Source organism: Pseudoalteromonas sp. SCSIO 43101, assembly GCF_023650775.1.
Taxonomy (GTDB): domain Bacteria; phylum Pseudomonadota; class Gammaproteobacteria; order Enterobacterales; family Alteromonadaceae; genus Pseudoalteromonas; species Pseudoalteromonas apostichopi.
Genome location: NZ_CP072673.1, coordinates 2,386,593 through 2,617,278 on the forward strand (window position 1 = coordinate 2,386,593; position 230,686 = coordinate 2,617,278).

Below are 230,686 nucleotides of genomic sequence, written 5' to 3' on the forward strand. Positions count from 1 at the left end.
TGGTATTTGCTAACTCATTATTAAATTAACAAATTACGGAGGTAGCCATTTGGCTACCTCAAACACATATCCTGGTGTGGAATGCCATCTTCTAAATAATCATCCCCCACATTTACAAAGTCAAATTGCTGATAAAACCCGGTTAAATAGCACTGAGCACCAATCATGATCGCTTTATCTGGCCAATGTTTTTTACAAGTATCTATCGCGGTTTGCACTAGTTTAGTTGCCAACCCATCACCACGAAATTGCTCTGCAACCAGCACTCGACCAAATGCGCTAAATTGCTCATTCTTTTTATAGCAACGTGCATAGGCAGCTACCTGCTGAGCTTTAAACAAAAATATATGCTGAGTAAGCTCATTGTTATCAACTTCGTCAATTTCTGGGTAAGGACAGGTTTGCTCTACAACAAATACATCAACCCGCGCCCGTAAAATGGCGAATAACTCATCTTTACTGAGTTCGCTATAACTTTTAATAGAAAACATAACGCTCCTTTATGAAGACAAAAAACCCAGCCGTAGCTGGGTTTTAACTAACTAGCTAATAGTTAGTCTTTAAGCAAATAATCGTTCTAGCTGATCACAAAGCTGTGACAGATTTACATGATCATGTTCAATGGTTAAATCTACATAACCATCCCCTCTGAAGGCGCGATCAAGTTCGATTAATACATGTGTTTTATGCGCTTCAGGCACAAACGACAACTCAACCTCTTGTAAACCAAAGAGGCTACGGCTATTTGGGCGATATTCTAATTCTTGATAACAACCAGAGTGTGATTGAAAAGTAGGAGCCCTTAAGAAGCCTTTTTCTACATCCGCTTTTACTAGACTGAAGCCAAGTCGATCCATCGCTTCCATAAACGTGCTTACAGCGTCATTAGGATAAATATGCAATGCATCACGGTCTGTTGGATCAAGCGCTAAATCAATGTCTAAGCCAGTTTCAAGCCAAACATGCGATTGGTTATAACCAGCATTAATTTCGGTGATCGGTGTCTCAGAATGAAGGCGAGCTTCAAATGGAATATGTTTTTCAACACCCGCTGCAATTGTGCCTATATCTGTAATACGCCATTTTTCAATAACATGCTTTGTGAAATACTCACCATCTTCGCCATCGACTTTTACACGTGTCATAAGTGCTAGGTCTAAACCCGATATTTCTTGGTCCACATCGCCACCTTTGATGACAATAACGGCATTAAACTTTTGACCCGGTTGTAAATGCTCTGTCTCGAGTACAGTGTCAACTTTTGCTGCACCAATACCTACTGATGCAAGGATTTTCTTAAACATCTATTCTCCTTAAGCCAGCTTCTAACCTATGGCTTAAATTCCTTTGTTAATGCATCTTAACCACAATTAAAAGCTAATGTCAGCGAAAAAATGATGCTTTTGCCGGATTAATCAATAAATCATGTATAAGTGCTTATTTTTTGAACTCCTATTGCTCGTTGTTGTTTTCCAACTACGAATATTTCGCTACACTTCAAACAAATGAAGTTAAAAGAACAATTATGGAACTAATCTACTTTGCTACCGCGTTCGTTTGTGGCTTTGCTGTTTACCAGTTAAAGCTGCCTCCTCTTATCGGCTTTTTATTAGCGGGTTTTGCACTCAACCTATATGGATATAAGACAACCGAGCTGCTAAATACCTTGGCAAGTCTTGGTGTTACTTTGTTATTGTTTAGCATTGGTCTTAAACTCAAAGTATCTAACCTAATGAAGCCACAAGTATGGGCGCCAGCCTCAATGCATATTGTTTTGAGTAGCACGCTGTTTAGTGGTTTTATGTTGTTATTAGGTGCCTTAGCACTACCTTTATTTAATGAGCTGACTTGGCAAAGTGCATTATTAGTCGGCTTTGCCTTTAGCTTCTCAAGCACCGTATTTGCAGTAAAAGTACTTGAAGAGCGAGGTGAAATGGCAAGCCTTCATGGTAAAATTGCTATTGGTATCTTAGTTATGCAAGATATCTTTGCGGTTATCTTCTTAGCCATCAGTACAGGTAAAGCCCCAAATATTTGGGCACTGGCATTATTAGTCGGCTTACCAGTTTTAAGACCTGTGATGTTTTGGGTATTAAACCGTTCAAAGCACGGTGAATTATTGCCGCTGTTTGGTTTTTTCTTTGCACTTATTATTGGCTATCAGGCTTTTGAATTCGCGGGCCTTAAGGGTGATTTAGGCGCTTTGATCATTGGTATGATGTTCGCTTCACATAAAAAAGCTGGTGAGTTATCAAAGTCGTTACTTAATTTAAAAGACGTATTATTAGTCGGCTTTTTCTTAAATATTGGCTTGAATGCAGAACTGACAACTCATGCAGTGATCGTTGCAATCATCATTATATTAGTCTTACCATTAAAAGTTGCTCTTTATTATGTGCTAACAAACACATTCAAATTACGTGCTCGTACTTCTTTGTTAAGCGCCTTCAGCTTAGCTAATTATAGTGAGTTTGGCTTAATTGTGTGTGCTGTTGCCGCCACCAGTAATATGATCACCTCTGAGTGGTTGGCAGTGATGGCTATTGCTGTGTCGATCACCTTTATTTTAGCTTCGCCATTAAATAAGCGATCAAATGAAGTTTATGTGAAAATTGAACATTGGCTGCTTAAATTTGAAAGTGATAGTCGTCTTGCTGAAGAGCTGCCCGTAAACCTTAATGATACAAAAATTGTTATATTTGGCATGGGTCGCATTGGTACAGGTGCTTATGAAACAATCAGCCAAACCCATCCAAATCTTGTCGCAGGTATTGATATAAAGCCTGATGTTGTTGATAAACATATCAAACGCGGTCGCCGTGTATTGCTTGCAGACGCCACTGACCCTGATTTCTGGCAGCGTGTAAATCACTCACATGTAGGGATGGTGATGCTTGCGATGCCGAAGCATATGCAAAATATTTTTGCTTTAGAGCAACTTCGTGCTTCTGGCTATGAAGGTCAGGTTACTGCTATCGCAAACTACCCAGATCAGCAAAAAGAACTAGAAGATATGGGGGTTGACTCGACATATAACTTCTATTTAGAAGCTGGTAGTGGCTTCGCTGAGCATGTAAAACAAAAACTTTTCTCTTAATGTAAAAAAAAATTATCAGTACCTCCAGATGGTACTGATAATTATTTTCACTGTATTCAGTTAGTTGGCTAACTAGTTTTCTTTCCTCAACAACCCCGTCCCCACATTGGGTTAAGCCTATTTACAAAGCTTTACATCCAGATTAGCAATCAGGCTAAAAAAAAGAGTAGAATTAATTCTAAGGTGCTTAGCTAAGTATCTATTTTTAACACAAAAAAGTTTAGCCATGTTGTGATTTCGTTATCTCAAATACAGCGCGGTTAGATTGATTGAGGTTGTTTAAATGAAAAATAAGTTTACCAACGAGTTTTTAGCAAATACGGATGATGCACGTGGTGGGAAACTTTCAGATATTCAGCAGCAACTTGATGAGTTACAAAATAACGGCATGACTGCTTTGGATATTAGAACCGTGCTATTCAACAAGATGCTCGATGTATATCAAGTACCTAGTGATCATTTTCTTCGTGACTGTGAAACACCTGAACGAATCGACGACCCAGCTATTGCCCTCAAGCTAAATAAGCTTGGCTTTACGAAAAAGCGTCGTAACCAACTACACTAATACGCCGTAATTAATTTAGTGGCTGTTATTCTGAGGGCCTACATCCCTCACTAAATAGGCTGTTTCTTGCCCGTCACAGCCTATTTTCTCTCCCCTTTTTACCGTATCATCTAGCTTTAAAATTTCTTTGAGATAAAGATGGATACAGCTCAACTCAAACGCGCCATAAATACTAAGATGCCATTTGGAAAGTATGCTGGTCGCCCTTTATTATTGCTGCCAGAGCCTTATTTGGTGTGGTTTAAACAACAAGGATTTCCTGATTCCCAGCTAGGTGCACAACTAGCGATGATGTATGAAGTGAAGCTCAATGGCCTAGAAAAAATGCTAATGCCATTATTAGATGAAAAATAATTAACCTTTTTTCGAACTTTTATAATTAAGTGCGGTCTATTACTTTGCTACTTGTTTATTTTTGGTTTTAATCTTTAAAAAGCGCCTTAGGCGCTTTTTTTATGCCTGCAAAAATACCTGTAATCTAAGGCTTAATTAGTCTTGAACAAGCGAATCACAAATTTTGCTCCACCTAATGGTGAATCACACACTTCAGACTGCCCTTGATGCCAACTGACAATTTTAGCGACAATTGCAAGACCTAACCCAAAGCCACCTGTTTTCTTATCACGGCTTTTATCTAAACGAGTAAATGGCTTAAAAATACTTTGCCACTCAGATTTAGCGATCCCTGGACCATCGTCTTCAACACTAATTTGTATCGAATCACCTAACTCTTCAAGGCTCACATGAATTTTGTGGTTTGCGTATTTTTGTGCATTGCCTAATAGGTTTTGAATACAACGCGCCATAAAATGCTCGTCACACTCGTAGTAAAGCTGCTTAGGTGCACTCACTGCTACCTCAATGTCAGTAGCAAATTCGAGCTTATTCACCACACTGTTGATAAGCGCAGTAAGGTCACAAGAACGTGGTTTTAAACTCGGTTGATGTGAATCAAGCCGCGCATATTCCAGCATTTCGGAAACTAATGCCTCAAGCTCTGCAATATCAGCCTGCATGTTATCAATGTAAGTATAAGATTTTTCATTCTCAACTTGCTCTTCAAGCATAGCAATTGCAAACTTTAAACGAGCAAGTGGCGTTCTAAACTCATGAGAAACAGAAGAAGTAAGCTCTTGCTGTGCTGCTAGAAGGTATTGGATACGCTCTTGCATCGCATTGAGTGTATCTGTGATTGGCAGGAAAAAGGATTTGGAAGCGTCTTGTAGTTCGAAGTCTTGCGCTCCTCCTACAGCTTCACAGGCAAGTGTGAGTTTATTAAAATCTCGCCATAGTAATAAGCTCCATAGCCCGATAGGCAAACCAATTACTGTTAATAATAAAAAGTAAGGCCAAACTGAGCTAAAATTTGGGTTTTCAACAGAAAGTGGACCTACTTGCAAAAGCTGTGTGTCGTTGATAGCAATATACCAAACCACCTTTTGCTCTTTATTAAACAAATACAGATGATGATCATTTTTGAGCTGTGATTTTAAATCACCTGGTAAAGCAAGGTCTGAGAGATTAATCAATTCGCTTTCATACTCTCGTTGTAGCGAAGCTAAACCATTATCCGTTTGGCTTAATAGCCATAGAGATTTACCAAATTCTTGGTCGAGGGCGATTTGTTGTTGAGTTTCTTCGTAGGGCCATAACTGTTCTATGACCCCACTAACAAGAAACAGAGAAACTATTATATAAAGATATAAGCTTGCAAATAGTTTCCCCATTAATGTTTACATATCCCATGCATCAGATACAAAGAGGTAACCTTGTCCCCAAACTGTTTTAATTCGGTATGGTTTATCACTATTATCACCTAGCTTCTTGCGGATACGTGATACGCGTACATCAACTGTACGGTCTAAGCCATCATACTGACGGCCAATCATATGCTGGTGCACATGTTCACGGCTTAACACTTCACCTGCATTTGATGCGAGTAACCAAAGTAGCTCAAATTCATGAGAAGTCAGTGTAATTTCACTGCCTTTTAGTGTAACGATGCGGCTAGTTTTATCAATAGTTAAATCACCAAAACTAAGCTCTTCAGGTGCTTTGTTAGTAGCTTGTCCACGACGTAATAACGCATTAATACGCGCTAATAATACACGAGGCTCAGCAGGCTTGATTACATAATCATCTGCGCCGAGCTCCAAACCAATCACTTGGTCAAAGTCTTCACCTTTTGCTGTTAACATTAAAATAGGTAAGCTGAATTTATCACGAACCTGACGACACACACTAAAGCCGTCTTTACCTGGTAACATGACATCTAAAATCATTAGATCAACAGGGTTGTTTTCAAGGTATTCAAATACTTCATCGCCGCGTTCAAGGACCGCAACATCCAACCCATTATGCTGAAGGTAATCACGTGTTAACTGCTGTAAGCCGAGATCATCTTCAACAAGTAAAATCTTTGCCATTGGTTGCTCCTAAATTAAAAAAAGCTCCACGGTGAGCGTAACCTACGCCTCGTTGTTTTTGCTTCGGTGCTTTGCACTTCGACTTTTGCTGTCGCAATTTTACTCCCCGTGTGCGGATTGACTAAGGAGTATATTGTTTCAATCTGAACCCGCGCTTTATGGCTGAAAACCCCTGAACTAGTGTCGTTCCAGCATTGAATTTTCTGATTATTTTGGTACAAACACAAATCTTGAGGCTGTTGACTTTGCCAACTCATTTTTAACTCAAGATCACAAAATTCGTGCTGTTGTAATACAACGCACACTTTTGGTGTGATATCAAACTGAGTCGCTTGTGCATAGCTTGGGGAAGCCCAAATAACAGCAACAAACACACACAGACTAAAAGCAAAATACTTCATATTAAAAAATATGATTGAATCCTATAAATGCAGTCATCGAGTACGTGTGTTCAAAAAGCGGACTGTCATCCACGGCTGAGTAGTCATAATATGCTAAATGAAAACGAAGAGAGTTAGCCTCACTCAGGGGCCAACGGGCGTCGATTTTAGCATAAGGTTGCCAGCTACTGCCAACATCAATTTCCCCATATGAGGACTCTTCTGCCGATAAACCATAAAAATAATCATTTAGTCTGGCTGATTTGTACCAGATCCCTAGGCTAGGTGCGACCGATAAGTTTCCTATACGGTGATGTGATTGCCATTGTAAAGCACTACGCAAACCGTTATAAACTCCGGAAACATCGGTCAACGCTTGTACAGAGATAACATGATTATTTCGAATATAGTGATAACTTAAGCCAGCATCTAAAGCCCAGCGTCTTTTTTTAATATCGCTTGTAGATACAGACTTTTCTGCCAGTTCATTACTGGTGGTCGATTCAACAATAAAACTATTTGATGTTTGCAGTGCAAATATATTACTTGGATGGAAATCTATAAAGAAACGCGTCTCAGGGTTGAACTCAGTAACAAAGTTAACGACGTGACTATCACTCTCTTGTAATGAATAACCTAAACGGCCATTATCAAAGAACCATTTTTCACCATAAAAAGCGATTTCAGGCAGCACGAGCAAAGGTAAGTTATCACCTCCATGAAGTGGATTCGTGATCACCCCCGCACCTGTATTAATACTTAGATGCCATTGCTGGGTATCAATCTGTTGATTTGCCACACGGCTTTCACGTTCAGTGCGCGTTGAGTCATCAGCGCTTGCTTGACTCACTAGCATGCCAAATATGGCATAAACCAGTGCGCACATCCTGATCGTTTGAGATTTCATTGTTATTTTACGACCAAAGAAATTTATGCAATAAAAGCATAATATCAAGATGTGAACAAACTGTCGTTGCAAGGTTACAACTATTCACAAATTTGATACATATATCGATTAAGTTTGTTACTCTTCGACGATTTCTATGCGATTGCGACCATGCTCTTTTGCTAAATAAAGCGCTTTATCAGCTTTAGCAATCAGTTGTTCCGGTTTACTATTTTTAGCTTTAATAGCAATACCAAAGCTTGCTGTCACTTGGCTTAACACCTTGTCAGATTTAGGATTTTTAATTTGTAGTTTAGTAACAGCCTGACGTAGTTGCTGGGTAAAGTTAGTCATATCACTAATGCTGGCAAACTGAGCCGTGAAACAAAACTCTTCGCCACCATAACGATAAGCTTGGCCAACACTTGAAACATGCTTAAGTAGTTTTGCTGAAACAGCTCGTAAAACTTGATCTCCTTTTTGGTGACCAAAGGTGTCGTTAAACTGTTTAAAGTGATCGATATCGACCATTGTAAGCACGGCGACTTCAGCTAAATTATTAGTTTGGCAAAATCGCGTTATATCTTCATCAAACTTACCACGATTATAAAGCCCAGTCAGAGGGTCTTTTTCAGCTTTACTTCTTGACCTAACAAGCTCTTGCTTTAGCTCTGTAATTTCGGAGTACGCCATAGCGAGTTGGTTTTGAAAATCTTGCGCACGGCTTTGCAAAGCTGCCGACTCATCACTTAAACGCTCTACACAATCAAGTACATCATCAAAGCCACTTTCTTGGCTTATATCAGCACTCGTTAGTGTTTCACGACACTCTTGCAGCGCCTGATTAAATTCAGTTGAGTAACTTAGTGCTTCGTTAATATCTTGATGTACCTTGCCAACAACATCGTTAAAGCCGCTAGAGAGCTGATAAAATAGTGCCAAGTCATCCCGAGATAAGTACTTATCGAAAAGCCGCTTTGCCTGCTCATGACTACAAGTATTGTGTTGTTTAATAATACTATCGAGCTCTTTACTTAACTTTTGATTTTTATCACTCACATAGCAATACCAAAGCGCATAATTAAGCGGCGTAATTGGCATCTTGTATTTTACCATTAGAGGAATTGCGAGCTTCAGACAATGGCTCGAGTAGCTTAAAGAGTGGTCGGCTTGCGCTGAGAGTATCATGAGTCTAGGCCATGAAAATTTTTATTATTTCAATTAAGTTAACAACACCCAAAGAAAAATCAATGAAAAAGGATTTTGACAGACTAAAACCAGTAAAAACCACGAAAAAATTTTACAAAAACCAATACTAAATAACTAATTAAAGTGTGCGGTTGTATCTATGTAAAAGTTTAAATTAAAGTCAAAGCCACTAGTTATTAAGTTAAATTGCTTGCTGGGTAAGCGATTGAGCAATACTCCAAATCGCGTTGAGTGCAGGATCATGACGCTCTTTATTTAGTACGGCTAGACCAATTTCGAAACCTGCAATAGTTTGTTCTGCATCACTAACAATTTGCACTTTATCTTTGAGCGGGCTGTTATCCAGTACTATTTTTGGCACCATAGCAATACCTAAACCTAGACTCACCATAGAGACCATAGCTTCATGACCTGCAACCTGCGCATATATACGGCCATGAATATTCTTTTTACGCCACCACTGCTCAAGACGCTGCCTTGATAAACCTTGCTCAGCAACAATAAATTCTAAATCTGACCAATCAATTTGCTCATTTGCTGACAGTTTTTCGCTGATCGGGCACACAATTTTTGGCGCAATCAATACTAGTGGCGAATAACCAACACTAGTAAAGGCAATTTGTCCCGGTAGTTTTGTTGGTTTAGCAGCAATTGCCATATCTTCATGACCATCTAAAACACGATTTATTGCTAATGCAGGGTCACCAGTATTCAAAGTAATTTCAATATATGGGTGCTGCATACGCAGTTGTTCAAGTATTTGATGTAAAAAACTATATGAGGCAGTTACAGAGCAATAAATACTGACATTGCCATAAACATGCTGTTGCGGCTCTTGTACATTAGCTTTAAAACGATGCCAGTTAGCAAGCGTCGCATTAGCGTACTCAATAAATGACTCACCCTCGCGGGTTAATTTTACGGTGCGATTATCCCGATTAAATAACACCACCCCAACCTCTTCTTCGAGTTGCTTGATGTTCCGACTCAAGGTTGGCGCACTGATATGGCAAAGCTCACTGGCTCTTGCAAAGTGTAGCGTCTTTGCTAACGCCAAAAAGTAATTAAGATGTTTATGATCCATACCACCACCATTTCATTTTATGAAATACTTTAATTCAAATATATCATTTTACGCAAGGTAAAAAATTGCATAGTGTTAAGACATACAAAGAACACTACGTCGGTTCTTTGATTTTCTAACAAAATTGTATTTATAGGACACTAACAATGGCGAATTATTTTAATACTCTTCCTTTAAGAGAGCAGTTAGCGCAATTAGCGCAGTGTGAATTTATGGACCCAGCAGAGTTTGCTGATGGTGTAGACGCTTTAAAAGGGAAAAAACTCGTTATTGTCGGTTGTGGCGCACAAGGCCTTAACCAAGGTTTAAATTTACGTGACTCAGGTTTAGATGTTTCTTATACATTGCGTGAATCAGCTATTGCTGAGCGTCGTCAATCTTTCTTAAACGCATCTGAAAATGGTTTTACTGTAGGCACATATGAAGAGCTTATCCCAACAGCAGATGTAGTATTAAACCTAACACCTGATAAACAACATACCGCTGTTGTAAATGCTATTATGCCTTTAATGAAGCAAGGCGCAACGCTTGCTTACTCACATGGTTTCAATATTGTTGAAGAAGGCATGCAAATCCGTGAAGACTTAACGGTTATCATGGTTGCACCTAAGTGCCCTGGATCGGAAGTACGTGAAGAATATAAGCGTGGCTTTGGTGTACCAACATTGATTGCGGTTCACCCAGAAAATGATCCTCAAGGCCATGGCCTAGCTCAAGCTAAAGCTTATGCAGCTGGTACCGGTGGTCATCGTGCTGGCGTATTAAAATCATCATTCATTGCGGAAGTTAAATCTGACTTGATGGGTGAGCAAACGATTCTATGCGGTATGCTACAAACCGGTTCATTACTATGCTTCGACAAAATGGTTGAAAAAGGTATTGATGCAAGCTACGCGTCTAAACTAATCCAATACGGTTGGGAAGTGATCACTGAAGCACTTAAGTATGGCGGTGTTACTAACATGCTTGACCGTTTATCAAATCCAGCAAAAGTAAAAGCATTTGAATTAAGTGAAGAGCTTAAAACAATTATGCGTCCACTTTACAATAAGCATATGGATGACATCATTAGCGGTGAATTTTCTCGTGGCATGATGGCTGATTGGGCTGAAGATGACGCAAAATTACTAGCTTGGCGCGCCGAAACAGCAGAAACCGCATTCGAGAAACAACAAAATACAGATCAAGAAATCAGCGAGCAAGCATTCTTCGACCAAGGTATTTTAATGGTTGCCATGGTTAAAGCAGGTGTTGAGTTGGCCTTCGAAACCATGACTGCGGCAGGTATCATCGCTGAATCTGCTTACTATGAATCACTACACGAAACGCCACTTATCGCGAATACCATTGCTCGTAAGAAGCTTTTCGAAATGAACCGAACTATTTCAGATACTGCAGAGTATGGCTGTTACTTATATAACCACGCGTGTTTACCGTTGCTGCAAGATTTTATGAAAAATATCGATACAGATGTAATTGGTAAAGGTCTTGATAGTGCTAGCAACCAAGTTGATAACCAAACCTTGATTGCCGTGAATAAAGCACTGCGCGAGCACCCGGTTGAAATTATTGGTAGCAAGCTACGTGGTTACATGTCAGCAATGAAGAAAATTGTTTAACCCTGGAAAGTAAGTTTCGCTTGTTAGAAACCAAGCCCAATTGCTTATATGCTTTGGGCTTTTTTTTTGTCCCTACATTGATTCGTCATCTATAAAGTGTATGCTAAAATTACTGACTTAAATGTTGTAAACTAAGACACTTTCATGGCGTTAAATCAACTCACCATTACTAAAAAAATTACACTGCTTGGCAGTTCTATCGCCCTAATTGTTGCTGCGTTAATCGGCGCAACGGCTATATATAGTGCAAAACAAATCATTGAACAACGAATGATTGAATCTGAACTACCTAGCAAATTGCAAGCAATTGATAATTATATTACTCATGATATAAATCAAATGATCAGTGCGGCAGAGCAGCTATCTAGTAACGAATTTGTATTAGAATGGGCTCGCTCAGGTAATACTGATGACAAGACTTTGCTTAAAGAGCTCAACCGCCTTGTTAAGCAATACGACTTAGCAACTGCTTCGTGGGCTAATCGAGAAACTGCACAATATTGGAACCAAGATGGCTTTTTGCGAGTTTTAACCAAAGAGCAGGATGGCTGGTTTTATGCGTTTACCAACACTACACAGCCTTTTTCAATCAGTATCTATCAAGAATCACCCACTGATGTAAAAATGTTTGTAAATCACCAGCAAACCAATGGGATTGGTTTAGCAGGCCTTGCAAAAAGTATTGACGATATGCAAGCAATGTTACAGCGTTTTAAAATTGAAGAGACTGGTTTTGTTTACATTGCCGATAAAAACGGCCTAATTCAGCTTCATAAAGACGAGAGCAAAGTCGCCAAAGCTAAATTAGATGACGTTTATAAAACTGCTATCACTCGTTCTCTGTTAACTCAAAGTGAATTCAATTTACAGGAAATCGATCTTGATGGTGAAGCGACATTAGTAGCCGCAAGCCCAATCCAAAACACAGATTTATTTGTCATTGCCCAAGTACCTAAGCACGAAGTATTTTCTAGCATCCAAGTTTTACAATGGCAAATTATCAGCTTTGCAATTGTTATTGCCCTCATTGCAAGTTTTGCTGGTTTAGTGCTTGCACGTACACTATCATCCCCGCTGTCTAAAATGGCAGAGTTGTTTACTCGTTTAGGCTCAGGTGATGCAAATTTAGCTTATCGTTTGCCAGCTTCCGAACAACCTGAACTCGCTAACTTGTCAGCAGGCTTTAACCAATTCATCTCTAAGATTGAGACTGCTATCAGCCAAGTTGCCCAAGAAAGTAGTGAAATAAGACAAAGCGCTGATCATGTGTTTAAGCAAGCACAGAAGAACTCTGAAGCGCTAGATAATCAAAAAGAACAAACAATTTCGGTCGCAGCAGCGATTAATGAAATGGGTGCGACAGTGCAAGAAATTGCCTCAAGCGCAGCTAATACGGCTAAACTCACTGAAAACAGTAAACAAAATACCGAACAAAGTCATACTCAGGTAACACAAAGCAAAGAAGCAATTATAGAACTTGCATGCGATATCGATAACATCACTGAGCAAGTAAACGAGCTTGCAAATAAAACGCAAGCTATCGCCAGTATTGTTGACTCTATCAGAGGTATTTCTGAGCAAACTAACCTATTAGCACTTAATGCGGCGATTGAGTCAGCTCGTGCTGGTGAGCATGGTCGCGGTTTTGCAGTTGTAGCCGATGAAGTAAGAGCATTAGCAAACCGTACTTCACAATCAACAACTGAAATTCAAACGATGATCAGTGAACTAACGAATACGTCTGATCTAGTGGTAAATCATATCAATCACTCGAAATCACAAGCACAGTTAAGCGTTGATGCAATGCAAAGTTCAGTTGAATTGCTCAATGCCATTAACGATGCTGCCAATGAAATAAACGATATGGCGACCTTAATAGCGACTGCTACCGAAGAGCAAAGTAACGTAGTGGCAGATGTGGGCCGTAACATTGAGCAAATAAGCGATATTAGTGACAACGTAATGCGTGAACAAATCGACAGTGAACAAGCAATCAAAGATTTAGCAAACAGTGCTCAAACTCTTGATGACCTTGTTGCGACCTTCGATAAACGCTGACACGTTTTGTAACAGTTAACCCTGACCCTTTTTCATTCACGGCCTATACTTAAATGGTATTAGGCCAAGAATTAAGAGGGTCAGATGAAATTACCTAGCATTGTTTTAGCCTCAAGCTTTTGCTTATTAACAGCGTGTAGTAGTACAGAAAATAACACCGCTCCCCCACCACTTGCTTTGACGCAAAGTAATACGTTTACTCAAACCTCAGTTGAAACTCAACAAGAGATTTTTGCATTAAATGAACATGTAAAAGAGCAACTTGATAGTACCTTTCCAAAAGACAGCCGTTCATTGCAAAGCACTAAACGTTTGCTCAAGTTCCTTTTGCAAAATGGTGATGCGTCTTTATCTTATCAATCTGGTGCTACCTTAACGGCTAATCAAGCCTACTCAAATTTAAACGCAAATTGTTTATCGTTATCGATTTTAGCCTACAGTCTTGCTGAGTATCTCGGCCTTGAAGGACAATTTCAAAAAGTACATATTCCAGAATATTGGGCACTTGATAATGGCTTTAATTTACTCACAGGCCATATCAACTTAAAAGTAAGTGAGGCCCAAAAGCTCGTGGTAAATAGAAAAGTCATTTACCCAGAAGAGCGCTCTTTAGTGATAGATTTTGACCCAAACAGCCGCCAAGAAGCGTTTAAAACCAGCAACATCAATAAAGCACGTATTACAGCAATGTTTTATAACAATAAAGGCGCAGCTGCGATGCTAAAACATGATTATGATACTGCTTTTAGCTATTACAAAGCAGCTGTTAATATTGATAGCAACTACTCAGGTGCTTGGGGTAACCTTGGGGTATTGTTCAGATTAACAGATGACTATCCAAGAGCTGAAACAGCCTACCAATACGCGATTAGTTTAGATCCAGATAACAACACCGCATTAGGCAATTTAGCCAGACTCTATAATCTGACCAATCGCGAAGAGCAAGGCCAGGCGATATTAGCCAAGCTTGATAATAAGCGCCAAGCAAACCCCTATTATCACATTTCTTTAGGTAATGATGCTTACACGACCGCCCGTTATCAAGATGCAATAAAGCACTACAAAAAAGCCCGTGACTTAAACCCAACCCTGCATGATACTGATTTTGGTTTAGCGAGAACCTATTATCAATTAGGTGATCTAAAGCTCGCTAAAAAGTACTTAACTATGGCAAACAATAAAGCAGACTTTGATCATGATAAACAGCGTTACGAAAGTAAGTTACAAGCGCTTCGCTCGCATACTGCAAAGCTTATTGATTACCGCTAGTGCTACACTAAGCACTGCGCAAGCTTTTGCCAGTACAGATTTAGAACGAGACGTCATAACGCTAACATCGGCTCAATTTGCTGGGCGAAAAACGGCGACTCAAGGCGCTCAGTTAGCCGCCCACTTTATAAAAGAGCGCTTTATTGCTCATGGCTATTCTGTTGATGATCAAGTATTTACTTATCAGTCAGGGCTCTTTGGCAAGGCTACTGGGCGGAACATTATTGCGACTAAAAATAGCCACTGTGAGAAGTGTAAAAAAGTAATTTTTACCGCTCATTACGATCATTTAGGGCAAAAAGGTAATCGGCTCTACCCAGGTGCGAACGACAATGCCAGCGGCGTTGCCGCTTTACTTTATTTAGCTGAGCACTTTGCGCAAAGCCCTCTGCCCTATCAATTAGTTTTTGTTGCAACCGATGCAGAAGAAAATGGCCTACATGGTAGCGAGTACTTGGTATCGACACTTAATAAAGACGAAATCAAACTTAATATTAATTTAGATATGCTCGTTGTGAACCCCAGAAAACCGCGTATCTATGCATTTTTAGATAATCAATCATTAGCACATTATCAAGCTGACATTAAAATTCTATCTGATGAACAGTTAACCTTTATGGTAACTAGCTCGTCAGCGAGGCTAAATCGGTTATTTGATCTCAAAGTTGATTGGCGCAGAGCAAGCGACCATTATTCATTCGCTAAAGCGGGGATCCCTTATATTTACTTTGGTATAGGACATGACAAACACCACCACCAAAGCACAGACACGGCGGCGCACATCGACTTTACACTATTCGAATATGCCATAGCGAAAATAGCCCTATTTATTGAAAAGCTTCCAAGTTAGTTATTTAGGTAGCTCAGACGTTAAAACAAACTGTCTTTTTTGTGCTTTGCTGAGCTTTTTTACGCTTATTTCTAGTTTAGTTGCTTCACTACGGTTACCCACCTGCTGTTGATAGATAAGCGTTAGAGGCCCTTTTCCCTTAAGATTTTTAGCACCTTTTCCAGCTTGATGCTGAGCGAATCTTTTTTCAACATTGGTACTGATCCCTGTATACCAATGACCTAAACGTGTTTGCACTATATACAAATACCACATGACATCTGAGTTATCGCTGTTTTTTAAAGGCTGATGTAAACTTTTTGGGTTTGCAGTGGTCAAATTTGTGCCTCGTGGTTTTTAATCGCATTTCAGTAAAAACAATTACTGAAAAGGGTTTTACCTTCTGTGACTAATCGGTATCATGCAGTGTATAAAAAATAAGGATTCAAACAAATAATGCAGTCGTTTAAAACTTTTTCTTTTTGGTTAGTACTTACCCTTACTTTAAGTGCTACAGCAGGGTGTTCAAGCTGGGTTTACCGTATCAATATTCCTCAAGGTAACTTTTTAGAACAATCAGATGTAGATAAGCTACGTGTTAATATGACTCGCGAGCAAGTACTGTATGTTCTAGGCAAGCCAGTAGCAGAAGACTCTTTTGATAAAAATACGTGGCATTACCTGTATGTATTTAACATTGGCCGTAGCAACGAGCAACGTAAGTCACTCACTATTAACTTCGAAAATGATAAGCTTGTTTCGTTATCAGGTGACTACGAGCAACCTAGCGAATTTAATACGCCGCTTGAGCAAGAGTAATCTTAATTCTAATTAATTAAGGGTAGCCTGAGCTACCCTTTTTTATGCCTTGTTTAGTGGCCTTCCGCCAGTCACTTTATTGGCACGTCCTTCTTCTTTGGCCTTTTCAGCTCGACGTCTGCGCGCATCCTTTGGATCAGCAATAAGAGGGCGATAAATCTCAATACGATCCCCTTCCTTTACTTCTTGATTAAGCTTACAGGTACGGTTCCAAATACCCAGTGTTAAGTTATTTGCGTCTATTTCAGGACACTTATTGATAATACCCGACTTAATCACCGCTTGCTCAGCTGTCGTGCCTATCGGTACTTCTACTAATAAACTGGTTGCCGTTGTTGGTAAAGCAAAAACTACTTCAACAGTTATCATGGACGAACTCCGTACACAGTTTTAGCACGCTGCGTAAATGCATTAACCATATTTTTAGCTACTTCGTTAAATACTTTTCCAAAAGCCAGTTCGATAAGTTTACTCGCAAATTCAAACTCAAGATGAAGCTGTACTTTGCACGCTTTATCGTCCAGCGGTAAAAATTGCCATTTACCTTGTAACTTTTTAAATGGGCCATCAACTAAGCGAAGTGCAACAGTTTGCTCATCAATAAACGTATTTTCGGTAGTAAACCACTTTTTTAAACCCGCTTTTGAGATCTCCAAACTGGCCGTCATGCCACTAGCTTGTTGCGTGATGATTTTAGCATCTGAGCAATTTGGCAAAAACTCTGGATAAGCATCAACATCATTCACTAAATCAAACATTTCTTTGCTGCTGTACATTACAAGCGCACTTTTTTCTATTTGCGGCATATTCACTCCCAACTTTGTCGGCGAATTTTAGCAAGCTTTGGCTATTTCCCCAAATTTTAGTAACACGAAAATATCCGCAAAGCCTTAAAAAAGCGATGTAAAAACGCTGTTTTTACGTATAATATGGGCCACTATGGCTAAGAAAAAATCATCTAAATCGACAAGTAATACCATCGCGCTTAACAAAAAAGCGCGCCATGAGTATTTTTTACACGATAAGTTCGAAGCAGGGGTTGAACTACAGGGCTGGGAAGTAAAAAGTATCCGAGCTGGTAAAGTAAACATCTCTGAGACTTATATTCATATTAAAAACGGCGAAGCATTTTTACTTGGCAGTCAAATTCAGCCTCTCAACAGTGCTTCTACTCACGTAATTTGCGATCCACTTCGTTATCGTAAGTTACTTTTAAATAAACGTGAAATCGATCGTCTTATCGGTGCAACAGAACGCGACGGGTTTTCACTAATCGCAACTGCAATGTACTGGAAAAAATGCTGGGTGAAGTTGGAGTTCCACCTTGCTAAAGGTAAAAAGATGCACGATAAACGTGAAGACGGAAAGAATAAAGATTGGGCACGAGAAAAAGAGCGCCTAATGAAACATAAAGCTTAATTTATGAAATGAGCCTAACTTTCGTGTTAGGCTCGTACCCCTTACAAACACTCACTTTTTACAAAAATATCAATACCCTCTCTAAAAAACCCATCCTTTTTTGCTATTCCAAACCAGTACGTTTACATGATATCAATCTTTACCGTGACAACTTCACAACTTTTTCACAATTACACAAGGATTGAAATTTATGAAGAACACCCACCGCTTTCTACAGCGACCTCTCTACGCATTTACTATTGCAGCACTAAGTGGCACAAGCTTTATGTCTATTGCTGCTGAGTCAGATGGAGCTGAAAAGGTCGAGCGTATTGAAGTTACAGGTTCTCGTATTAAACGTTCTGACATTGAAGGGCCATCACCGGTACAGTCAATAAGTCGTGCAGACATAGACAATATGGGCTACGACAACCTACAACAATTATTAGAACGTATGCCAGTTGCAGGTAATGGTACTTTCTCTACTCGCGGCAATAACCAAGACTCTACAGCTAATGGGGCTGCTGCGGTAAGTCTCAGAGGCTTAGGCTCTGATGCAACATTAGTACTTATTAATGGCCGTCGTGTTTCAATAAGTGCTTTTGCGGAAAGCATCACCAATTCATTTGTAGATATCAACTCGATTCCTGTTTCAGCGATTGAGCGTATCGATATTTTAAAAGATGGTGCATCGGCAATATATGGTTCTGATGCGGTTGCAGGTGTAGTTAATATCATCTTAAAAAAGGATATTAATGGTCTAGAAGTAAACCTTGGATATGGTGGTACTGATGGTCCTAACTACGAAGAAAAAACAGCAAGCCTCGTTTGGGGTACCAGTACAGAAAAAAGCAGCGCATCAATTATTATTGATTACTTTAACAACTCAGCACTCTCCTCTGATGAAATGGGCCGTCTAGGTACAGCAAACCAAGAACCATATGGTGGTATGGATTTCCGTTCATCGCGTGGTTTCCCAGGCTACTTTTATGTAGATGGTGAAAAAACCATTGATCCAGCATGCCCTGCAGAAAATGCGACAGCAAGTGGTAGTTGTTTATTTGACTATGGCCCGTATGGTTACGTAACCCCTGCATCTGAACGTGTTGGTGCTATTTCGCAGTTTGAATATAACTTTGATAATGGTATATCGGCATTTTTAGAAGTTGCAGTACAACACAATAGTTCGCAAGCAGCTGGTGCACCGACTCCGCTTGATGAAGATGCCGGCCTTACAGTGCCAGCAAACCACCCTAACAACCCGTTTGGCCAAGATATCGAAATTGGTCGCTACAGAACAGTAGATGCGGGCCCCCGTCAATGGGATATTGAATCAGATACACTTCGCTTTGTTGCGGGCCTAAAAGGCGAGATCAGTGACTGGAGCTGGGAAGCAGCCGTTCAAAAAGGTCGAAGTAAATCAATGCAAACAGGCGATAGAAGCCAAGGCTGGGTGCGTACTGATTTCTTACAACAAGAAATCGATGCGGGTAACTATAACCCTTTCGGTGGCACCTATAATGACCAAGCAGTTATTGACCGTATTACGACAAGCTTAGTTCGTCGTGGTGAGTCTCATATGACATCATTTGATGCAAATATCAGTGGTGAAGCATTTAGCTTTGGCGATGATGTGGTGATGATGGCTGCCGGTATTGAATACCGTGAAGAAGATGTGAGCGATATTCCAGACGATCAATTCCAGCGTGGTTTAATCTTTGGTACTGAGTCAGTATCAGCCGCTGCAGAACGCGACCAATATGCAGCTTATATTGAGTTTTCAATTCCTCTTGCTGAAAATTTAGAGCTACAATTAGCTGGTCGATATGATGACTACAGTGATTTTGGTTCAACAACAAACCCTAAAGTAGCTGTACGCTGGGCGCCAACAGACTCAATTACTGTTCGTGGTTCATGGGCACAAGGTTTCCGAGCACCTTCACTAGCACAGATTGGTTTAGGCCCTTCTGAAGAAAGCCAATTCTTCGTTGATACATACCGCTGTCAAGCGACAGGACTTGACTGTAATGCCCTTGATTACAATATCCAATTTGCGGGTAACCCTAACCTTGAAGCTGAAGAATCAGAGTCATGGAATGTTGGTTTCATATGGGCACCAACCGCTGAATTTGGTTTCGGTGTCGATGTATGGAGCATTACGCAAGATAACAAGATAGATGAACAAGAATTCGGCCCTATCTATGATAATAACTGTAACGATCAAAACAGCACTGTGTGTGTGCGTTTAGCACCACAAAATGGTCAAAGTTTAGGTGTAATCCAAAAAGTTTACAGCACCTTTGAAAACGTTTCATCGCAAGAAGTATCGGGTGTTGATGTGTCGGCAAACTACACTCATGCTATGAACGATTACGGCTTCTTAAAATTCAATTTAGAATGGGCATACCAAAACGAATTTAAAAAAGATGGTCGCGATTACACAGGCGAGTACCGTTATCCTGAAAACCGTTGGATTTTCTCTACAAACTGGGAGATGGGTGATTTCAATACCAATGTAAATGTGAGCTACACTGGTGAGTTTGAAGATACACCAGACATCGACTTTGATGGAAACTTAGACTTTGATAGCAACACATCACGTATGGTTGATTCGCAAACACTGGTTGATTTACAAACTGCGTATAACTTCTCAGATAAAATCAAACTATCTGTGGGTGTGAATAACGTGTTTGATGAAGATCCTCCGTTTGCAATCGGTGATGGTGATGGCGACTTATATGGCTATGTGTCGAGCGTACATAACCCACGTGGTCGTTATTTCTATACTAAACTAACAATGCGCTTTAATTAATCGCGTTGAGCTTAAAAACAAAAACCCGCCAATTGGCGGGTTTTTTAATTCGCTAACAAAGGCCTAAATTATAGGTCGCCTTCGTTTTCAGAAAGGAATTTAGCAACACCTTCAGGGCTTGCATCCATACCTTTTTTACCTTCAGTCCAACCTGCTGGACATACTTCACCGTGCTCGCTGTGGAACGCTAGCGCGTCAACCATGCGGATCATTTCGTCGATGTTACGGCCTAGTGGAAGGTCGTTAACTACTTGGTGACGTACGTTACCTTCTTCATCGATTAGGAAAGAACCACGGAAAGCAACACCTGCTTCTGGGTGCTCAACGTCGTATGCTTGACAGATTTCGTGTTTAACGTCTGCAACTAGTGCATATTTAACTTGACCAATACCACCGTCAGCAACGGCAGTGTTACGCCATGCATTGTGTGAGAATTGTGAATCGATAGAAACACCGATTACTTCAACGCCACGCTTTTGGAACTCTTCAAAACGCTTGTCGAAAGCGATTAACTCTGAAGGACAAACGAAAGTGAAGTCTAACGGGTAAAAGAAGATAACTGCTTTTTTACCTTTGATAGTTTCTTTTAGGTTGAAGTTTTCAACGATTTCACCGTTACCTAGAACAGCTGCTGCAGTAAAGTCTGGTGCCTGACGGCCAACTAATACACCCATTTTTATCTCCAAATATTTGAGTTTATTTCCAATTGCCTATGCAATACTCACTTATATATGGTTACTAAAAAGCAAAAACCAAGAGTAAGTATTGATAATTTGCAAGATAGTTTAATGAGGTTACAGACAAATGAACAATCGAAAAAAGCGATATGCCTAATCGGAAAAATTGATTCACATTAAATACTGACGATTCTTATCAATTCGTGAAATAAGTGAGGACCTTTTTTATAGTGGTAGCGACAGGTCTAATCCCTCAAAATGATTAAGTATTATTAGTATTAATCTTGGTCAGAACAAAGCAGTGACGATAGAAAAGAATGTCGTGCACACTTGCTCGTAAGTCTAACTTTCTGCTGTAAAAAGTTTACGAACACAAAAAACCCAGCATCAAGCTGGGCTCTTAAAAAATAGAAAATCAATTAGTGCTACCTAGTCCATGATATCTTCTGGCATATCACCACGGATTTGCTGCCAGATTTCACCTGTTTGATGACCGTATTTACGCATCATAGAAATCGCTCCATCGTGTTCACGACGCTCTGCCAGCACAGTTAAATCTTTATAAAACTGACGCGCTAATTCACGGGTACGTGAATCAGAGAAGTAATGGCAACCAATTTTTGAGTAGAAGCCTTTAAAGCCATTTAAGATAAGCACGTAAATGCGGTTATTACCAGCAACGGCTAGTTCATGGTGAACTTTATAATCGTAATCAGCAAATGCTTGAGCACTGTCTTCAAGTTCTTCACTTTGCGCTAAGATTTCAATTACACGCTCAGGGGCAAGCTTAATTGCCGCACGAGTGTAAATTGCGCTGATATTAGTACGAGCAGAAAGTAATTGATCTGTAAGCTCTGGCATTTTATCTTCATCAAGACGCGCAAGTGTTTCTAAAATATTTAGACCTGAGGTTTCCCAGAAGTTATTTACACGAGTAGGTTTACCGTGTTGAATTGTTAACCAACCATCACGAGCTAAACGCTGCAGTACTTCACGTAACGTTGTGCGTGTTACACCAATAAGCTCTGACAATTCACGTTCGGCAGGAAGAATTGAGCCAGGCGGAAAGTCACCATTCCAAATAGATTCTACAATGTATTCTTCAGCAAAACCTGCTGGGCTTTTCGCTTTAAAAATTCTCATTCAATTTCCACTTGAGTTAGCAACTACTTTTACCGCATTTGGCATTCAACTCACTGATTGTACCAGATGATCAGCAACTAACAAGTAAACTAACTCTGCTGTGCATAAAAATCTTTAAGATCTCGTTAAATAAGTGACCTTTTGGATTAAAAGCACACCAAACAACAATACTTTCGATATACTCAACTTCTAATTATTTACAATAACAACCAGCACTAATAAAAGGTACAGCCATGCAACAGCGCGTTTTACCAGCAATATTTAAAAACTTTTTGGGGACTTCGCCACAGTGGTATAAATACACCATTATTGCGTTTTTACTAATCAACCCAGTTTTATTTCAACTTAACCCTTATCTGGCAGGATGGGTATTAGTGCTCGAGTTTATCTTCACACTCGCAATGGCGCTAAAGTGTTACCCGCTTCAACCAGGTGGCTTATTAGCCATAGAGGCGTTGTTTATTGGAATGACAACAGCCGGCCAAGTTGAGCATGAAATAGTACAGAATATTGATGTAATTCTGTTACTTATCTTTATGGTTGCAGGCATATACTTTATGAAAGACTTGCTTTTGTATATTTTCACAAAGCTTGTTGTTTCGGTGCGTAGCAAGACCGTGTTATCGCTGTCGTTTACAATTGCAGCTGCCTTCTTATCCGCTTTCTTAGATGCGTTAACGGTTATGGCTGTGGTTATTGCCGTCGCTATGGGTTTCTATAGCATTTATCATAAAGTGGCATCTGGCAAAGATTCTAACAGTGAGCACGATATTAACGATGATAACCAGGTACGTCCTGTCAATCGCCAAGAGCTTGAAGAGTTTCGCGCTTTCTTACGTAACTTGTTGATGCATGCATCAATTGGTACTGCCTTAGGTGGTGTGTGTACTATGGTAGGAGAGCCACAAAACTTAATTATTGCGGAACGAGCTGGCTGGTTCTTTGGCGAGTTTTTCTTTCGTATGCTGCCTATTACTTTGCCTGTAATGATTGCAGGTATTGCCACGACTTTCTTCCTCGAGAAAACCAAAGCATTTGGCTATGGTGCCAAACTCCCAGCACCCATTCACACTATATTATCGGACCACGCTAAAAAGCTTGAGAAAAAACGTACTACACGCGATAAAGTGAACTTAGCTATTCAAGCATTTATCGCTGTTTGGTTGATTATAGGTCTAGCACTTCATTTAGCCACTGTTGGTTTAATTGGCTTATCGGTAATTATTTTTGCGACAGCCAGTGCCGGCATCATTGAAGAACACCAACTAGGTAAAGCATTTGAAGAAGCCCTGCCATTCACTGCATTACTTTGCGTATTTTTCTCAATTGTTGCCGTTATTATCGACCAGCATTTATTTACACCCGTGATCGCATGGGTACTTACTTTTGAAGGCCAGCTGCAATTAGTCATGTTCTTCATAGCTAACGGTATTCTGTCGATGGTCAGTGACAATGTTTTCGTAGGTACTGTGTATATAAACGAAGTTGCTGCTGCACTACAAGCAGGTCAAATTACTCGTGATCAGTTCGATTTACTGGCTGTGGCTATTAACACAGGTACCAACTTGCCAAGTGTTGCTACCCCTAATGGCCAAGCTGCGTTCTTGTTCTTGTTAACATCAACATTAGCACCTGTACTAAGGCTGTCTTACGGGCGCATGGTTTATATGGCCCTACCATATACCATAGTGTTAACGATTGTTGGTTTGAGTATGACCTTATTTAGCCTATCTGATATGACAGATTTACTCTATCAATGGGGCTTAATCAACCACCATACGGGTGTGTTACCAGGTTCACTTGGTGGTCATTAATCTAAACAAAAAAGCCCGCGAAATGCGGGCTTTTGGTTTTATTGAGTATGAGTATTTAATCTAACACTTTTGCATCGTTCGCTTTGTTTAGTAAGCTTCGGCTTTGCGTTAAGAAATGCGCTGTCGCATCAGAGAAATACTCTTTCGCATCTGCAAACGCGGCAATCAATGCAGCTTTATCACCTGCTTTGAGTTTTTCGAGGGTTTCCGCAAAAGTATCTTGGTAATTTGCAAGTAATGATTCTACATCGTCGAATTGCGCTAACATGATATCAGAATATAGTTCAGGTGACTGAGCAAACAATCTCCCAACCATCATTAACTCTAACTGATAAATTGGTGATGAACAGCTGCGAAGTTCTGCCAACGTATGACTTTGCTTGGCAAGAAACTGACCGTATACAAAGGTTGTTAAGTGACGCATTACCTGAATGATTTGCATCGCTTCATCATGTTTTTTAGCATCCATTTCAACCACTTGACATCCCCAAACTTGGAGTTGCGCCATTAGCCCTTTAGCTACTTCATGATCTCGCCCTTCACACACAACAACGGTTTGTTTTACCCAGTGTGAAATATCTGGACCAAACATGGGATGCAACCCGACTACTGGGCCGCTATGAGCCGCCATTAGGGCTTTTAAAGGCTTTTGCTTAACTGATGTAATATCAACTAATAAACAGTCATCATCGAGTGTTGGTAATGCCGAAACTACGTGTTCAAGTGCATTAATTGGTACACTCACAAGGACTAATTTTGCCCCTTTTAATATCGCTTCACTCTGTGCTTGCTGTGCTTTATCTAAAATACGGACTTCATAACCTGAACGAGCAAATTGTTGAGCAAATAGCTGACCCATGGCACCTTCACCACCAACAATTACAATGGGTGATAACTGAGGTGCAACACAAGCGAGGCTACCTTGCTGGTTTTGATACGCTTCACGCATCATACGGCGCAGGATATCTTCAACTAACTCAGGGTTAACCCCTTGTGCGACTGCTTCTTTGCGGCGAGCTGCAAGTAAATCAGCCTCGCGATCTGGGGCATGTAATGGCGCACCGATTTGTTGCTTAATTGCGCCTATTTTTTCTGTAATCCCATTACGCTTTGCCAGTAATGCCACCAATTGCGCATCACATTCATCTATTCCTGCTCTTAAATCAGCTAGATCATTCACTGTTACCACGTTACTACACCTCAAACCCTAAAAACGTAAATAATTATATACAAAAAAGTAAAGCTTTTAATACAAATTATAGTAACAGGATAACAGCCAAAGCACAAAGCCCTAACGTGCATGTCGCATAGCTTATAAAGGGATAAATAGAGGTCAGTCGATCAGTTTGAAGGGAGTACTTAGGTGTCTCACAAAGGGGGGAAAATTATTTTTGTGGTATAAAAACCAAAACGGGCTGCAACCTAAGGCTGCAACCCGTTTTATTTTGCGTTGTAAAACAGCGCGTATTAGTTAAGTTTTTCTCTAATACGTGCAGATTTACCAGAACGCTCACGTAGATAGTAAAGTTTCGCACGGCGAACAGCACCGCGACGTTTAACTGAGATACTATCGATAAGAGGGCTGTGCGTTTGGAATACACGCTCAACACCTTCACCGCTCGAAATTTTACGAACAGTGAATGCTGAGTGAAGACCACGATTACGCTTAGCGATTACAACACCTTCAAAGGCCTGTAGACGCTCTTTGTTACCTTCTTTTACACGTACCTGTACAACAACTGTATCACCAGCGCCGAATGCTGGTACGTCTGATTTAAGCTGCTCTTCTTCAAGCGCTTTAATAATATTTTGGTTTACTTTTGCCATTATATTTCTCACTTTCCTAGGTGTAACTGTCTTCTAGCCACAAGCTTGTTGGTACTCTTGCTGAAACTCAGCAAGGAGTGCCGCTTGCTCCTCAGTCAGAGCTAGGTTATGCAACAAGTCAGGACGACGAAGCCAAGTTCTACCAAGTGATTGCTTTGTGCGCCACTTAGCGATTTCTTGGTGGTTTCCGCTGAGCAATACAGCAGGCACCTGTTTATCATCCAATGTCTCTGGCCGTGTATAGTGAGGACAATCAAGCAAGCCATTCGAAAATGAATCTTGCTCAGCTGACTGGTTATGACCTAACACCCCTGGTACTAATCGTGCTACTGCATCAATTAGCGTCATTGCGGGTAGTTCACCACCACTTAAAATAAAATCACCAATTGACCATTCTTCATCAACGTATGATTCTATAATTCGCTCATCTATACCTTCATAGCGACCGGCAATTAAAATCAGCTTTTCTGAATGCGCAAGTTCACTTGCACCTTGCTGATCTAATTTGCGCCCTTGCGGTGACATATAAATTACTTTTGCACCATCACCTGCCGCTTTTTTAGCGTCAAGGATAGCTTGTTTCAATGGTTCAACCATCATTAACATGCCAGGACCACCCCCGTAAGGACGGTCATCTACAGTTCTATGCTTATCAGTAGCATAGTCACGCGGATTCCAGCAGTTAAAGTCAATTAGACCATTTTTAACTGCGCGACCTGTAACCCCTTGAGTGGTAATCGCATCAAACATGTCCGGGAAAAGGCTAATCACCCCTACCCATAGCGAACTCGTTTGTGACATTAAAACCCTGGGTCCCAGTCAACGGTAATTTCTCTTGCATCATATTTAACTTCTTTAATAACAGAGTCTGTTAAGTAAGGAATTAAACGTTCTGCTTGGCCAAATGCATCTTTTTTGTTTGCTTTCACAACCAAAACATCATTTGAGCCTGTCTCCATAAGGTCATCGACTGTGCCTAAGTTATAACCTTTATCAGTTATAACAGACATGCCGATCAGATCTCGCCAATAGAATTCACCTTGCGGTAATTCTGGTAGCTGCGCTGCGTCTACTGAGATTTCTACATTGGTTAAAGCCATTGCTTCGTCTCGGTCGTTTACTTGCGCAACTTTAGCGATAAAGCCTTTGTTGTGGCGACGCCAGTCGACCACTTCTAAGGTCTGCCATTTACCTTGCTGCCCTATCAACCATGGGCTGAAATCGAAGATCCCTTCGGGATCATCAGTAAATGAATGCACCTTAAGCCAGCCCTTTATACCATACGGGGCACCGAGCTTTCCTACTGTAATATACGAGGTGTTCTCTTGACTCATGGTTACTCTTACGCCTATTAAGCCGCTTTACGAGCGTCTTTAACTAACTTAGCTACGCGATCTGAAAGAGATGCGCCTTGACCTACCCAGTGTTCAACACGAGATAAATCTAAACGTACTTTTTCTTCCTGACCAGAAGCAATTGGGTTAAAGAAACCTACTTTCTCGATGAAGCGACCGTCACGCGAGAAACGGCTATCCGCAACCACAATTTGATAGAAAGGGCGTTTTTTAGCGCCACCACGTTGCAAACGAATAGTTACCATACCGTCCTCTACATTAGATTGACTGTTTTCATTAATAAGATTTACTCCCCAGTACGGGAAGCTGGGGAATTGTACGAGTTTTTTGCAACATTGCAAGTAAGAACTGCTGCAAAATGTAAGTTTAGTTGATTAAACACTGATCTGGCCTTTAAATCTTACATGCAGCTAACAACTATGCATAAATTATCTACAAAAAAAGGAGCTATACGCTCCTTTTTATACACTTAATAAAAAGCGCTATTAAAATTTAGGACCACCACCCATCATGCCAGGTGGTAACATGCCTTTCATACCGCGCATCATTTTCTTCATACCCCCCTTGCCTTTCATCTTTTTCATCATCTTCTGCATTTGCGTAAATTGCTTAAGCAGTTTGTTGATTTCTTGCACTTGGGTACCAGAGCCTGCGGCAATACGTTTTTTACGAGAGCCCTTGATGATTTCAGGACGCGCGCGCTCTTTTGGTGTCATTGAGTTAATGATGGCTTCCATTTGTACGAAAGTCTTATCGCCCATCTGCCCTTTTACGGCGTCTGGTAAGTTTTGCATGCCCGGTAGCTTATCAAGCATCGACATCATACCGCCCATGTTCTTCATTTGACGAAGTTGCTCAGCAAAGTCATCTAATGTAAAGCCGTCACCTTTAAATACTTTCTCAGCAACTTTAGCCGCTTTCTCTTTATCTACTTTCATTTCGACTTCTTCGATTAATGAAAGTACATCACCCATACCTAGGATACGAGAAGCAATACGGTCAGGGTGGAAGGGTTCAAGTGCATCAGTGCGCTCACCTACACCCATAAACTTGATCGGCTTACCGGTAATATGACGGATTGATAATGCAGCACCACCACGAGCATCACCATCAGTCTTTGTTAAGATCACACCACTCAAAGGTAGCGCTTCATCAAATGCTTTTGCTGTGTTTGCTGCATCTTGACCTGTCATCGCGTCAACGACGAATAAGGTTTCGATTGGATTAATCGCACTGTGCAGTGCTTTGATCTCGTCCATCATGTCGTTATCGACATGTAAACGACCTGCAGTATCGACTAATACTACATCGATGAACTTTTTCTTCGCGTGTGAAATCGCATTATTCGCAATATCTACTGGCTTTTGTGAGATATCGCTTGGGAAGAACTCAACACCCACTTCATCAGCAAGTGTTTCTAGCTGTTTGATTGCTGCCGGACGATAAACGTCAGCACTAACAACTAACACAGACTTTTTCTTACGCTCTTTTAAGAATTTAGCAAGTTTACCAACACTGGTTGTTTTACCAGCACCTTGTAGGCCCGCCATCATCACTACCGCAGGCGGCTGCGCATTAAGGCTTAACTCTTCATTTGCTTCACCCATTGCCTTTTCAAGTTCTTCACGAACAATCTTAATAAAGACTTGGCCTGGACTTAAGCTTTTCGTTACTTCAACACCAACGGCGCGTTCTTTAACTTGCTTAACGAACTCACGAACAACAGGTAATGCAACGTCCGCTTCCAAAAATGCCATGCGGACTTCACGTAATGTATCTTTTATATTTTCTTCAGTTAGGCGTCCGCGGCCACTGATATTTTTTAAGGTTTTACCTAAGCGTTCTTGGAGATTCTCAAACATGTAAAGGTTCCGATAAAACGTGTTTCACCTGTAGTGTACATAAAACAGACAAGTTTGAAGACAATACAGGCAATATTAAAATTTAATTACTAGCAGTATACCGTAAATGGTGGTCGACAATACAGTGTTCAAGTGTGTAGTTTGAGTTTCTTTTTACAAACTCTATGCTTTTTCCTTGCTATAAAATACAATGGCATCAAAGAGACAAGGATTTATCTATATAAATTAAGTGGCCAAAACACGATGATTATTAGTTTAACTATTATTGCTAGTTTGTTTTATGTGTTAGCAACGTCACATGTGCTATCACGCCTTTTCCACAAACAAGGTCCGAGCCAAAAACTCACAGTGATACTAAGCACTGTGGCTATCCTTGCCCATATGCTATTACTGGTTAATTCAGTTTTTCGTGCTGACGGTCAAGATTTGAGTATCGTCAACGTTGCTTTATTGACCTGTTGGGTCATCGTAGTATCCGTTACAGCTGTGTCGCTCAAGTTCCCTGCTACCTTATTACTACCAGTTGTGTATGGTTTTGCAGCCTTACTTACACTTGCCAGCTTATTTATTCCGCATCATGTGATTTTACAATCAATAGATGTTGAACTTGGCTTAGTCACTCATATATCGTTATCACTTTTGGCATATTGTGTGCTAATAATCTCGACACTCTATGCGGTACAGTTTTACTTTATTGATAAGCGTTTAAAGCGCAAAGACTTAGCAATCGTACACAGTCATCTTCCACCTTTAATGGTCGTTGAGCGTCAGCTTTATCAATTACTCACGCTTGGTACAATTCTACTTACTTTTGCACTACTTTCTGGGTTTATCTTCTTAGAAGGTATGTTTGCCAGTGAATTTATCCATAAAACGGTTTTATCGTTAATTGCTTGGCTTATTTTCACTGTTGTAACAGTGGGTCACTTACGTCAAGGCTGGCGTGGTAAACCCGTGGTGTTTTCGATCATGATAGCCGCTTTTATCTTGTCACTTGCTTATTTTGGCAGCCGTTTCATCCAAGAAGTGATTCTAAATAAGTTTTAACTTGACTCAGCAAGCTGTCTCTAGCTTAATATGCACTGATTTATAAAAAAAGGATCCATCGTTGGACGACATATCGACTAGTACCCTGTTTATTATATTGGGATTATTGATACTTATTTCTGCTTATTTTTCTGGTTCTGAAACTGGAATTATGTCAATTAACCGTATCCGCTTGCGCCATCTTGCTAAAGAAGATCATCGTGCAGCGAAACGCGTCAGCAAACTGTTAAGTCGCCCTGACAGACTCATTGGTCTGATCTTGATTGGTAACAACCTAGTTAATATCGCTGCAGCACAGGTTGCAACGATTATTGGTATTCGCCTATACGGTGACCTCGGTATCGCAATTGCAACTGGTGCACTGACCTTAGTGGTTTTAATCTTTGCCGAAGTAACACCAAAGACACTTGCAGCGCTTTACCCAGAAAAGGTCGCTTTCCCAAGTTCGATTGTCCTTAAGGGGCTTTTGAAAATACTTTTCCCATTTGTGGTTATCGTAAACTGGATGACCAATGGCATGCTGCGCTTGTTTGGTATCACAACAGCACAAATTGAAGAGCACAGTTTAAGTAAAGAAGAATTAAAAACCGTGGTGAACGAATCTGGTGCTCTATTACCAGCTCGCCACCAAAGCATGCTGACTTCAATTTTAGATTTAGAGCAAGTAACTGTTGAAGATATTATGATCCCACGCAACGAAATTGTTGCTATCGATATCAATGATGACTGGAAACTTATTAGCCGTCAGCTAACTCATGCTCAGCATACTCGCGTTTTATTATATCGTGACCAAATTGATGATGCTGTTGGCTTTATTCACTCACGTGATGCACTGCGCCTATTAACTAAAGAACAGTTTGATAAGCCATCACTATTACGTGCGGTTCGTGAAATCTACTTTATTCCTGAAGGCACATCACTAAACACACAATTGCTTAAGTTCCAGCAATCAAAAGAACGTATCGGTTTAGTTGTTGATGAATATGGCGATATCCAAGGCCTAGTAACACTTGAAGATATTCTCGAAGAAGTTGTTGGTGACTTCACAACAACGCAAACTCGCACGCCAAGTGAGGAAGTTACAGAGCAAGACGATGGCTCAGTACTTGTAGATGGTGGTGCTAATATTCGCGATTTAAATAAAGAAATGGGTTGGGAGCTCCCGATTGATGGCCCGAAAACGCTAAGTGGTTTAATCGTTGAATACTTAGAGGATATCCCAGACTCAAACCTAAGTTTACGTATTGCCGGATACCCTATTGAAGTGATCGAGATAAAAGAAAACATGGTGAAGTTAGTTAAAGTTATTCCAAGCAAACGCACGGAGTAACGTTCGACTCACCCCAAAAAAGGAGTAGCTTGCTACTCCTTTTTTGTTAGTTATAACTGAAACGCCTCAGAAAATTCACATTTTCCCAGCAGACCCCACACCGTAAAGCAATTCCTCTACTATTATTTTCTTTAAATACTCTGTTGTATAACAAGGAAAAATAATGGACGAAATATCAATCGAGAAAATCTACAACCAAGCTATAGAGTTGCTAATGCTCTACGGGCCAAAGTTTATTCTAGCAATACTGGTTTTAATCATTGGTTGGTGGTTAATTGGTAGAGTTGCCAACATGGCTGAAAAATCAATGAATAGGGTCAAATTCGAAGTTGGTTTGACGCACTTTTTAGTCTCCTTCATTTCTGTCATTTTAAAGGTACTACTGCTGATATCTGTTGCCTCGATGATTGGTATCGAAACAACCTCATTTATTGCAATGCTCGGAGCAGCCGGTTTAGCCGTAGGTATGGCACTGCAAGACAGTCTAGCGAATTTTGCAGGTGGAGTGCTTATCCTATTCTTCAAGCCTTTTAAAGTAGGTGATGTTATTGAAGCCCAAGGCTACATGGGGAAAGTAGTAGAAATTCAAATTTTTGTCACTGTTTTACTTACCTACGATAATGAAAAAATCATTATTCCAAATGGCACGCTATCGAATGGCTGTGTTAAGAATAAGTTTGCAGAGCCAACACACCGCGTTGCAATCGAGTTTGGTATTAGCTATGGCGATGACGTTCATAAAGCCCGTGACGTGCTTATGAGCGTTCTGGATGACTATGATCTGGTATTAAAAGATATAGAAGATAAAAAACCAACAGTGCATGTTAGCCAGCACGGTGAAAGTCATATCGGCATGTTAGTGTGGGCTTGGGTTGAATCGGATAACTACTGGCCTGTGTACTTTGGTTTGTATGAACGAGTCAAAATTGCCTTTGATGCTGCTGATATCACTATTCCATTCCCACAGCGAGATGTTCATATTCACCAATTCCCTGGTAAATAATTTACAAGGCGAGGTCAACTCGCCTTATTTGATTGTGCTTGTTGAATTCGTATCAATAACTCTGCCGTAGCAGTTGCATCGGCTAATGCTCTATGATGATTCGTTAAGTTCAATTCAAAGTGTGTCGCTAAGTTACCAAGTGAATAAGACTTTAGCTTTGGAAATGTCTTTCGTGATTCAACTACTGTACATAGCTTAGGCATTTTAAAACCTTGCCCGAGTGCAGCGTATTCCTTGCGAATAAATCCGTAATCAAAATTCACATTGTGAGCAACAAATACACTGCCTTTTAACAGGGCACGCAACGTGTCGGCTATGTCCTCAAAGCGAGGAGCATCACGTACCATTGCCGCGTTAATTCCTGTTAATTTGGTAATAAAGGCAGGAATACTTCGTTCGGGATTGATTAAACTCGCCCACTGCTTAATAACTTCGCCAGCTTGTAACTGCACAACCGCAATTTCAGTGATTTTATTATTCCCTTGTACGCCGCCAGTAGTTTCTATATCGACCACACTATAAATGCGATTTGGATCATTAAACCAGCTCACCTTAACGATATTTACTTCAAAGCCGTGTTGTTTTAAGACATCAATACTGACAAGTTGGTTGCGTCTTAGTTTGTCGCCCGGAGCTTTAACTTCTTCAAATGTGAGCTTATGCTCTTTTAAAACCATTAAATCTGGGTAACCATCTTTAAGCTGCTTAAAGGTTTTTGTCATTTGCAATAAATGCGCTTTTAAACTAGCTAGACTGCTGTGTTTTATCAACATTTTTAGTGGCTCTAAAATATCGCTATGCCACATAAAAACACCATTGGCTATTTCGTAGTACTGTCCTGCATTTTTACAAACATATTTATACAACGCTTCATTACTAGTGAAATTTGCAAGCTTTTGCTCAATTTGTGTATGCTGCGCTGTGTAAAAGCAATCAGCAAGTAGTACTTGTGGATAAAGATCAAATTCATTACACGGCGGGTACGGTGTCTCGATAAAGAGCTCTTGCCAAAATGTTAGGGTAAAAAGACTTAACCAAAGATTATTCTCGGTAAAAAACACAGTGTTACCGAACTGTTGATAATACTCGCATACTCCTTGCTCTACATCACCACGGTAAATGTCATCAACGTCTATTTGATGCTCTGTATCAATTAACATTTGTGTTAAGCGTGAACGTTGCTGCTTATTATATTTACGCTGTAGAAAGTCTTCGGCGAAATACAAAATGCTATCATCAAGCGGATTTTGGATAATATTTTCAAGCTTATGCTCAACCCAGCTTTTGTCTCCTAGCTTGTAACGCTGGCGAATTGCCAGCTCTTGCGCTTCACTACTGCCCTCACAATGCTCTAGTAACTCAAATGCAAAACCTAAGTCATGATCTTTAAGCTGCTTATATAAGCGGATCAGTAACTTGTTTTTGATGCTCTGGGCTAATTCATCTTCACAGTTAATAGCTAAAAGTGCTTGAGCTAAGGTTTGGTACTGTGCTTCTGATTGGCTTTGCTTAAGCTGCATACGCAACTGGTTTAATTGATAATGCGATTGTGCCTCGGCTAAGGTTTTAAAACGCGATAAGCTGTCGCTGACATCACCACGTACTTTTGCAATTCCTAAGTCACGCATTACAAAGCGATTTTGATGGTTTATATCGCCTTGACTTAGTCGGCCGCTATGTAAAAACTCAAAGTATTCATAATACTGGCTTCGGCTATTGACCACGAACTGACTAAATAAAGCGTCTAAATCACTGTGGTTGCGGTCAATATACTGTTTACAAAGTTGAATTAAGCTATGTTTGCTGGCTGATTTTTTATAATCAGGTTGTGTCGTCATTAACTCATCGTTTGCTAATAAGGTTAATAAAGTTGGCTTTGTTAAATGCTCAAGCAGCAAATCTAATTCATCATGACTTGGATGTGCCACCAGCCCCTGTTGCTTTAGCTTAAAAATAGCCCCATGTAGATTAGGGATTTCTTCATAATTTAACGATGACAGTGCCACGATTTTTGGTTTACGGGAATAAATACGCAGCAAAGTACACAAACTTTGCTCATCAAGTAGGGTGAGTTTTTCAAGAAATTGCATTTGCTCAGCTAAGAGTAAATGCGTGCACTGAGATTGAATAAACTCAGCGAGCTCAAAGAAATGACTTAAATAATATTTTGCTGGTAATTGTGTTTTCATAGCCAAACCTGATACTGTATATAAATACAGTATCAGGTATTAGTAAACTGATTTCAATGTTTGAGGCTATTTAACTTTTAAAATACCTACAATCGCGCAAATTGCACCGCCTACCATACCGAGCCAAGCCTCAATCGGTGTATCACCACTAAAAGTTCGGCTAATTTGTGCACTTGCAGAGTCATAAACGTTATATCCCCATACTGCGAGCGCTACACCAATAACGATTAAAGCAATACCTATAATTTTTCCCATCGTGTTGTTCCTTTTTGTTGTTTTGATTTCGTGCTGCTATGTTTAGTTTTGCACATATAATAATTAGCTGCAAAACCTTAAGAAATAATCAAACTAAAGGTTATGTTTTGCTCACTTAACGAAACCTGAAGTTCAGCATCAATTGCTTTACTTAACGCTTTGGCAATGGATAAGCCTAAGCCAAAGTTATCTTCAGACGTTCTGGCACTATCTTTTTGCCAAAGCGGATCAAATAACTGGCTAATGTCTTCATCTGTTAATGGTACTTTTAATTCGTTAGTAACAGAAAATTGCAACTTCCCCTTTTTATTAAGCAGCGAACTTACAGTCACTATGCTCTTTTCTGGACTGTATTGTTTAGCGTTATTCACAAGGTTGGTGATGATTGATTCAAGGGCAAATAAGTTACTTACAATGGCTGGGATATCATCTTGAAACTCAAACTTAACCCATTCTAAATCGCACTTTTCTAAGGTGCGTAAAATAACCTGATTTAAATCACATGCATCTTGCTTTGGTAGGGCTTCATCACTGTACTTATGCAGTAGCAATAAGTTCGACACAATGCTCTTTAAACGCTGGCTAATTTTTAGCACTTCAGGTTTAAAGTCTGCCTCAAACTCTTTTTCATTTGGAAAACGAATCGCCACTTCAGCCATATTTATAAGCTCAGCAATCGGCGTTTTTAACTCATGGGCAATATCTGAGGTCAAGCGCTTTTCACGAAAATAGAGCTGGCGGTTTTCTTGAATAAAGGCATTTAAGCTATCAACAATGGGTTGCAGCTCTTTCACAGGTTCTTTTATTGTTATCACGGCACTTTTATCTGCGATACTAAGCCGACTTATATCACGGTTTAGTTGATTAAGTGGCGCTAGAGAGCTGTCGACCGATTTACGCACAAATAATCGAATGAATACGATTACTGACACGGTAGAAACAACAAAAATAACGTCAATTAACCATAAAATAAAATCAACTTTTTCTGATGAAGCTGCATAAGCCAAAGTAAGCGTGGTGTGATGCGTTTTGCTCACGCCATCAAAAAAATTTCTATGTGAGTGAGAGTCGATTTGCGGCTGGAAACGAGTATAAATAATTCGCCCGTCACGACCATCCGGCAGCTCAGTGGTCATTATTTTCGCTTCACCCAGTTTTAATTTTTCAAACTTGAGGTTCTTCAAAGCGAATAAATTAAGGCTCTGTGAGCGGGTAAACACCCCATCATCAGTCCACATTTGAAAATATTCAGGCTCAACTTGACCATCAAATTCTGGCATAAAGTCACTAGAAAAATTAAAAGTTAACCCCTCTTCATCTTCATGAACCAAAGTCATCAGCATACCGGCTTTTGATTTCATGCCACGGTTAAATTCATTATCAATCCAACTATCAACGGCTATATCAGTGGCGACTAAAATACTTAAAACTAGCCCAGTTATAGTAATCGATAATGTAGTTACCAACTTACTGCGAATTGACTTCATTATTTTCCTTGAATGATATAACCAAAGCCACGCTTAGTTTGAATAGGTAATTCACCGCCAGCCACCCTAACCTTTTTGCGGGCCGATGATAAATGCGCTTCAATGGAATTTTTTGAGACCAAGTCATACTGCCCAGCTATGTAGCTACTCAACTTTTCTGCAGTGATCACTTTATTTTGATTGCTAAATAAACACTCAACTATTTTATATTCGTTAGGTGTTAAGTCGACTGAAGTACCGCCGACTTGTAAGAGTTTTAATTGTAAATTTAAAGCCAAGTTATCAATGCGGATCACATCACTGATTGTTTTCAGACCACCGCGACGCATTAAATTTAATAACCTTGCATGCAGCTCATCAAACGAAAATGGTTTGGTCAAATAATCATCGGCCCCAGTCAGCAGCCCCATTACTCTGTCTGCAGGTTCTTGCTTGGCAGATAAAATAAGCACACGCACATCGAGCTGCTTTGCTCTTATGGTTTGTAATAACGTAATGCCATCAAGACTGGGTAACATAATGTCGAGTATTACTAATTCGTACTCACCAGACATGGCCATACTCAAACCTTCAGCACCATCGCCGGTTTCATCAATGGTAAAACCTAAGTTTTCAAGGCCAATTCGTAGACTACGTCTTAATGACACCGAATCTTCTATTATCAACAATTTCATATGTTACTCATTTAGATAAAAACCACTTTTGTGTCATTAGGTTACGCTCAAAATCTTAAGATTCCCTTAAGATTTACTTAAGTTTTTCTAGTTTAGAAAATATTAAGATTACCATAAGGGTTTCTTAAGTTTCACTGCCTAGTATTGCCATAGTTTCGATTAAGTAAGTACGACTATGACAGCAAAACTCTCTGTTTTAAAACCTTTGTTCCGTTTTTCATTAATATTAATGGCAGTTTTTATACTGTCGAGAATAAGCTTGCTAATATGGCAACAGCAAAGGTTAGCTGATGGCGATAGCCTAGCGGTTTTATTTGGCGGCTTAAGGGTAGACTTAAGTAGTTTAGGGTACTTATTAGCCCTTGCCGTTTTAATGTTGATAGCTCATGTTCTTTTGCGTAGTAAAACCTCTTTATTGCAACTTATTTTTACTCTTTATAGCAGCATAGTCGTTACTTTAATCGTGGTTATTGAAGCTTCTACTCCCGCGTTTATTACCCAGTACGATGTACGACCAAATCGCTTATTCGTCGAATATCTTGATTACCCCCAAGAAGTATTTTCCATGCTATTACATGGCCACCTGTTCGCTATGATAAGCACCTTAATTATTGCAACGCTAAGCTGTGTGTTTGCGTATCGTTATATAAATGCAGCATTTAGCAAACAACAAAACGCTAAAACTGTTAGCCAAGTTGTAATACTCGTTACCACTTTATTAGTCTGCTTAATTAGCGCACGAGGCACTGTAAGCCACCGCCCTTTAAATCCTGCTTTAGTGTACTTTTCAAGTGACTCGCTGGTTAACTCGCTGGCTTTGAATTCAACGTACAGTGTGGCATTTGCTATTAAAAATATGGGCAATGAGAAAAATGCCAGTAGTTTATACGGCAACATGCCACGTAATGAGATTTTACAAACAGTAAAGCAAGCAGCCTATAAACAAAAGTTTATAACTGAGAATATTCCTACACTTTCAAGCAACACGCCTTTTAACACGGGTAAGAAAAAGAATTTAGTTATCATTTTAGAAGAAAGCTTAGGTGCACGTTTTGTTGGTGAACTAGGTGGCATTGGTGTGACTCCTGAGCTTGATAAGTTATACAAGCAAGGCTGGGGCTTTAATAACTTATACGCAACTGGCACTCGTTCTGTTCGAGGCATTGAAGCGGTAACAACTGGGTTTACTCCGTCTCCTTCACGCTCAGTGGTAAAACTATCAAAATCACAGCGTAATTTTTTCTCACTAGCTGATGTATTAGCCCGCACAGGCTACACCACTCAGTTTATTTACGGCGGTGAAAGTCATTTCGATAATATGAAAAGCTTTTTCTTAGGCAATGGCTTTAGCGATATTGTAGATATCAATGACATGCAAAACCCTGAGTTTATTTCGTCATGGGGTGCAAGCGACGAAGACTTGTTCAATCAAGCTGATAAAGAGCTAAGCGCATTAAATAAAGCAGGCAATCCTTTTTTTAGCCTTGTGTTTACTTCAAGTAACCACGATCCATTCGATATTCCAGAAGGTAAAGTAACACTACCTGAAGGCCATGACTCAGAAAACCTCAAACGTGATCTAGCAATCAAATATGCAGACTATGCACTAGGTAAATTCATAGCAAAGGCAAAAACGCAAGATTACTGGCAAGACACAGTATTTTTAGTGGTTGCAGATCATGATGTGCGAGTGTTTGGCTCAGAGCCTGTGCCGCTTAAATCTTTCCATATTCCTGCCGTGATCCTAAATAGTGGTATGGACGCAAAGCAGGATACTCGCTTAGTCAGTCAAATAGACTTACCTGTCACTTTGTTATCGCTATTGGGCGTAGACCAAGCGACACCTATGCTTGGTTATGATTTAACTAAACAATACCCAGTTGAGCGCGCCATGATGCAGTACTACGACAACTTTGCTTACGTTGAAAATGGTGAGGCAGTGATACTCATGCCAAACCAAAAGGTTAGCTATTGGCACTACGACCCAGCCACTAAAACCCAAGTAGCTATTGATAAGGCTGGCAGCAGCGTTGAACTTGCCAAAAAAGCTCTGGCTCACGTCTTATTTAGCAATTTAGCTTATACCGAACAGTTGTATCGCTTACCAAATAAATCGTAGCGATGAGGAATAATCATGAGCATGAAAATTAAACAACTCCTTATTAAAAAATGGCAAGTTAGCTACAGTCAGTTTGTGTGGCTGGTGTCGTTGTACTTGGTTATCGCATTTAATGGTCTATTTTTATTTAACATGGCTGAAGCAGCAAGCAAGCCAGAACATGTCAATTGGTTATTTATAGCAAGCGTACCGTTTTTATTATTAGCACTGACGGCAATGGTGTTAAGTTGGTTATCGTTAATCACCTTTGTAAAACCAGTGCTTTTAACAAGCATCGTAGTTTCGTCACTGTTGTTTTATGCAACCTTAAACTACGGTGTTATCTTCGATAAAAGCATGCTACAAAATATCTTAGAGACAAACTCAGGTGAAGCATTTTCATACTTAAATATACAAGTTGTCGTCTTTATTTTTGTACTTGGCGTGCTCCCCGCTTACTTGTTTTCACGTTTTAAAATTGTTGGTAACTTTCGTGTTCGTCTAAAAAACTTTGCGCTTCTCAACGTCACAGCATTTATTGCTATAGCAGCTATTGCAGTACCATTTTATAAAGATTATGCCTCTGTTGGGCGTAATAACCGTCAATTAACTAGCTATATTACCCCTTTTGCATTTTACACCGCGGGCTATAAGTATCTGCGCGATAATTATTTTTATCCGCCTTTACCATTTAAAGTACTGGATAAAACGCCGCATTTACTAGAACAGCAACAAAGTTCGCTGACAATTATGGTAGTAGGTGAAACAGCTCGTGCAGCAAACTTTTCACTGCAAGGATATAACAAGCCAACTAATCAATATACACCTAAGCTTGGCGTTAAATATTTCAGTGACGTTAGTTCATGTGGCACGGCTACGGCTATATCTGTACCTTGCATGTTCTCGCGTTTAGACCGTAATCACTATGATTCGCGCATAGCGCAAAGCCAAGAAAATGCGCTTGATATCATTCAACGAAGTGGTGTCGAAGTAACGTGGATTGATAACAATAGCAGCTGTAAAGGGGTTTGTGTGCGGGTAAACTCACAAACGGTAGAACCAACAAAGAGCAACCCACTTTGTGATGGACGCTATTGTTTTGATGAAGTACTCGTGGAAGAGTTAGCTACAAAACTTGCCAAGAGTAATGCTAAACATCAACTTGTTGTGTTACATATGATTGGTTCACATGGTCCAACTTACTATCGTCGATACCCAAAAAAAGACAGTGTATTTATGCCTGATTGTCCGCGTAGTGATATTCAAAATTGTAGCAGCGAGCAACTAACAAACACCTATGACAATACTATTGCTTATACAGACTTAGTACTCAGTAAACTTATTAATTTAATGCAAAACAGTCAGGCGGATGACAAAGCCCTGCTGTATGTTTCTGACCATGGTGAATCACTTGGAGAAAAAGGCTTGTACTTGCATGGCTTCCCATACGCATTAGCACCTAAAGAGCAAACCCAAGTGCCTATGTTGTTTTGGAGTAATAAACTAGCCGATACCCGTTTTAATCAATGTATCGAACAACAGCGTAACAACGCTTTTTCTCACGATAATATTTTTGACACCCTACTTGGTTTAACCCATGTAGACAGCACTGAATATCATCCAGAGCAAGATATCTTCAATGCTTGCTCAAAACAAAGCTAACGAAATAGAGATTTCATACTATGCAATTTGATAGCACTAACAAACCCATTGGCATTAAACGTATTCGCCTAGCATTTAAAAACTCCCAACGTGCATTCACTTGGTTAGCAAAGCATGAGTCTGCTTTTAAACAAGAGCTGATACTGTTGGTCCTTGCCATAGCAGTGGTTTTTGTATGGCAAATTAACCTGTATGAGAAAATCATGCTGCTTGTATCTGTACTATTTGTGATGTTTGCTGAAGTCGTAAATACGGCAATTGAAGCCACAATAGACCGTGTAGGCCTTGAAATTCATCCATTATCAGGCCTAGCTAAAGACTTAGGATCAGCAGCCGTACTTATTGCCCTAACAATTTGTGCGCTGGTATGGGGCGGTGTGTTTGTGAACAATCTAAGTTAACTCGCTTTTTTATCATCAGGGGTGTCATTACAAAGTGCACAGTGGCGCCCTTTTGATGAATGATATAAACGGGTTGCGATAAAAATTGCCGTGGCAATAAAAGACCAAAGTAACGCAAAGCCTAATGCGCTGAGTGTCTCGTGACCTTTCAGTATTTCCACCATAAATAATAAAATAGCCACCAGCGTGAAAACTCTAGTGGCTCTTAAAACCCAAAATTTAATACCCATAACTTACTCCTTTAAATGAGACCCCTTTAAACGAGCCTCCTTTGAAAGAATGAGTGTAGTTCAAAATAAGAAAAACACCTTATAAATCCAGAACAGGCTCAGACAATATTTGTACGTTATTTTTAAATACCTCTAACAGCCCCGGCGGTGAGTGTTCAGTACCAAGTACGGTAACATGACATACATAACGATAACCGTTATTAGTAAAGGTATAAAAATGATTTCCGCCACTGCCATCAAAGCTTAGACTGCCCCCTGTGATCACAAGGCTTGGCTCATCTTGCATAGATTGATCTATTTCCCATGCTGCATAGCGGTACTGATTATCAGCAAGCTCATCGATACGAATTAAGTGCTTTTTTGTTTGCCACGTTAATATCGGTTTTGTAAATTCACGAAGGCTTTTATGTAATGCTTGTTTTTGCTCGTCAATCAGTGCTTCGCGTCGTGCTTTTTCTGCCTCTGATTCATAAGGCACAGCCCAAATAGAGCCATCAAAGTCTAACCAAAATTTGCCTGAATCAAACATAATGCCGCGCCACCCCATCATTTCCCAGTCGTGGCGAATATTTGAATTCACGATTTTTTCGACAAACTCTTTATCAAAAATTTGCTCAAACTTTTCTATAAGCATTTGCTCATTTTCAATTGCTTGCAGAGGCGCTTTGCGCTGCAGAGGATAATGCACTCGCTTGGCGATTGCAGCTCTATCACCCGCTTTAAACGCCGCAACCACAGGTTTTACAATTTTTATATGTTTTGTTGCGGCTGTTGTTGAAAAAGAGATAAGGCAACCGAACAAAATTACCGCGAAATACTTCATATGCCTACTTTAAAATTTAAAAACCAGATTATTCAAAGCGTAACAAATTTTTGTATATACAGTACAGGTGCTATTTCATTAACAACTCAATCTCAGCGCTTTGATTACCAAGCCTATCAATTGCAATTATCTTCATTGCCTCTAATGGTCGTTGTCCATAAGAAGCTGCAACAGAGAACGTACTCTCATCACTTGAGTAAATATGATAGTGCCACTGCTGCGCATATTTTAGATAGACAAGTAACTCAGACACTTGATCTGAATCTGGGTGTGTCCAAGTCAAATGAACATCGTCACCATCATATTTAACATCAACTTTAACAGCTGCTATTACTGACGCATCTAGCCAAGGAGTTTCTGGAATTAAGGCTTGATGTTGAAATACGCCTTTAGTAATCACATCACTCATCAATTGACTGCCTTCAAGCGCTGTAACATTCCAAAAAACTGTACCGGGTGAAGTTGATAAAAACCCACGATTTATCATAATTTGATTGACGACCTCATCAACACCAGCCTCATCAAATGAACGCAATGCATTAATGCCAGGCCATAAATGTCGCCCATGAGTGTTTTGTGATTGCCACCAGCTTAATAAGAGCGGGTAGCTTTGTGCATATTGATTAATTGGCCAATAAAGTTGCGGTGAAAAATAATCAAGCCAGCCTTCGTTAAGCCACAGCTTTGCATCAGCAAACAAGGTGTCATATTGATCCATACCACGAATAGTTTCAGGTTCATCAGGCCTATATATACCAAATGGGCTTATCCCAACAAGAACATGAGGCTTTGTTTGTTTAACTAATTTGTATAAGCTTTTCACAAAATGATTTACTGCTTCACGGCGCCAATCACCGATAGATAACTCACCACCTGCTTCTAAATACTGACTGTATTGTTTAGCATCAGGAAAACCTTCATCGTTATTGTAAGAAGGATATGGGTAAAAGTAGTCATCATAGTGAATACCATCTAAATCATAGTTTTCTACAAGTTCCGTTAATACACTTAAAGTATGCGACACTACAGCTTGATCTGTAGGCAAAAACCAATAGGTCTCATTTTTTAGTTTCACTACTTTATCCGTCATTTTTTCAACAACTGAATGCTCTGAAACGGGGCCTCCAATGTGATGATGAGCGCGGTATGGGTTTATCCATGCATGTAACTTTAAGCCTCGTTTATGTGCTTGTTCTATCCAAAATTTTAAAGGATCATAAAACGGTTCAGGTGCTTTTCCCTGCTTTCCAGTAAGATAATAAGACCATGGTTCATTCGTACTTTTATATAAACTGTCTGCTTGCGGTCTAACCTGAAAAATAACGGTATTGAAGTTATGTTGTTTTAGTAAATTAAGGATTTTAATTGCTTGTTGTTTTTGCTCAGCAACAGATAATCCAGGCTCTGATGGCCAATTAATGTTTGCAACGGTTGCTACCCATGCAGCACGAAACTCTCTTGCAACCTGAGGTTGCTGGATAGTGCCAAAAAACTGCTTTTCAATGTTCGTAGCCTCTTGTTTTTGCATAAAAACACACGCATTCAAAGCAAAGCAGATGAACAATAATAATAAATGTTTAAAATACACTGTATACCTCACAAAAAAGGCACAACAAAAACTTGTTGTGCCTACATGAATCTAATTCAAATAAGAAAATTAGAACTTCATTTGCGCGCCGACCAAGAAACGACGACCATAATCATGAATAGCTAAAGGGCGATTAGCATCTGGCATACCGGTGCTATTACCTGAAGTCGCTTTTTGCTCTTCATTTGTTAAGTTAATAGCTTGGAAAATAAGATTAAAATCTTCAGAAACATTGTAGCTTATATTCAAATCATACTGACCAAAACCATCTTTATACTGATTTAAACCAAGGTAATTTGTATAAAAATATTCTGAACGATAGGTATAAGAAACACGCGCACTGAAAGCTGTATTTTCGTAGTAAACAGTCGCGTTGAAGGTATCTTCTGAATTGTTAGGTAACACAGCCTCTTCACCCGCAGCTTTTTGCTCTGCAGTTTGCTCTAGCTCAGCATCTGAATAAGTGTAGTTCGTTTGAATGCCGAACCCATACATTAGCTTTTGCGTGTAGTTCACTTCAAAGCCGGAATTCTCACCACCTAGCCCGTTTTGCGGTTGAGTCACTAAGAAATCACGAACCTCTTCAACGCCAGTATCAGGGTCTGTCCATGTCCACTGCTTTTCAATAGTGGTATTGGTAATATACGAATCAATGCCTTTATAAAATAAGCTAATGACAATATTGATGACTCATTAAAGTACCACTCAGCTGATAAATCATATTGAGTTGAACGATAAGGTTTTAAATCTGGATTGCCTTGTGAGCCTTTACAACCTGTTGCCGCTGCACAGTAGCCACTTTTACGCGCTGATAAAAAATCGTAGTCAGGACGAGACATTACTTTAGCTGCAGCAAAGCGAAGCACAACATCATCCGTAAAGTCATAGTTAATATTTACACTTGGTAAAAAGTCATCGTAGCTATTTGAACTATACACATCTTGAATATTTTCAGGCGCAAAACTACGTCCTGTGTATTCAACTGAACGAGAGTCAAGCTCTGTTTTAACTGCACGTACGCCCATATTACCGCGCCACTTATTGTGCTCGAACACAGCTTTGACGTATCCAGCCGTAACGGTTTCTTCTAGATCGAAGGTGTAGTCAAGGTGCTCATAAGGACCTGATGTTGGGCTAGTAGACGAGATCCAGTCTGCATATTGGTTATTATCAAACTGCCATAAAATGCCGTCACTAGCAGAATCACTTGCAAACATACCCAAATTAAAATTTTCACCTGCTGCTGAGACTTTTGGATAATTGGCTTTCATTAAACTGGCTGCTTTTGTATGCTCACGGTATTTTACACCCGCTTTAATTGCAGTGAAAAAACCAGTATCTAATAAATATTCAACATCAAATTGTGCATAAAGCTCATCAGAATCGTTGAATATATCATTTTTATGGTTGTAATCTAATCGATAATCTTCAGGGCTTAAATCTGCAGATAAAGTTACATCAGGCGTGCCGTTTTCTAATGTAAATGATGCATTTGTATTGGCGTAATACTCAGAATACACATCACTCACCTCACCATCCGCTTTACTATAACCAAATTGACCTGTAAGAGTGTAATCATCGGCTTTAAAAGTCACTTTTAAATCATGAGCTTGAGTCTTAAATTCACCAAGGTAGCCCGCATTACCATAATAACCCAAGTTATTGTGTGCTGGTAAATCACCTGCGACAACCGTACCATCAACAATCACTGGGTTCTCAATATTAGCAATATTCTGTAAGATAAAACCGCTTGAATACGTGCCATATGATTCATGTTCTGACTTTGAATATAAGTTATTGAAAACAAATTCAAGATTATCATTAGCTGCGTATTGGAATGTCGCTGTTGCGGTATCTAAATCACTATCACTTGCGTAGCGGTTGTAACCCACTGCCCCTGGATAAAATTCTGCATTCCCATCTTGGTTGGCATCTGTGCTGCGATATCCAAAACGTACTTCTTTACTATCACGCTGCGTTGCCGTTTCTTTGTGGACAAAACCAACATTAAACCCAAAGTCTTGGGCTTCATTTTTCCATGAATATAAACCAGACACGTATGGCTTAGTTTCGTCTGCGTTTTCAAAATGAAATGCTTTTACTGAAAGCGCAGCATAGTTAGCTTCACTATCAAGCGGTTTACGTGTTTTTACTACAACAGTGCCGCCAATTGAACCCTCATCAATGTCAGCTTCAGCAGACTTATAAACCTCTAGAGTATCGACCATTTCTGCTGGTAATAATGAGTAATTAAAACCACGCGACGGGCGTGTAATTGATGCCGAAGCCGTTGCAGAAGCCACATTTTGGCCATTTAACAGCGTTATATTTAAATGAGGTGCTGTACCACGAATACTCACTCGATCGCTTTCACCGCCTAAGTCTTTCTCTACTTGCACGCCTGGAATACGCTGTAGTGCATCAGCAACTGTTTGATCAGGAAATTTACCGATATCTTCGGCAGAAACCGCATCAACAACGCTGTTTGAAAAACGTTTCATGTTGATACTTTTCTCAACTGACGCCGCATAGCCGCGTACTTCGATCTGCTCTATATCCTCTTTTGTAATTTTATTTTTTCCATCTTCTTGAGCAGCTGCAAAGGCAGTCGTACATGTTCCTAACACAAGTGTTGGGAGCAATGCTTTTTTAATACAAACAGTTAGCGTGGAGAATTTTTTATTCATGGAAATGTAACCCTATCGTTTTTAAAAAGTGAGAGATTTTGTGACTACAAACTACATAAATGCTCTTTTGAACAACAACTGGTAACAACTTTATTGCTACATTGCGGCTACAATAGTAGCAACGCCGCACAAAATCAAGATATTTTATTCTTAATTATGCAACAAGATGAAATATAAAATTCCTAAAAAACATCCAAAAACACCCCTAAAAAAGACAATAAAAACACTCCATTAAAATCAATTATTTGAATTTATAATAAAAATAAGCACTTATAATTAAACCAGTACCTAAAAAGCATTCTTAAAAGAAAGAATTATTCTAACAACAAATCAAACACAACATTGACACTTGCTCTGAAGGTAATCGATTCTTGTAAATACTTACCTTCTGGGACTGCATTAATACGTGAGCCCGTTACCATAATTTGTTCAATATTGTTGTTGCTACCATAGCCGAAGTGACTACCTACCTCTTGCGATTGAATACTATACACTCGACCAAGTTTCGCTTCGAATGCGCTAGCAAGGCTGCTCCCCTGTTGTTTGGCATTCACTACTGCCTTATTCAGAGCGACTTGCTCGTAGTCTGAGGCTTTCGTTGATAAAAGTTGAATTTGCTCGATTTGATTGACACCCACTTTAAGCGCAAAGTTTAAGAAACCATCCAAAAGAGAGAGTTGTTTAAGGCTGACTTTGAGCTTACGCGTGGCTCGAAAACCATCTTTAGCTAGGTTATCGTTTTCGTCATAACGCATATTGGGCTCAACAAATATCCGCCCCGCAGAGATACTTTTTTCGTCTATAGAAAAATTGCTTAATCCCGCAAGAAGTTTGTTCACTTGCGTATCGACTTGCTGCTTCGCTTGCAAACTTTCAGCTTTTACAGATTCAAACTCTAACGTGATATTAGCCATATCGGGAGCAGTACGCACAACAGCCTCACCTTTAACAACGATGTGGCGATTATCTGGTAAACTCGTTGCAGCCATCACAGAACTGGTACATAAAACCAATAGTAACAAAGATTTAAGCATCATAACCTCTCCCTAGAAAAAGTTATGATGCCTTGCTACGGTATGAAAGTATAGTAATACTATGCTTTAATGAAGTGTAAAAAAACCAAAGTTAGCAAGTCTGCACTCGCTACCGCATCGAAGTTAAGATGAGAGGAAATAAAATCTAAGCAGCTTTAGCTCGCCATCGCATTGTCGACGTAATCTTCGACCATATCTGCAAAATCTTGGTCAACAATGCCAAGTTCAGATAAGCATTGCTCTTTAATTTTAAACCACTCGCTTGAATACTGTTGGTGGCGCGCATAGTCCACAGCACTCTCTGCGCACTTTAAAATGGCATACGCCATACGCTGCTGCTCATCATTGCTTTGCTCTAAAAAGTGCGTGTTGTGATGATTTAAAATAACGTGACATAGTGGCTTAGGTAGGTGCCATGATACAGAAATAAAGTAGCCAATCACCGCATGGTCACACTGATAACGTGCTTGTTCAAGGTCTGTAATTGCGAGCTCTTTGGCTAGGTTTGCTTGCTTGAGTACCTCAACATAATCTCTAAATTTTAATGCCATAGCAGCAATACCTACATTATGAAAAAGCCCTAATGAATAAAGCTCATCCACTGGCATTAAAGACTTATAACGATTACCCAGCAACACACAGGCATTTGCAACTTCAACCGATTCATCCCAAAAGCGCTCTAAGCTAATACAAGCATTGCCTTTAAAGTTTTGCTTTAGGAGAGCCAAAGTTACCAGCCGATTAAGCTGATCTAACCCTAAAAACATCGCCGCTTGGCGTATATCACTTATGGTGCGTTGTAAGCCAAACACGGGGCTGTTGATTGTTTTTAATAATAAGGCCGAAAGGCTAATGTCACGTGATATTAAATTGGCTACTTTATCTAAGCTTGCATCAGATTTTTGCATTTCTTCGGCAATTTGGCTCAATAGCTCAGGTTTAGGTGGAATATGAAAACCGCGTTCGAGTGAAACTAGGTGTTGTTCATCTAAGTTGATCATTTGCCCAAGAGCCTCCGTTAATAAGCAACGAGCAATTTAATAGTTTAGATGTGTAAAATAACCTAAGAAGTTTGCCTTAGTATTGTTTGAGATCAATGTGTTGCGAAGAAAGGGAATTAATTCATAAAAAGCTAACACGGCATATTATGACACGTTGCTATAATATGCCGTCTTTTTGAAGGTTTGCGGTTTGCTTAGTGAGCAAGTACGCTTAGCCACTCATCAGGGTTTGCTAAAATGAACTCAAATACATCCTTGTTATTTAGAGTAATGCGAATTCCATCTGCTGTGATTGGCAAAATACCCGCACCTTTACCTGAACACTTATCAACGTTATTGATTTGCGCTCGTGAAAATCTGTATGGGCCTAAGCCTAACTCTTTATTAAACGGTTCAAAAACAATGTCTTGTTCAGTAACTAAAAGCTTACCATCCGCTTTTGCGACACCCGATTGAATAGTTGCTGCTGATTCTTTGACTGTGTGTGCGTGCATATCCTTTACTCCACTTAACAAATGAGTGTTAGCCTACACTCAATTAAACCTTAAAATAGCGTACCAACTTAAGATACAACAAGTACGAAAAAAGTACAGTTAAATCAATTGATTTCAAATCATTATTTTACAAAGGGCTTTTGAACACGTTAGATTACTTTTCCTTTGTTTAGGGCTTTTAATATTTTCATAAAAAAGCCGTCACAACTTTTACCCTTTCTTATGTGAACAAATAAAAATACGCTATGCTTAAAATAACAACAGGATAGGTGCCGTAAACTGATGACAAAAGCGTTGCAGCATACAAAAAATAAGTTAAAAGTGAATGCTATTATCGTGATTGCATTAGTAACATCGCTTACTGTTATCTCTTTATTCTTTTACAGAAATGTTGACTCACAATGGCATGACTATTCAAAAACTGCTGCTAACGTTTATGTACTTCACGACAAGCTCATTCAAAGACTTGGTTATGGTGGCTTTATTCACCATTTTAAAAACCTAGTGCTTAGAAAAAATACAGATCTATACCTACCGCCCATTGAACAGGAACTCATCGAAATAAAAGAGATCCTTGCCAAACTTGGTGCAATCAAAGAATACGATAAAACAGCACTTAGTGACGTTAAAAAAACGGTTATTGAATATGAAGACAAAGTCGATATTGTTTTAAAGATGATTACTAACGGCGCTACAAGCGAGCAAATAGACTCTACAGTAAAAGTGGATGACGCAGCCGCTTTAAAGGCACTTGCCGCTTTTGAGCAACATGTAAACTCGATACTCCAAAATAAAAGCATCGCTATTGATGAAAACTTTCAAATTGCTTACATCGTGCATGTGCTAACAATCATATTGCTCACCAACATATTGCTTATTTACTTTAGAAAGCTATCAAACTCATATAAACAACAGATTGAGCTCACTGAGCGTGCGGTAGAAGGAGCGAGAATAAAATCAGAGTTTTTAGCAAATATGAGCCATGAAATACGCACCCCACTTAATGGCATAATGGGGCTTTTACAAATTTTGCAGCCGAACATTCAAAAACCGAAAAATATTGAAGTTGTTTCTAAGGCGCTGTTTTCTTCTCGATCACTCCTTACCATTATCAACGATATTTTAGACTTTTCGAAAATGGAGGCGAACGAGCTTTATATTGAACAGGTGGATTTTTCGATGTCGAAGGTCGTTGAGTCGATCAATTCTGATTTTCTGCCGCTTTGTAACGAAAAAGCAATTGAATTAAACATAGATATAGACGATGACGTTGAAGATTTATGGATAGGAGACCCAGTTCGGGTTCGACAAATTATTTTAAACCTGGTTTCTAACGCCGTTAAATTTACCGAGCAAGGTGGCGTGCAAGTAAAGATTAATAAATCTTCGCAAATCCAAAAGCAAGGTGTTGAGATAGAAGTGATTGATACCGGCATTGGTATGAGCAAAGAGGGTTTAATGCACCTGTTTAACCGTTTTCAGCAAGCCGATAACAGCATAACGCGGCGTTTTGGCGGCACAGGATTAGGAATGTCGATCACCGCTAATCTCATTAACCGTATGAACGGCCGTATTGATGTAGACAGCGCACTCGGTAAAGGCACCCATTTCACCGTTTATTTACCACTCAAAGTCTCTGAAAAGCAACACTTAAATGATAGCTTTACTGATGTAACCGCACCTGATTTATCGGCTAAAACCTTATTAATTGCTGAAGATAACCCGCTCAATACTATGATCATCAAGTCGATGCTAGCTGAAACCAACGCAGATCTTCATTTTGCAAAAGATGGTGCTGAAGCAGTCGAGTTATTTAAACAACTTAACCCCATTTTAGTTTTAATGGATATACAAATGCCAATTATGGGGGGGATAGAAGCCTGCTCCCATATTCGTAGTATTGATAAAGAGATTCCCGTTATTGCCTTGACTGCCAACGTGATGAAAGAAAATATAATCGAATACATGAACTGTGGTTTTAATGGCCACGTAGGCAAACCCATTGAAAAGCATTTACTATTTAAAGCGCTGCATGATGCAATTGCAGTTAGCCGCGATGAGCTCATTGACTAAGCTTTTATAGTACAGCGATAACCCTCTGATTTTTAATTTCTTATAAATATACCAATTTTTAAAAGCGTAACTTATTACATATTTTCAATGAGTTATATTTGTAGATTACTACTAACTCCCTCTCTTATAGCGCTGTACAAATATCATTCGATATTAATTGACTTAGCTAAAAAGATCCCCCATAGTCGAAAAAACCATCAGTACACATTAGACCAAATTATAAAACCAAGTAGCAAACTAATTGCTATAAACAAAAATGTGGAGGAGATGCGTTATGAACCGTAAGTCAAAATTAATCTACCGTATTATGTTGGCCTCTAAGCTTCATAGCCGTAATAAAGAGATATCACTCGATACATTAAAACAAGGCTGTTGTCTAAGTGACTCTGAATTACTAACCATTTTAAAAGAGCTAGAAATTAAAAAACTGATCAGCTGGGATGCCAGTAAATCTGCTTTTATGATTTCAGCCTAGCTCAGCATATTTAAACGACAGCTTGGCTATGCATTGCTGTCGTTTTAACATATACCCGACCCGGTTTAATCATTTAAGTTTTTACCTTCCTAGCCCTTTAAATACACTTTTGAAAGATGAACTTAATCGATTACGTAAATATACTGTGAATACGTATGTACAAATTTGTTACACACAAACCTTGGGTATATATTTATCAGACTGTTTGTTAGTACACACAATTTAAATTGACAACAAGGTCTGACATGAATTCACTTCTTACCAAAAGCTTGCTTATATTTACACTGAGCTTACTCGCTGCATGTTCACAAACCACAAGTACAAAAAGTGCCTATGAACCAGAACCCTATGTAAAAATAACTCATCCTGAATGGTCAAAAAATGCGGTACTTTATCAATTAAATACTCGCCAATTTACTCCAGAAGGAACCTTTATTGCAGCACAGCAACAGCTGCCTCGCTTAAAAGCATTAGGTGTAGATATTATTTGGCTCATGCCCATTAACCCTATTGGCGAAGAAAATCGCAAGGGCAGTTTAGGTAGCCCTTATTCTGTAAAAGATTACCGTAAAGTAAACCCTGAATTTGGCACATTGAATGATCTAAAAGCCTTTGTTGATAAAGCTCATGAAATGGGTATGTATGTTATTTTAGATTGGGTAGCGAATCACAGTGCCTGGGATAATTGGCTTCGCTATGAGCACCCTGATTGGTACGAGCGTGATTATCAAGGAAACTTTAGGCCAACGCCTTGGTGGGACTGGTCTGACATTATCGATTTTGATTATTCAAAGCCAGCGCTGCGTAAGTATATGACTGAATCAATGAAATACTGGGTAAAAGAAGTAGGTATTGATGGCTATCGCTGTGATGTGGCAGGCTTTGTACCCGTCGACTTTTGGAATAACGTTCGCCGTGAGCTTGATGAAATAAAGCCTGTTTTAATGCTGGCTGAGTGGGAATCTCGTGATTTACATGCTAAAGCATTCGATATGACTTACGCTTGGTCATGGTCTAAGCATATGCATAATATCGTAAATGCTCATGCCGATGTCAGCGCTCTCTTCCTTTATTATTCATGGAATGAAAGTGCATTCCCGGCCGAGGCGTACCGCCTTGTAGGTGTTGCAAATCACGACACCAATGCATGGGAAGGCACCATGTTCGAAAACTACGGCGATGCACTTGAAGCTGTAATTACACTTTCTGTGATCGGCGAAGGTTTCCCGATGATTTATAACGGACAAGAAGCTGGCAACGATAAACGACTCGCCTTTTTCGAACGCGATCCAATAAAGTGGCAAAAGCACCCTATCGGTGATTTATACCAATCGCTATTTGCACTCAAACATAACAATGAAGCCCTGTGGAATGGTCAATTTGGCGGCCGCATGGTACATGTACCAAACACCGCACCTAAGCAGGTGCTTAGCTTTGTTCGTGCAAAAGGAAACGATAAAGTATTTGCCGTATTCAATCTTTCAAAAGAGCCTAAAACTGTCAGCTTTAAAGAGCCGTTGTTTACAGGAAAATATAAAGAAGTACTTTCTAAAGAAATAGTTGAGTTTACTGAAAGCTCAACACTAACCCTGCCTGCTTGGGGGTTTAAAGTATTCGCGAAATAACAATTTTGAGTGCACTTAAGAGAGCATGAATTCCTTTATCAATTCTTATAAAAAAAGGTGCTACTGCACCTTTTTTTATTATTAAGTATAGAAATAGTTTAGTAAAAGCAATGGCGCTAATACGACTGTCTAACGCTAGATTAGGCCAGTTATCTACTATTTTTTTCATTTCTAGATCGAGTAACCACCGCGCCAAAATTGATACTTTTTCATTAATGAATTTTCATTTCATACTACTCATCTTTAAAGTTTGAAAATTTCAATATTTTAAATAAACATAGTAATTTCATAACCTTAAGAATTTAGCGGTTTAGTAATTTAATCGTTTAGTAATTTAATATTTTTAATGGTTTTAATACTTTTAATAATTATTGATATGACAATTAAACCAAGTACCATATTTGGATACGGAGGATAAGATGAAATCAGAACACTCAGGAACCAGCCAAGCTCCAATCAAAAACAAACCTCTTATTTTTGATTACGGAAGCCTGACTATTTATGGAAAAAAATACAGAGTCAGCCCTGCCACATTTAGGGTTTTTGAGGTTCTTTATCGGAATATTGGAAAAACAGTTAATAGGTACGAATTACTAAGGATTGGTTGGCCAGAACAGAAAGCTGTTATTGGCAATGTAAATGTTTCAATTTATCAGTTAAGAATTATCTTGAATGACACCAGCTACATTATTGAAAGTGTGAGAGGAGTCGGTTTCAAGTTAATAAATATAAGGAGAGAATAAAATGAACGTATTGGACAAGAATATAGATGAGTCTATTGTTAACTTAATACTTGTTATTGACTCTTTACCACGTCTCAACTTCGCGAGAAATAACCGAGCATCTATTTCAGAGCTCTCCAGCAAACTACTTCTCGCAGGCCTAGATAACACATCACTTGAAGACAAAATAAACTTTATTAAGCTCAGCTCTACTTTTCTTAATGATGCAATGCATCATAACGACACTGAAGAAAAAGCATTAAATAGAGAAGAAATTGATTACATAAACTATGTAACAAGTAACTAAAATGATAATACTCAAAAAAAACAAATTAAGAATTATCAATCATTCTTTAGCACTTTCGTTGTTAACATTGGTGCTGTTTTACGTCGACTTTAAGCTCTTCATTTTGAGCCTGACATTCTTAATTTTATTCATCGTTTTCTGTTTCATTTCAAGATTAGAAAAGTATAGACAAGGGCTATACTTTTCATTCTTATCATTTGAATCTTACATTAATTCTGAAAGAGTTCTTGAAAGAAGGTTACCTTTCTATACTTACTATTGGGACAATAAAGCATTCCCAATTCACTTAAGTTTTAGGGAGCATTAAGGCGCTCACTATACACCTGCCTAACACCCACAGTGCCACCACCATTGAACATGCATAAATACAAGCAGCAGTTTGACCTATTTTAAGAACTCTAGACTCCTCACTTATCAAAAACCATACAAAAATTAAGTCTGTCAAATTGCACAGCAAGCCTAACGAACCGCATTAAGGCATAAGCAACAATACCATCCAAATACTATTGCACATAAACACGGCACCGCGTCTTGGACTGAAAAAGCCAAGCATCTAGAGCAATTAAAATAAAATCAGATAAATATTGGATTACAACAGAGTATTAAAACTTGAAAAAGATAATGAAAATAAAGAAAGTCACCCAAATAGGATTTTGGGTGGCAGTCTTACCAGCCGCATCTCGGCACACACGTCACACGCTGTGGCTGCTCCCTTCCGGGCCTGACCAGGTTCACCTGCTAGTGTTGCGAGAGGACCAATAAGACTACCATTGAGGGCCTTGTTTGGCGCGGGAGGGATTATCTCTACTTTTAGCCTGTTATTCAAGGGGTATTCGAAAAAGAAAGTGCGATTGCATACTTGGTATACAATCGCACTGTATTTAGAGGGGTAATTACTTACTTTTCAAGTTCAGCTTTTATGTTGCGTAAAGCTGATTTCACTTTTTTCATATTTTCTGGCCCCATGCGCAGCAATTGTTTTTGCGCATCAGGAAGATTTTCCCATTCAGAGTATGCGTATTGATAAGTGACTGAGTTACGAACTAGTGGCATATCACCTTTTGGTTCTGGCGTATCTAGAAGCACATCAATAGCTTCTTCTAAAGTCCCAGTAAATGCATCACCTTCGTAGCCAATTTCTGCATAAGCTTCGTTGATAAGAGGTTTATATTCATCATACATACGAATCACTTGCGCAGCACTTAAGCTTGTAAAGAGTTTCACATAAGGCGTATAGCGCTCATAGCTATTTGGATCAATTGTTAAAATATCACCTTCTATGACTTTGAACGACTCCTTAGGGCGCTCAACAGGAGCATGACTTAATGCTACTTTACCTTTTGCAATGTTATCAACATACACAACACCACGACGAATAAGATCATCAGTCACCATTAAACTCATCACTTGGTCACTTAGTAATTCATCCATGCGAGCAACAACAACTTCATCACTTTCATTTAAGGTTGGTAATGGCTTAACTTCAGGAACTGGCTCAGGAGTGCGCTCTGGAGCTGTATCTACTACAACAGGCTCTGGTTCAGGGTTTGTAACTTCTGGTTCTGACTCTGCTTCTGGTTCTTGATATTCCACAACAGGTACTTCTTCAGTAACAATGTCTTCAACAACTTGAACTGGTTTATCTTCAGGCTTTAATAAAATAAACGCTGCTACACCAGCGATAAGGATAAGAATAACAACCGCAAAAATGAGGTTATTATTTGATGAACCTTTTTGTACTTCAGGTTCTGACGAATGCTCCGACATAGACACTCCCTTAAAAATAAAACAGATAAAAATACGAAAAAACCATTTAGCCTTGAGCTAATCTTTGCTTCTTCTAGCTTAAAGACTTACAGTTGATAAATAAAGTAAAGACGCACAACTATTTAAATGCAACCATGAGCAGTAAGTTAAAAAAAACACAACACTCTAAAATCGCTTTATTACTAACAGGTGGTGGCGCACGAGCGGCTTATCAAGTCGGTGTACTTAAAGCGATAACGCAAAGCATGCCTCGAACAGCACCGCTGCCCTTTACTATTATTAATGGGACATCAGCTGGCGCAATTAATTCTGCAGCATTAGCTTGTTATGCATCTTGTGCGCACTTAGCATGTAAAAAACTTGAATGGGTTTGGAAGAACTTTTCTACTTCTCAAGTATATAAAAGTGACTTTTTAAGTGTGTTTTTGCATATTACTCGCAACATGCTGACAAGCTTTCAATCTGAACATATAAACCACCCACCAGCGAGCTTATTAAACAATAAGCCACTTAGAAAACTACTGCACGAAATACTCGATTTATCGCGTATTGAACGAAACCTACATAAAAACTATTTAGATGCAGTTTCAATTACGGCTTCAAGTTATACCACTGGCGACTCTGTAGCGTTTTTTCAGTCACTGACACAAAATCCTTGGCGCAGAGCAAAGCGTGAAGGCCAAGCAACCCGCATTAATGTTGAGCACTTAATGGCATCAAGTGCCATTCCTATGGTGTTCCCAAGTGTAAATGTTTATAACCACTATTTTGGTGACGGCTCTATTCACCAACTCTCGCCGCTTAGCCCGTCAATACATTTAGGTGCTGAGAAAATCTTTATTATTGGTGTTGATGAGCCAAAAGAGTTGCACCCACCGGGTTATCAACCCCATTACCCAGGTCTTTCTAATATTGCTGGTCACTTACTCGACAGTGTGTTCACAGACACGCTACAGTCTGATTTAGAGCGCTTACAACGTATCAATCGCACTTTGAGCCTATTGCCTGCCCGCGACAAGCACCAGGAACTAAAACAAATCGAAACATGCGTCATCAATCCATCGCAAAACTTCAATGCGATTGCTGCTCAGTTTTATGATGATATGCCCATGGCAATCAAATTACTACTGCGCATGATAGGTGTGAAAAAGCGTTCTCAATCAAGTTTAACCAGCTACTTGCTCTTTGAGAAACGCTATACCCAAAAGCTAATTGAAATTGGCTACCAAGATGGTCTCAATAAACTACCAGAAATTCGCAAATTCTTAGAGTTGGAGTAGCTACTCCATACCATCGAGTAAAAAGCGCTCTACCCGCTCTACTCGCCGAGGTTTACCTTGGAGCACTAAAATATCGCCGGCCAGTAAAATAGTTTGTGGTGAAGGAGCGTCAATTTCGCGGTCTTGTCGGCGCAGTGCTCTAACCGACACGCGGCGCTGCTCAAGCTTTAGCTCGCTAATTTTCTGATTTACCGCATAAGCATGCTCAGGCAACGCAATAACATGCAGATACTCAAGTCTGTCTGAGCTCGCCTCTTCACCATCAAGTTTATCACCAGTGAAAAAACCATGTAGAAACTTATAGCGATTACGCCTTTCTTTACTAACACGGCGAATAATTCGCGTCATCGGCACGCCAGACATATAAAGCACATGTGACACCAACATTAAGCTTGCTTCCAGCGTCTCTGGCACAACTTCAGTAACACCAAGCTCTTTAAGGGTTTCAAGTTCTGTATCATCACGCATCCTTACAAGTATTTTAACATCAGGCGCAATTTGCTTAATGGCATCTACAACTATTTGAGTTTGCTCAAAATCTGTAAAAGTAATGATCACTAGTCTTGCACGCTCTACACCAGCTGATTTTAAAATATCTTTTTGATTTACATGGCCAAATATAACAGGCTCGCCAGCTGCTTTAGCTTCTTGCAGCAAGATAGGGTTACTTTCTACCGCTACATACTCAATAGCTTCAGGTTTTAAAAAACGTGCAACAGTTTGGCCTACGCGAGAAAAGCCACAGATCACCACATGATTTTGATACAAAGGACTGCTGGTCGCAGGCTGTTGCCAGTACTGACCTGTGTGGCTCAAAAGACCCAGTTTTTTAAGAATAAGGGGGGTTTTATCAATGAGGTAAGGCGTTAACGCCATTGAAAGCACGCCAACTGCAATTAAAAATGAAGCTTGCTCTGAGCTTATTAATAAATGCTGCGAAGCAAGCGCTATTAATACAAAACCGAACTCCCCCATTTGCCAAAGCATTATACCTGCCGATACAGCATCTTGCTTACGTTCACCCATCACTTGAGCAGAAATCGCGAGCACTGCAATTTTAAACAGTAACAAGCCAATTAATACGGTGATGATCCAGTACCAGCTATTTAGCACATAAAGCACATCTAACTGCATACCTACAGTAACAAAAAATAGCCCCATTAAAATATCGCGAAAAGGCCTAATATCGGCTTCTAATTGGTGTCGATAATGACTTTCACCCAACATCATACCAGCTAAGAAAGCCCCTAACGCCATTGATAAGCCAAATAAGTAAGTTAGACCTGCGGCAAATAAGGCAACCAGTAAGGTCGTTAGCATAAATAGCTCATCGGTTCTTACTAGCGCTATTTCGCTAAACACTTTAGGTAAAATCCACTTACCTATACCAAACAACAAAATACACACCAAGGCACCTTTGGTGAGAGCAAAAGCAAGTGCGCCAACAATTTCTTCAGAGCCACTTTGAGCTAGTAAAGGATAAACAATGAGCAGAGGAACAACAGCAATATCTTGAAATAGCAACACCCCGATTGCCAGCTGACCGCGGCGCTGATTTAAATCTCCTGATTCTTTAAGCAACTTAACCACCACCGCCGTTGAAGACAGTGCCATCAAACTGGCAATAGTAAAACTATTTAAAAGGCTGTGCTCCAACAATAGTAAAACCAGCATAAACACAATACTGGTTACCACCACCTGCAAGGATCCAAGGCCAAATACAATGTTGCGCATCGCCATTAAACGCGGCAATGAAAACTCAAGCCCTAAACTAAACAATAAGAACACAATGCCTAGCTCAGCAACAAAATGCATTTCATGGCTTTGCGCCATCCAGCCTATACCATGACTACCCGCCAACAAGCCTGTAGCAAGATAAGCAAGAATAGGTGGTAAACCAATTCGTTTGAAGAACCAAACAAATAATACGGCAGCGACGAGCAAGCCAAACACTTGAATCAGCACATTTTGCAAGCAATAAACTCCTTTCTACTTGATGATAAAGCTGTACCCTCCTTTAAATATAGCAACCATCTGTTTTTCAGCCAGTTTAAAAATGTGGCACAAATCTCGCTAAGTATGAGTATCAAAACACTCCGGGGGGAGAATTATCATGGAAAATGTCCATATTTTGACGCAGCGGGTGTCTGCGCGAGGCGAGTTTCTGCCGTTTTCGGCAGAGCATTACCGAATAAATGAAACGAATAATCCACAAGACTTGGTCGCGAGGCTACAAACCACGTTATCAATCGAAGAAATTTTGACTATTTTTGCCGAGCACGCAAAACAATTAATCAATTTATCTGGGTTACAGTTTCAATCTGCGCTCGGAGTGTCACAAAGTGCTGGAAGCGATACCAGTCAAACACCCTACTCTTTTGATTTAGATATCGAAAGTGAACGATTAGGGCAATTAATTTACTTTAGCCAATTTCCTATGGGCAAGGCAATTGAAGCTAAACTAAAAATGCTTCATGCAGTCCTTGTTTATCCGTTACGTAACGCACTTATGTACACCCGCGTATTACGCTTGGCTACTAAAGATGCACTAACTGGCTTAAACAACCGTAGTCAATTTAATGACAGCTTGGCACAAAAATTAGAGCGTTGCCGCCGACAACATCGTCCGTTTAGTTTAATGCTGCTTGATTTAGATAACTTTAAACAAGTTAACGATACCTATGGTCATAAAATTGGCGACGATGTTTTACAAGAATTTGCTGAAGTTTTGCGTTGCAGCGTGCGTGGAACAGACTCAATTTTTCGCTTTGGCGGAGACGAATTCGCGTTATTAATTGATGACCCCGAATTTACAACCAATAAAGTGGTTGCAGAACGCATTATGAAACTAGTAGAAGATTCCAGCTTAATGAAAAAATATAGTGTTTCTTCTAGTATTGGTTATACACTCGCCAATAACCAAGACTGCGAAAATGAAGTATTCGCACGTGCTGATAAAGGCCTTTATAAGGCAAAAGCAGCAGGCAGAAATTGCGCACGAGCTTACTAATCAAGTAAAAGCCTAGCATCCCCCGCTAGGCTTTTTTGTTTATAAATTTATAACCAAGTAGTACTAACCAAAAACCAGCAAAGAAGCCAGTTAATAAGTAAAGCAAAGCAGCCATGTTGGTAAGGGGCGATACCATCACTAAAGCCAATGGCGTAAGCACGCCTAAAATAAAGAAAATACCGCCTTTACCTGACCAATAGCCTAGCAGCAATATTGAACAAACTATGCCGCCAGCTAGCGCATAAAAAAGTGTGTTTAAAGTCAGTTCTGCATAGGCAAAACCAGCAATAACAGCCACTAACACAGATAACACAAAGCCTAGTGGTGCTTTATTAACTAGCGATAAACCTACATGTGGTTGTTCACTCATAGGGTGTCTCCCAGATAATTCCATCTTCAACACTGTGCTGCTCACTAACAAAGTAGCCAACAACTTGCACAAGTTGATCATTATAAAAAATAAGTGGTGTCTGCGCACGAAGCCAAGGGGCAACTTTGGCATCTTTAAACCAATGTTTTAAGGTATTTGAGCCAGGTTTATGCAAAGGCTTTATGCGCGCTTGTGGTTTATTAAACTCAACCCTTACTCGCTCATCTTTTTGAGGTTTCCTAACACCTTTGCCCGCTTTGACAATTAATTTGCGGCCATCTGTAAGTTCAACGCTTTGCAAAGCAATATCCATTGCCTGTGGTATTGCTTGCTCCGTCACAAAATACAAATATTGCTGATGACGACGAACATCGCCGCTTTGCAAACAGATTTTTAACTGCGCATCGGCTTTTGCCGTTAAGCCTTGCTCGATAATTTGCTGCAGTTGATTTTCAGAAGGTAACTGATACGTAAACTGATTAAGCCACGCACGCACTAGGTTAGCTTGTCTGGGCTTACTAAAATCAGCAATTGCCGCACAACTTAAGCCTTTATACTTATTTTGACAGTTTGCAAGATCGTTTTGGGTATACTCATCAAGTAACGATTGCTGTTGCTGTAACAGTCGAATACTACGCGCTGCACTTTTTTCAAAGCCTTGAAAGCGTTCAGTTAAAGTAGGCATTACCTGATGACGTAAAAAATTACGGTCAAAGCGTTCATCAACATTTGAGTCATCGGTGATGTGGGTAATGGCAAACTCATCGGCAAACTGCTCTATTTGCTCACGAGTAATATCTATCAGTGGCCTAAAGCAAACTCGCCCAGAAGCTAATAATCGCTTTTGTTGCATCGATGCCAAGCCCTGTAAGCCTGAGCCGCGTTTAAGCCGTAATAAGAAAGTTTCAAGTTGGTCATTTAAGTGCTGACCAAGCAGAATTACACTACCAACCAAACAGTGCTCATCGAGAGCTTGGTATCTTGCCTCTCGAGCTTGTGCTTCGAGTGAAGTACGCGAGCGTTCAATAATTTCAACCTGCAACGCTTTAAATGTCACACCTAGCTCTTCGCATAGCGATTTACAAAATACTTGCCACTCATAAGCATGTTCACTCAAACCATGATTAACATACACGGCTTCAAGTTCAAGTTCAGGATGCTGTTTTCGAGCTAAGCTCATTAGATGTAATAACACGACAGAGTCAACACCACCTGATAAGGCGACACTAAAGTAGCGTTGCTGAGCGTTCAGCAAAGGCTGTAATTGTGCTAAAAAATGGTGATATAAACCTGATGTTTGCATTAATAACCAATGAGTATATAAGCGCCTGAGTTATCTGCATTATAAAACAAAAAAAGCCGCAAAAGCGGCTTTTTTCATTTATTTGCTGTGTTAGCAATAACCAAACGACATTAAACGCTTGTAACGCTGATCAAGCATTTCATCAAGTGAAAGGCCTTGTAACTCAGCAAGATCACGCTTAAGTTGGTTTTTAAGGTTACGAGCCATGGCATCATAATTGCGATGTGCGCCACCTAGCGGCTCATCAATTACGTTGTTGATTAAATCAAGCTCTTTAACACGTGCAGCAGTTACACCCATTGCTTCTGCAGCTAATGGTGCCTTGTCTGCGCTTTTCCATAAGATTGATGCACAACCTTCTGGTGAAATAACTGAGTAAGTGCTGTATTGCAACATGTTAACGCGGTCACCCACACCAATTGCTAATGCACCACCAGAACCACCTTCACCGATCACAGTACAGATGGTTGGTACTTTTAATGCAGCCATTACTTTAAGGTTACGAGCAATAGCTTCACTTTGACCACGCTCTTCTGCACCAACACCTGGGTATGCACCTGGCGTGTCGATGAATGTCATGATTGGCATTTTGAAACGCTCAGCCATTTCCATTAAGCGTAGTGCTTTACGGTAACCTTCTGGCTTTGGCATACCAAAGTTGCGTTTAATTTTTTCTGCAGTATCACGACCTTTTTGTTGGCCAATAACCATCACTGGTTGACCATCAAAACGTGCAACACCGCCTAAAATAGCTGGGTCGTTAGCAAAAGTACGGTCGCCTGCTAGTTCGTCAAATTCCGTGAAAATACGCTCGATGTAATCACGAGTATAAGGACGCAACGGATGACGGGCTAACTGAGAAACCTGCCAAGCACCTAATTCAGAGAAAATTTTCTCTTTCATTTCAGCACTTTTCTCTTTTAATCGACTGACTTCCTCTTCTAATCCAAGGTCTAATTCGCCAGCGCGGCTTACATTTTGTAATTCTTCAATTTTTGCTTCTAATTCTGCAATTGGAAGCTCAAAATCAAGATAATTGAGGCTCATGCTCTAAACTACCTAATTAATTAAATTCTAGTTCTACATCTTGCGCCGCCATAAGCGATAACTTGTGAATTAAGTCATCGCTCGGCGTAACACACCATTCGGTTCCTAAAGTAATCTCAGCCAACGCATCCGGACGTTGATAGAATACTTTAATAGGACAAGTACCAAACTTATAAGGTTCCAGTACTTTTTGTAAATTATCGAAGAAGTTCGCCTCGATCTGCACCATATTTAAGGTCATTTTAATCGCTTTTATACGTTTTTCTCGCGCCTCAGCGATGGTGCATATGTCTCTAGCGGTCATTGTAATGCCACCGGAGAAGTTATCAAAGCTGACCTGTCCTGATATTACCAAGATATTGTTTACTTGCAGCAAATCTTGGTACATTTCAAACTGTTCTGGGAATAAGCGTACATCAATACGGGCACTCTTGTCATCTAAAGTTACAAGACCCCAACGATTTCCCTTTTTGTTTATCAGGGTTCGGGCAGAAATCACTAAGCCTGCAGCTGTGGACTGCACATCGCGATTAGTTGGCTGTAAATCGACTAGTCTTCCCGTTGTATAGTGTTTTAACTCTTTACGATACTGATTAATTGGGTGGCCAGTTAAATACAGGCCTAAGGTTTCTTTCTCACCATCAAGCCACTCATTGTCGGTTAAATCAGTTGCTTTAATGAATGCTTGTTCAACTTCATCTGGCTCTGTCGCAAGTAAACCAAATAAATCTGCCTGCCCTAGTGACTCAGCCTTATGATGCTGATAGGCTGCTCGCATTGCATCTTTTAAACTAGCCAATAAGGTAGCACGACCAGGCTGTGTTTTATCTGGGCCAAGTTGATCGAGTGCTCCGGCATAAATAAGCTTTTCAACAACACGCTTATTTAAACGCTTTAAGTCAACACGGGCACAAAAATCAAATAAGTCTTTAAACGGACCACCTTCGCTACGAGCTTCTAAAATAGCTTCAACAGGCGCCTCACCGACCCCTTTAATTGCACCGATACCGTAGACAATTTCACCTTGTAGATTAACCGTAAACTTGTACTCACCGGCATTTACATCTGGTGGTAGCAAGGTCAGTTTCATGTTTTCACATTCATCTACCAAGGTAACAATTTTATCGGTGTTATCCATATCCGCCGACATTACCGCAGCCATAAATTCTGCTGGGTAGTGGGTTTTCATCCACAGTGTTTGGTACGATACTAAGGCATAAGCAGCTGAGTGAGATTTGTTAAAACCATAACCTGCGAACTTCTCTACCAAGTCGAAGATTTTCATTGCAAGTTCGCCGTCAACTCCGTTATTAACAGCTCCTTCTTCGAAGGTTGAACGTTGCTTTGCCATCTCCTCTGGCTTTTTCTTACCCATCGCACGACGCAACATATCAGCGCCACCTAGCGTATAACCTGCTAGAACCTGCGCAATCTGCATTACTTGTTCTTGGTATAGAATGATACCGTAGGTTGGCTCTAATATTGGCTGCAGACTTTCATGTTGCCATTGCACATCTGGGTAGGATATTTCTTCTCGACCATGCTTACGGTCGATAAAGTTATCTACCATGCCTGATTGCAATGGACCTGGGCGGAATAGTGCTACCAGTGCGATCATATCTTCGAAACAGTCGGGTTTCAGACGGCGAATCAAATCTTTCATACCACGAGATTCTAGCTGGAATACCGCGGTGGTTTCGGCGCGTAGCAGTAACTCAATACTTGGCTTATCATCAAGAGGAATAGCGTTGATATCAACCGGCTCTTTCCCCTCTCGGGCTAAGCGCTCATTAGTCATATCAAGCGCCCACTGCAAGATAGTTAACGTTCTTAGACCTAAGAAGTCGAACTTAACTAAGCCTGCCGTCTCAACATCGTTTTTATCAAATTGCGTTACTGGGAATTTACCTTCATCATCACAATAAAGGGCCGCAAAGTCAGTGATAGTAGTTGGAGATATTACAACACCACCAGCGTGTTTACCGGCATTACGTGTACACCCTTCAAGGATGCGACACATATCGATAAGTTCTTTTACCTCTTCATCACCGTCGTAGGCTTCTTGTAAACGTGGCTCAACATCAAAGGCTTTAGCTAAGGTCATACCCGGATCGCCCGGTACTAATTTCGAAATACGATCAACAAAGCCGTAAGGGTGACCTAATACACGGCCTACATCCCGAATAACCGCTTTTGCGGCCATGGTACCAAAAGTGATGATCTGAGATACCGCGTCACGACCATAAAGCGCCGCTACGTGATCGATTACCTCATCGCGTCGGTCCATACAGAAGTCGACATCAAAGTCGGGCATTGAGATACGCTCAGGGTTCAAGAAACGTTCGAATAGTAAGTCAAATTCTAACGGATCAAGGTCGGTAATCTTTAGTGCATAAGCAACCAACGAACCAGCACCAGAACCACGCCCTGGTCCTACCGGAATATTGTTATCTTTACTCCACTGGATGAACTCCATTACGATCAAGAAGTAACCAGGGAACCCCATTTGGTTGATTACCTCGAGCTCTATTTTTAGACGCTCATCATACTCAACACGTTTTTCTTTACGCTCTTGCTCATCGGGGAATAAAAACTGTAAACGCTCTTCAAGACCATCTTCAGAAACCTTTACCAAGAAGTCGTCAATTTTCAGCGATCCAGTTGGATAATCTGGTAAGAAGTAAGTCCCTAGCTGCACGGTCACATTACAGCGCTTGGCAATTTCAACGGTGTTTTCTAACGCTTCTGGAATATCGCTAAATAGCTCAGCCATTTGCTCCGCTGTTTTAAGATATTGCTGCTCAGAAAAGCGTTTTGGTCTACGTTTATCTTCTAATGTGTAACCGTCATGGATTGCAACTCGGATTTCGTGGGCTTCAAAGTTTTCTGGTTTTAAAAACACTACTTCGTTAGTTGCCACCACGGGTAACTGCTCTTTTGCGGCAAGCTCAACAGCTAGGTGTAAATAGTCTTCTTCTAAAGCACGCTCAGTACGAATAAGCTCAATGTAATAATGATCGCTAAAATGCTGCTTATAAAAGCTAACTACCGATTCAATGAGCCCAGGGTTACCTTTTAATAGGGCTTTACCTAAGTCACCATCTTTCGCACCAGATAATAAGATTAGGCCATTTTTGTGCTCCACCAGCCATTCACGGTCAACCACAGGGCGATGAAATAAATGTCCGCGCTGATATGCTTTAGAGATCAATAAAGTAAGGTTTTTATAGCCTTCGTTATCTTTCGCTAAGATGGTAATACGACTAGGTTCGTCTTCAAATTCAGGGCTTCTTAACCAAAAATCAGCGCCGACAATTGGCTTAATACCGGCACCATGGGCAGCACCATAAAAACGCACCAAACCACATAAGTTCATCTGATCGGTAATAGCCAATGCAGGCATTTGCAGCTCTTCTGCTTTAGCTACAATCGGCTTAGTTTTAGCTAGACCATCCACCATTGAGAAATCTGAGTGAACACGTAAGTGAACAAATTGCGGCGCTGGCATTACAATTGCTCTCCTTTTAACGCCAAAATGCGCTGAACAGGTTTAAAGCTTTTACGATGTTCTGCAATTGCACCGTATTGTTCGAGTGCCGCAAAGTGCGCTTTAGTCGGATAGCCTTTGTGGCCTGCAAAGCCATAATCAGGATAACGCTTATCAAGCTCAATCATTTCATCATCACGGGCAACTTTAGCTAAAATAGAAGCAGCTGAAATCTCTTCGACCAAGCTATCGCCTTTTACTACCGCCTGTGCTGGAACTGTCAGTTGGCTTGGCACACGGTTGCCATCAATAAAAACAAACTCAGGTTTAACACTTAAGCCTTCAACTGCGCGACTCATTGCTAGCATAGTGGCGTGCAATATATTTAATTCGTCAATTTCACTTGGGCTACAGCGACCAATGGCATAACACAGCGCTTTTTCTTTTATTTCTGCAGCCAATAATTGACGTTTTTTGTCTGATAACTTTTTAGAATCGGTTAAACCTGCAATAGGCTTATTTGGGTCGAGTATCACCGCAGCGGTAACAACATCACCGACCAATGGACCACGGCCAACTTCATCTACACCAGCAATATAATTAACATTCGGTCGTTCAATTTGCATTTAGTAACTCCGCGACTGCTGCTGCAGCTTGTTCATTGGCATTTAATCTTATGTCTTTATGGATGGCTAAAAAGCGCGCTTTTAGTTCACTGTTATCCGTATTCAACATAGGTGTTAGCGCAGCTGATAAGTTATCAACATTACACTCTGATTGTAGGTATTCTGGTACTAGTTCTTCATTGGCTAATAAGTTAGGCAACGAGAAATATTTAATGTTAAAAGTGAATAATGTTTTGAATATCCAATAACTCATAGGCTTAATTTTGTAGCCCACGACCATCGGCTTTTTATACAACATGCCTTCAAGTGTTGCGGTTCCTGAGGCAAGTAAAATGGCATCCGCTGCTTGCATTGCAAGGTTTGACTGACCATCCAATAATTGCAGTTTTAGCTCTGGATCTGTTTTTTCTAAAATTTCACAAAACTGTGCTTTTCGTTTCTCATTAACTAATGGCACCACAATTTTAAGATCAGGATTTTGTGCTTGTAGTTTAGATGCCGTTTCGATGTAGGTTTCGCTTAAAAGCCCCACTTCAGAACCACGGCTACCCGGTAATAACGCTAGCACTTTATCTGTTTGTGCTAAACCAAGTTTGTTACGAGCCTCGGTTTGGTCATGCTCAAGTGCAATATCATCGGCAAGCGTGTGCCCAACAAAAGTACATGGTACACCGTGTTTATCGTAAAAGGCTTTTTCAAACGGTAATAATGCCAACACTAAATTTGTGGCTGCACTGATTTTATGAATACGTTTTTCACGCCACGCCCACACTGATGGACTAACATATTGTACTGTTTTAATGCCTGCTTCTTTTAGCGGTTTTTCAACACGTAAATTAAAGTCAGGCGCATCAATACCAATAAATACATCCGGTGGATTGTCGATAAAATGTTGCACCAATTGTTTGCGTATTTTAAGTAAGCGAGGTAACCGGCCAAGTACCTCAACTAAACCCATTACCGATAATTCATCCATATCGAATAATGTTTTACAGCCAGCCGCTTGCATACGCGGGCCCGCAATCCCTTCAAATATGGCATCCGGAAAACGGCGTTTAAGTGCTTTTATTAGCCCTTCACCTAAAATATCACCAGATAACTCACCTGCCACCAAGGCAATACGTAACGGCTTTGTATGTTCTTTCATTCGTTGATAATTCGCAACTTTTGGCACTAATAAAAATGAGTTTACCGTGTTTTAGCAGTCGGATAAATGTCACAGAGTTAATAAATACTAGAAATCGAAATTAGCGTGCTTACTTGCTCAATGATTGAGCTTCTTAAGCGCGAATCGTGCAGGTTTATTGCCGCTTGCTAAAAAAAATATATGAAAAAGAATAAAATAAGCCATAGCTAACAGGCTTTTTATAACGATTAAATATTTGAAATTTTAGAGTTTTATCTCTAATCTGTAGAAAAGATGAACATAATTAATTCATCTTTATTTCATATTTTCCTATTGACTAAAATGAATACAGGTTTACTATTTGCAAAGTTTCAATAATTACTGAAACTTTATAACCGATAATTTGTCGTGTCTACCGCACCCGCTAACAAGGAGCTTAACAATGATAGATGAAACATTTGTGGATCTATCGCGATTGCAATTTGCAATCACTGCCCTATTTCACTTCCTATTTGTCCCACTTACCTTAGGTATGACGTGGATTTTGGTGATCATGGAATCCGTTTACGTGATGACTGGTCGAGAAATTTATCGTGATATGACTAAGTTCTGGGGTAAGTTATTTGGTATTAACTTTGCGATTGGTGTGGCCACAGGCCTTACCATGGAGTTTGAGTTCGGTACCAACTGGTCTTATTACTCTCACTATGTGGGCGATATTTTTGGTGCTCCACTGGCGATTGAAGGCTTAATGGCTTTCTTCTTAGAATCAACTTTTGTGGGTATGTTCTTTTTAGGCTGGGAACGACTGACACGACGCCAGCATCTTGCTGCAACCTTCTTGATGGCATTAGGTACTAACTTATCTGCGCTATGGATTTTAGTAGCAAATGGTTGGATGCAGAATCCTGTAGGTGCTGAATTTAATTACCAAACCATGCGTATGGAAATGACCAGCTTTGCTGAATTGGTATTTAACCCAGTCGCACAAGTTAAGTTTATTCATACCGTATCAGCAGGCTATGTTGCAGCATCTATGTTCGTACTTGGTATTAGTAGCTGGTACATCTTAAAAGGTCGCGACCTTGCTTTTGCAAAACGCTCGTTCTCGGTCGCGTCAGGTTTTGGTTTAGCGTCTATTCTTTGTGTTATTTTACTTGGTGATGAATCTGGCTACGAAGTTGGCGAGGTGCAAAAAGTAAAACTCGCTACCATTGAAGCTGAGTGGCACACCGAAGAAGCCCCTGCTGCATTCACACTGGTAGGTATTCCTGACTCTGAAGAGCAAGTAACCCACGCTGCTGTTAAAATTCCATATGCGCTAGGTATCATTGCAACGCGCTCAATTGATGAGCAAGTAACAGGCATTAAAGACCTCGAAGCACAGCATGAAGAGCGTATTCGTAATGGCATGATTGCATACGAATACCTAGAGAAGCTTCGTGGTGGTGAAGACACCCCTGAAAACATTGCTAAATTCGATACTTTAAAAGCTGATCTTGGCTATGGTTTGTTACTTAAGCGCTACACACCTAACGTGGTAGATGCAACAGAAGAACATATTCAAAAAGCAGTGAAAGACTCAATCCCTCAAGTTGGCCCTATGTTCTGGTCATTTAGAATCATGGTTGGCTGTGGTGTCATTATGCTTGGCGTATTTGTTCTGGCGTTTTATTACAATGCACACCGTATTATTGAGCAAAAGCGTTGGTTACTCTGGGCTGCAGTATGGAGTATTCCACTTCCTTGGATTGCCATTGAGTTTGGCTGGATTGTTGCAGAATACGGTCGCCAACCTTGGGCAATTTCAGAAATTCTACCGACCTTCTTGGCAACCTCGTCGCTGACGGTGAATGACTTATTGATTAGTATTACTGGTTTCTTAGTATTCTATACAGGTCTAGCTGCAGTTGAAGGCTGGTTGATGCTGCGCTTTGTTAAACAAGGTCCAAGCTCGCTTCATACCGGTAAATATCACCATGAACTTGCCAAAGCGGATTCACTTGTAAGCGAAGGAGCTCAGTCATGATTTTTGATTACGAAACACTAAAACTAATTTGGTGGCTGTTAATTGGTGTATTACTGATTGGCTTTGCAGTGACCGATGGTATGGATATGGGCGTGGCAATTTTGCTTCGTCTGGTTGGTAAAACTGATGTTGAACGCCGTACAGTAATTAACACCATTGGTGCTCACTGGGATGGAAACCAAGTATGGTTCATCACCGCAGGTGGTGCCCTCTTTGCTGCTTGGCCTATGGTGTATGCAGCCGCATTCTCTGGCTTTTACTTTGCAATGATGCTGGTGTTATTTGCGCTATTTTTCAGACCGCTTGGTTTTGATTACCGCTCAAAAATAGATTCACCACGCTGGCGTAATAACTGGGATTGGGGCCTGTTTGCAGGTAGCTTTATTCCAGCACTCGTATTTGGGGTTGCCTTTGGTAACCTATTACAAGGTGTGCCTTATCATATCGATGATCTACTACGTGTTAGCTACCAAGGTTCATTCTTTGCGTTATTGAACCCGTTTGCCATCGTCGTTGGTCTCGTTAGTGTACTTATGCTAGTTGGTCATGCGGGTATGTGGTTGCAACTTCGAACTGATGCAGAAGTAGCAAAACGTTCAGCACAATATGGCCAATATGCACTTATGGCGTTTATTGTATTATTTGCCTTAGCAGGTGTGTGGGTATCTCAAATTGACGGTTATAAAATCGTTAGCATGGGCGATACACAAGGCTTTGCAAATCCATTGGCTAAAACAGTAACTCAGGCACCTGGTGCATGGCTTGATAACTATACAAAAATGCCATTAACAATGCTGTTCCCTGCTCTTGCTTTTATCATGGCTGCACTGGCAATTGTGTTATCTAAATTACACAAACCAGCGATGGCACTTATCGCTTCAAGCTTAATGCTAGCAGGTGTGATATTGACTGCGGGTATGTCAATGTTCCCGTTCGTTATGCCTTCGAGCAATAACCCAAATATTAGTCTAACTATGTGGGATGCAGTTTCGAGCCATATGACATTAAACGTGATGTTTTTCGCTGCCGTTATTTTTGTACCACTTATTCTTATTTACACGACATGGTGTTATGTGAAAATGTGGCGCAAAGTAACCATCAATGAAATTGAAAACAACACCCACGGTAGCTATTAAGGAGATTTAAATATGTGGTATTTTGCCTGGATATTAGGTGTTCTATTAGCCTGTACTCTTGGGGTGATTAACGTAATGTGGTACGAATTTCACCAACATAAAGATTCTATCGCTGATGATGAGCTAGAGCTGTACGCGAGACTCAAAAACAACGATGACAACTAAACCCCGACCAAATCGCGCGCAGCAGCAAACGCTGCGCGCTTTTTTAAAGCAGTATAGTCAGTCCGCTTCAGGACTTCTTAAATTAAGCATTAGTCTGGGTACACTCAATGCCCTATTAATGATTGCCTCTTGTTATCTTCTTGCAAACGCTGTTCATCAAGTCATGTTTGAGCAAGCAGACTTGCAAGCTGTAACCCCCTTGTTATGGCCTCTTGCTGGACTTATCTTACTACGCGCTGTGCTTGTTGCTCTTAGTGAGCGAGTAAGTAACCTTGCCGCATTAAAAATAAAAAACGTGATGCGCAATACATTACTTGAAAAGTTAACCAAACTTGGTCCGGCCTATAGTGAACAAAAAGGACATGGCGCAACGCTTAATACATTACATAATGGTGTTGAAGCGCTGCATCAATACTACGCAAACTACATTCCCAGCGTGGCATACAGCGCACTGATCCCTTTGGCTATATTAGTAGTGATTTTTCCAACCGATTACAAAGCTGGGCTCATTTTTCTTTTAACAGCCCCGCTTATCCCATTTTTTATGATTTTAGTGGGCCATAAAGCTGAGCAGCTCAACCAAGAACGTTGGCAGCAACTTGCTGTACTCGGCAATTACTTTTTCGACCGCCTACAAGGGCTTACTCAATTAAAACTATTTAATGCAACCAAGCGTGAGCTAAATAGTATCAGTCAGATTTCTGATGATTACCGTGGTGCAACCATGGGAGTATTGAAAGTTGCCTTTTTATCTTCTTTCGCACTTGAGTTTTTAGCCACTATTAGTGTTGCACTTGTTGCAGTGATCATTGGCTTTAGACTGTTTTTTGGTACGCTCGATTTTGCCACCGGATTTGTAGTGCTATTACTGGCTCCTGAGTTTTACTTACCACTTCGACAAATGGGCACTCATTACCATGCAAAGCTCGAGGGTATTAGCGCCGCTGCTGATATGGTCGACATAATTAATCAGAGCGACGCCGATGAACATTTAGGTTCCTCTAAACTTGAGTTACCGCTAAAAGACATACAACTGAGTGCGCTTAGCTACCACTACCCCGAAACAAATGAAGGGGTGACTGATATAAACTTAACCCTACCTAAAAAAGGCCTAATTGCATTTGTGGGTGAAAGTGGCTCTGGTAAAAGTACCTTATTTGATTGCCTATTGGGTTTTCATCATCAAGCCAGCAGTGCCATTATCATTAACGGACAGCAACTAAGCACTATTGCTTTACATGATTGGCAAGCACAACTTGCGTGGATCCCACAACAAGCCACGTTATTTTATCGAACTGTTGCAGACAATCTGAGATTAGCTAAACCAGATGCAAGTCAAACAGAACTCGACGAGGCCGCAATGAGAGCAGGTGCGCTAGAGTTTATAAACGCCTTACCTGATGGATTTAATACCTTATTAGGTGAGCAAGGAGAAGGCCTCTCTGGGGGGCAAAAGCAGCGCATAGCCCTTGCCCGTGCGTTTTTAAAAAGTGCCCCTGTGCTAATGCTTGATGAGCCTACAGCGCACTTAGACAGCCAAACAGAGCGCCTAATCAATCAGGCAATTCAAGATTATGCAAAAAACCATCTCGTGTTGGTTATTGCTCACAGGCTTAATACGGTAAAACAGGCGGATAATATTTACGTAATGCAACAAGGTCAAATTGTTGAATCTGGTCATTATCAGCAACTCATTGAACAAGCAGGCCTCTTAGCTAAACTCGTGAGCCAAGGTGAAGCCCATGCATAACTTTATACGCTTATTAAAGCTATGCAAGCCTCATGCTGGCATGCTGTTACTGGGTGCTTTTTTAGCAAGCTTAACGGTACTTGCTAACGTTGGCTTACTCGCTATTTCGGGTTGGTTTTTAGCAGCCATGGCAGCCGCTGGTATTGCCGGAGTGCAGATGAATTACTTTACTCCAGCTGGGGTGATCCGCTTTTTAGCGATAGTACGCACAGCTTCACGTTACGGTGAGCGGATGATAACTCATAATGCCACCTTTTTATTACTGAGCGAATTTCGCGTAAAAATGTTCAGGACCCTCAGCCAGCTAAACAACGTTGACTTAGCAATGAGTCGTAGTAGCGATTTGTTTAACCGCCTACAAAACGATGTTGATGCGCTAGATAAGTTTTACCTAAATGTGCTGCTTCCCATTATCGTCGCGATTATCAGCATCCCTATCGTAATGGCATTTATGGCTATGTATAGCGCTGAGGTTGCATTAGTCTGCTTTATTTCACTGATGATTATTGGCGTACTGCTACCAGCAATATTAAGCCGTAAACTTCACCGACAAGCAGATGCAGAAACACAAATTTCAGCAGAATTAAGGTCTGAACTTGCCGATACTCTAAAAGGTGCAAGAGAGCTTGCTGTTTATCAAGCACAAGAAGCGCAATTAACCCATTGTGACTTACTGAGTAAGCAATACAACAGCCAGCTCTATAACCGCCACAAAGCCGTTGCAAACAGCAATGGCTTAAGCACTTTGGTGATACAGCTTACCATGCTAGCCAGTGTATTTATGATAATTCCACTGGTTGCAATGGGAACCATGAAAAACGTTGAACTGGCGATGCTCGCGTTATTTGTATTAGCAAGTTTTGAAACAGTGCTCACCTTGCCCACTGCATTTATCGAGTTGCCACTCACCCTAAGTGCTGCAAAGCGACTGTTTGCACTTGAAGATAAGCACAGCAGCCATCTAAGTAAACAGCAAAACTGCTTAGCTCACCAATCTGCAATAGGTCTTGAACTGGCTGCGGTAAATTACCAATACGCAGGAGCGAAAAACAAAGCTCTTAATAATATCAATTTTGTGATTACACCGGGGAGTAAGGTTGCGCTAGTGGGTGCCAGTGGCAGTGGCAAAACTACTCTTGTTAACTTACTCACAGGCCTTTGGCCAAAGCAATCAGGCTCATTAAAATTCATTACAGATCAAGGTACCTTTGAACTAGAAAGCATGACGGCTGCAACACGCTTTAAGCAGCTGACAATTGTTGCTCAGCAACATCATATTTTTGATGGTACGCTTCGTGAGAATCTTCGCTATGCAGCGCCAGAGGCGACTGATGAAATGCTTATTGAAGCCTGTGAACAAGCTGAACTTGGCTCTTGGCTAAAGAACTTAAAGACCGGCCTTAATACCCGTTTAGGCACCGCGGGAAGAAAACTTTCACATGGTCAGTCACGTCGAATCGCCATTGCCCAAGCCCTATTAAGGGAAGGTAATTTAATTGTTCTTGATGAACCAACAGAGAGCCTAGATAACCATACCAAGCAGAAATTGCTCACTACGCTTGAAAAAATATGGGCCGATAAAACTATGCTGACCATTACTCACGATCCAGAAATGCTAAGTCGTGTTGACAAGGTTATTTGGTTAGAACAAGGACAAGTAAGAGCGCTTGCAAGTCATGCTGAATTAGTGGCGAATGAAGCTGATTACGTGGAGCTTATCACCCGTTTTTAATCGAGTCGCTCAACTGTGACGTCAATCACACCTTGCTTTACTGAGGCAATTTGTGAGAACGCCTTTTTTGATAAATCGATAATACGACCGCGGATAAATGGGCCGCGGTCATTAATGGTAACAATCACACTTTTATTGTTACTAATATTGGTGACCTTTACTCTGCTGCCAAAGCCAAGCGTCTGATGAGCCGCGCTCAATGCCTGTTGATTAAACACCTCTCCACTTGCTGTAGTTCGGCCATGGTATTTATCAGCGTAATAACTGGCTTTGCCTTTTTCAATCACTCCTTTAGATACCGAAGGCGCACTACTACAACCAGTTATAATTAAGCTAAATAATGCAAAGAGGATGAGTTTGTTCATATTATATAATCCTTTTTTTTACCATAAAGGTAGCAAGCGCTTATACCAATTCGCTTAATTAAATGGTCTATTTTGAGGCAATAAAACCTCGTTGATAGCAAGGCAAAAATTTCGTTATTTAGTTGTTCTAAATTAGAAATTTTTAACGCAGATAGCGACAGGTTTAATCCCTCAAAATGATTAAGTATTATTGCGGATTGGTATTAGCAAAACCTGAACTATAAAACAAAAAAGCCACCTTACGGTGGCTTTTAGTCTATCGCTTATAATTAGCGAATAATTCCGCGCTCAGAGCTTTTCACAAAGTCTATCATCAGCTGAACAGCTGGGTACTTCGCAGCATCTTCGCTTAGCTCAGCGATTGCTTCTTCAACACCTAAGCTCTTACGGTAAAGTGTTTTATATGCACGACGTGTGGCCATGATTTCATCGCTTTCAAAACCTCGGCGCTTCATGCCTTCAGTATTGATTGCTACAGGGCCCGCCGGCGTACCAATAGTTGTTACGAATGGCGGTACATCTTTATTAACACCTGAGTACATACCAACAAAGGCATGAGAACCGATTTTACAGAACTGATGAACACCAGAATTACCTGCAAGGATCACCCAATCACCTACATGAACGTGGCCAGCAACAGAGGCATTGTTAGCAAAAATAACGTTATCGCCCACGACTGCATCATGTGCAACGTGTGTGTAAGCCATGAATAGGTTATTGCTACCAATTTTTGTCACACCTTGATCTTGAATTGTACCTCGGTGAATAGTTGCACACTCACGGATCACGTTGTTGTCACCAATAATCAAGGTTGTTGGCTCATTAGCGTACTTTTTATCTTGGCAAGCTTCACCAACCGAAGCAAATTGGAAAATATGGTTACCAGAACCAATCGTCGATGGGCCTTTTACAACCACATGAGATTCGATGATACAGTTATCACCAATAGTTACATCGTTACCGATATAGCTATAAGGGCCAACTGATACGTTATTTCCAAGTTTTGCACCTGGTTCGATTATTGCCGTAGGATGGATCACTATTAAAACTCTCTTCTCGCACACATGATTTCGGCAGTACACACTACTTTGCCGTCAACTTTTGCTTCTGCTGCAAATTTCCATATATTGCGGCGCTCTTTTACAAACTCTACATGCAAATGCATGGTATCACCAGGTAATACCGGCTGTTTGAATCGCGCATTGTCGATCGCTGCGAATAAATATAGTTCGTTATCACTGCGATTTTCAACTGTCTTAAAACCAAGTAAGCCAGTTGCTTGTGCCATTGCTTCTAAAATCAACACACCTGGAAAGATAGGTTGATTAGGAAAATGACCCGTAAAAATAGGTTCGTTCACTGTTACGTTTTTTATAGCATGTAACGACTCGCCTGGCGTGTAATCAAGTACACGGTCAACAAGTAGCATCGGGTAACGATGCGGAAGTAAACTCAAGATATCTTGGATATCAAGACTATTTAATTCATTTGCCAAAATAGCATCCTTATTTGTCTTCAATATTGAGTGACTTTGTCAGTAACTCAAGTGCTTTAATGCGGTCTTTCATATCGCCAAGGTTACGGATATGGGCAATACTACGTCGCCATTCTTTATTGGTTAAATGTGGCAAGCCTGAAGAATAAATTCCAGGTTCTGTGATTGCCTTAGTCACCATACTCATGCCAGTGATTATAGCACCATCACATACGCTAATGTGACCATTAATTGCAACCATGCCGCCAATCTGACAATTCCTACCGATCACTGTGCTGCCAGCAAATACCGTGCAACCAGCAACCGCTGTACCTGAACCGATCTCGACATTATGCGCTATTTGACATTGATTATCGATAATTACATTGCTGTGGATGATAGTATCGTCTAGTGCGCCACGGTCAATCGTGGTAGACGCACCTACCTCAACCTTATCACCGATTATAACTCGACCAAGTTGCGGTATTTTCACCCATTCGCCACGCTCGTTAGCGTAACCAAAACCATCACTGCCCACGACCGTATTCGCTTGGAATAAACAGTCACTGCCAATTTCAACTTCATGGTAAACGCTAACATTTGCCCAAAGCTTTGTGCCTTGACCTATTTTTGCTTGCTCACCGATAAAACAGCCTGGGCCAATCTGCACATTGTCAGCAATAACAGCACCCGCTTCAATTACCACATTGGCTGCGATCGCGACATTATGGCCAATAGAGGCTGAATCGTGAATGACTGCACTTGGGTGAATACCCGACACTGCAGAGCGCGGTGTGGTGTCCATCAATTGAGCGAGCTTTGCGTAACAAACATAAGGGTTTGCAACAACAAGTTTATTACCTGAAAAGTACTCAGCGTCTGCTGGTGACAAAATCACTGCACTTGCTTGAGTATCATCTAATTGCGAGCGATATTTCTTGTTCGCTAAAAATGCAATATGCCCATGTTGGGCATTTGCAAGTGTAGATATTTTTTTAATCTCTGTGGCGCCGTCACCTTGAAGGTCAGCGCCCAGAAGATCCGCTATCTGCGAAAGCGTGTAGTTTTGCATATATGATTTCTATTGCTTACTTACTTTTTCAACAACTTTACTTGATAAGTCATCGACAGTTTTAGGGTTAACATAAATCGTTGTTTCTTTAACTTTAACTTCATCGAATTTGCCAGCTTTCGCTACTTCTTCGATTGCATCCAAGATTAGCTTTTGAACTTTAGCTAGTTCTTGGTTTTGACGCATTTTGATTTCTTGCTCTAAAGGACGACCTTTTTCTGCAAGCTGCTGTTGCATACCTTGAATCTTAGTACGTAATTCATCTTTTTGCTTATCGCTCATTGTTGTCGCTTCACGCTTGAACTTTTCAGCTTCAAAACGAATATCACCTTGAAGCTTTTCAAGCTCTTGACGACGCTCAGAGAATTCAGCTTCTAGCGTTTGCTCTACTTTTGCCATTTGTGGGATTTGCTTGTAGATTTCTTGCATATCAACAATACCTACTTTGTGCGCAAATGCGTTAGTAGATAGACCCATAGATAAGGTGGCAAGTAGTGCAAAAGCTGTTGATTTAATTGATTTATTCACGAAAAAACTCCTTTAGAATGTATTACTAATGTTAAAGCTGATGGTCTTCGTATCGTCATCTTCTTCTTTTTGCAATGGATACGCAAAACTGATCAGCATTGGACCCATTGGAGAGATCCATTGTAGAGAAAGACCGGTTGAAACCCTAAAGCGCATTGGATCTGAATAATCATCCAATTTTGCACGCTGATCTGTTGACAGGTTTTGATAACGGTCAATATTAAACTCTGTATCCCATACGTTAGCTGCATCTACGAAGAAGCTGGTACGTACAGAGCTGGTGTTTTCTTCATCTAAGAAAGGTGTTGGAACAATTAACTCCATCCCTGCTACCGCTTTGGCGTTACCACCAATTCGGCCTGCTGTGTAAAGTTGGTCAAATTCTGATGCACCACCAATGCTACCAGTCGTAGTGCCATCAGGTAATGGTGTACCAGGAATATTTTGCGGAACACGCGATACAGCCCGTGGCAAAATCGTATTTCGATCGAAGCCACGTAATTCCATCTCAGTGATTCTGAAGAACTCTTGGAACGGTAGTGTTTGGTCATAACCATTCGTTGTTCCATAACCATTACCATAGCCAAGTGCTGCACGAGTTGAAAATACCCAACGATGGTCATTACTGATTGGCCAGTAGAAACGCGAGTCGTAGTTTAACTTAAAGTACTGTAAATCAGAGTTCGGGGTTGTTGCTGTTAAGTTAAGTGATTGGCGCGAACCTGCAGTTGGGAATAAACCACGGTTAACAGTAACACGTGACCAACCTGCGCTTAACTCGTACTTGGTAAAATCAAAGCCAGCATCTGGATTTTCAGGATCTAAGAAAGTTTCACGAATAACACGTGTTTGCTCATATTCAGCAATATCAGATAACTCTTCTTGCACCCAACGGACACCAAAGTTAATACGGTTTACAGCATCAATTGGGAAGCCAATATTAGTACCAATACCATAACTCTTTGACTTATAGTCGATTAGGCTGAACTTGCTCGCATCATAGTTGCTGTAGAATATACTACTACCTTGCGATACACCGTCTGGAGTAAAGTAAGGGTCTGTGTAAGAAACGCTGACACGCTCAGAACCACGTGAAGTATTAATGTTAAAACCAATTTGGTTACCAGTACCTAAAAAGTTTGACTCACTCACACCAATGTTAAATTGCAGACCCAAATAAGAACCATAAGCAAGACCAGCATTGAAGCTACCTGCAGACTGTTCTTTAACAGTAAAGTCAACATCAACTTGGTCATCAACACCAGGGACTGGAACAACATTGAAATCAACGCTTTCCATATAAGGTAAACGCTGGATTTGTAGCTTAGAGCGCTCAAGGCTTTGGTTTGATAGCCACGCACCTTCAAGCTGTGTCATTTCACGACGTACAACTTCATCAGAGGTATTTTGGTTACCACCCACAATAATACGACGAACATAAACACGCTTGCCTGGGTTTACTGATAACGTTAGCTGAACTTCTTTATTTTCGTCATCAATCTCTGGGATTGTTCGTACTTCAGCATTAGCATAACCAAAACGTGCTAAGTAGCTTTTAATAAACTCTTCAGAAGAAGTAACCACAGAGCCATTATAAAGCTCGCCAGTTTTCAGCGGAATAACACTTTTAATTAGTTCTTCACGACCTAGCAAGTCACCAATAAAGTCAAAGCCTTTAACTTTGTATTTAACACCTTCGGTAATATTCGCTGTAACATAAACAGAATCACGCTCAGGGCTTACTGATACTTGTGTTGAATCGATATTAAAGCGTAAGTAACCACGGTCAAGGTAGTAGCTGCGAATTTTTTCTAAATCGCCTTCAATGGTTTGCTTTTGATAACGGTCGCTAGACATGAATTGCCACCACGGCAGATCTTGCTGAGACTCTGCTAACTTAAGCAATTCTTCATCAGAGAATAATTCGTTACCAACTAGGTTAATCTGACGAATTGAAGCTGCATCACCTTCATCAAATTCAAACATTAGTTTTACACGGTTACGCGGTAACTTAATGATGCTTACATCCACTTTTGCATTGTATTTACCAATACTATGGAAAAATTCAACTAAGCCTTTTTCAATGTTATCAAGGACTGTTTTATCAAGCGGCTCACCAGTACGGATATCTTGCTGGTCTAGCGACTCATTTAGCTGCTCATCTTTGATGTCTTTATTGCCATCAAATTCGATCATGCTGATCGTTGGGCGCTCAGTCACTCGGAAGATAACACTGTTGCCATCACGTAACGCTTTAATATTGTCAAAGTGACCTGAACGATAGAGAGCCTTTATGGTTCTTGAAATTGTGTACTCATCAATATTATCGCCCACGTTGATAGGAATATGTGTTAACGCAGCACCGAGTGCAACACGTTGTAAGCCTTCAACTTTTAAATCATCTACAATAAAGGAGTTTTGGCCTAGGGCTGCAAAGCTAGCACCTAATAAACTTGAAACTGCCAAATGTTTTTTTATAGCCATTTTGTTATCTTTATCCTTTACAACTGTATTACCGCTCAACACCTTATAAATTTAACTTTTGCGGTGTTTTACAATCGTGTTCAAATTGGAATTTTTCGCTTATTTGTTATAAACGCGATACATCATTGAACAATGCGAAACATGTTAAAAACAGAAGCAGCAAGGCCCCCACTTTAAAACCAAATTCTTGCGTCTTTTCAGAGACCGGTTTTTTGCGAAAAAGTTCAATTATGTAATACATTAAGTGCCCACCATCTAGCACTGGCAGCGGTAATAAGTTAAATACGCCAAGGTTTACACTGATTAATGCTAAAAAGCTTAAAAATGCAACCAAGCCATAGCTTACGCTAGTTCCCGCACCAACTGCAATGCCCACCGGACCACTTAAATTTTTAACCGATACCTGACCGGTAATTAAATTACCAATCATATCAAAACTAAGAGTAATTAAACGCCATGTTTCGTGTATGCCCAGCACAATACTATCGACAGGGCCATAATGTCTAGTTTCAATATAGTTTTCTGGCCATGGCTCAACCACCGGAGAGACACCTAGAAAGCCCTGTGCAACACCAGCATCATTAGTTCTGCTTTGTGGCGTCACTATTAGCTCTTTTATACTATCTTGCCTTTGTACACTAAATTGTAAGGATTTGTTAGGTGATTGCTGAATTAGTGAAACTAACTTGGTCCAACTGCTGATATTTTCACCATTTACGGCAATGATTTTGTCATCAACTTGTAAGCCAGCAGCCTCAGCCGCCGAACCTTTACTGATCATGGCCACTTGTAAAAGTGCTTTAGGGCGAAATGGTACAATACCAATTGAGGTTAATGGCGGAACATCTTGTTGATCTAATTTCCAGCCATCTAGGTTGAGTGTACGTACATGTTTTTGATAATTCTGGTCACGAAGCGTTACCACAACACTTTGTTCACCTAAACGGCTCATTAGCGAGAATGTTGCATCTTGCCAAGTGTTGATATCGTCTTCACCGATTTTGATAATTTGCTGGTTTGGTTCAATATTGGCAGCAGCTGCACGGCTACCTTGCGAGACCTCGCCAACGACAGGTTTTAACGACTGTACGCCCACCATATACATCACTGCAAGAGCAAAAATAGCAAATAAAAAGTTCGCCATCGGACCTGCAGCAACAATAGCAATACGTGCTTTAACTGATTTGGCATTAAATGATAAATGACGCTGCTCTGGCGGAACTTCGTCAACTCGCTCATCAAGCATTTTGACATAACCACCTAATGGAATCGCTGCAATCACATATTCTGTTTTGTGTTTGTCATACCATTTTATCAATGGCTTACCAAAGCCAATCGAGAAACGAAGTACTTTAACACCTGCTTTACGAGCGACCCAGAAGTGACCATATTCATGTACAGTTACTAAAATACCAAGCGCAAGGATAAATGAACCAAGGTTCCAGAAAAAATCAAACATGCTAGTCGAAGCCTCTTTTTACAAACTCAGTAGCCTTTAGGCGTGCCGCTTGGTCACAAGCTAAAATCTCTTCAAGTGTTTGCACGTTAATGTCTTGTGTAGCATTGAGTGTTTCTGCGTTGATTCGGTAAATATCCGTAAAGCCTATTTGACCATTTAAAAATGCAGCAACAGCTATTTCATTAGCTGCATTTACTGTAGTAGTTGCACCTTGCCCCATTTCACACGCATCAATTGCGAGTTTTAAATTAGGGTATCTCGCATAATCAGGCTTGGTGAAAGTAAAGTCTGCCATTTGTGAAAAATCGAGAGGTTTTACACCTGCATCGACGCGCTCAGGAAATGCTAAAGCATGCGCTATAGGAGTGCGCATATCAGGATTACCCATTTGCGCAAGCACAGAGCCATCTTGATATTGCACCATAGAGTGAATAATGCTTTGTGGGTGAATTACCACTTCAATATCACTAGCATGGCAGTTAAACAACCACTTAGCTTCAATAAACTCGAGGCCTTTGTTCATCATGGTTGCTGAATCAACGGAAATCTTTTGTCCCATAGACCAGTTAGGATGAGCCACCGCTTGTGCAACAGTTACTGATGATAACGTAGCTATGTCGCGCTTTAAGAAAGGACCGCCAGAGCCAGTTAATAAAATTTTACTCACGCCATTGTCAGCCAGTAAGCCAGACGCATTTTGTAGTGATGCTGGCATACATTGGAAAATAGCATTATGTTCACTGTCGATAGGCAGCAAAGTTGCGCCATGCTGTTTAACTTTATCGATAAACAACTGACCCGACATGACTAGAGATTCTTTATTTGCTAACAGCACTTTTTTGCCAGCTTCAACCGCACTTAAAGTCGGGAGCAGACCTGCAGCCCCAACTATAGCTGACATCACAGTATCAACATCTGCATGAGCAGCTAGTTCACTCATAGCCTCAACACCCGCTAGCACTTGTGTGTTACATGAACTGTTAGCGAGTAAGTTCGAAAGTGCTGAAGCGGCTTGTTGGTCAGCCATGACAGCAAATTTAGGTTGATGCGCGATACACAGCTCAGCCATTTGATCGGCATTTTTACCGGCTGCTAATGCAAAAACCGCAAAACGCTCTGGGTTTCTAGAAACAACATCTAAGGTGCTTAAACCGATTGAACCAGTTGCGCCCAATACGACAAGTTGCTCTATTTTGCTCATAAACTCAGTGTCCATGCGTAGCAAAGTACAAAAATAGGCGCAGCTGCGGTAAGGCTATCGATACGGTCTAAAATACCGCCATGACCTGGTAAACATGAGCCACTGTCTTTTAAACCAACTTCTCGTTTGAACATGCTTTCGAGTAAATCACCTACCGCTGAGAATAATGCGATAAATGCAGTCATCACCGCATAGATGGGCCAAACACTCATATCAACATTAGTGAAGTGACAAAATATTAAGACAAAAATAACTGAGGCCACGACCCCACCTAATAAACCTTCTATCGTTTTATTAGGACTTACTTTTGGCATTAACTTGCGTTTACCAAAATTTTTGCCAGTAAAGTAAGCACCAATATCAGCGCTCCATACAATTCCTAGCACAACTAAAATCAGCATTGAACCAAAATGTGTTGACTCGTTGTAACCTGCGCTACGCAGTGTATTTAGTGCAAGCCAAAGCGGTACTAAAGTTAAAAACCCTGCTATGGCGCGCATCACAATACCTTCATTCCATGCTTTTGCCATTGCTGGATAGCGCCAAACTAAGTAAGTTGCCACAATCCACCAAGCAAATGACAGGGTAAATAAATAATTTGCATCACCCACTAATTGACCATTTTGCCAAAGTGATTCTATTGGCCAATGCCAGTTAAGTAATGCCAAAAATGCCGCTGTTGCTGCAACAAATCCAAAACGTTTAACTTTATCGCACAGGCCCATAAATGCAGACCATTCCCATGCACCGAGTAAAACAATACCGGCGGCGATATAACTAAATAGTGTTAATGGGGTATAAAAAACCAAAATAAGTGCAAGTGGTGCCAACACGAGCGAGGTTAAAATTCGTTGTTTTAGCAATGTGTGTACCTTCAACTAGTAATTAGGTCTCGGCGAGTAATTGTTTTATTTGTTCGCCTGTACAACCGAATCGTCGCTCTCTGGCAACGTAACATGCGATAGCGTCAGCAAATGCAGCTTCATTGAAGTCTGGCCAAAGCGTATCAGTAAAGTAAAGCTCAGCATAAGCCGCTTGCCATAAAAGGAAGTTACTGATGCGTAAATCTCCACCGGTGCGGATCATTAAATCAAGTTCACCTTGATCGGCCATACTCATTTGTTCGGCCATGAGCTCTTCAGTAATATCTTCTGCGGCCATTTCACCGGCTGCGACTTTTTTTGCAAGCATTGTTGCGGCGTTAGTGATATCCCAACGTCCGCCATAATTAGCTGCCACGTTTAACTGTAGACCCGTATTATTACGAGTTAATTCATGGGCTGCATCAACTTTCTCGCGCAGACCTTCTGAAAAGCGTGATAAATCACCAATTATGTTTAGCTTTACATTATTTTTATGAAGCTTTTTAACTTCTTTGCCCAGTACGAATAAAAACAGCTCCATAAGCGTATTTACTTCGTCCTCTGGACGTCGCCAATTTTCGCTACTAAATGCGAATAGTGTTAACGACTGTATACCTAAGCGAGTACAAAATTGCACTGATTGACGAACTGCATCAACGCCCTTTTTGTGTCCGTAAACACGCGGGCGATTTTTCGCTTGTGCCCAACGTCCGTTGCCATCCATGATTATAGCGACATGCTTAGGCAAACTTTGCTGGGAAATTTTATCAGCGTTAAGAACCATAAATATCGAGTATTCCATAAAAAAACGCCGTCTAGTATACCCTAGACGGCGTTTCAAAACTAATAAATTTAGTTGCGCCTGTTTACTTACAGAATCAGTGTCTGAAAGATAAACAGCAGCAATTAGATTTCCATTAGCTCAGCTTCTTTTGCAGCTAATTGTGCATCCATCTCTTTGATGAACTTATCTGTAAGCTTTTGGATCTCGTCTTCTGCTTGACGTGCTTCATCTTCAGAAATATCTTTTTCTTTCAATAAGCTCTTAATGTCGCCATTTGCGTCACGACGGATGTTACGTACAGCAACACGGCCGCTTTCAACTTCGCCACGTACGATTTTGATTAGGTCTTTACGACGCTCTTCTGTAAGTGGAGGAAGTGGAACACGGATAACTGTACCTGCAGACATCGGGTTTAAACCTAAATCTGAAGCCATGATCGCTTTTTCTACTGCTTGCGCTAATGACTTGTCGAACACGCTAATTGCAAGTGTACGTGAGTCTTCAATTGTTACGTTAGCAACTTGGTTTAATGGTGTGTCAGCACCGTAGTAAGACACTTGAATACCATCAAGTAATGCTGGGTGCGCACGGCCTGTGCGAATTTTAGATAATTGACTGCCTAGTGCCGCAACACTTTTTTGCATACGTTCTGACGCATCTTTTTTGATATCGTTAATCACGGTTCAATCCTAATCTATTTGCTAGTTTCATCTGAGGCTTGTGAAGAGATAAGCGTTCCTTCATCTTCGCCCATAATAACACGCTTAAGCGCGCCTGATTTATTCATGTTAAATACGCTTAATGGCATTTTGTGGTCACGCGCCAGCGTAAATGCAGCTAAATCCATAACCTTAAGCTCTTTATCAATGATTTCATTGTAGCTTAAGTGGCGATATAGTGTAGCTTCTGGGTTTTTCACTGGATCATCAGAGTAAACACCATCAACTTTAGTCGCTTTGATTACAGTATCTGCTTCAATTTCAATACCACGTAGACACGCTGCTGAGTCAGTCGTGAAGAATGGATTACCTGTACCCGCTGAGAAAATTACAACGCGGCCAGATTTTAATAGGCTAATAGCTTCTGCCCAGTTGTAAGCATCACATACACCGTTAAGTGGAATAGCTGACATTAAACGACAATTTACAAATGCACGATGAAGTGCATCACGCATTGCCAAACCATTCATTACAGTAGCAAGCATACCCATGTGATCGCCTACTACGCGGTTCATGCCCGCTTCTGCTAATGAACCACCACGCAAGAAGTTACCGCCACCGATAACTAAACCTACTTCTACGTCGAGCTCTACAAGTTCTTTAATTTCTTGAGCCATACGGTCAAGTACTTTTGGGTCGATGCCGAAGCCTTCGTCTCCCATTAATGCTTCACCGCTAAGTTTAAGAAGAACACGTCTAAAAATAGGTTTACGATTGATAGTCATAATATTTGGGCCAGCCTTAGTAATGAGATAAAAAATAACCGCGCTATGGTTACACATAAAACGCGGTTATTTTAAAGAATTTTCATCAGTGACGCAAAAGCTAATAACAGATTAATTTCATCTAATTGGCCTACGTCACTAAGTTAGAAAATTACTCGCCTTTTGCAGCAGCGATTTGAGCAGCTACTTCAGCAGCGAAGTCTTCTTCTTTACGCTCGATACCTTCACCAACTTCTAAACGGATGAAGTTAGAAACAGTTGCGCCTTTCTCTTTAAGAATTTCGCCAACTGATTTTTTAGGTTCCATGATGAAAGCTTGACCAGTAAGAGAGATCTCACCAGTGAATTTCTTCATACGACCGATAACCATTTTCTCAGCGATTTCAGCAGGCTTGCCTTCGTTCATCGCGATATCGATTTGAACTGCTTTTTCTTTTTCTACAACGTCAGCTGGTACGTCTTCTGGGTTTACGAACTCAGGCTTAGACGCAGCTACGTGCATAGCAACTTGCTTAAGTGTTTCTTCGTCAGCTTCACCAACTACAACAACACCGATACGGTCGCCGTGGCGGTAAGAAGAAAGTTTGTCACCGTCGATGTACTCAACGCGACGAACATTGATGTTTTCACCGATTTTAGCAACTAGAGCAACACGAGTTTCTTCGAACTGTGCTTTAAGTGCGTCGATGTCTGCTTTAGATTCTGCAGCAGCGTCAAGAACTTGGTTAGCGAAACCAAGGAAGTTAGCGTCTTTAGCAACGAAGTCAGTTTGACAGTTAACTTCAAGAAGTGCAGCGAAACCGTTACCTTCTTTGATTAAGATTGTACCTTCAGCAGCGATGTTACCTGCTTTTTTAGCAGCCTTTGCAGCACCGCTCTTACGCATGTTTTCGATCGCTAACTCGATGTCACCGTTAGTTTCAGTTAACGCTTTTTTACAATCCATCATGCCAGCGCCAGTACGCTCGCGTAATTCTTTAACTAGGGCAGCAGTTACAGCCATTAGAATATCCTCAATTGAATTCTGTTATAGGGAAGCGGTATAGGCCGCTTAACAAGAATAACAAGTCTTCACCTTAATTAGATGAAGACTTGATGACAGCTAATTACTCAGCTTCTACGAAGTCGTCTTTCTCAGCTTGAGCAACGATGTTGTTCTCACGACCTTCAGTGATCGCAGCTGATACAGCGCCTGTGTAAAGTTGGATAGCACGGATCGCATCGTCGTTACCAGGAACGATGTAATCAACACCGTCTGGGTTAGAGTTAGTATCAACGATAGCAACAACTGGAATACCTAGGTTGTTAGCTTCACGGATAGCGATGTGCTCGTGGTCTGCATCGATAACGAAAAGCGCGTCAGGAAGACCGCCCATGTCTTTGATACCACCAAGGCTCTTTTCAAGCTTTTCCATTTCACGAGTAAGCATTAACGCTTCTTTCTTAGTTAACTTCTCGAAAGTGCCGTCTTGGCTTTGCGCTTCAAGATCTTTAAGACGCTTGATTGATTGACGAACTGTTTTCCAGTTAGTCAACATACCACCTAACCAACGGTGGTTCACGTAGAACTGCTCGCTTTGGACCGCTGCTTCTTTAACTGCTTCGCTTGCTGCGCGCTTAGTACCAACGAAAAGTACTTTACCTTTGTTAGAAGCTGCGTTCGATAAGAACTTAAGTGCTTCGTTGAACATTGGTACAGTTTGCTCTAGGTTGATGATATGAACACGGTTACGAGCGCCGAAGATGAAAGGCTTCATCTTAGGATTCCAGTAACGTGCTTGGTGACCAAAGTGAACACCAGCTTGAAGCATATCGCGCATTGAAACGTTTGCCATTTGTATAATCCTCTATAATTTAGGGTTAGGCCTCCACATATCCCATAGCACCAACACCGCAGTTAATTTGTAACTTAAGTGCACCCAAGTGTATGTGACGATACGTGTGTGTGTTAAAATAAAATTGTGTTTGCCTTAAATACAAAAAATCAGTTAAGAATTTATTTGTAAAAAGACGGCGCGCTTTATACCATATTAAAATTGAAAACTCAACGTCTAGTGCAAAATTTGTGCACTAAAAACTGACCTGAAAAACAACTTTGGAGCCTCAATGAGTGCTGTGATCAAGACCCCTGAAGAAATCGAAAAAATGCGTGTTGCCGGGCGCTTAGCCGCCGAGGTACTAGAAATGATAGAACCGCATGTGGTGCCAGGTGTAACCACAGATGAACTAAATACAATTTGTCATGATTATATTGTCAATGTTCAAGATGCTATTCCAGCACCGCTTAATTATCACGGTTTCCCAAAATCAATTTGCACCTCAGTGAACCATGTAATTTGTCACGGTATTCCAAATGACAAACCGCTTAAAGAAGGCGATAGCGTGAATATCGACGTGACTGTGATCAAAGATGGCTATCACGGTGATACATCTAAGATGTTCCACGTTGGTACACCTAATATTCAAGGTAAACGCCTTGCTGAAATTACCCAAGAAAGCCTATACCTTGCAATTAAAATGGTAAAACCAGGCGTACGCTTAGGTGATATCGGTGCTGCAATTCAAAAATACGCTGAAGGCTTTAACTACTCAATCGTTCGCGAATACTGTGGTCACGGCATTGGCGCTGAATTCCACGAAGAGCCGCAAGTGATGCACTATGGCAAAGCAGGTACTGGCGAAGTATTAAAAGCAGGCATGTGTTTAACAATCGAGCCTATGGTTAATGCCGGTAAACGCCAATGTAAGCTACTAAAAGATAACTGGACTGTAGTAACAAAAGACCGTTCATTGTCTGCACAGTGGGAACATACACTGTTAGTGACTGAAAATGGTGTTGAAATTTTAACGCTCCGATCAGATGATACTATCGACAGGATCATCGAACACTAGGAGCCAGCCCCTGTGGCATTACCCAATAAAGTAAAAAAGTTGCTCAGCCAAGCTGAGCAACTTAGCGATTATCGCGACTGTTCTAGTTATTTTTATAAATGGCTACAGAACGAATTCTCAAAACAACCCGTTAGCAACTTAATTAATGCCCGTGCTGAGTTTATCGACCGCTTATTAATTAAACTGTTTCACGATTACAACCTTGCACACGAAAGTGACCTAGCCCTCATTGCTGTGGGAGGTTATGGTCGAGGCGAACTGCACCCCTACTCCGATATCGACTTTATGCTGCTAGTTAGCGAGCAACCAAGTGAAGCTGTGTGTGAAAAAATTGGTCAGTTCGTTACCATGCTATGGGACCTTAATTTAGAGATTGGTCATAGTGTTCGTACGATAGAACAAGCATTAGAACAAAAACGCGAAGATGTGACATTTGCCACCAGCTTACTTGAAAGCCGATTAATCTTCGGTAATCATATCGAATTCGAAAAACTAAAAAAACACCTGCTTGATACGCCTATTTGGCGCTCAGACGAATTCTTTTTGGCAAAAGTTCAAGAGCAAAGTTTACGCCATAAAAAATGCCATGGTACGGCTTATAACCTTGAACCCAATATCAAAGAAAACCCAGGTGGCCTGCGCGACCTACAGACCATTATTTGGGTTGCTAAAAAGCACTTTAGAGCCGAAACATTACAAGAACTTATAAATCACGGCTATCTTACTCACGAAGAATACCAAGAGCTGTCTGAATGTTTAGAAAACCTTTGGAACATTCGTTTTGCGCTGCACATCGCTGCGGGTCGCTCTGAAAACCGTTTGTTGTTCGATCATCAACCTCATGCCGCAGAAATTCTCGGCTTTGGTAGTGATGGTAAAGCCTCGGTCGAGCGCATGATGAAACGCTTATTTAGGATCATGAGCCGCGTACGTGAGCTTAACCAAATGCTGCTTTCATACTTTGAGCAAAGCATTTTACCGGGTGCAGGTGAGTTACCTGTGATTGAACTTGACCGTAACTTTGAGCGCATTGGCCATCAAATTCGTGTTAAAAATCCATCGGTATTCTTCCGCCGTGATCAGCTATTTGTGTTGTTCGAACACATTGCTGATAACCCAGAGATCACCCATATTTACCCAAGTACCATACGCACAATGCGTCAAGTTCGCCGTCGTTTACTAGGTGATTTACAAGATTACGCCGCTTGTCGTGAGGCATTTTTACGCCTAATAAAGCATCCTAACGGTATGGGTCGTGCATTTACCCTAATGCATAAACACGGCATTATTGCCGCCTACTTACCGCAGTGGCGTAATATCTTCGGGCAAATGCAATTTGATTTATTTCATGCCTACACAGTGGATGAGCACACCCATAAACTAATCAACAATATTTATAAGTATTTTGATAAATCAAAAGTCAGCGAATTTCCGTTATGCAGTGAAATTGTCACTCGTATGGATAAGCCTGAGTTACTTTATTTAGCTGGTATTTTCCATGATATTGCGAAAGGTCGTGGTGGCGACCACTCAGAACTGGGCTCGGTTGATGCAATCGCATTTGCTAAGCTACACCGCTTCCCAGCATCAGATGGCAAGCTAATTTCGTGGTTAGTGGCTAATCACTTACTTATGTCGGTTACAGCGCAACGTAAAGACATAAATGACCCAGATGTGATCAAAGACTTTGCGAGTAAAGTAAAAAATGAGCGCCAGCTTGATTACTTATATTGCTTAACTTTAGCTGATATTCGCGCAACCAATGATAATTTGTGGAACGATTGGAAAAACACCCTACTTCGTGAGCTTTATTTACACACCCAGCGCGCGCTTCGTTTAGGGCTTGAAAACCCGATGGACCAACGTGACCAGATACGTGATAAAAAGCAGCAAGCCAAACAGCGCTTATTGAATCATGGCTGTAACGAAGATCAAATCGACTTAATCTGGAGCCGCTTTAAAGCTAACTACTTTACAGCCTTTAGTGAACAGCAAATTTCATGGCATACAGAGCACTTATTGAGCTGTGATGATTTAAGCCAACCAAGCGTTGCAGTTTCAAACACTGCAATGCATGGCGGTACGCAAGTCTTTGCCTACAGCCCTTACTCAGGCGGTTTATTCTCTCGTTTAGTCAGTGTAATTGGTTCGAAAAAAGCGCAAATTCAACATGCACAAGTTTTGACTACGAAAGACGGCTACGTGCTATTTAGCTTTGTTATTTTAGAGGTCAATGGTGACCCTATTGCGAGTAATCGAGCACAAGGTATTAAACGTGCATTAGATCTTGCTATTAGCGACCCGAAAAAGAAAATTCGCTTTAAGAAGAATCGCTCACAGCGCTTCAAAGACTTTAATATCAAACCAAAAATTGTGCTTAGACCACATGCTCGTAAAGATCGCAGTTTAATTGAAATTCAAGCGGTGGATATTCCGGGTCTGTTGACGAAAATAGCTGAAGTTTTTCAAGCACACTTATTACATATTCATGCCGCACGGATCACCACTGTTGGTGAGCGTGCAGAAGATTTCTTCGTGGTATCAAATAACGAATACCAAGCATTAACAGACGAAGAACAAGCTAAAATTCATCAAGCATTGCGTAAAAAACTCAACGCAGAAACCGAATAAGAGGATCTTATGTCAGATTTAAAAACCATGATCGAAAACGCCTGGGACAACCGCGATAGCATCAGCCCGAGTACGGTATCAAGTGAAGTAAAACAAGCTATTATCGATGCGCTTGAATTACTTGATAGCGGCGCTGCTCGTGTTGCTGAAAAAATCAGCGGTGAGTGGGTTGTACACCAATGGTTGAAAAAAGCAGTGCTACTGTCTTTCCGTATTCGTGACAACCAGCCAATGAACGATGGTGTTAATCAGTTTTACGACAAAGTACCACTTAAATTTAGCGACTATACACCAGAACAATTTCAACAAGGCGGTATGCGTGTTGTGCCTAATGCTGTTGCACGTAAAGGCAGTTTTGTAGGTAAAAACGTGGTGCTTATGCCGTCTTATGTCAATATTGGTGCCTACGTTGATGAAGGCACCATGGTTGATACATGGGCAACGGTTGGCTCATGTGCTCAAATTGGTAAAAATGTTCACTTATCGGGCGGTGTAGGTATTGGTGGCGTACTTGAGCCACTTCAAGCAAACCCAACTATCATCGAAGACAACTGCTTTATTGGCGCGCGTTCTGAGATTGTTGAAGGCGTTGTAGTTGAAGAAGGCGCGGTTATCTCAATGGGTGTTTACATCAGCCAAAGCACACGTATCTATGACCGTGAAACTGGCGAAATCCATTACGGCCGAGTACCAGCCGGTGCGGTTGTTGTTCCAGGTTCTTTGCCATCAAAAGATGGTTCACACAGCCTATACGCTGCCATCATAGTGAAAAAAGTTGATCAACAAACTCGTGAAAAAGTAGGTATTAATGCCCTACTTCGCTCGATTGATGAATAACAAGACTGAGCTTTAAGTTTTAGAGATAAGAAGCGCGATACTAACTAGTTTCGCGCTTTTTTATTATCTGTAATGCAGTGATTTTTAGCTAGTTTATTGAGATACGCTCAAAAATATGTTTTAGTATAAAAGACAAACAAAATAATAGTGAAAATGTTTAAGTCTTTTCGCAGTTTTACCCACACAGAGTTATTTTATTACACAGGATTATTCTATCTTGTGGCAATCTTGCTGTTTGTATCACGTAGCTACCTATACGAGTTGTTTGTAACAGATACAAATTCACATCGCGTTGAGGTCAAAAAACTTGAAGTTGCTTTAACATCACACGTTCACAAAGAATATGTTTTTGATGCATTACAAACAACCCTAGATAGCCTTGCAACCCCAGATCGAGTTGCTGTTAAAATCCAGTGTTATACAACTTTCTGCGATGTTAGTTTCACTAATCCCTTTATCACCATTAATGACCACAATCACTACAGTGCAGAAGTAAAACGTGTGTTTGAGCAAAACGTTACCAACCTGCTTCGAGAAGATACTGCCGACTAGTTTCAGGCTTTTTAGTTAAAGCTTAGGGCTTAAAACTTAAAGCTCCCCTTGTTAAATTGTTACATCTTATTTCAAATACACATTTTATCGCGTAATTAAGGCCATTCAGCGTTACTTCTGACATACATTTCCTTTACCTCACTGGCACTTTTTTTACATCGCACTACAATGCACACAAACTGATTTTGGAACACACACAATGAATCTGACACGTAGTTCGCTGAAAAACCCTGCGAGTGTTATTGTCATCTTGGTGTTGATTATGTTGTTTGGCATGTTGAGCATTTTTAAGCTGCCAATTCAGCTCACACCAGATATTGAGCAACCGCAGATCACTATTTTTTCTGGCTGGCGCCAAGCTGCGCCTGAAGAGATTGAATCGGTGATCATTGAGCCGCTCGAGAATGCAGTAAAAAACACCCCGGGTGCGCTAGAGGTTAATACTTACATTAACCGTGGTAATGGCTCTATCACGTTGACTTTTGCTGTTGGGCAAAACATGCAGCAGGCAATGCTTGATGTGTTAACTAGCCTTAACCAAGCGCCGCCCCTGCCATTAGATGCATTTGATCCTGTGGTATTTGCTGGCGGTAATAATGGTGAAGCCGCAGCAACTTTACTGGTCACCCCGAAAGACTTTAATAGCGACAGCCTTGATTTAGACATGGCGCAGTTCCAAAAACAAATCGATGAATTTGTTGAGCCCCGTTTGGCACGTATACCTGGAGTTGCCCGTGTTGATTTAGCCAGTGAACGACCAAAAGAGTTACGTATTACCTTTGACCCTCACAAAGCCGCCGCACTGGGCGTCAGCCTTGACCAAATCAGTAATGTATTAGCCAGCTCACGCGATACTTCCGGTGGCCTAGCTAATGTTGGCCGTCGTCAATATACAGTACGCTTTACGGGGCAATATGATTTATCGAGCATGGCACAAATGCGCGTTGGCTATTCAGGCGACAGACCCATTTATCTTGGCGATATAGCAAGTGTAGAACGCACTTTTTCTGACCGTTTAGGAATGAGTGGCCGAAACGGTAAACCTGCGTATTACATTCGTATTTCGCGCGCTAACGAAGCCAATACCGTTGCCCTACTTGACGACATTAACCTTGCCATTAAAGAGCTCAACGAAGGGCCGCTGGCCGAAAATGGCTTATCGATTGAATTAAGTTTTGATGCCTCTGTGCATATTCGTAATGCCTTGTCGTTGGTTAAAAGTAACTTAGGCCTAGGTGTTTTGCTGTCGTGTTTAATCTTGTGGCTGTTCTTTAGAGGCTTAAAAGCCACGTTTGTGATTGCAGCGACAATTCCTGTCTCTTTGTTAGTTGCGTTTTTAACGTTGAATATTTTTGATCGCAGCTTAAATGTTATTTCACTGGCGGGCCTTGCCTTTGCTGTAGGCTTAGTACTTGATGCCGCCATCATAGTGCAAGAAAACATCGCAAGACTCAGAAGCGAAGGCTTTGATAGTAAAAAAGCCGCGCTAAAAGGCGCTGCTCAAGTAACAGGCGCTTTATTTGCTTCAACCACCACAAGCGTTGCTATTTTCTTGCCTATTTTATTTATGGCAGGTATTGAAGGGCAGTTATTCTCTGACTTAGCGCTCACTTTATCCATTGCTGTAATTGCCTCTATGATTTGCGCAATTACACTTATTCCGTTGGCTAACCACTTTTGGCCAGACAAAGAGCTCAAAGCAGATCCTTATCGTGAATATTGGCACAAGCTAACTAACTTCATCATGGCGCTTACCAATACCCGCGTGAAACAAATAGTATGGATTGTTTCGTTATTAGGTGGCTCACTCGTCGCGACCATGACCATGCTCCCGAAAACTGATTTTATGCCGCGTGCACCAACCGATGGCTTTTTCTTTAACTTGAATACCCCGCCTGGCGGCAATGTGCAGTTTATGGAAGAAGAGCTACTGATGCGTATCAAAAAGCGCTTAATGCCTTATTACACAGGCGAAAAAGAGCCGGGTATTAAAGACTTTAACTTTTATGCGTTTGGTTCTAATGCTGGCGGCTTTATTTATTCTGCCGATCCACAACGCGTTGAAGAATTAATGAAAGTAGCCCGAGAAGAAATCTTCATTGATTTACCCGACACCCAAGTATTCTTCTTTAGAGGGTCGATGATCCAAGTGGCCAATGGCGGTGATGGTCGTAATATCAATATCGATTTAACAGGCCCCAATATGGATGAGCTCATTGCAGGTGCTAATGTGGCGCTACAAGCTGTCACCGAAGCTATGCCGAACGCCACAGCCAGGCCACAACCACGACTCGATATGGCAGAGCCAGAACTTAGACTCACACCCAATGACCGTCGTATAACCCAAGCTGGGCTAACTCGTCGTGATGTATCTCAAGCAGTGCAAGCCTACACAGGTGGGTTATTTGTTAATGAATACTTTGATGGCAACGAACGCATGAATGTAATTTTGCGCGGTATTCCATGGCAAACACCTGAGGAGCTTAAAGCACTTCCTATTGTGACCCCGCGTTCAGGTATTCAAACCTTAGGCGAGCTTGCCAATATTGAACGCACCGTGGGACCAACCCAACTTAGACGTGTTAATGGCCGCCGTACCGTGAGTATTGTTGTCACACCACCAGCAGATATGAGTTTGCAGCAAGCACAAACCATTCTTTCTGAGCAAGTTATGCCAAAAGTACGTGCAAGTTTGCCCGACAGCTCCGGCGCGATTTTGGCAGGTAATGCACAAAAGATGAATTCAGCCATGCAAGAGATGACAATCAACTTTATCTTGGCTCTGTTTATTTTATTCTTGCTAATGACCGCATTGTTTAAGTCAGCCAAAGATAGCGCGTTAGTTTTACTGGTCATGCCATTGGCAATTGCAGGCGGTGTACTGGCTCTATTTGTGCTTAACTTATTTACCTTCCAATCGCTCGACTTACTGACCATGATTGGCTTTATTATCTTGCTCGGTCTGGTGGTAAATAATGCCATTTTGTTGGTTGACCAAACCCGTGTCGCGATGGCTGCAGGACTCAGCCGAGAAGACGCTGTTCGCCAAGCTGTGCTACTGCGCGCACGACCCGTTTACTTAAGTACCTTAACCAGCTTATTTGGCATGCTGCCACTGATGCTAATGCCGGGGGTAGGATCAGAAATTTACCGTGGCCTTGCCACTGTGATTGTCGGTGGCATGGCCATTAGTGCCCTATTCACCTTGATATTAATGCCAAGTTTATTGCAACTTGGCAGACAACTGCCGCCCGTTAATAACAAACAGCAACCAGAAAAAACGCCTTTAAGCTTGGTATCGAATCAATGAGTATTAAAACAATGAACACACCTTTTCGTAAATTAACCGCTCGCTTTTGTGCGCTAATAAGCCTTATCGCATTTAATGCCTTTGCAGTCGTGCCGGTTACTGTAGAAACTGTCACACAAGCTCCACTGACAAGCGAAATTGAAGTCAGTGGCACTTTGTATGGCAAAGATGATGTAACCCTAACAGCAGGCGTTAGCGGCCGTTTATTATATGTTGTTGAGCCAGGTACTCTGGTTAAAAGTGGCGACACCCTCGTACGTATGGATACCTTACCGCTTGAGCTTGAAAAAGCACGTCAGCAAGAAATGCTCAATCGCGCCAAAATAAACTTACGCTTATATCAACAAGAGCTAGCTCGTTTACAAAAACTCGCCAAAGCCAGCAGTGCAGCAGCAAGCCAAGTTGATGATATGCAAAATAAGCATGACCTTGCGTTATCTGATATCGCACTGGCTAAGGTTGAATTAAAAGTGATAGACGATCAGCTTTCCCGTGCAACCGTTCGCGCCCCATTTGATGGCGTGATCAGCGAGCGTTTTAAACGCGCTGGCCGCGAAATAAATCGTGCTGATGAACTGGTCACCCTTCTCGATATTAATAACTTAGAAGTGCGTTTGTACGTGCCTGTTAAATACTTAAAGTTTTTACACAAAGGCATAGAGTTACCAATTCAAGCCGGCGACTTATCAGCCCCTGATATGACAACAGCTACCGTAACAGCGGTGATCCCATCAACCGATCCGCGTTCACAAACTGTAGAAGTACGTGCCCTACTACCAAGAGACGCCGAGCAAACATGGGCGATTGGCCAACTGGTTGATGTAGCCGTGCCACTAAAAAGCAAAGGGGATGTACTACTGGTGAATCGCGATGCGCTTATCTTACGCAAAAAAGGCACCCATATCGTCAAAATCGACAACGACAACAAAGCCCTGCAAGTTCCCGTAAAAGTAGGTAATGGTAAAGATAAACTTGTTGAAGTCACCCCGACTTCTAACATCGCTTTAAATGCGGGCGATAAAGTTGCAGTACGCGGCGCCGAGCAACTACAAACCGGGCAAGAAGTAGAAGTTCAGGTAAAGCAATAGCAAGTAAGCTATGTAAGAAATAGACTGCTAGCTTTAGAGGATATGTTCAGAGCTGGCAGTTTCGACAATATAAATCCCAATACTATTTTCTTTGAAAAAAATACAGCTCATAACGCCAAACACCTTCCCGCTTTATTGCAAACAGCCATACCCTTTTAATGAAATTTCTTGAGTATTCGCGCCGCTTTGGTTTTTATGTTGAATGATCAAACGTGAATCTTGGCTAGTAAAAGTAAAGGTTCCGAGCCAAGGTAGCTGGGCAATTGGTTGCATGTGGTAAAAACCATTGGCATCAAAGCATATAAATGAGAACTCATGATGTACCGGTGCAAATACGCCATAATCAGCGGTAAATACAGCAATGTTGTCTTGCAGTATAAAATGTTTCGCTTGCGTGCCCGCTACTAAATACCAAAAGCATATTGCAGTCATTATCACCACCTGTAAACCGCCGAGTAAAAAGACTGAAAATTTAAGCATACGGGTCGATTTACTGGCTTCCATATAAAGGCGCTTTGCTTTGAGTAATAACCAAAGCCCGATGGCAACCATAGTGAGCTTTACAATCATCAGCGCTACGCCTACTTGATACATCAGCTTAGGGCTATGCCATTGCATGCCAAATGTTTGCGGGATAAACAAGCTATCAATTAAGGGCAGTAAAATGAGTAGGAATGGCAGAATAAGCGCTTTGTTTTTCATTATTTACTTTTCTAGTGTTCTCGCAAAGATAAGAGCCTAATGTTAATTCTTGGGCTCTAAAAAAGCAAAAAGGCGCAACCTGAGGTTACGCCTTTTATCGTTCTGGGCAGAACTTAAAATTTACAGTGCAGCGAATACATCGTCTGTTTTAGCAGCACAGATAAAATCATTTTTGTGTAATCCTTTGATAGAGTGGCTCCACCAAGTAACAGTTACTTTGCCCCACTCGGTTAACAGACCTGGGTGGTGACCTTCTTCTTCAGCCATATCGCCCACTTTATTAGTGAACTCAAGTGCTTGCTTGAAGTTTTTAAACTTGTAAACACGCTCTAATTGCATAATGCCGTCGCGCACTTCTGGAACCCAGTCTGGGATCATTTTGATCAATTCTGCTAATTCAGCATCAGATACTTTAGGCGCATCCGCACGACACGCTTCACACTTTTGTGTGCTTAATGAAGACATTATAAATCCTTAACTTGCTAATTTTTCTTTAGGAGGAAACTTTGGCTCATGAAGCCCTAATTCTTTTGCTTTACTCACCAGCGACATAATATCCATTTGTGAAATATCAAATAAGTCATTGATTGAGTTAATGGTGTAGTACACAGGCTGCATAATATCAATGCGATAAGGTGTACGTAATACATCAAGCACGTTCATCGCATTGATTTCTGGCTTATCTGAGTACACATACTGTGTTTCACCTGGACTTGATAAAATACCACCACCATAAATACGCAGACCTTGTTCTGTTTGCATTAAACCAAACTCAACGGTAAACCAGTAAAGGCGTGCTAAATAAACACGATCTTTCTTTTCAGCGGCATAACCTAACTGACCATATTTGTGCGTAAACTCAGCAAATGCTGGGTTGGTAAGCATAGCACAGTGACCAAAAATCTCGTGGAAGATATCTGGCTCTTGTAAGTAGTCAAACTCTTCACGGCTGCGAATGAAGGTCGCAACTGGGAACTGCTTATTTGCCAATAATCGAAAGAACTCATCAAAATCGATCAGTGCCGGAACAGGCGCAACTTGCCAGCCCGTTGTTTCGAGTAGCACTTCGTTGAGTTCACTAAGTTGTGGAATACGATCTGTTGGTAAATTAATTTTCTTAAGACCTGCTAAATATTCATCACAGGCTTTACCTTCTATGCAAGCGAGTTGGCGAGCAACTAGCTCTGACCATATTTTATTTTCTTCTTCGCTCCAATGGATAACCCCATTTTCATCAGGTTGCTTGGAGGTGTAATTACTTGCTTTAGCCATAATAACCTTCTTCGTTAAATCTTGATCAGCATTGATCAGAATCTCATTAACTTGTTAAGTCGATACTATGTAAAAGTAAGCGAAATTTTAATAGTTAAGGCTGTTTCTAAGGTTTGCAGAAACAGCCTTAGCGTAAACATTAAATTACAGATAAAGTTCTAAAAGTTTACACGCCCCATATTTAAAGGGATTAAAGAAGGTATTGTCGTAAACTTATAATTACAACCTATCCAATGAATGTAAATGCAGTTTTAAGATCGTTAATAATATCGTTAACATCTTCTAGACCAACAGATAATCGAATTAGGCCATCACTGATCCCAGCAGCCGCTCTTTCTTCAGGTGTATAAGGCGAATGTGTCATCGATGCCGGGTGTTGAATAAGGGTTTCAGCATCCCCTAAACTAACCGCAAGCGTGCAAAGCTGGGTGTTATTTATAAATGTTTCGCCATCTTCGAGGCTGCCCTTAATTTCAAAGGCTATAACACCACCAGCAGCTTTCATCTGTGAGCCAATAAATTTGTGACCCGGGTGTGATTTAAGCCCCGGGTAATAAACTTGGCTTACTAGCGGGTGTTGCTCTAAATATTCAGCCACAACTTGAGCACTCGCGCAGTGGCGCTCCATGCGCACAGCTAGGGTTTTTAAACCACGATTAATTAACCATGCATCATGCGGGCTAATCGTTGCACCAATATCTTTTAGCACCGTCATTTTTATCAAATTGATATGCTCTTCTGTACCGCAAACTAGCCCTGCCACCACATCACCGTGGCCATTTAGGTATTTAGTTGCGCTATGTACCACAATATCAATGCCAAACGAGGTCGGTTGCTGTAGCAATGGAGTTAGGAATGTATTGTCGATAACGCTTATCAGTTGATGCTGCTTGGCAACATCAGCAATTAAACTTAGATCAAGCACCGCCATGGTCGGATTAATTGGTGTTTCTGCAAAAATCATTTTTGAGTTTGCTTTTACCGCCCCGCGAAGTTCAGCTTCGTTGGTCATATCAACAAAAGTGACTTCAATACCAAAGCGCGGCAGCATGTGAGCAAAAAATGCAAAGGTACAGCCGTATAACGCGCTTGATGCCACTAAGTGGTCACCTTGTTGTAAAAAGCTAAGTACAGACGCAGACACTGCTCCCATACCTGTAGCCGTTGCAGCAGCCGCTTCACAGTTTTCTAACTGAGCCACTTTCTGTTCTAGCTCTTGGGTTGTCGGATTACCTAAACGGGTATAAATAAAGCCCTGCTCTTCACCAGCAAATCGGGCTGCACCTTGGGCGGCATTAGCAAAAGAGAAGGTAGAGGTTTGGTAAAGTGGCGCACTCAGTGCGCCATGTGGGTCATTTGGTTTTTCTGGGCCATGAATACATTGTGTATGTAAGTGATGCTTAGTCATTGTGTGTTCTCGTTTTTATTATCAGTACTTCATACTCATAAATAAAACGTAGATACCCACAATGCACAAGCATGCCGGATGCTCAGATGGCTAAATATCACTCAGCAGTTTTTATTAACTGTACACAAAAGTTGTCATTTTGTATTTTCGGTCTCTTTATCGCTCGTGCGTGAGGCAATTTTACGGGCAATACTATTGGCAGTTTCTTTTAGCAAGCTACGCTTATGCTCTAAGCGAGGTAACGGGCGGCTAAGCTCCATTGCTTTATAACCTATACGCGCGGTAAAAATACCTGCACTTAGCCCTTGTGCTGCACGCCCCGACAATTTTCCCAATAATTCAGCGCTCAGTGCCGTTGCCGCTAAATCTGAGACTAACTCTGCACTACCAACAAACAGCACTTGTTTCACTAATAAACGATACAACTTAATACGGCTTGCGTAACCAAAACCAATACCGTAGATCCGGCCAATTTGTTCAATTAACTTAGTGCCTCGCCATAAAACTGCCATCATATCGACTAAAGCCAGCGGGCTTAGCGCAACCAATAAACCGGACTCAGTAGCAAAACGGTTAATCAGTTTTTTCGCTTGTTGATCTTGGCTCACCAATAAACTATCAGCGTATAATGTCATGATTTCTTTATCTGTATGATGACTTGCTATTTGCTGCTTAAACTCTTCAAACCCAGTCAGTTCCTGATGTTTATTAAGCTTTTCAAGCCATGGTAGTGCTTCACCTACTTGCTCACTGTTAAGTAAGCGGTCAGCCTCGGTTCGATGCAATTGGTTGCGCTTTAAACTTCTCAACATGCGGTACTCGCGCCAAATAACACGGGCAATCAGTAGCACACCACTGAGAACAGCTGTTAAATAGACGGAACCTAAAATAATCGATTGTTGGAACGTCACGAATAATGACATTGCAAACTCAAGTAACACTAAAGCTAAAAAGCTAACAACAAACACCCCTTTTAAGGTTTGCCACTTTGACTTTTTATACACAGGCTCAAGTTCGATGCTATCTTGCAGTTCGTCCTCTGTGTCGATAAATTCTGCGTTTTCTATGACTTTTGCAACGGTTAACTCCTTTGTAGGAGCCTCATTGCTTGCTGAGCTTGAAATACGACGACCAGCCTGAAAATTCATCTCCTTAGGTTGCTCACTCATGTTAGTTTATCTCCTATCAGGTACTGCATGACATGATCTAAACGAATATGCTTTAACCGTTTATCAGGGCATGGCAGTGGCGAAAACGATAAGAACTCAAAGCCCTGTTTTGGCCACTCTTGTTTGTTGAGAAGGCGTGACGGTGGCTGCGGCGGTAAATATGTTAGCCATTCTTGCTCGCCTAAAGGCTTACCATAAATACAAGCTAACTGCTGGCCTTTTTCAGCCACTTGGCGCGGCTCTGTTGCGCAGATAGATGACATTGCCATGGTTTCGATTTGCACACCTTCGAACTTTAAGTGATTCGTTTGGTCATGCACGATTGAATCAAGCAACAGTGCTAAATCTTTGTGATACTGAGCACTAATATGATCTGACTTATTGGCCGCAAACAGTAGCTTGTCGATGTTTGGTTTAAACAAACGTTTAAAGAAGCTTGCTTCACCATAATTAAAGTGCGCCAGTAATTGGTTAATAACACGGCTTTGCTCATGCAGCGTTTCGCTACCTTCATTCAAGGCACTGAGCACATCCACCAGCACAATTTGTCGGTCAAAATGACGAAAATGCTGCTCGTAAAAAGGTTTTACAACCTCTTTTACATAGGCTTTATAGCGCTTTTTAAGATGCGCTAAATTTGACCCCTCGGTTATATCGTCAGGCACACTCGCAACCGGGAAGAACTGCAGTAACGGTGCGCCTTTTAGCTCACCGGGCATTAGCATGCGCCCAGGTTGTAGCATAGCAAGTTTGGTATCTTGTTTAAGGCTGACCAATAACTGCTGGTAAAGCGCAGCGACATCAGCAAGCTTGCTCTCATCAACACTGGCTGATAAATCAAGTTCAGCGAGGGCTGCTAAAAATGGCTTAGCCTTTTCGTTACGCGCTGTTTGCTGCAACAGTGAATATTGTAATTCACACCAATCAGCAAAGGATTGCTCTAGCATTGGCAAATCAAGTAACCACTCACCTGGATAATCAATAATATCTAAATAAAGTGTTGATTGCGGAGCAAAGTGACCACGCAGCCCCGAGTTACTTTGGTATTTAATTGCCAAACGTAAAGTATTTATACGCTCAGTGGATGCAGGCCATGCAGGCTCACCTTCAGCAGGTAATAACGCTGACAATGCATTGGTATATTCAAATGTAGGAATTGTCAGTGCTTGCTGCGGCACTATTTTTGTAGCGATATGGCGTTTTTCACGCATCACATCAAAAAAAGGTAAGTTTTTATCGTCAGCTTGGCTGGTTAAGTGTTTAACCAAGGCGGTAATAAACGCGGTTTTACCGCTGCCACTTAACCCTGTGACGGCTAACTTCACGTGTTGATCTAAACTACGATGAAGGGCTTTTTCCGCTTTATTTTTTAACGAATTAAAGGTGTTTTTTGCAAATGATTGGCTCATAAAGTGTCTAGCACCTTATTTGCGCTTGGTATCAGGATGCAAACAAGGTGCGTATATGTCCTTTAAAGTTTGTTGATTTCACGGCTAACCGTAAATTCTGTTGATGTGACATAGCGTTCCATCTCTTGTAAACGGCCATCAACTCGAGCAAGACGATCTTTTAAGTCTTGCAATGCACGGCGAGGTGGTTCCCCTTTTTGCCATACTTTAAACTTTACTTCAAGCGGGTCTTGATGGATGCTGTCTGTGCTTTTCTCTGTTTTTTCTACTGGTTTTTTATCTAAAATAAACCAAGCAGCAATGTAAGCAACAACAATAAATGGACCACCTGATAATAGCACTGCTGTCACGACTAAAATACGTACCAGCCAAAGCTCCATGTTAAAGTAGTCGCTGATACCTGCGCACACGCCAGCTATTTTACCGCGCTCTGCGTCTCTAAATAATTCGCGTTTGGTACTCATACTTTACGTCTCCACTGCGGAGCCTCTTGATCTAGTAAGGCTTCTAATGTTTCAACACGTTCTGCCATTTTATCTGCTTTTTGTGCAAGCTCTAACAGCTGGCGATGTTCGTGTTCACTTAAACCTTGGCTCACTTGCTTTTTACTACGGTAATGTAAAATTAGCCAAAGTGGGGCAACAACCACCATAAAAACAATAATGGGTGCCATCAAAACTTCTGCGTCGAACATGGTACTCTCCTGTCAATCCGTTATGTGTTTAAGCATTGGGGGACACGCCCCCATTTATTATTTTTTATCTGCTAGTTTTTTCTTAAGCTCAGCTAGCTCATCATCAATCTTTTCGTCTTGCTGAAGACCAGCAATTTCGTCAGCTAATGATTTTTTACCAAGATCATAAGACTCTATTTGTGATTCTAGACCATCGATCTTAGTTTCGTAACGTTCGAAGCGGTTTAAAGCGTCTTCAACTTTAGAACTGTCGAGTGCTTTTTTAACTTCAAGACGCGATTCAGCAGAACGCTGACGTAAGATGATTGCTTTTTGACGCGCTTTTGCATCAGCTAGCTTCTCTTGTAGCGTGCTTACTTCTTGCTGTAGCTTCTCGATATGAGATTCTACATGTTCAAGCTCAGTTTCAACTGCAGCTACTGCGTCTGCTGACTTTTGCTTTTCAATCAGTGCTGCGCGTGCTAAATCATCACGGTCTTTACTTAGTGCTAATTCAGCTTTTTCTTGCCAGTCTGCAACTTGAACTTTCAAAGTTTCAACGCGACGTACTAGCTCTTTTTTCTCAGCAAGTGTTTTTGCTGATGTAGAGCGAACTTCTACTAATGTATCTTCCATCTCTTGGATGATCAGGCGAACCATTTTTTCTGGATCTTCTGCTTTATCTAAGATGGCATTGATATTAGAATTAACGATGTCTGCAAAACGTGAAAAAATTCCCATAACATTTACCTCTTTGGTGTTTTAACTTAATCAGTTGGTATATCTAGTATCAATATGCTTGCCAACTTTTATAAAGCTAGAATAACCTAATATATTCAAACAGTTAAACTAAATTTATAAATTTCTTTAGTTCTCGAAGATAATGAAATACACTAGATCTTAGTAAAAATGACTAAGAGTTAGGGAATATGAGCCAATTTCGCCAACAGGATAATTTACTCGGCCAATCTGACAGTTTCTTAAGTGTACTTGATCAAGTGTCACAACTAGCAAGTTTGGAAAAACCTGTACTGATTATTGGTGAGCGCGGTACGGGTAAAGAGCTCATTGCTGCGCGTTTGCACTTTTTATCTAAGCGTTGGGAACAAAACTATATAAAGCTTAACTGCGCAGCGCTTAATGAAAATCTACTTGAAAGTGAATTATTTGGCCATGAAAGTGGCGCGTTCACTGGTGCTAGCAAACGCCATGAAGGCCGCTTTGAGCGTGCTAACGGCGGTACTCTATTCCTTGACGAATTAGCCAATACCTCAGCCATGGTGCAAGAAAAGCTACTACGCGTTATTGAATACGGCGAATTTGAACGTGTCGGTGGTAAGCAAACCGTTAAAGTCGATACCCGCCTCGTTTGTGCAACCAATGAAGATTTACCGACTCTTGCTGAGCAAGGCGAATTTAGAAGCGACTTACTCGACCGTCTCGCCTTTGATGTTATTACCCTGCCCCCGCTGCGTGAACGCCAAGAAGATATCATGTTACTAGCAGAACAATTTGCAATTAACATGGCTCGCGATCTTGAGTGGGAGCTATTTAGTGGCTTTACGCGTAGCGCCATCGAAACCCTTCAGTCTTATGAATGGCCTGGTAATATCCGTGAATTAAAAAATGTGGTTGAACGTAGTTTATATCGCCATGGTAACGAACATATTCCCGTTCACCAGATTGTTTTAGACCCGTTTGCGAGTAAGTATAGACCTAAACAGCGCGTTAAAGCGGCAGTGAGCAGTGTCCCAGTTGCAAGTGTAGAAGCTGCGCCTATTACAACAACACAAAATCAAGAAGCGGTGACACTGAGTAAGCCTGAAATTCAATTTCCTTGCAATTTAAAGCAACTGTCTAATGACTTTGAAATTGATGTGATTAAAAAAGCGCTTGAACATAGTCAATTTAACCAAAAGAAAACTGCAGAACACTTAGAATTAACGTATCATCAATTACGTGGCTATTTGAAAAAATACAATTTATTAGATCAGCAGCAATAGTTAGAGGCTAATCAGGTGTTTAAACCGTTACTTGCTTTGTCTTTGGTGTGCTTAGTAGGCTGCCTAGATAGCGAAGAAAAAACCACAGAACAAAAAAACCAGGGCTTGGTCTATTGCGCTGAAGCAAACCCTGTGTCGTTTAATCCTCAAGTGACGACGACTGGTTCAACTATCGATATTATCGCTAACCAGCTTTATGACCGTCTACTGAGTATTGATCCGGTGTCTGCTGAATTTCAGGCAGAATTAGCAACCGATTGGAAAATTAGCCCAGACGGCAAAGCAATCACCTTTACCCTACGTAAAGGAGTTAAATTTCATACCACTAAATACTTCACCCCAAGTCGTGATTTTAACGCAGATGATGTAATTTTTACCTTTAGCCGCTTATTCGACGTCTACAACCCCTATCACTTTGTTGGCGAAGCCAGTTACCCATATTTTCAAAGTGTTGGTATTGACCAGCTCATTCGTCGCATTGTTCGTGTTTCTGATTACCAAGTACGGTTTGAGCTTTATAATGCTGAAAGCAGCTTTTTAGCAAACCTTGCAACAGACTTTGCTGTGGTGTTATCTGAAGAATACGCCATGCAACTTAAAGCGCGAAATCAAGAAAACTTATTTGACCAATACCCTGTGGGTACTGGCCCTTATGTATATAAAGAGTATCGTCGCGATCGTTTAATTCGCTATTACCGTAACCCTGACTACTGGAAACACCCTGTAGTTCTTGAGCAACTGGTGTATGACATTACGCCAAACGGGACAACCCGGGTTGCCAAAATGCTCACTAAAGAGTGTGATGTTACTGCGCACCCAAGCAGTGCGCAGCTTAGTATTTTATCGCAACGTGAAGACATTAAAGTTCAAAAAGAACAAAACTTAAACATTGGTTATTGGGCCTTTAACACTGAGCGCCCGCCTTTTGATGATGTACGTGTACGCCAAGCACTCGCAAGCGCCATTGATATCGATAAAATCATGCAAGCGGTATATTACGGTAACGGTATTAAGGCTCAGTCTTTACTTCCTCCAGCTTCTTGGGCTTTTGAAGCACAAAAGGCTATGCCTGAATTTAACCCTGCCCTTGCCAAAACATTGCTCGCTGAAGCTGGCTACAAAAATGGCTTTGATATGAACATTTGGGCCATGCCCGTAAGTCGTATTTATAACCCTAATGCCCGAAAAATGGCTGAGCTGATGCAAAGCGATTTACGCAAAATTGGTGTGAACGTTAATATCGTCGAATACGAGTGGAATACCTTTTTACAACGGGTTGGCGAGCATCGCCACGATAGCGTATTGTTAGGTTGGGCTGCCGATACGCCGGATCCTGATAACTTTATGAGTCCATTATTAAGCTGTACAGCTACCTTTAGTGGTAAAAATCCGTCTAATTGGTGTAACCCTGAATTTGATTTGTTACTCACACAAGCTCTCGACACAACCGATCTTGAAAAACGTAAAGAATATTATAATCAGGCACAGCGGATTATAGTACAAGAGCTCCCTATCTTACCTATTGCCCATGGCATGCGCTTTCAGGCAGCAAGTAGTGATGTAAAAGGCATCAGTTTGAGCCCTTTCGGTGGTATTTCATTAGCTAACGCGAGGAAAGAATAATGATCCTAGATTATATTCTTCGCCGCCTGGCGCTCTTAATGTTTATGATGTTAACTCTGAGCATCTTTACATTCTCATTAAGCTTTTTGTTTCCTGGTGATGCGCTTACTAACTTAAGCGGTATTACCAATAGTACCTTCTCGCAAACCAGTGCACTTGAAGAAAGATTTCATTTTACCGAAAACTACATAGTGCAATATTTTGCCTTTTTAGAGCGCATTATTCAGGGTGATTGGGGGGTCTCTTTTGCATCTGGCGAGAGTGTATTTCAGCATATTAAAGACTTGTTTCCTGCAACGCTCGAATTAAGCCTTTATGCATTGTTTGTCTCAGTTGCTATTGGCGTACCAGGGGGGATCTTAGCTTCAGCTTACTACAAACGTTGGCCAGACAAATTTATTAACTCAGGCACACTTATCGGCTACTCAATGCCGGTTTTTTGGCTAGCTCTTTTGTTAATTATGGTTTTTTCACTGCAACTAGGCTGGTTTCCTATGTCGGGTCGTATGGGCCTACTTTACGAGATTGAGCCTGTTACTGGCTTTATTTTAATTGATATCATGCTAGGTAACTTTCCATATGATGGTATGGCGTTTTTAGATGCTTTACACCATTTAACCCTGCCAACTATAGTGCTTGCTATGTATCCAACCACTGTTCTAGTGCGCTTTACCCGAGACTCAATGTTGAAAGTACTCGATCAAAGCTATATTAAAACGGCGCGGGCAAAGGGCTTAAACCGTGCACAGCTGATTATTCATCACGCACTACGTAATGCGCTGCTACCGGTTATTAAACAAATCGGTTTACAGTTTAGTACCTTGATCACCCTTGCGATGATCACCGAGGTTATTTTCTCGTGGCCAGGCATTGGTCGTTGGCTTATCGATAGTATTTATCAACGCGACTACCCAGCTATTCAAGGCGGCTTACTCGCTGTATCTATGTTTGTCATTTTAGCTACAATTATTGCTGAGCTCACTTACACCTTATTCGACCCACTATCGCGGAACCAAGCTCATGGCAAAGTTTAATTTATTCTCTGAAGAGTCGAATAAATCGCCACTAGCGCGATTTTGGAAAAAGTTTAAGACTAATCACCCAGCCCTTGTTGGCTTATGGTTGTTTATCGCTTTAGTATTACTGGCAGTATCTGCACCACTACTTGCACCCTATGGTGTAAATCAACAACACAGCGATGCTTTATTGTTACCGCCATCTTGGCATGACGCTGGTGATGTGCGCTTTTTATTAGGCACCGACGATTTAGGTCGTGATGTGTTATCGCGTTTAATGAATGGTGCAACTTATACTTTTGGTTTGTCGGTCGTGGCAGCTTTAATAACCACCGTGATTGGGGTATTAGTGGGTACTTTTGCTGGTATTAGCCACGGTATTCGCTCAAGTTTTTTAAATCACTTACTCGATATTACGTTATCTATTCCATCGCTGTTACTGGCAATTATTATTATCGCGATTCTTGGCCCGGGCTTAATGAATACAGTATGGGCGATTATTTTAGCTTTATTGCCACAGTTTATTCACTCGGTACGTAACTTAATTGTTGAAGAGCTTAATAAGGATTACATCACAGCATTCAAACTTGATGGCGCATCCAACTGGCATATTCTCGCCCGTGGTATCTTTCCAAATATTTACGAGCATATTGTGGTTATTTTTACCATGGCGCTTTCTACCGCTATTTTGGATATCTCGGCACTTGGCTTTTTAAAACTTGGCGCCCAGCCCCCAACCACAGAATGGGGCGCTATTTTGGCTGAAAATCTCGGTTTAATTTACCTTGCCCCTTGGACTGTTGGCTTACCGGGCGTATTATTATTTTTAGCAGTACTGTCTACCAATTTAGTAGGTGACGGTTTACGCCAAGTGCTTAAAGAACGTAAGGCCGACTAATATGCAATTACTCGATATTCGCAATCTCACGATAGAGTTGCGCACCTCAGAAACCGTAATTCGTGCGGTTGATAGGGTCAGCATGACCTTAAAAGAAGGTGAAGTGCATGCTTTGGTTGGCGAGTCTGGCTCTGGTAAAAGCTTAATTGCAAAAGCCATTGTTGGGGTTTTGAACAAACGCTGGCATATCACCGCAGATCGCATGCACTGGCGTGGTGTTGATTTGATGCGCTTATCTAACGAGCAGCGCCGTAAACTGGTGGGTCAAGACATTGCTATGATCTACCAAGACCCAAGCCGCTGCCTAGACCCTACTGCAAAAATATTTGATCAAATTGCCGAAACCCTACCCGCTGAGGCCATCAGCGGCTTTTTCTTAAAGCGTAATAAACAGCGTAAAGATAGAGTAAAAGCGTTAATTCATAAAGTGGGTATTAAAGATCATAAAAAAGTGCTCGACAGCTACCCCCATGAACTCTCTGAAGGTATATGTCAAAAAGTGATGATTGCGATGGCAATTGCCCGTACTCCTAAGCTATTAATTGCCGATGAGCCAACAACTGCACTTGAAAGTACCACTCGCGCACAAGTATTTAGGCTATTAAAAAGCTTGAATCAGCTAAAGAATATGTCAATTTTAATGATCTCTCACGAGCTTGAAGAAATCATCGACTGGTCTCATGGCATGCATGTACTTTATTGCGGACAAATGGTTGAAGCAGGTCCAACTAATCGCATCTTTAGTCAGCCATACCATCCATATACTCAAGCACTTTTGAAAAGTTTGCCTGACTATGAGCAAGGTCTAGCACACAAAGAACCGTTTTATGCATTAAAAGGCACCATTCCAACCTTACAGCATTTGCCAATAGGTTGCCGATTAGGCCCACGATGCCCGCAAGCGCAAAAAGAATGTGTGGTTACACCTAAGTTAACCAAGCATCATAGCCATAGTTATGCCTGTCATTTCCCATTGATTAAGGCGATGAAATAATGCAACCACTGCTCAAAGTTCAAGCGTTATCAAAGAGTTTCAACCTACGTGCTGGCTTATTTTCACGTAAGCGCTTCTCTGTTTTAAAAGATATTTCGTTTTGTTTAGGTCAAGGCGAAACCATTGCGATTATCGGGGAAACAGGCTCAGGCAAAAGTACCTTAGCTAAATTGCTCTCTGGAGCCGATAACGCCGATAAAGGACAAATTCTACTCGATGGTAATATCATCGAAAATGATGGCTTACGTGATAATGACTGTCGCCACATCCGTATGATATTCCAAGATTCTGAGGCGTCGTTGAATCCGGGTTTAACCATTGGTGACATGCTTAACGACTGCTTACAGTACAACACTGACTTAAACAAAGAAGAGCGTGAAGATAAAATAAAGCAAACCCTCGCAAAAGTTGGATTGCTATTAGATCATCAATACTATTACCCGCATATGTTTAGTAGTGGCCAATTGCAACGTATAGCGCTTGCAAGAGCTTTAATTTTAGATCCTAAAGTGGTAGTGCTCGATGAAGCATTATCGTCTCTAGACCCATCTGTGCGCGCACAAACGGTAAACTTATTACTGCGTCTACAAAAAGATACCGGGCTTAGCTATGTGCTAATTACTCATCATCTAAGTCTGGTGCGCCACATAAGCGACCAACTCGTAGTACTTGATCACGGTGAGATTGTTGAATACGGCCAAACCGAAGAGATTTTTCAAAACCCGCAATCAAGCGTAACGCAGAAATTGTTGAATTGCTGACAGTGAGCTGTCAGTTTGATTCGGCGTTAAAAACGCCTCCTACGCGAGCATGTTGATATCTCTATTAACTCTACTCTTTTACCTTACAGCTTTTACACTTCTTCTCTGTCACCATGACTTGGTGGTGTAGATGTAACGATAAAATGCAGTGGTTCAGTACCTTGATTACTTAGCTGATGAACTTGTCCAGCACTTACATGCAAACCTTGTTGCGCAGTGAGTTTGTGTATTTGGCCATCAAGTTCAATGGTGGCACAGCCACTAAGTACGAAGAAAAATTGTTCGGCATGCTTATGATAGTGTTTTACTTCAGCCTCACCTACTGGGACATGCTCTTGAATAACACTCAGCGCATTAGACTTTACCAAATGCCAACCGTCGCAATTGTTACCCCATGTATAATGATCTGCGCTTTTTTTGTCTATGATACTCAAAACTTTTTATACATCCCTTGGCTTTGTGGTGCGACAAACTTGTAGCCAAGCTTTTCATAAAAGCCTGGTTTGTCAGCCACCATAGTGACATAACTACCTTCAAAGGCGGCAGATTCAATGTAACGGTCAATATGTTCCATAATGACACGTCCTAACCCTTGGCCTTGATATTCTGGTGCGACTGCAATATCAACCACTTCAAAATTACAGCCTCCATCACCAATTACACGGCCCATGCCAATCAACTCATCGTTTTTACGAATACAAATAGCATAAAGAGAGTTTGGCAATCCCGCCTTTGCAGCCGCTAATGAACGTGCTGATAAGCCAGCTTTAAGGCGCATATCACAGTATTCTTCAGCGCTTGGTAGCTGCTCTATTTGACTGTACTCCATAAATGCTCCTTTTGATACCAATTCACGAGTTGAAATTACCTACAAAGGTAACAAAAAAGGCGCCAGTAGGCGCCTTTTATTTAACTCATTTTGCTAACTATTCAGCAGCTTGAGTCGCTTGTGGTACTTGCACTTCAGCTTGTGCTTTTAGTGCTGCAATAAATACCATGTAGTTTTTATTCACTTGAGCCATCGTGATGTTTTGCTTTTGTTGCTCGTTAATTTCAACGTCAGCCGCTGGATTAACTGCTTTTAGCGCAACAATTGCCGCATCGCCATTGTTTAGGTCAACAACTTCAACCTCTGGTGCACCTTGTGGGTGAGCCATTTTGAAAGCTTGTTGAACAATCGCTGGTGACACAGTGTAAGCTTGACGACCCAGTGCAGCTTCTTGGCGTACTGTTAAGCCTTCAGCTTGTGCAACCTCGTTTAAGCTCTTACCTGCTTCAATATCAGCGTAAAGTGTGCGCGCTTTTTCTTTAGCAAGCTCAGATGCTTTTTGTGCAACCAAAGTCGATTTAATTTGCTCAGAAACATCTGCTAGAGCTTTTGTTGTCGCTGCTTTGTGATCATTTACACGAACAACAACAGCATGCTCATCACCTACTTCAATTACTTCTGAGTTCATGCGATCTTCTAGCACTTCAGGTGAGAAAATAGCAGCCACAACTTGTGGGTTGTTAAGCGGCTCAGGTAACGCATTACGAGTTACTAGTTCTGTTTTCTGTACTTCAACGCCTGCAGCTTCTGCTGCATCAATTAAGGTATCTGAAATCTCGAACGCTAGCTCACCCATTTGAGTTTGCTTTTCATAGAACGCATTAATTTTCTTAGTACGCTCAAGTTCAGCACGAAGCTCATCTTTAACGTCAGCATATGGTTTAACTTGCTGCGTTTGAATATCAGTAAGCTTGATAATGTGATAACCAAACTCAGATTCTACAACGTCAGAAATGTCACCTTTGTTTTCAAGTGCATAAGTTGCATCTTCAAACGCAGGGTCCATCATGTCACGTTCAATCCAATCAAGGTCACCGCCCATTTCAGCACTAACTACATCATCAGAAGATGTCTCAGCTAGCTCAGCAAAATCAGCGCCGTTTTGTAGCTGCGCTAGTAGCTCTTCAGCTTTCGCTTTTGCGGCATCATCGTCTTCACTGTTATCAATTAAGATATGTGATACACGACGTTTTTCAGGCTCAACATATTGTGCGCTGTTTTGGTCGTAGTAAGCTTTGATGTCTTCTTCTGAAACACTTGAATCAAGTGTTAAGGTGGCAGCATTTAAATCGATATAGCTTACAGATACTTGCTCTGGCGCTAAGAATTGCGGTTGATTTAATTCATAGTAATCAGCAATTTCTTGCTCTGTTACTGCAATGCCTTCTTGTAATGATTCTTTTGTCACAACAAGATAGTCGATGCTACGTGTTTGCTGTTGTAGAGCTACGCTATTGTTTAATTCGTTTTCTAAGATGAAATCAGTACCAGCAACCGCACCAACTAATTGGCTACGTGTCATGTCTTCGCGTAAATATTCACGGAAAGCATCTGGTTGGAAATTCATTTGACGAATAACTTGTAAGTAGCGGTCGTTGCTGAACTGGCCGCCTACTTGGAAGTAAGGCATTTCTAAAATTGCTTTACGAACACTTTCATCACTTACACGAAGACCTAATTCTGCCGCTAGTTGAGTTTGCAATTCTTGTTGTACTAAACGGTCGATTACACCTTGGCGAATTTGTGCCATGTAATTTGGATCAGCAGCGATCTGTGCGAAGTATTCACCAAATTGTTGTTCTAAACGGTTACGTTCGTTTTGATATGCACGGCTGAATTCGGTTTGGCTAATTTTAACTCCATTTACTTCTGCAACGGGTTGCTCTGTGGTTTGTCCTAAATAACCACCGATCCCAGCTAAAGCAAAAGATAAAATCACCGCGCCTAAAATAATTTTGGCTGCAGGTCCCTGCGAACCTTCTCTGATTTTCTCAAGCATTTATCTATCTCTATTCTGATCAGGTACAAATTAACCCTGCTCATGTAAAAAAAGCGTATCTTACCAGATACGCTTTTTCACTTGAAGTAACTGGTGATAAGTTACCTAAATTCAATTTAAGTGCGATTAGGTATCTCTCACCAACTAATCTTTAATGATTAGTTTACTGCGTCTTTCAGCGCTTTACCTGCTTTGAAAGAAGGAATGTTTGCTGCAGCAATCTGGATAGTCTCACCAGTTTGCGGGTTGCGACCTGAACGCGCTGCACGCTCACGTACAGAGAAAGTACCAAAGCCAACTAGCGCTACAGAATCGCCATCTTTTAGAGCGCCTGAAACAGCCTCGATGAATGAATCTAGTGCACGACCTGCAGCCGCTTTAGAAATGTCAGCGTCAGCTGCGATTTGATCGATTAATTGAGATTTATTCACAATATCATCCTCTTTCATTGTTATTATCAAGAGCGATTGTTTTTATTAAAAAATAACATCACTGTTTTGAAAATTGATGAGCAAATTAAGTTTATGCTCAGTTTATTATATTTTTCTCAACCCTAGGCCACATAAGGCCTAGGCTTGAAAACTAGTGCTTAACTTATCATACCCTTTGTATTTGAAAAGCCCCTAAATGCACTTTTTTGCGGTTTTTTACTGGTTTTTTTCTGTTTCGACAGAAAAACTCTCAACTGGATGCTTCAACGCCAGATTTAAAACGTCATCAATCCATGTAACTGGGTGAATTTCAAGGCCCTCTAATACGTTATCAGGGATCTCTTTTAAGTCACGTTCGTTAATTTTTGGAATAATAACGGTTTTAATACCACCGCGATGTGCTGCCAGAAGTTTTTCTTTTAAGCCACCAATTGGTAACACTTCACCACGTAAAGTGATTTCACCAGTCATAGCCACATCTGAGCGAACCGGGTTACCAGTTAGGCTAGATACCAAACCGGTTACCATGGCAATACCAGCACTTGGGCCATCTTTTGGTGTTGCACCTTCTGGCACGTGAACATGAATGTCACGTTTTTCATAAAAATCGCTATTAATGCGTAGCTTTTCAGCACGATTACGAACTACCGTCATCGCTGCCTGAATTGACTCTTGCATTACATCACCAAGCGAACCGGTGTAAGTTAGCTTGCCTTTACCTGGAACCGCAGCTGATTCGATAGTAAGTAAATCACCACCTACTTCAGTCCACGCAAGGCCCGTTACTTGACCAATACGGTCGCCGTCTTCTGCTTTACCATAGTCAAAACGCTGTACACCCAAGAACTCTTCAAGGTTGCTATCGTTGATAAGTACTTTTTTAGTGTCTTTATCAAGCAGGATGTTTTTAACTGCTTTACGGCATAATTTTGACACTTCACGTTCTAAGTTACGAACGCCCGCTTCACGTGTGTAGTAGCGGATAATGCCAATGATTGCACTGTCGGCAATCTCAACTTCATGCTCTTTTAAGCCATTGCGCTTAACTTGTTTTGGAATTAAGTGCTGTTTTGCAATGTTTAGCTTCTCGTCTTCGGTATAACCAGATAAACGAATAACTTCCATACGGTCTAATAATGGACCCGGAATATTAAAGCTATTCGAAGTTGCCACGAACATCACATCAGATAGATCGTAATCAACTTCTAAGTAGTGATCGGCAAAATGGCTGTTTTGCTCTGGGTCAAGTACTTCAAGTAATGCTGATGCTGGGTCGCCACGCATATCTGATGACATCTTATCGATTTCATCTAATAAGAATAATGGATTCTTCACACCGACTTTAGTCATATTCTGGATTAATTTACCAGGCATAGAACCAATGTAAGTACGGCGGTGACCACGGATTTCCGCTTCATCACGAACGCCACCTAATGCCATACGCACATATTTACGACCCGTAGAACGTGCGATTGATTGACCAAGTGAGGTTTTACCGACACCAGGAGGACCTACTAAACATAAAATTGGGCCTTTTAGCTTATTAGTGCGTTGCTGCACCGCTAGATACTCAATAATACGTTCTTTAACTTTATCTAAGCCGTAATGGTCACTATCTAAAATCTTTTGTGCGCCAGCTAAGTCTTTTTTCACCTTAGAGCGTTTTTTCCAAGGTACATTGATAAGCGTATCAATGTAAGAACGCACAACGGTTGCTTCAGCCGACATCGGCGACATCATTTTTAATTTAGTTAACTCAGCGTTCGCTTTTTCTTGCGCTTCTTTAGGCATACCTGACTCTTCGATGCGTTTTTTAATTGCTTCGAATTCATCGGGTACATCATCAAGTTCGCCAAGCTCTTTTTGAATCGCTTTCATTTGCTCATTGAGGTAATACTCACGCTGCGATTTTTCCATCTGCTTTTTCACGCGAGTACGGATTTTCTTCTCAACTTGCAGTAAGTCAATCTCGCCTTCCATCAGCGCCATTAAGTACTCAAGACGCTCAGTAACATCGGCAATCTCAAGTACTTTTTGCTTTTCAGGTATCTTAAGTGGCATGTGTGCTGCCATAGTATCAGCAAGACGTGCGGCTTCATCGATACCTGACACAGAAGTAAGTACTTCAGGTGGGATCTTCTTATTAAGCTTTACATAGCCTTCAAATTGGCTAATTGCGCTGCGAATAAAGATATCTTGCTCTTGCTCGTCGATATGGCTTGATTCAATGAACTGTGCTTCAGCAACAAAGAAATCATCGTTATCTAAAAACTTTTCAACGCTCGCACGTTGTGTGCCTTCAACAAGCACTTTAACGGTGCCATCAGGTAACTTTAATAACTGAAGTACTTTGGCAATGGTGCCAACACGGTAGATATCATCTTGCTGCGGATCATCAACAGAGGCGTCTTTTTGCGCCACTAGGAAAATTTGTTTGTCCTTGTCCATCGCCGCTTCTAGGCATTTTATTGATTTTTCACGACCAACAAATAGCGGGATCACCATGTGTGGGTAAACCACTACATCGCGCAGTGCCAACACGGGGATTTCGACTCGATCTGTTCTCTCAAGCGTCATTATATTCTCTTCGCACTTCATTTATTTTAAAGATTACTCAAGTATATGGGGATATGTAAGGGAAAGTTCAACATATTTGTAAAAAAAGGAGCCTTTGGCTCCTTTTTCGTGTTTAACTGCTCAACTTTTAAACTATTACAGCTTTATTCTGATGCAGCTTTGTCTTGGTTACCGCTTTGGTAAATCAAAATTGGGTCTGATTCACCTTTAATAACGGTTTCATCAATAACCACTTTGCTAACATCATCCATTGAAGGTAGCTCATACATAGTATCTAGTAATACACCTTCAACAATTGAACGTAAGCCACGAGCACCCGTTTTACGTTCCATTGCTTTATGAGCAATAGCACTTAGTGCATCTTCACGAAACTCAAGCTCAACATCTTCCATAGCAAACAATGCAGAGAATTGTTTAGTTAATGCATTTTTTGGTTCGCTAAGAATTTGAATAAGTGCAGCTTCGTCTAGCTCTGTTAATGTCGCAACAACCGGAAGACGACCAATGAACTCTGGAATTAAACCGTATTTAACTAGATCTTCTGGTTCAACATCTTTAAATGTTTCGCTTAGGCTGCGGCTACCTGATGATTGCTTAACTTCAGCGCCAAAACCAATACCAGTATTCTTATGGCTACGTTGCTCAATCACTTTATCTAGGCCAGCAAATGCACCGCCACAAATAAACAGAATCTTAGATGTATCTACTTGTAAAAATTCTTGCTGTGGATGTTTACGACCGCCTTGCGGTGGCACAGACGCAACAGTACCTTCAATTAGCTTAAGTAAAGCTTGTTGCACACCTTCACCTGATACATCACGAGTAATTGATGGGTTATCAGACTTTCGAGAAATCTTGTCAATTTCATCAATGTAAACAATACCGCGCTGTGCTTTTTCTACATCGTAATCACATTTTTGCAGTAGCTTTTGAATAATGTTTTCAACGTCTTCACCAACATAACCAGCTTCAGTTAATGTAGTTGCATCAGCCATAGTAAATGGAACGTCAAGTAAGCGTGCCATAGTTTCAGCAAGTAATGTTTTACCACTACCTGTAGGACCGATTAATAGGATATTACTCTTACCAAGCTCAATGTCCGCATTGATTGTTTGATTGCGCAAACGTTTATAATGATTGTATACCGCCACCGACAGCACTTTTTTCGCGTGGTCTTGGCCAATCACGTAATCATCTAGGTGATCACGAATCTCTTTCGGCACAGGCAGTTTATCAGACGCATTATGCTTCGGCGCAATGTCTTTGATTTCTTCCCTGATAATATCATTACACAGCTCAACACATTCATCACAAATGTATACTGAAGGGCCAGCAATTAATTTGCGAACTTCGTGCTGGCTTTTGCCGCAAAAAGAGCAATATAACAATTTATTACTTTTGTCGCCGTCTGTAGGAGTGTCAGACATTCAGCTACCTCATTTATTACGTTGGCAGTAGCATAAGGCTACTGCTAATTCACTATGTTTAACTATATCAAAGAATATCAGTTTTCGCATAGTAAAGGGTGATAGCTAACAATACGTTATTATTAGCTATTCAGATTACTTCGATTCGCGGCTTGAAAATACTGAATCAACTAGGCCGTATTCAACTGCTTCACTAGCAGTCATAAAATTATCACGGTCAGTATCACGAGAAACAACTTCTAGTGGCTGGCCAGTATGTTCAGCCATTAATCGGTTTAATTTATCTTTGATTGATAAGATTTCACGTGCATGGATCTCAAAATCAGATGCCTGACCTTGGAAGCCACCTAATGGTTGGTGGATCATCACGCGTGAGTTAGGTAAACAGAAACGCTTACCTTTAGCACCCCCTGACAGTAAAAATGCACCCATGCTTGCCGCTTGGCCAACACAAATAGTGCTTACATCAGGTTTAATAAAATTCATTGTATCGTAAATCGCCATACCCGCAGTCACAGAACCGCCTGGCGAATTAATATAAAGATAAATATCTTTTTCTGGGTTTTCTGATTCTAAAAACAGCATTTGCGCAAGAATCAAATTTGCCATGTTATCTTCTACTTGGCCAGTTAAGAAAATAATGCGCTCTTTTAAAAGACGTGAGTAAATATCATATGAGCGCTCGCCTTTAGCTGTTTGCTCAACAACCATAGGGACTAGTGCGTTTAGAGGGTCTGTCATACCGCTATTCATTCTTATTTAATTCCTTATCCGCTGCGACTCATCCTTACTATAAGGAAAGCACATTTATAATAATGTTAATTAAGCTGCCTATTCAATCTTTATAACTATATAGGAACTTATCAGAATAATTTCAATCCTAGCCGAAAAAAGTTCTGAAATAACATCAGTATTGTTGGTTTTTTTGAAACTGATACCACAAACTAAAATGGCCCGAGTACGCTGTATAAATACAGGGTAACACGAGCCATTTAATCGCTAGCGAGAGCTTAAGTCAATGACTTATTAAGCACCTTGCTGTGGATTCATGATGTCGTCGAATGCTTTTTCAACGTCAGTCACGTTTGCTTTAGCTAGGATTGCTTCAACTGCTTGCTCTTCCATAGCTACGTTGCGCATTTGCTGCATAAGCTGATCGTTTGCTTTGTAGTACTCTACTACTTCAGTTGGATCTTCGTATGCAGAAGCTACAGTTGCAATTAACTCTTCAACTTTAGCGTCGTCAACTTTAAGCTCGTTCGCTTTAATTACTTCACCTAGTAATAGGCCAGTTTTAACGCGAGTTACAGCTTGCTCGTGGAATAATTCAGCCGGAAGCTCAGGCATGTTTTTAGCGTCGCCACCGAAACGTTGTGCAGCTTGCTGACGTAGTGCATCAATTTCTTGATCTACTAGCGCTTTTGGCACTTCGATTTCGTTGTTAGCTAAAAGACCTTTGATAGCTTGGTCTTTAACGTTAGCTTTAACCGCTTGGTCAAGCTCACGTGTCATGTTCTTTTTAACTTCTTCTTTAAGAGCGTCAACACCGCCTTCAGCTACACCGAATTTAGTTGCGAACTCGTCATTAAGCTCAGGAAGCTCTTGAGTTTCAACTTTCTTAACAGTGATTGCGAAAGTAGCTGCTTTACCTTTAAGGTTTTCAGCATGGTACTCTTCAGGGAATGTTACTTCAGCAACAACTTCTTCGCCCGCTTTTTTGCCAACGATGTTGTCTTCGAAACCTGGGATCATACGACCTTGACCAAGTTCTAGTGGGAAGTCTTCAGCTTTACCGCCTTCAAACTCTTCGCCTTCGATAGAACCAACGAAGTCGATAGTTACACGGTCGTTCTCGCCTGCAGCTGCGTCAACTTCAGCCCAAGAAGCGTGTTGCTTACGTAAAGTTTCTAGCATGTTAGCTAGGTCTTCGTCAGTTACAGATACAGCTGGTTTTTCAACAGCGATTTTATCTAAACCTTGAATTTCAACTTCTGGGTAAACTTCGAAAGTTGCATCGAATTCTAAATCTTTACCAGCTTCTAACGCTTTAGGAGCGAAAGTAGGTGAACCAGCTGGGTTAATTTTTTCAGAAACGATAGCTTCGATGTAGTTGCGTTGCATTAATTCGCCAGCAACTTCTTGACGTACTGCAGCACCGTAACGCTTGTTGATGATAGACGCTGGTACTTTACCAGGACGGAAACCATCGATACGCTGGGTTTTAGACAGTTGTTGTAAGCGTTTTTTTACTTCAGTCTCAACGTTCTCTGCAGGAACGGTGATGGTCAGACGGCGCTCAAGGCCTTGAGTCGTCTCAACAGAAACTTGCATGATTTACCTCAATCTTCAATTTTGGCGACTTTTCGCCTTCCTTACAAACAAGGTGATCTCCATGAGTGATAGCAAGTTTTAACGCTGAATATTTCAACTTAAAACGGCGCATTGTAACCATGAGATACCATTGCTGCTTTGCCTCTATGGGCACTATGTTAAACAATAGACGCGGCATTATAACCTAATATTTATGATAGTCGAGTCTGGGGGGCAATTATTTGGCGTATATAGCAGCAAACAGCGTTTAAGTGCGTAAAAAACGAACGCAAAAAATAACAAAAGAGAATTAAGCTGATTTAAAAGGTATTGAAAAGAATTAAGTAGCTTCGGCTAGAGGGAGTGAAGCTTAAATTTTAAAAGAGGTCGGTAATGCAGTATTTGAACCTGCGACTGAATTGGAGGTACCCAAACCAATCGTTCTATGACCTTAAACTCTTTAAAAGTGGTCGGCGATGCAGGATTTGAACCTGCGACCCCTTGGACCCAAACCAAGTGCGCTACCAAACTGCGCTAATCGCCGATACTGAGAGAAGTTTTGAAAATTAAAACCACTTAAAAAGTGGTCGGCGATGCAGGATTTGAACCTGCGACCCCTTGGACCCAAACCAAGTGCGCTACCAAACTGCGCTAATCGCCGATATCTTAGAGTAAATTGGGGTGACTGATGGGGCTCGAACCCACGACAACCGGAATCACAATCCGGGGCTCTACCAACTGAGCTACAATCACCACGGCATTTACATATTTTCAAATGGCGCACCCGGAAGGATTCGAACCTTCGACCAACGCCTTAGAAGGGCGTTGCTCTATCCAGCTGAGCTACGGGCGCATCGAAAACTTCATAAGTTTGCCTGTAAGCACCATTTACAAAAAGTAAAGTGGTCGGCGATGCAGGATTTGAACCTGCGACCCCTTGGACCCAAACCAAGTGCGCTACCAAACTGCGCTAATCGCCGATGCTTACTATTGTTTGCGAGTGACCTCGTTAACAACGGGGTGCATAATAGTGATTTGACCGAGTTAGGTCAAACATTTTTTTAAGAAAATAATTCAATCGGTCACTTTTAGTTCATAATGGTTAAATATTGCAAATATAAGCTAAAATTTGAACTCTTTTTTATAAAGTAGCGCTTTATATAAGATTGCATCTTGGCGCTATGATGCTTTTCTGCGAAAATACGCAATATAAATAAATATGATCAAACAAACATGATTTGTGTATCCACGCCCCCTTCATTGGATAATCATATTTAGATGTATCAGTATCAAGTTAACTAACCCCAATTAAAGGTCACCCATGACGGCAAACATCATCGATGGTAAGGCAATAGCTAAACAAGTACGCAGCAATGTAGCAGAGCGAGTTGCAGAGCGTGTAGCGAATGGATTACGCGCTCCAGGACTAGCAGTTGTGTTAGTTGGTCAAGATCCGGCTAGCCAAGTGTATGTTGGTTCTAAACGTAAAGCATGTGAAGAAGTCGGCTTTATATCTAAGTCTTACGATTTACCTGGCGACACGACTGAGCAAGACTTACTTGCATTAATAGATCAACTAAACGAAGACAAAGAAGTAGACGGTATATTAGTACAATTGCCTTTACCGCAAGGTCTTGATGCTGAAAAAATTCTTGAGCGCATCACACCACATAAAGATGTTGATGGGTTTCACCCTTATAACATTGGTCGCTTAGCTCAGCGTATGCCGGCACTTCGTCCATGTACTCCAAAGGGGATTATTACCCTACTCGACTCTACCGGTGTTCGCTACAAAGGTATGCATGCAGTCGTTGTTGGTGCGTCTAACATTGTTGGTCGCCCTATGTCACTTGAGCTATTACTTGCTGGCTGTACAACCACGGTATGTCATAAGTTTACTCAAGATTTAGAAACGCATGTTCGCCGCGCTGATTTATTAGTTGTTGCGGTTGGTAAACCTGAGTTCATTCCGGGTGATTGGATTAAAGAAGGTGCTATCGTAATCGATGTGGGCATTAACCGTCTTGAATCTGGCAAGCTTGTTGGTGATGTTGAATACGATATTGCTGAACAAAAAGCACATTTCATTACACCAGTACCTGGTGGTGTTGGCCCGATGACAGTGGCAAGCTTAATCGAAAACACACTTGAAGCTTGTGAAAATTATCACAGCTAAGAAAAATTACTTTAGTAAAAGGGCTGCCAATTGGCAGCCCTTTTTTATTAGCTTGTTTGTTGCTTTAACAATCTTAGCTTTAACATATGAGGTAGCACTGAAAATATGATCATCAAAAACATCAGTAGGTATTGCCAGTCTTGATACTGTTCGTTTATGAGCACAACAGCACACACTATTCCCGCTATTGGGTTGGCAATGGTGCCAAATGAAAACTCAGCTACACTCATGCGCCCTAATAACCAAACATACAGAGTATAGGCAATGGCTGTATTGGGAACGATTAACCAAAATAGCGCAATATATTGAAGCGCTGAAATAGGCTCAAATACTACTTGGTATTGCTCTGGGTTTAGCACGCTTCCATCAATAAAAGCAGCAAGCAATAATAGGCTGCCTCCAATGATTAATTGCCAAGTAAGTACGACCCACCAATGTATATGCACAGACAAGCTTTGTACTAAGGTACTACCAATTACAATAGTAAGTAAGGCACCAAATAAAGCCGCAACTCCTAATACATTCAATGCCACATAAGCGGGGTCAAATAATAGCCATGCAAGCACGACCAATGCCATAGCGCTGAATGCTTGAACTTTTGCTGGGCGCTGCCCTTTGGCAAGCCATGCATATAATAAAGCGACAACAGGCACTGAAACCATTCCCACACCTGCAATTGCTGCTGGAAGGTTGACTGCCATAATAAAAATAAAGGCAAAAAACAGCGCTATATTCACAGCACCTAAAGTCAGTAAACTGGGCCACTGCGAACGAGTCGGCAAACTAGGCTTAAGCAATAAAAGTAATAATCCTGCAGGTAAAGCACGCAATGCGCCTAATAAAAGTGGCGGCCAATCAGGTGTGGCATATTTGGTCACTGCATAGGTGGTGCCCCATAAGAAGGCGGGGATCATGGCAAGTATAATATTCAAAGTCTGTCCTTGTTAATACGAAGAGATGCCAATGTGAAACCTCAAGCAAAGTTGAGGTCAATAGCTATACCATCTAAAAACAAAAAAGGTTGCCACGTTGGCAACCTTTTGATGGGTAATGTCTCAATTGAGGCTTATGCTTTACGCCATGTTGTTTTACCAGCAGAATCTTCTAGTACAACACCAAGCGCATTAAGAGCATCGCGCGCTTCATCAGCAGCCGCCCAATCCTTGCTAGCACGGGCTTCATTACGTTTTGCAATTAACGCTTCGATGTGTGCAACTTCGTCATCAGCTTGACCACCTTGTAAAAAGGCTTCTGGATCTTGTTGTGCCACACCTAGTACCTCTGCAACACTGCGCAATACATAAGCAAGTTTTCCTGCTTGCTCTGCATCGCTATCTTTCACACGATTTAGCTCTTTTGCTAATTCAAATAACACTGGTAGCGCTTCTGGTGTGTTAAAGTCATCATCCATCGCTTTTCTGAATTTAGCCACATATTCATTGCTGGCTAAATCACACTCAATTGGTGCTACGCCACGCAGTGCAGTGTAAATTCGCTCAAGAGAAGAGCGCGCTTGCTCAAGGTTTTCTTGTGAATAGTTAAGCTGACTACGGTAGTGGCCTGAAATTAAGAAGTAACGAACTGACTCAGCATCGTACTCTTTTAATACGTCACGTACGGTAAAGAAGTTGTTTAATGACTTAGACATCTTCTCTTTATTAACCTGAACCATACCTGTGTGGATCCACGTATTTACGTACTTGCCGTTATTTGCACAGCATGACTGAGCAATTTCGTTTTCATGGTGCGGGAACTGTAAATCTGAACCTCCACCATGAATATCAAAGTGTTCGCCTAAGTGCTTAGAGCTCATTGCCGAGCACTCAATATGCCAACCAGGACGACCCTCACCCCAAGGAGATGACCATGAAGGCTCACCTGGCTTAGCTTTTTTCCAAAGCACGAAATCAAGTGGGTCTTGCTTATCTTGAGCAACTTCAACACGTGACCCTGCTTGTAGCATAGTTAGGTCTTGTTGTGACAAAGCACCATATTGCTCAAATGTAGAAACATCAAACAATACATCACCATCTGCAGCAACATAGGCATGGCCTTTAGCAATTAAACGCTCAACCATAGCGATGATTTCATCCATATGGTTTGTCACTGTTGGCTCAACATCAGGACGCAGCATATTTAAGCTGTCGAAGTCTTCATGCATCGCTTTGGTCATACGAGTCGTTAAATCATTAATTGACTCGCCATTTTCGTTAGCACGCTTAATGATTTTATCGTCAACATCGGTGATGTTACGTACATATTTTAAATCGTAGCCAATGTGACGTAGGTAACGCACAATCACGTCAAAACCAACGAAGGTACGGGCATGACCGATGTGACAGTAATCATAAATGGTGATACCACACACGTACATGTCGATTTTGCCATCAACAAGGGGTTTAAACTGCTCTTTTTGTCGCGTAAGTGTGTTGTAAATTTGTACCATTTATAAAATGTCCTTAACGGTGTTTCGAGATTCTCTATGGTAACACTTGCAAAGCCGCTGCTCTAGCGCTTTATCAATTGAATAAGCACTTTGTTAATCGTTTTAAACAAGCTCTTTGTTAATCAAAGATAACTACTATAAAATAGCCCCATTATTAAACCAGATATAGGAAACCTCATGGTTGTACTACACACAAACTTTGGTGACATCACTATCAAGATGCACGAAAGCGACGCACCAAACACAGTTAAAAACTTCTTAGAGTATGCAAACTCTGGCTTTTACAACGGTACTATCTTCCACCGTGTAATTGATGGTTTCATGGTACAAGGCGGTGGTTTTGAGCCAGGTATGGTGCAAAAAGAAGTGAACAACCCTATCGAAAATGAAGCAAATAATGGCCTTGCTAATAAAGTAGGTACATTAGCAATGGCACGTACGCCGGATCCACATTCAGCGACTGCGCAGTTCTTCATTAACGTTAACGACAACGACTTCTTAAACTTCAGCAGTGAAACATCACAAGGCTGGGGCTACTGCGTGTTTGCAGAAGTTGTTGAAGGTATGGACGTGGTTAACAAAATTAAAGGTGTTGCTACAGGTAGCGCTGGTTTCCACCAAGACGTACCTCTTGAAGATGTAATCATCGAAAAAGTAACGGTTAGCTAATTTAATCGTTTAGTCATTTTAAGCGGGCCATTGCCCGCTTTTTTGCGAGTAACCATGAAACAAAGTTATTTTATTGCCGATCTCCATTTAACAGAAAACCGCCCAGACATTACTGCGGCATTTTTTAATTTTCTTGATAGTAAGATTATTAATGATGACGTTGATGCGCTGTATATTTTGGGAGACTTTTTTGAAGTATGGGTCGGTGATGACTATCAAACTGAGCTTTCAAAGAGTGTTGCCGCACGTTTACGCCAAGTAAGCAAAAGTGGTACTGAGGTGTTTTTTATTCATGGCAACCGCGATTTCATAATGCGCGAAGACTATGCAAAAAGCGCGAGTATGACTTTATTACCTGAGCAGGTTGTTATTGATCTATACGGGACGCCCACAGTTATCCTGCACGGTGATGAAATGTGTACTCAAGATGTTGAGTACCAAAAGTTTCGTAAAAAAAGTCGTGGTTGGTGGTGGCCAAAATTAATGCTCGCTATGCCGCTTTGGTATCGCAAGAAAATTGCCCGCAACGCCCGAGAAAAATCAAAACAAAGCCAAGCTGGCAAAGCGTTAGAAATTCTAGATGTTACTGAGGATGCGGTATTAGCCATGTTCGAAAAACATCAAGTTACGAATATGATCCACGGTCATACCCACCGCCCAAATGTGCACCATTATAATCTAGCCGATAAAACTTTGACGCGCACCGTCTTAGGTGACTGGTATGAGCAAGGTTCATATTTAAGAGTTACGCCCGAGCAACAAAAACTAGTCCACACTCCCTTTAAATCGCTGACATTTTAACTATGCTTTAACTATTATTGTAAAAAACGCATTATCTATGATTAGTCGGTTGAGCCTTTTTTCTTGCTGTTTACTATTTAGTTTTTCAATCAATTGTCAAACTTGGCAATTGGTAACAGAGCCTTATCCTCCTTATTTTATTGATAACTCAAGTAAGCCTGGCTGGCTTCACGAAGTAATAATTGCAGCGCTTAAAACCCAAAAACAAAAAGCCACCATTGAACACACCCATTGGGCTCGGGCATTAAAACTCGCAAAGCGCCATAAACGAGTAGCGGTGCTGGGGGCATTTTATACCGAGCAACGTGCAAGAAATTTTACATATTCGCAATCCTTGGCAACTGCACATACCGTTTTATTCAAGCGTGTTGATAACAAAGTAACCTACACAGGTTCACTATATTCATTAAAGCCTTATACAATTAGTAAAGGTGAAGACTATGTAGTTAGTGAAGAGTTTGAACATCACCCAGAATTGAGTGTGACAACAACAGGAAGCTTAATTGAAAGCTTATTATTATTGAAGCATGGTCGTGTTGATTTAGTAGCAGGCACTAAAGAAGTTGCCTTGTATTGGCTCGAGAATAGCGAACGCTTAAAGCAAGCAAAGCCAACAGAGTTAGAAATAATCACTCCTTACCTTGCAACTCAACAATTGCATGTAATCACCGAAAAAAAACACCCTCAAGGGGAGCTTTTTCAACAAAGTTTATATTTAGGCCTAAAAGCGATTATGGCGTCTGGTAAACTTTTAGAGATACTGGAGCGATATGAGCTGAATGAAAGTGAAATGAGTCATATTACGCAACTATACGAGCAAGCCTACTCTAACTAACCGTGCTCTTCTGCACGATTGGCAAAGTGATTTTAAACTTCGTTGCTATACCCTCAGGTAAGTCAGTATTTGCAACTAGTTGGATTTTTCCGTTTAGAACACTCGTAACCCACTCATGTACAAGGTACAAACCTAACCCTGTATGGCCATGCTTTCGAGATGTTGTAACAAAGGGATCAAATAAGTTGCTACGTAATGAGTCATCAATACCACAGCCATTATCAGAAATAGTAATACAAACGTCACCTTGTTGATTTAAATAAACATGTAATTGAATCAATTTGTCATCAAGCTCGTTAAAAGCGTGAGAAACTGCATTAACGATTAAACTCTCGATAACCTGCGAGATAACTCCAGGACGACTCGTGATATCTTTTTTGACATCGATGTAAGTTTCTATTGTTACTTGTGAGGCTTTAAAGCGAGACTTTAAACCAAGTAATAGATCACTGATGACTTTTTCGATATTAAAACTAACGAGCTGATCATTTGAGCGGTCATGTGCCATTTCCTTAAAGCTTTTAACATGAGAGATAGCTTTATCTAAATTAACCCTTGATATCAATAGGTTGTCGTCAATTTTTTCAACGCTAGACTCTAAGAACTGCTTAGTGAAGCCTTCATCTATTTTATCTTTGAGTTGTTGATTAATTAATTGCGCATTCGATAATGAAATTGCAGCACCACCGAGTGGCGTATTCATTTCATGAGCTACACCTGCCACCATTAAACCAAGTGATGACAACCTTTGCGCTTCAATAAGCTCACCTTGTAATTGATGTTGCTGCTTTATATAACGTTGTAATTTGGTATTGGCAGCTAACAGTTCTTGCTGCTCTTGCTCTAGGTGTGATCTGGCTTTTATAATTTTACGCTGATCTCGATAACTACGTTTCAGATACAAACCAGAAATTGATATTAAGGTAACAGCACAAGCTAACGCTATAATAAAAGATCGTAAAATAATCTCGTTTTGCACCGAATCATCAGCCTCTACTAGGACAACAATATCGTTTGTGCCAGCTGCGTTTTTATTGCCTAAATTCATTTTTAAAAAGCTAGTTGCATGACTATGTGATGCAATAAGCTCCTGAGATTTAGGCAGCTGGGTAATTGCTTGCCATAATTGGCTATCTTCATTACCTAATGTCAGCATTGATTTTTCTCGCATGAACCCCCACTCTTTTTCTTTCTGAGGGTGTAATAACCAATAACCTTCACCATTAATTAATTGTATTTGTGCTTGTAAGGTACTGAGTGACTTTATTTGCTGTAAGGTTTTCGATAAGTCAAAGTTGACAACCACTAGCCCATCTAATACAAAGTTATCGCTTGTGGTTCGATAAGATGCTCGCAATGTCGGCTCATGGGGTGTAACAACAGCCCCGCGCTCTACATTTAAATCTATTGGGGAGATATAAACTTCACCCTGACTGTGCTCCATTCCCTCGGTAAAATAATAACGGCTACTTTTATTTTGTAACTGTTGTTTTGGTACTAGCTCTGCTTGCCCTGTTTTAAAGTTAACCCGAACCTTTTCTTGGCCTTTTCTATCTAACCAACGTATTTGCGAAATGTTTTCTGCTGCTAAACCAAAGTTCACAAAATGGATTTGTATCTGTTCCTCAAGTAATGCGATTTCATCACTTTGCTTTAATATGTCATCGGCTACCAGCAACTGAACCACTTTACGTACATCACCAAGCTCACGGCTTAAGGTGTTGTGAGCGGCAAGTAAGGTGTTATCTTGCAAAAGCGTGACACTACTTTTTTGTATTTGATATTGAATTACATAAACCATCAAGCTTAATAATAAGCTAACAGCAGCCATGACCATAAATTTAAAAAGTAGACTTTTTTTCAGTGACTTATATTGGCTTGTTACTTCTACCATACTAGTTATTTAGACCTGCCCTTTAGCCATTGCAATGCATCATCATAAAACATGGGTTTTGCATAATAGTAGCCCTGCCCTATGTTACACCCAGCTTCAATAAGCCAGTTATGCTCGGCTTCTGTTTCAATGCCCTCTGCCGTTACTTCAAAGCCAAATTTATCTGCCAGCAACATAATCATTTCGATAATGTGTTGGTTAGATTTTGACTCTTGGATGTTAGTCACAAAACAGCGATCTATTTTTATTATCTGCGCAGGTATTTCACTAATATGGGCAAGCGACGAATAGCCAGTACCAAAATCATCAATACTAATTTTTATACCTAAACCCGCAAAACGACATAAGCATGCGTTAATTTTTTCATAGTCAAAAATCGCTTGAGTCTCTGTTACTTCAAGCTCTAATAACGAAGGCGATATATCATACTCTTCAATACGTGCGGCAATCTCAACAAAGTAATCATCGGCTAACAAATCAAACGTAGATGCATTAAACGCAATTGGCAAGCTAATGCCCTGCTCTGCAAATTGCTTAATCGTTTGCATTATCTTATCGAAAATAAGCTTATCCAACTCACTAATAAGTCCCGCAGTTTCGGCAAGTTCGATAAACTCATCGGGCCTAACAAATGTTCCATCGTCTCTTTGCCATCGCGCCAGTGCTTCAAAACCAACCACTTCATTTGTGGTTAAATTAACCTTGGGTTGTAGCGCTACTTGGAGCTCTTTGTTACGAATTGCGGTGCGCAACTCTTGCATCAATTCATAGCGCCGTGTAATAGCTTTAGTATTGTCTAATGTATAATAAAGAAGTTCAGCTCTCTGTGTGTTTTCTTCGTTAAGGGTGGATTCTGCAAGGTTAAAAATTTGCTCAGCATTATGTTGTTCAAAGGCGATTAGTTGCATAACTAAAATACGCACATCTAAAAACTGCCTTACTCCATCAATTTCAAAAGATTGACGTTTTAAAGAGTCAACAATACTCTCATCTTCAAATGCATGACTTGAAACTAAAACACCTAAACTATCACTTTTAAATACGGCAATACGAGGGTGATACGGCGCCAATGCTTGCAAAATATTCTCGAGCATTTTGAGATGTGTTTTTTTACAAAATTCATGACCAAACCGAAAAGACTTTTCGTCAAACTGGAGTATCTCAAATACCACTAGCTGAGTTTCAGACTGTTCGTATTTGTTCATATTATCGATTTCGCGCTGTAACCAGTTTCTATTGGGTATATTTAGCGTTATGTCGGTATATGCAAGCTCAGTAAGGCGGTTCATCAGTGCGATATTCGAAAAGCCCGTACTGACATTTTCACTAAAAACTTTGAGTAAAAATACATTATGCTCATCAATTGGCGTATCTGATTTTACAATCGTGATGTAGAAGCTAATATCAACATCACTGGTATCAAAGTAAAAAACACTATAATGCTCAGAGAAAACGTGTTCTTTTTTTTCTCTGGCTAAAATATAGGATTGTTGTGCTTCTTCACTGAGCAAATCTGTGCTGAGGTCTTTACCATCAAGCCCCCTAAAGCAGCCGATACTAGTAAGAACTTTAGGATGTTTATCAAAGTGCTTTTCATTACCAACACATAACACGCCGCCTCCCTTAGATAGGTGCAAAATTTTACCTATCTCATCTAGCACCGCATGGGAAAACGCACGTATATCGTGTTTACTATTAATGCTTCTTGCTGCATCGAGTACTAGCTGAAGCCCTTGTTTAGCATTTGAGATTTGCGAAATGTATTGATAAGTACGAAGGTGGCTACTAACGATAGATTTAAGCTTATCTACCGTCATGTCTGACTTATTCCAATACTCGTCGATATCAAGCGATTGCATGACTTGTGGTTCAGGGGCAAAGCTTGGCTGCCCTGTTAATAGCACTATGCGTATATCGTTGTTACCTAATACATGGCGAATGGTATTCACAAGCCGTAGGCCTGAATCATCTTCTTCCATCACCACATCAAGAAATACAATAGCGATGTCTTTATGTCGGGATAATACAGATGATGCCTCTGACACTGAATTCGCGGTCAGTACCTCCAGTGACTGATTGTCATCGAAAGATATAGCATTAAAACTATTTAATAATGCTTGTTGATAGTTTAGGTCGTCTTCAACCGTTAATATTTTCCATTTTTTTTGAGTATGCGTTTGTTCAGAAGCACTCTCTTTAAACTCGAAAAACTCATTAGAATCACGCATAACGTCTCCTTTTGACAACTTATGATTCTATTTTACGAACATTAATAGATATCTAGGTCAAACGTAGTACAAAATATTTAAAGGTACAAATATTTCCTTGAAGGTAAAAATAAGTAAGTCTCGGAAAAGTAATAAAAATTATAAACTACGACAAGGATAAGGCTTAATTATTAAGAAAACGGATTGTATAAGGTAGGATGAAGCAAAAGAGCGCCAAGCAAGCGCTCTTGGTTATTTTTACGCAGGCACACCGCTATGGAACTTAAAATCTTCATCTGGGGTTGAAATAAGATCGGCTTCAAGCTGACCAAAGAATTCAACACGCTCTGTAATATCAAATTCACTGATTCCTTGAGCAAGGGTTAAATAGTCTTGGTAATGGCGGGCTTCAGAGCGCAGTAGTGAAATATAAAAATCACCTAAACGCTTATCTACATGTGGCGCTAATTTAGCAAAGCGCTCACATGAGCGGGCTTCGATATAGGCACCAATAATTAACTTATCAACTAAAGCATCTGGCTCGTAAGTTTTTACATGGCGCAGCATACCTTTTGCATAACGACATGGGGTAATACTTTTATATTCAATACCGTACTCATCCATGATCTCAAGTACTTGATAAAAGTGATGCAGCTCTTCTTTAATCAACATAACCATTTTATCGATGAGGTCTTGCCCATAAGGTGAGTTCGATTTTGGAATCATTGATTTAGTTAGCTTATTTTTATCTACAAGCTCACGCCAATCCCCTTCTCGCTTATAAATAAGCGTCTCAAATGGTTTTAACCACTCAAGTAAAGCGTCACTACTTTGCTTATCAACCGCGTACTTACGAATTAAAAACATCGCACTTTGCGCGGCCTTTAATTCACAAATTAAGTGGTCAATTAGAACTATATCTAAGTTTTCTTTTTTAGTTGCCGCAGCAATCCACTCATCGGGTGTTTCACACTTTAGAAAAGAATGAATGGGTGCTAACAAATCAGAATAAGGCACAGAATAACTTCTCATCAAAAATCTTGGTTTGATTTTACCACATAAATAAGTCCGCATTCCATGACCCACATCAGTGCAAAGTAATTTTCTATATGCACTAAAGAGTTACATTTAATCGACTATTTCGTCTATTTCAGCTTCTTGACAAGACTTAATTACTGAACCATAACTTAATCAAAGCTGTACAAAAATAAAACAGCTCATATTCCTTTTTTACAGGGGCAATAATTATGATTCTAAACCACTTATGGGGCTTGTACGCTCACCCACTCGAAGAATGGCAGACAATTGATAACCGTCACGAAAGCTTGCGCTATAGCTTATCGCATATATTATTAATTGCCTGTATCCCTTCTATTATGGGCTACTATTCATCAGTTTATTTGGGCTGGAGTATCGGTTCAGGTGAGGCAGTATACCTCACCCATGATAGTGCATTACTTATCGCAGTTGCGATGTACTTTGCACTGATTGCGGGCGTTTTTGCTCTTGCTTATTTAGCACATTGGATGGCTGTGACCTTTGGTGCAAAACCTACGTTTACACAAACTCTAGAGCTTGCAGCTTACACAGCAACGCCGGTGTTTATGTCTTCATTTGCCGCATTTTTACCTGAGCTATGGTTTGTGGTATGTGTTGGTCTTGTTGCTTTAGCTTACTCTGTTTACTTGCTTTACACTGGAGTGCCAATTTTAATGCACATTCCTGAAGAGCGAGGCTTTATTTATGCCAGTTCAGTAGTCACTTGTGGGCTAATATTACTGGTAATTATTTTAGCTGCGACGGCTATTTTATGGACTAACGGAATTGTCCACCCTATGTTTACTTAGTTTCATTGTTACTATTCATTCTTTCGATAACAAAAAAGCGGCTGAGCCGCTTTTTTTATTTTTGGCTGTTGCGTCTCGTTAACGCTATCTCGCCATCGATATGAATATCTCTCTGAGGGAAAGCAATGGTAATGTTATTTTCTGCAAATAGTTTATAAATGCTAAAACGCAGCTCACTTCGCACTTGGCGAAGCGGCGCTTCTGATTCAGCACACACCCAGAAAATAGCGCTAAAGGTTAGAGAACTATCGGCAAAGTCATCAAATAACACTGACGATGCTGGCGTTTTTAAAATAGCTGGATGCTCATCAAGAATTTGTTTCATTAGCTTCTCAACCAACACAACATCTGAACCATAAGCAACACCAACGTTCACAAAAGAACGTGCATTACGGTCAATCAATGTCCAGTTTGTCACCGTGTTCTCTAATAAGTGACTATTTGGTACAAGCATATGCACGCCATCATTACGGCGGATACGGGTTGAACGAGTATTAATTGTCTCGACGACTCCTTTTGCATTGCCCACTTCTAAAAAGTCGCCAATACGGATTGGTCGTTCCCACATCAGTATCCAACCACTGATAAAATTGTTGATAATGTTTTGCGCACCAAACCCGACGCCTATTGCAATTGCACCAGAAACAAATGCAAAAGCTGTTAGAGGAATATTAAGTACTTCCAGCGAAGTAAAAACGAGAACGGCTATGGTAACGACCAGGTAAATGCGGGTGAATAGATGAACCGTGTCAGGACCTAAGTTTTTTGCCAGTAACGCTTTTTTAATTAATCGACCAATCCAGGTGACCACAAACCACATTAAAAACAGCGCCAAAGGGACTTGAATTACTTTAAGCACAGTAATTTGCACATCATTGTAGGTGAACAAAACAAACGATAGTGCAGATTGCAGATCAGCAAGGGTCATAAATTAACATTCCTAGTAAAAATCAGTTTGGTTCAGTTGTGACTAAGTTTAGCACGGCATAATAGGTGAAAACTTGGTAAATACTAAGTTCTTTATGCGCAATATGCGCTAATTATTAACTATTTTAGTCTACAGCTGCTATATACATAGAGAGAGCTTGAGGTTTCACAGGCTTTGAATAGCACGAGGAGAGCACAATGTCACAAATGACACTCACACAAAAACTTGCCACTTTACAACCTTTGGTTGATCTAAACTTATTTGAATCAAGTTTAGAGTACCGTAACCGCATCTTAAACTTACTTGCTGAGCAAGAGCACTCACTGAATTTAATAAACAAAGAGTTTGGCAACGCCATGCCAGAAAGCTTTGGCTCAGAGAAAAAGTTTGTGTTGGGTTACAACTAACCTATGGTGATGTATTACCAACAAGATTTAAATTGGCAGCTAGTGCCACTTTTTAATTAAGTGAGCCATTAATAAACAATTGATGGCTTTTTACACACCTTTATCCCTTCATTGTCATTATTTGCGTTCAAATTCCCCAATAAAACGACAAACTTGATTGTTTCTAGCCAAAAATTTGATAAGTTAGAAAAGATTTATCCACATTTTTGGAGCTCTCATGCGTAAGACCTTAGTAGCAACTACAATTGCTAGTGTTTTTTTATTATCTGCTTGTAGTTCACAGCAAGCTGACACTCAAACTCAAGTTGAAACTGCCGCTGAAACACAAACAGCCAATGTTGAAAACGTTCTTTTCAAGCCAAGCCCTTTACAATACATGGCCCCTGAGTTTGATAAAATTTCAACCAAAGATTACGAGCCAGCGTTTGAAGCAGGCATCGCACAGCAAAAAGCTGAAATTGCAAAGATTGCAAACAACCCAGAACCAGCAACATTTGAAAATACCCTTGTTGCAATGGAGTTCTCTGGTGAGCTATTAGACCGCACATCTGCGGCATTTTTTAACTTATCAGGTTTAATCTCTGACAGTGAGTACCAACGTATCGCCGCGAAAATGGCGCCGATTATGTCAGCTCACACTGATGACATTTACTTAAACAAAGCTTTATTTGCTCGCGTACAAAGCATTTACGACAACAAAGCCTCATTAAATGCTGAAGATCAACGCCTTGTTGATTACTACTACAAAAAGTTCGTTAACGCGGGTGCAAAACTAACTGAAGCTGAAAAAGCAAAAATGCGTGAAATCAATGCAGAGCTTGCCAAGCTTTCAACTGAGTTTTCACAAAATATCTTAAAATCATTCAAAGAAGATGTAATTTTAGTTAAAGATAAAAGTGAATTAGCAGGTTTATCTGAAGGTGAAATCGCAAGCCTAGCTGCCGCTGCCAAAAAAGCAGGTAAAGAAGGTTACATGATCACCCTTGTGAACACGACTCGCCAACCTATCTTACAAAGCCTTGAAAACCGTAAGTTACGTGAAAAGATTTGGACTACCTCTTCAACGCGCGCCCAAGCAACAAACGGCCCTATCATCATTAAAGAAACTAAGCTACGTGCGGAAAAAGCCGCATTACTGGGTTATAAAGATTGGGCTTCGTATGTAATGACTAATCGTATGGCGCAAACAACTGAAAATGTTTACGGCATTCTTGATGACTTAGCACCGAAAGCGGTTGCTAAAGCAGAAGCAGAAGCAGAGCAAATCCAACAAGTTATCAAAAAGTCAGGTGAAACTTTTGCACTACAGCCTTGGGACTGGGCGTTTTACGCTGAAAAAGTTCGCCAAGAGAAGTACGACTTAGACCCAGCTTTAGTTAAGCCTTACTTTGAAATGCAGTCAGTGATCCACGACGGCCTATTTTTTGCGATGAATAAACTTTACGGTATTACCTTTAAAGAGCGTAAAGACCTACCTGTTTATCACGAAGACGTAATGGTGTTTGAAGTATTTAACGAAGATGGCAGCGCTATCGGCCTATTCTACATGGACCCTTATGCACGTGAAGGTAAACGTGGTGGTGCGTGGATGAGTGCCTATGTTAGCCAAAGCGGTCTAAAAGACACCATGCCTGTGATCTACAATGCACAGAATATTCCTAAGCCAGCTGAAGGTCAGCCAACATTGATGACTTTCTCTGAAGTAACTACGATGTTCCATGAGTTTGGTCATGCTGCACATGGTCTATTCTCTAATGTAAAATACCCAAGTTTAGCGGGCACAGCAACAGCACGCGATTTCGTTGAATTCCCTTCACAAGCAAATGAAGACTGGAATATTGAACCCACAGTACTTGCAAACTATGCCAAGCACTACAAAACAGGTGAACCGATTCCAAAAGCGTTACTTGCAAAAGTACTAGAATCACAAAAGTTCAACCAAGGCTTCGATACAACTGAATATTTAGCCGCGGCACTACTTGATATGGAATGGCACTCATTTGGTGTTGATGCTGACATTACAGACGTACAAAAGTTTGAACATGATGCGTTAGACAAGCACGGTATTGCTTACTACCCGGTACCACCTCGTTATAAGTCTTGCTACTTTAGCCACACATTTGCCGGCGGTTACTCTGCAGGGTACTACGCTTATCTTTGGACTGAAGTGTTCGCAGCTGATGCGTTTGCACACATGACTGAAGAAGGTGGTTTAACACGTGAAAACGGTGATAATTTCCGTAAAGAGATTTTATCAAAAGGTAACAGCCGCGACTTAATGCAAAGCTACATTGAGTTCCGTGGTCAAAAACCAACAACAGATGCGTTATTAAAGCGTCGAGGTTTGGTTGAATAACCTAAAATTATTCGCAAAATGATGAAAGCCCGCAATTAATGCGGGCTTTTTGTTATAGTGCAATTTTTAAAATTACAAATTAATCAAACATGACCTACTTATTTGCTGTTACCCTGCTTTGGGCCTTTTCGTTTAGTCTTATTGGCGTTTATTTAGCAGGCCAAGTGGATGCATGGTTTAGTGTGTTAATGCGAATTGGCTTGGCAACTTGCGTATTTTTACCATTTTTACAATGGCGTAAGACCCCTAAGGCCCTAGCACTCAAGCTCATGGCGATAGGTGCGGTACAGCTTGGCGTGATGTACAGCTTCTATTACCATTCATTTTTGTACCTCAGTGTGCCCGAAGTACTGCTATTTACGGTAATGACACCGCTTTACATCACCTTGTTAAATGATTTGCTTGAAAAGCGTTTTAATGCCAAGTTTTTATTCGCCGCAATGCTAGCTATTTTGGGCGCCGTCGCTATTCGTTACGAAGGGGTTGATGAAAACTACCTCATTGGTATGTTAATGGTGCAGGCAGCCAATATTTGCTTTGCTACCGGGCAAGTAACCTACAAACGTTTAATGCAAGATGAGCAATTACCTCACTCTCGGGTGTTTGCTTGGTTCTTTATTGGCGCGTTAATTGTCGCACTGATTTGTTACGGTTTATTTGGCAATACTAGTAAGCTACCCACCACAACGACGCAATGGGGCGTGTTAATTTACTTAGGCACGATTGCTTCAGGGCTTGGTTATTTCGCGTGGAATAAGGGCGCGACTATTGTCAATGTAGGTGCCTTGGCTGTAATGAATAATCTACTGATTCCAGCTGGGATCATCGTTAACATTGTGATTTGGAATCGTGATGCCGATATCATCAAGCTTGCCATCGGCGCAGCGATTATCTTATTAGCACTTATTATAAATCAGAAACTTAATAAAACTGCCACGCAGACATGATAGGCTAAACTCTATTCGATTAGAGGAATGCTGATATGCGCGCACTGGTTTTATGTTGTTTAGTTTTCGTTATTCAAGGCTGTAAGAGTCTGCCTGTGGAGCAGGCTGTTCAAGTTGGCGCGCGGCCTTATTATTTAATCGACAATATGGCAGATGGGCCCTTAAAGCAGCAACTTGCGACATGTGGCAATGGCCCTTTTTACAAAACTGACTTTGTAATTGGTCATCGCGGCGCACCCATGCAGTTTCCTGAGCATAGTAAAGAGTCATATTTAGCCGCTGCGAGAATGGGCGCTGGCGTACTTGAATGTGACGTTGCCTTTACTAAAGACAAACAACTCGTGTGCCGTCATTCACAGTGTGATTTACACACCACTACCAACATTTTAGCGATTCCTGAGCTGGCAGCAAAATGCAGCCAACCTTTTACCCCGGCCAAAGACGGCCAACCAGCTCAGGCTAAATGCTGCACCAGCGATATCACTGAAGCTGAATTTTTAACCTTAAAAGCTAAAATGGATGGCTCCAACCCAAATGCCAAAACGGTCGCAGAGTATTTGCAAGGAACACCAAACTGGCGCACTGATTTATACGCAAACAGTGGTACCGTAATGACCCACCAGCAAAGTATTGAGTTATTCAAATCACTGGGTGTAAAAATGACACCCGAGCTAAAAAGCCCAGAAGTCAGCATGCCATTTAACGGTTTTAGCCAGCAAGATTATGCACAAAAAATGCTTGATGAGTATCAGGCCTTAGGGGTGAATAGCCAAGATGTTTATCCACAATCATTTAACCTTGAAGATGTGAAGTATTGGCTAAACAATCATCCAGAATTTGCAAACAACAGTATTTACCTTGATGGCCGAGATGAGCAAGCACACTTTGATGCCATGGATGAAACAACTTGGCAGCCTTCAATGCAGACTCTATATAACGACGGAATACGCATTATCGCACCACCAATGTGGATGCTTTTGAGCCTTGATGAATCAGGTAAAATCGTGCCCTCGCTTTATGCAATTAAAGCTAAACAAGCCGGGCTGAACATTATTACATGGAGTTTGGAGCGCTCTGGGCCATTAAATAATGGCGGTGGTTATTATTATCAGTCGATTGCCAGCATAATTAAACAAGGTGGGCAAATGATGAATGTGATAGATGTTCTTGCCAAGCAAGTGGGTGTGATGGCTATTTTCTCAGACTGGCCTGCTACTCTCACTTATTACGCAAGCTGTATGCAGTACCCTGCTAGCTGAGCATCAATAAATTTCAAGGGCTTTTGCTCGTCCAAAAGGTGGGGCTGAGGTATTATTAACTAAACCGTTTTTTACAAGGATTAACATGATTATTCAGCACCATAGCCACGACATAGCGACTAAAACAGGCGCAATGCGCACCAGTATTTATCGCCCTGTAGAAGAAGGTAAATACCCGTGTGTTATTTTCTATTCTGAGATTTTCCAAGAAACAGCACCGATTGCGCGCTCTGCGGCAATACTTGCTGGTCATGGTTTTGTTGTGTTAGTGCCAGAAGTTTTTCATGAGTTAAATCCTATTGGGACGGTACTCGCCTATGATGATGCAGGTAAAGATAAAGGCAACGCCGACAAATGGGCTAAGCCTCTTGAGAGTCATGACTCAGATATTGAAGCTTTAATTGCATTTGCGGCTCAGCAAGATTACTGCACGGGAAATGTTGGTGCTATGGGCGTATGTATTGGTGGTCACCTTGCGTACCGTGCTGCTTTAAACCCAAATATCAAGGCCGCTTTTTGTTTATATGCGACAGATATACACAGCGATACCTTACCAGCACAAAAGGGGAATAACTCATTTGAGCGCATGGTAGATATCCAAGGTGAGATCCACTTTATTTGGGGCAAGCAAGACCCACATGTACCAAAAGAAGGCCGCCTTAAAATTTACCAACAAGCTGTTGCAACAGGAATTAATTACCAGTGGCAAGAAGTTAACGCACAACATGCCTTTATGCGTGATGAAGGTGAGCGATACGATCCAGCTCTTGCAATAACTATGTATCAACAAGCCGTTGCTTTATTTAATCGAACGCTTATTTAAACCGTCAGTGTGGCAACTTGATTAGTAAAATAATCCTTTAGGTAATCTAATAACACACGCAATTTTTTGCTTCCCGCGGCTCCTGGCGGGAACACCCCATAAAGCTCAATATCAGCAGTCTTGTAATCATCTAATATTGTGCGTAGTAATCCCGCTTTGATCCTTGGCAATGCATCATAAACAGGGATCTTCGCTAAACCATGCCCAGCTTCAACGAAGGCAGTTCGCGCAGCAGCGTTATTTGTACTTATGCTACCACTAACAGCCACCTCAAAGCGGCGTTTATCTTTTTTGAGCGTGACAACAGCACTACTTGGTTGATACACCACCCATGTATGCTCTGCTAAATCGGCAATGCTCTTTGGTATAGGGTATTTTGTAAAGTAATCGACTGAGCCGCATAAGCAGGTCGCCATACTTGCTAGTTTAGTCGCTTGTAAGTTTGAGCTTTCAAGGGCTACGCCTCTAATCGCTAAGTCATAGCCCTCTTTGATGATATCAACCACATCGTCACTGAGCTGTAAATCGATATCAATTTTCGGATACAAACGCCTAAACTGAGCAAGTGCAGGTACCACAAGCTGCAAACCAACATTTACCGGACAACTTAGCTTAATAACCCCAACCGGTTCACTCTTTAAGTTCTCAAGATGTAAGTTAGCAGCCTCAGCGTGCTCGGTGATAGCCTGACAACGTTCATAATAAGCTATACCCGCTTCGGTAAGGGTCATGGTACGCGTTGAGCGATTAAGTAACGTAAGCTTTAGTTGTTGCTCTAATTTCTTTAAGTGGTAGCTGACAACAGCCCTTGATAAACCTAGTTGTTGAGCTGCTTTAGTTAAGCTGCCTTGCTGCACAATATGGGCAAACACCACCATGCTTTTTAATTGCTCGAACGATACTTTCATACAGACTCCTAATCTAACCTGAATCATTGTATCAATTATTAAACCAATGAAGTCAAATTTATCTGCGTTGTTTAACTCTATTTTCGCCCCTATAGTGTTATTAACGATATTTAATAAGCAAAAAGGGATTCACTATGTCAGCTAAGAAAATTTTAATGGTACTTACTTCTCATGATGAGCTTGGCGATACCGGCCATAAAACAGGCTTTTGGGTGGAAGAGTTTGCAGCCCCCTACTACGCCTTTATTGATGCCGGGGCAGAGGTAACTTTAGCATCTGTTAAAGGTGGCCAACCACCAGTTGATCCAAATAGCGCAGCGCCTGATGCTGCAACTGATGCGACTAAACGCTTTGAACAAGACAGCGCAGCTCAAACCTTAATGGCAAATACTAAACCATTAAATGAAGTAAAAGCCGGTGATTTTGATGCCGTTTTCTACCCAGGTGGTCACGGCCCTTTATGGGATTTAGTTGATAACCAAGATTCGATTAACTTAATTGAGCAATTTCTTAACTCAGACAAGCCAGTGGGTGCCGTGTGTCACGCCAGTGCAGTACTGCTTAATGCGAAAAATTCAGCTGGTAAATCTGTAGTATTTGATAAAAAAGTCACAGGTTTTAGTAACTCTGAAGAAGATGCCGTACAGCTTACCAATGTCGTACCATTATTGGTTGAAGATGAGCTCAAAAAGCAAGGCGGGCAATATCAAAAAACCGATGATTGGGGTGTACTAGCCATTGAAGATGGCCTTTTAATCACAGGACAAAACCCAGCAAGTTCTGAGCTTGCTGCGAAAAAACTGCTTACCAAATTAGGTTAGCCCTAAACCTTAGGTAAATACCTTGTACGTCAAGGTGTTTACCTTCACTTTTAATAAGTTATACTCATTCGGTCAAATTGATTTAAGAGCTTCTCATCATGACTGAAAAAAAAGCTGTCAAACTTCCTCCTATAACTAGTAAGCGATTCGCAATTTTAGGCATTATGCTTGTGTGCCTTGTACTGCAAATAATTAATACCCTACCCGGCATAAACTTAAACGGTTTAGGTATTTTGCCACGACAAATGTCAGGCCTATCAGGGGTGTTTTTTGCGCCATTTTTACATGGTGGTTGGGCACATCTTTTCAGTAATCTAGTGCCATTTGCTATTCTCGGGTGGCTAGTTTGCCAATTTAGCGTTAAACGTTTCTGGCTGGTGTTTGCCTGTACAGCAATTATTGGCGGTTTATTAGTTTGGCTATTTGGTCGCAGCAATATTCATGTTGGACTAAGTGGTGTTATTTACGGTTTATGGGGCTACTTAATTTGCTATGGCATTATGCACCGCTCATTCAAAGCCATTTTAATTAGTATTGCGGTTGTAGTGTTATACAGCGGCCTGATTTGGGGTGTCTTCCCGCAGCGCATTCATATTTCATTCGAAAGCCATTTATTCGGCGCAATTAGCGGCGCATTCATCGGTTATATTATGGCAAAGCGTGATAAACAAAAGTACCCTAAGCTTTAAACTGAAAGCTGAGAGCTTCTAGTCTCGCAACTTCATTGTCACCATCACGACACCATGATCCGTACTCTGATCATCATAGGCAAACTGGGGGTTGATTAAATGCTGATCATAGGTGTGATAATCAACTACCTCAAAAAAGCTGCCCTGAAACCCGGCATCAAACTCACGGGATAACAGAATATAATCAAATACTGAGCTGCTACTGCCAAAATAGTGGGTGGCTTCTCTGTCGTTCTCGGTGACAACATGGCGCTGATAGAGTTGCCAACTATCTTGTAGTTTAAACTCTGAACGAGATGGGCTATTTTGCCTATGACCGCTAAAACGAAGGTGGTCAGCGATTAAATGGTTAAGCACGCCATCGTGTAACTCATTATTAAAGTCCCCCATCACAATCACAGGGTTATTGGTGTGCGCTCTGCGCTTAATAATTTCAACGAGTAACAGCGCTGCTTCACTGCCACGCTGCATACTTGATGCCCAGCGCCCAAGGGCTTGCGATTTTAACTGCATAACTAAGTTTTGCTGTTCGCTGCGGCTTTCATCATCTTGGTGCTGGAGCATGCTACGCTTTGATTTAAAGTGCACTACATAGCAATCGACCTGTCCTAAGTGAGGTACCTCAAGTGTTGCGCGAATAATGCTGCGGCTAAAGTTAAAACGAGCACTCATGCCCATAGCTAAAACATCGTCTTGTTCTGCCTCAACCTGACTTACATCAACAATTTTATACCGCGAGGCAATGGCAACGACCGGATCGCGATAAATAAAGTCATCAATCACAGTCGGTTCATCAACTACCGCAAAATAGGGATAACCCTGCGCGTTAACTTGCTGTTTAAGTTCATTAATACTGAACACTTCTTGAAAGCCAATAATATCTGGCTGCTGGTTTTTAAGGTAATCGGCCAACCAGCGCTGCTTTTTAGCCCATTGCTCAGCGCTATAAATTCGCTGAAAATCATAAAATGCGTCAGGTGGCGCTAAATAATTATATAAATTAAACGTCGCGACCTTTAATTGATAGTTTTCTATCGCTCAATTCCTTATTCGTCTAACCACTGTGTGGCAATAATTGGATCTTCAAAATATTTCACTTCGCCACTAATAAACCAGTTGCCCACTTTACTTGCCACTTGTTGCCAGTTTTTGTTGCCAAGCACTGCAATACGGCAAAATTCTTTGTTGTGTTTAAGCCCCAATTTGAAGTCATCCCAAGCGGCTTGCAACTCCCAGCCTTCTAGTTCAGTAATATCAACATAGGCTCTTATTTTTGCACCTGGGACTGCGGCTACTGCATTATCAATGAGAGGGGTGAGGGTTTTGTAATCGTCGTGCGTTAACTTACCCACCACTTTAATAGTGAGATAAAAAGTCGTACCTGTTCGCTCAAGCCCAATGGCTAAACCATGCTTTTTCATGTCATCCTCCTTATTATTCATAATTAATAACTGTACTTCCCTTGATCTATCTGATCAACTAGGATGGTAGTCTCGTAATGACATTCATTAAAGCACAATTTAGGAGTTTCAATGAGTAATACCGACAGTTATACGCCACCTAAAGTGTGGCAATGGGATGCAGAAAACGGTGGTGAATGGGCGAAGACGAATCGTCCGGTCTCAGGTGCGACCCACGAGCAAGACTTGCCCGTTGGTAAACATGATCTTCAACTCTACTCTCTTGCGACACCGAATGGCCAAAAAGTGACTATCATGCTCGAAGAGCTATTAGAGCTTGGTATTGATGAAGCCGACTACGATGCATTTTTAATTAAAATTGGCGATGGTGATCAATTCTCTTCAGGGTTTGTGAGTGTAAATCCTAATTCAAAAATTCCAGCCTTAATGGATCACAGTACTACACCCGTTACGCGCGTGTTTGAGTCAGGCGCAATTTTACAATACCTGGCAGAAAAGTTTGATTCACTAATACCAAGCGATCATGCCAGTAAAACAGAATGTCGTAATTGGTTATTTTGGCAAATGGGTTCTGCCCCCTATTTAGGCGGTGGCTTCGGTCACTTTTATAGTTACGCGCCTTTCAAAATGCAGTACCCGATAGATCGCTTTACTATGGAAGTTAAACGCCAGTTAGATGTACTAAACCGTCATTTGAGCGACCATGACTACATGGCAGGTAGCGAATATTCGATTGCTGATATAGCGATTTGGCCTTGGTATGGCAATTTAGTGCTTGGTAACCTATATGATGCAGCTGAGTTCTTAGATGTTGAGTCATACAGCCATGTTCTTCGCTGGGCGAAACAAATTGAGCGTCGCCCTGCGGTAAAACGTGGTCGCAGAGTCAATAAAACATGGGGTGATGAAACTGAGCAACTAGCTGAGCGTCACTCTAAGGATGATTTTTAAGGGCTTTATTAGCCCTTTTTTATAACTTTAAACCACATGAATAAACTCAGCAAAGAAGACATTTACCAACGCCTCAGTAACACTGAAGATGCACGTGCTTGTAAGGCAATTGATGAAGCAGCTTGTAAGGTAGTACCCGGCAATTTTATTACCTTATTAGTTAGCCAGCTATTCAGTAAATTTGCCGATGCTCTATTAAACCCAAAAGTAACCCTGCCCTGGCTTTTACAAAGCATTAATGTACCAACTAGTTTTATAGCATGGCTTGTGCCTATCCGTGAGTCTGGTTCAATGCTGCCACAACTGGCAATTGCGAGTTTAATTCGTCAGCTATCGGTCAGAAAGTGGGTGTGGGTGATTGGTGCGATTGTGCAAGCTTTATGTATTGTTGGCATGCTAGTTTGTGCTTTGACCTTACAAGGCGCAAGTGCGGGTTTTGCTATCATTGCTATTTTGATTGTCTTTAGCCTCGCTCGCGGCTTTAACTCGATTGCCGCAAAAGATGTACTGGGCAAGGTCATACCTAAACAACAACGCGGCAGCATTAGCGGTCTTGCTGCCAGTTTTGCCGGGTTTGCGACGCTCACCTTTGGTCTTGGTCTGTGGTACCTACAAAGCCTTGGCTATGAAAATGGGGTTTATGTCGCATTAATGTTGGCTGCTTTGATGTGGTTGTTTGCAGCACTCAGTTATAGTCGTATTCAAGAATACAAAGGCGCAACCGAAGGCGCTGAAAACGGCTTATTACATGCCTTATCAAAATTAAAACTGCTTTATCAAGATAAGCAATTTGCACATTTTATTGTCACGCGAGCATTGTTGTTATGCTCTGCTTTGAGTGCACCTTTTTATATTGTCCTTGCCAGTGAACAAGCTTTCGACTTTTCATTGCTTGCTACGTTTATGGCACTTTCTGGGCTTGCCAGTTTAGTCTCTGCGCCTATTTGGGGTCGACTAAGTGATTTATCGAGCCGTAAAGTATTAATGTTTGCTGCTATGCTTGTTACTGTTAATGGCTTCGCGGTGTATTTAGTTGCTTATTTCAGCCCACAAACGCTCAATGAGTTCTGGCTATTACCACTATGTTATTTTTTACTCACAGTAGCTCATCAAGGGGTTCGACTTGGGCGTAAAACCTACCTTGTTGATATGGCTGAAGGTAACAAGCGTACTGACTATGTTTCCGTCAGTAATACGGTGATTGGGGTTATATTATTATTACTCGGTAGTGTCGGCTTACTAAATAGCTATTTAACAACTGCTGAGTTGATTTTTTTCTACAGTATCTTAGGCTTAGTTGGTGCTATCAGTGCGTGGTTTTTGCCTGATGTCTAGATCCTGCCTTAAAAAAAGCGCATAATCGCGCTAATTTTGTTCCCATAAAAAGGATTTACTATGAAAAAGGCAGCTTTTGCACTTCTTACGCTACTTACACTTTCTGCTTGTAGCACCAGTGTGCCTATTCGTAACTTTGACGCTAACCCTGTACCGCAAATGGCCTCTGGCCAACATAACCTTGAAAGTATCAAAACCAATATTTTAAAAGCATGCATGAAACTAGGCTGGACATGTCGTTCAAATGCCGAAGGTCAAATCTTAGGTAAACTTGATATTCGTAAACATCAATTACGTGTTGATATTACGTTTAACGAGCAAGAATACTCTATTGATTACAAAGATTCGATAAACCTAGATTACAATGGTGAAAAGATACACCGCCAATACATTAACTGGGTTACCAACTTAATGCGCAATATTGATGCTGAATTAGCCTATAAATAAAATTGACGCAGAATCAGTAATTAAAAAAGGCGACCTACGCCGCCTTTTCTCTATTAGTTTTAAACAATTTAGCTGATGTAAAAGGTGGTAACCCCCGCTATAAAGTTTAATTGGCTAATATATTTACTTTATAAAGCCTGTTCCAAGTTCTATTTCACAGCTATGAAAAGTAGCCTAAAAAACTAACCATCCCATTCATTCGTTTAAAACGAATAAACCACTCGATTAATAGCATTATTAATTTATTTATTGCTAATTATAATGACTGCACAACTTCAGTTTTCTTAGGTGACATGATGAAAAAAGTACTTGTGTTAAATTCATCTTTAAATGGTGAACAAGGTAATTCAACCAAGCTTAGCCAACAATTTGTTGAGCAGCTTGCTAACAACCAACAAATTTCAGTAACAACTCGCGATTTAAGCGACAATGCGATTGCCCACTTAACGCAGACAGAAATGGCTGCTTGGATGACTGATGCAAACGAACGTAGCGATGAGCAAAAAGCCCTTGCTGCAATTTCTGACGATTTAATCGCGGAACTTAACGACAACGAACTTATCGTTATTGGTATGCCAATGTATAACTTTGGTATTCCATCAACATTTAAAGCTTGGATTGATCGTATTGCTCGTGCTGGTATTACATTTAAATACACTGAGCAAGGACCTGTGGGTTTAATTAAAGACAAAAAAGTCGTAGTACTTGCAGCGCGTGGTGGTATCTATCAAGGCACCGACATGGATACCCAAACTAAATACTTAAAAGATGTACTTGGTTTTGTAGGTATGACAGATGTTAACTTTATTTATGCTGAAGGCTTAGCGATGCCGGGCGCAGAGGACAGCTTAGAAACGGCGGCAAATGAGATTAAATCTTTTGCTGCTTCAATCTAAAACGCCAATACCTTAAAGCTAAGCAATAAAGCGGTCATCATGACCGCTTTATTATTATCTGTACTCAACTCTTAGTAATCTAAAACGCTTTATAACCCGTATTGCTGCTCAGAAGTTAAAAGTAGCAATAGTCATGAGTAATTTAAAAAAACAAGCAATTAATATAGTGTGGTTCAAGCGTGATTTAAGGTTTTCTGATCACACACCTCTTGCCAAAGCAGTACAATCTGATCTCCCTTGCTTGTTAGTTTATAACTTCGAGCCTTTGCTGATTGAAGACCCTCATTACAGCTTAAGACATTGGCGCTTTGTTTATCAGTCATTAGTCGATATGAATAAACAACTTAAAAAATATCAGACTCAAGTTGCTATTTATAATCAAGAAATGATCAGTTTATTTAAAACACTTAATGATGAATTTGAAATAAAGACCGTATACAGTCATCAAGAAATTGGCCTACTAAACACCTACAACAGAGACAAAGATGTTAGGCATTGGCTTGAAAAAAGAGCAATTACATGGAATGAAACACCTCTGGGCGGTGTAATTAGAGCTCGTCCCAAACAATGTGACTGGCAAGATCACTGGCACACAGTGATGAATGAATCCCTTGATAACCCTGACTGGCTCAAGTTTAAAGCAATACTACCTAAAAAATATCAAATACCGAACTACATAAATAAATTAGCATCCCATGATAAATATTTTCAATATGGCGGACCTCATGCTGCTAGAGCTACCCTGAGGAGTTTTATTGAAAGTCGTGCTGCAGGTTATCAAAAAGGAATTTCCAGCCCATCACAAAGTAGGTATGCATGCTCTAGGCTCTCTCCTTATTTAGCATGGGGAAATTTAAGTCTGAGACAAGTTTATCAGACATTAAAGTATTACCTCCCCAAGCAACCAAGAAGCTGGCGTCGTTCATTACATGCTTTTGAGTCTAGGCTTCATTGGCATTGTCATTTTATGCAAAAGTTCGAAACTCAATGCAGTATGGAGTTTGCACCGCAAAATGCAGGCTACCTGCGTTACCCTTATCGCGATGATGAACTCGTTGCAGAGCACTTAAAGCGCTTTGAGCAAGGTCAAACAGGTATTCCTATTATTGATGCTTGCATGCGCTGTCTAGCAGCAACGGGTTACATTAACTTTCGAATGCGCGCTATGTTAGTGAGTTTTATGACCCATCATATGAATATCCATTGGCAATCAGTCAGCTTTATTTTATCGCGTTATTTTTTAGATTTTGAGCCGGGTATTCACTACCCACAAATCCAAATGCAAGCATCGGTCACAGGAACTAACACTATTCGTTTATATAACCCAATTAAGCAATCAAAAGACAAAGATCCTGATGGCTTTTTTATTAAAACCTGGTGCCCTGAGCTTAAAGAATTACCCATAGAGGATCTCCACCAGCCATGGCAACAGCCACCAATGGAAGCCGTGTTTAATAATTTTAAACTAGGCGAGGACTACCCAGAGCCCATGGTCGATATAGAACGCGCTGCCAAGGATGCTCGTGAGCGATTATGGTCATTTCGAGAGCGTGATGATGTGAAGCGTGGCACAAAAGCCGTACTACGCCAGCATATTACGAGCCTTAAAAGGCAACAGCATGGTTCATAAAAAGCTTAATTTACCAAGCAAAACTTGCCCAGTTTGTGACAGGCCATTTATGTGGCGTAAAAAGTGGCAGCGTGACTGGGAGCATGTTAAATACTGCTCTGAGCGTTGCAAGCGCGAAGCGAAAAGAAATATTGGCGTTTAAGTTGCACTTATATCGTTAACTCACAGTTTTCGGCACAAAACCCTGAAAGCCTTTCACGGTAGCCGAAAAAATTTACAAAGGAGATGACAATGACGATTAAAAAATCTGCACATACGAGTTGGTCTGGTGATATTAAATCTGGCAAAGGCTATATTTCTAGTCAAAGCGGTGCGCTTGATAAACAGCCATTTGGTTTTAATACTCGCTTTGAAGATAAGCCAGGTACTAACCCTGAAGAACTGGTTGCAGCGGCACACAGTAGCTGTTTTAGCATGGCGCTATCGCTGGCATTAACAGAAGCAGGCTTTGTCGCTGACGACATAACTACCAAAGCAACAGTGAGCCTTGATGAAGTTGATGACGGCTTCAAAGTGAGCCACATTGCACTTGATGTCAGCGCGAAAATAACTGAAATTTCGACCGAAAAGTTTGAGCAACTTTGCGAGCAAACCAAGCAGGGCTGCCCTATTTCTAAACTGATGAATGCCGAAATATCACTCACCACAAAGCTTAATTAATCACACTTGGCCAAGCGTTGCTTGGCCTTTTCATACCAATATGCTTAATTAAGTATTATGGCGATTAGGTATGCGACTCTTACAAACCCACAACACTTTATTACAATGTAAATACCAGCTTGTTGTATTATGTTTCTGAAACAAAACCAAATACAACAAGGATATGTATGTTTAAACAACTAGCCCCTATTGCTCTTGCAACACTTGCTTATTCAAGCTGCTCAATCGCAACAGAACAACAAGTAAATAAACAATGGTTCAATAGTATCGACTATACGCACATCGAGAATAACAGATATAGTTTTAATGCTTACCAATTAGTGAGCCATTACTACTTTGAGGAGCAGCAGAGCTCGGGTGTGCACGATGATTATGGCTACCTAGATACAGATTCAAACATCCGAGTGAATTACTTTAATAGCGATTACACTGATTATCTTGGCATGTTTGGTGAAGGTTATTATAAAAATTGGTTTGTTACAGGTGAAATTTACGATGTTGATGATACTGATGACTATACCTTAGGAATAGGCTACTTATTTATTGATGCCTTAAAAGTCTCTGTAAATAGGGATGTGCGTGAATATGGTGATGATTATTTTCGCTTAAAAGCCCAGTATAACCTCCAAATCAACGATAAGGATTACCTTGGTTTTAGCGCAGAAACAGATGATGAACTCGACGTTTGGAATGTCTCTGCCAGATACTTTAATCATTTAAGCGGCAGCCATTACATTACCGTCGATGTTGGCCACCAAGATAGCCTTTATGAATCAGCAAGCAATGCCATGATCAGCTACTACTTCGGCGATCACTATGCCATAGGTGCAGGGTTGGATGACTCTGAACTCGTTTTACAAGGTAAGTACTTTATTAACGATCGCTATTATTTAACCGCGAATTACACTGAAAGCGGCTCTGCTGAACTTTATAACCTTAAGTTTGTTGCCCAATTCTAAATAGGAATGAGTCACCAGTTTTAAACAAAAACGCCACTTTAAAAGTGGCGTTTATTAGTATGTAGAATTACATATTACCTAGCTTCATCATCATTGCAGTGTACATCTTTAAGTTCAGTGCTAACTGCTCTTCAGTAATAAACTCATGCTCTGAGTGGCCTGTGTACTTTTTACCTGGCATTGATGGACCGAATGACACCGCATTATCAAATAGCTTAGCATTTGTGCCACCACCGATTGATACAAAGCCCGCGTCTTTATCGCCGGTAAAGTGCTTAAAGATATCGAGTAGCGCTTCTGCATGAGGCGCACCATCTAATAGCATTGGCGTACCAATTACCACTTTAGTGTCTTTTAACGTAACATTATTCGTGGTTTGCCAAGCACTAAGCGCTTCATTAATTTGCTGCCTAAGCACGGTTTCTTGTTTACCCACTGGACGACGCATATTAATCGACAGTTTAATGTCGTTACCGTCGCGGCTTAATAAAGTTGGCGAAACGGTCATCGGACCCATAAAGTCATGCTTGTAACCGATTTCACCGAATTGCGCGCCATATAAATCAAGACCAATTAGCTGATTGATAAACTCAATTGCTTGACCATCGCTATTGTTCTCAAGATCGATGCCTTTGAAGATTTCAGCAAGGTGAGCAATCGCATTTTCACCCGCTTCTGGCTCTGATGAATGCGCAGAAATCCCCTTCACTTTCACTAACAAACCATTTGCTTGCTCAGTCATCGCCACTTTGACGTTTTTAAGCTTAGCGACATTATCGTGTAATTTAGCCACAGTCGCCGCATCAGCGTTATGCACTAACACACTGGCATCTTCAGGGATTTGGCTAACAAAGGCGCCGCCTTTTAAGTCACTGACATATAAACCTGTTTGTGCTGAGGTTGCTGAGAAAGTCGGCGCAATTAAGCTCCAGCCTTTTTCTGCAACAACCACAGGGTATGAAGCATCAATAGTGACAGCATATTTAGGTTGCTGATAGGTTTTCATGAACTCTTCGAGTGGTGCCCAATCTGATTCTTCAGCAAGGTAAACCATTAATTCAATACGGTTATTTAAAGTAATGCCGTTGTCTTTAATCGCCTTCATTGCATGCAATGCAGTCGCAATAGCACCTTTGTCATCTTCTGTCCCACGGGCTATTAGCTTTCCTGGCTCAGAGGTTTTATCCATTTTAAATGGACTTTGCTGCCATTTACTGGCATCTGCTGGCTGCACATCACCATGGGTTACTATGGTTACTTTGTCAGCTTGGTTACCCATGCCAATTAATACTGTGTAGCCTAAATCTTGGTAATCAAAACCAAACTGCGCCGCTTTCATTTTTAAGAACGACTTAAAGCCAATGAAATCAGGGTTATCAGGAGTCGCTAGACCTTCTTTATTCACTGTTGGGTACGAAACTAAATTCTCTAAGGTATGAATTTGCGCTTGTTGATATTGCTCTACCGCGTAGTTAGCCAGCTTTTCACTTTGCTCAGACACAGCAGCCTGACTAGAGAAAGCACTTAATAAAAATGCAGCAAGTAATGAATGTTTCAAGATAAGCTCCAGAGTTTAAGAAGGTTTTTAGAAAGTCGCCTTGATTGTAACGCTTATAACGCCGACATAACATCTCTAATTCAAGCAAAATAGATCGCTTAAAAATACCAACAAGGTACAATAGCCACTCACCCTATTAATTCGTTTGTTAGACTCATGAACCGCAGAAAAAAGATCTTCACTAAACTTAAGCAAAAAGATAAGCGCGCCAATGCAAAATTGCATAAAAGCAATAAACCGTCATATATCTCAAAAGCAGAACGCGAAAAATTAGCACAGCAAGAAACTGAGCAGGAAAGTTAAAATACCTAGCGGTCAGCGGTAAGATTGTAGGCGCGATTTTACATCGCGCAACACTTCTATGATTCACAAAGAGGATAAGAGACGCTTCGCTTTAGAGAAAACAACAAGTAATCTATTATTTTTACTCATTGTCTTCTCATTCTGTTCTCTTTGTGTAAAAGACAATTTGAACCACAGAGTACACCGAGGCGCTTCGCGCTGCACAGAGAAACATTAAAATCACAAAGAGGATAAGAGACGCTTCGCTTTCCCCCTGTGTCAGGATAGTTGTCGCCTCTAACATTTAGCAGAGGCAAATAAAATGAGACGTCAATTTACACAAGAATTTAAAGTTCAAGCTGTTGAAAAAGCATTATCTCAATGTGATGATGTTCGCTTAGAAGATATTGCAGATGATTTAGGTGTCGGTTATTCAACGTTACAACGTTGGATAGCACTGGCAAAAAAGCATCAACTTGAAATACACCAGACGGGTAGCCAAATGACAGCAGAAAAACGACCACAAGACTGGAGTTTAGAAGAAAGGCTCAACGCGGTCATTGAGTGTGGAAGTTTAGATGAAGCCGCCATAAATGAATACTGCCGTAATATAGGGCTTTATCCGCATCATATTCAGCAATGGAAGAAAGACTTAGTAACACCACCTTCAAATAAAACAGTAAAGTCAGACAGTAAACAGCTTAAGCAAGAAATAAAGCAACTGCAAAAAGAACTGAATCGCAAAGATAAGGCCTTAGCTGAAACTGCCGCTCTGCTTGTGCTCAAAAAAAAAGCGGATGCACTTTGGGGTTTCAACGAGGACGATTAACAACAGCGACTGAGCGACATGAATTAATAACGCTTATCACAAACGCACAGGCTTCAGGGGCAAGGAAAGAAAAGGCATGTGAGTTACTTGGACTGACACTAAGAACCGTTCAGCGATGGATTGAAGCAGACGATATGACTGACAAACGGACGAGTACGAAAAAACAGCCGCCAAACCGTCTCACAGAGTTAGAGCGGCAGCGCATTATTAATACGGTTAATTCAGCCGAATATGGGCATTTACCGGCCAGTAAAATAGTCCCTAAGCTGCTTGATAAGGGCATATGGATAGCGTCTGAAAGTTCGTTTTATCGTGTCATGAAGGCACATAACTTATTAACGCATAGAGAAAAAGTAAAGCCAGCTAAGCCGATGAAAAAGCCAAGAGCATTGAAAGCAGTGCGTGCAAATGAAGTATACACTTGGGATATCACCTATTTACCAACGAGCGTAAAAGGGCAATTTTTATACTTATATTTAGTGATGGACATTTTTAGTCGAAAGGTTGTTGGCTGGCAGGTTTACGACACACAGTTAAGTGAATTAGCCGCAGATTTAATGAAGGATATTTGCAGTCGGGAGCAAATAAAGCGCGAGCAAGTCACGTTGCACTCAGATAATGGTAGCCCAATGAAAGGCGCGACATTACTGGCAACATTACAGGAGTTAGGGATTGTGCCATCATTTAGTCGACCGTCAGTAAGTAATGACAATCCATACTCTGAGTCGTTATTTAAAACGTTAAAGTATCGCCCAGAATACCCAGAAAAGGCATTTGAAGATATAAGCGCAGCAAGAGAATGGGTAAGTGGGTTCGTTGATTGGTACAATAATGAGCACCTACACAGTGGTATAAAATTTGTGACGCCAAACCAACGTCATTCAGGTTTAGATAAAGAAATATTAGCTAAGCGTCAGCAGGTAAACGACGCAGCTAAATTGAATAACCCAAGTCGTTGGTCAGGAAAGTCACGAGACTGGTCAATGATAAATGAAGTAAATTTAAACCCTGAGAAAAAAGAAGAAATGCGGGCGGCATAAAATTTAACTTGAGGCGACAACTAACTTGAAAAACTCCGCTTTAGAGCAAAACAACAAGTAATTTATTGTTTTCCCTCATTGTCTTCTCATTGTCTTCTCATTCTGTTCTCTTTGTGAAAAGGACAATTTGAACCACAGAGTACACCGAGGCGCTTCGCGCTACACAGAGAAAACAATTTTTACAAAGAGATTATGGTCTCTCCTTCTCTTCCTCTGTGCTCTCTATGTCCTCTGTGGTTAGAAAAAAGATCTATTGTTTCCCCTCATTGTCTTCTCATTCACTTCTCTTTGTGCAATTTGTTTTAACGCGAAATAAATTTCACGCCTACATCAAAGATACTTATTGCACAAAGAGATTAAGAGGCGCTTCGCGCTACACAAAGAAACACTAAACCCCATAAAGAGAATAAGAAGCGTTGCGCTCTAGATAAAAAAGTATTTATTCAATTATCTTACCCTGATTTCTTCAAGGAGCTTCTAACGCTTTCTCTGACTTAAAAGCAGCTGCTACAATTCGTGAATGTTAAGCAAAATGCTCAATTTCAATCAGGTAACGACTTAGGGGCCATGGCAAACTGGCCCCACTTCTGAAAAGCATTAACGAGTAACCATGAAAACGAAGCAACAACAACGCATTGAGCTAGTCTGTGACTATATTAGTCAGCATCTTGATGAACCTTTATCACTGGAGACACTGAGTGAGGTGGCATGTTGCTCGAAATATCATTTTCATCGTTTATTTGTCGCGGGGGTTGGCCTAAGTGTCACCAAATATGCGCAACTTGCGCGCTTAAAGCGGGCCTCATTTCGAATTGCATTTGAGCATCAACTTAAAGTTATTGATATTGCATTAGAAGCGCAATTTGATAGCCCAGAAGCATTTAGCCGTGCTTTTAAGCGCACATTTAAGCAGTCTCCAAGCGAATTCAGAAGCAAACCAAACTGGCCTAATTGGCACTCACAGTTTGAATTTTCATTACCCGATAAAAAGGTTTGCCCTATGAACGTAAACATTGTTGATTTTAAAGCACAGCCTGTGGCGTTACTTACCCACCAAGGCGCTGCTAATACCCTGATGAATACCGCTGCACAATTTATTGAGTGGCGCAAAGAATCAGGCTTCTCACCCGTTAAAACGAGTAATACTTATGGGATCCCATATAGCGATCCGGCAACGACTGAAGACCATGCATTTCGTTTTGACTTTGCAGGCAGTATCACCTCACCGATTACTGAAAACCCGCAAGGCGTGCGTAATGGTGAAATCCCAGCAGGACGCTGTGCAGTAGTACGTCATAATGGCTCTCATGACACCATTAGCGATACAGTTTACTACTTATACCGTGAATGGCTGGTGCAAAGTGGCGAAGAGGTCCGAGACTTCCCTTGCTTTTTTCATTACCTCAACCTCATCCATGAGGTAGATGAATGTGACCTGCAAACGGATATATATTTGCCGATAAAATGATTGCGAGTTGCGAGTTGCGAGTTGCGAGTTGCGAGTTGCGAGTTGCGAGTTGCGAGTTGCGAGTTGCGAGACAAAGATTGTAGGCGCGATTTTACACCGCGCAATATAAAAAGATAACGCGCGAAATAAATTTCACGCCTACGACAGCTTATTTCACATTTGTATCGGACACGTGACCTGACTCGCTAACTTTACTCTCGTAACTAGAAACTCTGGTTTTTAATCTGAAAGTGACGGCTCGTCATTATCTTTGTGAAGATATTTTCGGCACTAAAGTACCTTATATGGACTCCTCCTATTGCACAATACCCTTCGTTAATTTTGTCAGACTGCGTGCTTATATGCGGGCTCATAATGAGGAGCTACCTCGGCCCTTTGATGTATTCGCGCCCTTGTGCCTCTTCTCCTACTCGGTGTTTTAACACGCCAGGTACTTTACAGGCTATCAAGGGTGGGTCTAACCGCTTAACGCAGGTTCTTGGTCAATACTGTTGTTTCTGTTATCGAAGGCTAAATATTAATTTGTCAGTAGCATTGGTTCATAACTCGTGCCCTTTTTCAGCATGGCATACGCTGTCCTAACTGTTTTATTTGCTAACGCAATGGCGGCGCACTTCACACCGCGTCTTTCAACTAATGCTTTGAGCCATTGTTCTTTTTTCGTTTTTGGCTCTCGATGCTTTAACTGACTGATGACTGCTCTGGCTCCGAGAAACAAGTGGCTCCGTAATGTTATCTCGCCACGGTATTTGGCTATATGACCTATTCGTACTTTTCCACCACTTGAGTGCTGGCGCGGGGTGACACCAACATTGGCTGCCGCATTACGTCCACTCGTAAAATGGGCTGTGTCACTTAAGCTTATTAATAAACCAACCGCTGTGATAGGCCCGACACCCTCAAGTGCCAGTAAGCGTTCACATTGCTCATCTTGTTTTACTAAACCTATCAGTAACTCATTTAATGTTTCTTTTAATGTTGATTGCGCTTTAAATAATTCATAGCACTGAGCTATACACTGCCTTAAACCAGCGGTTAATCCATTATCGCTATCTTCTAGAATCTCAGGGATAGCTTGCCTAAACGCGCATTCTGACTGCTTGATTACAATTCCAAATTCAAGTAACAGGCCCCTGACTTGATTAGCCAACTGCCGTTTTTGCTTTTCAGCTAACGCACGCATTCGCTCGATTGATTGTAAGCTTTGCTGTGCTTGTGTCAGTGATTTACACGGGCGAACATTGGGTGAGAAAGAAGCCGCAGCTATTGCAATGACATCATTTGCATCCGTTTTCTGGCCAACTCTAAATGCTTTGACAAATCGAGGGTCTAGAATCACGACTTCATGACCAACACTACGCGCTTTGCGTGCCCAATAATGAGCACCGCCACATGACTCCATGACAACTTTACAACGAGGTGACGTAGTGAGTATGGTTAGTAGCTCTTTTCTGCTCACCGCTTTATTACTTTGTAGTTTTTGATGAAAAAACTTACCGACTTGAAAAACATTTTTTGCCAAGTCGATACTAATTAGGTTAAATTTTGACATGTATGGATTCCTTATTGGTAAAAGTAATTGTCCAATCTCTTTATACCGTACTCACCCTATTTGGGGGAGGAGTCCATACATCTCCTACGAGCAAGGCATTTGGTAAAGGCCTGTAAGCAACACCGTTCAGCTTCAAACTGACAGCTGAAAGCTGATAGCTTTCCCCTAAAACCTATAACTCACACTGGCATTATACGAGCGGCCTTGTCCTGCAAGTTGCTCAAAGCCATTACTCATATCTTGCTTATAATTAGCAATACTTACACCGCCAAGTGGCTGTTGGTAGTATTCGTCAAGTAAGTTAGTAATTGCCAACTTAAAGGTTAAATTTTGCCACGTTTTCTGGCTTGAAATAGCCAATAGCTGATAACTGTCGGTTTGGTTTTCTAAACGACGCTCATCAACATTAGTTTTACTATCAACCCACTGCCAGCTCAGTGCGTTTTGCCAGCCTTTGTATTCGTGCTCTAGGCTCAGTTCAGTGTGCAGTGGCATAATTTGATATAAGTCTTCATTGCTATCATCACGTTCGCCATGAGTACTGGTTAGTGAGCCTTTTAGCTGCCACTTTCCTGCTTGCTTTGTGTTGTAAAGTTCAATCAGGCCCGCCAGTTTTGCACCGTAAAGTGTCGCATCTAGGTTCGTGAAAGTAAGAATATTACGCTTAGTATGCGCCATGTCGGTGCGATTAAAGCTCTTAGTAACTTCAGCATCAATATAATCATTTACTTGCGTGTACCAAACATTTGCCGTTACTTGCCAGCTATCGTCTTTGGCTAATTTGGTGTAGCTAGAGCTTAATGTGTGGGCTGTTTCGGCTTCTAAATCTGGGTTACCAATATAACCGTTACCATCGCCAAACCAACCAATCATGGTGGTTGCCATCGTGCCGACACCCCAGCTATAACGCTCATATAAATTGGGTGCGCGGTTTTTACGAGCTAAACCAAATTGCAGCTCATCGTTGTTCGATAATTGATAGCGAGCAAGTAAGCTAATATCAACTAAAGTGTCGTCACGTTTACGGTCTAATTGGTTAAACTCCATCGCAGCTTGGGCATCGGTTTTTGACATATCCATCATCGATCCCATATGACCCATGCCGCCCATACCACCTTCGTTATAAGCCTGCACTTCGCCAGTATCTGTGGTTACTTGCTCAACACGAACACCTGCCGATACCCACCATGCTTGGTTTACTTGGTTTTGATACTCAGCAAATGCCGCAAGGCGGTCACGTTTGCCATCATTAATGTTTACGTATTCATTTGGGCCCATCATCATTGACCCTGCAACAGCTGGCCACCAATCATCAATTCGATAACCGTAGTATTCTTGCCCTATCATTAGTGACGACTGTTTTGATAAATCAGTGCGCCAGTGAATTTGATAACTGTAATCTTGTGCATCGGTATTCATTGGCATCATGCCGGTTTTCTCATTACTGAAAAAACCCATTTCGTGTTTTACATCATGCGCATTCACTTGCACCTGCAAATCACCATTTTCAAGCTCACGTTGATACTGAGCAACGAAACCATAGCTGGTGTTATCGGTCATATCCATGTACTGATTAGGAAAGCCTTGGTAAGGAATCTTTTGATGCGTCAGTTTAACTACAAGCTGTTGCTTCTCATCACGAATAGCGCCTGTTAAAGCATGATTTTGCACTCGATATAAGGTATCAAGTACACGCTCACCATGCCCATCATCATAGCTGTTAGCATCTTCAAAGCTACCTTGGTAAGACAAGCTAAACTGTTTGCTAGCAAGGCTTGCACCTAGGGCGTATGCTTGGCTGTCGTTAACGCTCTTATACTGGGCAGTAACATAGCCAGCACGCCAGTTAACTGAGTCTGTATCACTAAATTCAGGGGCAATCGTATTTACCCTGATAACACCAGCAATATTATCACCGCCACTGCTTACCGGTGATACACCAGCAACAACACTATAAGAGGCAATTTGGTTTGCCGACACATAAGAGAGTGGCGGGTTCATTTGGTTAGCACACGCTGCTGTGACATCAGCACCATCAACTAAAACTTTAACTCTATCTCCCATCATGCCGTTCATCACCGGCAAGTTAGACACACCTCCGGCTGCTGAAAAATCAACACCTAAATCTTTCAGTAATGAGTCAGCAGAGCCAACTAATTGATGGTTATTTTGGGCATGACCTTGCACTTCTATCACTTCAATAGAATCATCAGCAAAGGCAGAAATACTTAAAACACAGCTAAGTGCTGCAGCAATTTTAGAAAATAAAAAACCAGGGCGAGAAGATTGCGTGTTCATAACTCTTTTAAAATCAAAGCAAATAATTAATGACGCCGATTATAAAACTCATTAATTAGTCTGAACACGTGACATATTGTCGCACCCTGTCACAGGTAAATAACTTAGCGCAGCACCACTAAAGGAATACGGCTATCTTCAATCATTTTTAAGGTCGTGCTGCCTAAAAAGAATTGCCGCCATTTAGAGTGACCAAATGCGCCCATCACCATTAAGTCAACGGCATGGTCACTTTTATATCGCCACAAAGCTTGGTAAACATCGCCATCGAGCATGCGCGCTCTGACATTAAAGCCGTTTTCAGCCAGCCTTGCTGAGGCGGTATCAAGTTTGTCTTGGCTGTGACCATCTTGTTTATCCACCATCACCAAGTGGCAATCTAAGCCAGATAAAATGCCACCATTGATAATTTGTGTAATCGCTTTGTCGGTACTTTCGCAGCCATCATAAGCCAGCATAAAATTTGTAGGCTCATGAAATTGCGGCGGCACAATCGCAACCGGGGTATGCACCTGACGGATCAGCGTTTCAATATGCGAGCCCAGAACTTTAAAATCATCGTAATGGCCTTTACCTGAGCGGCCAATAATCATTACGCGGGCATTGTCTTCATGTTCAAGTAAGGCATCAACAAGACTCATTGAAAGCTGCTGTTGCTCAATCTCGGTTAGGCCTGCATGCTCGGCTTTTTTCATTGCTTCATCAAGCAATAATTGACCATGCTGCGACGCTACTTTGTTGCGCTCTTGTTCAAGTTTTGCCAATTGCTCTAACAATGAGGTTTGCGAGCCTAAACCAATAATTGCGGTTAAATCATCACTGCCCTGGGGCAAAGGTGGCTCTAAAGCATGCAGAAAATTTATCGGATGGCTGGAGCGCTTAGAAATCCAAATAGCCGCTTCTGTCACCGCATCGGTCATGCATGAACCGTCGATACAGGCAAATATCTTTTTCATTGCGCTCTCCTTTAAACCAATTCAGTTAACCAAGTATAGTTGGCTTTTCATCTGTATTTAATTTGAACAGCAAAGACTTAAGAAGTTCAGGTTATTTTCTTATAGCAAACAAATATAGAACGTTCCAAAAAGTACTGTATCAACCCCGTTAATTTGTATTACAATAGCGCTGGGCACACATCTCTACTCCAGAACAAAGTATTTGTTACTGGCATTTTCAATTATCAAAAATCTATTTTGTTTTTAAATTTATTTTTAAAGGAATTACATGACTAACGTAGCCAACCCCCAAGGCAACGCAAGCACGTTTACCATTCTGATAGTATTGGCTTTAGGCACATTCATTTTAGGCCTATCAGAATTTTCTATGATGCCAATGTTGCCCTTGATCAGCGAAACATTTTCGTCTACGCCAGCGCAAAGTGGTTATGCCATCAGTGCTTACGCAATAGGCGTAGTCGTCGGTGCCCCACTCTTTATGATCACAACCGCCAACATGCGTAAGCGCAATGCACTGTTGATGTTTGTCAGTATGATGTTTTTATTCAATGGTTTAAGTGCTTTTGCAAACTCACTTGAGCAACTTATTTTATTTCGCTTTTTAAGTGGTTTACCACACGGTGCCTACTTCGCCGCTGCTATTTTATTAGCCGCCGATATCGCCCCTGCCGATAAACGGGCAAGCTTTATGTCAAAAGTATTTATGGGTTTAACCATTGCTACTATCGTTGGCGTGCCCATGGTCACCCTTGTGGGTCAAAACTTTAGCTGGCGTTATTGTTTGGCGGGCACCGCTGTACTTGCGTTAGTTGCCTTGGTATTGATTGTGAAATACGTACCTAACGTAAAAAATACCGCACCAACATCGATTCTCGATGAGTTAAGTGTATTAAAGAACAAGCTCGTATGGACCATTCTAGGTATCATCATTATTGGTTTTGGTGGTGTATTTTGTGTTTACACTTACATTGCCGACACTATTTTAGAAGTCACCCATACCCCTGCTTACACTATCTCTATTGCCATGATCATGTTTGGTATTGGCTGTACTTTAGGTAACTACGTATTAGGTAAAGCCGCCGACCACTCACCGCTGAAAACCACAGGCGCAGCGCTAATTGGTGCTGTTGTATTTGCAGCCAGTTATGTAAGCGCCAGCCACAATATTTGGCTGTTATATGCGGTGATTTTCTTTATTGGTTTTAGTGTTGGTTTAGGTACCGTGATCCAATCGCTATTAATGGATGTATCACCACAAGGGCATGCCATGATTGGTGCGCTAGTACAGTGTGCGTTTAATACAGCCAATGCCATTGGCCCTTGGCTTGGCGGCATGGCTATTGCCGAAGGCGCACTGCCAAGTCAAACAGGCTATGTTTCGGCGGCACTATTCTTAGGTGGCTTTTTAATGTGGTCGTTAAGTGCGATGCAGATGAAAAGACAAAGCTGTAAGCCTTAAGCTCTCAGCTGTCAGTCTGATCGCTGAAGGCTATCAGACTTACTCATCCTGAAATATCTCTTCGATACTCAGGTTGAATAAACGCGCGGCTTTAAATGCTAATGGCAAACTTGGGTCAAATTTACCTTTTTCTATCGCATTAATGGTTTGCCTAGACACATCCAAAAGCTCTGCGAGTTTCGCTTGGGTGTAGTTGTGCTCAGCACGAAGCACTTTCAAGCGGTTTTTCATTCTTCGCCCTCGTCGTTTAACTGCTTATTCATCATTAAAAGACTCACTAAATAGGTTAAGCTCATAAAGATTACGAGGTGCGATATATCTTCTTTAAAGCTTATTAAACCGCTTGATTGCACCACCGAATAAGCTAAACCAAATACCAAGCTTGCACCCAAAGTAATGGCCATTGCATTAAGGTGCATACGCTGCTGAAGCTCATCCATTCCTTGTAGTTGTCGCTTGTTCGATAAAATCATCATGATGCCAACTACGACATTAATTAAGATTGCTACAACACTAAAAACAGCCTGCTCTTGCCATAAAAAATGTGGTCCAAATGAGGCAATTGCTAAAGTAATCACCCATGCTGATGTCCATTTAGCGAGGTTTAGCGTGTTCTGCTTATTACGCTGTTTAAAGGTTAATCCTGTTTGATTCATTATTCTCACCTTAAAAGTAAAGTAAACTTGACTAAAGATTAATCTAGCAACACAAAAAGTCAAACAAACTTTACAAAAAGTTTTATATACACGACATCAATATGATTTTTTAATGTCAGAAAAGGCAAGGTGCTTGCTGTTAATCTCATAATATTGTATTAATCAAAGTATCGCGTAGTCTTATAAAAAATCGGTCCAATCGGACTGCGTTTCTAACAATAACAATGAAGATAACACTATGAATACGGCACTGTTTTTCGTTGGAGAATGGCAAGTTACCCCGGCTACCAACTCAATCCGACGCGGTGAGCAAACAAAGCATCTTGAACCCAAGGCGATGGATGTATTACTGCTGCTATGCGAAAAACAAGGTGAGCTACTAACAAGTGAAGAAATTATCAGCCATTGCTGGCCAAATGTAGCGCTGGGTGACAACCCCCTGCATAAAGTGATCACCCAATTACGTAAAGCCTTTGACGATAAAGCAAGCGATCCGCATTACATAGAAACCATTCGTAAACGCGGTTATCGAGTAATTGCCGAAATCAACTTTCCACTCAACGAAGAACAAAAAGCCAGCCAAACCAGTTGGCAAGGTGATTCTCCCTTTGTTGGCTTAAGTGCGTTTGCACCAGAGCAAGCCGATGTATTTTTTGGTCGTAACAAACAAATTGCCACCTTGTTACAGCGAGTGTCGGCTCAAATTGAGTTTGGTCGCGCATTTTGCTTAATTTTGGGAGCCAGTGGTTCAGGTAAATCGTCGTTAGTTAACGCAGGTGTATTGCCCGCTTTAATGTCGAGTAATGGCTACGATGGCATTAGAGTACACAGTTACTGCCAACTCGACTTTGCCGATGTTAGTAAAGAGCGCTTACTCCTTGATTTAGCCTCAACCTTGCTCGATTTAGAAATAAACGACGCACCTGTACTTAGCGATATAAGCGCCGATGCGTTGGCTGAATTGTTATTAACAGATCCAGAACAGGTTATTTCCCGCTGTAAAGCAGCACTTGTAGCGCTAAATGCAGAGCGCACTACGCCCTATCTATTTTTATTTATCGACCGGCTCGAAGTGCTATTGTCATCGCCGCTATTTAGCGATGACGAGCGGAACCAGCTGTTAGCACTTATTGAGCGCCTAGCAACAAGTGGCTGCATGATCATTTTTAGTGCCTGTCGTAATGACTTTTACCCGCAAGTAGTGAGTCAACCAAGTTTAATGGCAGGTAAAGCCAATGGCGCACATTTTGATTTATTAGCGCCAACTCGCTCTGAGCTTAAGCAAATGATCCGTTTGCCAGCACTTGCAGCAGGCTTAAGTTGGCAACATCACCCAGAGCATCACACACCGCTTGATGAACAACTTTGTAACGATACTGCCAATAACCCTGATGCATTGCCGATGCTGCAATACACCTTGCAGCAGCTTTACTTGCAGCGCAGCCCAGACAACGAATTATTGTTTTCTGAATACCAAGCGCTTGGCACCATCGAAGGAGCCATCGGCCAAAAAGCCGAACAGGTATTTTGCCAATTCCCCAAAGACCAACAAACTGAACTTGCTGTAGTTCTTTCTAAGCTGATCACTTTAAACCCAGATGGCGAAACGCTCACCAGCCGTGCAGCGCGTTGGAGCGAATTAACCAGCTCTGCTGCGACCAAGCTTGTTCAGGCTATGGTCGATAGTCGCTTGTTTGTATCACACCTTAAAAATGAGCAAGCCTGCTTTAGCCTTGCCCATGAAGCGCTGCTGCGCCATTGGCAACGCGCCATAGATTGGGTGCAAGAGCACCAACAAAGCTTAGCAATTCAAAGTCGTGTGCAACTAGCCACCGAGCGCTGGCTGCTTGAACATAAACACAGCGACTTTTTATTAGCCCAAGGCAAACCGCTGCAAGAAGCACAAAGCCTAGTTAAAAACCCTATGTTTAGCTTATCGAGTGACGAACAAGCGTTAATTAAAGCTTCTAATAAAAAAGCCAAACGTAAAAAACGCGTGTTACAAATAACAGCGGCTGCACTTGTGTGCTTAACCTTTATTGCCACTTTTATGAGCGTGCGTAGCTACCATGCTGAGCAAGTTGCAAAACAAAAACGCCAAGAAGCTGAGAGTTTACTGGGTTTTATGGTTGGTGAATTTGCCGACAAACTCAGAAGCGTTGAACGTATGGATTTACTTGATGGTATTAGCAATAAAGCACTTGAGTATTTTACCAACCAAGACGAAGAAACAGCGTCACTGTTTGACTTTAGCGATAAACAAGCCCAGTTTAATAACCGTTTTCAATACGCTCAAACCTTAGAGGCCATGGGCGAAGTGGCGTACTCTCGCGGCAAAACCGACGAAGCCTTCACTGCCTTTGAAAATGCGCGAACGCGCCTAGAATCTTTACTAAAAGTTCAACCCAACAACCTTGATTTACTAATGCTCGCAGGGGCCAATGCCTTCTGGCTTGGTAATTTAACTTATGAGCAAAGTAATTATTTAGCGACTGAGCCAATGTTCAAACGATACTTGGCTTACAGCGAAATGATGTATCAGCTTGCCCCTAATGACTTTAATTCAATTATGGAGCTATCTTACTCACACAATTCACTTGGCTCGCTGTATTTAAAACAGTTTAATTACGCACTTGCAAAACAAAGCTTTACTGAATCCTTAAAACTTAAAAACCAAGCTCTTGAGCTTAAACCTAATAACAAAAATTTATTACGCGATAAGACAGATACTATCAGCTGGATTGCAACCACAGAAGAAAGGCTCGGTAATTTAAACGCTGCACTCGAAATGCTTGAACAAGCTTCTCAACAGCTAGTCAACATGCTTAAAACGTCACCGAATGATGCAAGTTTGCAAAGTCATTTAGCAAACACTTATATGCAGCAAAGCTTTTTATTGAGCTACTTCCCAAATAAGAGAGCGGCATTTTTAAAAGCAGAAAAAGCAACTAATGCGATTAATCAAGCAAGAATACAAGATCCAAAAAATCAAAATTTTCAACGCACCTTTTATAGAACGCTTGCATACCAATTAATGCTGTTAGATAAAAATAAAACTAGTGAAAGGGTAAAAGATGTTTTGAGTTACATTGATAATCAAGGGTTTTCAAATACAACTTTAATAAACATTCAAATAAGTGTCATTCATTATTTAATAAATAGAAATCTTTTAAGTGAAGCCGAAGTCCATTTATTAAAATTAGAAAGCAACTCAGACTTTATTGAGAGATTGTCTGATACTAAAAAAATAGAAAACAACTCTATTCTAATAAGGGTTAACTTAATTAAAGCAAAGCTTGCTGAAGACAAGATAGCAAGACAACAAGCATGCCTAGAAGCTATTAATGCAATTGAAGAAAATAATAACGGCGATAAAAGTATAAAAAGAACTTACCCACTTATTCAAGCCTACACCTGTTTAAACAAGGAAAGTGAGGTAGGCACAATTAAAAGTAAACTAATAGAGTTAGGTATTACTAACTTTGATCTATAAAAAACAACTAGAAGGTAATAACAATGAGCGAAAGTCAAACTTACAACTTTACAGTGAATGTTACACTTAACACTGAAAATGAAGCTGTATTCACATACTTCCAAGACGGTCAGCAAGTTTCTGGTGGCGGTACTGTCAATGAAAGAAACAGCCTAGGTATTTATACACTTGATGACGCAACTGTTGATGCTGGCTTTCAATTTACAGGTGCTAAATTTGCAAACCTTGAGGGTGATTGCGAGCAAGACTTTAGCTTTAAAGTCACTAATAATGGTCAAACAATTGAGATTGCCGATACAGATGATAATAGCGGTACTGCGTGTATGACTTTCATCGTAGAGTGCAATGGCACAAGCTATGAAAGTGCCGACCCGCAAGTAAAAAATGATAAAGAAGACTAAAGACCTCTCGTAAAAAGCTCCTTCTTAGGAGCTTTTTTACATTACAAAACAACAAATTAAAACCAGAAGATTACCAGAAGGTTAATTTGCACTTTTTTAAGTAACTTTATAGACACCAAAATCGTTTGCATCGGCAAAAAGGAAACGAACGTGTCTACTAACAAAAATGAACAACCAAGCACAGCTAAATCAGAAGCGAAAAGCGCACTACCGCAGTCTATCAATTCAGAGCAACTTGCGCTGATTGCCCAAATGTTTCAGAACATTCCTGAGGGAGTGTTTATCATTAATGGTCAAGGCACGTTTGAATTTGCAAATCCGATGGCGGCACAGCTTTTAGGTGACAATCAAGAAGCGTTAATCGGGCAAAACATTTTACATTACCTACACGACACCGATCGTGATAAATACATGTATACCCTACTCAGTTGGTTAGACCATAAAGACTCGCCGATAAGTCTTGGGCCAAACGAAGTTAAAATAAACCGCGCTGATAATAAAACCCTTGAGGCGGATTTATGTATATCGAGCCTGCCAAAAAACATTGCCGTTGCAGAAAATTTATTTATTTGTGTATTACATGATTTATCATCACATAAAGAACAATATAATCGTTTAATTAAACAGGCTACCACTGACCATTTAACCGGCCTTGCAAATAGATTAACTCTTGAGGAATCATTAAAAGAGCATTGGCAAGAAAGCGTACAAACCAACCAAGCCATTAGCACTATATTAATCGACATCGATTACTTTAAATTATTCAACGACCGATTTGGTCATGTAAAAGGCGATAAATGCTTACAAAAAGTAGCAAGTATAATCGCAGAATCACTCCCTTCTCGCGATTGTTTAGCAGCCCGTTATGGTGGTGAAGAATTCGCCATTATATTACCCCGCTGTCAAAAAGACACGGCCGCCGCCATTGCTAAACATATTCAAATAAAAGTAAATAACATGCCATTTACTGATATAGGTTTACCAAGTGATTTTAGAATAAGTGTAGGCCTTGTTGATCAAATACAGCTCTCTAACAAACTCACTTAACTTACTGATATTTAGGCAGACCAAGGGTGTTGATCTTATTTAGCGCCTTCACTTTGATCATCGCTTCAACCAGCTGGCGATTGTAATCACGCGCATTTAGCTTAGCCCCCATCAACTGTTTAAAACGGTACATCGCTGTTTCTGCTAATGAGCGCACATGATATCCACTGAGCTTTTTCCATTGTGCGATTCCTAACTTATTGCACAACATGACAGCCTCATTGCGTGGATGCTTATCAGTCCACAGCCGTGCATTCTCTCTCGGCGGGATAGCAGGTATCGCGCCTTTTTCAGTAATTTCTGCATAGCAGCGGCGGCTATCATAAGCACCATCAGCGCTCACTCTATCTATACGCCGGCGTAATGGTCTTATCAAATCTTGGAGGGTCTCGCCGTCGGTGACGTTACTGAGCGTCATTTGCGCCCCCACAATATCATGCGTGTTGGCATCCACCGCAAGGTGCAGTTTTCGCCACTTTTTTCTTGCCTTTACGTGGTGCTTCTGTGCATGCCATTCACCTTCGCCAAACACCTTAAGTCCTGTGCTATCAACTACAATATCTACAAATCCAGTGGTGCGGACTTTACTGCGAAATTTAATATTCAACTCAGCACTGCGCTTACACAGACAACTGTAGGTTGGGGCTTCAAGCGGAAGCTTCATCAAAGATAATACCGATTGTGTGAACCCTTGTAGTGCCCTGAACGACAAGCCAAAGACAGCTTTGAGTGTTAAGCAAGTTTCAATAGCAAGATCAGAGAAATGATTAGAGCGGCCACGCCCACCGTGAGTACATTCGTTATACCAATGACGCGTTGCTTTTTCGTCAAACCAGAAGCGAATATTACCGCGGTTAACGAGGGCTTGATTATAGTGAGACCAGTTTGTGATTTTGCTCATTGTTGTTGCACGGGCTAGTAGGATATAGATGATCTGATCACAGGCTGGCAAGATAGTTCAAACTTTTAGGAAACAACGCCATAAGTGTAAGCCAAGGAATTGCCTGTGAGTTTAATAATCAATATCGTACTTCAGAGGCATTAATTTGTGCAGCAGATACTGCTTTATACCGAGCAAAAACAGAAGGTAGAAATAAAATAAGCATTAGCGCGTAAACACATAATTAACAACATAAAAAACTAATTAACAAGTCGCGTTAGTTACACATATACTATACTTTTATGTTATTTGTTTGTTCCCATTATGCGTTTTACACTGCGCTAAAATAGATAAGTCAGATGGGAATCAAAAATGGCATTATTCAAAAAATTACCTTTGCAACTTGCAATCGCAAGTACGCTTGCTGCATCAGTGACTGCAATCGCTGCTGAGCAACCTGCTGAAAATACAGCAAAAGATATTGAAGTTATTTCAGTGACGGGCACACGTCGTAGTTTACGTAGCCTATCTGAAAGTACTGTTCCGGTTGATTTATTAACAAGCCGCGATTTAGCAAGCACAGGTCAGCTTGAAATTAGCCAAGTACTTGCCTCTCAATTACCTAGTTTTAACTACCCTAGCGCCACCATTGCTGATGGTACTGACCACGCAAAACCTGCCGTATTACGTGGCCTTGCCCCTGATCACACACTGGTATTAGTCAACGGTAAACGCCGCCATGCGGGTGCCCTATTAAATTTAGGTGGCACAGTGGGTCGTGGCTCAACGGCGGTTGATTTAAATAATATTCCTACCTCAGCAATTAAGCGCGTAGAAGTACTGCGTGATGGCGCTGCCGCGCAATATGGTTCTGACGCGATTGCTGGTGTAATTAACATTGTACTAAAAGATGCCGATGAAGGCGGTAGTGTAAGCTACACATACGGTGAGTACGACACTCAAATGGCAGGCTCTCCTCAGCTACTAAACACTACAACTGATAGCGAAGGCAACCTAAGCTTTGAAACTGGCAGCGACCGTGAAGTAAACGACGGCATTTCGCGCACAGCAAGTGCTAATGCGGGCTTTGCGCTGGGCGATAACGGTTTTATTAACGTGTCGATTGAGTCACGCAATAACGAGCCAACAAACCGCTCTGGTTTTGATGCACGTGAGCAATATAGCCGTGATGAGAATGGCAATTTAGATTCGCGCGAATTTGACTTTGACCGCTATAACCACCGCTTTGGTAAAGCCGCTATCGAAGACTTCGCGCTTTTTTATAACCTAGGTTATGAGTTTGATAACTCACTATCGCTTTACTCATTTGCAAGTTACTCAAACCGTAAAGGTAATTCAGGTGGTTTTTATCGTCGTGCGAAAGACTCTCGTAACTTATCTGAAGTATATCCTGACGGTTTCTTACCACAAATTGATACCGACGTAGATGACTATTCATTTGCGATTGGTCTAAATGGCGAAACTAATGATTGGGCTTGGGATGTAAGCACTAATTATGGTCGTAATGACTTTGGTTTAGGTGTTAGCAATAGTTTAAACACTTCAATGGGCGTAAATAGCCCAACAGAGTTTGATAACGGTGCGCTTGTGTACGAGCAATACCTAGTGAACATGGATGCTAGCAACACGCTAGATTTAGGTTTACCTGATGATGTGTTTGTCACCATTGGTGCTGAGTATCGTCACGAAAACTACCAAATTAAAGCAGGTGAAACAGCCTCTTACCTCACTGTATTAGATGACGATGGCAACCCTGTTGCTGCCGGTGGTGCACAAGTTTTAGCAGGCTTTTCACCTGACAGTGCAACCGATAAAAGCCGCCATAATGTCGCTATTTTTGCTGAGTTTGATACCTACCTTACAAGCGACTGGAATGTGGTTCTCGCTGGCCGCTTTGAAGATTACAGTGACTTTGGTAGTACTTTTACATCAAAACTGGCTTCTCGTTACAGCGTGAATGAATCATTGTCTCTACGTGGTGCTATTAGTACTGGATTTAGAGCACCTTCACTTGCACAAACGTCTTACAAATCGGTAAGCACGGTATTTGAAAATGGTATTCCAAGTGAAGTTGGTTTGTTCCCTGTTGATGAACCTGCGGCGCGTGCACTGGGTGCTCGTGACCTTGATGCAGAAGAATCAGTCAACATGACTGCGGGCTTTATCTTTACCCAAGGTGGTTTTAGCCTAACCCTTGATGCATATCGCATTGAAATAGACGACCGTATTGTATTATCTGAAAACTTAAGTGGCCCAGAAGTTGAAGCGATTTTAGCCGAAGCAGGCGAAGTAAATACACAGCGTGTTCGTTACTTTACTAATGCCATTGATTCACGTACGCAAGGTGTTGATATTGTTGCGACTTACTCATTAGGTTTAGAAAGCTATGGTGATTTACGCTTAAGTGCAGCAGTTAACTTTAACGACACAGAAGTGACGAATGTTAAAGAAAACCCAGCAGAGCTTGAAGCGCTTGGTGATAGCTACGAATACTTTGCGCGCCGTGAAATAACCCGCTTTGAAGAAGGCACCCCAGCAAATAAGTGGAACTTATCTGCAACATGGGATTATGAAAACTTCCAAACAACACTTCGTGCCACGCGTTACGGTGAAGTGGTGGATACATCAAGCACACCTGAAGGTGATGAAGTACTTGATGCTAAATGGATTGCTGACTTAGAAGTGGCTTACCGCCCTGATGAGCAGTGGAAGTTCGCATTAGGCGCTAATAACCTGTTTGATCAGTATCCTCAAGATACTGTAAGTAATATTGGTTATAGCGATTTCAACCAAATTTTCCCTTATAGTGGCTTTGCGCCATACAGCTTAGATGGCCGTTTTATTTACGGTAACATCACTTATAGCTTCTAAAAAAAAGCGGTGATGACCTAGGTCATCACCGCTAGCTTCTGAAACTATAATCTCAAAAATAATTAAAAAAATTTTCGGATAGATAAACTATATGCAAACTTGTTGCGACTAACTAAATAACATAACCCATTAGGACATCATTATGAATTTAGTACGCATCAGCGCAAGTGCACTCTTAATCACAGCCACTACTGCCTGTATTGGCCTCTCAAATGCCAGTACAACAAGCAACCAAAACGATTATCGTGTTATTACTTTTAAAGATTGCAAAAAGGTAAGCGAAAGCACCCTCAATAACGAACAGATTGCTGCATACCTAGAGCTTGAACGTGAGCAGGTAAAACTAGAAGCGCTAGAACAACCAATTAGTGACATAGAACTACAAGTCACTGAGTACTCTGAGCAAATAGAAGCGATCACCGAAGAAGCTGTTATTGAAGACGAGAACCACCTGCGAATTAATAAAAGCTTATTAAAAGAGCAAGATAAGCTGGCTAAAGAACTAAATAAACTTATGGCCGCTCATGATGCTGATTTTAAAGCACTAGAACAGCAAGCAAAGTTAATCGAACATGCCGCTAAACAATTTGATAAAACAATGAAGCCTTTGATGGAACAAGGTGAGTCAACCCATCTACAAATTTTAGCGCCGGGTGAAGACGAAAAACCTGGGTGTTTTTACAATATCTAAAGTACATTAGCGAGATGTGCATAAAGTTTCGCATGTGATTGCCGAATGTCTTCTTTATGCACTTGCTTAAACCATTTTAATGCTTGATCTTGCTTTCCTGCTTGCCAATTGATTTCAGCTAAGCGTAACTTATAAATAGCTATCACATTTCGATCTGAGTCTGAATTCATGTACTTAAGAGACTGTACATAAACTTCATCTGCTTGAGCATAATTTGCCAAAAGTTGATGGGTGCGAGCTAAGTTACCTAAAGCCACAGAGATTTTGCGGTTATGATTGGTTTTTAAAATCCAATCGGCTGCGATTTTTCGGTTTGCAAGCGCACCGTCAACATCACCTAATGAGTGAAAAACATTCGCTTTATTCGACGCAAGTTCAAAGTGAAAAATAGGATCTTTGCTTTTGCCAAAGCGGCGCTCTGCCCTATCAAGAATTTGCAGTGCTGTTTCCTTGTTACCAAACACATATTGCAAATTAGCCAGCTCGACCATGCGCATAGGGTTACCAAAGGAGTCGAAGATTGCTTGCAGTTTTTCAAATGCTTTTTTGGCATATTTACGGCCTGTTTCAAAGTCGCCTAAATAATGCATTGATTTTGCGTAGTAAAAGTAAACTTGAACTTGAAAAACGACTGGTAACTCTTCACTCGCAACAAAAGGCTCAGTGCTATCTTTCAAAATCTCATATTCCATCTTATCGTAGAAATAATCAAACTGATAAGATTTAATCTCATACCAATGCGCAGAGCCAAGCTCACTGCTTGCAAGCTGTTGGTTAATGTAATCTAAGCAACTAATTTGTGACTGTTGCTCACAAAACATTTCATGATCACTAAAGTTTTCAGAGGCGCTGGCATTAAGACTAGATAATCCTAGTAATAACAAAGCTAACTTTTTCTTCATTCACAACTTTCTCAGTGATAATTCACTCAGAAAACTAACAAAATTTAATACTTTATAACAGTATTTTTTAATTAAATTGATAATTGTAACCAAATACTAGGTTTTGATCTGAGCCATAATCACTGTCTTCTGTTGCGGCAAATACCTTGAAACTTTGTTTTTTATCAAATTGATAACTTGCACCAATGGCAGCGAAATAACCTGAATAATCATTAGAGCCTATCGAATAAGCTGCGGCTGCCATTACTGTCCATTTTTCGGACAATGGTCTTTAATTAGTAAAGCCTCTTTACCTAACTCTGCATTCCTTTTATCTAACTACAATCAGGTATATAAAGTTAGGTTAAGAGTATATAGTTTTACTGTGCATCACTACAACGCAGCGATACACTCCACCTCAACCTTTGCGCCCAGTGCTAAGCCACTGGCTGCAAATGCGCTTCTAGCAGGTAATTTAGTAAAAAATGGCGTGTAGGCTTGATTGGCTAAAGGCCAGTCTTGTATATCTGCCAACATAAGGGTGCATTTAACAACATCGTTAAAATCTAAATTGTGATCTTGCAAAACAAAGCCAATGTTTTTCATCGCCTGCGTCATTTGGGTGCTGATGTCATTGCCAGCCAAAGCCATAGTGGTTGGCAAGTTGCCTAATTGCCCCGATAAAAATAATAACCCCGCCGCTTCACGGGCCATCACAAACGGTAATTTTTCATTATCACCCAAGTGGATAAATTGGCCATTTTTAATCACATGAACAATGTTTTGGCTATTGGTAATCTCGTTACTTGGATCTCTGCTAAGCACTACAAGATTCGCCGTTTTACCTGCCTTTATCGAACCTGTTTTTTTCTCAATGCCAATCACTTTTGCACCATTAATGGTTGCAGCCTGTAGAGCTTCTAAAGGCGTTAAACCTGCCCGTTCAACTAATAACTGCATTTCATGGTGGACCATAGGCGTTTCAGTATTAAACCTGTCACTAGTCACATCGGTACCTGCTGCTATAGCCACACCTGCTTGATGAGCCAACTGTGTAAACAGCCCGCCCCACTCATTGAGCAATAACCCTTTTTCACCACGAGAGGCTTTGGTTTTATCAAATACCGTTAGGGTCGAGTCTAGAATAGTGCCCTTTTTTTTCATCTGCTTTATTAATGTTTGATAAGCTTCTAGTTGCTTTGCATCGCTTTTTTGCTGTTCTGTTAAGGCAACATTTTTACGGCGCATATCATAGAAATTCTCAATAACTTGCGCAGCAAAATCAGCAGCATGCGAAATTGTTTCAACCCCACCATTAACCGCTTCAAGCGGTGTTGCTGGGCCAATAAAAGCATGCGACCACACCTTAAGGCCATGTTTTTTAGCAGCTTTTGATAACTTTGCTACCACTGACCCTGGCACATTTGCATAAATTTTGATGCCGGTTGCCCCCAGCCCTTTGCTACGCAGCATAATGGCATCAAAGTCACTGTTTTCATCAACGGCTCGCATCCAATCCACAGTGCCCGGGATTTCACCTTTTGCAGAGGCGACTGTGCGGGGGTCAGAAAAGAACGCTTTACCACCAATAATCACAGAATAATAAATATCCGGTGATTGAATAATATCGTTATCGGCTTGTCTTTTAAGTGAGCTCAAAGCGCGGGTATCGCCGCCCATATCGCGCACACTTGTCACACCACCCTGTAAAAGCTGACGCAAGCGAGTGCGCGTGATTTCATCGTTATCTGAATCATCAGGTGATGTAGCATGGTGCACATGCGTATCGATTAAACCGGGTATTACATACTTACCTGCTAAATCGATTTTAATGACATCGTCGGCAAAGCGACGATAGCTTGCAGGAACAATTTGTTTGATTTTGTCATCTTCTATGATGATGGTTTGTGCTTCATTAACCGACAGTGCTTCCACGTCGATTAGGTTAACATTTTGTAATGCAATGGTTTGAGCCACCACCGACGACGATAAACCCAATGCAATGCTGGCAAGTAATGTGTTGATACCCGATTTCATGATCACCTCTTATTCTTGTTTTAGCTATCAACTTACACCTGAATTGCTTGGTTTTACATCTCACAAAAGTTTATAGTGTATAAACTTATAGTTTAAAAATAATAACAATGAACAAACTAGAAGCCGTCAGAGCCTTGTGCTTAGTCGCTGAATATCAGAGCTTTACTCAAGCTGCTAAGCAAATGCAGCTCTCTACCACCATGGTTAGCCGCTATGTAAAACAGTTAGAGCAAAACTTAGGCTGCTTGCTGTTAAAGCGGAACACCCGCAAAGTGTGTTTAACCGATGCAGGCCAGAGTTATGTACTGCAAATGAAGCCTTTACTTAATAAATTTAATGAAGTTGATGAAGAGCTTAGTGCGCTTAGCCAAGTGCCTAGCGGCAAGCTTGCTATTTCAACTAGTATAGAATTTGGCTGTCAATATTTAGCACCTTTAGTCAGTCAATATCAGTGCGCTTTTCCCGGTGTGAAATTAGATATTGTACTGTCTAATACGCCTGTTGATTTATTTGATAGCCAAATTGACTTAGCATTTAGAATTGCCCCTTCATTACCAGATGCCAGCCACATAGCGCAAACTGTTTGCCACTCATCATTATCTTTGTGGGCAAGCCCTGCATATTTAAAAAACCATGGCGTTCCAAAAGATATAGCAGCCTTATCTGAGCATAGATTACTGTTTTTCAACCATCATATTCGTAATGAACAATGGATATTTTGGGTAGATGGCCAGCATGTTTGCCGCAAGTTTAATTGGGCAATGACCTCAAATAATGGTCGATTTTTAAATGAAGCAGCGGCGGCCGGTGATGGGATAATTCAAGCACCCCGTTATTCAGTAGCCCCGTTTATAAAATCAGGTCAATTAGTTGAAGTGTTAGCAGAGCACACTTTAAAACCATTAACGATTGCTGCGGTTTATCCACATAGGTATGCGCTGTCAAATCGAGTTAAAACATTTGTTGAGCTGGCTAAACAGTATTTTAGCCAGCATCCGATCCCTTAAAGAAGTAGCAAGCTACCTAAACCTAGGAAGGTGACAAAGCCGACGATGTCGGTGACTGTGGTAAGGATCACAGAGCCAGAAAGGGCTGGATCGATTTTAAGCTTATCTAAAATCGATGGGATCACTACTCCTGATAACGAAGCAGCAACTAAGTTAAGTAAGATAGCGATAGTAATGGTTACACTTAACATGCCATCGTTGAACCAGAAATAAGTGAGTACACCAATTACAAAGGCCCAAACACAGCCATTTAACGCCCCTACTCTTAGCTCTTTTTTCAGCAGTGCTCTACGGTTGGAGTCGGTAACCTGACCAAGTGCTAAACCGCGCACAATAACCGTTAACGTCTGACTACCTGCAATACCACCCATTGAAGCGACAACCGGCATTAGTACCGCAAGAGCAACCACTTGCTCAATAGTTGCACCAAACAAACCGATAAACCAAGAGGCCAAAAACGCCGTTGCTAGATTAATACCAAGCCAAATACCGCGGTTTTTTGCCGATTTAGTGACGCTTGAGAACAGATCCTCGTCTTCACGTAGACCACCGGCTTTTGCAGCGGCTTCGTCGGTGACTTCTTGACGCAATTCATAAGCTGATGACACTGACAATCGGCCTAATAGTTTGTTGCCGGCATTCACAACAGGCATCGCCATTTGCTCACTGTGAATAACCACTTCAGCCGCTTCGTATAGGTCGTCATCAGCATGTAAAGCCGATACATCAAGGTTCGCGTAATCCAGTAGGCTGTCGTTATCATTGGCTTTAAATAAAGCATTGATAGCCACTTCACCAATCAATGTACCTTTTCGGCTGACTAGATAAATCACCTCGGTATACTGCGGTAAACCTTTTTGAAAAATTTTACGCGCGCCAGCCACGGTGAGTTTTTCTGACACTTTTAGCGCATCAAAATCGAGCCAGTGACCTAACTGCTCTGGATTATATTGCTGTGCAAGGTCGTACTGCTTTGTTTGAACTTCATCAAGTTGTCTGCGTGCATAATCAACAAAGCGCTCAGGAATAATTTCTTCAAGTTCAAGTAGCTCTTCTACACTGACTTCGTCAAGTAGCTTAAAGCCAGCGGCTTCTTCTAGACTTTGCAATAACCAGCGGCAACTATCCCCCCCTAAGTTAATGAAGATTTCATGCTGGGTATCTTCATCAAGTAATTGCCAAATTTCTAAGCGCTGCTCTTTGGGTAACGCTTCAAACAATAACGATAAATGCTCGGTAGAAAGCTTTTCTTTAGCATCAGCAAGTAACTTATTTTTGCGCGTTGTGGTGTCACACTGAAGCAAGTCATCAATTAACAGGGGAAGTTGGTCAACAGGATACTCAATCATTTGAGACCTCGGTTAATTACATCAATAACAATAGTCTAACGCAGCTTGAGAAAAATAACTGCCTAGGAATTGATATATTTTTATCTACACTTCATCCGTAATAAAGATGTACATAAAACCTTTTCTCCCTAAGTAGAGAATAAAAAATAATTACCCCTTTAATTGACTTGGCGTAAGCCCAGTCCAGCGCTTAAACGCTCGTCTGAAATTAGCAATATCATAAAATGATAAGCGCATGGCGACTTGCTCATTGCACTGCTCACGCATGGCAAGCAGGTAAATCGCTTTACGCTTACTTTGCTCATCATACAAAGTAGAAAAACGCACGCCATGAGCTTTTAGTTTACGCTTGAAAGTTGCGGGGCTCATGGCAAATTGGCTGGCTACTTGTTCTAAATTTAAGGCCGGATTTTGATAAATTAACCGGCTTACTGCTTCCACAAAAGTGCTGTTGGCAGAACTTAATGCCGCTAGTTGCGAGTTAATTTGTGAAAACCTAAAGCTACTAAACGCCGGGTTAGTAAGCCTAAGCGCTTGTTTATTCAAAATCCAACGAGTTATTGGCTTTTCAAAGGCGACTTTAAGGCCTAAATGTTGTTCGTATTCTTGGCTATGTCTGGCTCGTTTGTAGGCAAATTCGAACTGACAAGGTACCCGCTCACCCGCCACTTTTTTAAGGATTTGATAAAAAGCGGCGCTGTAAATCTCCATAACATACTGGCTTATTTCATCATCCAAACCTACTGCGTTTTGCAGCACAATGTAATACTGCTCGTTATGTACATAACTATAACTAAATAACAAAGGTGCCAGTTGCATGCGCAAATTGTGTAACTGCTTTAAAGCTTGCCCAATATGCTCTGCATGTAACACGCCTTGGGCGGCAACAGAGGTATCGTTTGCTAGTTGACTGCCTAATAAAAAGCCGCTGTCGGCTGATTTCATCAATTGCTTAAACTGCGTTAATAAGCGCACTTGCTGCGAGATACTAAACTGATGCTGCACACTCATTAAGTCTTGCTCAAACACCCCTGTGCCTCTGAGTAACTTATGTAGTGCAATGCCGCGGCTTAAGGCCAGCTCCACCAGCGTGGTGGTCAGTCCCTGTGCGGTGAGGTATTTGTCATCTTGATTAAGATACGGCTTCACAATGGCTGACTCTTTGTTGTTTTTGTTGTTGTAACTTAGCGTGTAAACGCGAGCTTAAACTTTGTGGCGTATCGCCTTGAACACTGCCTACTAAGGCCGCTGTTACATCTTGAAACTTAGCGTGTTTTTCGCCTTCGACCTTAAATGCACAATGGTTCAGCGCCGAGGTAATTTGCGCCAGCAGTTCTTTCGCTTGTACTGCGCTGGTATTTGGCATCAGCACCATAAAGCAGTCTCCCGCGTAGCGGCACACTACATCGGTAAGACGGCAATTCATCAATAAAAGCTCGCTCACTTCACCTAGTAAGCGGTCGCCTTCGATAAAGCCAAATTCAGCGTTAAAATCAGCAAAACCGCGAATATCAATGGCGGCCAATTGCAACGGTTGTGGTTCATTCAACTGCTCTTTTAATACCGCTTGTAAATAATCAGCCTTATAAAGTCCGGTGATTAAGCACACTAATTCATGCTCGCGATGCTGTGCTTCACGGCGCTTTAACTGCCTGTTAAGTACGTATTGTTCTTGGTGCCATTGATACAAGCCAAGGCTTGTGAAAATCATGCCAATCGGCGCAGGCAATGATTCTATCCATGTGAGCCATGTATTGGTGGGTTGATGTAACCACTCATCAAATAAATCGAGGGAAGCTGAAAACATAAAAAGCCCAAGCCCAAGCACTAAAAAGCTTGTTACTTTCCCAGGCGGCCTTGAAATAAGCAGTGCAGCTATCCAAGTGAGTGTCATCAGTACAATGCCACCCTCGCCTAAAATATCTAACCAAGCTATATCCGCAAGAGGCTTTAATTCTCCTGCTTGCGCGCTTAGCAAAAACGCAATCACAAACAGAGCAATGACTGCATTGGTTAAAAATCGATGATGAGTAAAAGGGTTAAATCGCATTTTAGATACCTAACAATAATTCACGCTGCCATGCTAACCCGTTAGCGTTTTAAGCAGCAGGGTCATATTAGCTCAATGATGTGACAGCAAAACGACAGTCAAACCTTATTAAACCCCTTAAGCACTGTATTTACCTTAAAAAGATAGGGTTATTGCAGCTCAAAAGTGTTTTTAAAACCCTCTAATCACTTGTTTTTACTACCTGTTAGCGACTTTCTGTCACATTTGCGTCATTTAAGCTGCGTACTTTGCTCGTCAAACCAAGGACAACCAGGAGCAACCCCATGAAACAATTTAAAACGAAGGCGTTAGTTAGCGCCCTCGCCTTATGTCAATTTGCCGCTTACGCACAAGATGAGCAAAGCAGCGAAGAGAAAAAAGTAAAAGTCTCTGAAGAGCTTGTTGTATATGGCGAAATCGGTTATCGCAACCGCTCACAAGAGCTGGCACCGACGCTTGAATACTCACAAGAATACTTTCAGCGCTTTGAACCTCTTACTGCCGGTGATGCATTAAAACGTGTACCCAGTGTGACGTTTTTATCAGATGTTTTAGAGTCTGATGGCGCGCGTATGCGGGGCTTAAGCCCCGCTTACACCAAGGTCCTTATTAATGGTGAAGAAGTACCTGGTGCTGGTGCTGACCGCTCATTTTTTGTTGACCGTATTCCTGCTGAGCTAATTGAGCGTGTTGAAATTATTCGTGCTTCAAGTGCAAACCGCTCTGCAGATGCCATTGCCGGTACTCTAAACATTGTATTGCGTGACGGTTACAGCCTAGATGGTGGTTACCTTCGTGCGGGTGGCCTGCGTTATGACGATGGCGAATTAAAAGAAAGCTTTGCCGGTGTTTACGGCACTGAGTTTGCTGGTGGCCGTTTGTTACTTGGCGCTAACTTACAAGGTCGTTATAACCCAAAACAGAAATCAAGCTTACGCTATGGCGACAGCCCTGAGAATAACGCCAATTACAAAACTGAAGAATTCGATAACCGCGAAGATCAATCAGATACTCGTGACGGTGACGATACTTCGCTAAATGCCAGCTACGAAATAGCCTTTGATGATGGCAGCAAGTTCGATATCAGCGCAATTTGGGTTGATACCGATCGAACTGAAGATGAGCGCTCATTCGAATATGATGACCCAACAGCAATCAATAACTCGATTGTTGAAGGCGGTAATCTTGAAACAGACAACGCCAATGTATCTTTCATCGACCAAACCAACTACAACATCAACTCGGGTTATGAGTTACCCCTTTTTGGTGGCACCAGTAAATTCAAGCTTGGTTTTGCAAGCTTTGAAGAGTCTGTTTACGAGCAAGAAGTAGAAATCGATACTTCTGAACTACCTATGGTGTTCGAGGAAGAAGAAGAAACTGTAGACCTTGATGACAAAGAATGGTCATTACAATGGCAACATAGCCTATTTGCAGGCGAGAACAAAACGATTCAATTCGGTGCCTTTGTACAAGGTAAAGAGCGAGATACCGCCGTCTATCAAGCCGAAGATGAAAGCGAACAAAGCTTTACAAGCTGGGATCAGTTCAGCAAAACACCACTGTCACTGGCAGGCTTCAATAACGAGTTTGAAGCAGCCGCTGGTGGTGTAAATAAACTCGAAGAAGACCGCCTAGACGTATTTGCGCTAGTGAAACACGAAGACCAAGACTTCTCGTGGGAGTTAGGTGTACGCTACGAAACAACCGACTCAACCATTACTGACAAAGCAGAAGGTGTGAGCGCTAAAAACGATTATGACTTTTTCTTGCCATCGGCACACTTACGCTACAACGTCTCAGAAAACGGCCGTGTGAGTGCCTCTGTAGCGCGTAGCTTACGTCGCCCTGATTTTGACTACATCACCCCCGCTCTACTTGAAAAAGAACTAGGCGATAACGACTTTTTAGGTAACCCAGACCTACAACCAGAATCATCGTGGGGTATGGACTTAGGTTATGAGTATCGCTTAGGTAAAAGCGGCGTCGTGGGTATCAATGTGTTCTACCGTGATGTTACTGACCTTATCGAAATTGCCAATACAGGCCAGCAAGGGTCAGAAGGTGATGGTACTTATATTTTGCAACCTCGTAACACCGGTGATGGCAATGTTCAAGGTATCGAACTTGATTTATCAACCCCGTTAAGCGCTATTAGCATGCCAAACACAGGAGTATTCTTTAACTACTCATGGCTCGATTCAGAAGTAGATGACACCTTTGGTAGCCGTAAATTCAACGACCAATCTGACTACGTATTTAACGTTGGTTTTATTCAAGACCTGCCTGATTTAGGCGCTTCATTCGGTGCAACTTACCGTAAACAAGGTGATGCTTATGGCCGCATCGTAGGTGAAGAAGTAACCACACACTACGGCGCAGACCTTGAAGTATTCGTAGAAAAACGCTGGCAAGACGTCACGCTTCGTTTAGTAGGTTCAAACCTACTAGATGCAAGTAAAGACGAAACCTTTAACAAGTTCGACACCGTTGATGACCAAATCAACCGCGACTTTGACGAGTATGAACTGGAGTCTGAAGAAGCAGGCCCGGTTATTCAGTTAATGCTGCGCTACGCATTTTAATACACAAAAGAGTTTTTAAGGCAGCGCATTGCTGCCTTGTTTTATATTTGGGGATCCCATGAATTTTACAAAACCACTTAACCTTGTAGCCAGTGCAGTGATGCTAAGCACCCTAGCAGCCTGTAGCCAAACAACAGCGACCGAGGCGCCAAGTAAAAACCAATTAACAGCCTTTGGCACAACTGAAAATATGCAAGGCTCACAAGCAGCAGCCCTTGCTGATGACGCTTGGTTATTGAGCTCACAAAGCCAAGGCTTACAACTCATTGATGCCACAGGTAAACAGCACGCATTACAAAAAGGTAATTTCGAAGCGCTCTCTGTTAAAGCAATCAACAAAAATAGTTACCTTGTTGCCAGCATCGATAACGAAGCTGACCAAGCAGTCATTTTTAGCTTACAAAAAGCACCAAAATGGCAGTTAACCGAAATTAGCCGTATCAGCCCACCTAAAGCAAAACCTGAGGCTGTGTGCTTATTTGCTAACCCGACAACTCAAGCTGTGTCGGCATTTGTGGCTGATGCCCGCGGCCTTATCCGCGAGACTTTAGTGTTTGATATTGCAAACAAACGCACATTAAACCTTGAATTACGCGAGTTTGCCGGTGTAAGTGAAACATCAGGCTGCGCGGTTGATGATAACAGCAAAACCCTTTACCTAAGTGAAGGTGAGCTAGGCATTTGGCAAATTAACGCAGATGCCGAATCTCGGGCTGATAAAAAGCCCATTGCTATGATGTCGCCATTTGGCAGCTTAGCGCCTGAAGTTGGCGGTTTAAGCACATCAGATGATGGCAGCTTATGGTTCACCACTTCTGAAGATAACCAATTACATCGCTACGAAAGCAATACTAAACGTTTTAGCAGCTGGCAATTTGCTGGAGAACTGGCAATTGAATCTGCCGCAGTGCGCTTTAATAATAATCAAGCTGACATCGTGTTATACGATGATGAATCTGGTCATTATGTAAAAGGTCAAATCGAGGGCCAAACCCAGAGACAAGCTAAGCTAAAAAATAGCGCTAAAACAACTGCTGTTACTTACATTAATGCACAAGCGCAAACCGATGCAGTACGTGCTTTTGGTGATGCCGCCGATGATCCTGCAATTTGGGTAAACCCAAGCAATGCAGCAAAAAGCCTGATTTTAGGCACCGATAAACGTCGTGGTTTAATGGTGTATGACCTTGCAGGCAAAGAGCTACAAGCGCTAGAAACTGGCCGTTTAAATAATGTTGATGTGCGCCAACATGCAAGTATCAACAACGCAACGAATACCTGGATTGCTGGCAGTAACCGTACTCATAACAGCATCAGTGTTTACAGCGTCGATACTCACAATCAGGTGCAACATATTGCAGAGCTGCCAACGACTCTAAAAGAAATTTACGGTATGTGTATGTACTCATCAAACACAGGCAACTATGTGTTTATGAATGATAAGTCAGGTCTGTTTCAGCAATACAAACTAATCGGTAATAATGAGAGCGTATCAGCACAACTAGTGCGCGAATTTAGTGTTCCGAGCCAACCTGAAGGTTGCAGTGCAGATGATAAAACCGCACAGCTATTTTTAGGTGAAGAAGACGAAGGTATTTGGTTTATTGGTGCTGAGCCTACAGCAGAAAATAAACCTGTAATGCTACAAACCGTGAACGATATGCTGGTGGATGATGTAGAAGGCATGGAAATCTATCACGCTAAAGATGCCCGTTATTTAGTGGTTTCTAGCCAAGGTGATTACAGCTATGTGCTTTATAAAATTATCGATGGCAATCCCCCTAGCCTTGAGTTTGCGGGTAAATTTGCAATCAGCAATAACCTAGAGTTAGCAATCGATGGCGTATCAGAAACCGATGGCCTAACGGTGACACCGGCTGCGCTACCAGGCTACCCTGAAGGGGTGCTAATTGTGCAAGATGGTTACAACCGTATGCCACAGGCACCGCAAAACTTTAAGATTATTGACTGGCGCGAAGTAAAAAAAGCCATTCAATAAATTACTCCGTAAAGGTGCTCGGTTTATCTGGGCACCTTTTTTATCTGAACATGTTTAATCAGTAAAATAGATAACTAAAGCCCCCTACTATTGCACCGTAAATTAGCATAGGCAAAAAGGTTTTCTTAAGCACTGGCCCTTCTTGATTATTAACTCCAACAATACTGGCTACAGCAATAATATTGCTAATGCAGATCATGTTCCCCATAGCCGCACCCGTTGATTGCAACGCAAGCACTAAAGTTTCTGATAAGCCCACTTGCTCTGCTATGCCATATTGAATACCGCCAAAGGTAAGATTAGACACCGTTGCCGAGCCCGAAAAGAAAGTCCCGAGCGCCCCCAAATATGAGGCAAATAATACCCAATGTTCACCACTTACATTAGCAAAGGTGCTCGCCATATAAAATATGGGCGCATTATGGCCACCTTGCATTAAAACATTAACCATCACCAGCGCCCCAATTAAGGCAATACATGGCAGAGCAATACGCCCTAAGGTATCGGTGCACATCTGTTTAACTTGTAGCTTGCTCATTTTAAGTAACGGTACACAGATCAGCACAACCAATACAAACGGGATCAAGGCCGGTACAAATAAGGTTTTATACGACCACCCCACTGACGTACCAAATATTTCGTGTAATGAAAGGATTAGGGCTTTACTTAATTCAAATTGAGCGAAGCCCAAATGCATGCTTATCCAGAGTGTTTCGTCGTTAAGCAATGCTTTAATGCCTAGCTGATGAATACGGGTTATGACCAGCACAACAATTAACAGTAATAACGGGAATAAAGCTAAAAACAGCGCTTTTGGTGTGAGCTCAACCTTGCCTTTCATGCTTTGTATATTTACAGCTGAGTTATCTAACCCCACTCCCTTATTCGCTAAAAAGATAGTGAGCAATAGCCCCACAGCACCGCCAATCAGTGATGGAAACTCATAATTCCACTGGGCAAACAACCAATAGGGTAAGACACATGAAAACACACTTAAATAAATGAATACGCTATTTTGACGCACCTTTTTTAATGGTAAAACAAGACACAGCGCAATCATAGGAATTACCAAAGCAGCAATAACATGACAAAGCGCCGTCCATTTTGAGATAGCCAGCACTTGTTCATCATCTAATTGTAGCGCCGAGAAACCAAACCAAGTAGGCGTGCCAACAGCCCCAAAAGACACGGGAATCGAGTTTAGAATCAAAGTAAAAACAATCACTTTAAAAGGCGAGAAACCAAGCCCGACCAAAATAGGCGCCGCGATGGCCGCAGGCGTACCAAACCCCGATGCGCCTTCGAGCATAAATGCAAATGCCCAACCTATGATCATCAACTGTGCAACCTGATTACTGCTAATAGATTCGAGCCAATGTTTAATCGTGGTTTCGGCTCCAGATATTGCCAACATGCGATTAAGTAAAATAGCCCCAGCAATAATCGAAATAGGCGTTATGACAGACAATACACCGGCAAACGAATTTGCAAGCAATAGCCGTAAATCAGCTTGAAAGTAAAACAGTTGCAGTAAAGCAGCGAGTAGCGCCGTTATTGGTAAGGCAATATAAGAAGCGATGGGGCTGCGTTTTACCATCATCCAGATCAGCACCAAAATAGGTAGTGCAGCCACTAGGGTATTCATGGGTTATCCTGTTGTTTTTATTAAGCGCTTTCCTTAATTCAAAGTATAGACAGGATAATCATAATCAGTATTTTTTATTTGTTAAATGAATGTACTGAGCCACCAAAGTAACAGTACTAACACAGAAATAGCGACTAACGCTTTGGTTTTGTGCTTTTGAATAATTCGCTCAGCCTGATTACCCGCGTAATACACAACCGCAGCAAGGGCAAAGTAGCGGATTGAACGAGCAATAACCGTTGCCAGTAAAAATAGAAAAATTGAATACTTAGTTGCTCCAGCGGCAAGCATGGCAATTTGAAATGGGATGGGCACAATGCCGAGCGTCAATACAAACCAAAAGCCTTGTGCTTGCATTTTTTGTTTAACTTGCTCAAATTGCTCTGGGTTTGAGAAGGTATTAATAACCCAATCCCCAACCACATCAAATAGATAATAGCCGAGGGCATAACCAAAAATAGCGCCGACAATACAGCCAATCGTCGCCATTAATGCAATTAACCAAAGCTTTTCACGACGGGCTTGCATTAACGGAACAAGTACAGCTTCAAGAGGTATTGGCACTATGGTTGACTCTAAAAATGATGCCACCGTAATCGATTTAAGCATATGTTTTGAGTCGATAAACTGCCGTGTTTTTTGCTTAAGCTTTTTAGCAATCGCCATTATTCATCCTTAATTTTTTTGTTGCGTTTTAGATTACAACAAAAACCCTTAACCGTACCTTACGGATTATGAATATAGCGGCTACGACCTTGGTTTTTAGCCAAATAAAGCGCCTGATCGGCACGCTTCATAGTATTGCTAAACGTTTCTGTAGTACGTTTAATTGCTGACCCCACACTTACGCTGAGCGTTTTACTAGGAGTAACCAAAACGTTACTTGCCATACATAGCAGTTGTTGACAGGTCTGGCTCAATATTACGCGATCATCAGTTGGTACGTATAAAGCAAACTCTTCTCCACCTATACGTGCAAATAAAATAGTTTGCTCTAATGCCTTGTGGCACTGCAGCACAAAATCAACCAGTACCTGATCACCCACATCATGGCCGTACTCATCATTTATCGCTTTAAAATGATCAATATCTACAATCACAATACTAAATGGTCGGTCTTGATTCTGTTGTACATAGTGATAAAAATATCGGCGGTTATAAGCCTTAGTAAGCACATCGGTTTTAAGCTCTTCCTCTAACTGTTCACGAGTTTTTGCTAAATCTGACAATACTAAAAACAAACCAAAACCAGTGACCAACATACCAATCGTTCGACTAATATCTTCAATATAAATCCCAACCCAGATAGGTTGGAACACTAGCTCATCAAGAAAGTCAAAAGTCAGCCCAACACTCCACAAAAAAATGGCCTTGTTGATCAAATACAGCTCTCTAACAAACTCACTTAACTTACTGATATTTAGGCAGACCAAGGGTGTTGATCTTATTTAGCGCCTTCACTTTGATCATCGCTTCAACCAGCTGGCGATTGTAATCACGCGCATTTAGCTTAGCCCCCATCAACTGTTTAAAACGGTACATCGCTGTTTCTGCTAATGAGCGCACATGATATCCACTGAGCTTTTTCCATTGTGCGATTCCTAACTTATTGCACAACATGACAGCCTCATTGCGTGGATGCTTATCAGTCCACAGCCGTGCATTCTCTCTCGGCGGGATAGCAGGTATCGCGCCTTTTTCAGTAATTTCTGCATAGCAGCGGCGGCTATCATAAGCACCATCAGCGCTCACTCTATCTATACGCCGGCGTAATGGTCTTATCAAATCTTGGAGGGTCTCGCCGTCGGTGACGTTACTGAGCGTCATTTGCGCCCCCACAATATCATGCGTGTTGGCATCCACCGCAAGGTGCAGTTTTCGCCACTTTTTTCTTGCCTTTACGTGGTGCTTCTGTGCATGCCATTCACCTTCGCCAAACACCTTAAGTCCTGTGCTATCAACTACAATATCTACAAATCCAGTGGTGCGGACTTTACTGCGAAATTTAATATTCAACTCAGCACTGCGCTTACACAGACAACTGTAGGTTGGGGCTTCAAGCGGAAGCTTCATCAAAGATAATACCGATTGTGTGAACCCTTGTAGTGCCCTGAACGACAAGCCAAAGACAGCTTTGAGTGTTAAGCAAGTTTCAATAGCAAGATCAGAGAAATGATTAGAGCGGCCACGCCCACCGTGAGTACATTCGTTATACCAATGACGCGTTGCTTTTTCGTCAAACCAGAAGCGAATATTACCGCGGTTAACGAGGGCTTGATTATAGTGAGACCAGTTTGTGATTTTGCTCATTGTTGTTGCACGGGCTAGTAGGATATAGATGATCTGATCACAGGCTGGCAAGATAGTTCAAACTTTTAGGAAACAACGCCCAAAAAAATACCAATACTTAAAAATATATAGCTTCTTTTTGCAACTACCGATGTTTGTACAAAAGCGAACATACATATGAGGATCAGTAAATTAATCGCATCTGTTAATACGCCATTGAGGTAGATATCATTTTCTAATCGATAAAAATGGTAGAGGTATATCACCACAATCATTAGTAATGACATAATAAACACGCTGATAAATAACTGCTTTATAACTAGCGGTACTGAACTTAACTCAGCTTTCACTTTGACTGTTGGGGGTTGTTTACTCATAAGAGATCACGACAACTTACTGCAATTGAACCAACATTAGCAAAGCGTGTTTAAAAGTACATGACAAAGCGCCTGTGAATTTCAAAAACCAGCATTTTGACTGAAGAACTCAGCCTAAAAACAACCCCTTTTGCTCAGTAAAAAGTTCTACATTTACGCTATTTTCTGATAAATATCGCATTTCTGGCATCATTTTTTTATCATCTATGCGGATTCTGTTTAATACATTTACTAGCATAATGACTAACACACGATTTATTCCTTTTCGAAAACACGACATTATTAATCTTTGCCAAGTCTACTTAGGCGAACAGCAGAAAGCGTCATTTATAGAGTTTTGTGTATTACTACAAAGCGTGACACATTATCAATATCACGAGCTGTTGGAATCATTAAAAGATAACTACGCGCCATTTGACCCAAATAGTGACACCCGCACACTAAAACCGATTACCAACGAGCAACGTGCCTGCTATCAATCTGCGTTTGCAAAAGATTTTGCCACGGTACTCAATGCTGCCAACTTTGAAACCATTACCAATCAAGACTTACAAGACGCGCTTAATGAAGAGTCATTATTTAAAGTACGTTTGGCCGTTGAGTTTGATGATTTTGCTGAAGTGGTATTTTACCGTCGTGGCGAATCGCAAAAAACCGAGACTGTGCGAAGCTTCTGGGGGCTTAAGAAAAAGCAAATTCAGTTTACTAACTACGACCGCGTTGCCGTATTCATCCGCTTTAAAGACGAGCAGTATTTTTTAAAAAAAGGCAAAATGCCGCTAGGCTTTGAGCCAAACTCAACTATCGTCAAACTATTCCAGAATGTACCAAAAGCCGATTTAGAAATGCTGTTTCCCAATAGTGAAGTAAAAATGCGCCCTATAGATAAACTCATTATTGGCTCATCAGCACTAATAGGTGGTGCTGTAGTTTTAGTAACAAAATTAGGCGCCTCAATTCTACTTCTTATTGCTATGATTGCTTTTTGGGGTGGTTGGCGTAGTGAAGAAGTGCACATGAGTCAGCAGCACTTTATAACCTTTGCAATCGGCATGGGAGTGTTTGGCAGCTTTATCTTTAAAGAGTGGAGTAAATTTAAAAACCGTAAAATTCGCTTTATGAAAGCACTGGCCGACAACTTATATTTTAAAAACTTGGATAACAATGCTGGTGTTTTTCATACCCTTGTCGACGCAGCTGAAGAAGAGGATGTTAAAGAAGCTCTGCTTGCCTACACCTTTTTATTAAAAGCCAACACAGCAATGAGCGCAGAACAATTAGATAAGAGAATTGAGCAGTGGTTCAACGAACAACATAATTGCCAACTCGATTTCGAAATTGATGATGCCTTAAACAAGCTCGTAAAGCTTGAGCTGGTTAATCAGCAAGATGACGTTTATACAGCAGTTGATTTAGATAAGGCCAAACAGCGCTTAGATACGCGTTGGGATGACTATTTTAAGTTTTCCTAAGCCTTTAAAATCAGCTACTAGCACGCACAAATAGACTTTGCGTTAATTCAACTGGGGTAAATGCAACTTTATCTCAATGTGCTTGCGCACAGAATGCTCTGCTTTTAGGATAAAATTTTACGGCTAAAAAAAGACCATTCCATGCAATTAAAAAAAACAATCCTCATTGGAGCCAGTTTGCTATGCGCAGCAACCACGGCTCAGGTATATGCTAACGACAAGTTTGTCTCAGAAGATATTTTTCAACTTGAATACGCAGGTGACCCACAAATAAGTCCAGACGGTAAAAAAATCGTTTATGTGCGCAGCGGCTACGACATCATGAAAGATGGCAACAAGCGTAGCTTTTGGCTGTACGATATAAAATCTGGCCAACACACACCGCTTTTCTCTGATGAGCATAACTATAGCCAACCTACTTGGTCTCCAGATAGCAAGAAAATTGCTTTTACCAGTAACTCAAGCGGCTCAAATCAACTTCACGTTTATTGGTTAGCGCAAGACAAACAAGCATTACTAACGCAACTGCCAAAATCAGTACGTAACTTAACCTGGTCGAATGACTCTGAGCAAATTGCTTTCACTATGAGCATTCCTGAAGGTAAATCTGCGTTCGCTAAATCAGTAAAACTACCGAAGAAACCAAAAGGTGCCGAGTGGTCAAAACCTGTTAGAGTTTTTGAAAAGGCACGCTATCAAGCTGATGGCGCTGGCTTTTTAGAGCCTTCATATCGTCACGTTTTTGTTATTCCGGTTTCGGGTGGCACACCGCGTCAGTTAACATCGGGTGATTATCAGCATTATGGCCCACTAGCATGGGATCCAAGTAACACAAAACTGGCTTTTTCTGCTGATCGCAATGATGAGTGGGAGTACCGCACAACTGAGTCAGACCTTTATGAAATTAATGTAAAATCAGGTGAGCTTACGCAGCTAACTAATTTGCCTGGCCGTGAAACTAAGCCTCGTTACGCTAAAGACGGTGATGAACTTGCCTTTGTTGCCCGTGACAACGCGCCTGTGCCTTATATTAACTCAACACTATCTATGCTCGATTTAGATGATAAATCAATCAAGCATATTACTGAAAAATTAGACCGTTCAGTTGCTGATTATAAGTGGTCAGGCGATGGCGACTTTGTTATTCAGTACGATGATTTTGGTAAGCGTAAGCTCGCTAAAGTAAACAGCCGCGGTAAGGTAACTGATTTAACTGATACCGTGTCGGGCACTTCAATTGGTCGTCCGTATATCAGTGGTAGTTTCAGCATGGCCAATAATGGTGCCATTGCTTACACTACTGGCAGTGAATACCGCCCAGCTGATTTAGGCTACCTTTACAAAGGTAAAAAGAAAACGCTCACTTCATTAAACGAAGATGTGTTAGGTCATAAAAAGCTTGGTAAAGTGCACGAGCTGAATGTTAAATCGCAGTTCGATGGCCAAGCAATTCAAGGTTGGTACATCACACCACCTGATTTTGATGAAAGCAAGCAATATCCATTAATGGTTGAAATTCACGGCGGCCCACACCTGGCCTATGGCCCAAGCTTTACTGCTGAATTACAACGTTATGCCGCTGAAGGTTACGTGGTTGTGTATGTTAATTACCGTGGTTCAACAAGTTACGGTAAAGACTTTGCATTACTGCTAGACGGTAAATACAGCTCTGAAGAGGACTTTGCCGATCATAACTCTGCGGTTGATGCGATGATTGCTAAAGGCTTTATCGACAAAGATAACTTATTTATTGCTGGTGGCTCAGCAGGTGGTATTGCAACGGCTTATGCTGTTGGTTTAACAAACCGCTTCAACGCGGCTGCGATTACCAAACCGGTGATCAACTGGTTAAGTAAAACTCTTTCAGCTGACAGCTACATTGGTCAAATTCGTAACCAGTTCCCTGGCATGCCTTGGGATAATGTTGAGCATTACTGGAAACGTTCGCCGCTTTCATTAGTAGGTAACGTAACCACGCCATCATTGATCATGACAGGTGAAGAAGACCGCCGTACGCCAATTTCAGAATCAGAGCAATTCTACCAAGCACTAAAACTGCAAAAAGTAGATACCGTACTTATTCGTGTACCAGGCTCGCCACATGGTATTGCAGGTCGTCCATCACGCATGATTTCTAAAATTGAATACACGCTTGCGTGGTTCAAACAATATCAGAAGTAATAATTTAAACAGGAGTGAGCTGCTCACTCCTGTTTAAAAATAATGACGACTAAGCGCGAGTTGAGCAGAACCTATCGACTGCGCTTTTTCTCCACAAATACCTAAACTCACTTCACACGAGCGCAACCCCCGACTATCTAACTTTGTAAATGCTTCAACAGATAGCTGTTTGAGCAGCTGTAAAGCCTTACTTGGCAGTGGCGAATCAATAATCACCGCTTGCATATCTAACAAGCTCAAACTGTTATGCATTGCTAGGCTTATTGCCTTCGCAGCCTGCTCTAGCCAAGGGCTAATAAGCGCTTTATGAGCAATAAATTGACTTTCTGTTAGTTCATAGACCGATATATTTAGCTGTCGTTGATCAAATAACGTCTGTAGCGTCAATAGTGAACACTGGCTAAGCAATTGCTCTCTTTCAGTGTTAAGCATCGAACCAATGGCACCAGCATTGCCACTTTTTCCCTCCAGAACTTGGTTATTAATAACCACTGCGCCACCTAAAAAAGCGCCTAGATAAACATACAAAAAATCATTGTAATTTTTGGGGTTGCCAAAGCTTAACTCAGCACAGCAAGCCGCATTATTGTCGTTACTAATAAAAGCAGGTAATCCAAACTGGCTTTCTAAATAGGTTTTTAAGTCGAAATTCTGCCATTGCGACAACGAACTTTTGCAGCTTTCCATCGACGCCTGCCACTGCCAAATATCAAATGGCATTGCGACACCTAAACCACACACACGCGCCCTTAATTCAGGCTCTAGTTGAGTTTTTAATTGTGGGATATGTGTTTCTAAGAATGATTTAAGCTCATCAACCGATGCTTCATTCACCTCAACAGATACCGATGCTCTTTGCGTGCTTTGTAAGTCAACGAGTATCAGGTCGAAGCGTCGTCGACCAATTTTCAAACCAAAACTAAATGCGCCATCTGGGTTGAGTCTAAACGGCACGCTAGGCTGCCCTACTCGTCCCTTTAAAGGTGCTCCTCGCAGTAATAAGTTGTCTTCTTCTAGCTTATTAATATTTACCATCGCAGCTTGAGCAGATAAAGATAGCGCCTTAGCTATTTGCGCTTTAGGCATACTTTCATGCTGCCTAATTAAGCTTAAGATGGCACGTTCGTTACAGCTTCTCACTGTTGGGTTTAGACTGCGATTCATAACATCCTTCATAGTAAAGTCTCATGAGCGGCCTATTAGACCTGTTTGTCATACTATCTGCCACTATAAATAATAAATCAACCTAGTTGATTTATTATTTATAGTCGTGAATACTGTCGCTTACAACAATATGAACACATTAAACTGGTGAGCTATGCAAACACAGTCCGCTATTGTATCGCGCCAAATGCTTTGGCCTTTTATTCTACTTACAATTTGCTTTGCAGCTTGGGGCACTGCAGCCAATATGACAGACCCATTAGTTAAAGTTTTTAGCAAAACATTTTCGATGAGTGCGCTGCAATCTGCCTTAGTGCAATTTAGTTATTATGGCGCTTACTTTTGCTTGGCTTTACCCGCTGCAATGATTAACAGGCGGTTTAATTACAAAACTGGGTTGCTAGTTGGTTTAGCCATGGCCGCATGTGGAGCATTACTGTTTTATCCCGCCAGCCAAACCATGCTCTATAGTCACTTTTTATTAGCCTTGTTTATTCTTGCGGGCGGTTTGTCTATTTTAGAAACCTCTGCAAATCCTTATGTTATGCAGCTTGGATGCGAACAAACAGCAACTCGCAGGCTCAACCTAGCCCAAGCCTTCAATCCTGTAGGTACTAATATAGGTGTGTTTTTGGCGGCTACTTTAATCTTGCCAAACTTAAATCAAGCAGATAGTGCTGGCCGCGCCCTAATGAGTGAGGCGCAATTAAAAACAGTTGTGAGTGCTGAACTTAATGCCGTAATGGTGCCGTATGTCGGTATGGCGTGTTGTTTAATCTTGCTGTGGCTATGTATCTTTTGTAGCCGATCGCCTGCAACAGTAGCAAAAGCGGCAACACCAGCTCGAAAGCTTAAAAAAACCTTTCAACATTTGTACCAAAATAAGCATTATCGATTTGGTGTGCTAGCACAGTTTTTTAATGTTGGAGCCCAAACTTGTGTGTGGACTTACACCATCGGCTATACGATGGAAGCTCTTAACACAACTGAAGTTACGGGCGGCCAAGTCTTACAGTATTCTATGTTGGTGTTTTTAGTGTCACGCTTCGTTATGACTTGGCTAATGCGCTTTATAAACGCGGCTAAATTGCTCCGTTTTATGGCCTTAGGAGCAGCCGTACTTTGTTTTGTTGTTGCAACCCAAGTTAATTTAGCTGGTGTGATAGCACTCGTTGCTATTTCAAGTTGTCTCTCTTTGATGTTTCCAACTATTTACGGGACGGCACTTGAGGGTTTAGGCGATGATGCAAAGGTCGGCGCGGCAGGCTTAGTTATGGCGATTTTAGGAGGAGCATTTTTACCCCTGATCCAAGCCGCAACTATCGATGCATTTAACACTGCTGTGTCATTTGTTGTTCCGCTCATTTGCTTTTTGGTTGTAGCTTTATATGGTCACCACAGCAAAGTAGCAGCTCACTTCGTTAAGCAAACTGATATAAAACTCCACGCAGGGCAGTTGCAGGACTAAACGCATCAATGAGATAATGCACCTCGTTTACCTACTTAAGCGAGGTGTATCATCAATTAATGGCACATATTACATTTTTCTTGGTCAAATTTTTGGCCTTTTCTGTTGGCTGTTTTGCCTGCTTTTTGCTTCATGACCAAGCCAATGTTGCCCTTGTTTTATCTGCCGCTGTTACCGGTTTAGTTGGCACATTTATTCCTTTCCCGGCTCGTTTTGGAAATCACCCTTATGCAGCTATTTACGCAGGAAGCTTTGCCGGCATGTGCTCATCAAGTTTAATTGATAGTTACTGGGAACTAAGTTTTATTTCTTTGATCGGTGCCTGTCTTTATATGCTAACTATGAATCTATTTGCAGGTTTTGGTGGTCGCCTTGGTAGTGTTGCCTTTGCCAGTGTTGCTCTGTTTATGATGGCTAAAGGAGTCTTATAGTGGATATATTTATAGCACTAACCGCTTTAGCAGGTGCATTATCTACCTACCTAATAGCACATCATAATCGCTTTGATGCCATTCGAGCATCTGCTGCCTCAAGCATTATTGCTTATGGCATTTTGAGCTTATTACCAGTAAATTTAGCGCTTTACTCTGTGGTATTTTTTGGCGGGACGTTTATTGGTATGAGCGCACCAAAGCGCTTTGGATTCTTCACGTTAACTATTTCTTCTTTACTATTTTCTATCTTATTTGAATACTTAGTCCCTCTATTGGATGGCTATGGTGGTGCACTAGGCTTGAGTGCCTTTTTATCGGTCTGTATTTGCCACATGGGCATTTTAATGGGCGCACCACGCAGTAAGAAAAGCAATTAAATATTCCAGGCCTTTTAAAAGCCTATACCTTTGCATTAAGATTTATTAGTATGTTAATTGTTTATTTATAAATAATGGATATTTATGCCGTTTCGCTCATTACTGATTGCTATCATGCTTCTGTGCATCAGTTGTGCAACTGCTGCGGATAATTTGACCTTTATTGCTGAAGACTTGCCTCCATACCACTTTATTAATCAGCAAGGCGAAGCAGATGGCGCACTTATAGAAGTTATTGAAGCTACTTTAGCGCAGGCCGATCTAGCGGGTGAGTTTAGAATAATGCCGATGGCTCGGGCTTTTCATGAGCTTGAAAACAATCCAAACATACTAATGATCTCGCTTTTAAAAAACCCAGCTCGTGAAGCTAAATTTAAATGGCTGGGGCAAACGTATTTCTCTGATGCTTATTTAGTTGATCTGGCTTCTCAAAGTCAAAACCATGAAGTAAAAAGCCTAAAACAAGCTGAGAAATACCGCGTTGCGACTATACGTGGTTATTCCAGCGAACATTATTTAAAGCAAGCAGGATTTAGTGAAGATAAAAACTTAGTGTTAGTAAGTCATTATCATCAGCTGTGGCAGATGCTTGAAAAAGAACGAATCGATTTTGTACTAACCAATACACTCACCCTGCAAAATGAACTTGTTTTATCAAATGTAGAAGCTAAAAAAATTCATAAAAGCCTTCACTTAGATGACTTTCCTTCAGAGCTTTATTTAGCTGCAAACTTGAATTTAAATCCTGAAACGGCAATGAGGTTAAGCATTGCACTTTCGACACTTAAAGAAACAGGTCAATACCAAGCCATTTTAGAAAAGTGGCAGCTCCCTCTACCCACAGCCCCTAAATAACGCAAATTTGAAATCATTTTTTAATTCGAGAATAAGCATATCTTCCCGAAAGTTGATTGATTTTGTAGCTAAATTTCAATAACACCAGCTATCTTTCCAAGAATAAATGAAGCTGATGCCGACCAAGGTCGCATATTATTTAATCAAAATCCCCCTTATATTTTTTTATACGTTGTACAAATCTCTCACTAAAAAGTATAGGAGCCTCATTATGGCGGGCGAATATCAACAACAATATCAACAATTTCAGCGCAATCCGGGCCAATTTTGGCTTGAACAAAGTAAACGGGTTCCTTGGTTTAAAGAACCTAGTACACCCTATCAATATGACGATAATGATTTTTATCACTGGTTTGCTGATGGTCAGCTAAACACTAGTTACCTAGCCCTCGACCAACACGTCGAAGCAGGTTTTGCAGATCAAATCGCTCTGATTTACGACTCCCCTGTTACCAATACTAAACAACAATACAGCTATGGCGAGTTACAAACTCAAGTTGCCAAATTTGCGGGACTTATGCAGTCCCTTGGCGTAAGTAAAGGTGACCGTGTCGTTATTTATATGCCAATGATCCCACAAGCCGTTATTGGTATGCTGGCATGTGCGCGTCTTGGTGCCATTCACTCAGTCGTATTTGGTGGTTTTGCACCGCACGAGTTAGCAGTTCGTATTGATGATGCAAAACCTAAGCTTGTGCTTACAGCGTCTTGCGGGGTTGAAATCAACCATGTGATTGAATATAAGCCTTTGCTTGATGAAGCTCTCGAAAACGCCAAGCATGTAGTTGAACACTGTGTTGTATTTCAGCGTGAACAAGCTATTGCCGAGATGCAAGATGGCAGAGACATCGATTGGCAATCAGCCTCAGATGCAGCGAGCGAAGTGGGTGCAGTGCCAGTGGCAGGTGATGATCCGCTTTATATCCTTTATACCTCAGGTACGACAGGAACACCTAAAGGAGTGGTTCGAGAAAATGGGGGTCATGCTGTCGCAATGCATTACAGCATGGAAACTGTGTATGGTATGAAACCCGGCGAAGTATTTTGGGCCGCCTCTGACATCGGTTGGGTCGTTGGTCACTCTTACATTGTTTACGCGCCACTTATTTATCGCTGCACTACAATACTATATGAAGGCAAACCAATTAGAACACCTGATGCAAGTGCCTTTTGGCGAGTGGTTGAAGATTACAAGGTCACCGCATTATTCAGTGCCCCTACTGCGTTTCGCGCAATTAAAAAAGAGGACCCTACAGCCGAGGGCTTCAAACAATACGATACCTCTAGTTTAAAACGCTTATTCCTTGCTGGTGAGCGCTTAGATCCACCAACTTATGAGTGGCTCAAAGACAACACAGGCTTGCCAGTGCTCGACCACTGGTGGCAAACAGAAACAGGTTGGGCTATCGCTTGTAATCCAATTGGTATCGAGCAACTTGCAACTAAACCGGGCAGCTCAACGGTACCGACACCGGGCTTTGATGTACAAATTCTTGATATGAATGGTGAGCAGTGCGCTGCAAACGAAAGTGGTGCTGTGGTCATTAAACTGCCCTTACCACCTGGCTGTTTACCAACAATTTGGCAAAACAATGAACGTTTTCAAGCGGGCTATTTAAACGAATATCCAGGTTATTATCTCTCTGGTGACGGTGGCTATATTGATGATGATGGTTATCTGTTTATTATGGGCCGTACAGACGATGTTATTAATGTCGCAGGTCACCGCTTATCAACAGGTGAAATGGAAGAAATTGTGGCTGCTCACCCAGCTGTTGCTGAATGCGCAGTGTTTGGTGTTAACGACGCACTAAAAGGCCAATTACCGATGGCGATGATTGTACTCAAAGACGACTACCTCGGTGATAGCAAAGAGGTGGAGCAAGAGCTTATCCACACAGTCAGGCATCAAATTGGCGCTATTGCCTGTTTGAAAACAATCGTTCATGTTGAGCGCTTACCAAAAACCCGCTCAGGGAAAATACTCAGAAAGAACTTACGCCAACTGGTCGATGGTGAAGAACTACAAATTCCATCCACCATTGATGACGCGAGTATTTTTGATGAGATCAACCAACAACTTAACAATCGCTGATCAGCTTTTGTAATGTTACCCAAAGGCCTTGTTGTAAGGCCTTTATTCGTTTTGGCCTACGCCTTGCAACTTCACTAGTAAGTTAGCAAACGAAAAGGTAGTTAACATGGCTGTTATCGCAGGTTATATCCAATTCAATGAATTAGGCAAAACAGAATTTCATTATATTAATCAACTATCTGATGCATTTAATCGCTATAAAAAAACAGATGTTAAGCGCTTTGATTGTGAGAATGGAGCTATTTTTCACTATGATTTCGATGCATACCAACAAGCAAGTTGGTTGCAAACTGAGTCGCAAATTGCAACGCTGATTGGCCATCCTTTACTCAGCAGCTCCCGTAGTGATGATTTAAAGGCCATGGCAAATGCAACCTCACTCAACACCTGTTTACAGCAGTGTGAAGGGGTTTTTAGCTTTTGCCAGTTTAATAGCCAATTAGGCTGCTTAGTACTTGCTACTGATCCACTTGGGTTAAAACCATTTTATACCTTAAAAACTGCACATGGCTTACTATTTTCGACCAACTTAGGCTTATTTAAACAGTTGAGTATTGAGCTTGAAAGCGATGCAGAAGCCCTCACTGAGCTTGCTGTGCTTGGCTACCCGCTTCTTGACCACACACCTTATAAAAACATTAAATGCTCATATCCAGGCGAAATATTACGGTTTGATGTCAGCCATGGCGTGGTAAAACAACGTTACTTTGACTGGGTCGCCCTTGCCAAACAAAACCATGAGGTGACAGATGCAATTGATGGAGTCACTCAGGCTTTTCGCAGTGTTGTTACAAAAGCGATGCACACCGATAAAAAAGTGCTGAGCACCCTCTCTGGAGGTCTAGATTCGCGACTAATTAATTGTGAACTGTTACGCCAAGGGGTTGAGCTCAAATCGTTTAATTTTTCAAAGTCAGATAGCCAAGATCTCTATTGCGCAAAACAATATGCTTCGCAAAACGCCCTTAAGCTTGAAGTAGTGCAAGTACGAGATACGCAAAAGCTTTCTGTTGAACAGCGGCTTGGTAAATACTGGCGTAAGGCGCATCACAATGAATATAAAACCGTTACAAGACCACAGATCAGTTGGTCAGGAAATGGCGGCAGTGTTGGCTTAGGTGCCGTATTTTATGGCGACGATATTTATGCAGCAGCAAAAGAAAACAATCTTGATAAACTCATTCAAGCTTATTTAGATCAGCAGTACGCTTATTTGCCAAAGTCAGTAGTTCATAATGCGGCTATGCTGCAACAAAAATTAATAGATAACCTAAAAGTTAGTTTTAAACCCTTGGCTGAATTACCACTCGAAAAAGCATTTCAGCTATTTTTACTTCTCAATGATCAACACCATCATTTGAGCATTCCAAATGAGCAAGTATGCGACTTTAAAATGGAGTTCTTCCATCCATTCTATTCATGGAAAGTACTGCAATATCCTCTAGCTGTCCCTGTTGAATATGTACGTAAACACCGCTTTTATCAGCGCTGGCTGAAAACCAGTTACCCACGAGCCATGCTTGCACCATGGCAAGCATACCCAGGTCATATGCCTTGCCCAATTAAAGTAAACTACCAATCACAATGGCAATTTAACAATAACAACCTGATGCGTTTTGGCGAGCTATTTAAGTTGTGGTACGAGATTATGCGCTTTGACCGCCATCAATTGATCAAACGCAGTCACTTTACTGCGTTATGCTTATTACAATTAGCACACTTAAAAAATGCACAGTCAAATATTCGCATTGCTCAGCGGTTCTGTCAGTGGTAATTAAAAGCGTGTAATGCCCTCAACTGAGGGCATTATTACGAAATACAAAAACTACTTTCTAAAAAAATACATTACAGGCTAGAATCTAGTCAGTTATTAATAATTTAAGCCGAGACTTTAATGAGAAAATGGACACTTCCTCTGCTGTCATTAATCGTATTAGCAGGCTGTACCTCTGTCAGCAAAGATGAATGTTTGCAAGCCAATTGGCAAGATATAGGTTATAAACATGGTGCTGATGGAACGGAATATCACGATGGGCTAGATGCATTATCGCAATGCGGCGAATATGGCGTTAGTGCTGATATTGCTGAATATAAAGTGGGGTACGATCTGGGTCTGGCTGTATATTGTGAGCCCGAAAATGGTTTTACCCTTGGCATACAAGGGGTCTCTTACAATGGGGTATGTAACAGCACCGCTTTTCGTAAAGCATGGCAAGAAGGAAACGACAGATATCAAGTACAGCAAAGGCTGGCATACATAGATGACCGAATTGACGATATTGACCGGCGCTTAAAAGATATTCGCGCTGAGCTTAATAGCAATCAGCTCGATAATGGCCAACAAAAAGAGTTGTATAGAGAACGAAAAGATTTAGAACATGAACGCAAAGATTTACGCAAAGAGCGCGCATTGTTACCTCTTTTAAATAAACTACCTAGTGTCGAAATATCAACCCAGTGGTGAGGCTTTATGTTTAAGCTTCATCTGATACATTTGCTCGTCAGCATTGGCGAGTAACTCTTTCGCGTTTTTACCATTCTCTGGGTAAAGCGCGATTCCAAAACTAGCACTGACAGGCACTTTGGTTGCGTAGCGCTTTGCTACGTCCTCAACCGCTTTTTTGCAACGCTCAGCAATGTCTTGGCAAACCAAATGTTTCGATAAATTCGGCAATAAAATGACAAACTCATCGCCCCCAATGCGGGCTAATATATCCTTATCACGTAGCTGAAGTGAAAGCTGCTCACTGATTTCAAGAAGTAGATTATCGCCCTGCTCGTGACCAAAGGTATCGTTCACCAGTTTAAAGTTATCAAGGTCTACATAAATCAATGAAAACCAATTTTCTTCACTTGTCGCACTAAGAGTAATTGAATGCAACTGGATATCTAAACCACGACGATTTAAAAGCTTAGTGAGTGGGTCTTGATTAACTAATTGAGCAAGTAGCTGGCGCTTTTCTACAGCTTGCGAAATATCATCAAATGCCCCAATGAAATGACTAATATGGCCATGTTCATCATACAATGCATCGATAGTTAACAGTTCGGGAAATACTTCACCCGTTTTACGCTTGTTCCATACTTCACCTTGCCAGCGGCCACTCTTTAAGAGAACTTCCCACATCTGTACATAGAACTCTTTTGGCTGCTGATTAGCTGAAAATACGGATGGATTTTTTCCGATGACATCCGATTTTTTAAACCCGGTTATCTGCTCGAATGCAGGATTAACATCCACAATTTTAGGCTCTGCCGTTGTAATCAAAATACCGCGACTAGTTGTTGAAAAAACCGCTGTAAGCAGTTGTATTTTCTCGTTCCTTTTTACTTCTTCTGAAACATCTTCGATATAACCATTCCATTCAACGCTTCCATTCACACGGGCTATGGGTGACGATTTTCCTTCAACCCAAATCACACCTTTTTTTGGGTGATTAACTCGGTATATCTCGTGCCAATCACATAATTCTACTCGTGATTTTTCAATGCTTTTAACAACTCGGGCTAAGTCATCAGGGTGAATAATCTGCATAATTAAATCTGCAGATTTTTTTATTTCATAAGCAGTACAGCCATAGATATCAAAGACTTTTGAACTAGCAAAAGGAAAACATGCCTTACCGTTTTTATCGACTACATACTGATAAACAAACCCGGGTAAGTTATCAGTAAATTTTTGCAACTTGGCATGTAAAAAATCAATTTCACGCTCTTTTAACCACTGCTCAGTAATATCGATATGAACACCAAGCATCCACTCTGGATTACCATCTTCATCCCAACTGTGCACCTTTCCTTTATCGAGCACCTTAACCCAATGTCCCTGTTTGTGTTTCATGCGCGCTTCACAGATATAGCGCTCTGACTCCCCTTTGAAGTGAGCATGTAAAAGTTGTTCTGATTTTGGCAAGTCGCCTGGATGAGCATAGCTGAGCCAGGTTTCAATTGAAATTGGCGATAACTCTTTCAGTGTATAGCCGATAATGTTCGCCCATTTATCATTGAAAACAGTTTCGCCTGTTTTTACATTCCAAAGCCAAATTCCCGCATCACTACTGTCGAGAATTAGCTGAGATAGGTCAAAACCAAGCTGCGATTTTATCGCATCATACCCTTCACTAAATACCATAATTAGCCTTGTTAACTAGGCCTTTCAAAATTAAAGCAAGCCTTAATTATTATTCTAGTTAACAAAATAAAAAATACTAAAAATCCGTGAAGAATATTGATCTAACACAGGCTATGAAGATATCGGCCAATCCACCTCATTGACACTATCCACACTGTTTGTAATTGTTTGCTCTCCTTGCCATATATCAATATAACGAGCCAAGGGGTCATATAGCGCTGTTTGCTTATTGATATGAAAATGCCGCCCGCCTCTAGGATCAACACCGACGCCCGCAATATATTGCCAATTCCCCCAGTTCGCAGCCACATCATAATCTATGAGTTGTTGTTCGAAATAGGCCGCGCCATAACGCCAGTCAAGAGCAAACTCATTAACCAAACAGCTTGCCGCAATTTGCCGCGAACGGTTAGAAATATAGCCTGTCGCATTAAGCTCATGCATTATTGCATTTACCAAAGCAAATGGTGTGCACCCTTGGCACCACGCATTAAAACGGTGACTGTTAAAAGTGGTCAGTGGCGCACTGTGCTTTAACCCGTTAAAGTGGAAAAGTTTTGCGCCAATTTGCATTGCGTGCCATTTAAAGTATTCGCGCCAAAGCAATTCAAACTTTATCCAATAACTAGATTCATTAGCACCGTTTTGCAATTCATATATTTCAACTTCTCTGTACAGCTGTTTTGCGCTAATTTCGCCACCAGCAAGCCATATACTAAATTTAGTACTATTGCTAAAACCGTCTAACTCATTACGTGTTTCTTTATAACTGCTCGGCGCTTTTGACGAAAAGTACTGACGACAATGTTGTTGGGCAGCAATTAAACCACCTTTAAAACTACCTGACCTAGTTGGAGCATCATCAACAGTGTTCTCAGGGCATAGTTGTACGGGATGAGGTAAGTAACTTACAGGCTGCAGCGGCGCTGCTATAAATGTTGACTCTGCTTCTACCTTTTTACGAAAGGCTGTAAAGTTTTTAGGTAGGTTATCAAGTTGGAATGGCAAGTCACTTGCTTTAAACAAGGTATCTTGCTGATAGGTTTTCACTGTTACTTGAGGGCATAATGCTTTGATTTTGCCAAGCTGTTTTTGCTCATAAGTACCAACCTGCTCAGTACAAACCAATGCTTCAATTTCATATTTTCGCAAACGCTGAGTTATAACTTGCTCTGGCTCTCCGGTGATCACATGTAGAGTTTGCCCAAGCTTCTCAAGCTCTTTTGCAAATGCAGCTAGACTCTCAAGTAAAAAGTTGTACTTGTGCGTGCCATACGGTTTTGACTGAAAGTTAGTTTGCCTAAACCAGCGTGGTTCAATCACATACACTAAATCTAGCTCGCCGTTAAACTCAGCTAATTCAGATAAAATTTCATTGTCGACCAAACGTAAGTCATTTTGCAGCCAGTATAAAACACGCTTTTTCATTATTTACTCTACTAGAAACTTTAAAAACACATACGTAAGCCGACCATTTAAAGATTAACTTCGCCATAATGAGTTAGCACACGGCTTATTAATCAATACCTTATAATATTCAATAAAGTTTAAGTTTTAGTTAAGTTTTTCTTAAGTTAGTGATTTTATGCTGAGAACTGTAAAGAATTTAAAAGGTTGATAAAGCAAACAAGCTGCGTCTCCTTCGTATTTAGTAGGCATAATAAAGATGAATAAAATAACACCTGTTTTATTATTAACATGCACTGCTACAGGGACAGTATACGCAAATGAACCTTTAAGCTTAGACGTCGTCTGTGAAGTAAAAAGTAAACCAACTGCTGAGTTAAGCGAAGAAAAAGATATCACTGTTGATAAACTCAACATTGATACACATACGATTTTTGATCCAAATGATCCTGAAACAACCGCTCTACATCGCTTTATAAACTGGCTGCACATAGATACCAAAAACAAAGTTGTCAGTGAGCAAATTACCTTTAAAGAAGGCGATCTAGTCAGTGAGCGTCAACTGCAAGAAGCAGAGCGTATTCTACGCAGCAAAAAGTACTTAAGAGATGCCAAAGTTAGCTATACAAAAGACTGCCTTGAAGATGAACCACGCGTGGTACAAATAGATACGTGGGACACGTGGAGTTTATTACCAACTATTAATTTTGGCCGTAGTAGCGGCAATAACAAATACAGCTTAGGCTTTAAAGAAGAGAACTTTTTGGGGTACGGGATCCGCGCATCATTAAAGTATAAATCAGATCACGAACGCTCAGGCTATCACTCTGTGCTGCAAATGCCGGTTCCTTGGCAGCCTCATGCGACCCTCACTTTACAAGCTGATGACTACGATGACGGGCAAGTCTTTTTAGTGGATTATCATCAGCCTTTTTATCAACGTAGTAGTGACGCACTGATGCGCTACTTTGCCAAGTCACAAAAACAAAAAAGCTATATTTATCAAAATGGACTGACTCGTTCAGAATTTTTCACTGATGAATTAATCGCACAGTTCGCCTATGGTGGAATTTTGTCACAGGACAGAGAGCAAACCTTTCACTGGCTAGCTGGGATTGATTACGAAGATGTTAGTTACCGCCCTTTCGATACAAAACCTTTCCCCGCAGGTCTTAGCGATTACAGTATTGCTGCGCCGTGGGTCGGATTACATTGGTTAGAAGACAACTATACTGTTTTACAGGATATTGACCTCATAAACCACAACGAAGACGTTAACCTAGGCTGGGAGCTAAACTCAAAGTTTGCTATAGATACCGTTAATTTGGGGCAAGGATTTTTGTTTGATACTAATCTCACCAAAGCTTGGTTTAACAATAACACTTTGTATCGCTTTGCCACGGGTATCAAGGGCAATATAGGTACTGAGCTTGATGACCGCTTTGCTATATATTCAAAAGCACAAATGAACTATCGCTGGTCAGATGCATTTGCCTTTTATGCTCATGTAAATGGTCATTGGCAAAACCATGAGTTTGCAGAGAAACCGCTGGCTGTTGGCGGTGAAGAAGGCATGCGAGGCTTTCCAGAAAGTTACCAACATGGTACTTCAAGCGTACAAGCAACTGCTGAGCTAAGAATGTACCCAAACATCAATCTATATCAGTTTGTGGATGTTGGCTTTGTCGGTTTTGTCGATGTAGGGCAAGCATTCGGCAGCACTGAAACGGCGAATATTTCAGATTCAATGCTAACCAGTGCTGGTGTGGGTATTCGTCTATATTCATCGCGTTCAAGTAACGATAACGTTATACATATCGACTTTAGTTCGCCTCTTGGCAGTTATCAAGATGTTGATTCGTGGCAAATAGGAATGTCAGTAGAAACAACCTTTTAAGCATCTTGTTCTTTACTCATAAGTTCCCCCATGCGCTCGATTAGCTCTTGCTCTGTGAGGTCTTCTTTATGCGTTGCAATATTCCAGATATGACCAAATGGATCGGCTAAAGTCCCCAATCTGTCACCATAAAACTGATCATGTACCGGACGTAACTCTTTTGCACCTAACGACAACGCTTTAGCAAAGACAGCATCGACATCCTCAACATAAAGCATCATATTTACAGGGGTGCCACCAAGCTGCTGTGGAGATTTATATTCCATTTCAGGGTAAGCATCAGAAAGCATGATGTAGGAGTCACCTATTATTATCTCGGCATGTGCAACCCCTCCGTCAGGCATAGGCATTTGCATTACTAGCTCAGCAGCAAACGCCTCTTTGTAAAATTCAATAGCTTTAGAAGCGCCTTCAATAATCAAATACGGGGTGACCGCATGAAAACCTTTAGGAATTGCAGAAACAGCCATGTTAAACCTCAATGTTTAATGTTTGAGCTATAAAGGTAGCAGCTGTTCTGCATTTTCACTTTATATATTTACTTAGATAATGGATTTGCAAAATCAGGTCTAGGTAGCTTTTCAAGAATGGCGTATAAATAAATCACGACTAGGCATAACCCTCCCGCAACAAAGAACAAGGTTGGACCACCGTAATAATCTAAAATTAAGCCACCACCGAGCGGTGCAAAAGCAAAACCTAAATCATAAAACGAAGCTGCGCCAAAGTACGCACCACGAAGGTGTGATGGCGCGAGTCTATCAAGGTGAACATTCATAGTCGGAAATAAAATAGTCTCAGCCAAGCTCATGACCACTATCGCACCTATCCAGCCCCAGAACAGGTCTATCGGATTGAGTGCCAACCAAAATTGCGACCCCATTAAAAGTACCAAACCGATTTGAATACGCACTGTTAAGTTAAATCGCGCCATCATTCTCAATAGCAAAAATTGACTTGAAATAATCACCATCGCATTGGTAAAAATCAGCGCAGAAATCAATGCAAGTAAATCAGGAGCTTCTGCACGAGTCAGGTATTGTATTAGTGAACTATCCATTTGCGCGTAAATAAACATGCACAAAATATTGGCTAAAATTAAACATTGCAACAGCTTATCAGCAAACAAAATGCGCAATAATTGCTGGCCCTTTATTTCTGGACTTTTAGTTTCAACCTCGTCGGCTGCGGCGCTGTTTTTTGACGCTTTATCACTAACATTGAAACCCCAAACAAGTAGTACTAACAAGATAGCAAATGCGCCTGCGGTAATATAAAAACTTGACTGCTCGCCTGTTAAACCCAGCCATACGCCTGCTAATGGACCAACCGCACAACCCACATTAACAATAAAATACAGCGATTGCATGGCAAGCTCACGAGTTGCAGCATCGTCAATAATATCACCAATTGCAGCGCTGGTTAATGGCCGCCAAAGCGCGGTAGCAATCGAACATAAGGTCATCACAATCACATAGCCTGCCACTGTTTCAACCTCAGCCAACAACGAGAAAGAAATGATATACAACACGCCTGTAATATACATCAGTGTATGACGACCGACTTTATCTGAAAGGCTGCTGCCAATAAAGCTGGTGAACACTGAAATTATGGCAGCACTGGAAAGCACCAAACCGACCTCTGTCGCCGTTAAAGCAAATTTTTCGTACAAGATAACTGCTAGAAATGGCCAAACCATATAATAGCTGCCACGGGTAATAAACGAGCCGAATAAGAAGATCCACATAAGAGAAGGAAACTGCTTAAAGCGCGCTAAAGAGATATCCGAATTCATTGTTTTAATTTTTATATTAATAATTAAAACACTATACAGGAGGTGAACCTGTCATGGGTATTTAATCTAAATCTAGTTTGTAACACCGTATTTACTGGCTAAAAACTCAACTTAATCATAAATACTGTAAATTGAACCCAAAACACCTTAATCTAAATAAGAATAGTTATTGATTGTATTTTTAATTTCTGTAGTATACCCGTCGTTCCTTAAAAGGATAACCAACAAAAAGAACTGGAAATCTACAATGAAATCAATAAAACCAAGTTTACTGGCCCTTGCCATAGCAACACATTTTTCAGCCTCAGCTGACGACGCTAAGCCTAAACAAGATATGGAACGCTTAGTTATTACAGCAACCGGCTTTGAGCAAAAAGTTACTGAAGCACCTGCAAGTATTTCAATTATCACTAATGAAGATATTAAGTCTCATGCCTTCACCTCAGTACTTGATGCTGTGCAGTATTTAGAAGGTATCGACATTGGCACAACCCGTGATAAAACAGGACAAGGCAGTGTGAGTATGCGTGGTTTAACAGGTGAATACACCCTGTTACTTATTGATGGTAAACGCCAAAATAATCATGGCGACATTTACCCAAACAATTTTGGTGGCAACGCGTTTAACCACGTACCACCGGTTGATGCCATTGAACGCGTTGAAGTAATTCGTGGCCCTGCATCAACACTTTATGGTGCAGATGCGCTTGGCGGTGTAATTAATATCATCACTAAAAAGCACACTGACAGCTGGAGCGGTGCAGTGTCTTTTAGCCGTTCATTACAGCAAAACGATGATTTTGGTGATGACATTACCACTGACTTTAGTGTGATGGGTCCGCTGATCAAAGACGTATTAAGCTTAGGCGTACGCGGTAGTGTTTACGAGCAACAGGCATCATCACCGACATTTGAACCAGCTACCGACCCTAATGGCGTTGTTCATGTTCGCTCTTTAGGTTTTGGTAGTGGTGGGCGTACTGTTGATAACACTAATGAGCAGTATGGTATTACCCTAACTTATACCCCGTTTGATTCTCATCATTTACGCTTTGATTATGATAACTCAAGTCAAGTGTACGACAACACACCAAGCTACAACATTGAATCAGGCACCATTACTTACCCACTTGGCACAAAAGATAATATTGAATCTATTTGGCAAGATCGTCGTGGCCAAGTAAACCCGCGCGCAGGCTATGCTGCAGACCAAGAGTTTGATCGTGAATGGTGGTCACTAAGTTACGATGGAGAGCTTAACTGGGCAACGGTGAAGGCCTCTGTTTCATATGTTGATACGCAAAACAATGGCCGTACTTTACCGCTAAGTGTAAGCGAACGATTAGAGCTGCAAGCTATGTACGATGGTACTGGCGAATACGAGGGAATGGACGAGCAAGCACGTAAAGACTTAGCTGAAGAAACTTTCTTACCACGCCCTACTCGCCCGCTAGAAAGCAGCCAATATACGTATGATTTACGCTTTGATATTCCTATCACTGGCAGCTTTGGTAGCCATAACCTTGCAATTGGTGGCCAGCTTATCGATGGTGAGTTAAAAGACGGTGTATTTGGCCTTGAAAGTGACCAAGCAGGTCAAGTGCAAGAGCAAAACATGTACTCGCTATTTGCCGAAGATAACTGGATGGCAACTGACAACTTTACCTTTACATTAGGCGCTCGTTACGATGACCATGATGTATTTGGCAGCCAAGTATCACCACGCGTTTATGGTGTATACAACATATCAGACACTTGGACGATAAAAGGGGGTGTCAGTACGGGTTATAAAACACCTCAAACAACTGACCTTTACGACGGTATCACCGGATTTGGTGGTCAAGGCACAAGCCCATTTGCGGGTAACCCAGATTTAGAACCTGAAACAAGTGTGAACTCAGAAGTTGCACTTTACTGGACTTCGCTTGATGGTGATCACAACATTAATGTGACTTACTACAACACCAAGTTTGAAGACAAAATTGCCCGCGGCGATACTATTTTAAGCTGTGAGCAAACTAATGATGTGCGCCCATGTGTGAACCTAGGTCAGTACGATCAGCTTGGCTACGATAGCTACAGCCAAAAGATCAATATCGACGAAGTAGACTTGCAAGGTGTTGAAATTGCAGGTCAATACACTATCACTAAAACAGTGTCTGTTAACGGTAACTACACGTGGACTGATAGCGAACAAAAGAGCGGTCCTGAAGAAGGTCAACCATTAACTAACTCAGCTGAGCACATGGCAAACCTTACCCTAAACTGGGAAGCGACTGACTTTATGAACTTATACCTACAAGGTGTATATCGTTCAGACCGTTACCGCGGTTGGGATAACGTGCACGACAAAGCGCTATATTACAAAAACTACAACCTACTTAATTTAGGTGCGCAGTTTTATGTAAATGAGTACGTGCAAATCAATGCCCGTGTAAACAACCTATTAGACGAAGATTTCACCTCATATAGCACGAGCTATACCGACCTAAATGGCGATGGTGAGTACGAATACCTAACAGGTCGCGGTGTAGTTAGCGAAGTCACATTCACAGACGACTACAACGTTAAAGATAAAGGCCGTAATTTCTGGATTGGCGTTACCGCTTACTTCTAAGAAAACTCCCTGAAAATAGGCAGCACGTAGTTAGATGCTGTCTATTTTTCCTACTGTCACTAAACTGCCAACTTCACCTACTATGCTTATGATACCTGCGTAAGCTTATTTGTCAGCCTATGGAACATACCCTTACAGCCAGCGGTATCAGTATTAGTTATCAAGATGAAGGCGATAAAAATGCGCCGGTGATCATCTTAATTATTGGCTTAGGTGCTCAATTTACCGTTTGGCCAGAGTCGCTTTACTTTGGCTTGGTCGAAAAAGGCTTTCGGGTTATTCGTTTTGATAATCGCGATGCAGGGCTATCCACATCGTTAGATGAGTTAGGTAAGCCAAGTCTTGTAAAGCACTGGCTTAGCCGCCGATTACCCATTCGTGCAAAGCTGCCCTATTCGCTCGATGATATGGCTCGCGACGTAAAAGAGTTAATGGATGCTCTTAATATCAAAAAAGCACATTTAGTGGGTGCTTCTATGGGTGGTATGATTGCCCAAATTGCCGCAGCAAAATATAAAAAGCGCGTGCTGAGCTTAACCTCTATTATGTCGAGTAGTTCGCCCTTATCGTTTTCGGGTTCAAACATAAACCTACTAGTAAAGCTCGCAAAAATACGCCCCCGAAGCAGTAATAAGGAAGCCGCGATTGATTACAATGTTAGGCTAAACCAACTCATTGGCAGCCCAGCCTACCCACAAGATGAACACGCTTTATACGCCAACGCCGAGCGTTATATAGCGCGTGCCCACACTAATCAAACGGGTTTTAAACGTCAGCTTGCAGCCATTGCCGCAACACCCTATCGCGAGCAACTTTTAAAGAAGATTAAAGCCCCGACGTTAGTGATCCACGGCAGTGCTGATCCTGTCATGCCATTGTCTGCTGGTATCAACACCGCACTGTTAATAAAGCGCAGTAAGTTAAAAGTTGTGCCTGGTATGGGCCATGATTTTCCGCCCGCTTTAATGAAAAAAATGACTAAATGGATTGCTAAACACGCACATAAAGTCAGTGCCAAAAAAGCCGCTAAAAATAAAGCTCTCAATACTTAAAGTCGCTAATTTTGGCTGTGCTGATGAGCACTTACTCATATAGGGTTTTCTATTATTCATTAATGATAAATTAGAGTCATAAAAAAGCCACTTCGCAGTGGCTATTTTAAATAGGCTTTAATTAAACGCTAAACTGATGCCATGGGCCTGTTATAGCAAGTGTTTTTGAAGGTGAGTAAACGTTCACAAATAAAGTGCTACCATCTGGTGAAAAACAGGCTCCAGCCAGCTCGGTTTGCGCCACTAAGCGGGCAAAATTATAAACTTGGCCTTGGGGTGTCACACCACGAAGATGATTATCAACCACATCGGTGTATTGGTCTTCACAGACAATTAAGTGACCATTAGGTGACACGGTTAGGTTATCGCCAAAGTTGTAGAGGGTTTTGCTGGTACTTTCGACAAACAACGAGATTTTACCTGGTTGCTGTGCTTCTTTATCTGTGCCCTCAAATTCTGATGGCTGATATTTCATAACCTGACCAAGTTGTTTTTTACCGCCATTGGTACAGCAGAAATAAAGTTCTTTATCACCCCAGTGAATACCTTCACCGCGAGCAAATAGTGCCGCACCTTGTTTGTATCCGCGCAGGCGTAAGTCGTCTTTCGGGCTTTCAGGGTTATCTAAATTGACCCACTCAACCTCAAGCTCTTGATGTAGCCCCATGGCTTTATTATTCCAGTTGCGGCTATCGAATTGTGGCTTACCTTTTACCACCATAGCTTGTAATTGCCCGCCTTTATGCAGCTTGCCATATTCCTTTGGAATAAAACGATAAAAGACGCTATCACCTTTATCTTCAGTTAAATAAACAATGCCGGTGCGCGGATCAACAGCAGCCGCTTCGTGGTTAAATCGACCCATGGCTTTTAATGGCTCAGGTTTAATTAAGCCTTTGCTATTTGCTGGTACTTCAAAAATATAACCATGGTCTTGGTTAAATCCATCGGCTTTGGTATTTGTAGTTTCTTCGCACGTAAGCCAGGTGCCCCATGGCGTAATACCACCAGAACAATTACGAATAGTTCCGACCAATGACAAGTATTCTTGCTCTTTTTGATGAGTTTTTAAGTTATAAACGATATGACTTGTGCCACCCGGTAACGCCACACCGTCACTGTTAGTATCAAAAGCCAGAGGCGTTTTATGGTTGGCAATACTTGCTTCGGCTTTCGCTAAATCTTTTGGTTTTAACTCATGGTTTCGCACTAATGCAACATGGTCATTACCAAGCGCTAGGCAGCCCATACCATCGGCTTTATCGGGTACCGTAAACCCATCAGACATTTTCTCACCTAGGCTTGAAACTACTTGATAACTAAAGCCCTCGGGTAAGTCGAGCAATTTATCTGGATCAGGAATTAACGGACCAAAGCCCACAGCCGTTGTTTTTAAATCACCTAACGACACTTTACCTATGGCACTTTTTGATAATCCTAAAAAGGCTAATGTGCCCGCCCCTACTAAAAATTCTCGACGTGAAACCATGCTACCTCCAAGCTAAAAACCAGCTTTATCATACAAATAAAAAAGGCATTATAAAGCAATGAAACGATAAAAAGTTACATTATCACAATATTCACGAAATTGTCATAAAGCTTCTTATACCTGATAGTACCCCGCAGCATTAAAAACAATTGATCTACGCTTGATATAATTGCGAATAATTTATAATCTCATGATGCTTTTATCATACAAGTAAACCGCTTAAACTAAGACTTAATGTATTTCTAAGAAACAACTATGTTACTAAAATCAAAAACATTTATTGCATTCTCATTGGCGCTTTTAAGCTTTAGCCAACACGCCTTTAGCTTGCAGTTTGGCAGTAAAGTCGACAGTGACAAACTCATTAAAATTTCGACGGTTATGGCCACGCCAGACGATTACCTAGCAAGTCCAATTACTGTAGAAGGGACTATCACAGGGGTTTGCGAAAAACGTGGTTGCTGGATGACGCTTGCATCAGACAAACGCTTTGAAAACTTACGTATCAAAGTTGAAGATGGCGACATGGTATTCCCGATGACGGCTAAAGGTAGTAAAGCTATCGTAACCGGTAAGCTCGATAAAATTCAGCTTAGTCTAGGCCGCACTAAAGCGCTACTTGCTCACAAAGCGCAGCAAGCCGGCGAAAGCTTTAATGCAAATTCAGTGACTGAAGCCATTGCTATTTATCAGCTTGTTCCGAGCGGAGTTGAAATCATTGAGTAACAAATCAAGTATCAACTGGTTTAAGTTAAACAGAAACTTACACCGCGATATTGGTTATTTTTGTGTTGGTTTAGTGATTATCTTTGCGGTTTCTGGCATTGCAGTAAACCACAAAGATGATTGGAACCCAAACTACCAAGTAAGCCACCAGCAAATCAATGTGAGCGATGAAACTTGGCAATTAGATAATGACGAGTTGCTGATTGAACAAATTATTTCCCATGCTGATGTAAGCGAGCCGGTAAAGGCTTCTTATTGGGCGTCGCCGCAAGAATTTAAAGTGTTTTTAAAAAACGGTAACAACCTCAGCCTGAAACTCAATAAAGATATCATAAGCTATGAAGCCATTGAGCCTCGCCATGTGATTCAAGCATTTAACCGCTTACACTTGAACGAAACAAACGCTTCGTGGGTGATTTTTTCTGATATTTTTGCTGGGCTGCTGCTGTTTTTAGCAATCAGCGGCTTGTTTATGATCAAGGGTAAAAATAGCCCATGGGGCAGCCGCTCAGTATTAGTCATTAGCGGTATGCTGCTCCCTGCTGCTTATGTGTTTTTATAAGCTAAAGTTTCCTGTTGCCATTCTCGTAAAGAGCAATGGCAAGATTATTTTCAATTAATTTAATCCTCATCCACTTTTTGACACAGCTTTTTTAAAATAACTATTCGCAGAATCCTCACTTTGCTTAAGCATTTTATAGCAGCTCAAAGTGTGTTTACTTAGCTCTTAAAACCTCTCACCTACCTATTATAGTTTTCTTAAATGTTGGCTTTATTGCTTTTATTTGTGAGCATTTTCATCGAAAAAGCAAAAGAACGCTACCAAATAGAACCTAAAAGAGGGACTAATTTAGTTATAATCTTTGATCTGATTACAATTATTTATTACTAGATAAACTTAAAAATAAAACACCTTTAACCTATAAAAGGTAATTAAATTGTAAAGTAAATTAATGATTTATTATTATTGATATTGAGAATCACTATCATTACGATCCCGATTCAAATTAACCGAGAAGGAATTGAGTCGTGAATCAATTAGCCCCCGTGCTTAATGCTCATTCATCAATAAACGTTGATGAACAGCCCCATGCGTTTATTTTTAACGAAAATAATTTACTCAAATATGAGATGGCTTCAATGCAAACAATGTCGCTCATCCATCAAGCGCTGCGTTCTGCAAAACAAGTTCATTCTGGCGTCTGCCACAAAGAGCTCAGTAAACAAATAGCCAGAGTAGAACTAAATCAACCTCTCAATAACGTTGAGCAAGCGCTAAATGAAGTAAAATCGTTGTATTTAGATCATGCTGTCTACTTTCATCATCCAAAATATGTTGCCCATCTAAACTGCCCCGTTGCTTACCCCGCGGTGATAGCCGAACAGTTATTAACTGCTATAAATTCTTCGTTAGACACCTGGGACCAAAGTGCTGGCGGGACGCTCATTGAGCAAAAGTTAATTGACTGGAGTATCGAACGCATTGGCTTAAGTGCTGCTGCCGATGGCATATTCACAAGTGGCGGCAGTCAATCTAATTTAATGGCATTGTTACTTGCTAGAGACCATGCAGCAGAGCGCTTATCAGGGCACCTTATTCGCGATTTTGGTTTAGGTCCAGATGCTCATCGCTACCGTATTTTTTGCTCTGAAGTCAGCCATTTTAGTATTCAAAAGTCAGCCGCTTTACTGGGCCTTGGCTATAACGCGGTTGTTCCTGTTGCTGTTGATAAAGAGTTTAAAATAGACCTAGCCGCACTTGATGCAGCAATTGATGAATGCAAAGCACAAGGCAATATTCCGATAGCGCTTGTTGCTACCGCAGGCACAACTGACTTTGGTTCAATAGACCCTATCGATAAGCTAAAAACGCGTTGCACAGCTGATAATTTATGGCTTCATGTCGATGCAGCTTATGGCTGTGGACTACTTGCCGCTGATGATCACCGTCACTTACTCAATGGCATTGAACAGGCTGACTCGGTGACGTTAGATTACCACAAATCATTCTTACAACCTGTCAGTAGTAGTGCATTTATTGTTGCTGATAAAAAACAATTTAAACATTTAACTCATCATGCTGATTATTTAAATCCGTTTAACGACAACCCACAAGCAGCGCCAAACCTTGTTGATAAAAGCATTCAAACTACTCGCCGTTTTGATGCCTTAAAACTTTGGCTAACTTTACGCATTATGGGCCACGAACAGATTGGCAAAGTGTTTTCTTCTGTTATGGCATTAGCCCGTAGTAGTTATGTGGCACTCAAACAAGACTCTGAATTTGAGCTAATTCATCAACCTGAACTGAGTACCTTAGTGTTTCGCTTTAACGATAAAAACCTCAGTGATGAGCAATTAAACCTGCTTAATTATCAAATTAAAGATGAGCTATTCAAACAAGGTGAGTGTGCCATTGCTCGCACCAAATTCAGAGGCATCAACTACTTAAAGTTCACGTTACTTAACCCAAATACACAGATTGAAGACATTAAAAGTATTGCAGCTGATATTAAAGCCTGCGCCTACAGCATCAAGGCACGTCTAAAAGTAGAGGAAACTAGCTATGAATAAAGTATACGATTTAATTGCTGTAGGTCTTGGTCCGTTTAACCTCAGTTTGGCATGTTTAGCTGAGCCAATTGAAAAACTTGATTCGTTATTTTTAGAACAACGTGATGAATTTAATTGGCATCCAGGGCTGATGCTCGATGGCGTTACATTACAAACACCGTTTATGTCAGATTTAGTTACATTGGCAGATCCCACTAATCCATACAGCTTTTTAAACTATGCGAAACAACAAGGTAAGCTGTATCAGTTTTATATTCGAGAAAGTTTCTTTTTACTGCGCGAGCAATACAACCAGTATTGCCAATGGGCAGCAAGCCAATTAAGTAACATACAATTTGGTCATAAAGTCATTCATAGCCAATTTGATCACACCAAGCAGCTCTATGTACTCACTGTCGAATCAGCAAAGCAAACTAAAACGCTTTATTGTCGTCACTTGGTACTGGGCACGGGTCCCTCGCCTTATTATCCACCCGCTGTTCAGGCTGAAGATACACAGCTCTGCCATGCCACTGAATATTTGTATAAACGGGATGAATTAGTAAATAGCAAGAGCATCACTGTGATTGGCTCAGGGCAAAGTGCTGCTGAAGTATTTTATGATTTGTTGTGTGACATTAAACAGCATAACTACCAACTCAATTGGGTAACGCGAGCGCCGCGTTTCTTTCCTCTTGAATACACGAAACTCACGCTAGAAATGACCTCTCCTGAATATGTTGATTACTTTTATAACCTAGAACAGACCACCAAACAGGAGTTACTAGCCAAGCAACGTAATTTATACAAAGGCATCAACTCAGAGTTAATTAATCAGATTTATGATCAGCTCTATCAACTTGATATTCAAGGGGTAAACCGCGCAAGGTTATTGACCAACAGCGAGCTCATTAAAAAACAAGGCAGTAAGTTAGTTTTTAGACACAGTGAACAGCAGGCTGAATTTAGCTTACATAGTAATCAGGTCATCATGGCTACGGGCTTTAGTTATCAGCTACCCGATTTTCTAAGTGGCTTAATGAGCGAAATAAATTGGCTAGATAACGGGTGCTTTGCTGTTGAGCGAAATTATAGTATCGACAAGCTGCAAAGGTTGTTTGTACAAAATGCTGAGCTACACAGTCATGGTTTTGTAACGCCAGATCTAGGCATGGCCTGCTATAGAAACAGCCATATTCTGCGCTCAATCTTAGGTTATGCCCCCTACCCTGTTGAAACGCATATTGCCTTTCAAGAGTTTGGTTTACCCGATGTTGTCAACGAAAAACAGAAGCAAATAGCATGAAACGACCCGCATTAAAATCAAGCTTAGTGCTGCTGACGATTATTTCTGTTGTTTGCGACACCATGATTTTGCCCTTTTACCCGCAGTTTTTTAGTGCCCAATTTGGTTTGCAATCAAGTAATCACATTGGTGCCTATATCGCTGTTTGCTGCATCACCGTGATGTGTGCTTTCCCTGTATGGGCGAAAATAGCGCAGCACGTGCACGAACTGTATTTATGGGTGATCACCCAAATAATTGCAGGGCTATTGGGTGTTGCGTGCTTTTACAGCGAAAACGTATGGAGCTTTTGGCTGCTATCACAGCTCATGCTGATATTTAAAGCAAGTTACCTGCTTATTTATCCCTTTGTTCTAAGTATCGAAGAAAAACAACAGCACCTCGGTGTCGTTGCTTTATTTAGCGTGCTTTTACACTTTGGCGGTATTGGCGGTGCTTTATTAGGTGGCTTGATCATCCAAAGTATTGAGCCGCGCTTTTTATATTTAGTGATGGCTGCAGGTGACTGCTTACAGGTTATGCTCTGCTTGTATTTAATTTACTTATTGAATGTAAGCTACAAGCCACGGGAATTAACCGCATCATCAGTAAAACGACAGCGTTTCCCTAGCTACATTATTCGCTTAGGGGTTATATCTATGGGCGTGTACTTCAGCATGTTCTTAGCAACGCCATACTTTACGTTACTTTGGCAACAAGTAAGCGAATTCAGTAATGCACTTTTAGCTGGTGCTGTGTTTGCAATCCCTGCTTGGGTTGCGCTTGTCATTTTGATTACAACCAAAAACAAAGCCGCAACCAATAAGCACAGTAAAACAATCGCATATGCACTTGTATTAAGCAGTATCGGCCTATTTATACAACTTAGCTCACACTGGCAATTGCTTGTGTTCGGCCGTGTTGTATTTGCTATTGGGCTATTTTTACTGACCGTACGTCTACAAGTCATGTTGTTTGCAATGAGCGAACCACGTTTTTACTCAAGCGACTTTGCCAAGCTTCATTTTATGCAAAATATCGGCGTCATCTGCGCCTCATTTTTAGCGGGAGATTTAGTATCTCGCTTTGAACTTAACACGCCACTACTGACGGGCTCTGTCGGCTTTGCCATCACTTTATGTTTGTTTTATCTGCTTTTTTTACGCAACAAACATACCTCAACAGACCCTATTCACAGTTATTAATTTTTAAGAGAACACGACTATGAAAAACATCATTGAAACTCATATCAAGCATGCTTTGCTTGGTGATGTAAAAATCAGAACATTAAGCCCTGAACACGATCTAACAACGATTACCCCTTGGCTTAAACATTCTCAAGCTCAGTTTTGGGGAGCAATGGAACATTCACCCGAAGAAATTTTAGAATTATATACAACACTCAATAAAGATGAGGCTCAACAAGCCTATTTGCTTGAAATAAACCAAACACCGATTGCTTTAATTGAGATTTACAAACCACAAATACTAAAACTTGAGAACCACCTAGCGCTTAAAAATGGCGATTTAGGCATGCATATTTTACTCGCTCCAAAGCAGTTCTCTGTGGCGGGGTTTAGCCTTGCTGTTATGCAGTCGGTGTTAGAGTTTATGTTTAATACTCTCTCATGTGAGCGAGTGATTGTGGAGCCAGATATAGCCAATCATAAAATTCACCACCTTAACTTAAAGGCAGGTTTCAGCCATCATAAAGTTATAAATTTAGGTGAGAAAACCGCATTACTTGGTAGTTTAGAAAAAGATCACTTTAATTACTTACAGCATCTTTCGTCTCGCTTCGACACTTCACAGCAAGGTCCCGCAGTGCAACAAGCAACGCCATCTTGCAGTAGCTCACATCTAGACCAACAAGCGTGGCAATACGCAAACCATTTACTGATTGCCAAAATGCTCAGTGAGTTTTATCACGAACGACTATTTAGCTACGACAGTGAAAAACCAAACCATTACGTGTTGCATACCATGGGTGGGCAAAGCTATCAGTTTAAAGGTGAATCAATGCTGCTTAATCACCTACAAGTAGATCCAAATAGCATTACTAAAATGGCGCTTAACCACAGCCAGCCATTAGACGCTATCGCGTTTGTACTTGAGTGTAATGACAAGTTAAACATAGACAAATCAATGCTTGGCACCTATCTCGAAGAACTCGCGAGCACACTCAGTGGATTTGCATTTAAATTTAAAAATAATCGCTATAACGCTCAGCAATTAGCAGACGCAGATTTTCAGCTGATCGAAACCCAAATGACCATGGGTCACCCAAGCTTTATTGCCAACAATGGCCGCATTGGTTTTAACTCACAAGATTTTCACCAATATACCCCAGAAGCCGCAAACCCATTTCAAATAATATGGCTTGCGTGCCACAAACAGCATACCACCTTTAAAAGTACCGATGATTATAAATACGAGAGCTTGATAGCCGATGAGCTTGATGTAGCTGAGCGTTTGCGCTTTGAAAAAGCACTAACTGAGCAAGGTTTAAAGCCAAGTGACTATCTGTTATTTCCTATGCACCCATGGCAGTGGTTCAACAAATTAGTCCATGTTTATAGCTATCATATCTCGCAAAAACACATTGTGTGCTTAGGCTACTCGCAAGATAGTTATTTACCGCAGCAATCAATTCGTACCCTATATAACATCAGCAAACCACACAAATGCTATGTTAAAACCGCCTTATCGATTTTAAATATGGGCTTTATGCGGGGCTTATCGAGCGCCTATATGAAAGTAACTCCGGCAATAAATCAATGGTTGTTCGACTTAGTAAACCAAGATAGCTATTTAAAATCACTGAAGTTTCAACCTTTAAGAGAAGTCGCAACCCTTGGCTTTGATGAGCAGTATTACACTCATCCTGCGCTTGGCGATAACCCTTATAAGAAAATGATGGCGGCTCTTTGGCGTGAAAATCCCGCTCAATACATGGACGAGAATGAAAGCCTTGCCACTATGGCAAGTCTGCTTCATATCGATAGCGAAGGCCGATCATTTGTGAGTGCTAAAATTGCCAAATCGGGGCTAAGTGCTGAGCAGTGGCTAGCCCACTACTTACAGGCTTATATGACACCATTGCTACATTGTTTTTATCAGTATGATTTAGTCTTTATGCCACATGGTGAAAACCTCATAGTTCGATTTAACAATCATGTTCCGGTAGGCGTATTCATTAAAGACATTGGTGAAGAAATTGCCTTATTAAATAGTAACATTGAGCTGAATGATGAAATAAAGCGGATTAAGGTAACCATTCCAGAAGGCGTTGCCGTGTTGTCTATTTTTACTGACATTTTCGATTGCTTCTTCCGCTACCTTTCGGCAATTTTAGTAACTGATGGCCTACTGACCGAACAACAATTTTGGCAAGCCGTCGCCGATACAATTGTTCAGTATCAGGCGAATCATCCTTCACTCAAAGACAAGTTTGCTGAGCATGATTTATTTGCTGAGTCATTCCCATTGTCTTGCTTAAACCGCTTACAGCTGCGTAACAATCAACAAATGGTTGATATTACCGACCCAGCTTCAAGCTTGCAGTATGCAGGTGATTTGCAAAACCCTTTGGCGCAATATGCACTTACAAACACAACAGCATAATAATCTTGAGTTAGCCTTACGTCAGCAGTGCTCACTGCTGACGTTCTTAACTCCAACAAACGATGAACAATGGTTTAGCAGTCAATGTTTAACTAGCAAGCAATTAACCGATTTGGCTAACGCTATAAAATTAAGAGGAGCAAATGTTACTGAGGGATATGTCGCAATCAATCTCTACTTACAACTGAACTGGCAAGTTATTTACTTATTAGTAGCCTGTGTAGAGCACCTTGGTTGCATTCCTGATCTGGTCAATATTAAGCAGCGGATAACGGGCTCACATATTTATGGTTTGGCTAATTTAAATATCATGGCTCAACAAGACTCTTTTAATAATGCAGATTTGATTGAACTGGCAGCCAATCACTTAATTGACCACCAGCAAGCTTGGTATAATAACGTGCCATTGCAGTACAGGCTAAATGAAGGATTATTAAAACGTTTACAAAGTGATACTTTCCACGCAGCATTAATAGCTTGCTGGCAAGACAAATCGATAAAATTTATAGCAAAGCGTTTTCAAACTTGGCAAAAGCTATGTGGTAAACATCGCTTTAGTGATCAAAACAATAAGCTAACATTTATGCGTAAAACCTGCTGCTTACACTACCAACTTGTAGCCGCAGATTATTGCGCTAACTGCCCGTTAAACAAAAAAGGCACTAGCCATTGCTAATGCCTTTTTCTCGAACAGCCGAACCTAGAACCTAAATTCAAAGTTTACATTTGCTGCAGTCTCACTTTCACTACGATCAAACCAATTCATCGATTTATAGACCGCCTCACCTGTAATGGCGAACCAATGTGTGAATGCATACTCAAGAGCAATGCTGACACCGGCATTGTGGCCGTCGTAATCAGCGCTAAAATCAAGGCATTGCTCTGGCGTATCACTACATGCTCGAGTTAACATAGCCCCTTCTTCGCTGGCAAGATAATACATCTGCGTATAATCAACATCGATAGAGCCTTTTTGATAAAAGACACTGCCATATAACAAGGCTTTTGAACTTAAACGGTAACCTGAAATAAGTGCAATATCATAAGTATCGTGCGACAAATCCCAATCATAGGTATCGTCATCATAATTACCCGCTAATAGTGGACCATACCCCGCATCTTTACTGCGAATATAGCCAAGGCTAACCGCCATAGAGAGGTTTTTCTCGGCGGCAGACTCTAAAGGGCTGCCATAAAACTGATGCTTAATAGCGTATTTTTCATAATCATGATCGCCGCCAATACCTGCACCTAGGGTAAGCTCCGTCGAATAACCTATGGTCATACTCATCGAAGTAGTTAACGCGGTACTCGTTGATGTGCTCTCACTGGTATCTTTAGCAATAATCTTGCTTGTATCAGTACCAACGGTTGCACGAAAATGAAAGGGGTCACTGTTGATCTCGGGGCTCTCAAAGCGGGCCATCGATACACCTGTTTCGGTTGTAGATTGACAGCCAGCTAATAAACCTAAAGCTATAAACGCCAAAAGAGGCTTTAACGTTTTCACTTAATTTCCTTATATATTATTCTTTTAACGCGAAGATTCTAGACTAAGGCCTGGTAGCTCGCAATAAATTAATAACAAAAAAAGGTACAAACTCTATATTAAGCGCGTTCATCCTTGGGTGATTCCATCACGACATGAGTTGTAATGGTTCTTACTTGTGGGATAGAGCCAAGTACATCAGCATGAAACGCTTTATAGGACTTAAGATCTGTTGTTTCAATTCTCAGCAAATATTCAAACGAGCCAGTTACATTGTGGCACTCTTTTACTTCATCAATAAACTCAAGAGCTTGTTCGAATGCTCGCTGAGATATTGTTGAGTGCTCATTTAAACCAACCCCAACATAAGCGATAAATCCTAGGCCAACAGCCTGATTATTAATAACCGCTCGATACCCCGCAATAACCCCAAGCTTTTCTAATTCTTGCACTCTACGAAGGCATGCTGATGGCGATAAACCCACTTTTTCTGCCAGCTCTGCATTGGCAATTCGGCCATTGCGCTTAAGCTCGCGCAATATTCTATCGTTAATTTTGTCTTTTTTCATTCTTGATTGTGAATTTCAAATATCAATAACAACATTAAGCGCAATAATTGTGCATATTACAACTTATAATTGCATCATAATTTAAATGGAGAAATAGTAATGAGTTTTGAAATTTTAACAGCCTTGGCATTATTTGCGTTGGTGTCATCAATTACCCCAGGACCGAATAACTTAATGTTGATGAGCTCAGGTGCTAACTTTGGCTTTAAAAGAACCATGCCACACTTACTTGGCGTGACGTTTGGCTTTATGTTTATGCTGGTTTTGGTGGGCCTTGGCATCATGCAGCTATTTGATTTGTTTCCACCAAGCTATTTGATATTAAAAGTATTTTGCATTGCTTACTTACTCTATCTGGCGTTTAAAATTGCCACAAGTAATGCACAACAAAAAGCCAGTAGTGAAAGTAAGCCACTTACTTTTATTCAGGCTGCACTATTTCAATGGGTGAACCCAAAAGCGTGGGCAATGGCGTTAAGCGCGGTTAGTTTGTATGCCCCAGACAAAAACCTCACCTCAGTGTTAATAGTAAGCCTTGTATTTGGCTTAATTAACCTGCCATGCGTCAGCTCATGGACTTTACTTGGCGAAAAGCTTCAACATTTGCTTGCCAGCCCAAAGCGCTTGAAAGCATTTAACTACCTAATGGCAATACTATTAATCGCTTCAGTGATGTTTAGTTTGTTTTGATTTGGGCAAGCTTTGCTTGGCTTATTTTTCACATGGCACCAAAAAATCAACATGGTAATGCTCATCATGTCGTACCCAAGATGGTCTAGTCGAAAACTGGATGTGCTTTTTAAATCATCTGCATACTTGGTTTTATAAAGCCTTGCAGGGTTGGGTCAAAGGTCACCCGCCAAAGATCGTAACCTTTTGCTGTTGCCGATGTATGCAGCTCAACAATATGAGCTGCTAAAGCGGTGTAATCAACCTTAAACTGTTCAAACTGGCCTTGTTCATAAAATTCAATGTCGTAGCCAAAACGATTGAAAACGAGAGTTGGCAAATGAACGGATTGCCCCTTTTCGTTAACAACAGATGTCATAAAATCAATAGACAAACCATTTTGATGGGTCTTGTGCGAGTTAAGTTTACTGCCATTTTCTAAGCCCGTTTCAGCGTATTTGTATCGTTTATCTGAATGGGATTTCTGGAGCGTTTGGTAAGCATCAACAATGATGTTTTTTACCTGCGAATGAACATACGTACGCCCTACCAGCTCAGCCACTTTGCTGTAACTGGTAAAGTTATCGCCATTGCTTGGCAGTTTTACTGCATTACGTACATAGCCATTGGCAGTAACCACATAAACTGTTAGCCATAGCCGACTGAGAGCTAATTAGTAAGACTACAACTAAACACGTTTATGCGGCAAAAAATAACGGTCGAAACCAAATTAAAATAAACGCTTAAAGCATACTCTTTAAGGTCGCGTCTTTATCTATGAAATGATGCTTAAGCGCCGCTAAAATATGGATTGAAAGGGCCGCTGATAACAAATAGCCAGATAAAATATGAATTTGCCAGCCAAAATCGCTTAACCAAGCATTAAACGCAACGGCCTGACCCGTTTCATTGTAATTACTAGCAATTAATTGCCACGAAAAAACAGCAATACCAAAACCGCCAAAACCACTATAAAAAGCACCTGACAGTAACATTACAGCTAGCAAGATTAGCAAGCCCCAATGATAAAAATGCAGCCACTTAGTTAAGCTCGTTTGTATGGCAGATTGAAACGGCTGATAGAGCCTATAAACTATCCTTAATAACCAGATGATAGCAATGATCACCGCGATTGATTTATGCCAATGATACAAGCTGTAATCAGTCACCCAGGTCATGTAGTAACCCAACACAAGTACGCTCAGAATTAATATCGCACTTAGCCAGTGCAAAATCTTATGTGTTTTCTGTGTCTTTTTTGTCATGAACTTTATCCTTAAAAACTATATTCATGACTTAATAGTAAAGATTAAGCTTTTGTTTTAAATAAGATTGTGACGAAAGCCATCATTCTGTGACGAATGCACTCGACTCACTTAATACATTTGCTAGAGCAGGCTTAAAAGTTTTGCTAACAGGAATGCTAAACCCTAGTTTCATCTGTAAAGTTGCATTTGCTTTATGAAGATTAAAATCTTCAATGTGGGCTAAGTTTACAAGGTAGCTGCGATGCACTTGCTTGAATTCATAGCAAGGCAAGTGAGCTTGGCTGTTTTTGATGGTATCTCTTTTTAAAAAGCATTCAGATAATGTTTGTATTTCGACATAGTTGCCTGCAGCTTTAATAAATAATATTGATTCTGGAGAAAGTCTCTTAACAACCCCTTTGTGGTTTATTTCAATATACTTAGGTGGACCTTTCTCTGGCTTATCTTGCTTCGCTTGTGGCAAAAACGACATGCTGCATAATCGCCACAACGCCAAAACTAAGCAACACGCTATTAAGTACTTTGGTAAAAGCTGGATAAATGACGCTGCAATTGCATAACCATAAAAAGAGTAATCAATAAAAATACGTAAGATCACCAATGAACAAATAGCAACTGTGCACGCGATAATAAAAACAAATACGTTATTACGGACTCTGCCTTTTAAATCAACAAAAGCCACCAATGCAATATTTAAAGCACATAAAGCCCCCCACTCTTTGAACCAAAAAACCTGTGAGTCCATAAACTGATATTGGCCTCCTGCAGTTAAATGGCGCCAAAAAAAGCAATATACATTAAATAAAATAAAAAAAGCCCCCCATAAAAAAGCCGCTTTTTGCCAAAGTTTTGTTAATTGCTGCCAGTATTTATAAATAATCATAGCCACTCCATTTGAATCATAAAAGATAGCAAAAATAAGTACTTCCTTATAAAGGCTTTTTAATTATATGTTAAAGCTTGTTAGTTCATACAAAAGCTCTCTGGTAAATTCAAGCTAGGCCACTATAATTAGTTCGAGCTTATAATAAAATTGCAATATGTAGTGCTATGTCTTTAAAAGTATTATTAAATTTTAAATTAAACTGGGTGTTTTTGTGCGCCTGTTTTTGGCTTTTTGCTCTGCCAATTCAGGCCAAATATGTGGTGGCTGTTGTGGGTAAAACCAAGAACGATAGCTTTTATCAGCAAGCCTTTAAAGGGTGTGAGCAATTTGCAAAACAACATCTCGATTTTGAATGTATTTACGACGGCCCTAAAGACTTTCAAGATATTCGCACCCAAGTGTTAGTGATCACCGACCTCATTCGTAGAAACAATATTAGTGGTTTATTAATCGCAACCACAGACTCTAATTATCTTGTTGCAAGAGCCCTTAAACAGCTTAAAGATAACAACATTCCTGTAATTACTTTTGACTCTGATCTGCTCGAAGAAGATCAGCAATATCGTTTAGCCTATGTAGGTACTAATAATTTTGATTATGGTGTTGCGTTAGGCAACGAATTAAAAAAATTTACTAACAAAACAACCAACCAAGTGTGTATTCAGTCAGGGCATTCAACGACACCTAATTTAAACAAGCGTATTGAAGGTGTGCGCTATGCATTATCAGGGCAAAAAGATAAACGTTTAAGCGGTGAAAATGGCTGGAGTGAGTTTGATCGATGTCCTTTGTATAGCTTAGGCAAGCGAGAGGTATCCCTCGGCCAGCTCGACAAACTTCTTAACCTCGAAAATCCACCACTATTTTTAGCTGTAGCAGGTTTTGCCCAATTTAACCCTAACTATGCAAACGTAATTGCTAAACATAAACAGCGCATTGCTAATCAAGAGGTAGTGATCGTTTCTGCCGATACAGAGCAAATGCAATTAGACATATTAAAGCAAGGATTATCATCGGCTAACATTGGTCAAAACCCATTTGAAATGGGCCGTCTGTCTGCTGAATTGATGTATCAGTACCTAACTAAAGGTGAGCGACCCGCTAAGTCTCACTATTATTTAGACTTTCACTATTGCCAGCAAAGTAATGCTGGCACTTGCACCGTTAATCACTAAAACTTTGATCTCACTAAAGTGCAATTAACTAGATAAGGACTAGACTTACAACAACTTGATTAATTGAAAGGATTTAGCAATGACACACCTAGTTAGTGATTTGATGACGCCAGACCCGTTTGCTATTAGTGCACAAAATACCCTGCATGACGCTCATAACCTAATGAAAGAGAAGAATGTCCGTCATATCCCAGTGATCAATGAGCACGGTGGTTTAGTTGGCATGTTAACGCAAAAAATCATGATTGCTCAGGTAATGAATATCATGGCTAATTACAGCGCCAGCGCCCTTGAACGAAAAGAAAAACAAACCAAAGTAGTTGATATCATGGCTACCGATTTTACCAGTATCTCGCCAGAGCAACCGTTGCATGACGTCGCTAAGTTCTTTGTCGAAAATCGCCACGGCTGCATGCCTGTAGTTGATAAAGATAACAACTTAGTGGGAATTCTAACCTCATCTGACTTTGTTCGCTTAGCAGCAGCATTACTCTCTTAAGCCGTTAAATTTAAACTTATAACTGCACACTGAATTTTTTACATTCGGTGTGCAGAGTTTTCATACTCCACCTTAGCCATAGCTACTGCAACAAAACACAAAAAAAATCTAACCAAATAAATTCAACAACTTAACCACAAATCTCTTTTAGGCATAACGTTTGCTTCTATCTAACTAAACATGCTTTTAAAACTAAAAGCGAAAGGAAATTAATAGATAATCTCGGAGGAGTAATGAGTAATTCATCATCAAAAGTCGCAGAATTTACAGCACCGGGTGTTAAAGACCAAGCTGCAGCTGACACAATTGCTATTTTAGACCAGCGTATGGTCGCTTTAATCGATTTACACCTCACTTTAAAACACATTCACTGGAATGTTGTTGGACCTAATTTTATTGGTGTACACGAAATGCTCGACCCGCAAGTAAGCGCAGTCCAAGAGATGACTGATACGATTGCAGAGCGTATTGCAACTATGGGTGGCGTACCTGTTGGCACACCACAATCAATTGTAGATCGCCGTACATGGGAAGACTATTCAATTGGTAAAGGTTTAGTGACTGACCATCTATCTTCACTTGATAAAGTATACAACGGCGTCAATAAAGACCACCGTGCAGCTATCGAAAAGCTTGGTGAGCTAGACCCAGTTTCTGAAGATATGATCACCGGCCAACTGGCCGATTTAGAACAATTCCAATGGTTTGTTCGTGCGCACATTGAATCGTCTACTGGCGAATTGAAAGGCTAAACCCCCTAGGTCTATCCGAAGACCCCTTGCCCAGCATTTGCTGGGCTTTTTTATACTTTGTTATACCAACCCGCTTAATTAAGTAGTCTATTTTGAGGCAATTAAACCTCGTTGATAACAAGGCAAAAATTTCGTTATTTAGTTGTTCTAAATGAGAAATTTTTAACGCAGTTAGCGACAGGTTTAATCCCTCAAAATGATTAAGTATTACTGCGGGTTGGTATTACAACCAACCTTTATATTTAAAGAACAAATATGGTGCAAAGCCAGACAGCAACATAATGCCAATTGCAAACGGGTAACCCCATGCCCATTGCAGTTCTGGCATGCTGTTAAAATTCATCCCATAGATACTGGCGACGACGGTCGGCGGTAGAAACACCACAGAGGCAATTGAGAAGGTTTTGATAATTTGGTTTTGTTCGATGTTAATAAAACCCTGAGTCGAGTCCATTAAAAAGTTCACTTTATCAAACAAGAAGGTACAGTGAGACATAAGGGTATCAATATCGAGCACAATTTCACGCAGTGATTCGCGGTCTTCTGTTGGTGCTCCTAAGTAGCGCAGTAAAAACGAGATATTCCGACGCGTATCCATCAAACATAAACGCACCTTGCCGTTGTTATCTTCAAGACGAGAGATTCGGCTGACGGCTTCTTCTAAATCTGAGTCGTCTTCTTCAAGTACATAAGCACTGAGTTTTTCTAATTGATGGTGCATGTCTTCAAGCATATCTGCGTGGTTTTCGACTTTTTGGTCAAACAAAGTTACTAAAAGTTGCTTGGGATTATCACACGCCACTTGCCCTTTTCGAGCACGAAGTCGTAATAAACGAAAATCGGCTAATTCATCATCACGGATTGTCAGCAAACAGTTGTCTTGTAACAAACAAGCCACTGTCACCGTATTAAAGCGCCCTTCATTTGGTGACATAAAAAGCGCATGCACATGCAAGCCTTCATGGTCGATAAAACACCGGGAAGACGCCTCGATTTCTTCAACATCATCAGCACCGGGTAAGGTAATATTGAGGGTGCCTGCCAGTGCTTGTCGTTCTTCTTCTGTTGGATTTATG

Annotated in this window: 206 protein-coding genes, 5 tRNA genes, 1 other RNA gene and 1 pseudogene (2 of these 213 only partly in view); 98 read left to right on the top strand and 115 right to left on the bottom strand. The window is 41.1% G+C overall.

Annotated features, from left to right (window positions below):
- Window positions 1–29 carry the 3' end of a sodium-dependent transporter gene (locus tag J8Z25_RS11110; protein WP_239976932.1) on the top strand. It extends 1,324 nt beyond the left edge of the window, so only the last 29 of its 1,353 coding nucleotides appear in the window; the start codon falls outside the window, past its left edge; its stop codon occupies window positions 27–29.
- A gap of 24 nt (window positions 30–53) precedes the next feature.
- On the opposite strand, the gene J8Z25_RS11115 is transcribed toward J8Z25_RS11110, so the two are convergent.
- Window positions 54–491, bottom strand: a complete 438-nt coding sequence (locus tag J8Z25_RS11115; RefSeq protein WP_130051081.1) for a GNAT family N-acetyltransferase — start codon at window positions 489–491, stop codon at window positions 54–56.
- 69 nt (window positions 492–560) lie between these two features.
- Window positions 561–1,304 carry a sporulation protein gene (locus J8Z25_RS11120; RefSeq protein ID WP_250661053.1) on the bottom strand — a complete coding sequence of 248 codons (744 nt, stop codon included), beginning with the start codon at window positions 1,302–1,304 and terminating at the stop codon, window positions 561–563.
- A gap of 221 nt (window positions 1,305–1,525) precedes the next feature.
- On the opposite strand from J8Z25_RS11120, the gene J8Z25_RS11125 reads away from it, so the two are divergent.
- From J8Z25_RS11125 to J8Z25_RS11135, 3 genes are all read left to right on the top strand, one after another.
- On the top strand, window positions 1,526–3,097 hold the full coding sequence (locus J8Z25_RS11125; RefSeq protein ID WP_167658352.1) for a cation:proton antiporter domain-containing protein: 1,572 nt from the start codon (window positions 1,526–1,528) through the stop codon (window positions 3,095–3,097).
- Window positions 3,098–3,380: 283 nt separating this feature from the next.
- Window positions 3,381–3,662 carry a hypothetical protein gene (locus J8Z25_RS11130; protein WP_130051078.1) on the top strand — a complete coding sequence of 94 codons (282 nt, stop codon included), beginning with the start codon at window positions 3,381–3,383 and terminating at the stop codon, window positions 3,660–3,662.
- 138 nt (window positions 3,663–3,800) lie between these two features.
- The gene (locus J8Z25_RS11135) at window positions 3,801–4,016 is read left to right on the top strand and encodes a DUF3820 family protein (protein WP_062564309.1); all 216 of its coding nucleotides are present in this window, start codon (window positions 3,801–3,803) and stop codon (window positions 4,014–4,016) included.
- Window positions 4,017–4,147: 131 nt separating this feature from the next.
- On the opposite strand, the gene J8Z25_RS11140 is transcribed toward J8Z25_RS11135, so the two are convergent.
- From J8Z25_RS11140 to ilvY, 6 genes are all read right to left on the bottom strand, one after another.
- Entirely contained in the window at window positions 4,148–5,389 is a 1,242-nt protein-coding gene (locus tag J8Z25_RS11140) for an ATP-binding protein (RefSeq protein WP_250661054.1), read from the bottom strand.
- Window positions 5,390–5,395: 6 nt separating this feature from the next.
- Window positions 5,396–6,088 carry a response regulator gene (locus J8Z25_RS11145; protein ID WP_054562019.1) on the bottom strand — a complete coding sequence of 231 codons (693 nt, stop codon included), beginning with the start codon at window positions 6,086–6,088 and terminating at the stop codon, window positions 5,396–5,398.
- A gap of 14 nt (window positions 6,089–6,102) precedes the next feature.
- On the bottom strand, window positions 6,103–6,489 hold the full coding sequence (locus J8Z25_RS11150) for a DUF3019 domain-containing protein (RefSeq protein ID WP_130051075.1): 387 nt from the start codon (window positions 6,487–6,489) through the stop codon (window positions 6,103–6,105).
- A 1-nt stretch (window position 6,490) separates the two neighbouring features.
- On the bottom strand, window positions 6,491–7,318 hold the full coding sequence (locus J8Z25_RS11155; RefSeq protein WP_484581370.1) for a MipA/OmpV family protein: 828 nt from the start codon (window positions 7,316–7,318) through the stop codon (window positions 6,491–6,493).
- A 174-nt stretch (window positions 7,319–7,492) separates the two neighbouring features.
- Window positions 7,493–8,470 (bottom strand): GGDEF domain-containing protein, encoded by a 978-nt coding sequence (locus J8Z25_RS11160; protein WP_250661055.1) that lies wholly within the window; start codon window positions 8,468–8,470, stop codon window positions 7,493–7,495.
- 274 nt (window positions 8,471–8,744) lie between these two features.
- Window positions 8,745–9,647: an HTH-type transcriptional activator IlvY gene (gene ilvY / locus J8Z25_RS11165; protein ID WP_130051073.1), complete on the bottom strand. Its 903-nt coding sequence runs from the start codon at window positions 9,645–9,647 to the stop codon at window positions 8,745–8,747.
- Between the two features lie 146 nt (window positions 9,648–9,793).
- Here ilvY and ilvC point away from each other — a divergent pair, with 146 nt between their 5' ends.
- From ilvC to J8Z25_RS11185, 4 genes are all read left to right on the top strand, one after another.
- Window positions 9,794–11,266 (top strand): ketol-acid reductoisomerase, encoded by a 1,473-nt coding sequence (gene ilvC, locus J8Z25_RS11170; RefSeq protein ID WP_130051072.1) that lies wholly within the window; start codon window positions 9,794–9,796, stop codon window positions 11,264–11,266.
- 144 nt (window positions 11,267–11,410) lie between these two features.
- The gene (locus J8Z25_RS11175) at window positions 11,411–13,324 is read left to right on the top strand and encodes a methyl-accepting chemotaxis protein (protein ID WP_130051071.1); all 1,914 of its coding nucleotides are present in this window, start codon (window positions 11,411–11,413) and stop codon (window positions 13,322–13,324) included.
- A gap of 84 nt (window positions 13,325–13,408) precedes the next feature.
- Complete coding sequence (locus tag J8Z25_RS11180; RefSeq protein WP_167658354.1) at window positions 13,409–14,593, top strand: tetratricopeptide repeat protein; 1,185 nt, start codon at window positions 13,409–13,411, stop codon at window positions 14,591–14,593.
- On the top strand, window positions 14,580–15,443 hold the full coding sequence (locus tag J8Z25_RS11185; RefSeq protein WP_239976937.1) for a M20/M25/M40 family metallo-hydrolase: 864 nt from the start codon (window positions 14,580–14,582) through the stop codon (window positions 15,441–15,443). Before J8Z25_RS11180 ends, J8Z25_RS11185 begins: the two co-directional genes overlap by 14 nt.
- On the opposite strand, the gene J8Z25_RS11190 is transcribed toward J8Z25_RS11185, so the two are convergent.
- Window positions 15,444–15,761 (bottom strand): GIY-YIG nuclease family protein, encoded by a 318-nt coding sequence (locus tag J8Z25_RS11190; RefSeq protein WP_233786746.1) that lies wholly within the window; start codon window positions 15,759–15,761, stop codon window positions 15,444–15,446.
- A 117-nt stretch (window positions 15,762–15,878) separates the two neighbouring features.
- Between J8Z25_RS11190 and J8Z25_RS11195 the strand changes: the two genes are divergently transcribed.
- Window positions 15,879–16,241: an outer membrane protein assembly factor BamE gene (locus J8Z25_RS11195; RefSeq protein WP_063528054.1), complete on the top strand. Its 363-nt coding sequence runs from the start codon at window positions 15,879–15,881 to the stop codon at window positions 16,239–16,241.
- A 42-nt stretch (window positions 16,242–16,283) separates the two neighbouring features.
- On the opposite strand, the gene J8Z25_RS11200 is transcribed toward J8Z25_RS11195, so the two are convergent.
- Together J8Z25_RS11200 and J8Z25_RS11205 are read right to left on the bottom strand one after the other, a co-directional pair.
- On the bottom strand, window positions 16,284–16,610 hold the full coding sequence (locus J8Z25_RS11200) for an RnfH family protein (protein WP_130051068.1): 327 nt from the start codon (window positions 16,608–16,610) through the stop codon (window positions 16,284–16,286).
- The gene (locus J8Z25_RS11205; RefSeq protein ID WP_167658356.1) at window positions 16,607–17,047 is read right to left on the bottom strand and encodes a type II toxin-antitoxin system RatA family toxin; all 441 of its coding nucleotides are present in this window, start codon (window positions 17,045–17,047) and stop codon (window positions 16,607–16,609) included. The genes J8Z25_RS11200 and J8Z25_RS11205 overlap by 4 nt, the downstream gene beginning before the upstream one ends.
- Before the next feature lie 133 nt (window positions 17,048–17,180).
- Here J8Z25_RS11205 and smpB point away from each other — a divergent pair, with 133 nt between their 5' ends.
- Both smpB and J8Z25_RS11215 read left to right on the top strand, forming a co-directional pair.
- The gene (gene smpB / locus J8Z25_RS11210) at window positions 17,181–17,660 is read left to right on the top strand and encodes an SsrA-binding protein SmpB (protein ID WP_063700124.1); all 480 of its coding nucleotides are present in this window, start codon (window positions 17,181–17,183) and stop codon (window positions 17,658–17,660) included.
- Window positions 17,661–17,925: 265 nt separating this feature from the next.
- On the top strand, window positions 17,926–20,451 hold the full coding sequence (locus J8Z25_RS11215; RefSeq protein WP_233786807.1) for a TonB-dependent receptor: 2,526 nt from the start codon (window positions 17,926–17,928) through the stop codon (window positions 20,449–20,451).
- A gap of 68 nt (window positions 20,452–20,519) precedes the next feature.
- Here J8Z25_RS11215 and J8Z25_RS11220 read toward each other — a convergent pair whose 3' ends face one another.
- Window positions 20,520–21,125, bottom strand: coding sequence for a peroxiredoxin C (locus J8Z25_RS11220; protein ID WP_054551729.1), 606 nt, complete (start codon window positions 21,123–21,125; stop codon window positions 20,520–20,522).
- Between the two features lie 432 nt (window positions 21,126–21,557).
- Complete coding sequence (gene fadR, locus J8Z25_RS11225; RefSeq protein WP_130051065.1) at window positions 21,558–22,271, bottom strand: fatty acid metabolism transcriptional regulator FadR; 714 nt, start codon at window positions 22,269–22,271, stop codon at window positions 21,558–21,560.
- A gap of 233 nt (window positions 22,272–22,504) precedes the next feature.
- On the opposite strand from fadR, the gene nhaB reads away from it, so the two are divergent.
- The gene (gene nhaB / locus J8Z25_RS11230; RefSeq protein ID WP_130051064.1) at window positions 22,505–24,085 is read left to right on the top strand and encodes a sodium/proton antiporter NhaB; all 1,581 of its coding nucleotides are present in this window, start codon (window positions 22,505–22,507) and stop codon (window positions 24,083–24,085) included.
- A 55-nt stretch (window positions 24,086–24,140) separates the two neighbouring features.
- Here the strand turns inward: nhaB and tyrA are convergent, their stop codons facing one another.
- The 6 genes from tyrA to ffh form a co-directional block, all read right to left on the bottom strand.
- Window positions 24,141–25,274: a bifunctional chorismate mutase/prephenate dehydrogenase gene (gene tyrA / locus J8Z25_RS11235; RefSeq protein ID WP_178927193.1), complete on the bottom strand. Its 1,134-nt coding sequence runs from the start codon at window positions 25,272–25,274 to the stop codon at window positions 24,141–24,143.
- Between the two features lie 278 nt (window positions 25,275–25,552).
- Window positions 25,553–25,912 (bottom strand): 50S ribosomal protein L19, encoded by a 360-nt coding sequence (gene rplS / locus J8Z25_RS11240; protein ID WP_130051062.1) that lies wholly within the window; start codon window positions 25,910–25,912, stop codon window positions 25,553–25,555.
- A gap of 33 nt (window positions 25,913–25,945) precedes the next feature.
- Window positions 25,946–26,713 (bottom strand): tRNA (guanosine(37)-N1)-methyltransferase TrmD, encoded by a 768-nt coding sequence (gene trmD, locus J8Z25_RS11245; protein ID WP_130051061.1) that lies wholly within the window; start codon window positions 26,711–26,713, stop codon window positions 25,946–25,948.
- Window positions 26,713–27,246 carry a ribosome maturation factor RimM gene (rimM, locus tag J8Z25_RS11250; protein WP_250661056.1) on the bottom strand — a complete coding sequence of 178 codons (534 nt, stop codon included), beginning with the start codon at window positions 27,244–27,246 and terminating at the stop codon, window positions 26,713–26,715. Before rimM ends, trmD begins: the two co-directional genes overlap by 1 nt.
- Before the next feature lie 17 nt (window positions 27,247–27,263).
- Window positions 27,264–27,512, bottom strand: a complete 249-nt coding sequence (rpsP, locus tag J8Z25_RS11255) for a 30S ribosomal protein S16 (RefSeq protein ID WP_036967110.1) — start codon at window positions 27,510–27,512, stop codon at window positions 27,264–27,266.
- A gap of 240 nt (window positions 27,513–27,752) precedes the next feature.
- The gene (gene ffh, locus J8Z25_RS11260) at window positions 27,753–29,129 is read right to left on the bottom strand and encodes a signal recognition particle protein (protein ID WP_130051059.1); all 1,377 of its coding nucleotides are present in this window, start codon (window positions 29,127–29,129) and stop codon (window positions 27,753–27,755) included.
- Between the two features lie 243 nt (window positions 29,130–29,372).
- Here ffh and J8Z25_RS11265 point away from each other — a divergent pair, with 243 nt between their 5' ends.
- The 3 genes from J8Z25_RS11265 (at window position 29,373) to J8Z25_RS11275 (ending at window position 32,509) form a co-directional block, all read left to right on the top strand.
- Entirely contained in the window at window positions 29,373–30,176 is an 804-nt protein-coding gene (locus J8Z25_RS11265) for a cytochrome C assembly family protein (RefSeq protein WP_130051058.1), read from the top strand.
- Window positions 30,177–30,237: 61 nt separating this feature from the next.
- On the top strand, window positions 30,238–31,506 hold the full coding sequence (locus J8Z25_RS11270; RefSeq protein WP_130051057.1) for an HlyC/CorC family transporter: 1,269 nt from the start codon (window positions 30,238–30,240) through the stop codon (window positions 31,504–31,506).
- A gap of 163 nt (window positions 31,507–31,669) precedes the next feature.
- Window positions 31,670–32,509 (top strand): mechanosensitive ion channel family protein, encoded by an 840-nt coding sequence (locus J8Z25_RS11275; protein ID WP_250661057.1) that lies wholly within the window; start codon window positions 31,670–31,672, stop codon window positions 32,507–32,509.
- 14 nt (window positions 32,510–32,523) lie between these two features.
- Here the strand turns inward: J8Z25_RS11275 and J8Z25_RS11280 are convergent, their stop codons facing one another.
- The 4 genes from J8Z25_RS11280 to J8Z25_RS11295 form a co-directional block, all read right to left on the bottom strand.
- A complete protein-coding gene (locus J8Z25_RS11280) occupies window positions 32,524–34,698 on the bottom strand; it encodes an exonuclease domain-containing protein (protein WP_250661058.1) in 2,175 nt (724 codons plus the stop codon).
- A 66-nt stretch (window positions 34,699–34,764) separates the two neighbouring features.
- Entirely contained in the window at window positions 34,765–34,953 is a 189-nt protein-coding gene (locus tag J8Z25_RS11285; RefSeq protein ID WP_054553751.1) for a DUF3185 family protein, read from the bottom strand.
- Between the two features lie 77 nt (window positions 34,954–35,030).
- Window positions 35,031–36,440, bottom strand: coding sequence for a sensor histidine kinase (locus tag J8Z25_RS11290; RefSeq protein WP_250661059.1), 1,410 nt, complete (start codon window positions 36,438–36,440; stop codon window positions 35,031–35,033).
- Window positions 36,440–37,114, bottom strand: coding sequence for a response regulator transcription factor (locus J8Z25_RS11295; protein ID WP_130051053.1), 675 nt, complete (start codon window positions 37,112–37,114; stop codon window positions 36,440–36,442). Before J8Z25_RS11295 ends, J8Z25_RS11290 begins: the two co-directional genes overlap by 1 nt.
- 175 nt (window positions 37,115–37,289) lie before the next feature.
- Between J8Z25_RS11295 and J8Z25_RS11300 the strand changes: the two genes are divergently transcribed.
- Genes J8Z25_RS11300 through J8Z25_RS11310 form a run of 3 tightly spaced genes read left to right on the top strand, consistent with a single transcriptional unit; the run spans window position 37,290 to window position 41,275 of the window.
- Entirely contained in the window at window positions 37,290–39,233 is a 1,944-nt protein-coding gene (locus J8Z25_RS11300) for an LTA synthase family protein (protein WP_167658359.1), read from the top strand.
- Between the two features lie 15 nt (window positions 39,234–39,248).
- Window positions 39,249–40,874 (top strand): phosphoethanolamine transferase, encoded by a 1,626-nt coding sequence (locus J8Z25_RS11305; protein ID WP_130051051.1) that lies wholly within the window; start codon window positions 39,249–39,251, stop codon window positions 40,872–40,874.
- Between the two features lie 20 nt (window positions 40,875–40,894).
- Window positions 40,895–41,275 carry a diacylglycerol kinase gene (locus J8Z25_RS11310; RefSeq protein WP_130051050.1) on the top strand — a complete coding sequence of 127 codons (381 nt, stop codon included), beginning with the start codon at window positions 40,895–40,897 and terminating at the stop codon, window positions 41,273–41,275.
- Here J8Z25_RS11310 and J8Z25_RS11315 read toward each other — a convergent pair.
- From J8Z25_RS11315 to J8Z25_RS11350, 8 genes are all read right to left on the bottom strand, one after another.
- On the bottom strand, window positions 41,272–41,505 hold the full coding sequence (locus J8Z25_RS11315) for a hypothetical protein (RefSeq protein ID WP_130051049.1): 234 nt from the start codon (window positions 41,503–41,505) through the stop codon (window positions 41,272–41,274). The genes J8Z25_RS11310 and J8Z25_RS11315 overlap by 4 nt on opposite strands.
- Window positions 41,506–41,584: 79 nt before the next feature.
- Entirely contained in the window at window positions 41,585–42,328 is a 744-nt protein-coding gene (locus tag J8Z25_RS11320; RefSeq protein ID WP_130051048.1) for a hypothetical protein, read from the bottom strand.
- 70 nt (window positions 42,329–42,398) lie between these two features.
- Complete coding sequence (locus tag J8Z25_RS11325; protein WP_130051047.1) at window positions 42,399–43,856, bottom strand: glycoside hydrolase family 10-like protein; 1,458 nt, start codon at window positions 43,854–43,856, stop codon at window positions 42,399–42,401.
- 129 nt (window positions 43,857–43,985) lie between these two features.
- Complete coding sequence (locus tag J8Z25_RS11330; RefSeq protein ID WP_350338344.1) at window positions 43,986–44,480, bottom strand: TonB-dependent receptor domain-containing protein; 495 nt, start codon at window positions 44,478–44,480, stop codon at window positions 43,986–43,988.
- Window positions 44,480–46,603: a TonB-dependent receptor gene (locus tag J8Z25_RS11335; protein WP_250661060.1), complete on the bottom strand. Its 2,124-nt coding sequence runs from the start codon at window positions 46,601–46,603 to the stop codon at window positions 44,480–44,482. Before J8Z25_RS11335 ends, J8Z25_RS11330 begins: the two co-directional genes overlap by 1 nt.
- 314 nt (window positions 46,604–46,917) lie before the next feature.
- Window positions 46,918–47,640 carry an SIMPL domain-containing protein gene (locus tag J8Z25_RS11340; protein WP_250661061.1) on the bottom strand — a complete coding sequence of 241 codons (723 nt, stop codon included), beginning with the start codon at window positions 47,638–47,640 and terminating at the stop codon, window positions 46,918–46,920.
- Window positions 47,641–47,792: 152 nt separating this feature from the next.
- Window positions 47,793–48,638 (bottom strand): HDOD domain-containing protein, encoded by an 846-nt coding sequence (locus J8Z25_RS11345; protein ID WP_130051044.1) that lies wholly within the window; start codon window positions 48,636–48,638, stop codon window positions 47,793–47,795.
- 194 nt (window positions 48,639–48,832) lie between these two features.
- Complete coding sequence (locus J8Z25_RS11350) at window positions 48,833–49,132, bottom strand: hypothetical protein (RefSeq protein WP_130051043.1); 300 nt, start codon at window positions 49,130–49,132, stop codon at window positions 48,833–48,835.
- A gap of 282 nt (window positions 49,133–49,414) precedes the next feature.
- Here J8Z25_RS11350 and J8Z25_RS11355 point away from each other — a divergent pair, with 282 nt between their 5' ends.
- The 5 genes from J8Z25_RS11355 (at window position 49,415) to J8Z25_RS11375 (ending at window position 54,334) form a co-directional block, all read left to right on the top strand.
- Complete coding sequence (locus J8Z25_RS11355) at window positions 49,415–51,205, top strand: ATP-binding protein (RefSeq protein WP_250661062.1); 1,791 nt, start codon at window positions 49,415–49,417, stop codon at window positions 51,203–51,205.
- A 274-nt stretch (window positions 51,206–51,479) separates the two neighbouring features.
- Window positions 51,480–51,680 (top strand): hypothetical protein, encoded by a 201-nt coding sequence (locus J8Z25_RS11360; protein ID WP_130051041.1) that lies wholly within the window; start codon window positions 51,480–51,482, stop codon window positions 51,678–51,680.
- Window positions 51,681–51,925: 245 nt separating this feature from the next.
- Window positions 51,926–53,305 carry an alpha-amylase family glycosyl hydrolase gene (locus tag J8Z25_RS11365; RefSeq protein WP_250661063.1) on the top strand — a complete coding sequence of 460 codons (1,380 nt, stop codon included), beginning with the start codon at window positions 51,926–51,928 and terminating at the stop codon, window positions 53,303–53,305.
- 419 nt (window positions 53,306–53,724) lie between these two features.
- Window positions 53,725–54,048, top strand: coding sequence for a winged helix-turn-helix domain-containing protein (locus J8Z25_RS11370; protein ID WP_130051039.1), 324 nt, complete (start codon window positions 53,725–53,727; stop codon window positions 54,046–54,048).
- A gap of 1 nt (window position 54,049) precedes the next feature.
- Complete coding sequence (locus J8Z25_RS11375) at window positions 54,050–54,334, top strand: hypothetical protein (protein WP_130051038.1); 285 nt, start codon at window positions 54,050–54,052, stop codon at window positions 54,332–54,334.
- 664 nt (window positions 54,335–54,998) lie between these two features.
- Here J8Z25_RS11375 and ffs read toward each other — a convergent pair.
- Both ffs and J8Z25_RS11385 read right to left on the bottom strand, forming a co-directional pair.
- Window positions 54,999–55,095: signal recognition particle sRNA small type (gene ffs, locus J8Z25_RS11380), an RNA gene on the bottom strand.
- A gap of 136 nt (window positions 55,096–55,231) precedes the next feature.
- Entirely contained in the window at window positions 55,232–56,101 is an 870-nt protein-coding gene (locus J8Z25_RS11385; protein WP_250661064.1) for a DUF3014 domain-containing protein, read from the bottom strand.
- A 134-nt stretch (window positions 56,102–56,235) separates the two neighbouring features.
- Between J8Z25_RS11385 and J8Z25_RS11390 the strand changes: the two genes are divergently transcribed.
- Complete coding sequence (locus J8Z25_RS11390; protein ID WP_130051036.1) at window positions 56,236–57,381, top strand: patatin-like phospholipase family protein; 1,146 nt, start codon at window positions 56,236–56,238, stop codon at window positions 57,379–57,381.
- Here the strand turns inward: J8Z25_RS11390 and J8Z25_RS11395 are convergent, their stop codons facing one another.
- Window positions 57,382–59,355 (bottom strand): monovalent cation:proton antiporter family protein, encoded by a 1,974-nt coding sequence (locus J8Z25_RS11395; RefSeq protein ID WP_167658367.1) that lies wholly within the window; start codon window positions 59,353–59,355, stop codon window positions 57,382–57,384.
- A gap of 139 nt (window positions 59,356–59,494) precedes the next feature.
- Between J8Z25_RS11395 and J8Z25_RS11400 the strand changes: the two genes are divergently transcribed.
- Entirely contained in the window at window positions 59,495–60,391 is an 897-nt protein-coding gene (locus tag J8Z25_RS11400) for a GGDEF domain-containing protein (protein ID WP_167658368.1), read from the top strand.
- 25 nt (window positions 60,392–60,416) lie between these two features.
- On the opposite strand, the gene J8Z25_RS11405 is transcribed toward J8Z25_RS11400, so the two are convergent.
- The 6 genes from J8Z25_RS11405 to lpxB form a co-directional block, all read right to left on the bottom strand.
- Window positions 60,417–60,761, bottom strand: a complete 345-nt coding sequence (locus J8Z25_RS11405) for a hypothetical protein (protein ID WP_167658369.1) — start codon at window positions 60,759–60,761, stop codon at window positions 60,417–60,419.
- A complete protein-coding gene (gene tilS, locus J8Z25_RS11410) occupies window positions 60,754–62,064 on the bottom strand; it encodes a tRNA lysidine(34) synthetase TilS (protein WP_130051032.1) in 1,311 nt (436 codons plus the stop codon). Before tilS ends, J8Z25_RS11405 begins: the two co-directional genes overlap by 8 nt.
- A gap of 90 nt (window positions 62,065–62,154) precedes the next feature.
- Entirely contained in the window at window positions 62,155–63,111 is a 957-nt protein-coding gene (gene accA / locus J8Z25_RS11415; protein WP_130051031.1) for an acetyl-CoA carboxylase carboxyl transferase subunit alpha, read from the bottom strand.
- Window positions 63,112–63,127: 16 nt separating this feature from the next.
- A complete protein-coding gene (gene dnaE / locus J8Z25_RS11420) occupies window positions 63,128–66,619 on the bottom strand; it encodes a DNA polymerase III subunit alpha (RefSeq protein WP_250661065.1) in 3,492 nt (1,163 codons plus the stop codon).
- On the bottom strand, window positions 66,619–67,224 hold the full coding sequence (gene rnhB, locus J8Z25_RS11425) for a ribonuclease HII (RefSeq protein WP_130051029.1): 606 nt from the start codon (window positions 67,222–67,224) through the stop codon (window positions 66,619–66,621). Before rnhB ends, dnaE begins: the two co-directional genes overlap by 1 nt.
- Window positions 67,214–68,371 carry a lipid-A-disaccharide synthase gene (gene lpxB / locus J8Z25_RS11430; protein WP_167658371.1) on the bottom strand — a complete coding sequence of 386 codons (1,158 nt, stop codon included), beginning with the start codon at window positions 68,369–68,371 and terminating at the stop codon, window positions 67,214–67,216. Before lpxB ends, rnhB begins: the two co-directional genes overlap by 11 nt.
- Window positions 68,372–68,792: 421 nt before the next feature.
- On the opposite strand from lpxB, the gene J8Z25_RS11435 reads away from it, so the two are divergent.
- The 5 genes from J8Z25_RS11435 to cydC are packed head-to-tail and all read left to right on the top strand — an operon-like array spanning window position 68,793 to window position 75,162.
- Complete coding sequence (locus tag J8Z25_RS11435) at window positions 68,793–70,379, top strand: cytochrome ubiquinol oxidase subunit I (RefSeq protein WP_130051027.1); 1,587 nt, start codon at window positions 68,793–68,795, stop codon at window positions 70,377–70,379.
- Window positions 70,376–71,515, top strand: coding sequence for a cytochrome d ubiquinol oxidase subunit II (gene cydB / locus J8Z25_RS11440; RefSeq protein ID WP_250661066.1), 1,140 nt, complete (start codon window positions 70,376–70,378; stop codon window positions 71,513–71,515). The genes J8Z25_RS11435 and cydB overlap by 4 nt, the downstream gene beginning before the upstream one ends.
- 12 nt (window positions 71,516–71,527) lie before the next feature.
- Complete coding sequence (gene cydX / locus J8Z25_RS11445) at window positions 71,528–71,680, top strand: cytochrome bd-I oxidase subunit CydX (protein WP_036969707.1); 153 nt, start codon at window positions 71,528–71,530, stop codon at window positions 71,678–71,680.
- Entirely contained in the window at window positions 71,670–73,430 is a 1,761-nt protein-coding gene (cydD, locus tag J8Z25_RS11450; protein ID WP_250661067.1) for a thiol reductant ABC exporter subunit CydD, read from the top strand. Before cydX ends, cydD begins: the two co-directional genes overlap by 11 nt.
- Entirely contained in the window at window positions 73,423–75,162 is a 1,740-nt protein-coding gene (gene cydC / locus J8Z25_RS11455) for a thiol reductant ABC exporter subunit CydC (protein ID WP_167658373.1), read from the top strand. Before cydD ends, cydC begins: the two co-directional genes overlap by 8 nt.
- On the opposite strand, the gene J8Z25_RS11460 is transcribed toward cydC, so the two are convergent.
- From J8Z25_RS11460 to rpsB, 14 genes are all read right to left on the bottom strand, one after another.
- Window positions 75,159–75,527, bottom strand: a complete 369-nt coding sequence (locus tag J8Z25_RS11460; protein ID WP_250661068.1) for a septal ring lytic transglycosylase RlpA family protein — start codon at window positions 75,525–75,527, stop codon at window positions 75,159–75,161. The genes cydC and J8Z25_RS11460 overlap by 4 nt on opposite strands.
- 269 nt (window positions 75,528–75,796) lie before the next feature.
- Window positions 75,797–76,567 carry an acyl-ACP--UDP-N-acetylglucosamine O-acyltransferase gene (gene lpxA, locus J8Z25_RS11465; RefSeq protein ID WP_054553112.1) on the bottom strand — a complete coding sequence of 257 codons (771 nt, stop codon included), beginning with the start codon at window positions 76,565–76,567 and terminating at the stop codon, window positions 75,797–75,799.
- A 2-nt stretch (window positions 76,568–76,569) separates the two neighbouring features.
- Window positions 76,570–77,022: a 3-hydroxyacyl-ACP dehydratase FabZ gene (gene fabZ / locus J8Z25_RS11470; protein WP_054562040.1), complete on the bottom strand. Its 453-nt coding sequence runs from the start codon at window positions 77,020–77,022 to the stop codon at window positions 76,570–76,572.
- 10 nt (window positions 77,023–77,032) lie between these two features.
- Complete coding sequence (lpxD, locus tag J8Z25_RS11475; RefSeq protein WP_130051022.1) at window positions 77,033–78,073, bottom strand: UDP-3-O-(3-hydroxymyristoyl)glucosamine N-acyltransferase; 1,041 nt, start codon at window positions 78,071–78,073, stop codon at window positions 77,033–77,035.
- A gap of 9 nt (window positions 78,074–78,082) precedes the next feature.
- Window positions 78,083–78,601, bottom strand: a complete 519-nt coding sequence (locus J8Z25_RS11480; protein WP_130051021.1) for an OmpH/Skp family outer membrane protein — start codon at window positions 78,599–78,601, stop codon at window positions 78,083–78,085.
- A 12-nt stretch (window positions 78,602–78,613) separates the two neighbouring features.
- Window positions 78,614–81,085 carry an outer membrane protein assembly factor BamA gene (gene bamA / locus J8Z25_RS11485; RefSeq protein ID WP_130051020.1) on the bottom strand — a complete coding sequence of 824 codons (2,472 nt, stop codon included), beginning with the start codon at window positions 81,083–81,085 and terminating at the stop codon, window positions 78,614–78,616.
- Window positions 81,086–81,191: 106 nt separating this feature from the next.
- Window positions 81,192–82,544 carry a sigma E protease regulator RseP gene (gene rseP / locus J8Z25_RS11490; RefSeq protein ID WP_178927209.1) on the bottom strand — a complete coding sequence of 451 codons (1,353 nt, stop codon included), beginning with the start codon at window positions 82,542–82,544 and terminating at the stop codon, window positions 81,192–81,194.
- A gap of 1 nt (window position 82,545) precedes the next feature.
- A complete protein-coding gene (gene ispC, locus J8Z25_RS11495) occupies window positions 82,546–83,745 on the bottom strand; it encodes a 1-deoxy-D-xylulose-5-phosphate reductoisomerase (protein WP_167658376.1) in 1,200 nt (399 codons plus the stop codon).
- Window positions 83,742–84,608, bottom strand: a complete 867-nt coding sequence (locus J8Z25_RS11500) for a phosphatidate cytidylyltransferase (RefSeq protein WP_130051017.1) — start codon at window positions 84,606–84,608, stop codon at window positions 83,742–83,744. The genes ispC and J8Z25_RS11500 overlap by 4 nt, the downstream gene beginning before the upstream one ends.
- A 22-nt stretch (window positions 84,609–84,630) precedes the next feature.
- Window positions 84,631–85,410: an undecaprenyl pyrophosphate synthase gene (gene uppS / locus J8Z25_RS11505; RefSeq protein ID WP_130051016.1), complete on the bottom strand. Its 780-nt coding sequence runs from the start codon at window positions 85,408–85,410 to the stop codon at window positions 84,631–84,633.
- 104 nt (window positions 85,411–85,514) lie between these two features.
- On the bottom strand, window positions 85,515–86,072 hold the full coding sequence (gene frr / locus J8Z25_RS11510) for a ribosome recycling factor (RefSeq protein ID WP_054553121.1): 558 nt from the start codon (window positions 86,070–86,072) through the stop codon (window positions 85,515–85,517).
- A 14-nt stretch (window positions 86,073–86,086) separates the two neighbouring features.
- Complete coding sequence (gene pyrH / locus J8Z25_RS11515; protein ID WP_130051015.1) at window positions 86,087–86,836, bottom strand: UMP kinase; 750 nt, start codon at window positions 86,834–86,836, stop codon at window positions 86,087–86,089.
- A gap of 151 nt (window positions 86,837–86,987) precedes the next feature.
- Window positions 86,988–87,839 carry a translation elongation factor Ts gene (gene tsf, locus J8Z25_RS11520; protein ID WP_130051014.1) on the bottom strand — a complete coding sequence of 284 codons (852 nt, stop codon included), beginning with the start codon at window positions 87,837–87,839 and terminating at the stop codon, window positions 86,988–86,990.
- Between the two features lie 103 nt (window positions 87,840–87,942).
- Window positions 87,943–88,671 carry a 30S ribosomal protein S2 gene (gene rpsB / locus J8Z25_RS11525; protein WP_250661069.1) on the bottom strand — a complete coding sequence of 243 codons (729 nt, stop codon included), beginning with the start codon at window positions 88,669–88,671 and terminating at the stop codon, window positions 87,943–87,945.
- Between the two features lie 247 nt (window positions 88,672–88,918).
- Here rpsB and map point away from each other — a divergent pair, with 247 nt between their 5' ends.
- The 6 genes from map to J8Z25_RS11555 all read left to right on the top strand — a co-directional run bounded on the left by map (window position 88,919) and on the right by J8Z25_RS11555 (window position 98,146).
- Entirely contained in the window at window positions 88,919–89,728 is an 810-nt protein-coding gene (gene map, locus J8Z25_RS11530) for a type I methionyl aminopeptidase (protein ID WP_256854704.1), read from the top strand.
- Window positions 89,729–89,740: 12 nt separating this feature from the next.
- Window positions 89,741–92,359 carry a [protein-PII] uridylyltransferase gene (gene glnD / locus J8Z25_RS11535; protein ID WP_130051012.1) on the top strand — a complete coding sequence of 873 codons (2,619 nt, stop codon included), beginning with the start codon at window positions 89,741–89,743 and terminating at the stop codon, window positions 92,357–92,359.
- Between the two features lie 9 nt (window positions 92,360–92,368).
- Window positions 92,369–93,196, top strand: a complete 828-nt coding sequence (gene dapD / locus J8Z25_RS11540) for a 2,3,4,5-tetrahydropyridine-2,6-dicarboxylate N-succinyltransferase (protein ID WP_167658377.1) — start codon at window positions 92,369–92,371, stop codon at window positions 93,194–93,196.
- A gap of 153 nt (window positions 93,197–93,349) precedes the next feature.
- The gene (locus J8Z25_RS11545) at window positions 93,350–93,748 is read left to right on the top strand and encodes a hypothetical protein (protein ID WP_130051010.1); all 399 of its coding nucleotides are present in this window, start codon (window positions 93,350–93,352) and stop codon (window positions 93,746–93,748) included.
- A gap of 199 nt (window positions 93,749–93,947) precedes the next feature.
- Window positions 93,948–97,058 carry an efflux RND transporter permease subunit gene (locus J8Z25_RS11550; RefSeq protein ID WP_250661070.1) on the top strand — a complete coding sequence of 1,037 codons (3,111 nt, stop codon included), beginning with the start codon at window positions 93,948–93,950 and terminating at the stop codon, window positions 97,056–97,058.
- Window positions 97,059–97,069: 11 nt separating this feature from the next.
- Complete coding sequence (locus tag J8Z25_RS11555) at window positions 97,070–98,146, top strand: efflux RND transporter periplasmic adaptor subunit (protein ID WP_130052260.1); 1,077 nt, start codon at window positions 97,070–97,072, stop codon at window positions 98,144–98,146.
- Window positions 98,147–98,278: 132 nt separating this feature from the next.
- On the opposite strand, the gene J8Z25_RS11560 is transcribed toward J8Z25_RS11555, so the two are convergent.
- The 9 genes from J8Z25_RS11560 to pspA form a co-directional block, all read right to left on the bottom strand.
- On the bottom strand, window positions 98,279–98,848 hold the full coding sequence (locus tag J8Z25_RS11560; RefSeq protein ID WP_250661071.1) for a hypothetical protein: 570 nt from the start codon (window positions 98,846–98,848) through the stop codon (window positions 98,279–98,281).
- Between the two features lie 120 nt (window positions 98,849–98,968).
- Window positions 98,969–99,313 (bottom strand): 4a-hydroxytetrahydrobiopterin dehydratase, encoded by a 345-nt coding sequence (locus J8Z25_RS11565; RefSeq protein ID WP_036969771.1) that lies wholly within the window; start codon window positions 99,311–99,313, stop codon window positions 98,969–98,971.
- A gap of 9 nt (window positions 99,314–99,322) precedes the next feature.
- Window positions 99,323–100,120: a phenylalanine 4-monooxygenase gene (gene phhA / locus J8Z25_RS11570; RefSeq protein ID WP_054553132.1), complete on the bottom strand. Its 798-nt coding sequence runs from the start codon at window positions 100,118–100,120 to the stop codon at window positions 99,323–99,325.
- Window positions 100,121–100,346: 226 nt separating this feature from the next.
- On the bottom strand, window positions 100,347–101,528 hold the full coding sequence (gene megL / locus J8Z25_RS11575) for a methionine gamma-lyase (protein WP_130051006.1): 1,182 nt from the start codon (window positions 101,526–101,528) through the stop codon (window positions 100,347–100,349).
- Between the two features lie 134 nt (window positions 101,529–101,662).
- Entirely contained in the window at window positions 101,663–102,697 is a 1,035-nt protein-coding gene (locus J8Z25_RS11580; protein ID WP_130051005.1) for a TIGR01620 family protein, read from the bottom strand.
- Window positions 102,694–104,106, bottom strand: a complete 1,413-nt coding sequence (locus tag J8Z25_RS11585) for a YcjX family GTP-binding protein (RefSeq protein ID WP_167658383.1) — start codon at window positions 104,104–104,106, stop codon at window positions 102,694–102,696. Before J8Z25_RS11585 ends, J8Z25_RS11580 begins: the two co-directional genes overlap by 4 nt.
- A gap of 62 nt (window positions 104,107–104,168) precedes the next feature.
- On the bottom strand, window positions 104,169–104,570 hold the full coding sequence (gene pspC, locus J8Z25_RS11590) for an envelope stress response membrane protein PspC (RefSeq protein WP_130051003.1): 402 nt from the start codon (window positions 104,568–104,570) through the stop codon (window positions 104,169–104,171).
- The gene (gene pspB / locus J8Z25_RS11595; protein WP_036969793.1) at window positions 104,567–104,800 is read right to left on the bottom strand and encodes an envelope stress response membrane protein PspB; all 234 of its coding nucleotides are present in this window, start codon (window positions 104,798–104,800) and stop codon (window positions 104,567–104,569) included. Before pspB ends, pspC begins: the two co-directional genes overlap by 4 nt.
- Window positions 104,801–104,857: 57 nt before the next feature.
- Window positions 104,858–105,520 (bottom strand): phage shock protein PspA, encoded by a 663-nt coding sequence (gene pspA / locus J8Z25_RS11600; protein ID WP_054553137.1) that lies wholly within the window; start codon window positions 105,518–105,520, stop codon window positions 104,858–104,860.
- 188 nt (window positions 105,521–105,708) lie between these two features.
- On the opposite strand from pspA, the gene pspF reads away from it, so the two are divergent.
- From pspF to J8Z25_RS11630, 6 genes are read left to right on the top strand one after another with little or no spacing between them, the layout of a single operon-like run.
- On the top strand, window positions 105,709–106,782 hold the full coding sequence (gene pspF / locus J8Z25_RS11605; protein ID WP_130051002.1) for a phage shock protein operon transcriptional activator: 1,074 nt from the start codon (window positions 105,709–105,711) through the stop codon (window positions 106,780–106,782).
- Window positions 106,783–106,797: 15 nt separating this feature from the next.
- Complete coding sequence (locus J8Z25_RS11610) at window positions 106,798–108,405, top strand: ABC transporter substrate-binding protein (protein ID WP_130051001.1); 1,608 nt, start codon at window positions 106,798–106,800, stop codon at window positions 108,403–108,405.
- Window positions 108,405–109,439, top strand: a complete 1,035-nt coding sequence (locus J8Z25_RS11615) for an ABC transporter permease (protein ID WP_250661072.1) — start codon at window positions 108,405–108,407, stop codon at window positions 109,437–109,439. Before J8Z25_RS11610 ends, J8Z25_RS11615 begins: the two co-directional genes overlap by 1 nt.
- On the top strand, window positions 109,426–110,319 hold the full coding sequence (locus tag J8Z25_RS11620) for an ABC transporter permease subunit (protein WP_130050999.1): 894 nt from the start codon (window positions 109,426–109,428) through the stop codon (window positions 110,317–110,319). The genes J8Z25_RS11615 and J8Z25_RS11620 overlap by 14 nt, the downstream gene beginning before the upstream one ends.
- 1 nt (window position 110,320) lies before the next feature.
- Window positions 110,321–111,313 (top strand): peptide ABC transporter ATP-binding protein, encoded by a 993-nt coding sequence (locus J8Z25_RS11625; RefSeq protein WP_130050998.1) that lies wholly within the window; start codon window positions 110,321–110,323, stop codon window positions 111,311–111,313.
- On the top strand, window positions 111,313–112,074 hold the full coding sequence (locus tag J8Z25_RS11630) for an ATP-binding cassette domain-containing protein (protein ID WP_250661073.1): 762 nt from the start codon (window positions 111,313–111,315) through the stop codon (window positions 112,072–112,074). The genes J8Z25_RS11625 and J8Z25_RS11630 overlap by 1 nt, the downstream gene beginning before the upstream one ends.
- 92 nt (window positions 112,075–112,166) lie before the next feature.
- Here the strand turns inward: J8Z25_RS11630 and J8Z25_RS11635 are convergent, their stop codons facing one another.
- From J8Z25_RS11635 to J8Z25_RS11695, 13 genes are all read right to left on the bottom strand, one after another.
- On the bottom strand, window positions 112,167–112,442 hold the full coding sequence (locus J8Z25_RS11635; RefSeq protein WP_250661074.1) for a cupin domain-containing protein: 276 nt from the start codon (window positions 112,440–112,442) through the stop codon (window positions 112,167–112,169).
- Between the two features lie 62 nt (window positions 112,443–112,504).
- Window positions 112,505–112,903 carry a GNAT family N-acetyltransferase gene (locus tag J8Z25_RS11640; RefSeq protein ID WP_130050995.1) on the bottom strand — a complete coding sequence of 133 codons (399 nt, stop codon included), beginning with the start codon at window positions 112,901–112,903 and terminating at the stop codon, window positions 112,505–112,507.
- 97 nt (window positions 112,904–113,000) lie between these two features.
- On the bottom strand, window positions 113,001–114,902 hold the full coding sequence (gene ppiD / locus J8Z25_RS11645) for a peptidylprolyl isomerase (RefSeq protein ID WP_130050994.1): 1,902 nt from the start codon (window positions 114,900–114,902) through the stop codon (window positions 113,001–113,003).
- A gap of 158 nt (window positions 114,903–115,060) precedes the next feature.
- Complete coding sequence (locus J8Z25_RS11650; RefSeq protein WP_175580427.1) at window positions 115,061–115,351, bottom strand: HU family DNA-binding protein; 291 nt, start codon at window positions 115,349–115,351, stop codon at window positions 115,061–115,063.
- A 198-nt stretch (window positions 115,352–115,549) separates the two neighbouring features.
- Window positions 115,550–117,910 (bottom strand): endopeptidase La, encoded by a 2,361-nt coding sequence (gene lon / locus J8Z25_RS11655; RefSeq protein WP_250661075.1) that lies wholly within the window; start codon window positions 117,908–117,910, stop codon window positions 115,550–115,552.
- Window positions 117,911–118,053: 143 nt separating this feature from the next.
- Entirely contained in the window at window positions 118,054–119,337 is a 1,284-nt protein-coding gene (gene clpX, locus J8Z25_RS11660) for an ATP-dependent protease ATP-binding subunit ClpX (protein ID WP_054562074.1), read from the bottom strand.
- A gap of 135 nt (window positions 119,338–119,472) precedes the next feature.
- On the bottom strand, window positions 119,473–120,090 hold the full coding sequence (clpP, locus tag J8Z25_RS11665) for an ATP-dependent Clp endopeptidase proteolytic subunit ClpP (protein WP_130050992.1): 618 nt from the start codon (window positions 120,088–120,090) through the stop codon (window positions 119,473–119,475).
- Window positions 120,091–120,363: 273 nt separating this feature from the next.
- Window positions 120,364–121,668, bottom strand: coding sequence for a trigger factor (tig, locus tag J8Z25_RS11670; protein WP_054553149.1), 1,305 nt, complete (start codon window positions 121,666–121,668; stop codon window positions 120,364–120,366).
- 446 nt (window positions 121,669–122,114) lie between these two features.
- Window positions 122,115–122,191, bottom strand: a tRNA-Pro gene (locus J8Z25_RS11675).
- A 40-nt stretch (window positions 122,192–122,231) separates the two neighbouring features.
- A tRNA-Pro gene (locus tag J8Z25_RS11680) sits at window positions 122,232–122,308 on the bottom strand.
- Between the two features lie 16 nt (window positions 122,309–122,324).
- Window positions 122,325–122,400, bottom strand: a tRNA-His gene (locus J8Z25_RS11685).
- A gap of 23 nt (window positions 122,401–122,423) precedes the next feature.
- Window positions 122,424–122,500, bottom strand: a tRNA-Arg gene (locus J8Z25_RS11690).
- Between the two features lie 50 nt (window positions 122,501–122,550).
- A tRNA-Pro gene (locus J8Z25_RS11695) sits at window positions 122,551–122,627 on the bottom strand.
- A gap of 341 nt (window positions 122,628–122,968) precedes the next feature.
- Between J8Z25_RS11695 and folD the strand changes: the two genes are divergently transcribed.
- Complete coding sequence (gene folD / locus J8Z25_RS11700) at window positions 122,969–123,823, top strand: bifunctional methylenetetrahydrofolate dehydrogenase/methenyltetrahydrofolate cyclohydrolase FolD (RefSeq protein WP_130050991.1); 855 nt, start codon at window positions 122,969–122,971, stop codon at window positions 123,821–123,823.
- Between the two features lie 47 nt (window positions 123,824–123,870).
- On the opposite strand, the gene J8Z25_RS11705 is transcribed toward folD, so the two are convergent.
- Window positions 123,871–124,755, bottom strand: coding sequence for a DMT family transporter (locus J8Z25_RS11705; RefSeq protein ID WP_250661076.1), 885 nt, complete (start codon window positions 124,753–124,755; stop codon window positions 123,871–123,873).
- A gap of 134 nt (window positions 124,756–124,889) precedes the next feature.
- A complete protein-coding gene (gene cysS / locus J8Z25_RS11710; protein WP_167657986.1) occupies window positions 124,890–126,269 on the bottom strand; it encodes a cysteine--tRNA ligase in 1,380 nt (459 codons plus the stop codon).
- 177 nt (window positions 126,270–126,446) lie between these two features.
- Between cysS and J8Z25_RS11715 the strand changes: the two genes are divergently transcribed.
- Genes J8Z25_RS11715 through J8Z25_RS11725 form a run of 3 tightly spaced genes read left to right on the top strand, consistent with a single transcriptional unit; the run spans window position 126,447 to window position 128,574 of the window.
- Window positions 126,447–126,938 (top strand): peptidylprolyl isomerase, encoded by a 492-nt coding sequence (locus J8Z25_RS11715; protein WP_062569843.1) that lies wholly within the window; start codon window positions 126,447–126,449, stop codon window positions 126,936–126,938.
- Window positions 126,939–126,992: 54 nt separating this feature from the next.
- Window positions 126,993–127,739, top strand: coding sequence for a UDP-2,3-diacylglucosamine diphosphatase (locus J8Z25_RS11720; protein ID WP_130050988.1), 747 nt, complete (start codon window positions 126,993–126,995; stop codon window positions 127,737–127,739).
- A 49-nt stretch (window positions 127,740–127,788) separates the two neighbouring features.
- The gene (locus J8Z25_RS11725) at window positions 127,789–128,574 is read left to right on the top strand and encodes a substrate-binding periplasmic protein (protein WP_250661077.1); all 786 of its coding nucleotides are present in this window, start codon (window positions 127,789–127,791) and stop codon (window positions 128,572–128,574) included.
- Here the strand turns inward: J8Z25_RS11725 and J8Z25_RS11730 are convergent.
- The 3 genes from J8Z25_RS11730 to miaE all read right to left on the bottom strand — a co-directional run bounded on the left by J8Z25_RS11730 (window position 128,567) and on the right by miaE (window position 133,692).
- The gene (locus J8Z25_RS11730) at window positions 128,567–130,468 is read right to left on the bottom strand and encodes a sensor histidine kinase (protein ID WP_250661078.1); all 1,902 of its coding nucleotides are present in this window, start codon (window positions 130,466–130,468) and stop codon (window positions 128,567–128,569) included. The genes J8Z25_RS11725 and J8Z25_RS11730 overlap by 8 nt on opposite strands.
- Window positions 130,469–130,473: 5 nt before the next feature.
- Entirely contained in the window at window positions 130,474–132,696 is a 2,223-nt protein-coding gene (locus tag J8Z25_RS11735; protein WP_250661079.1) for a GGDEF/EAL domain-containing response regulator, read from the bottom strand.
- Between the two features lie 237 nt (window positions 132,697–132,933).
- On the bottom strand, window positions 132,934–133,692 hold the full coding sequence (gene miaE, locus J8Z25_RS11740) for a tRNA isopentenyl-2-thiomethyl-A-37 hydroxylase MiaE (RefSeq protein WP_250662033.1): 759 nt from the start codon (window positions 133,690–133,692) through the stop codon (window positions 132,934–132,936).
- A gap of 230 nt (window positions 133,693–133,922) precedes the next feature.
- On the opposite strand from miaE, the gene J8Z25_RS11745 reads away from it, so the two are divergent.
- Window positions 133,923–134,522, top strand: a complete 600-nt coding sequence (locus tag J8Z25_RS11745) for a Yip1 family protein (protein ID WP_130050971.1) — start codon at window positions 133,923–133,925, stop codon at window positions 134,520–134,522.
- Between the two features lie 55 nt (window positions 134,523–134,577).
- Here J8Z25_RS11745 and J8Z25_RS11750 read toward each other — a convergent pair whose 3' ends face one another.
- On the bottom strand, window positions 134,578–135,450 hold the full coding sequence (locus J8Z25_RS11750) for a mechanosensitive ion channel family protein (RefSeq protein WP_167657991.1): 873 nt from the start codon (window positions 135,448–135,450) through the stop codon (window positions 134,578–134,580).
- Between the two features lie 197 nt (window positions 135,451–135,647).
- Between J8Z25_RS11750 and J8Z25_RS11755 the strand changes: the two genes are divergently transcribed.
- From J8Z25_RS11755 to J8Z25_RS11775, 5 genes are all read left to right on the top strand, one after another.
- A complete protein-coding gene (locus J8Z25_RS11755; protein ID WP_054561957.1) occupies window positions 135,648–135,857 on the top strand; it encodes a hypothetical protein in 210 nt (69 codons plus the stop codon).
- Window positions 135,858–136,074: 217 nt separating this feature from the next.
- Window positions 136,075–138,213 carry a M3 family metallopeptidase gene (locus tag J8Z25_RS11760; RefSeq protein ID WP_130050969.1) on the top strand — a complete coding sequence of 713 codons (2,139 nt, stop codon included), beginning with the start codon at window positions 136,075–136,077 and terminating at the stop codon, window positions 138,211–138,213.
- A gap of 89 nt (window positions 138,214–138,302) precedes the next feature.
- The gene (locus tag J8Z25_RS11765) at window positions 138,303–139,160 is read left to right on the top strand and encodes a carboxylate/amino acid/amine transporter (protein WP_130050968.1); all 858 of its coding nucleotides are present in this window, start codon (window positions 138,303–138,305) and stop codon (window positions 139,158–139,160) included.
- Between the two features lie 35 nt (window positions 139,161–139,195).
- Complete coding sequence (locus J8Z25_RS11770; protein ID WP_250661080.1) at window positions 139,196–140,419, top strand: glycerophosphodiester phosphodiesterase family protein; 1,224 nt, start codon at window positions 139,196–139,198, stop codon at window positions 140,417–140,419.
- A gap of 85 nt (window positions 140,420–140,504) precedes the next feature.
- The gene (locus J8Z25_RS11775; protein WP_250661081.1) at window positions 140,505–141,242 is read left to right on the top strand and encodes a dienelactone hydrolase family protein; all 738 of its coding nucleotides are present in this window, start codon (window positions 140,505–140,507) and stop codon (window positions 141,240–141,242) included.
- Here J8Z25_RS11775 and J8Z25_RS11780 read toward each other — a convergent pair.
- The gene (locus tag J8Z25_RS11780; protein WP_250661082.1) at window positions 141,239–142,150 is read right to left on the bottom strand and encodes a LysR family transcriptional regulator; all 912 of its coding nucleotides are present in this window, start codon (window positions 142,148–142,150) and stop codon (window positions 141,239–141,241) included. The two genes, J8Z25_RS11775 and J8Z25_RS11780, sit on opposite strands and share 4 nt — an antisense overlap.
- A gap of 134 nt (window positions 142,151–142,284) precedes the next feature.
- On the opposite strand from J8Z25_RS11780, the gene J8Z25_RS11785 reads away from it, so the two are divergent.
- Both J8Z25_RS11785 and J8Z25_RS11790 read left to right on the top strand, forming a co-directional pair.
- Window positions 142,285–142,971, top strand: a complete 687-nt coding sequence (locus J8Z25_RS11785) for a type 1 glutamine amidotransferase domain-containing protein (protein ID WP_167657996.1) — start codon at window positions 142,285–142,287, stop codon at window positions 142,969–142,971.
- A gap of 98 nt (window positions 142,972–143,069) precedes the next feature.
- Window positions 143,070–143,660, top strand: coding sequence for a rhomboid family intramembrane serine protease (locus J8Z25_RS11790; RefSeq protein ID WP_250661083.1), 591 nt, complete (start codon window positions 143,070–143,072; stop codon window positions 143,658–143,660).
- An 18-nt stretch (window positions 143,661–143,678) separates the two neighbouring features.
- On the opposite strand, the gene J8Z25_RS11795 is transcribed toward J8Z25_RS11790, so the two are convergent.
- On the bottom strand, window positions 143,679–144,695 hold the full coding sequence (locus J8Z25_RS11795; protein ID WP_250662034.1) for an endonuclease/exonuclease/phosphatase family protein: 1,017 nt from the start codon (window positions 144,693–144,695) through the stop codon (window positions 143,679–143,681).
- A gap of 11 nt (window positions 144,696–144,706) precedes the next feature.
- Window positions 144,707–145,081 carry a SpoIIAA family protein gene (locus J8Z25_RS11800; RefSeq protein ID WP_130050961.1) on the bottom strand — a complete coding sequence of 125 codons (375 nt, stop codon included), beginning with the start codon at window positions 145,079–145,081 and terminating at the stop codon, window positions 144,707–144,709.
- A 111-nt stretch (window positions 145,082–145,192) separates the two neighbouring features.
- Here J8Z25_RS11800 and yghU point away from each other — a divergent pair, with 111 nt between their 5' ends.
- The 8 genes from yghU (at window position 145,193) to J8Z25_RS11840 (ending at window position 151,959) form a co-directional block, all read left to right on the top strand.
- Window positions 145,193–146,032 (top strand): glutathione-dependent disulfide-bond oxidoreductase, encoded by an 840-nt coding sequence (gene yghU, locus J8Z25_RS11805; protein WP_130050960.1) that lies wholly within the window; start codon window positions 145,193–145,195, stop codon window positions 146,030–146,032.
- Between the two features lie 36 nt (window positions 146,033–146,068).
- The gene (locus tag J8Z25_RS11810; RefSeq protein WP_167657999.1) at window positions 146,069–147,367 is read left to right on the top strand and encodes an MFS transporter; all 1,299 of its coding nucleotides are present in this window, start codon (window positions 146,069–146,071) and stop codon (window positions 147,365–147,367) included.
- Window positions 147,368–147,427: 60 nt separating this feature from the next.
- Entirely contained in the window at window positions 147,428–147,814 is a 387-nt protein-coding gene (locus J8Z25_RS11815) for a hypothetical protein (protein ID WP_250661084.1), read from the top strand.
- A gap of 296 nt (window positions 147,815–148,110) precedes the next feature.
- Window positions 148,111–148,710 carry an FMN-dependent NADH-azoreductase gene (locus tag J8Z25_RS11820; RefSeq protein ID WP_250661085.1) on the top strand — a complete coding sequence of 200 codons (600 nt, stop codon included), beginning with the start codon at window positions 148,111–148,113 and terminating at the stop codon, window positions 148,708–148,710.
- Window positions 148,711–148,843: 133 nt separating this feature from the next.
- Window positions 148,844–150,340 carry a cryptochrome/deoxyribodipyrimidine photo-lyase family protein gene (locus J8Z25_RS11825; RefSeq protein ID WP_250661086.1) on the top strand — a complete coding sequence of 499 codons (1,497 nt, stop codon included), beginning with the start codon at window positions 148,844–148,846 and terminating at the stop codon, window positions 150,338–150,340.
- The gene (locus J8Z25_RS11830; protein WP_178927236.1) at window positions 150,330–150,482 is read left to right on the top strand and encodes a DUF2256 domain-containing protein; all 153 of its coding nucleotides are present in this window, start codon (window positions 150,330–150,332) and stop codon (window positions 150,480–150,482) included. The genes J8Z25_RS11825 and J8Z25_RS11830 overlap by 11 nt, the downstream gene beginning before the upstream one ends.
- Before the next feature lie 89 nt (window positions 150,483–150,571).
- Window positions 150,572–151,000 (top strand): OsmC family protein, encoded by a 429-nt coding sequence (locus J8Z25_RS11835; RefSeq protein ID WP_250661087.1) that lies wholly within the window; start codon window positions 150,572–150,574, stop codon window positions 150,998–151,000.
- 167 nt (window positions 151,001–151,167) lie between these two features.
- The gene (locus J8Z25_RS11840; protein ID WP_250661088.1) at window positions 151,168–151,959 is read left to right on the top strand and encodes a putative porin; all 792 of its coding nucleotides are present in this window, start codon (window positions 151,168–151,170) and stop codon (window positions 151,957–151,959) included.
- Window positions 151,960–152,026: 67 nt separating this feature from the next.
- Here the strand turns inward: J8Z25_RS11840 and J8Z25_RS11845 are convergent, their stop codons facing one another.
- On the bottom strand, window positions 152,027–153,517 hold the full coding sequence (locus J8Z25_RS11845; protein ID WP_130050952.1) for a dipeptidase: 1,491 nt from the start codon (window positions 153,515–153,517) through the stop codon (window positions 152,027–152,029).
- Between the two features lie 156 nt (window positions 153,518–153,673).
- Between J8Z25_RS11845 and J8Z25_RS11850 the strand changes: the two genes are divergently transcribed.
- The 3 genes from J8Z25_RS11850 to J8Z25_RS11860 all read left to right on the top strand — a co-directional run bounded on the left by J8Z25_RS11850 (window position 153,674) and on the right by J8Z25_RS11860 (window position 157,136).
- On the top strand, window positions 153,674–153,820 hold the full coding sequence (locus tag J8Z25_RS11850; protein ID WP_250661089.1) for a DUF2986 domain-containing protein: 147 nt from the start codon (window positions 153,674–153,676) through the stop codon (window positions 153,818–153,820).
- Window positions 153,821–154,121: 301 nt separating this feature from the next.
- A protein-coding gene (locus tag J8Z25_RS11855) for an IS3 family transposase (RefSeq protein WP_250661090.1) occupies window positions 154,122–155,668 on the top strand; the annotation gives its coding sequence in 2 pieces (ribosomal slippage) (window positions 154,122–154,602 and window positions 154,602–155,668; 1,548 coding nt in all).
- A 610-nt stretch (window positions 155,669–156,278) separates the two neighbouring features.
- A complete protein-coding gene (locus tag J8Z25_RS11860; RefSeq protein ID WP_250661091.1) occupies window positions 156,279–157,136 on the top strand; it encodes an AraC family transcriptional regulator in 858 nt (285 codons plus the stop codon).
- A gap of 517 nt (window positions 157,137–157,653) precedes the next feature.
- On the opposite strand, the gene J8Z25_RS11865 is transcribed toward J8Z25_RS11860, so the two are convergent.
- The 3 genes from J8Z25_RS11865 to J8Z25_RS11875 all read right to left on the bottom strand — a co-directional run bounded on the left by J8Z25_RS11865 (window position 157,654) and on the right by J8Z25_RS11875 (window position 161,942).
- A complete protein-coding gene (locus J8Z25_RS11865; protein WP_250661092.1) occupies window positions 157,654–158,688 on the bottom strand; it encodes an IS110 family RNA-guided transposase in 1,035 nt (344 codons plus the stop codon).
- Between the two features lie 165 nt (window positions 158,689–158,853).
- A complete protein-coding gene (locus J8Z25_RS11870) occupies window positions 158,854–160,986 on the bottom strand; it encodes a TonB-dependent receptor (protein WP_239977494.1) in 2,133 nt (710 codons plus the stop codon).
- Window positions 160,987–161,090: 104 nt separating this feature from the next.
- On the bottom strand, window positions 161,091–161,942 hold the full coding sequence (locus J8Z25_RS11875) for a universal stress protein (RefSeq protein WP_178927240.1): 852 nt from the start codon (window positions 161,940–161,942) through the stop codon (window positions 161,091–161,093).
- A gap of 268 nt (window positions 161,943–162,210) precedes the next feature.
- Between J8Z25_RS11875 and J8Z25_RS11880 the strand changes: the two genes are divergently transcribed.
- Window positions 162,211–163,401: an MFS transporter gene (locus J8Z25_RS11880; RefSeq protein ID WP_130050947.1), complete on the top strand. Its 1,191-nt coding sequence runs from the start codon at window positions 162,211–162,213 to the stop codon at window positions 163,399–163,401.
- Between the two features lie 39 nt (window positions 163,402–163,440).
- On the opposite strand, the gene J8Z25_RS11885 is transcribed toward J8Z25_RS11880, so the two are convergent.
- Both J8Z25_RS11885 and J8Z25_RS11890 read right to left on the bottom strand, forming a co-directional pair.
- Complete coding sequence (locus J8Z25_RS11885) at window positions 163,441–163,632, bottom strand: helix-turn-helix transcriptional regulator (RefSeq protein WP_054551820.1); 192 nt, start codon at window positions 163,630–163,632, stop codon at window positions 163,441–163,443.
- Window positions 163,629–164,057: a hypothetical protein gene (locus J8Z25_RS11890; protein WP_130050946.1), complete on the bottom strand. Its 429-nt coding sequence runs from the start codon at window positions 164,055–164,057 to the stop codon at window positions 163,629–163,631. The genes J8Z25_RS11885 and J8Z25_RS11890 overlap by 4 nt, the downstream gene beginning before the upstream one ends.
- Before the next feature lie 238 nt (window positions 164,058–164,295).
- On the opposite strand from J8Z25_RS11890, the gene J8Z25_RS11895 reads away from it, so the two are divergent.
- The 3 genes from J8Z25_RS11895 (at window position 164,296) to J8Z25_RS11905 (ending at window position 168,998) form a co-directional block, all read left to right on the top strand.
- On the top strand, window positions 164,296–167,550 hold the full coding sequence (locus J8Z25_RS11895) for an nSTAND1 domain-containing NTPase (RefSeq protein ID WP_250661093.1): 3,255 nt from the start codon (window positions 164,296–164,298) through the stop codon (window positions 167,548–167,550).
- Between the two features lie 23 nt (window positions 167,551–167,573).
- Window positions 167,574–167,951 carry a DP-EP family protein gene (locus J8Z25_RS11900; protein ID WP_130050943.1) on the top strand — a complete coding sequence of 126 codons (378 nt, stop codon included), beginning with the start codon at window positions 167,574–167,576 and terminating at the stop codon, window positions 167,949–167,951.
- Between the two features lie 150 nt (window positions 167,952–168,101).
- Window positions 168,102–168,998 carry a GGDEF domain-containing protein gene (locus tag J8Z25_RS11905; RefSeq protein WP_250661094.1) on the top strand — a complete coding sequence of 299 codons (897 nt, stop codon included), beginning with the start codon at window positions 168,102–168,104 and terminating at the stop codon, window positions 168,996–168,998.
- Window position 168,999: 1 nt separating this feature from the next.
- Here the strand turns inward: J8Z25_RS11905 and J8Z25_RS11910 are convergent, their stop codons facing one another.
- Complete coding sequence (locus tag J8Z25_RS11910) at window positions 169,000–169,899, bottom strand: IS5 family transposase (protein ID WP_250661049.1); 900 nt, start codon at window positions 169,897–169,899, stop codon at window positions 169,000–169,002.
- An 80-nt stretch (window positions 169,900–169,979) separates the two neighbouring features.
- On the opposite strand from J8Z25_RS11910, the pseudogene J8Z25_RS11915 reads away from it, so the two are divergent.
- The 3 genes and pseudogenes from J8Z25_RS11915 to J8Z25_RS11925 all read left to right on the top strand — a co-directional run.
- Window positions 169,980–170,114 (top strand): annotated as a pseudogene (locus J8Z25_RS11915) (diguanylate cyclase domain-containing protein); the annotation flags it as partial.
- A gap of 136 nt (window positions 170,115–170,250) precedes the next feature.
- Window positions 170,251–172,770, top strand: coding sequence for a TonB-dependent receptor plug domain-containing protein (locus tag J8Z25_RS11920; protein ID WP_250661095.1), 2,520 nt, complete (start codon window positions 170,251–170,253; stop codon window positions 172,768–172,770).
- A gap of 142 nt (window positions 172,771–172,912) precedes the next feature.
- Window positions 172,913–173,461: a hypothetical protein gene (locus tag J8Z25_RS11925; protein ID WP_167658014.1), complete on the top strand. Its 549-nt coding sequence runs from the start codon at window positions 172,913–172,915 to the stop codon at window positions 173,459–173,461.
- Here the strand turns inward: J8Z25_RS11925 and J8Z25_RS11930 are convergent.
- The 3 genes from J8Z25_RS11930 to J8Z25_RS11940 form a co-directional block, all read right to left on the bottom strand.
- A complete protein-coding gene (locus J8Z25_RS11930; protein ID WP_130050940.1) occupies window positions 173,458–174,363 on the bottom strand; it encodes a tetratricopeptide repeat protein in 906 nt (301 codons plus the stop codon). The two genes, J8Z25_RS11925 and J8Z25_RS11930, sit on opposite strands and share 4 nt — an antisense overlap.
- Window positions 174,364–174,430: 67 nt before the next feature.
- Window positions 174,431–174,607 (bottom strand): hypothetical protein, encoded by a 177-nt coding sequence (locus J8Z25_RS11935; RefSeq protein WP_168990004.1) that lies wholly within the window; start codon window positions 174,605–174,607, stop codon window positions 174,431–174,433.
- A 128-nt stretch (window positions 174,608–174,735) separates the two neighbouring features.
- Window positions 174,736–176,379 (bottom strand): amidohydrolase family protein, encoded by a 1,644-nt coding sequence (locus tag J8Z25_RS11940; RefSeq protein ID WP_250661096.1) that lies wholly within the window; start codon window positions 176,377–176,379, stop codon window positions 174,736–174,738.
- Between the two features lie 107 nt (window positions 176,380–176,486).
- Between J8Z25_RS11940 and J8Z25_RS11945 the strand changes: the two genes are divergently transcribed.
- Window positions 176,487–177,386, top strand: coding sequence for a LysR family transcriptional regulator (locus J8Z25_RS11945; RefSeq protein ID WP_130050938.1), 900 nt, complete (start codon window positions 176,487–176,489; stop codon window positions 177,384–177,386).
- Here the strand turns inward: J8Z25_RS11945 and J8Z25_RS11950 are convergent.
- The 3 genes from J8Z25_RS11950 to J8Z25_RS11960 form a co-directional block, all read right to left on the bottom strand.
- Window positions 177,383–178,735: a magnesium transporter gene (locus J8Z25_RS11950; protein ID WP_250661097.1), complete on the bottom strand. Its 1,353-nt coding sequence runs from the start codon at window positions 178,733–178,735 to the stop codon at window positions 177,383–177,385. The two genes, J8Z25_RS11945 and J8Z25_RS11950, sit on opposite strands and share 4 nt — an antisense overlap.
- 150 nt (window positions 178,736–178,885) lie before the next feature.
- Window positions 178,886–179,884 (bottom strand): helix-turn-helix transcriptional regulator, encoded by a 999-nt coding sequence (locus tag J8Z25_RS11955; RefSeq protein ID WP_250661098.1) that lies wholly within the window; start codon window positions 179,882–179,884, stop codon window positions 178,886–178,888.
- Entirely contained in the window at window positions 179,868–180,785 is a 918-nt protein-coding gene (locus J8Z25_RS11960; protein ID WP_250661099.1) for a GGDEF domain-containing protein, read from the bottom strand. The genes J8Z25_RS11955 and J8Z25_RS11960 overlap by 17 nt, the downstream gene beginning before the upstream one ends.
- Window positions 180,786–181,069: 284 nt before the next feature.
- Here J8Z25_RS11960 and J8Z25_RS11965 point away from each other — a divergent pair, with 284 nt between their 5' ends.
- Together J8Z25_RS11965 and J8Z25_RS11970 are read left to right on the top strand one after the other, a co-directional pair.
- The gene (locus J8Z25_RS11965) at window positions 181,070–183,370 is read left to right on the top strand and encodes a TonB-dependent receptor plug domain-containing protein (RefSeq protein ID WP_178927252.1); all 2,301 of its coding nucleotides are present in this window, start codon (window positions 181,070–181,072) and stop codon (window positions 183,368–183,370) included.
- Window positions 183,371–183,428: 58 nt separating this feature from the next.
- Entirely contained in the window at window positions 183,429–185,369 is a 1,941-nt protein-coding gene (locus J8Z25_RS11970) for a phytase (RefSeq protein WP_250661100.1), read from the top strand.
- Window positions 185,370–185,427: 58 nt separating this feature from the next.
- On the opposite strand, the gene J8Z25_RS11975 is transcribed toward J8Z25_RS11970, so the two are convergent.
- The 5 genes from J8Z25_RS11975 to J8Z25_RS11995 all read right to left on the bottom strand — a co-directional run bounded on the left by J8Z25_RS11975 (window position 185,428) and on the right by J8Z25_RS11995 (window position 189,680).
- The gene (locus tag J8Z25_RS11975; protein WP_250661101.1) at window positions 185,428–187,014 is read right to left on the bottom strand and encodes an L-lactate permease; all 1,587 of its coding nucleotides are present in this window, start codon (window positions 187,012–187,014) and stop codon (window positions 185,428–185,430) included.
- 81 nt (window positions 187,015–187,095) lie between these two features.
- Complete coding sequence (locus tag J8Z25_RS11980) at window positions 187,096–187,680, bottom strand: YqaA family protein (protein ID WP_250661102.1); 585 nt, start codon at window positions 187,678–187,680, stop codon at window positions 187,096–187,098.
- A 59-nt stretch (window positions 187,681–187,739) separates the two neighbouring features.
- The gene (locus J8Z25_RS11985; protein ID WP_250661103.1) at window positions 187,740–188,396 is read right to left on the bottom strand and encodes a GGDEF domain-containing protein; all 657 of its coding nucleotides are present in this window, start codon (window positions 188,394–188,396) and stop codon (window positions 187,740–187,742) included.
- A gap of 28 nt (window positions 188,397–188,424) precedes the next feature.
- The gene (locus tag J8Z25_RS11990) at window positions 188,425–189,324 is read right to left on the bottom strand and encodes an IS5 family transposase (RefSeq protein WP_250661049.1); all 900 of its coding nucleotides are present in this window, start codon (window positions 189,322–189,324) and stop codon (window positions 188,425–188,427) included.
- Between the two features lie 65 nt (window positions 189,325–189,389).
- Window positions 189,390–189,680, bottom strand: coding sequence for a hypothetical protein (locus J8Z25_RS11995; RefSeq protein WP_250661104.1), 291 nt, complete (start codon window positions 189,678–189,680; stop codon window positions 189,390–189,392).
- A gap of 239 nt (window positions 189,681–189,919) precedes the next feature.
- Here J8Z25_RS11995 and J8Z25_RS12000 point away from each other — a divergent pair, with 239 nt between their 5' ends.
- Together J8Z25_RS12000 and J8Z25_RS12005 are read left to right on the top strand one after the other, a co-directional pair.
- Window positions 189,920–191,152, top strand: coding sequence for a TMEM143 family protein (locus J8Z25_RS12000; RefSeq protein ID WP_250661105.1), 1,233 nt, complete (start codon window positions 189,920–189,922; stop codon window positions 191,150–191,152).
- 141 nt (window positions 191,153–191,293) lie between these two features.
- Entirely contained in the window at window positions 191,294–193,333 is a 2,040-nt protein-coding gene (locus J8Z25_RS12005) for a S9 family peptidase (RefSeq protein WP_130050928.1), read from the top strand.
- Between the two features lie 33 nt (window positions 193,334–193,366).
- Here J8Z25_RS12005 and J8Z25_RS12010 read toward each other — a convergent pair whose 3' ends face one another.
- The gene (locus J8Z25_RS12010; protein ID WP_250661106.1) at window positions 193,367–194,497 is read right to left on the bottom strand and encodes an ROK family transcriptional regulator; all 1,131 of its coding nucleotides are present in this window, start codon (window positions 194,495–194,497) and stop codon (window positions 193,367–193,369) included.
- A gap of 154 nt (window positions 194,498–194,651) precedes the next feature.
- On the opposite strand from J8Z25_RS12010, the gene fucP reads away from it, so the two are divergent.
- From fucP to J8Z25_RS12045, 7 genes are all read left to right on the top strand, one after another.
- Complete coding sequence (gene fucP / locus J8Z25_RS12015; RefSeq protein ID WP_130050926.1) at window positions 194,652–195,965, top strand: L-fucose:H+ symporter permease; 1,314 nt, start codon at window positions 194,652–194,654, stop codon at window positions 195,963–195,965.
- Window positions 195,966–196,024: 59 nt separating this feature from the next.
- On the top strand, window positions 196,025–196,396 hold the full coding sequence (locus J8Z25_RS12020) for a hypothetical protein (RefSeq protein ID WP_175580399.1): 372 nt from the start codon (window positions 196,025–196,027) through the stop codon (window positions 196,394–196,396).
- Window positions 196,396–196,776, top strand: a complete 381-nt coding sequence (locus J8Z25_RS12025; RefSeq protein ID WP_167658028.1) for a hypothetical protein — start codon at window positions 196,396–196,398, stop codon at window positions 196,774–196,776. The genes J8Z25_RS12020 and J8Z25_RS12025 overlap by 1 nt, the downstream gene beginning before the upstream one ends.
- A gap of 84 nt (window positions 196,777–196,860) precedes the next feature.
- Window positions 196,861–197,631 carry a substrate-binding periplasmic protein gene (locus J8Z25_RS12030; protein WP_167658029.1) on the top strand — a complete coding sequence of 257 codons (771 nt, stop codon included), beginning with the start codon at window positions 196,861–196,863 and terminating at the stop codon, window positions 197,629–197,631.
- A 211-nt stretch (window positions 197,632–197,842) separates the two neighbouring features.
- A complete protein-coding gene (locus J8Z25_RS12035) occupies window positions 197,843–199,726 on the top strand; it encodes an acetate--CoA ligase (RefSeq protein ID WP_167658030.1) in 1,884 nt (627 codons plus the stop codon).
- A gap of 106 nt (window positions 199,727–199,832) precedes the next feature.
- The gene (locus J8Z25_RS12040; RefSeq protein WP_167658031.1) at window positions 199,833–201,500 is read left to right on the top strand and encodes an asparagine synthase-related protein; all 1,668 of its coding nucleotides are present in this window, start codon (window positions 199,833–199,835) and stop codon (window positions 201,498–201,500) included.
- A gap of 120 nt (window positions 201,501–201,620) precedes the next feature.
- Window positions 201,621–202,190, top strand: a complete 570-nt coding sequence (locus tag J8Z25_RS12045; RefSeq protein WP_250661107.1) for a DUF2799 domain-containing protein — start codon at window positions 201,621–201,623, stop codon at window positions 202,188–202,190.
- Here the strand turns inward: J8Z25_RS12045 and J8Z25_RS12050 are convergent.
- Both J8Z25_RS12050 and J8Z25_RS12055 read right to left on the bottom strand, forming a co-directional pair.
- Window positions 202,176–203,858: a GGDEF domain-containing protein gene (locus tag J8Z25_RS12050; RefSeq protein ID WP_250661108.1), complete on the bottom strand. Its 1,683-nt coding sequence runs from the start codon at window positions 203,856–203,858 to the stop codon at window positions 202,176–202,178. The two genes, J8Z25_RS12045 and J8Z25_RS12050, sit on opposite strands and share 15 nt — an antisense overlap.
- Window positions 203,859–203,969: 111 nt before the next feature.
- Complete coding sequence (locus J8Z25_RS12055; RefSeq protein ID WP_250661109.1) at window positions 203,970–205,286, bottom strand: DASH family cryptochrome; 1,317 nt, start codon at window positions 205,284–205,286, stop codon at window positions 203,970–203,972.
- A 238-nt stretch (window positions 205,287–205,524) separates the two neighbouring features.
- Here J8Z25_RS12055 and J8Z25_RS12060 point away from each other — a divergent pair, with 238 nt between their 5' ends.
- The gene (locus J8Z25_RS12060) at window positions 205,525–207,162 is read left to right on the top strand and encodes a BamA/TamA family outer membrane protein (protein ID WP_250661110.1); all 1,638 of its coding nucleotides are present in this window, start codon (window positions 205,525–205,527) and stop codon (window positions 207,160–207,162) included.
- On the opposite strand, the gene J8Z25_RS12065 is transcribed toward J8Z25_RS12060, so the two are convergent.
- Together J8Z25_RS12065 and J8Z25_RS12070 are read right to left on the bottom strand one after the other, a co-directional pair.
- Window positions 207,159–207,632 carry a VOC family protein gene (locus tag J8Z25_RS12065; RefSeq protein WP_130050917.1) on the bottom strand — a complete coding sequence of 158 codons (474 nt, stop codon included), beginning with the start codon at window positions 207,630–207,632 and terminating at the stop codon, window positions 207,159–207,161. The two genes, J8Z25_RS12060 and J8Z25_RS12065, sit on opposite strands and share 4 nt — an antisense overlap.
- 68 nt (window positions 207,633–207,700) lie before the next feature.
- On the bottom strand, window positions 207,701–208,957 hold the full coding sequence (locus J8Z25_RS12070) for an MFS transporter (protein ID WP_130050916.1): 1,257 nt from the start codon (window positions 208,955–208,957) through the stop codon (window positions 207,701–207,703).
- 247 nt (window positions 208,958–209,204) lie between these two features.
- Here J8Z25_RS12070 and J8Z25_RS12075 point away from each other — a divergent pair, with 247 nt between their 5' ends.
- Window positions 209,205–211,574: a TonB-dependent receptor domain-containing protein gene (locus J8Z25_RS12075; protein WP_167658037.1), complete on the top strand. Its 2,370-nt coding sequence runs from the start codon at window positions 209,205–209,207 to the stop codon at window positions 211,572–211,574.
- Window positions 211,575–211,693: 119 nt separating this feature from the next.
- The gene (locus J8Z25_RS12080) at window positions 211,694–212,626 is read left to right on the top strand and encodes an alpha/beta fold hydrolase (RefSeq protein WP_250661111.1); all 933 of its coding nucleotides are present in this window, start codon (window positions 211,694–211,696) and stop codon (window positions 212,624–212,626) included.
- Between the two features lie 121 nt (window positions 212,627–212,747).
- Here the strand turns inward: J8Z25_RS12080 and J8Z25_RS12085 are convergent, their stop codons facing one another.
- Window positions 212,748–214,115 carry an alkaline phosphatase PhoX gene (locus J8Z25_RS12085; protein WP_250661112.1) on the bottom strand — a complete coding sequence of 456 codons (1,368 nt, stop codon included), beginning with the start codon at window positions 214,113–214,115 and terminating at the stop codon, window positions 212,748–212,750.
- A 255-nt stretch (window positions 214,116–214,370) separates the two neighbouring features.
- On the opposite strand from J8Z25_RS12085, the gene J8Z25_RS12090 reads away from it, so the two are divergent.
- From J8Z25_RS12090 to J8Z25_RS12120, 7 genes are all read left to right on the top strand, one after another.
- Complete coding sequence (locus J8Z25_RS12090; protein WP_167658039.1) at window positions 214,371–214,841, top strand: DUF4920 domain-containing protein; 471 nt, start codon at window positions 214,371–214,373, stop codon at window positions 214,839–214,841.
- Window positions 214,834–215,403 (top strand): PepSY-associated TM helix domain-containing protein, encoded by a 570-nt coding sequence (locus J8Z25_RS12095; RefSeq protein ID WP_167658040.1) that lies wholly within the window; start codon window positions 214,834–214,836, stop codon window positions 215,401–215,403. The genes J8Z25_RS12090 and J8Z25_RS12095 overlap by 8 nt, the downstream gene beginning before the upstream one ends.
- Window positions 215,404–215,870: 467 nt before the next feature.
- Window positions 215,871–217,415: a pyridoxal phosphate-dependent decarboxylase family protein gene (locus tag J8Z25_RS12100; protein ID WP_250661113.1), complete on the top strand. Its 1,545-nt coding sequence runs from the start codon at window positions 215,871–215,873 to the stop codon at window positions 217,413–217,415.
- Window positions 217,408–218,700, top strand: coding sequence for a lysine N(6)-hydroxylase/L-ornithine N(5)-oxygenase family protein (locus tag J8Z25_RS12105; RefSeq protein WP_250661114.1), 1,293 nt, complete (start codon window positions 217,408–217,410; stop codon window positions 218,698–218,700). The genes J8Z25_RS12100 and J8Z25_RS12105 overlap by 8 nt, the downstream gene beginning before the upstream one ends.
- Window positions 218,697–219,884: an MFS transporter gene (locus J8Z25_RS12110; RefSeq protein ID WP_167658042.1), complete on the top strand. Its 1,188-nt coding sequence runs from the start codon at window positions 218,697–218,699 to the stop codon at window positions 219,882–219,884. Before J8Z25_RS12105 ends, J8Z25_RS12110 begins: the two co-directional genes overlap by 4 nt.
- A gap of 19 nt (window positions 219,885–219,903) precedes the next feature.
- On the top strand, window positions 219,904–222,303 hold the full coding sequence (locus J8Z25_RS12115; RefSeq protein WP_250661115.1) for a GNAT family N-acetyltransferase: 2,400 nt from the start codon (window positions 219,904–219,906) through the stop codon (window positions 222,301–222,303).
- Window positions 222,278–222,979: a (2Fe-2S)-binding protein gene (locus tag J8Z25_RS12120; RefSeq protein WP_250661116.1), complete on the top strand. Its 702-nt coding sequence runs from the start codon at window positions 222,278–222,280 to the stop codon at window positions 222,977–222,979. Before J8Z25_RS12115 ends, J8Z25_RS12120 begins: the two co-directional genes overlap by 26 nt.
- Before the next feature lie 24 nt (window positions 222,980–223,003).
- On the opposite strand, the gene J8Z25_RS12125 is transcribed toward J8Z25_RS12120, so the two are convergent.
- Complete coding sequence (locus J8Z25_RS12125) at window positions 223,004–223,813, bottom strand: hypothetical protein (RefSeq protein ID WP_250661117.1); 810 nt, start codon at window positions 223,811–223,813, stop codon at window positions 223,004–223,006.
- A 98-nt stretch (window positions 223,814–223,911) separates the two neighbouring features.
- Complete coding sequence (locus J8Z25_RS12130; RefSeq protein WP_250661118.1) at window positions 223,912–224,361, bottom strand: Lrp/AsnC family transcriptional regulator; 450 nt, start codon at window positions 224,359–224,361, stop codon at window positions 223,912–223,914.
- A 99-nt stretch (window positions 224,362–224,460) separates the two neighbouring features.
- Here J8Z25_RS12130 and J8Z25_RS12135 point away from each other — a divergent pair, with 99 nt between their 5' ends.
- Window positions 224,461–225,051, top strand: coding sequence for a LysE family translocator (locus tag J8Z25_RS12135; protein ID WP_130050908.1), 591 nt, complete (start codon window positions 224,461–224,463; stop codon window positions 225,049–225,051).
- Window positions 225,052–225,160: 109 nt separating this feature from the next.
- Here J8Z25_RS12135 and J8Z25_RS12140 read toward each other — a convergent pair whose 3' ends face one another.
- The 3 genes from J8Z25_RS12140 to J8Z25_RS12150 all read right to left on the bottom strand — a co-directional run bounded on the left by J8Z25_RS12140 (window position 225,161) and on the right by J8Z25_RS12150 (window position 227,181).
- Window positions 225,161–225,670, bottom strand: a complete 510-nt coding sequence (locus J8Z25_RS12140) for a penicillin-insensitive murein endopeptidase (protein ID WP_233786752.1) — start codon at window positions 225,668–225,670, stop codon at window positions 225,161–225,163.
- Between the two features lie 103 nt (window positions 225,671–225,773).
- Window positions 225,774–226,295 (bottom strand): cytochrome b, encoded by a 522-nt coding sequence (locus tag J8Z25_RS12145; RefSeq protein WP_167658049.1) that lies wholly within the window; start codon window positions 226,293–226,295, stop codon window positions 225,774–225,776.
- An 82-nt stretch (window positions 226,296–226,377) separates the two neighbouring features.
- The gene (locus J8Z25_RS12150; RefSeq protein WP_250661119.1) at window positions 226,378–227,181 is read right to left on the bottom strand and encodes a LytR/AlgR family response regulator transcription factor; all 804 of its coding nucleotides are present in this window, start codon (window positions 227,179–227,181) and stop codon (window positions 226,378–226,380) included.
- A gap of 167 nt (window positions 227,182–227,348) precedes the next feature.
- On the opposite strand from J8Z25_RS12150, the gene J8Z25_RS12155 reads away from it, so the two are divergent.
- From J8Z25_RS12155 to dps, 3 genes are all read left to right on the top strand, one after another.
- Complete coding sequence (locus J8Z25_RS12155) at window positions 227,349–228,359, top strand: substrate-binding domain-containing protein (RefSeq protein WP_130050905.1); 1,011 nt, start codon at window positions 227,349–227,351, stop codon at window positions 228,357–228,359.
- 79 nt (window positions 228,360–228,438) lie between these two features.
- A complete protein-coding gene (locus tag J8Z25_RS12160; protein ID WP_130050904.1) occupies window positions 228,439–228,858 on the top strand; it encodes a CBS domain-containing protein in 420 nt (139 codons plus the stop codon).
- A gap of 233 nt (window positions 228,859–229,091) precedes the next feature.
- The gene (gene dps / locus J8Z25_RS12165; RefSeq protein WP_130050903.1) at window positions 229,092–229,610 is read left to right on the top strand and encodes a DNA starvation/stationary phase protection protein Dps; all 519 of its coding nucleotides are present in this window, start codon (window positions 229,092–229,094) and stop codon (window positions 229,608–229,610) included.
- Window positions 229,611–229,833: 223 nt separating this feature from the next.
- On the opposite strand, the gene corA is transcribed toward dps, so the two are convergent.
- Window positions 229,834–230,686, bottom strand: the 3' portion of a protein-coding gene (corA, locus tag J8Z25_RS12170; RefSeq protein WP_250661120.1) for a magnesium/cobalt transporter CorA. Its footprint extends 104 nt past the window's final position; the window shows 853 of its 957 coding nt (coding positions 105–957); its start codon lies beyond the right edge, outside the window; its stop codon occupies window positions 229,834–229,836.

Coding starts and splice junctions, on each gene's coding strand:
- J8Z25_RS11115 (WP_130051081.1), bottom strand. CDS start 491: ATGTTTTCTATTAAAAGTTATAGCGAACTCAGTAAAGATGAGTTATTC.
- J8Z25_RS11120 (WP_250661053.1), bottom strand. CDS start 1,304: ATGTTTAAGAAAATCCTTGCATCAGTAGGTATTGGTGCAGCAAAAGTT.
- J8Z25_RS11125 (WP_167658352.1), top strand. CDS start 1,526: ATGGAACTAATCTACTTTGCTACCGCGTTCGTTTGTGGCTTTGCTGTT.
- J8Z25_RS11130 (WP_130051078.1), top strand. CDS start 3,381: ATGAAAAATAAGTTTACCAACGAGTTTTTAGCAAATACGGATGATGCA.
- J8Z25_RS11135 (WP_062564309.1), top strand. CDS start 3,801: ATGGATACAGCTCAACTCAAACGCGCCATAAATACTAAGATGCCATTT.
- J8Z25_RS11140 (WP_250661054.1), bottom strand. CDS start 5,389: ATGGGGAAACTATTTGCAAGCTTATATCTTTATATAATAGTTTCTCTG.
- J8Z25_RS11145 (WP_054562019.1), bottom strand. CDS start 6,088: ATGGCAAAGATTTTACTTGTTGAAGATGATCTCGGCTTACAGCAGTTA.
- J8Z25_RS11150 (WP_130051075.1), bottom strand. CDS start 6,489: ATGAAGTATTTTGCTTTTAGTCTGTGTGTGTTTGTTGCTGTTATTTGG.
- J8Z25_RS11160 (WP_250661055.1), bottom strand. CDS start 8,470: ATGGTAAAATACAAGATGCCAATTACGCCGCTTAATTATGCGCTTTGG.
- ilvY (WP_130051073.1), bottom strand. CDS start 9,647: ATGGATCATAAACATCTTAATTACTTTTTGGCGTTAGCAAAGACGCTA.
- ilvC (WP_130051072.1), top strand. CDS start 9,794: ATGGCGAATTATTTTAATACTCTTCCTTTAAGAGAGCAGTTAGCGCAA.
- J8Z25_RS11175 (WP_130051071.1), top strand. CDS start 11,411: ATGGCGTTAAATCAACTCACCATTACTAAAAAAATTACACTGCTTGGC.
- J8Z25_RS11180 (WP_167658354.1), top strand. CDS start 13,409: ATGAAATTACCTAGCATTGTTTTAGCCTCAAGCTTTTGCTTATTAACA.
- J8Z25_RS11195 (WP_063528054.1), top strand. CDS start 15,879: ATGCAGTCGTTTAAAACTTTTTCTTTTTGGTTAGTACTTACCCTTACT.
- J8Z25_RS11200 (WP_130051068.1), bottom strand. CDS start 16,610: ATGATAACTGTTGAAGTAGTTTTTGCTTTACCAACAACGGCAACCAGT.
- J8Z25_RS11205 (WP_167658356.1), bottom strand. CDS start 17,047: ATGCCGCAAATAGAAAAAAGTGCGCTTGTAATGTACAGCAGCAAAGAA.
- smpB (WP_063700124.1), top strand. CDS start 17,181: ATGGCTAAGAAAAAATCATCTAAATCGACAAGTAATACCATCGCGCTT.
- J8Z25_RS11215 (WP_233786807.1), top strand. CDS start 17,926: ATGTCTATTGCTGCTGAGTCAGATGGAGCTGAAAAGGTCGAGCGTATT.
- J8Z25_RS11220 (WP_054551729.1), bottom strand. CDS start 21,125: ATGGGTGTATTAGTTGGCCGTCAGGCACCAGACTTTACTGCAGCAGCT.
- fadR (WP_130051065.1), bottom strand. CDS start 22,271: ATGAGAATTTTTAAAGCGAAAAGCCCAGCAGGTTTTGCTGAAGAATAC.
- nhaB (WP_130051064.1), top strand. CDS start 22,505: ATGCAACAGCGCGTTTTACCAGCAATATTTAAAAACTTTTTGGGGACT.
- rplS (WP_130051062.1), bottom strand. CDS start 25,912: ATGGCAAAAGTAAACCAAAATATTATTAAAGCGCTTGAAGAAGAGCAG.
- trmD (WP_130051061.1), bottom strand. CDS start 26,713: ATGTCACAAACGAGTTCGCTATGGGTAGGGGTGATTAGCCTTTTCCCG.
- rimM (WP_250661056.1), bottom strand. CDS start 27,246: ATGAGTCAAGAGAACACCTCGTATATTACAGTAGGAAAGCTCGGTGCC.
- rpsP (WP_036967110.1), bottom strand. CDS start 27,512: ATGGTAACTATTCGTTTGCAACGTGGTGGCGCTAAAAAACGCCCTTTC.
- ffh (WP_130051059.1), bottom strand. CDS start 29,129: ATGTTTGAGAATCTCCAAGAACGCTTAGGTAAAACCTTAAAAAATATC.
- J8Z25_RS11265 (WP_130051058.1), top strand. CDS start 29,373: ATGATTATTAGTTTAACTATTATTGCTAGTTTGTTTTATGTGTTAGCA.
- J8Z25_RS11275 (WP_250661057.1), top strand. CDS start 31,670: ATGGACGAAATATCAATCGAGAAAATCTACAACCAAGCTATAGAGTTG.
- J8Z25_RS11280 (WP_250661058.1), bottom strand. CDS start 34,698: ATGAAAACACAATTACCAGCAAAATATTATTTAAGTCATTTCTTTGAG.
- J8Z25_RS11285 (WP_054553751.1), bottom strand. CDS start 34,953: ATGGGAAAAATTATAGGTATTGCTTTAATCGTTATTGGTGTAGCGCTC.
- J8Z25_RS11290 (WP_250661059.1), bottom strand. CDS start 36,440: ATGAAGTCAATTCGCAGTAAGTTGGTAACTACATTATCGATTACTATA.
- J8Z25_RS11295 (WP_130051053.1), bottom strand. CDS start 37,114: ATGAAATTGTTGATAATAGAAGATTCGGTGTCATTAAGACGTAGTCTA.
- J8Z25_RS11300 (WP_167658359.1), top strand. CDS start 37,290: ATGACAGCAAAACTCTCTGTTTTAAAACCTTTGTTCCGTTTTTCATTA.
- J8Z25_RS11305 (WP_130051051.1), top strand. CDS start 39,249: ATGAGCATGAAAATTAAACAACTCCTTATTAAAAAATGGCAAGTTAGC.
- J8Z25_RS11310 (WP_130051050.1), top strand. CDS start 40,895: ATGCAATTTGATAGCACTAACAAACCCATTGGCATTAAACGTATTCGC.
- J8Z25_RS11315 (WP_130051049.1), bottom strand. CDS start 41,505: ATGGGTATTAAATTTTGGGTTTTAAGAGCCACTAGAGTTTTCACGCTG.
- J8Z25_RS11320 (WP_130051048.1), bottom strand. CDS start 42,328: ATGAAGTATTTCGCGGTAATTTTGTTCGGTTGCCTTATCTCTTTTTCA.
- J8Z25_RS11325 (WP_130051047.1), bottom strand. CDS start 43,856: ATGCAAAAACAAGAGGCTACGAACATTGAAAAGCAGTTTTTTGGCACT.
- J8Z25_RS11335 (WP_250661060.1), bottom strand. CDS start 46,603: ATGAATAAAAAATTCTCCACGCTAACTGTTTGTATTAAAAAAGCATTG.
- J8Z25_RS11340 (WP_250661061.1), bottom strand. CDS start 47,640: ATGATGCTTAAATCTTTGTTACTATTGGTTTTATGTACCAGTTCTGTG.
- J8Z25_RS11345 (WP_130051044.1), bottom strand. CDS start 48,638: ATGATCAACTTAGATGAACAACACCTAGTTTCACTCGAACGCGGTTTT.
- J8Z25_RS11350 (WP_130051043.1), bottom strand. CDS start 49,132: ATGCACGCACACACAGTCAAAGAATCAGCAGCAACTATTCAATCGGGT.
- J8Z25_RS11355 (WP_250661062.1), top strand. CDS start 49,415: ATGACAAAAGCGTTGCAGCATACAAAAAATAAGTTAAAAGTGAATGCT.
- J8Z25_RS11360 (WP_130051041.1), top strand. CDS start 51,480: ATGAACCGTAAGTCAAAATTAATCTACCGTATTATGTTGGCCTCTAAG.
- J8Z25_RS11365 (WP_250661063.1), top strand. CDS start 51,926: ATGAATTCACTTCTTACCAAAAGCTTGCTTATATTTACACTGAGCTTA.
- J8Z25_RS11370 (WP_130051039.1), top strand. CDS start 53,725: ATGAAATCAGAACACTCAGGAACCAGCCAAGCTCCAATCAAAAACAAA.
- J8Z25_RS11375 (WP_130051038.1), top strand. CDS start 54,050: ATGAACGTATTGGACAAGAATATAGATGAGTCTATTGTTAACTTAATA.
- J8Z25_RS11385 (WP_250661064.1), bottom strand. CDS start 56,101: ATGTCGGAGCATTCGTCAGAACCTGAAGTACAAAAAGGTTCATCAAAT.
- J8Z25_RS11390 (WP_130051036.1), top strand. CDS start 56,236: ATGAGCAGTAAGTTAAAAAAAACACAACACTCTAAAATCGCTTTATTA.
- J8Z25_RS11400 (WP_167658368.1), top strand. CDS start 59,495: ATGGAAAATGTCCATATTTTGACGCAGCGGGTGTCTGCGCGAGGCGAG.
- J8Z25_RS11405 (WP_167658369.1), bottom strand. CDS start 60,761: ATGAGTGAACAACCACATGTAGGTTTATCGCTAGTTAATAAAGCACCA.
- tilS (WP_130051032.1), bottom strand. CDS start 62,064: ATGCAAACATCAGGTTTATATCACCATTTTTTAGCACAATTACAGCCT.
- accA (WP_130051031.1), bottom strand. CDS start 63,111: ATGAGCCTCAATTATCTTGATTTTGAGCTTCCAATTGCAGAATTAGAA.
- dnaE (WP_250661065.1), bottom strand. CDS start 66,619: ATGCCAGCGCCGCAATTTGTTCACTTACGTGTTCACTCAGATTTCTCA.
- rnhB (WP_130051029.1), bottom strand. CDS start 67,224: ATGCAAATTGAACGACCGAATGTTAATTATATTGCTGGTGTAGATGAA.
- lpxB (WP_167658371.1), bottom strand. CDS start 68,371: ATGAAAGAACATACAAAGCCGTTACGTATTGCCTTGGTGGCAGGTGAG.
- J8Z25_RS11435 (WP_130051027.1), top strand. CDS start 68,793: ATGATAGATGAAACATTTGTGGATCTATCGCGATTGCAATTTGCAATC.
- cydB (WP_250661066.1), top strand. CDS start 70,376: ATGATTTTTGATTACGAAACACTAAAACTAATTTGGTGGCTGTTAATT.
- cydX (WP_036969707.1), top strand. CDS start 71,528: ATGTGGTATTTTGCCTGGATATTAGGTGTTCTATTAGCCTGTACTCTT.
- cydD (WP_250661067.1), top strand. CDS start 71,670: ATGACAACTAAACCCCGACCAAATCGCGCGCAGCAGCAAACGCTGCGC.
- cydC (WP_167658373.1), top strand. CDS start 73,423: ATGCATAACTTTATACGCTTATTAAAGCTATGCAAGCCTCATGCTGGC.
- J8Z25_RS11460 (WP_250661068.1), bottom strand. CDS start 75,527: ATGAACAAACTCATCCTCTTTGCATTATTTAGCTTAATTATAACTGGT.
- lpxD (WP_130051022.1), bottom strand. CDS start 78,073: ATGCAAAACTACACGCTTTCGCAGATAGCGGATCTTCTGGGCGCTGAC.
- bamA (WP_130051020.1), bottom strand. CDS start 81,085: ATGGCTATAAAAAAACATTTGGCAGTTTCAAGTTTATTAGGTGCTAGC.
- rseP (WP_178927209.1), bottom strand. CDS start 82,544: ATGTTTGATTTTTTCTGGAACCTTGGTTCATTTATCCTTGCGCTTGGT.
- ispC (WP_167658376.1), bottom strand. CDS start 83,745: ATGAGCAAAATAGAGCAACTTGTCGTATTGGGCGCAACTGGTTCAATC.
- uppS (WP_130051016.1), bottom strand. CDS start 85,410: ATGGAATACTCGATATTTATGGTTCTTAACGCTGATAAAATTTCCCAG.
- pyrH (WP_130051015.1), bottom strand. CDS start 86,836: ATGACTATCAATCGTAAACCTATTTTTAGACGTGTTCTTCTTAAACTT.
- tsf (WP_130051014.1), bottom strand. CDS start 87,839: ATGGCTGTAACTGCTGCCCTAGTTAAAGAATTACGCGAGCGTACTGGC.
- rpsB (WP_250661069.1), bottom strand. CDS start 88,671: ATGGCAAACGTTTCAATGCGCGATATGCTTCAAGCTGGTGTTCACTTT.
- dapD (WP_167658377.1), top strand. CDS start 92,369: ATGTCAGATTTAAAAACCATGATCGAAAACGCCTGGGACAACCGCGAT.
- J8Z25_RS11545 (WP_130051010.1), top strand. CDS start 93,350: ATGTTTAAGTCTTTTCGCAGTTTTACCCACACAGAGTTATTTTATTAC.
- J8Z25_RS11550 (WP_250661070.1), top strand. CDS start 93,948: ATGAATCTGACACGTAGTTCGCTGAAAAACCCTGCGAGTGTTATTGTC.
- J8Z25_RS11555 (WP_130052260.1), top strand. CDS start 97,070: ATGAACACACCTTTTCGTAAATTAACCGCTCGCTTTTGTGCGCTAATA.
- J8Z25_RS11560 (WP_250661071.1), bottom strand. CDS start 98,848: ATGAAAAACAAAGCGCTTATTCTGCCATTCCTACTCATTTTACTGCCC.
- J8Z25_RS11565 (WP_036969771.1), bottom strand. CDS start 99,313: ATGTCTTCATTAAGCACACAAAAGTGTGAAGCGTGTCGTGCGGATGCG.
- phhA (WP_054553132.1), bottom strand. CDS start 100,120: ATGGCTAAAGCAAGTAATTACACCTCCAAGCAACCTGATGAAAATGGG.
- megL (WP_130051006.1), bottom strand. CDS start 101,528: ATGACTAAGCATCACTTACATACACAATGTATTCATGGCCCAGAAAAA.
- J8Z25_RS11580 (WP_130051005.1), bottom strand. CDS start 102,697: ATGAGTGAGCAACCTAAGGAGATGAATTTTCAGGCTGGTCGTCGTATT.
- J8Z25_RS11585 (WP_167658383.1), bottom strand. CDS start 104,106: ATGAGCCAATCATTTGCAAAAAACACCTTTAATTCGTTAAAAAATAAA.
- pspC (WP_130051003.1), bottom strand. CDS start 104,570: ATGAGTACCAAACGCGAATTATTTAGAGACGCAGAGCGCGGTAAAATA.
- pspB (WP_036969793.1), bottom strand. CDS start 104,800: ATGTTCGACGCAGAAGTTTTGATGGCACCCATTATTGTTTTTATGGTG.
- pspA (WP_054553137.1), bottom strand. CDS start 105,520: ATGGGAATTTTTTCACGTTTTGCAGACATCGTTAATTCTAATATCAAT.
- pspF (WP_130051002.1), top strand. CDS start 105,709: ATGAGCCAATTTCGCCAACAGGATAATTTACTCGGCCAATCTGACAGT.
- J8Z25_RS11615 (WP_250661072.1), top strand. CDS start 108,405: ATGATCCTAGATTATATTCTTCGCCGCCTGGCGCTCTTAATGTTTATG.
- J8Z25_RS11620 (WP_130050999.1), top strand. CDS start 109,426: ATGGCAAAGTTTAATTTATTCTCTGAAGAGTCGAATAAATCGCCACTA.
- J8Z25_RS11625 (WP_130050998.1), top strand. CDS start 110,321: ATGCAATTACTCGATATTCGCAATCTCACGATAGAGTTGCGCACCTCA.
- J8Z25_RS11630 (WP_250661073.1), top strand. CDS start 111,313: ATGCAACCACTGCTCAAAGTTCAAGCGTTATCAAAGAGTTTCAACCTA.
- J8Z25_RS11640 (WP_130050995.1), bottom strand. CDS start 112,903: ATGGAGTACAGTCAAATAGAGCAGCTACCAAGCGCTGAAGAATACTGT.
- ppiD (WP_130050994.1), bottom strand. CDS start 114,902: ATGCTTGAGAAAATCAGAGAAGGTTCGCAGGGACCTGCAGCCAAAATT.
- J8Z25_RS11650 (WP_175580427.1), bottom strand. CDS start 115,351: ATGAAAGAGGATGATATTGTGAATAAATCTCAATTAATCGATCAAATC.
- lon (WP_250661075.1), bottom strand. CDS start 117,910: ATGACGCTTGAGAGAACAGATCGAGTCGAAATCCCCGTGTTGGCACTG.
- clpX (WP_054562074.1), bottom strand. CDS start 119,337: ATGTCTGACACTCCTACAGACGGCGACAAAAGTAATAAATTGTTATAT.
- clpP (WP_130050992.1), bottom strand. CDS start 120,090: ATGAATAGCGGTATGACAGACCCTCTAAACGCACTAGTCCCTATGGTT.
- tig (WP_054553149.1), bottom strand. CDS start 121,668: ATGCAAGTTTCTGTTGAGACGACTCAAGGCCTTGAGCGCCGTCTGACC.
- folD (WP_130050991.1), top strand. CDS start 122,969: ATGACGGCAAACATCATCGATGGTAAGGCAATAGCTAAACAAGTACGC.
- cysS (WP_167657986.1), bottom strand. CDS start 126,269: ATGGTACAAATTTACAACACACTTACGCGACAAAAAGAGCAGTTTAAA.
- J8Z25_RS11715 (WP_062569843.1), top strand. CDS start 126,447: ATGGTTGTACTACACACAAACTTTGGTGACATCACTATCAAGATGCAC.
- J8Z25_RS11720 (WP_130050988.1), top strand. CDS start 126,993: ATGAAACAAAGTTATTTTATTGCCGATCTCCATTTAACAGAAAACCGC.
- J8Z25_RS11730 (WP_250661078.1), bottom strand. CDS start 130,468: ATGGTAGAAGTAACAAGCCAATATAAGTCACTGAAAAAAAGTCTACTT.
- J8Z25_RS11735 (WP_250661079.1), bottom strand. CDS start 132,696: ATGCGTGATTCTAATGAGTTTTTCGAGTTTAAAGAGAGTGCTTCTGAA.
- J8Z25_RS11745 (WP_130050971.1), top strand. CDS start 133,923: ATGATTCTAAACCACTTATGGGGCTTGTACGCTCACCCACTCGAAGAA.
- J8Z25_RS11750 (WP_167657991.1), bottom strand. CDS start 135,450: ATGACCCTTGCTGATCTGCAATCTGCACTATCGTTTGTTTTGTTCACC.
- J8Z25_RS11755 (WP_054561957.1), top strand. CDS start 135,648: ATGTCACAAATGACACTCACACAAAAACTTGCCACTTTACAACCTTTG.
- J8Z25_RS11760 (WP_130050969.1), top strand. CDS start 136,075: ATGCGTAAGACCTTAGTAGCAACTACAATTGCTAGTGTTTTTTTATTA.
- J8Z25_RS11765 (WP_130050968.1), top strand. CDS start 138,303: ATGACCTACTTATTTGCTGTTACCCTGCTTTGGGCCTTTTCGTTTAGT.
- J8Z25_RS11770 (WP_250661080.1), top strand. CDS start 139,196: ATGCGCGCACTGGTTTTATGTTGTTTAGTTTTCGTTATTCAAGGCTGT.
- J8Z25_RS11775 (WP_250661081.1), top strand. CDS start 140,505: ATGATTATTCAGCACCATAGCCACGACATAGCGACTAAAACAGGCGCA.
- J8Z25_RS11780 (WP_250661082.1), bottom strand. CDS start 142,150: ATGAAAGTATCGTTCGAGCAATTAAAAAGCATGGTGGTGTTTGCCCAT.
- J8Z25_RS11785 (WP_167657996.1), top strand. CDS start 142,285: ATGTCAGCTAAGAAAATTTTAATGGTACTTACTTCTCATGATGAGCTT.
- J8Z25_RS11790 (WP_250661083.1), top strand. CDS start 143,070: ATGACTGAAAAAAAAGCTGTCAAACTTCCTCCTATAACTAGTAAGCGA.
- J8Z25_RS11800 (WP_130050961.1), bottom strand. CDS start 145,081: ATGAAAAAGCATGGTTTAGCCATTGGGCTTGAGCGAACAGGTACGACT.
- yghU (WP_130050960.1), top strand. CDS start 145,193: ATGAGTAATACCGACAGTTATACGCCACCTAAAGTGTGGCAATGGGAT.
- J8Z25_RS11810 (WP_167657999.1), top strand. CDS start 146,069: ATGAATAAACTCAGCAAAGAAGACATTTACCAACGCCTCAGTAACACT.
- J8Z25_RS11815 (WP_250661084.1), top strand. CDS start 147,428: ATGAAAAAGGCAGCTTTTGCACTTCTTACGCTACTTACACTTTCTGCT.
- J8Z25_RS11820 (WP_250661085.1), top strand. CDS start 148,111: ATGAAAAAAGTACTTGTGTTAAATTCATCTTTAAATGGTGAACAAGGT.
- J8Z25_RS11825 (WP_250661086.1), top strand. CDS start 148,844: ATGAGTAATTTAAAAAAACAAGCAATTAATATAGTGTGGTTCAAGCGT.
- J8Z25_RS11830 (WP_178927236.1), top strand. CDS start 150,330: ATGGTTCATAAAAAGCTTAATTTACCAAGCAAAACTTGCCCAGTTTGT.
- J8Z25_RS11835 (WP_250661087.1), top strand. CDS start 150,572: ATGACGATTAAAAAATCTGCACATACGAGTTGGTCTGGTGATATTAAA.
- J8Z25_RS11840 (WP_250661088.1), top strand. CDS start 151,168: ATGTTTAAACAACTAGCCCCTATTGCTCTTGCAACACTTGCTTATTCA.
- J8Z25_RS11850 (WP_250661089.1), top strand. CDS start 153,674: ATGAACCGCAGAAAAAAGATCTTCACTAAACTTAAGCAAAAAGATAAG.
- J8Z25_RS11860 (WP_250661091.1), top strand. CDS start 156,279: ATGAAAACGAAGCAACAACAACGCATTGAGCTAGTCTGTGACTATATT.
- J8Z25_RS11865 (WP_250661092.1), bottom strand. CDS start 158,688: ATGTCAAAATTTAACCTAATTAGTATCGACTTGGCAAAAAATGTTTTT.
- J8Z25_RS11870 (WP_239977494.1), bottom strand. CDS start 160,986: ATGAACACGCAATCTTCTCGCCCTGGTTTTTTATTTTCTAAAATTGCT.
- J8Z25_RS11875 (WP_178927240.1), bottom strand. CDS start 161,942: ATGAAAAAGATATTTGCCTGTATCGACGGTTCATGCATGACCGATGCG.
- J8Z25_RS11880 (WP_130050947.1), top strand. CDS start 162,211: ATGACTAACGTAGCCAACCCCCAAGGCAACGCAAGCACGTTTACCATT.
- J8Z25_RS11885 (WP_054551820.1), bottom strand. CDS start 163,632: ATGAAAAACCGCTTGAAAGTGCTTCGTGCTGAGCACAACTACACCCAA.
- J8Z25_RS11890 (WP_130050946.1), bottom strand. CDS start 164,057: ATGAATCAAACAGGATTAACCTTTAAACAGCGTAATAAGCAGAACACG.
- J8Z25_RS11895 (WP_250661093.1), top strand. CDS start 164,296: ATGAATACGGCACTGTTTTTCGTTGGAGAATGGCAAGTTACCCCGGCT.
- J8Z25_RS11900 (WP_130050943.1), top strand. CDS start 167,574: ATGAGCGAAAGTCAAACTTACAACTTTACAGTGAATGTTACACTTAAC.
- J8Z25_RS11910 (WP_250661049.1), bottom strand. CDS start 169,899: ATGAGCAAAATCACAAACTGGTCTCACTATAATCAAGCCCTCGTTAAC.
- J8Z25_RS11920 (WP_250661095.1), top strand. CDS start 170,251: ATGGCATTATTCAAAAAATTACCTTTGCAACTTGCAATCGCAAGTACG.
- J8Z25_RS11925 (WP_167658014.1), top strand. CDS start 172,913: ATGAATTTAGTACGCATCAGCGCAAGTGCACTCTTAATCACAGCCACT.
- J8Z25_RS11930 (WP_130050940.1), bottom strand. CDS start 174,363: ATGAAGAAAAAGTTAGCTTTGTTATTACTAGGATTATCTAGTCTTAAT.
- J8Z25_RS11935 (WP_168990004.1), bottom strand. CDS start 174,607: ATGGCAGCCGCAGCTTATTCGATAGGCTCTAATGATTATTCAGGTTAT.
- J8Z25_RS11940 (WP_250661096.1), bottom strand. CDS start 176,379: ATGAAATCGGGTATCAACACATTACTTGCCAGCATTGCATTGGGTTTA.
- J8Z25_RS11945 (WP_130050938.1), top strand. CDS start 176,487: ATGAACAAACTAGAAGCCGTCAGAGCCTTGTGCTTAGTCGCTGAATAT.
- J8Z25_RS11950 (WP_250661097.1), bottom strand. CDS start 178,735: ATGATTGAGTATCCTGTTGACCAACTTCCCCTGTTAATTGATGACTTG.
- J8Z25_RS11960 (WP_250661099.1), bottom strand. CDS start 180,785: ATGCGATTTAACCCTTTTACTCATCATCGATTTTTAACCAATGCAGTC.
- J8Z25_RS11965 (WP_178927252.1), top strand. CDS start 181,070: ATGAAACAATTTAAAACGAAGGCGTTAGTTAGCGCCCTCGCCTTATGT.
- J8Z25_RS11970 (WP_250661100.1), top strand. CDS start 183,429: ATGAATTTTACAAAACCACTTAACCTTGTAGCCAGTGCAGTGATGCTA.
- J8Z25_RS11975 (WP_250661101.1), bottom strand. CDS start 187,014: ATGAATACCCTAGTGGCTGCACTACCTATTTTGGTGCTGATCTGGATG.
- J8Z25_RS11980 (WP_250661102.1), bottom strand. CDS start 187,680: ATGGCGATTGCTAAAAAGCTTAAGCAAAAAACACGGCAGTTTATCGAC.
- J8Z25_RS11990 (WP_250661049.1), bottom strand. CDS start 189,324: ATGAGCAAAATCACAAACTGGTCTCACTATAATCAAGCCCTCGTTAAC.
- J8Z25_RS11995 (WP_250661104.1), bottom strand. CDS start 189,680: ATGAGTAAACAACCCCCAACAGTCAAAGTGAAAGCTGAGTTAAGTTCA.
- J8Z25_RS12000 (WP_250661105.1), top strand. CDS start 189,920: ATGACTAACACACGATTTATTCCTTTTCGAAAACACGACATTATTAAT.
- J8Z25_RS12005 (WP_130050928.1), top strand. CDS start 191,294: ATGCAATTAAAAAAAACAATCCTCATTGGAGCCAGTTTGCTATGCGCA.
- J8Z25_RS12010 (WP_250661106.1), bottom strand. CDS start 194,497: ATGAATCGCAGTCTAAACCCAACAGTGAGAAGCTGTAACGAACGTGCC.
- fucP (WP_130050926.1), top strand. CDS start 194,652: ATGCAAACACAGTCCGCTATTGTATCGCGCCAAATGCTTTGGCCTTTT.
- J8Z25_RS12020 (WP_175580399.1), top strand. CDS start 196,025: ATGGCACATATTACATTTTTCTTGGTCAAATTTTTGGCCTTTTCTGTT.
- J8Z25_RS12030 (WP_167658029.1), top strand. CDS start 196,861: ATGCCGTTTCGCTCATTACTGATTGCTATCATGCTTCTGTGCATCAGT.
- J8Z25_RS12035 (WP_167658030.1), top strand. CDS start 197,843: ATGGCGGGCGAATATCAACAACAATATCAACAATTTCAGCGCAATCCG.
- J8Z25_RS12040 (WP_167658031.1), top strand. CDS start 199,833: ATGGCTGTTATCGCAGGTTATATCCAATTCAATGAATTAGGCAAAACA.
- J8Z25_RS12045 (WP_250661107.1), top strand. CDS start 201,621: ATGAGAAAATGGACACTTCCTCTGCTGTCATTAATCGTATTAGCAGGC.
- J8Z25_RS12050 (WP_250661108.1), bottom strand. CDS start 203,858: ATGGTATTTAGTGAAGGGTATGATGCGATAAAATCGCAGCTTGGTTTT.
- J8Z25_RS12055 (WP_250661109.1), bottom strand. CDS start 205,286: ATGAAAAAGCGTGTTTTATACTGGCTGCAAAATGACTTACGTTTGGTC.
- J8Z25_RS12060 (WP_250661110.1), top strand. CDS start 205,525: ATGAATAAAATAACACCTGTTTTATTATTAACATGCACTGCTACAGGG.
- J8Z25_RS12065 (WP_130050917.1), bottom strand. CDS start 207,632: ATGGCTGTTTCTGCAATTCCTAAAGGTTTTCATGCGGTCACCCCGTAT.
- J8Z25_RS12070 (WP_130050916.1), bottom strand. CDS start 208,957: ATGAATTCGGATATCTCTTTAGCGCGCTTTAAGCAGTTTCCTTCTCTT.
- J8Z25_RS12075 (WP_167658037.1), top strand. CDS start 209,205: ATGAAATCAATAAAACCAAGTTTACTGGCCCTTGCCATAGCAACACAT.
- J8Z25_RS12080 (WP_250661111.1), top strand. CDS start 211,694: ATGGAACATACCCTTACAGCCAGCGGTATCAGTATTAGTTATCAAGAT.
- J8Z25_RS12085 (WP_250661112.1), bottom strand. CDS start 214,115: ATGGTTTCACGTCGAGAATTTTTAGTAGGGGCGGGCACATTAGCCTTT.
- J8Z25_RS12090 (WP_167658039.1), top strand. CDS start 214,371: ATGTTACTAAAATCAAAAACATTTATTGCATTCTCATTGGCGCTTTTA.
- J8Z25_RS12105 (WP_250661114.1), top strand. CDS start 217,408: ATGAATAAAGTATACGATTTAATTGCTGTAGGTCTTGGTCCGTTTAAC.
- J8Z25_RS12110 (WP_167658042.1), top strand. CDS start 218,697: ATGAAACGACCCGCATTAAAATCAAGCTTAGTGCTGCTGACGATTATT.
- J8Z25_RS12115 (WP_250661115.1), top strand. CDS start 219,904: ATGAAAAACATCATTGAAACTCATATCAAGCATGCTTTGCTTGGTGAT.
- J8Z25_RS12120 (WP_250661116.1), top strand. CDS start 222,278: ATGCACTTACAAACACAACAGCATAATAATCTTGAGTTAGCCTTACGT.
- J8Z25_RS12130 (WP_250661118.1), bottom strand. CDS start 224,361: ATGAAAAAAGACAAAATTAACGATAGAATATTGCGCGAGCTTAAGCGC.
- J8Z25_RS12135 (WP_130050908.1), top strand. CDS start 224,461: ATGAGTTTTGAAATTTTAACAGCCTTGGCATTATTTGCGTTGGTGTCA.
- J8Z25_RS12145 (WP_167658049.1), bottom strand. CDS start 226,295: ATGACAAAAAAGACACAGAAAACACATAAGATTTTGCACTGGCTAAGT.
- J8Z25_RS12150 (WP_250661119.1), bottom strand. CDS start 227,181: ATGATTATTTATAAATACTGGCAGCAATTAACAAAACTTTGGCAAAAA.
- J8Z25_RS12155 (WP_130050905.1), top strand. CDS start 227,349: ATGTCTTTAAAAGTATTATTAAATTTTAAATTAAACTGGGTGTTTTTG.
- J8Z25_RS12160 (WP_130050904.1), top strand. CDS start 228,439: ATGACACACCTAGTTAGTGATTTGATGACGCCAGACCCGTTTGCTATT.
- dps (WP_130050903.1), top strand. CDS start 229,092: ATGAGTAATTCATCATCAAAAGTCGCAGAATTTACAGCACCGGGTGTT.